The organism is Kosakonia oryzae, assembly GCF_001658025.2.
In the GTDB taxonomy this organism is placed as follows: Bacteria; Pseudomonadota; Gammaproteobacteria; order Enterobacterales; family Enterobacteriaceae; genus Kosakonia; species Kosakonia oryzae.
The window spans coordinates 5109998-5340683 of the sequence record NZ_CP014007.2 but is presented as its reverse complement, the minus strand read 5'-3'; the positions used below and the strand labels follow the sequence as shown (position 1 = coordinate 5340683).

The following is a 230686-nucleotide window of genomic DNA, read 5'->3' as shown; positions in this document are numbered from 1 at the left end:
CGCGACTGCGGCAAATGAATGCACCATCAGCGCTAATCGGATTAGCGGAATAGGGAACGCTGGCGCGAAGTAAGGGCGCCAGATAACCACGCCGCTTACCAGTAGCAACACCAGGAAAATAATCGCCGCCCAGAAGACGCATTTCTGACCGAAGTTATATCGCCCGGTGTCGCCTACTTCCTCATTGACGACAATCTTACGAATATTCTTCGCCCAAAAGATATCATCCCTGGTGATGAGGTTATGGTGCCAGTAGCGGAAAAACATGATGATAAACGACGCAAACATCACCACGCCGACGAACGGATGGAGAATGCGCGCCAGCTGCGGCGTACCGAGAATCCCCATTAACCAGTTGAAGGAGGGGAAGAAAAACCCCAGCCCGCTCACCGCCGCCAGCACGAAGCAGAAGGCGGTGACCCAGTGGTTAATGCGCTCCGGTGCCGTGTAGCGCACGATGGTGTCACGTTTTTTCATTTGCGCACCTCGTCTTTCTCTTCATGCAGGTTATCGTCTTCCTCTTCTGCACGGTTCGGACCGACACCGACATAGTGGAAGATGCTGGCTGCGAAGGTCGCTGCAAAGCCGACCGCCGCAAGCGGTTTCCAGATGCCTTTCCAGAACTTCACGGTTTCGCTGATCTGCGGATTCTCCGGCAGGCCGTGATACAGATTCGGCTTGTCGGCGTGATGCAGCACGTACATCACATGTGTTCCGCCAACGCCCGCCGGATCGTACAGCCCGGCGTTATCATAACCGCGGGTTTTCAGCTCCGCGACGCGTTCGCCAGCGAGGGTTTTCATATCCTCTTTGGAGCCAAAGTGGATAGCGCCGGTCGGGCAGGTTTTCACGCATGCCGGTTCCTGGCCCACGGTGACACGGTCGACGCACAGCGTACATTTGTAGACGCGGTTGTCTTCCGGGTTCAGACGCGGTACATCGAACGGGCAACCGGCGATGCAGTAACCGCAACCGATGCACTGCTCAGACTGGAAGTCGACAATGCCGTTGGCATACTGAATGATAGCCCCTTCTGACGGACATGCTTTCAGGCAGCCAGGATCGGCGCAGTGCATGCAGCCATCTTTACGGATCAGCCACTCCAGTTTGTCGTTCTGTTCCACTTCCGAGAAGCGCATAACTGTCCAGGATTTCGCGGTCAGATCCGCCGGGTTGTCATACACCCCGACGTTATGTCCCACTTCATCACGGATGTCGTTCCACTCGGAACAGGCCACCTGACAGGCTTTACAGCCAATACAGGTGGTGACGTCGATAAGTTTCGCCACTTCCTGCTGGTGATCCCGCGCCTGTGGCGCGGGCGTGAAGCCGTTAGTTGCGGAACGACGGATGATGTCTTGCGATTGATAAGCCATAAGTCGTCTCCGTTACACCTTTTCCACATTCACCAGGAACGCCTTGAACTCCGGCGTTTGGGTGTTCGCATCGCCGACGAACGGCGTTAACGTATTGGCGATAAAGCCTTTCTTCGCCACACCTTCATAACCCCAGTGAATAGGAATACCGATGGTATCGACATCTTTGCCGTTCACTTTCAGCGTGCGGATACGCTTGGTCACCACCGCTTTGGCTTTGATATAGCCACGGTTGGAGGAGACACGAACCGTATCACCCTGAACGATGCCCAGTTTGCCCGCCAGCTTCTCACCGATCTCCACAAACTGTTCCGGCTGCGCGATAGCGTTAAGCAGCGCGTGCTTGGTCCAGTAGTGGAAGTGCTCGGTCAGACGGTAAGTGGTGCCGACATACGGGAATTTATCCGCTTTACCCATGGCTTCCATATCGTCTTTAAAGACGCGGGCTGCCGGGTTGGATACGACGTTCGGGTGCAGCGGGTTAGTGCCCAGCGGCGTTTCAAACGGCTCGTAGTGTTCCGGGAACGGCCCTTCTGCCATCTTATCGATAGCAAACAGGCGACCCATCCCTTCCGGCTGCATGATAAACGGCCCAACATTGCTGCCTGGCGCGGCAGTGCTGTAGTCCGGAATATCCACGCCGCCCCACTTCGCACCGTCCCACTTCAGCAACTGACGCTTCGGATCCCACGGTTTACCCTGCGGATCGGCCGAAGCACGGTTGTAAAGAATGCGGCGGTTAAGCGGCCATGCCCACGCCCAGCCCAGCGTATTGCCAAGGCCTGACGGATCGGCGTTATCGCGACGTGCCATCTGGTTGCCATCCGGCGTCCAGCTACCGGCGAAGATCCAGCAACCACTGGAGGTGGTGCCGTCATCGCGCAGTTGAGCAAACGAGCTAAGCTGCTGGCCTTTTTTGACGATCACTGCGCCCGTTGCCGGGTCGATAATGTCTGCCAGTGCTTTACCGTTGCTCTCCATCGCCACTTCTTCCGATGCCGGTTCGTTCGGGGTGGAGTAGTTCCAGGTCATATTCAGCACCGGTTCCGGGCACACACCGCCCTCTTCGGCATACAACTTACGCAGACGTGTAAAGATACCGGCGAGGATCTCGCCATCGGTCACTGCTTCGCCCGGGCCGTCAGCGCCTTTCCAGTGCCATTGCAACCAGCGGCCGGAGTTCACGATCGAACCGTTCTCTTCGGCGAAGCAGGTTGAAGGCAGGCGGAACACTTCGGTCTGGATTTTCGCTGGATCGACATCGTTCGACTCGCCGTGGTTTTGCCAGAAGGTCGAGGTTTCGGTGTTCAGCGGATCGATGGTCACCAGGAACTTCAGTTTCGACAGCGATGCCACGACCTTGTTCTTGTTCGGGAACGAGGCCACCGGGTTAAAGCCCTGGCACAGATAGCCGTTCACCTGGCCTTTGTACATCATGTCGAAGTACTGCAGAACGTCGTAACTTTTGTCCCACTTCGGCAGCCAGTCAAAGCCCCAGCTATTTTCCGCTGTGGCTTTGTCGCCAAAGAAGGCTTTCATCATCGAAACGAAGAATTTCGGGTAATTACCCCAGTAGTTCACCTGGCCTTCCAGCAACGGTTTCGGCGTGTTGGCGGCAAGGTAGGTCTGGAGATCGGCCTGTTTCTCACTCGGCAGCGTCATATAGCCCGGCAGGCTTTGTGACAGCAAGCCAAGGTCCGTCAGCCCCTGAATGTTGGAGTGACCGCGCAGGGCGTTTACGCCGCCGCCAGCCATTCCCATGTTCCCCAGCAGCAACTGGATCATCGCCATGGTGCGAATGTTCTGCGCGCCGACAGAGTGCTGTGTCCAGCCCAGCGCATAGAGGAACGAGGCAGTTTTATCATGGACGCTGGTTTCGGCGATGTATTCGCACACCTTCAGGAAATCCGCTTTTGGCGTCCCGCAGATGTTTTCAACCACGTCCGGCGTATAGCGGGAGACGTGCTGTTTCAGCAGGTTCCACACGCAGCGCGGATGGGTGAGCGTGGTATCGCGTTTGGCGAAACCTTTCTCATCCAGTTCGTAGTTCCAGCTGGTTTTGTCGTATTTACGTTTATCCGCGTCATAGCCGGTGAACAGGCCATCTTCGAAACCATAATCTTCCCGCACGATCAGGCTGGCGTTGGTATAGGCCTCGGTATATTCGCGGTTATATTTTTCGTTGGTCATCAGGTACAGCAACACGCCTGACAGGAAGGCAATGTCAGTACCGGAACGAATCGGCGTATAGAAATCCGCAACAGAGGCGGTACGCGTAAAGCGCGGATCGATAACAATCAGCTTCGCGCCATTATGGATCTTGGCTTCCATCGCCCAGCGGAATCCCACCGGATGTGCTTCAGCCGCATTCCCACCCATCACAATGATAAGGTTGGCGTTCTTGATGTCGACCCAGTGGTTGGTCATCGCACCGCGACCAAATGTTGGAGCAAGACTTGCTACCGTTGGTCCGTGTCAGACACGCGCCTGGTTGTCGACGGCTAACATGCCGAGTGCGCGGGTAAATTTTTGCGTTAAATAGCCAGTTTCATTGCTGGACGCGGATGCGCACAGCATACCGGTGCTCAGCCAGCGGTTGACGGTGGTGCCTGCGGCATTTTGCGCGATAAAGTTGGCGTCGCGGTCGGCTTTAATCAGCTTCGCGATGCGGTCAAACGCATCATCCCACGTGATGCGCTGCCATTTATCGGAGCCTGGCGCACGGTATTCCGGGTATTTCAGGCGGCTTTCCGAGTGGATGAAATCCACCAGACCTGCGCCTTTCGGGCACAGCGCGCCACGGTTTACCGGATGATCCGGGTCACCCTCGATATGAAAGATTGACGCTTTGGCGTTCTTGGCACCGTCGCCGAGGCTGTACATCAACAGCCCACAGCCGACGGAACAATATGTGCAGGTATTACGGGTTTCACGGGTACGCAGCAGCTTATACTGCCGTGTTTCCGCAAGCGCGATATTGGGGGCAAAGCCCAATGCCGCAGCCGTTGTTCCTGCCATACCGCCAGCGCAGATCTTAAAGAACTGCCTTCTGCTGACCTGCATGGTTTGCTCCTGGTTCGACATTACTCTTATCGTTTTTTCTTTGCGGTGATTTTCGCAAAGGTTCAGAATTGCTGGTAATCCCTCATCCTGGGGGGATTAGCAACGAAGATTACTACAATGTGGGTAGGCCAATTCTGCGGTAAGTTCCTCAGAATGGCTGCTATTCCCTCTTTCCCCCAAGGGATATACGCAAAGAATACCATATAGTTGGTACGCTTGTTTGATAACGGTTAAGACAAAGTGAACGATTTGCACCCTAAAAAGCACGAAAATGCAACATCAATCACAGGAGCCCGTGAGGTTTCCCTGTGGAAACGCACCGATTTACAGCAGACACAGCCGGATATGCTGGCGGAAGAAGTTCCTGTCGCGCTGGTCTACAACGGGATTTCCCATGTGGTGATGATGGCCTCGCCAAAAGATCTCGAATGGTTTGCGATTGGCTTTTCGTTATCCGAAGGGATTATCGAAAACCCGGCGGAAATTTACGGCATGGATGTGGTGCCTTCCTGTAACGGCCTCGAAGTGCAAATCGAACTCTCCAGCCGCCGTTTTATGGGGCTAAAAGAGCGGCGGCGCGCGCTGGCCGGGCGAACCGGCTGCGGCGTGTGCGGCGTGGAGCAGCTCAACGATATCGGCAAGCCGATAGCACCGCTGCCGTTCACACAGCGCTTTGATTTGGCGTTACTGGATAACGGGCTGGCGCATTTAACCGATTTTCAGCCTGTCGGGCAGTTAACCGGTTGTACGCATGCGGCGGCGTGGATGTTGCCATCCGGCGAACTGGCGGGCGGCCATGAAGATGTAGGGCGTCATGTCGCGCTGGATAAGCTGCTTGGTCATCGCGCGCGCGAAGGTGAAACGTGGAAACACGGTGCGGTGCTGGTGTCCAGCCGCGCCAGCTATGAAATGGTGCAAAAATCGGCGATGTGCGGCGTTGAAATTCTGTTTGCGGTATCGGCGGCGACAACGCTGGCTGTGGAAGTGGCGGAACGCTGCAACCTGACGCTGGTTGGTTTTTGTAAGCCGGGCAGAGCGACGATCTATACTCATCCGCAGCGTTTAATTGTTAATCAATAATTTTGACAAATGAGAACAAATCCTTCCGCTTTTTGTTGTGAGTGAACAGGTCTAGTATTTATTTCATCGAGGCACGGTGCCTCACTCCAACAAATTAATGAAAGGGTTTATATCATGAAAAGCATCAAAACTTTTGTCGCTGTTATCGCTCTGTCTGCTTCTTTCGGTTCTTTCGCTGCTCAGTCTGTAAGCGTAACTGACACCACTCTCAGCGGTGCAGAAGCACAAATCGCCGCTCAGGCTCAGCAGGCAGGCGCTTCTTCTTACCACATTACCGAAGCTTACAACGGCAACCAGGTTCATATGACTGCCGAGCTGACCAAATAAATTGCACTACTGTCGAAAGAGCGCCTGCGGGCGCTTTTTTTTTAATGCATACCCGCCAGGCGCAACAGCGCCGTCACCACAGCCGCCGAGATGATCACCACAATGAGCGGCATCTTTCGCCAGGCCAGGAAAAGGGCAAACAGCACGCCCAGCACACGTGCCATTCCGGCAAAATGATCCCCTTCGTAGAGCATGGCCGCCAGCGCGACCGCGAACAACAGCGTCGTTGCCGCATCGGAAAGTAGTGCCTGTGAGTGCTCTGAGAGCGCCAGCCTGCTGCCGAGTTTTGCGCCGCCGAAGCGCATCAAATACGTGCCAACGGAAAGAACCGCGATGCCGCCGATAATTAAGGAAACGCTGACCATTATTTCTTCCTCGTCAGTAAACCCAGTAAAGAGAGCAGCACCGGTAAGCCAACCGGAGCGAAGGGAACGGTTGCCAGCGATAACAGAGCGCCGCTGGAAGCGCGGATAAGCGTGGTGCGTTTTTTCAGCGCCGGTAACACCAGCGCCAGCAGGATCGCCGGGAATACTGCGTCGAGCCCGATGGTTTCCGGCGCGGGTAACAGTGTGCCAACTGCCGCGCCGACCAGTACACCCGCAGGCCACAGCAGCGCGACGCCCAATCCGCACAACCAGTAAGCAGCTTTACGCTGTTCCGGCGTGGGTTGCGACAAACCGAACACCACGCTTTCGTCATTCATAATGTGGCAGCCGAGAAATCCCGCCGCGCGCTGACCGACCAGTTCACGCACCGTGACGCCAAAAGGTATATGGCGGGCATTAACCAGCAATCCGGCAATGGCGGCGGCCAACGGATTACCGCCGCTGGCGACAATCCCGATAAACATAAACTCGCTGGCGCCCGCCAGTACCAGCGTGGAGAGCGCAAGCGGCACCCACAGTGGAAAGCCGTAAGCCATCGCCAGCGATCCGTAGGAGACGCCGACGACGCCGACCGCCAGGCAAACAAGGAATATTGCTTTGATGGTATCGCCTTTTAGCGATGCGAAGTGTTGTGTAAACATCTCATTTTAGCCATATCGAACGTTTATCCATTATAATGAACACATCAGGATCGTTTTTCAATAAGAACGATTCGTTCGTTTAAATGAACGTTTGGGGTCGGGTATGACACAACCAATTAGCATCATAGCCAAAAGTCTGGTGCGCGAGCGTCAGCGAACCGGGCTTTCGCTGGCTGAAATTGCCCGCCGTGCCGGGATCGCCAAATCCACGCTGTCACAACTGGAAGCCGGGAATGGCAATCCCAGCCTGGAAACATTGTGGGCGCTGTGCGTGGCGCTGGATATTCCCTTTGCCCGCCTGCTGGAACCACAAAGCCCGAAAACACAGGTAATTCGCCGCGGCGAAGGCACCAAAGTGATTGCTGAACAGGCGAACTATCAGGCGATTTTACTGGCTGCCTGCCCGCCAGGTGCACGACGCGATATCTACCTGCTGCTGACGCAACCGGGCGCCGATCGTATTTCACATCCTCATCCGCAGGGTTCTGTCGAGCATATTATTGTGACGCAGGGGCGTGCGCTGGTGGGGTTAACGGAAGCGCCGGAAGAGTTAGGGGAAGGGGATTACATCTGCTATCCGGCGGATCAGGAACATATTTTTAAAGCGTTGGAACCGGATACGCAGGCGATTTTAGTGGCGGAACAGAATTAATCTTGCCATCCCCTTCGTTTATGAAGGGGATGGATCACGTCAGGCCAGGTAAAACACTTCTTTCAGCTCCGCGCTGACCGGGCTGTTATCCGGGTTGGCGGGCATCACGTCGCGCATATATTTCCACCAGCGCTGGCAAACTTCGGTGCGGGCGACCGCGTTCCAGCGCTCTTCAGACTCAATTTCCACCGTGGCAAACAGCAGGTTACGCGCTTTATCGAGATAAATGGCGTAATGGTGCGCGCCACCCTCTTTCAGCGCCGCTTCCAGCTCCGGCCAGATGGGATTATGGCGACGTTCATACTCTTCATGGGCCTCAGGATTGACCTGCATCACAAAGGCTTTACGGATCATAACGCCTCCAGATACAGCTCGCGGACTTCATCGCGGCTGGCGGTTCGCGGGTTGCACGGCGCGCACGGATCGGCCAGCGCTTTGTCCAGCCAGCCTTCGATATCCGCTTTGGTCACGCCCAGTTTGCTGAAACCGGAAGGAATGCCCACGCGCGTACTGAGCGCGCGAATGGCGTTGATCGCCTCCATACTGGCGGCTTCATCGCTCATCCCTTTGGTATCGACGCCCATTGCCTGCGCAACGCGGGCGAAACGGGTAACAGCATTCGGGCGATTAAAGTTTTCGATGATCGGCAGCAGGATGGCATTGCATACGCCGTGCGGCAGGTTGTGCGTTGCGCCCGGTTGATGCGCCAGCGCATGCACCAGGCCAAGACCGGCGCTGTTAAACGCCATCCCGGCAAGATACTGGCCATAAGCCATCTGCTCACGCGCTTCGAGGTTATGCCCGTCATCCACCGCTTTCGGCAGCCACAGATTGATCAGGCGAATCGCTTCCAGCGCGTTGGCGTCGGTTAACGGATGCGCGCCGACAGAAACATAGGCTTCTACCGCGTGCGTCAGCGCATCCATGCCGGTGGCGGCTGTTACCGATGCGGGGATTTCCAGCATCACGCTGGCATCATCAACGGCGATATCCGGGATAATGTTGGGGTCGATAATCACCTCTTTGACCTGTCGCGCTGAGTCGATGATCACGGCATTACTGGTCATTTCCGCTGCGGTTCCGGCTGTGGTATTGATCGCCACCAGCGGCACGCCGGGGTTTTTCACTTTGCCGACGCCAGAATACGCAGTGGACGGCCCCGGGTTGGCGGTAAGGATTTTCACCGCTTTGGCGGTGTCGATCGGGCTGCCGCCGCCGAAGGCAATGATGTAATCACAGGCGGCATTCTGGTATGCGGCATACCCTTTTTGCACCAGTTCTTCCGTCGGGTTCGGGAACACGTCATCAAACAGGTGATACGCCATGTTATGCGCTTTCAGCGCAGCAAACAGACTGTCCAGCAGGCCCAGTTTTACCAGTTGCCCATCGGTGACAATCAGCGCTTTACCCCACTGTTTGTTCGCCACCAGATTGACCATATCGCCGATTGCGCCTGCGCCATGCAGGCTGATTTTAGGTAGGGCTAACATAAAGCTCATCGTGACTCTCCTTAATTTGCTGTGATTTTTCCGGCGGCAATACTCCATGTCGCCGGGGGAATTCTTTTGTCCGCTGGCGCTGCATTTATCTGCGGCGCGGTTTTGTCAGCCGCCATCCGGCAATCAACGCCGGTTTACATACGCCTGCGCTGCATCACGCGGCGGGTAATGATCGGCAGCGAAATCACCACAATCAGCATCGCGCCGACAATAATCGACATCACAATGCCCGGTACGTTGAGCAGGCTCAGGCCGAAGGTCACCAGCCCCATCAGGAAGGCAGCAATGATGACGCCGACCATGCTGCCGGAGCCGCCGAGAATATTGACGCCGCCTAATACCGCCATCGTCACCACGGAAAGCTCCCAGCCGAGCGCCAGCGTCGGACGCGTACTGCCAAGGCGTGATGTCAGCAGTACCGACGCCAGCCCCGCCATCAATCCGACCAGGGCAAAGAGGATCAGGTTGTGACGCTTCACATTGATGCCGGAATACCACGCACCGGTCGGGTTGTTGCCTATCGCGTAGGTGCGGCGGCCAAAGTTGGTTTTGTGGAGCAGGAACGCAAACACAGCGGCCAGCACGATAAACAGGGCAAACTCAAACGACAGTGCGCCCCAGACATAGCCCTGGCCAAACCACGCGAAGCTCTCCGGCCAGCGGTTCAGTGCCTGATCGCCAAGCAGGATGTAAGTGATGCCGCGATAGAGACTCATGGTGCCGATGGTGATCACAATCGATGACAGGTTGAATCGGGTGACGAGAATGCCGTTGAACAATCCGCACAGCAGCCCGACGCCAAGGCCCACTGCGACCAGCAGCGGCGTATCCATTCCTGCCTGCGCGCAAAACCCCATTACCGTGGAGCTAAGCGCCATGTTGGCGGCGACAGATAAATCGATCTCGCGGGCGATGATCAGCATCGCCATCGGCAGGACGATGATCGCTTTTTCGGTAAAGTTGAATGTCGCGTCAGAGAGGTTCCAGATATTGAGGAAGTAGGGTGACGCGATGGCATTCGCCACAAATACCGCCAGGGTCACGGCCAGCAAAAAACCTTCCCAACACAGCAGACGCTGGAGGAAATTTGTGGTGGCTGGCGCGTTTTTCACGGCATCGGAAGTCAATATTTTGCTCATGATTTCACCGCCTGTTTTTGTCGAGCCAGCGCCGCATCGCGCAGGATTAAGCGGCCTTTACGCTTGTTGGCGCGTTCATTCAGCAGAACCGCAATGACAATCACCGTGCCGGAGATCGCCATCTGCCAGAAGGGAGAAATACCGATGACCGGCAGCGCGTTATTAATCACACCGAGAAACAGCGCACCGAACAGACAGCCGAGCACGCGCCCGGTGCCACCCATGGTGCTGATGCCACCAATCACACAGGCTGCCACCACCTGCAGCTCAAAACCGTTAGCCACATCGACATACGCCACGGCAAAGCGCGAGATCCACAAATAGCCGCAAAAGCCCGCCAGCGCGCCGGAGAGGCAGAAGCTGACAAACTGCATCTTCCCGGCGTTAATTCCGGTGTAATATGCCGCCGTCGCGTTGCCGCCTGCGGTATAGAGCGCCCGCCCGGTACGGCTGTAACGCAGGAAATACCCCACCAGCAGTAGTCCCGCGATAGCGCACCAGCTCAGCACCGGTAAACCCAGCACCGACGCGCGCGGCAGGCCGAGAAAATCGGCGCCCATCTGGTTGGAGTTCACCCAGCCGCCGCCGGAAAGTAAGAAGATAATGCCGCGGTAGATGCTCATGGTGCCGAGCGTCACCACAATCGCCGGAATACCCAGTTTCCATACCAGCAGGCCATTGATCATGCCCATCAGCAGACCGAGCAGCGTGGCCAGCAGCAGCAACGACCAGACCGGAACATCCGGGTGATGGAAGTTGATCAGCGCGACAATCATCCCGGTCAGCGCGAGGTTTGCCGCCATCGACAGATCGATGCCTTTGGTCAGCAGCACCATCATCTGCCCGAGCGCAAGAATGATCAGAATGGCGGTATCGTTGAACATCTCCACCAGATTGCCGGGGCTGATAAACGACGGCACGCGGCTGCCGATACTCAGCACCAGCAGCACAATCACACCGCCGAGCAGCGCTTCGCGGTGTTTAAGCAGTTGTTGCCACATTATGCTGCCTCCTTCCCGGCGCCGCTGGCCGCGCTGACAATGGTTTCCGCCGTGGCTTCACCGGCCTTGTATTCGGCTACCATCAGCCCTTCGTGCATCACAATCAGCCGATCGGCCATGCCCATCACTTCCGGTAGTTCGGAGGAGACCATAATCACCGCCAGCCCGTGCGCCACCAGTTCCGACATAAACTGGTGCACCGCCGCTTTTGAACCGATATCGATCCCTTTGGTCGGTTCGTCGAGGATGATCACCTCCGGCTGGGTGGCGAGCCATTTACCGATCACCACTTTTTGTTGATTGCCGCCAGAGAGCGTCTCTACTGCCTGTCTCCAGCTAAAGGCTTTCACCTGCAAACGGCGCGCGTACTCATCGGCCAGCGCCCACTCTTTCGCCTCATTCAGCACGCCGTTGCGGTTCAGCTTGCTGAGCTGCGGCAGGCTGATGTTCTGGGCAATCGACAGCTCGATAATCGCCCCCTGCTTTTGCCGCTCTTCCGGCACGCAGACAATACCGGCCTGAATGGCATCCGCTGGCTGGCGGAACTGCACGGATTTGCCGTTGAGGATGATCTCGCCGGATGAGGGGCGTGAAACGCCGGAAAGCGCCTGCATCAGTTCGGTGCGCCCGGCGCCAACCAGGCCGTAAAAGCCGAGGATCTCGCCTTTTCGCAGGGAAAAGTTGATATGGGCAAACTCGGTGGGATGACACAGATCGCGCACTTCCAGCACCGTTTCACCCGGTTCGCAGGCCACTTTCGGCCAGCTCTGATTGAGGGTGCGGCCAACCATCATCGCCACCATGCGCTCTTCGGTGATCGCCTTTATCGCGCCGGAATCAACATAAACGCCGTCGCGCAAAATGGTGTAGTGATCGGCCAGTTCAAAGATTTCATCGAACTTGTGCGAGATAAACAGGATCGCTTTGCCTTCCTGTTTCAGGCGTTCGACGATTTGGTAAAACTCCAGGATCTCATGCTGCGAAAGCGCGGCCGTGGGTTCGTCCAGAATCACCACCTGCGCGTCAAAAGAGAGCGCGCGGGCAATCGCCACCATATGGCGCTGGGCGATGCTCAGGGTTTTCAGCGTGGCGCGCGGATCGATTTGCACTTCCAGCCGGGCAAGAATATCCCGCGCCTGCTGGTGCATGGCAGGCCAGTCGAGTTTTTTCAGCAGCCCTTTATACAGATACTGGCCGACAAAAATGTTCTCGGTCACTGACAGTTCATCAAACAGAACCGTCTCCTGATGAATAGCGGTGATCCCCACTTTATGGGCGGATTCCGGCGTCGGCAGCGCAATAGGGATCGCTTTATAGAGAATTTCACCTTCGTCCGGTTGATAAATGCCGGTCATCACTTTGACCAGCGTCGATTTTCCTGCGCCGTTTTCACCGATCAAGGCGGTGACTTTGCCGGGCCAGAGATCAAGCTGCACATTCTCAAGAGCACGCACACCGGGGAAAACCTTGGTGATGCCCTTAAGCGACAGCAGAGGGGTGGATGCCGTCATGATCGTTCTCCAGTTTTTGCCCTTTCCCGCCGGGAAAGGGCAGGTAAGTGTTCAGAAAATCTTCGAGAACTTATCAATGTTGCTGGCATCGTAGACAAACGGCTCCGCCATCGCGCCGCTGCCGTCAGCATCGAGCTTCACTTTGCCCAGTTTGCCCATGCTGGCTTCCTCTTTGGTCGCCGTGCCTTTCACTAAATCATCCGCCAGATATGTGGCGGCATAACCGAGATCGATCGGGTTCCAGATGGCGAAACTTTTGCTGGCGCCGGATTTAATCGCACCTGCCATTTCAGACGGCAGGCCGAGACCGGTGACATACACTTTGCCGATCTTGCCCTGGTCTTTTACCGCCTGCGCCGCGGCGACAATGCCGACTGACGACGGCGATACGATCACTTTCAGATCGGGGTACGACTTCAGCAAACCGACCGCTTCGCGGTAACTTTTATCCGATAAGTCATCGCCATAGGCGACGGTCACCAGATTGACGGACGGGTATTTCGGCAGCACTTTTTTCATCTCCGCAATCCAGATGTTCTGGTTAGTGGAGGTCGGTGTGGCGCTGAGGATGGCAACGTCGCCTTTATCCACATTCAGCGCTTTCAGCGCATCGGCGGCGAGTTTGACGTTGGTTTCGCCGATCAGCGCATTATTGGAAGGATTCAGGTGGATCTGGCGGCCCGCTTTCGCCACGCCGGAATCCCATGAAACCACTTTGATGCCGCGCTGCATCGCTTTTTTCAGCACCGGCACCACGGCGTCCGGATCGTTGGCTGAAATGGCGATCGCATCCACCCCCTGGGCGATCAAGCCATTCAGCACTTCGATCTGCGCTTCGGCCGTGGTGGTGGTCGGGCCGGTATAGATCACTTTGACATCGCCTAACTCTTTGGCCGCCTCCTGCGCGCCGGTATTTGCTGCTTCAAAAAAGCCATTGCCTAAAGATTTCGCCACGAGGGCGATTTTTACTTCAGCGACAGCGGAACCGGACAACGCCATGAGGGCCACGGTGAGGATCAAGCTAGCTTTTGTTTTCATTGCTTTTACTCCACGAGTTAGATTCCCGTCGTCTTTCGCGTTGCAGCGCACCGCGAAATCCTCAGGGAAGAGTTGTTTTGCAGGTGACAGAGTTCGCCCCGTCTTTGTGCGGGGCGCGATGTTGTTATTTGTACAAATCCAGCGCCGATTGCAGCGGGGTGACGCCAAAGCGTTTGCCCAGCGCAATCAGTTGTTGCTGACTAATGGTTTGCTTCATTCCGCCCATGGAATAGATTTTCACCAGCACCTCCGCCGACTTCTCGGCGGTGTCAATCAGGCCAAAGGTTTCGTCGAGCGTCGGGCCGCTGCCGAAAACGCCGTGGAATGGCCACAGCACCAGCGAATGTTTCTGCATTTCTTCAGCGGTCGCCTGGCCGATTTCATCGGTGCCGGGCACCATCCACGGCAGAATGCCAACGCCATCCGGGAACACCACCAGACATTCGGTGCTGCCTTCCCACAGTTTGCGGGTCATCAGATCGGACGTGTTTTCCAGCACATAAGTGAGTGCTATCAGGTTGGTGGCGTGGCAGTGCATGATCACGCGATCTTTTCCGCCGGTGACCTGTATGCGCTGGCAGTGCGACAGGAAGTGAGCGGGCAGTTCCGAGGTCGGTACCGCTTCAGACGTCAATCCCCACAGAATGTGGTAGCCCGCGCCATCGCTGTCCACTTTCACCACGCCTAAGTTCGCCGCCGGATCGAGCTGCACGTTGCGGAAGAATTTGCCGGAGCCGGTGACAATAAACGGCGTGTTCGCCAGCAGCGGCATCGGCTGGCTGAGCGCGATATAGCGCGGTTTCTGGTGGAAGTCGGCTTCATACGGCGCGATATCCGTATCATCCAGGCGCAGCGTCAGGTTGCCGCCGTTACGTTCGTCCCAGCCCTTCAGCCAGGCATCGGAGGTGGCTTTGATCATCCCCTGGACGAACCAGGAATTAATAATGGTCTGCATAGTCTTTCTGTCCTGTTTAGTGCCCGACATCTCTCGGGTCTCACGTAGGCCGGATAAGCTGCGATGGCCTCGCCATCCGGCATTTTTTCTTAATAACGTTGCTTGCCGGATGGCGCTGCGCTTATCCGGCCCGCACCCTGGCTTCCGGTTAACGACGTGTACTCAAAATCTCTTTTTCATATGCCCGCACGCTGTCCAGCCACTGGCTGCTGGCTGGCGTGTCATGGCGCTGGCAATACATCTCCCATACGGCCTGCCACGGCAGGGATTTCTGCTCTTCCAGCAGCGCCAGGCGGGCGGTGTAGTCGCCGTCGGCTTCCAGTTTGCGCAGCGTTTCAACCGGCTCCAGCAACGCGCGCAGCAGGGCTTTTTTCATATTGCGGGTACCGATGACCCACGCGGCAATGCGGTTGATCGAGGCGTCGAAGAAGTCGAGACCGATGTGCACACGGTCAAACAGCTGGTGGCGCACGATCTCGCTGGCGATGGCCTGGGTTTCGTCATCCAGCAGCACCACGTGATCGCTGTCCCAGCGCACCGGGCGGCTGACGTGCAGCAGCAGGCGCGGCACATAAAGCATGGCGGCGGAGATTTTGTCGGAGATCACCTCTGTCGGGTGGAAGTGACCGGCATCGAGGCACAGCGCGGTCTGGCGGCTGGTGGCATAGCCCATGTAAAACTCGTTGGAGCCAACGGTGTAGCTCTCTGCGCCAATCCCGAACAGCTTGCTTTCGACGGCGTCGATATGGTGCGCCGGGTTGAGTTTTTCGCTGAGCGCTTCGTCCAGCGCATTGAGCAGGCGCTGGCGCGGTGCCAGGCGGTCAACGGTGACATCTTTCATGCCGTCCGGGATCCAGATATTCATTACCGACGGTGTGCCGAGTTGTTCGCCGAACCAGGCCGATACGCGACGGCTGGCTTTGACGTGATCAATCCAGAACTGGCGGATCTCATCGTTAGCGTGGGAGAGGGTAAAACCGTCTGCGCTCAGCGGGTGCGAGAAGCAGGAAGGGTTAAAATCCAGCCCCAGTTTGTTCGTTTTCGCCCACTGCACCCAATTCGTGAAGTGTTCCGGTTTGATCTCATCGCGGCCAACCGGGCCGTCGGCTTCGAGGTAAATGGCGTGCAGGTTAAGGCGTTTCGGGCCGGGGATCAGGCTCAGCGCCTGCTCCAGATCGGCGCGCAGTTCGCTGGCGTTGCGCGCTTTGCCTGGGTAGTTGCCGGTGGCCTGGATACCGCCCGTCAGGCTGCCTTGCGGGTTTTCAAAACCGGCTACGTCATCGCCCTGCCAGCAGTGCATGGAAACCGGCAGGCGATCGAGCTGGCGCAGCGCCTCCTCGACATCAATCCCCACAGCGGCGAAGCGCTGTTTGGCAATTTCCCAGGCGTGTTCAAGTTGAGTGGTCATGCGCAAAGCTCCTTTGTCTGTCGTTTTTGCTGAAAGCGCGCGACGTAACGGGCGATTTCATGGTCAGGATTAGGGGTAAAAGTGATCAGGTTGTGGTTGCTCGCCACCACCTGACGGAAATCATCGACGTTGCTCAGTTCATCCAGCGTCATAAGCTGAATGCCGATGTTGCCGAGCGTGGAGGCTTCCACCGGACCGGCCACCACCGGCAGCCCGCAGGCGTCGGCGCAGAGCTGATTCAGTAACTGGTTCTGGCAACCGCCACCGACGATATGCAGGCGGTTGAAGGGTTTACCGCGCAGAAAGGCCAGTTCGGCAAGGATGTCGGCATACAGCAGGGCAAGGCTGTCGAAGATGCAGCGCGCCAGTTCGGCAGCGTTTTGCGGCACAGGCTGACCCGCTTCCCGGCAGGTGGCCTGAAGTTCGGCGCTCATGTTCTGCGGGTTGATAAAACGATCGTCATTCGGGTTGATAACAAAGCGGCAGGGCGCAAGCTGTTCGGTGGCGGCAATCAGCGCGGGCAGATCGCTGACCTGCTGTTCTTTAAGCACCCGTTGCAGCAGCCACAACCCCATAATGTTTTTCAGCACGCGGTAGCGCCCTTCCGCGCCGCCTTCGTTGGTGATATTCGCCGCCAGCGCGTCATCGCTGGTGTAAGGGGTTTTGCTCTCAAAGCCCATTAATGACCAGGTGCCGGAGGACAAATAAGCTGCGTCTTTATCCGCCAGCGGCGAGGCGATTACCGCGCTGGCGGTATCGTGGCTGGCGACGGCGACCACCGGAATCGCGTTGCCCTGCGGGCAGATCCAGTGACCAATCACATTGCCGGGATGTGTGGCCGTGCCAAACCAACTGGCCGGAACGCCCGCCCACGCCAGCAACGAATCGTCCCAGTTATCGGTGTTGATATTGACCAGTTGCGTGGTAGTGGCATTGGTGTATTCCCAGTTCAATTGGCCGGTCAGACGGTAGCTAAAGTAATCGGGGATCAGCAGCGCATGCGCGACCTGGTCAAGCAGCTCCGGCTGTTGTTCCGTCAGCGCACGTAACTGATACAGCGTGTTGAAGGGTAAAAACTGGATGCCGCTGCGGCGATAGATATCGGCTTTGCCGGGATTCTGCAGCGCACGCTGCATTACGCCATCGGTGCGATCGTCGCGGTAAGCAATCGGCAGACCGACGCGCTGGCCTTCGCGGTTAATCAGAATGTAATCGACGCCCCAGGTATCGATGCCGATGCTGTCGGGCTGAATGCCTTCTTCGCAAACCTTCAGCAGGCCGCAGCGAATTTCGTTTTCCAGGCTGTCGATATCCCAGCAATCAAAGCCGTCCACTTTTTGCAGACAGTTACTAAAACGGTGGATTTCGCGAAGCGAAAGGATGCGCTGCTGGCTGTCATAACGCGCCAGCATGACACGTCCGCTTGAGGCGCCTAAATCAACTGCGACACAGTGGCGAAAAGTCATGATTGGGTCCTTCTTAGAGTCATTGCAGACAGTCTAAAAAAGAGGGGTAAGGCGTACCTTCTTGCTACTGACAGCCGCCAATTGCCGCTGGCAAGGAAGCAAAGGTGAACGTGAGAAAGTTCACAGTTTCCAGTAATGGCGGGGATTTAAGCCATTGTGACCGTTGCCACATTTCCTGATCTTTCCGGTCGTTTCTTGAAAAAACGGCAGGCTATGCGCGAAAAGCTGTCGAAAATTTAAGGTGAGGTTGATAACCCTTAATTACTATTTTGAGAAAGTTTCTCATTAGTGGGGCAATCATGACCGTACTTCATAGCGTGGATTTTTTCCCGGCAGGTCAATCACCTGTTGCCATTGAACCCCGGCTTCCCCAGGCGGCTTTCCCTGAACATCATCATGATTTTCATGAAATTGTGATCGTTGAACACGGCACCGGGATCCACGTTTTTAATGGTCAGCCTTTCACTATCAGCGGCGGCACCGTCTGTTTTGTCCGCGACCATGATCGGCACTTATATGAGCATACCGATAACCTGTGCCTGACCAATGTGTTGTACCGTTCACCGGAGGCTTTCCAGTTCCTTGCCGGTTTGCACCAGCTACTGCCGCAGGAGCAGGATGGTCACTACCCATCGCACTGGCGGGTGAGCCAGCAGACGCTGGCGCAGGTACGGGAGATTATCGGGCAGATGGAAAAACTGGATCCCGAAATGGATACCCACGGTATTGCGAACCGCGAGATCCTGTTTATGCAACTGCTGGTGATGCTGCGTAAAGGGAGCCAGCAGGAGGGTGCCGTCAGCAGCGATGCCCGCCTCAATCAACTGATGTTATGGCTGGAAGATCATTTCGCCGAGGATGTCTGTTGGGAAACGCTGGCCGACCAGTTCACGCTCTCTTTGCGCACACTGCATCGCCAGTTGAAGCATTCTACGGGCCTGACGCCGCAGCGTTATCTCAACCGGTTAAGGCTGACCAAAGCGCGGCATATGTTGCGTCACAGCGACGAGAGCGTTACCGATATCGCTTTCCGTTGCGGGTTTGGCGACAGCAATCACTTCTCCACCCTGTTTCGCCGGGAATTCAACTGGTCGCCCCGCGATATCCGCCAGGGGCGCGATACGCAGCTTCAGTAACGCGAAGGCTGTCACCGATTTGTCGCCGAAGATCCGCTAATAATTTCAGGTTGTTCAAGGCAGAGGTGAGTGTGTGGCAGGCCAACTGATTCTTCGCAAAGCGGATTTCTTTCCCCGTGCCGGACAAGCGGTCGCGGTGGCCGATCGCTATCCGCAAAATGTCTTTGCTGAACACACCCATGAATTTTGCGAACTGGTGCTGGTGTGGCGCGGCAACGGCCTGCATGTGCTGAATGACCGTCCTTACCGCATCACGCGCGGCGACCTGTTTTATATTCGCGCCGAAGATTGCCACTCTTACGCTTCGGTTAACGATCTGGTGCTGCAAAATATTATCTACTGCCCGGATCGATTGACGCTCAATCTTGATTGGGCAGCGCATATTCCCGGCCTTAACGGCCCGGCCGGCGCGCCGCACTGGCGGATTGGCAGCACCGGCATGGCGCAGGCGCGGCAGGTGATTGCGCAGCTGGAGCATGAGAGCGCCAAAGCCGATCCGCTGGCGAATATGATGGCAGAAACGCTGTTTGCCCAACTGGTGATGACGCTCAAACGCCACCGTTTTGCTGCCGATAACCTTGCCGCGACGCACAGTGAGACGCTGCTTGATAAGCTGATTACCGCGCTCTCCGGCAGCCTGAATCGCAGCTTTGCGCTGGAGCAGTTTTGCGAGCAGGAACAGTGCAGCGAGCGTGCGCTGCGCCAGCAATTCCGCAGCCAGACCGGGATGACCATCAACCACTATCTGCGCCAGTTGCGCATCTGCCATGCGCAGTATTTGCTTCAACATTCCGAGCAGATGATCGGCGAAATTGCCATGCAGTGCGGGTTTGAGGACAGTAACTACTTTTCGGTGGTGTTTAGCCGGGAAGTGGGGATGACGCCAGGTCAGTGGCGTCATCGTAGCCGGGTTGCTGCCTGATTAGTTCGCCATGCCGAGGCCGACGATATTGGCGGCAACAATGATCACCACGCAACCAAGGCTCAGCACGCTCACCGGCTGGCGACCCGCATTCTTCCACTCTTTCAGGATCAGCCCGACAATGCCGCCGCACAGCACGTAGAAGCTCATGTGCAGCATCCAACTGATGTAGTCGTACTGCGCCGGAATGCGGGCATGGCCCCAGGCGTAGAAGAAGAATTGCAGATACCACATCAAACCGCCCAGCGCTGAAAGCAGGATATTGCTGATGATCAGCGGTTTTGCCAGCGAGAAGTCGGCTTTTACCGACAGGTTTTTCAGTTTTGCCAGCCGAATGAAGCAGAAGCCGAGGTTAATCAGCGCGCCGCCGCCCATGATCACCACATAACTTGGCAAGGCGGTGTAGAGCGGATCGATGCCCAGCGCCGCAGCGGCTTCGTGCATCGGTTTGGCGGCGTTCATGGCAAAGGACATACCGGCGGAAAATACGCCGCACATCACCGCCAGCGTCAGCCCTTTTTTCAGGTTGAACTCTTCGGCTTTAATGCCCATTTTGCGCTCTTTCAACTGGCCTGCGCGGGTCACAATTCCGACGCCTATCAGCGCAACCAGCACGCCGAGCAGCGTCATTCGACCGCCATCGGTGTTGATCAGAACGTCAAAATTACCGTTGATAATTGGCGTCATAAGCGTACCGACAATCAGCGTAATGCCGATAGCGATGCCAATGCCCATCGACATGCCGAGGTAGCGCATGGTGAGGCCGTAGTTGATGTTCCCGATGCCCCACATTGCGCCGAAGAGAAAGACTGGTAGCAGGGTGGAAGCGCTGAATGAGCTGTAATAGGCCCAAAAATCAGGCAGTAACAGCGCACTGATGGTCCAGGGAAGAATCAACCAGGAGACGATGCCGCCGATTGACCACATGGTCTCCCAGGACCAATTTTTAACCTTCTTGAACGGGGCATAGAAACAGGCTGCACTGGCCGCACCTATCAAATGCCAAAGAATACCCATCGTAATCGCGTTACTCATTTTCTCATCCTCTTTGTTTTTATCGTCGGGATACGAGCAGCCGACCTGATGAGTGTAAAAATCAGTCAGGAGATTAACCTTGAGGCGTTTGCCGCGATAGGTGACGAGCTGGCAATGAGCACGTGATGGAGGTGAGCAGCTTCACAATTTCAATAACATAACCAAAAGTTATAACCTTATTAAAACTACGGCATTGATAAACATTTTCAATATCATTTAATTAACTATAATGATCCGACTGCTTACGCGGCATTAACATATATGCCGCCAGACAATAATGGAGATGAAAATGAGCTATACACTGCCCGCTCTGCCGTACGCGTATGATGCCCTTGAGCCTCATTTCGACAAGCAGACGATGGAAATCCATCACACTAAACATCACCAGACTTACGTAAATAACGCGAATGCCGCGCTGGAAAGCCTGCCGGAGTTCGCCAGCCTGTCAGCTGAAGAACTGATCACCAAACTGGATCAACTGCCGGCAGACAAAAAAACCGTTCTGCGTAATAACGCAGGTGGTCACGCTAACCACAGCCTGTTCTGGAAAGGCCTGAAAAAAGGCACCACCCTGCAGGGCGATCTGAAAGCGGCTATCGAGCGTGATTTCGGTTCCGTAGACAACTTCAAAGCTGAATTCGAAAAAGCAGCCGCCACGCGTTTTGGTTCCGGTTGGGCCTGGCTGGTGCTGAAAGGCGACAAACTGGCGGTGGTTTCTACCGCTAACCAGGATTCCCCGCTGATGGGTGAAGCGATCTCTGGCGCGTCCGGTTTCCCGATCCTGGGCCTGGATGTGTGGGAACACGCTTACTACCTGAAATTCCAGAACCGCCGCCCGGACTACATCAAAGAGTTCTGGAACGTGGTGAACTGGGACGAAGCAGCGGCTCGTTTCGCGGCGAAAAAATAAGTTTACTTTCCCTCTCGCGCTAGCGTGAGTCAAAACCCCGTCAGGCCTGGCCGTCGGGGTTTTTTTATGCCATTTCTAACGCGGAAAGTTAAAAGGAACGTTGATCTGAAAATAATGAAATATTGTTTTGTTATGATTGTTTGATCACTTTTCTCCTGCCAAACCCGGTCTACCCTCTCTTCATCCGCGCTGCTGTTGTCCCGCAAACATAGCGGTTCAGCGCTCAAAAAATCGGACGTTTTTTGACAGGTGAAGATATGCAAATCAAGCGTGCAATCGAAAAAATCCCTGGCGGGATGATGCTGGTTCCTTTGTTCATCGGCGCTCTCTGCCATACTTTTGCGCCCGGTGCGGGAAAGTACTTTGGCTCATTCACTAACGGTATGATTACCGGTACGGTGCCGATTCTGGCGGTATGGTTTTTCTGTATGGGCGCTTCCATCAAACTGAGCGCCACCGGCACGGTGTTGCGTAAATCCGGCACGCTGGTAGTGACTAAAATTGCGATTGCCTGGGTGGTGGCGGCCGTGGCCTCACGGTTGATTCCTGAACACGGTGTGGAGGTGGGTTTTTTTGCCGGGTTATCGACGCTGGCGCTGGTGGCATCGATGGATATGACGAACGGCGGGCTGTATGCGTCAATCATGCAGCAGTACGGCACCAAAGAGGAAGCCGGTGCGTTCGTGTTGATGTCGCTGGAATCCGGCCCGCTGATGACGATGATTATCCTCGGCACCGCGGGAATCGCCTCGTTCGAGCCGCATGTATTTGTCGGCGCGGTGCTGCCTTTTCTGGTCGGATTCGCGCTGGGTAATCTGGATGCGGAATTGCGGGAATTTTTCAGTAAAGCGGTGCAGACGCTGATCCCGTTCTTTGCTTTCGCCTTGGGTAACACGATTGATTTAAGCGTGATTGCGCAGACCGGTTTGTTGGGGATTTTGCTGGGGCTGGCGGTGATTGTGATTACCGGCATTCCGCTGATTATCGCCGATAAACTGATTGGCGGCGGCGATGGTACAGCAGGGCTGGCGGCCTCCAGTTCTGCGGGCGCGGCAGTGGCAACGCCGGTGCTGATCGCCGAAATGGTGCCGGACTTTAAACCGATGGCGCCGGCCGCAACCGCGCTGGTGGCGACCTCGGTGATTGTCACCTCGATTCTGGTGCCGATTTTAACGTCCGTCTGGTCGCGCAAGGTGAAAGCGGCAGAGGCGGAAGTGGTGATGCGTAACGCAGTGAAATAATGCGTTGCCCGGTGGCGCTACGTTTGCCGGGGTTACAAAACTCTCAAGCCGGATGGCGCTGCGCCATCCGGCAATCCAGCCACTTCCCGTTATGGTCAAATGCTAAACACCCGATCAATAATTTGGCACTGCTCGTCATTCAGCGTGCCGCCAAAATTGCGTGAAACCGGCGTACAGTAGCCAAATTTGCGTGAAACCACGGTTTTGATGGTGGTAACGAAGTCGTCGCCAATGGCGTAGATCGCCATAAATTTGCCGCTCTCCTGCTGGATTGCATGTAACGTCGGCAAATCGCCCTGACGCCACGCCTCTCGCGCCCGGACAAACAGTTCCGGCATCACATTATTCAGCCCGGAAATGACGCCCGCGCCGCCTGCCAGCAGATTGGGGATAAAGTACTCGTCGTAGCCGCACAGCACGGCAAAATCCTCACGCACCTGCGCGGTGGCCTGAATCATATTACGGGTATGCGACTGGCAATCGACGGTATCTTTGATGCCAGCAAAATCCGGGAATTCCGCCGCCAGCGTGGCGACCAACTCCGGCGTCAGATCGCAGCCGGTACGCGCCGGAAAGTTATAGGCGAACCATTTGCCGCTTATCGCTTTGCCCAGAGCGCGGAAGTAGCTCAACAGTTGGTTTTGCGTTTGCCCGTAATAGTACGGCGGCAGCACCATGACCGCGTCATAGCCTGTGCGCCAGGCTTCATCAGCCATCCACAGAATATCGTTAAAGCAGGTGGAAGAGATGTTGGCCACCATGGTTATCGGCGACATGCCGCGGGCTTCACGAATCAACAGCAGCCGCTCTTCCAGCGAGAAGGAGGCAAACTCGCCGATGCTGCCCATCAGCAAGACCACATCGATTTTCGCCGCGGCCAGCCGGGCGATATGCTGGCTCAGTGCGCTAAGGTCAGGCTTCCCTTCGCTGTCCATTGGCGTGATGGAAGGGCACCAGACACCGGAGAAAGATGTTTCGCGGATCACGTTGTAACCTCCTTAATTAATGAAATTGCGTTTCAAATACTGTGTTAAGTGATAGCACGCCCGGCCGGTGGGGATCGGCATGAATGTCGCATTTTTGCAGGTTAGGTCAGCAAACAAATGTGATGTAATAGCGTGATGACGACGAGCGGGAGGAGGGAACATGCAATATCAGGTAGACGTTTTTACTGGAAAAATAAGGGATTATGACGGCAGTCGGCCAAGTGCGATTGCTAAATTGCAGGTGGAAGGCGAGCTTCTCCTCACGGAATTGGGCATTGCGGGTGACGAGCAGGCGGAAAAAAGTTACCACGGTGGAACCGATCGTGCGTTGTGCCACTATCCGCGTGAACACTATGCCCACTGGGCGCAGATGTTCCCGGAGCAAGCCGCGCTGTTTTGCGCGCCAGCGTTTGGCGAGAACCTCTCAACGGAAGGGCTGACCGAGCAGAACGTGTTTATCGGCGATATTTTTCGCTGGGGCGATACGCTGATTCAGGTAACGCAGCCGCGCTCGCCCTGCTTCAAACTTAACTTCCATTTCGGTATTAGCGACATTTCCGCGCAGATGCAGGACAGTGGCCGCGTCGGCTGGCTTTATCGTGTGGTTGCTGCGGGGAAAGTCTCGGCAGAAGCGCCGCTTGAACTGCTCTCCCGGGTCAGCGATGTCAGCGTGTATGACGCGGCGGCGATTGCGTGGTTTCAGCCGTTTGATGATGAACAATATCACCGTCTGCTTTCGGCTGCGGGGTTGTCGGCGAGCTGGACGCGTACCATGCAGAATCGACGCACTCACGGCAAGATTGAGGATCAGTCGCGCCGACTGTGGGGAAAATAAAAAAACGCCCTCTGTGCTGAGAGGGCGTTTTTATCAGGCGCGTTTGTACAGCGGTAGCCAGAGCGTTAAGCGTAACCCGCCAAGCGGGCTGTCGTCAGCTTTCACCCAGCCGCGATGTTGCTGAATAGCCGTTTCGACAATCGCCAGCCCGAGACCCGTGCCACCGGATTCGCGATCGCGCGCTTCGTCGGTGCGGTAGAACGGGCGGAAAATCTGTTCCCGATCTTCCGGACTGACGCCGGGGCCGTCATCGTCCACGTTAATGGTGATGCCGTCTTTATCCACCGCAAAACTCACTTCGATTTTACTGTGCGAATAGCGCAGCGCGTTACGCACGATGTTCTCCACCGCGCTTTCCAGCGCGCTGGGGTTACCGTACAGCGGCCACGGTCCTGGCGGGAAATTCACCGTGAACGATTTGCCCATCTGCTCCGCTTCGAAGGCCGCGTTATCCAGCACTTCGTTCCACATCTGATTAGCTTTTACGGTTTCACTGACCAGCGCGTTTTTCTGCTGATTGCGCGACATCACCAGCAGATCGTTGATCATGCTGTCCAGCCGCTGAGCTTCCGTTTCGATACGTTCCAGTTCTTTACTTTCACCGCTGCGACGACGCAGCAACGCAGTACCAAGCTGTAAACGCGTCAGCGGCGTGCGCAACTCATGGGAGATGTCGGACAACAGGCGCTGCTGGGCGGTCATCATGCGTTCCAGCGCGGTCACCATCTGGTTAAAACTGGCCCCGGCGGCAAGGAATTCCTGCGGCCCGGCTTCCAGCTCCGGGTGCTGTCGCAGGTTGCCCTGGGCCACTTCATCCGCCGCGTTTTTCAGTTTACGTGCGGGTTTCGCCAGGCTCCACGCCAGCCACAGCAGCAGCGGCGAACTGATAAGCATGGTGACGATCAGCAGCAGTAACGGGCGGTCAAACAGCAAATTGATAAAGTCAGATTGTGAGTTGCTGGCAGGGCGGATGAGATAGAGTTGATAGTTGTCTTCTCCGTCGCGAACGGAGAACGGCCCTACCATCTCAACCCGGCCATACTTTTTCTTCTGCGGATGGTCTGAGTTATCCGCCTGGCCTATAAAGTTGCGGATAATCTGCATTTCGTTGCGTTCGGCGCCAATGACTCGCCCTTCGCTGGTGACCAGCAGCAGGCGTTGACCCGGCGGCGCCCATTTGTCGATAGCGCGAAACAGCCTGCGCCACCACATCAGGTCGTTCGGCGGGTCATTGGCCAGTTCTGCTTCAACATGCTGTTCAATCATCACGCCCTGACGCTGTTCGCTGTCCAGAAGCTCCGTCATTTGACGGGAATCCAGCTTCGGCACCATCAGCACCAGCATCAGCACCAGCGCCAGCGTTAACCAGAAAATGGCAAAGATGCGGGCGGTCAAACTTCCTATCATGAAGCGGATACCATCAGATAACCGCGACCACGCAGGGTTTTAAACCACGGATGCCCATCTTTGCGGTCCGGCAACTTGCGGCGCAGGTTGGAGATGTGCATGTCGATGGCACGATCGAACGGCGTCAGGCGTTTACCCAGCACTTCCTGGCTCAAATGTTCACGTGAAACGACCTGGCCTAAATGCTGAGCCAGCAGATAGAGCAGGGTGAATTCAGTGCCTGTAAGTTCCAGTGATTGCCCATCAAAACTGGCTTCCTGGCGACCCGGATTGAGGCTCAGTGCATCCACTTCCAGCGTGGGTGAACCATTGTCGCTGCTTTGTTGTTGCTCGCTCCAGTGGGAACGGCGCAGGATCGCACGAATACGCGCGACCAGTTCACGATCGTTAAAGGGTTTCGGCAGATAGTCATCCGCGCCCAGCTCAAGGCCAAGGACGCGATCGAGCTCGCTGCCGCGCGCAGTTAACATAATTACCGGTGTCTGGTGTGTCTGGCGTAGCTCTTTAAGTGTGTCGATACCATTTTTCTTCGGCATCATGACATCGAGTAAAAGCAAGTCGATGCTGTCGTCGAGGAGGTCGAGCGCCTGCTCTCCGTCATGGGCAACGAGCACATTAAAACCTTCCATGTCGAGTAGCTCCTTTAACAAGGAAGTAAGCTCTCGGTCATCATCTACTAAAAGGATTTTATTCATTGTTTAACTACCTCCGAGGCAGAAATTACGTCATCAAGAGTCGCTAATCCATGACTTTACGTTGTTTTACACCCCCTGACGCATGTTTGCAGCCTGAATCGTAGACTCATTATCGTTGAATCGAGAGATGAAAAGGTTACTGGAGCAAATGATGCGCATCGTTACCGCTGCCGTCATGGCCTCAACGCTGGCGTTAAGCACGGTTAGTCGTGCTGCTGACGTTGAAACAGGCGATAACTGGCACCCGACTGAGGGATTCGCGCAGCGCAGTGTTCAGAGCCATATGTTCGACGGTATTAATTTAACGGAACACCAGCGTCAACAGATGCGGGATCTCATGAGACAGGCGCGGCACGATCAGCCTCCTGTTAATGTTAGCGAAATGGAGACAATGCATCGCCTTGTCATCGCAGAAAAATTTGATGAAAACGCTGTGCGCGCTCAGGCAGAAAAAATGGCGCAGGAACAGGTAGCTCGTCAGGTTGAAATGGCCAGAGTGCGCAACCAGATGTACAACCTGCTCACGCCGGAGCAGCAAGCGGTTTTGAACCAGAAGCATCAACAACGGATGAACCAGTTACGCAGCGTAGCGCAAATGCAGCAAAGTTCACCGATGACCGAGTTAAGTAGCAGTAGTACCAGGTAACAAACCCTGTTTTTCCTTGCCATAGACACCATCCCTGTCTTCCCCCACATGATGTGGGGGTTTTTTTTATCAATTACTTACACATCATTCTAAATAAAACAGCAACTTAGAAAAAGCTGTAACGGTATGGAACGGTTTCAAAATCCTCTGAATGTGGACACAATGTGGACACTCAGAGAGATGATTTATACCGTCACTCCTCCGTTAAGGGGGTTCAATGCGACAGCATTTTGCAGGTAGTCAGGAGCAAGGTGCGCATAGGCCATTGCCTGCTGAATGCTTGCATGCCCGAGAATCTGTTGCAGGGCAATAATATTTCCCCCGTTCATCATGAAATGGCTTGCGAAAGTGTGGCGCAGAATATGTGTTGCCTGATTGGGTGGAATGTCAGGTTTCACGTTGCGTAAGACCCCGCAAAATTTTTCATAATCAACTTACGCAGGTTGAGCGTCTCAGTCAGCAATGTTTAACGGCTTTTGGCTCAAATGGGCGTTGAAGTTCGGGGCGTTACGCCCTACACCGCCCCCGCCGGAGCCGGTCACACGTCCGGTGGAGCTGTACATTAATGGCGAACTGGTGAGTAAATGGGGTGACTGAATTTAAACCGTTTGAAAGTGAGCTTGCCGGGCTGCTGGCGGCGCTGTCACCTGCTGGCCGTCGGCGTCTCACTGTGGAGATAGCGAAGAAGCTGCGACAGCAGCAACAGCAGCGTATAAAAGCCCAGAAAAACCCGGATGGCTCGCCGTACGCAAAGCGAAAACCGCAGCCACTTCGCGCAAAGAAAGGCCGGATTAAGCGGGAAATGTTCGCGAAGCTGCGTACTAATCGCTATATGAAAGCCAGCGGCGATGACAGTGCAGCAGTGGTTGAATTTACCGGGAAGGTACAGCGCATAGCGCGGGTTCATCAGTATAGGTTAAAGGACAAACCGGCCCGAAACCGTCCTGATATTGTGTATCCGCGACGGCTTCTGCTGGGCTTAAACAAAGAGGGTATTGTGATGATAGAGGACGTCATCTTTAAACATCTATGATCATCGTTTTGGGGCTAAATCCTCCAGGTTGAAACCTGCAGACCATATACGTTTAGTCCCCACTTCACTTGCTGAAAAGGCAGTGATTGCTGTGACGCTGTACTCTTTACCTTTCTCAAAGTGGTAATCAACGGGCAGACATTTATCAGGTATCACAGTCAGCGTTGGGTTACTCATATCATCACGTTCCCAGACCTGTTTCATATTATTGTCCGGGGCTCGCTCAGATACTCTGAGAACCAGCAATTTTGATTTTCCGTCACTGGTCAGTGAATCCTTCGATACCGTAACGCAAGGTTGTCCATTTGCAGATAATGAAATATTAGCGGCCCGGTAGGGTGAGTTATCTACCATGCAACCACTCAGTAAAAGCGACCACGCAATTAGCATTAATTTTTTCATTTCCACAGGCACCTTTTATTAGTGGGTGATGCAAGGAAGTATTTAAGAATATTCTTGTATTTATCTCGTAAATCAGGCCCGATGATGCCTTTAAAAGTGGATTGCTGAATAAAAACATTCACCCCAAAGTTAGTTAGCACATAATAATCAGCAATAATGGAAGCTTGTTGTTCGAGGCTGTAATCTGCTAAATCCTTTTCATTTGGCAAAGAGTATTCATAGCTTGAAGCCCAGCTAACTAAACCACGAGTCCGGACATTGACGCCCATCTGGTGCTGCCATACATGCCCCATTTCATGCATAAACAACGCCTTATCCGCGATGTCACCAAAGGAAAAATCTTCTCTGAAGAGTGCTTCAGGATAGTACATATTACCGTCTGGTGTCATAGCGACGCGGCTATTTTGCAAACCAAACGGCAAATAATCACCGTTATAAACTTTTACGGCGCTATAATTAATGGCGTTCTGAAAAAGAGCCCGCGCCATTCTTATTTCGCCTGCTGTCATCGGCCTGTAGTTGTTTTTTAGCGTCGACATCCTTTCCTCTTTTTTATTGTTTAATCCACAGAGTTTGTTTTCTACCCGCAGTTGTTTCATCTGTCAATAAAACGGCATGTTTTGCTGTTTGAACTGTATGACCGCATCCTTTCATCCATGAACAAACTTGCAAATTTAAACGAACTTGCGCGCACGCTGCGCAATATGATTCGCACCGGCATCATTGTCGAAACCGATCTCGACGCGGGGCGCTGTCGCGTGCAGACCGGCGGCAATATCACTGACTGGCTCCAGTGGCTGACGCAGCGCGCCGGTCACTCCCGTACATGGTGGGCTCCCTCCGTCGGCGAACAGGTGTTAATTCTGGCCGTGGGTGGCGAGCTCGATACCGCGTTTGTGCTGCCCGGTATTTTCTCCGATGACCATCCTGCGCCGTCGGCCTCGGCTGACGCCCTGCATATTGCTTTCCCGGATGGCGCGGTCATCGAATACGAACCGGCGAACAGCGCGCTGACCGTCAGCGGCATCAGAACCGCCGACGTTACCGCATCTGAATCCCTCACCGCCACCGTGCCGGAGGTGCTGGTCAAAGCGTCTTCGCGCATCACACTCGACACCCCGGAAGTGGTCTGCACCAGCAAGCTCATCACCGGCTCGCTGGAAGTGCAGAAAGGCGGCACCATGCGCGGCGATATCGAGCACAGCGGCGGCGCGTTGTCGTCCAACGGCAAAGTACTTCACACCCATCAGCACCCCGGCGACAGCGGCGGCACAACAGGAGCCCCCCTGTGACAGTGAACTATATTGGCATGAGCCGTGTAAATGGCCGCGCGCTTACTGATTCACAGCACGTCAGTCAGAGCATGGGCGACATTCTGCGCACGCCGGTCGGCTCCCGCGTCATGCGCCGGGAATATGGCTCGCTGCTCTCCACACTGATTGACCAGCCGCAGACACCGGCGCTCACGCTGCAAATCCGTGTGGCCTGCTATATGGCGCTCCTGAAGTGGGAGCCGCGCATCACGCTGAGTGAAATCACCACGGAGCAAAGCGAAGGCCGGATGATTGTCAATGTGACCGGCCAGCTCGTCAGCACCGGTGAAACCCTTTCATTAACCATTCCTGTGAGTTGAACCCATGCCGATTGTTGATCTGAGCGAGTTACCCGCCCCGGATGTGGTTGAGGAGCTCGATTACGAGAGCATCCTCGCTGAGCGCAAGGCGACACTGGTTTCGCTGTTCCCTGCCGATGAGCAGGACGCCGTTGCCCGCACGCTGGCACTGGAATCCGAACCGCTGACCAAGTTTCTGGAAGAGAACGCCTACAGGGAAGTTATCTGGCGTCAGCGCGTGAACGAAGCCGCCCGCGCGACGATGCTGGCCTATGCCACCGGCAATGACCTCGAGGTTATTGGCGCAAATTATGACGTTGCGAGGCTGGTGATCACCCCGGCTGATGAAACCGCACTCCCGCCCGTCGCGGCAGTGATGGAAGCCGACAGCGATTACCGGCTACGCATTCAGCAGGCAATGGAAGGGCTTAGCGTGGCGGGCTCAACCGGGGCTTATGAATTTCATGGCCGCAGCGCCGACGGACGTGTCGCGGATATTTCCGTTATCAGCCCGGACCCCGCTTGCGTGACCGTGTCCGTGTTGTCGCGTGAGGATAACGGCGCGGCGTCGGCTGATTTGCTGACAGTCGTGCGAAACGCCCTTAACGATGAGGATGTGAGGCCGGTTGCCGACCGCGTGACAGTGCAGTCAGCGGCGATTGTTGATTACCGGATTGATGCCACGCTTTATCTCTACCCTGGTCCGGAAAGTGAGCCGGTTCGCAGTGCGGCGGAAAACAAACTTAAAGCGTATATCAGCGCACAACATCGCCTCGGTCGTGATATCCGCAAATCTGCCATTTATGCCGCACTCCATGTTGAAGGTGTGCAGCGTGTTGAACTGGCCGCCCCGGCGGCTGACATCGTACTCGATAAAACACAGGCCTCCTTTTGCACTGATTACCGGATAGTTGTCGGGGGCTCCGATGAGTGATTCGCGGTTGTTGCCGGTGGGCTCCTCGGCGCTGGAGGTGGCTGCCGCGCGCGCCTGTGCCGACATTGAAAACACCCCGATTCCATTACGTCGCCTGTGGAACCCTGACCAGTGTCCGGTCAGCCTGTTGCCGTGGCTGGCCTGGGCGTTTTCCGTTGACCGGTGGGACGAGAACTGGCCGGAAGAGACGAAACGTGACGTTATCCGCAGCGCCTATTTTATCCACTGTCATAAAGGCACCATCGGTGCAGTGCGGCGCGTGGTCGAGCCGCTGGGTTATCTCATTAATGTTACTGAGTGGTGGGAAACCGGCGACCCGCCAGGCACATTCCGGCTTGATATTGGCGTACTGGAAACCGGCATCACCGAAGAGATGTATACCGAGATGGAGCGGCTTATTGATGATGCGAAGCCCGCCAGCCGACATCTTATCGGCCTCAATATTATTCAGGACGTTGCCGGGTATCTCTTTGCCGGTGGCGTGAATTACAGCGGCGACGTGACCACTGTTTACCCGGAGTGAGTGAAAGAAAAATGGCAACGAAATACAAAACCGTCGTCACCACGGCAGGGGTGGCAAAATTTGCGGCAGCCCTCACGCCGGGCGGGAAAAAGGTGAATATTACCGCGATGGCCGTCGGCGATGGCGGCGGTTCGCTGCCGCAACCGGATGCCGGGCAGACAAAACTTATCAATGAAGTCTGGCGCCATACGCTGAATAAAATCAGCCAGGACAACAAACATAAAAATTACGTGGTGGCCGAGCTGGTTATCCCGCCGGAAACGGGCGGTTTCTGGCTGCGTGAAATGGGGCTGTATGACGACACCGGCACACTGGTCGCCGTCGGCAATATGGCCGAAAGCTACAAGCCAGAACTCGAAGAGGGTTCCGGGCGGGCTCAGACCCTGCGTATGGTGATTATGCTGTCCGATGTTGCGTCTGTTGAGCTGGCTATTGACGGTTCCGTCGTGATGGCCACACAGGATTATGTCGATGACAGACTCGCGGAGCATGAGCAATCGCGACACCATCCCGACGCCACCCTGACGGAAAAAGGCTTCACACAGCTCAGCAGTGCCACAAACAGCGCGGCGGAGAATCTTGCCGCCACGCCCAAAGCGGTGAAAGCGGCGTATGACCTTGCAGGCAGCAAATACTCCGCGCAGGACGCGACCACGACGCAGAAGGGGATTGTCCAGCTCAGCAGCGCGACGGACAGTAACAGCGAAGCGCAGGCCGCGACACCGAAAGCCGTCAGGACAGCAAATGACAATGCAAACAGCCGGGTTCCACTAACCCGTAAGGTTAATGGCCGGGAATTATCCGCTGATATTAACGTGACGGCGCAGGATATTTTTAACGGTCAGGCAGTGGCTATCGGCAATGCGGCTGATCTCAACACGTTTATGACACCAGGGCTGTATTACCAGAATACAAATGATTTTGCAGCGGCTGGCGCTAACTACCCGGAAGCTAGTGCAGGTTCACTTGAGGTATATAAACACGCCGGTATTACGCAGATTTACCGTATTTATAACAATTCCCGCGCTTTCATCCGGACGTACTTTAACAACGTCTGGAGCGCATGGGTTTCCAGTATCGATGCCGCCGGAGGAACCATTAACGGCGAGCTGAATCTTCACAGTGGATTCTGGATATCGGATAAGCAGACAGGTATTACCTTTGGCAAGGATGACGCCAGCTTTAACAGCGCCAACATGTTGATTAAATCCTGGTATGGGATCGGTTTTTATTCCACGCTCACCGGGAATGAAGGGATGGCGGGTTATATCAATGTCCGAACCGGTCTATTACAAATGGCCGGACAAATCATTCCGGGCAACTATGCAAATTTCGATGCTCGTTACTTCACTAAATCTGAAATGGATGGCCGATATTTAAATGATGCTCAGCGTGGTAGCCAGGCGTTACAAAACGGAGCTCATAACAGTATGACATCATGGGAAGCACCCTCAGGATGCTTTGTTACCGGGGTAAATATCAGAACGGATTTAGGCGACAGTCGTTTTATGGGGTACTACTATCGCGCCCTTATGGTCAAGACTGCCAGCGGAAGCTGGCGACAGGTAGGTAACTAGTTATGATTGAATTCAAGAATATAAAAATATCAAAAAACATCAAAGAGGATAGCTCCGGGTATTCTTATATATATTTTGAAGACGAACATAATCGCGACTGGTATGAAACTCGTGATAAAGAGTGGAAAGGCGTTAATAAATTCATTGCCACTGATGAAAGTGAATTTGTGGTAACGTTTTCTGATAATCCAAATTTTCTCACCCTTGCTGAGGGAATGAACGTTTATGAGGTCGTTGATTATCCTGATGACATATCAACTGCGATCTATAAATATCAGAGTGGTAAATTTCTGTCGCAGGAGCCATCAACTCGGGAGATAGCGGAGCAAGAGAAAAACCGACTCATCAGTGAAGCCTCAACGATGATTTCAGTTTTGCAGGATGCTGTTGAATTGGGTATGGCTACGGAAGATGATGAAAGTAGCCTGATTGCCTGGAAAACATACCGGGTTATGCTGAGCCGCGTTGATACCCATAATCCTGAATGGCCTGATAAGCCAGCCAGTTAAATGTTTTTTTAACTGGCTGATGGGTTACAGGATGAAGTGTTTAAATTTATCAGCATTATCCACAAGGTAGGACGGGAATTTAGCTTTTGTTAATTCCTGTCGCGCCATTTTACGATCTCGCCCCCATATATCCTTTGCGTTGGTAAGGGCATCAATAATATGTTCTTTATTATTGAGGTGGGGGAGATCATACTCAGTATGCGAGATCGTAGACATTTTCTCCGAAATGCGTTCCGGGCTCATAATCCATGAGAAGTGCCAGCCAGCATCAGACATAACCGTATGACGGAATTTAAAGAGAGTCTTCAAAATAAAACCTTTGTTCAGGCCGGACTTCTTAATGTTTCTGAAGTCTTCCGGCTTGCCTCTGAAATACCCTTTTAAATTGCGTAGGGTCGTTGCTCGCGGCAACTTACACAGCCTTTCACTGCCATCAAGGTTAAATACCTGTAAGTTAAACTGGTAGTTATAAAAACCCATGTGCAGCGTCGTACAGAGTTTTTTAGGGTTAATTGCTCTGATGGCTTCCGGTGAAAATATTTCGTCAACGTCAGAGACCAGAATCAGATCATCATCCTGTGCATACTTAAGGCCTTGCATAATCGCGTTTCTCTGTGCCGCTTCGTTAGCCCATGCATCGACTTCGTCCGCAACCCCATTAGTTTCTTTCTTAAGAGGTTCCTCATCATGGACGACATAGATAATTTTGTCTTTAAAACGGGCAAATTTTTCAATATTGAAGTGCAGGTTTCTTGGTTTGCCGGTAAACGTATGAGTTGATTCCACAATCACAAAGCGATCAACAACGTCCATGAGAGTATTCAAACGAATGTCAAGCAACATGTCTTCATCGTAATACAAAAAACAATCATAAATCATGTTTGTATTCTCTAATTATTTGGTCGAGCTGTGAGTTATCCGTAATTCAACAATTCAGAATTCTCGTATATTGCAAATGGTTAGTAAAGGATACCAGCTGTAAAAAATGAATTCCGGGCTGAATGAATCCCGTAAGCTAAATCGCGCGAGGAATAATTGAGCGATATATTTTCCGGGAGTTGTATTACAACTTAACCAACCCTGATAAATAGCGTCCGGTAGTGGCGCACCAGACAATAACACTCACCCCAACCCCTCGGAGTTAAACGGATGAGTGATTATCATCATGGTGTGCAGGTCGTCGAAATTAACGACGGCACGCGCGTCATTTCCACGGTCTCAACGGCGATTGTCGGTATGGTCTGTACCGCCAGCGATGCCGATGCGGCCACTTTCCCCCTCAATGAGCCGGTGCTGATCACCAGTGTGCAAAGCGCCATCGCCAAAGCCGGTAAAAAAGGCACGCTGGCCGCGTCACTCCAGGCCATCGCCGACCAGTCAAAACCGGTGACCGTCGTCGTGCGCGTGGCGGAGGGAACCGGCGACGATGAAGAAGAGGCGCTCGCGCAGACCATTTCCAACATCATCGGCACCACGGACGAGAACGGCAAATACACCGGCCTGAAAGCGCTGCTGACCGCCGAAGCCGTTACCGGCGTCAAACCCCCCATCCTCGGAGTGCCGGGATTCGACACCCTCGAAGTGGCGACCGCGCTTGCGCCCGTTTGCCAGAAGCTGCGCGCCTTTGGTTATGTCAGCGCGTGGGGCTGTAAAACCCTCTCTGTTGCCATCCGATACCGCGACAATTTCAGCCAGCGTGAATTAATGGTGATCTGGCCTGATTTCCTCGCCTGGGACACCGCGAAAAATGCGACCACAACTGCCTACGCCACCGCCCGCGCTCTCGGTCTGCGCGCGTACATCGACCAGTCTGTCGGCTGGCATAAGACCCTGTCTAACGTTGGCGTCAACGGCGTGACCGGCATCAGCGCCTCGGTGTTCTGGGATTTGCAGGAGCCGGGCACCGATGCCGACCTGCTCAACGAGGCGGGCGTGACGACGCTGATTCGCAAGGACGGTTTTCGCTTCTGGGGCAACCGCACCTGTTCTGATGACCCGCTTTTCCTGTTTGAGAACTACACCCGCACGGCGCAGGTTATCGCTGACACGATGGCTGAAGCGCACATGTGGGCGGTTGACAAGCCGATCACCGCGACGCTGATTCGCGACATCCTGGACGGCATTAACGCGAAATTCCGTGAGCTGAAAAGTAACGGCTACATCGTGGATGCGACCTGTTGGTTTGACGAGGACGCCAACGACGCCGAAACCCTGAAAGCCGGGAAACTGTATATCGATTATGACTATACGCCGGTTCCCCCACTCGAAAACCTGACCCTGCGCCAGCGCATCACCGATAAATATCTGGCGACGCTGGTTTCCTCTGTTAACAGCAATTAAGGAGCCTGACTGAATGGCAATGCCACGCAAGCTGAAATACATGAATGTGTTTCTCAATGGCTACAGCTATCAGGGTATCGCGAAGTCGATCACCCTGCCGAAGCTGACGCGCAAGCTCGAAAACTATCGCGGGACGGGTATGAACGGCGTCGCGCCGGTTGACCTCGGCCTCGATGATGATGCCCTGTCGATGGAATGGTCGCTCGGCGGCTTCCCGGATTCGGTTATCTGGGAGCTGTACGGCGCAACCGGTGTTGATGCCGTGCCGGTGCGTTTTGCCGGTTCCTACCAGCGCGACGACACCGGCGAAACGGTCGCCGTTGAGGTGGTGATGCGTGGTCGTCAGAAGGAAATCGACACCGGCGAGAACAAGCCGGGCGAAGACACCGAAGCGAAAATTTCGGTCGTCTGTACCTATTTCAAATTAACGATGGACGGCAAAGAGCTGGTAGAAATCGACACCCTCAACATGGTGGAGAAGGTCAACGGCACCGACCGGCTGGAGCAGCACCGCCGCAACATCGGCCTGTAATGTTCATCCCGGCCGGTGCGCTGGCCGGTTCATCCTGAAACCCGGTTAAGAAGAGAAAACCATGAATAACGACAACGTGATCACCCTGGAAAATCCTGTTAAACGCGGCGAGCAGATTATTGACGCCATCACCCTGATTAAACCGAACGCCGGAACGCTGCGCGGCGTCAGCCTTGCGGCGGTGGCAAACTCCGAAGTTGACGCCCTGATTAAAGTGCTGCCGCGCATGAGCGCCCCCTCGCTCACCGAGCAGGAAGTCGCCGCGCTGGAGCTGCCTGACCTCGTTGCCCTGGCGGGTAAGGTGATCGGTTTTTTGTCGCCGAATTCGGTGCAGTAAATTTCCCCGACACACTCTCTGTTGATGACCTGATGGCGGATATCGCGGTGATCTTTCACTGGCCGCCCTCAGAGCTCTTTTCCCTGAGCCTGACGGAGCTCATTACATGGCGAGAAAAAGCCATCCAGCGAAGCGGAAACACGAATGAGTAGCGTGAAATTACAGGTATTACTCAAAGCTGTTGACCAGGCGACCCGCCCGTTAAAATCCATCGACAAGGCCAGCAAGGAGCTGGCCGGAGGGATGCGCACAACACAAACCGCATTGCGTGAGCTCAACGGGCAGGCGTCAAAGATTGACGGCTTTCGCAAAACCCGCGCACAACTGGCGGTCACTGAGCAGGCGCTGAAAAAAGCCAGAGACGAAGCCGCCGCGCTGGCGATTCAGTTTAAAAACACTGAACAGCCGACCCGCGCGCAGGCGCAGGCAATGGAGACGGCACGCAAAAGCGCCGCCGCGCTCCAGCTTAAACACAACAGCCTGCGTGAATCCGTGCAGCGTCAGCGGCAGGAGCTCAGTCTTGCCGGGATAAACACCCGCACGCTGGCCGCTGACGAGCGAAAACTTAAAACCACCCTCAGTGAAACCACCTCGCAGCTCAACCGGCAGCGTGAGGCACTGGCACGCGTCAGTGCGCAACAGGAGAAACTCAGCCGGGTAAAACAGCGCTATCAGGCCGGAAAGGCGCTCGCCGGGAACGCGGCAGCGGTGGGCGCGGCAGGGGCGGGAATGGCAACCACGGCAACGCTTGCCGGAGCGGCGCTGCTGAAACCGGGCTATGACTTCGCGCAAAAAAACTCGGAGCTTCAGGCGGTACTCGGCGTGGGTAAAGACTCGGCGGAAATGACCGCGCTGCGCAGACAGGCACGCCAGCTCGGCGACAACACAGCCGCCTCGGCTGACGACGCTGCCGGGGCGCAAATCATCATCGCCAAAGCAGGCGGGAACGCCGCAGATATTCAGGCCGCGACACCGGTTACCCTCAATATGGCGCTCGCTAACCAGCGCACAATGGAAGAAAACGCGAAATTACTGCTGGGTACTAAAAACGCCTTTCAGCTTTCAAACGATAAGGTTGCGCATATCGGGGATGTGTTGTCTGCCACGATGAATAAATCAGCGGCTGACTTTGAGGGGCTGAGTGATTCACTGACCTACCTTGCACCGGTTGCGAGAACGGCAGGCGTGAGCCTTGAAGAAGCCGCAGCAATGACCGGTGTCCTGCATGACAACAACATCACCGGGTCGATGGCCGGTACAGGGAGCGCAGCGATAGTGACCCGCCTCCAGGCTCCAACCGGTGAGGCGTTTCGCGCAATTAAAGAGCTCGGCGTTAAAACTGCGGACAGTAAAGGCAACATGCGGCCACTGTTTACGATCCTGAAAGAAATGCAGGCCAGTTTTGTTAAAAACAAGCTGGGAACTTCGCAACAGGGTGAATACCTGAAAACCATCTTTGGGGAGGAGGCACTTAAATCAGCTAACGTTCTGATGCAGGCGGCTTCATCCGGGAAGCTGGACAAGCTCACTGCTGCCTTTAAAGCCTCGGACGGGAAAACCGAGGAGCTGGTCAACGTCATGCAGGACAACCTCGGCGGCGACTTTAAAGAGTTCCAGTCGGCTTATGAGGCGGTCGGTACTGACCTGTTTGATCAGCAGGAATCCTCACTGAGGAAACTGGTGCAGACCGCTACCGGGTATGTGCTGAAGCTGGATAACTGGATCGCAAAAAATAAAGGGCTGGCGCAGACGCTGGGCGTGATTGCGTCGGTGGCTGTCGGGGTGGTGGGGCTTGTCGGCTCTATCGGTCTGGTTGCCTGGCCGGTTGTGATGGGCGTTAACGCGATCATCGCCGCTGCCGGTGTGCTCGGGACGGTCTTCAGTGTGGTGGGCGGGGCAATTATGACGGTACTCGGCGCGCTGACATGGCCGATTGTGGCGATCGGGGTGGCGATTGTCGCCGGTGCGCTGCTCATCCGTAAATACTGGGAGCCCATCAGCGCCTTTTTCAGCGGGGTTGTTGAGGGGCTGACCGCCGCATTTGCGCCGGTTGCTGAGATATTCGCACCGCTGAAACCCGTTTTTGACTGGCTCGGTGAGAAATTAAAGGCGGTGTGGGACTGGTTCACAAACCTGATTGCGCCGGTTAAATCCACGCAGGACACGCTTAACGCCTGCAGGGATACCGGCGTCCTGTTTGGACAGGCGCTGGCGGATGCACTGCTGATGCCGCTTACCGCGTTTAACAAACTGAAACAGGGCATAGACTGGGTGCTCGATAAACTCGGCCTCATCAATAAAGAATCCAGCGATCTTGACCAGAAAGCCGTAAAAGCTGGCGCGGCGGCGCAGAGCGGCAGCTATATCCCGGCAACCAGTACCTATGGCGGTTATCAGGGATATCAGCCCGCCGTTGCCCCCGGTGGTAAATCCTATGTCGATAACCGGCAAAGCCATTACAACATCACGATGCAGAACGGCGGCGCACCGGGCGGCGAGCTTGGGCGGCAGTTGCAGGATGCGGTTGAAAAGGCCGACCGTGACAAGCGTGCCCGCGAACGTTCCAGCATGCGCCACGACGGATAAGGGAGACATTCAGAGATGATGCTCGCATTAGGTTTCTTTGTCTTTATGCGCCAGACACTGCCGTTTCAGGGCATGCAACGCGACGCGGAATATCGCTGGCCGTCAAACAGCCGCGTTGGCAGGCGCGATGCTTTTCAGTTCCTCGGCGTCGGGGAGGAAAAAATCACGCTCAACGGCACGCTTTACCCGGAAATCACCGGCGGGACTCTGACGCTGACCGCGCTCAGGCAGATGGCCGAACAGGGTAAGGCGTGGCCGCTGATTGCCGGAACCGGCCAGATTTACGGCATGTATGTCATCAACAGCATTAACGAAACCGGCGCGGAGTTTTTTTCTGACGGCTCACCCCGGAAGATTGATTTTACGCTGGCGTTAACGCGAGTGGATGAGTCACTCGCGGCGGTTTATGGCGACCTGAGTCAGCAGGCTGACATGCTTGCCGGGAAAGCAAAAGCGGCCGCCACCAGGTTAATCACCATGCCGGGGTTATGATGTCAGAAATACTCTACAGCCAGGCGGGGAGCTCACTCACCCCCGCGTTTATGCTGAAACTGGACAGTAAGGATATCACCGGCAACATCAGCAACCGGCTGATAAACCTCACGATGACGGATAACCGGGGCTTTGAGGCTGACCAGCTCGATATTGAGCTCGATGACAGCGACGGCCTTGTGCAGTTGCCGGTGCGCGGCGCGTTGCTGACCCTGTATCTCGGCTGGAAAGATTCCGCGCTGGTCGGCAAGGGCAGTTTTACCGTTGATGAGGTTGAGCACCGGGGCGCGCCTGATACCGTGACCATCCGCGCCCGCAGCGCTGATTTTCGCGGGACGCTGAATTCCCGGCGTGAAGAGTCCTGGCACGACAAAACCCTCGGCGATATCGTGGCGGCGATCGCCGCACGTAACAAGCTGACCGCGAGCGTTACCCCGGCACTGGCCGGGATTCATATCCCGCATATCGACCAGACGCAGGAATCTGACGCTAAATTCCTGACACGGCTGGCTGACCGGAACGGCGGCGAGGTGTCGGTCAAGGCGGGGAAATTGCTGTTTCTCAAAGCCGGGAATGCGGTGACCGCGAGCGGTAAGCCCATTCCGCAGGTGACGATCACCCGCAGCGACGGCGACCGGCACCAGTTTGCGATTGCCGACCGGGGCGCTTACACCGGCGTTACGGCTCAGTGGCTTCACACCAAAGACCCGAAACCGAAGAAAGTGAAGGTGAAGCGCAAACCCAGAGAGCAGCATTTACGCGCGCTACAGCACCCGAAAGCTAAAGCTAAAAAAAAGGAAACCAGAGTACCGGAAGCCCGCGAGGGCGAATATCTGGCCGGTGAGGCGGATAACGTGTTTGCGCTTACAACGGTGTACGCCACAAAAGCCCAGGCCATGCGGGCGGCGCAGGCGAAATGGGGCAAGCTACAGCGCGGTGTTGCGGAGTTCTCGATAAATCTGGCTGTCGGGCGTGCCGATCTCTACCCGGAAACACCGGTGAAAGTCTCGGGGTTTAAGAGCGTCATAGATGAGCAGGCGTGGTTGATTAGTAGGGTGACTCATAACCTCAATAATAATGGCTTCACGACGGGCGTAGAGCTTGAAATAAAGCTTTCTGAGGTTGAGTACGAATCCGAAAACGATGAGTGATGTTATTGATTTAACCTTTTGTTATTCAAAGGTTTTTGGCGTAAAATTTCGACATTGCTCAAACCGTCGAGGTGCTCATTATGTTCCATTGCCCGTTATGCCAACATGCCGCTCATGCGCGTACCAGTCGTTACATGACAGATACCACCAAGGAACGTTATCACCAATGCCAAAACGTTAACTGTAGTGCGACGTTTGTAACGATGGAATCAGTGCAGCGGTATATCGTGAAGCCCGGCGAAGTGCAGCCAGTCAGACCACACCCGACGATTTCAGGGCAACAAAATTTGTGGATGTGAAAAACGCCCTGCGATTACAGGGCGTGTTTTGTATCAATGTGGTCGCAGTGTGGACACTGCATGAAATAAATCCTTTTATTTCATGTTGATAGGAATAGCTTTAAATCACCATCCCTGTCTTCCCCCACATGATGTGGGGGTTTTTTTTGCCTCTTATTTACCTGTCAATTGCAGAAGGAGCAACCTTGAAAGCTTGTACGGTGCGGAAAAAGGTAAATCCTCATCTACGATGAGCGCAGCAAAATCTGATATTGCTTGGGATGATCCAAAAGGCGGTCATACGCACAATCCTGCGTTTTCGCCTGGTTTAGGATCTTATAGAAGCAATATTGCTTTTTCTGTCTGAGGACTTTCAATGGATAATTATCACGTTACAAAAGATGGTGATAAGTGGAAGTTGCAAAAGGAAGGGAATGATCGCCCCAGCAAAACCGCTGACACTAAGGCTGAACTGATTGATAAAATGCGCGAATTCATGAGCGACAAGCAAGGTTCAGTGAAAATTCATAAGCAAAATGGTCAGTTTCAGGAAGAGCGGACGTATCCGCGAAAAAATGATCCTAAAAAATCTAAAGGATAGACAATTGAAGCCGCCATTTTAGGCGGCTTCTGTCTTTGGCCGTTATCAGTGAACGCCACGTAATCCAGTATACCTCGCTTATCAGGCCCCCGCTCCGACATTGGTTTGCTGAACATAAGCGCCGCCATGCTTTGTGCCATCCGCATCGACCGAAGAAAAAAATCAGCCCCAGCGCTGGGTTATCCATTTCATCGCATATTCAGCCTTGTTACATATGCTGGTTGGGGGCCTGATGCGAGCCCCTGGTAATCAGAAACTTTGAGTTTCCACCACGGGCCTGTAAATCTTTTTATCCTGAACGATGAGTTAATCTTTTTGGTCAAATTCCCCCGCTTAATTTCGTCATCGCCATGGTGGCCATCCGTTATAATTCCCGCAGGACAAAGCAGGAGCGTTTATGAATCAATCCTATGGGCGGCTGGTTACCCGGGCGGCAGTCGCGGCGACCGTCATGGCATCGTCACTACTGTTAATTAAAATTTTTGCATGGTGGTTCACCGGGTCGGTCAGTATTCTGGCGGCGCTGGTGGATTCTCTGGTGGATATCGCGGCATCGTTGACCAATCTGTTAGTGGTGCGTTACTCGTTGCAGCCCGCTGATGAAGAACATACTTTCGGGCATGGTAAAGCGGAGTCGTTGGCCGCGCTGGCGCAAAGTATGTTTATTTCCGGTTCGGCGCTGTTTCTGTTTTTGACCGGTATTCAGCACCTGGCTAACCCCGAGCCGCTTCGCGCTGCCGGGATTGGTATTACCGTCACGCTCATTGCGCTATTCAGTACTGTGATATTAGTCACTTTTCAGCGCTGGGTTGTACGTAAAACCCACAGCCAGGCGGTGCGGGCGGATATGCTTCATTATCAGTCTGATGTTATGATGAACGGTGCAATTCTCATCGCGCTTGGTCTGTCCTGGTACGGCTGGCACCGGGCAGATGCGCTGTTTGCTCTGGGGATTGGCAGCTATATTTTGTATAGCGCGTTACGCATGGGGTATGAAGCGGTTCAGGCGCTGCTGGACAGAGCGTTACCCGACGAAGAGCGCCGGGAGATTGTTGATATCGTCACTGCCTGGCCAGGCGTTAGCGGCGCGCACGATCTTCGCACGCGGCAGTCAGGGCCGACCCGCTTTATTCAAATACATTTAGAAATGGACGATAACCTGCCGTTGGTTCAGGCGCATCTTGTGGCTGAGCAGGTAGAGCAGGCCATTCTGCAACGTTTTCCGGGATCGGATGTGATTATTCACCAGGATCCCTGCTCAGTCGTACCCCAGGGGCGTTAAGCACAGCAGTGCATTCGTATTTCATTGTAAAAAAGTGAGCCAGACCCGTTTTTTGTGTATAAATTACCGCCATTTGGGCTGACCTGAATCAATTCAGCAAGCAGTGATTGATATACTATTTGCAGCATAGTTGTTCGCTCCCGTGGGGAGTCGCTTCGGGCCACAGAATTTATTTTGCATTCCTAGTTCAGAGGTAGTCATGATTAAAAAAATCGGTGTGTTGACAAGTGGCGGTGATGCGCCAGGCATGAATGCCGCGATCCGCGGGGTCGTCCGTGCCGCATTAACAGAAGGTCTGGAAGTTGCAGGTATCTATGATGGTTACCTCGGCCTGTACGAAGACCGCATGATCCAACTCGACCGTTACAGCGTGTCGGATATGATCAACCGCGGCGGTACATTCCTCGGCTCTGCCCGCTTCCCGGAATTCCGCGAAGAGCATATCCGTGCCGTGGCTATTGAGAACATGAAAAAACGCGGTATCGACGCCCTGGTGGTTATTGGCGGCGACGGTTCTTATATGGGTGCCAAACGCCTGACTGAAATGGGCTTCCCGTGCATTGGTCTGCCGGGCACCATCGATAACGACGTTGCGGGCACGGACTACACCATCGGTTATTTCACCGCGCTGCAAACCGTCGTTGAAGCGATTGACCGCCTGCGTGATACCTCTTCTTCGCACCAGCGTATCTCCATCGTTGAAGTGATGGGCCGTTACTGCGGCGATCTGACTCTGGCTGCGGCAATTGCCGGCGGCTGTGAGTTTATCGTTCTGCCGGAAGTAGAATTCAACCGTGAAGATCTGGTTGCAGAAATCAAAGCTGGTATCGCCAAAGGTAAAAAACACGCGATTGTGGCGATCACTGAGCACATCTGCGACATTGACGAGCTGGCGAAATATATCGAAAGCGAAACACAGCGTGAAACGCGTGCGACCGTTCTCGGCCATATTCAGCGCGGCGGTTCTCCGGTGCCTTACGACCGTATCCTGGCATCCCGCATGGGTTCTTACGCTATTGAACTGCTGCTGCAGGGCTTTGGCGGTCGTTGCGTCGGTATCCAGAACGAAAAAATGGTTCACCACGACATTATCGACGCTATCGAGAACATGAAGCGCCCGTTCAAAGGCGACTGGCTGGACTGCGCGAAGAAACTCTTTTAATCGTGCGAAACGCCCTCACCGCGAGGGCGTTTTTTTAGCTCTTTTTATTCCTCATTGTTATAGCCAATCTTTTTTTATTCTTTAATCATTGATTATCTTTCTGGCACGCTGGTCGCATCAAAATACACAACCAAAGAGAGTGGGCGATGAATAAATGGGGCGTGGGAATAACTTTACTGCTGGCCTCCACCAGCGTTCTGGCTAAGGACATCCAGTTATTAAACGTGTCTTACGATCCAACGCGTGAGCTGTACGAACAGTACAACAAAGCGTTTAGCGCGCACTGGAAACAAGAGACCGGCGACAATGTCGTGATCCGTCAATCTCATGGCGGCTCTGGTAAACAGGCGACCTCGGTAATTAACGGCATTGATGCCGATGTCGTGACGCTGGCGCTGGCTTATGACGTTGACGCTATCGCTGAACGTGGCCGCATTGATAAAAACTGGATCAAACGCCTGCCGGACAACTCCGCGCCTTACACCTCAACCATCGTCTTCCTGGTACGCAAAGGCAACCCAAAACAGATTCATGACTGGAACGATCTGGTGAAACCGGGCGTTTCCGTTATTACGCCGAACCCGAAAAGCTCCGGCGGTGCACGCTGGAACTATCTGGCCGCCTGGGGCTACGCTCTGCACCAGAACAATGGCGATCAGGCAAAAGCGCAGGAGTTTGTGAAAGCGCTGTATAAAAACGTGGAAGTGCTGGATTCCGGCGCGCGCGGCGCGACCAGTACCTTTGTTGAACGCGGCATTGGCGATGTGCTGATCGCATGGGAAAACGAAGCGCTGCTGGCAACTAACGAACTGGGTAAAGACAAGTTTGAAATCGTAACGCCGAGCGAATCGATCCTCGCTGAGCCAACGGTTTCTGTCGTTGATAAAGTTGCCGAGAAAAAAGGCACCGAGAAAGTGGCTGAAGCCTACCTGAAATATCTCTACTCGCCGGAAGGCCAGGAGATCGTCGCGAAGAACTTCTACCGTCCGCGCGATCCGCAAATTGCCGCGAAATACGCGAGTGAGTTCCCGAAACTGAAACTCTTCACCATTGATGATGAGTTTGGTGGCTGGACCAAAGCGCAAAAAGAGCACTTCTCTAACGGCGGTACGTTCGACCAAATCAGCAAACGCTAATCCCCGCACATCGCCCTCTCCTGAGGGCGATGTCGTTTTTGCACCTGCGTAAAATCCAGGATTTCCGACTTCACAGCTGTTTTGCGCTATCATTCCGGTTCTTTCAGCAAAGGAAGCGGAAATATGAAAACAGTACGTCGTCTTATTATTGCCCTGTTAGTGCTGGTTGTTCTGGCGGGCGCGGGAACTGCATACTGGTTTAAAGGTCGCGGCAATCCGGACGCGTTGCGGCAGATCGTTATCGGGCAATGTCTGCCAAATGCTCGCGAACATCATTCACCCGCTCCCTGTGCGCAGGTAAACCTGAAAAGTGGTTACGTGCTGATGAAAGATCGCAATGGGCCGCTGCAATTTCTGTTGATGCCGACTTATCGCATTAACGGCACGGAAAGCCCGCTGCTGCTGCAAGCGACAACGCCAAACTTTTTCTGGCAAGCGTGGCAATCCCGCGATGTGATGAGCAAACTACGCGGCAGCGAAGTGCCGGATAATGCCATCTCTCTGACCATCAACTCCCGCATGGGGCGTACACAAAACCACTTTCACATTCACATCTCTTGTCTGCGCCCCGATGTACGTCGGCAGTTAAATGATAATGCCGCGCGTATTAGCAGCCAGTGGCTGGAATTCCCGGGCGGTTTGCTCGGTCATCAATATTTGGCCCGACGCGTAACGGAAGCGGAGCTGGTACAACGTAGCCCGTTCCTGATGCTGGCGGAAGAAATCCCGGAAGCAAAAGCGCATATGGGGCGTTTTGCGCTGGCGATGGCGCAACAGGCGGACGGCTCGTTTGTGCTGCTGGCAACCGAGCGTAATCTGCTGGCGCTTAATCGTGCTTCTGCGGAGGAAATTCAGGATCATCAATGCGATATCCTCAAATAACCCCACTATAATTCGCGTTTACTCAACCTGCCTGTCGCCGTAGACTTGCTGAAAAAATCTACAGGAGACAGGCATGTCGCTCTGGCTTACTCACCCTCTGTTCCTTCCTTCGTTAATTGTCGGCATCACCATTGTGCTGTGGGCAACCTCGCTGTTACCGGAGTTTATTACTGCGCTGCTGTTCTTCACGGCAGCGATGATGGCGAAAATCGCGTCGCCGGAAGTGGTCTTCGGTGGGTTTGCTTCTTCGGCATTCTGGCTGGTGTTCAGCGGTTTTGTGCTGGGCGTGGCGATCCGTAAAACCGGTCTGGCGGACAGGGCTGCCCGCGCGTTGTCATCGCGGCTGACAACCTCATGGCTGCAAATGGTCTCCAGCGTCGTGCTGTTGAGTTATGCGCTGGCCTTTGTGATGCCGTCGAATATGGGACGCATTGCGTTGCTGATGCCGATCGTTGCAGCGATGGCGGCGCGATCGGGTATTCAGGAAGGTACACGTTCATGGTACGGGCTGGCGCTGGCCGTCGGTTTCGGCACGTTCCAGCTTTCGGCCACTATTCTACCCGCCAACGTTCCCAATCTGGTGATGAGTGGCGCGGCGGAAGGCTCTTATGGCATTCATCTCAACTATCTTCCCTATTTGCTGTTGCACACGCCGGTACTCGGCATTCTGAAAGGCGTTATTCTGATTGGCCTGATCTGCTGGCTGTTTCCGGGACAGCCGCAGGCACCGCGTGAAGAGGCAATTTCTGCGCCGATGAGCCGGGAGGAGAAACGGCTGGCCTGGCTGCTGGCGGTGGTGCTGACGATGTGGGTGACGGAGAGCTGGCACGGCATTGGTCCGGCGTGGACCGGGCTGGCGGCGGCCTGTGTCACCTTGCTGCCGCGCATTGGCTTTATCAATGGCGACGAGTTTTCCAGCGGGGTGAATATCCGCACCTGTATTTACGTTGCCGGGATTTTGGGCTTGGCGATCACGGTGACGCAAACGGGTATCGGCAGTGCGGTCGGGGACGCGTTGCTGAGGGTGATGCCGCTCGATCCGGCTAATCCGTTCACCAGTTTTCTCGCGCTGACGGGCATCACCACCGCCCTCAATTTCATTATGACCGCCAACGGTGTTCCGGCGCTGTTTACCACGCTGGCGCAGAGTTTTTCTGACGCAACCGGATTCCCGCTGCTGTCGGTCATCATGATTCAGGTGCTGGGTTACTCCACACCGCTGTTGCCGTATCAGGCATCGCCGATTGTGGTGGCTATGGCGCTGGGGAAAGTGCCGGCACGCGCAGGAATGCTGCTCTGTCTGGCGCTGGCAGTGGTGACGTATCTGGTATTGTTACCGCTGGATTATGCGTGGTTTAGTGTGCTGGGGAAACTGTAACAGTCTGGCATTGCCGGATAGCGCTGCGCTTATTCGGTCAGCAGGCGAGGATAGTTGTAAAAAAGCCCGGTGGCGTTAGCGCATACCGGGCCTGGCTTTGCGTAGGGCGGGTTAGCGTAATCGCTACCCGCCACTTACTATGCAATTACGCCTGTTTTGCTGCTTCTGCTGCTTTGACGATCACGGCGAAAGCGTCAGCTTTCAGAGATGCGCCGCCAACCAGCGCGCCGTCGATGTCCGGCTGGGTGAACAGCTCTGCGGCGTTGCCGGCATTCACGGAACCGCCGTACTGAATGATCACTTGCTCAGCCACTTTCGCATCTGCTTTAGCAATGTGGTCACGGATAAATTTGTGCACTGCCTGCGCCTGCGCCGGAGTTGCAGATTTGCCGGTACCGATCGCCCACACTGGTTCGTAGGCAATCACTGCGCCTTCGAACGCGCTAGCGCCCTGAGTTTTCAGTACTGCGTCGATCTGGCGTGCGCAGACTTCTTCGGTTTTACCCGCTTCGTTTTCTGCTTCGGTTTCACCGATGCACAATACCGGGATCAGGCCCTGCGCTTTCAGTACGGCGAATTTTTTGGCAATGAATTCATCGGATTCTGCGTGGTAAGTACGACGCTCAGAGTGGCCGATGATGATGTATTTTGCGCCGATGTCTTTCAGCATTTCGGCAGAGGTTTCACCGGTGAAAGCGCCGGACAGGTTAACGTCGACGTTCTGCGCGCCCAGGATGATGTGGCTACCGTCAGCAGCACGTTTAGCCAGATCCAGGTACATTTCCGGCGGTGCAATCGCGACTGCACAGCCCGTTACGCCAGCCAGCTCGGTACGCAGGTTTGCAACCAGTTCGTTTACCATGTGGCGGCTGCCGTTCAGTTTCCAGTTACCCATCACTAAAGGATGTCGCATTTTTACTCTCCACGCGCTTGGCGAATTAAGGAATATGGCCGCCCTTCAGGGCAGCATGGTCTGTGAAACAGTATAGAGATTCATCCCCTGAAAGGCTTTGCTTTTTGTCATTTATTGTTATCTTCAAGCGATTCAGATAGCGTCAGCTTAATCGGTTCAACAGCGAAGGTCAGCCCCTTTTCGCCGTTATCTGCCACTACATAACGTACTGCGCCTTCTGTTTCCGCGTAGTACGGTTTGTTTTTGCCGTTGTTCAACAACTTTTGCAGCTTTTGCCCGCTCTGCGCGGTGGTCATTGCCGGGGAAAAGGCACGAATTATCGCCGCCATATACTCCTGGGCTTTCGCTTTCGCCGCCTTTTGCTCTGGACCCTGTACTGGCAGCCAGGTGATTTGCATCGATTTTATTTTCAGCGTACCGCGCTCCAGCGCTGTCGATGCATAAAGGTTGTCGTTAATTTTTGTCGCTGCGCGTGTCAGGTTTGCCTGATCGTTGCGGCCATCGACTGCGCGAAATTCGTTCAGCGCCAGCGTCGGGTTGTCGGTATTAAATTTTTCCCGGAACTGACTGATCGACTGGTCGAATGTCGGCGCGCCTGGCAGCAGGTAGGGCGCGGTTGCTGTGGCAGGCGTCTCTTCCGCCCACACCGGGGAGCCGAAGACCAGCGCTGAGAAGAGCAGCCAAATCGGGTAACGCCATGCTTTCATTACATCGCCCTCTCTAAAGTGTGCTCACGATTAAAACGATATCGGGCTGGCTTGTCAAAAACTCCCGCTGCCAGGGTAAACTACGCAGCATTACGATAATAAGGAACCTTACATGGGCATACAGCAGTGGTTGTTTTCGTTTAAAGGGCGCATTGGTCGACGCGACTTTTGGGTCTGGATCATTCTCTGGGTAGTGAGCATGACAGTGCTGTTTGCGCTGGCAAACAGCGGAATGCTCGATTTCCAGATGGCCGCGTTTATTCTGGTGTGTCTCATCTGGCCGACTGCCTGCGTAATGGTGAAACGTTTGCACGATCGCGGCCGTCATGGCGCGTGGGGATTGCTGATGGTACTGGCGTGGATGCTGCTTTCCGGCCATTGGGAAGTATTGAACGGCACGCTGGAATGGGCGGTGGGACGTCTGATTCCGGTAGTGATTATCGTCATGATGCTGATCGACCTGGGCGCGTTTGTCGGCACCCAGGGAGAAAACAAATATGGCAAAGAGACGCTGGAAGTGAAGTACCGCTGATTACCAGTAGTGTTCCGCGGTGATATGCCCCGGTCGGCGGCGCAGGTGCTTGGCCATTTGCCGGGAATCTTTAAGGAGTTGTGTGGTATCGCGAACCATCTGCGGGTTGCCACACAGCATCACATGGCTGGTTTCGGTGTTCATCGGCAGCCCGACAGCTTCTTCCAGCGCACCGCTTTCAATCAACGCCGGTACGCGTCCAGTCAGCGAACCGGAAATCGTCTCCCGGCTGACTACCGTCTGAATACGTAGTTTCCCTTCATAACGCTGTTGCAGTTCCAGCATCAGCGGCAAGTAGCTGAGATCCGCGGCATAGCGCACGGCGTGCACCAGCACCAGATTTTTAAAACGCTGCAGATCTTTGCCTTCCTGCAAAATCGACAGATACGGCCCTATAGCGGTGCCGGTGGCCAGCATCCATAGCGTTTCGCAGTCCGGCACCTCCTCAAGCACAAAGAAACCGGCGGCTTCGCTGACAATTTGCACTTCGTCTCCCGGTTGCAGAGCCGCCAGGCGCGGGCTGAGTTTGCCTTCCGGTACGGTGACAAGATAGAACTCGAGATCGGGGTTACCCGGCGCATTGACGTAAGAGTAAGCGCGCTGAACGCGCTCGCCGTCAATTTCCAGACCAAGCTTGGCGAACTGCCCGGCAGTGAAGGGGTGAACGGGGGCATGAACGGTGAGGCTAAATAGCGCATCGGTCCAGAACTGCACCTTAGTGATTTTTCCTGTTACCCATTCCGCCATGGTTATCTCCTGTTCAGTTGCGTTGCCTTATCTTCGTGCCTGTGGAGGGAGATTTCCAGCCCGTGCGGGCCGGAAAGCTCAATTGAACAAATAGCCTTACAGGATGTGGCGTTGCACATCCGGATCTTTACGATCGAGGTAGTGGATGGACTGAATGCGGCGAATCGTGCGCGATTTTCCACGGATCAGCAGCGTTTCCGTGGTGGCGATATTACCTTTGCGGGTAATGCCATCCAGCAGATCGCCTTTGGTGATGCCGGTTGCCGCAAAAATCACATTATCGCTACGCGCCATATCGTCCAGACGTAGCACGTTGCCCGCCTGAATGCCCATACCACGGCAGCGTTTCAGCTCCTGCTCGCCGATGCGGCGGTTCTCTTCGCTGTCGCCTTTAACCTGATGGCGCGCCAGCAGACGTCCCTGCATGTCGCCATCAAGCGCGCGGATCACCGCTGCGGAAACCACACCTTCCGGCGCGCCGCCGATACCGTACAGCACATCGACTTCGCTATCCGGCATACAAGTCAGAATGGATGCCGCCACATCGCCGTCGGGAATGGCGAAAACGCGCACGCCGAGCTTTTGCATCTCTGCAATCGTTGTGTCATGGCGCGGTTTGGCAAGGATGGTGACCGTCAATTCAGTCAGGGGTTTGTTCAGCGCGGCGGCGACATTGCGCAGGTTATCCGCCAGCGGCAGATTGAGGTCGATAGCGCCTTTTGCGCCAGGGCCGACAATCAGCTTTTCCATGTACATATCCGGCGCATTCAGGAAGCAGCCCTTATCACCGACAGCCAGTACCGCCAGCGCATTTGCCTGGCCCATCGCTGTCATGCGGGTGCCTTCGATAGGATCGACCGCGATATCCACGGCGTCGCCTTTCCCTGTGCCGACTTTCTCACCGATAAACAGCATCGGCGCTTCATCGATCTCCCCTTCGCCAATGACGATGGTACCGTCAATGTCGACATTGTTGAGCATGATGCGCATAGCGTTCACCGCTGCGCCGTCCGCCGTGTTTTTATCGCCACGTCCCAGCCACTTGTAGCCAGCCAGCGCCGCAGCCTCGGTAACGCGGGAGAATTCGATGGCAAGTTCTCGTCTCATAACACACTCTGTAGTGAAAGAAATTGCACAAAGTTTACCACAGGGAGAGGGGGAGAGGATTGATCCCCTCCCCCAAACGAGGGAGGGAAGAGGGCGGGATTACTCGTCGTGTTCTTCCCACGCCAGCGCGCGTTTAACGGCTTTTTTCCAGCCGCTGTAACGGTAGTTGCGCTCGGTGGTTTCGATGCCCGGGCGGAATTCGCGTTCGATGACCGCTTTTTCCTGCAATTCATCGAGATTCTGCCAGAAGCCGACTGCCAGACCAGCAAGGTAGGCCGCGCCCAGCGCCGTCACTTCGCGCACTTCCGGGCGTTCTACGCGGGTACCCAGAATGTCGGACTGGAACTGCATCAGGAAGTTGTTGGCCACCGCGCCGCCATCCACACGCAGCGCGTGTAAACGAATACCGGAATCTGCCTGCATCGCTTCCAGAACATCGCGCGTCTGGTAGGCGATCGATTCCAGCGTGGCGCGAATGATGTGGTTAGCGTTCACACCGCGCGTCAGGCCGAAGATTGCACCGCGTGCGTACGGGTCCCAGTATGGCGCGCCGAGGCCGGTGAAGGCCGGAACCACGTATACGCCGTTGGTGTCTTTTACTTTGGTAGCGAAATATTCAGAGTCGAATGCATCGCTGAGCAGCTTCATCTCGTCACGCAGCCACTGGATGGAGGCCCCCGCCATGAACACAGCCCCTTCCAGCGCGTAGTTCACTTCGCCTTTCGGACCGCAACCGATGGTGGTCAGCAGACCGTGCTCGGATTTCACCGCTTTCTCACCGGTGTTCATCAGCATAAAACAGCCGGTGCCGTAGGTATTTTTCGCCATCCCTTCTTTCACGCACAGCTGACCAAACAGCGCGGCCTGCTGGTCACCGGCGATCCCGGCGATAGGAATACGCGTACCGCCTTTACCACCAATGTTGGTCTGACCGTAGACTTCGGAGGACTTGCGCACTTCCGGCAGCATGGCACGCGGGATATCCAGCGCATCCAGCATTTTGTCATCCCAGTCCAGCGCGTGGATGTTGAACAGCATGGTGCGCGAGGCGTTGGTGTAATCGGTCACGTGAACGCGGCCTTGGGTCATTTTCCAGATAAGCCAGGTATCCACGGTGCCGAACAGCAGTTCACCGCGCTTCGCACGTTCACGGGAGCCTTCAACGTGATCGAGGATCCACTTCACTTTGGTGCCGGAGAAGTACGGGTCAATCACAAGGCCGGTGGTGTTGCGCACGTACTCTTCCATGCCGTCGCGTTTGAGCTGCTCGCAAATATCTGCGGTACGACGGCACTGCCAGACAATCGCGTTGTAGATCGGTTTGCCGGTTTCGCGTTCCCAGACGATGGCCGTTTCACGCTGATTGGTAATACCGATGGCGGCAATTTCGTCGGAGTTGATGTCTGCCTTCGCTAACGCTTCGACCAGCGTGGAGCTTTGCGATGCCCAGATTTCCATGGGATCGTGCTCAACCCAGCCTGGCTTCGGGTAAATTTGTTCAAATTCACGCTGTGAAACGCTGATGATGTTGGCGTCGTGATCCATCACAACCGCGCGGGAACTGGTAGTACCCTGGTCGAGTGCAACGATATATTTTTTGTCAGTCATGGTTAGAGTCCCGTAGTCACATTACAGCGAAGCTTTTTGTTGAGTCGTGGAGGCAGTGCCTTTTTCTTCCGCTGCCTCACTGGTTCCTGACGGCAGATGGCGGGCAATCAGTTTACGATAACCGAACGCGCCAAGCGCCGCGCCTACGATCGGCCCGAACAGCGGGACGAGGAAGTAGGGAATATCTTTGCCGCCGGTAAAGGCGACATCGCCCCAGCCTGCCAGCCAGGCGAAGGTTTTCGGGCCGATATCACGCGCCGGGTTCATGGCGAAGCCGGTCAGTGGCCCCATCGACGCGCCGATAACCGCAATCAGCAGGCCAATCAGCAGGGGTGCCAGCGGCCCGCGTGGAATGCCGTTGCCATCATCGCCCAGCGCCATGATGACGCCCATCAGAATAGCGGTAATGACCATTTCAACTGCGAAGGCCTGCACAAAGTTGATGTGCGGGTTAGGATAGGTTGAAAAGATACCCGCTAAATCAAGACTTTCGACGCTACCTCGCACCATATTGTGCGTGTGTTCGAAGTCGAGGAAAAGATTGTAGTAAAGCCCGTAAACAAGCGCCGCTGCGCAAAACGCGCCGGCAAACTGAGAAATGATGAAGGGAGCTACTTTGCGCCCGTCAAAACTGGCGAAGAGCCATAGTGCGATCGTTACCGCGGGGTTAAGATGCGCGCCGGAAACCCCTGCAGTCAGGTAGATGGCCATAGCCACGCCAAGACCCCAGATGATGCTGATTTCCCACTGACCGAAGGTGGCGCCTGCCACTTTCAGCGCTGCGACACACCCGACACCGAAAAAAATCAACAACCCGGTTCCGAGAAACTCGGCGATGCACTGGCCTTTTAAGGTTGATGTCTGACTCATAATCGGATCCTGCTAAAGAGTAATGGTTATTGTTAGCATGGGGCCAACGTCTCCCATGATGTCGTGTAGACATAGTGTTAATTTATCGTTAACGAGCAAAAACGAGAAATATCGAAATTAAAATGTGTGTACTGCGTCAATAAAATGAGCGTTTTCGCGCGAATTGGGGTGTTTTTGTGCCATATCGAAATGTGAGCTGAATCATTTTTGTAACTTCACTATTAACAATTTAGAGACGGGCACCGTTGTTGCACCAGGATGAGGACGAAAAGTGTTGCAAAGCGCAAACAGCGCGGCTCCGCGCTGGACAGGGGCTGGCGTGATTCATACAATCGGAGGCAAGCGAATGCGCTCATTTTTATTAAGGCGTCGCCGGTATTAGGGACGAAGATTTACCTATCAACGCCTTGCAACTCAGGAGAGGTATGACAATGTCATTAGAAGTGTTCGAGAAACTGGAAGCGAAAGTGCAGCAGGCGATTGATACCATCACGCTGTTGCAGATGGAAATCGAAGAGCTGAAAGAAAAGAACAATAGTCTGGCGCAGGACGTTCAGGCTGCACAGCATAGCCGCGAAGAGCTGGAGCGCGAAAATAACCAGCTGAAAGAGCAGCAGCACGGCTGGCAGGAGCGTTTGCAAGCGCTGCTGGGCCGCATGGAAGAAGTCTGATTACGCTTTATCTTTCGCGGTATTGGCTGCGCGTATTCATCCCGGTCAGGCTATCCACGCTCCCAGGATTTATTCGCTTGCTGCCTTGCTACAACGCGAAATCGTTCGAATCGGATAAGCGAAGCGTTGTCTGATGTAAAAGAAGAAGGGCGCCTGATGGCGCCCTTTTGTTTATTCGATATCGAGGGGATCTTCGGAAAGGATAATGCCGGTATTGTCGGCATACAGATGGTCGCCAGAGAAGAAGGTGACACCGCCGAAATTGACGCGCACGTCGCTTTCACCAATGCCTTCACCTGCCGCGCCAACCGGAATAGCGGCAATCGCCTGGATACCGATATCCAGCTCTTCCAGATCGTCAACCTGGCGCACAGCGCCATAAACCACAATGCCTTCCCACTCGTTTTGCACCGCAGTGCGTGCGAGATCGGCGTCGATTAACGCACGACGCATAGAACCGCCGCCGTCGACCAGCAGGACGCGACCACGGCCATTTTGTTCGAGCAGATCGTACAGCAACCCGTTATCCTCGAAACATTTCACCGTGATGATTTGTCCGCCAAAAGACGACCGACCGCCAAAATTAGAGAATAGCGGCTCTACAACGTTGATCTCTTCCTGGTAGATGTCACAAAGCTCAGAAGTATCGTATTTCATAGGATTAACGTTCAGTTGATGCGAGAAACGTTAGTATATCGCGCATCCCGCACTGTTGGCAAAATCATCAATTGTTAATTGACATTAATCAGTTAAAGGTGTGCCTGACTGAGAATTATTCCAATAACAAACAATAAGTTAGTAAGCAGTGCACCTTTCACCGTACGTTCAAGCATCGGTGGCATAGCGCGCGGATCGCGTTCGCGCAGCACAAAGCGCGCTTGTTTGATAAGTAGCGGTGCTGCAAGGAGAAATAACCATCCCCACAGGCTATGCAATGACAGCAGGTTGAACAGCGCCAGGCACAGCAGCGCGCCGACCAGCAAGCCGACGTGATAGCGGCGGGCGTTGATTGGCCCTAAACGCACCACCAGCGTGTTTTTGCCGTTCTCGCGGTCGCTGTCGATATCACGCAAGTTATTGATATTCAATACAGCTGTCGCCAGCAGGCCGCAGGCCGTGGCGGGCAGAATAACCGCCGGGATCAGCATATGCGTTTGTAGATACCAGCTTCCCATCACGCTCAGCCAGCCAAAGAAAATCAGCACTGAGATATCGCCAAGGCCGAGATAGCCATACGGACGCTTACCAATGGTGTAAGTAATCGCCGCAACGATCGACAGGCCGCCAAGCACGAGAAAGCCGATAAAATCCGCCAGCGTCTGGGTTGCCGCTGTCACCAGCAACAGCCCGGAAATACAGCTCAGCACAATCACGATAATCAGCGCTCGTTTCATTTGCGCAAGCGAGATAGCACCTTTCTGCATACCGCGCAGTGGCCCAATGCGATCCGGTTTATCGCTGCCCTTCACGGCATCACCGTAATCATTGGCAAGGTTGGAGAGAATTTGCAGCAGGCCGGCGGTGATCAACGCGAGCACGGCGACCAGCGGATCAAAATAACCCTGCCACCACGCCAGCACGGTGCCGACGACAATGGCCGCGAATGCCAGCGGTAATGTTTTAGGTCGCAGGCTTTCCAGCCAGGCCTGGGTAAGGCTCAGAGATTGCGTTTCGTTCATAAATTACGCCAACAAAAAATGGGGGCATAAGCCCCCATCGAATGTGATGAAAACGTTGTGAACGGGATTATAAGATAAAACGGCTCAGATCTTCATCTGCCACTAAAGCATCAAGATGCTTACTCACATAGTCGGCATCAATGGTAATGGTCTTACCGCCCAGATCGCTGGCGTCGTAGGAGATATCTTCCATCAGGCGCTCCAGCACGGTATGCAAACGGCGGGCACCGATGTTTTCCGTGGTTTCGTTCACCTGCCACGCAGCCTGCGCAATGCGTTTGATGCCGTCGTCGGTAAATTCGATATTCACGCCTTCGGTCGCCATCAGCGCTTTGTACTGTACGGTCACAGACGCGTTTGGCTCGGTCAGGATGCGCTCGAAATCTTCCGTTGTTAACGCCTTCAGTTCAACGCGAATCGGCAGACGGCCCTGCAATTCCGGGATCAGATCCGACGGGCTGGCAACCTGGAATGCGCCGGAAGCGATAAACAGAATGTGGTCGGTTTTCACCATGCCGTGCTTGGTCGAAACGGTGCAGCCTTCCACCAGAGGCAGCAGGTCGCGCTGTACGCCTTCGCGGGAAACGTCCGGCCCGGAAACATTGCCGCGCTTACAGATTTTGTCGATTTCGTCGATAAACACAATCCCGTGCTGCTCAACGGCTTCGATAGCATCCTGCTTCAGCTCTTCCGGGTTGACCAGCTTCGCCGCTTCTTCTTCAATCAGCAGTTTCATCGCGTCTTTGATTTTCAACTTACGCGGTTTCTGCTTCTGCCCGCCCAGGTTCTGGAACATGGACTGCAGCTGGTTGGTCATCTCTTCCATGCCCGGAGGCGCCATGATTTCTACGCCCATCGGTGCCGCGGCGAGATCGATTTCAATCTCTTTATCGTCGAGCTGGCCTTCGCGCAGTTTTTTGCGGAAGGACTGGCGCGCAGCTGAAGGTTCAGCGGATTGCTCCGGCTGGCCCCAGTTGTTTTTTGCCGGTGGGATCAGTACGTCGAGAATACGCTCTTCGGCCAACTCTTCGGCGCGGTAGCGGTTTTTCTCGATCGACTGGATTCGTACCATTTTCACTGCGGAATCGGTCAGATCGCGGATGATAGAGTCCACTTCTTTCCCGACATAGCCCACTTCGGTGAACTTGGTCGCTTCAACTTTGATAAACGGCGCGTTAGCCAGTTTCGCCAGACGACGAGCAATTTCGGTTTTACCGACGCCGGTCGGGCCGATCATCAGAATATTTTTTGGTGTCACTTCGTGACGCAGCTCTTCATCAAGCTGCATACGGCGCCAGCGGTTACGCAAGGCGATTGCCACAGAACGCTTAGCCGCGTCCTGGCCGATAATGTGTTTGTCCAGTTCGCTGACAATTTCGCGTGGGGTCATTTCAGACATGGGAGATCCTTACGCTTTAGAGGGTAATTCTTCGATAGTATGGAAATGGTTGGTGTAAATGCAGATATCGCCTGCAATATCCAACGCCTTTTCAGCGATTTCGCGCGCGCCAAGCTCGGTATTTTCCAGTAACGCACGAGCTGCGGCCTGGGCGTATGGCCCACCGGAACCGATAGCGATCAGGTCATTTTCCGGCTGAACCACATCACCATTACCGGTGATGATCAGCGACGCGTTCTCATCTGCCACCGCCAGCAGCGCTTCCAGCTTGCGCAGCATGCGATCGGTGCGCCAGTCCTTTGCCAGCTCGACAGCCGCTTTCACCAGATGTCCCTGGTGCATTTCCAGTTTGCGTTCGAAGAGTTCGAACAGAGTGAAGGCATCGGCCGTACCACCAGCAAAACCTGCGATAACTTTGTCGTTATACAGGCGGCGGACTTTTTTCACGTTGCCCTTCATTACGGTATTACCCAGTGTGGCCTGGCCATCACCGGCAATAACGACATGGCCGTTACGGCGTACGCTTACGATTGTTGTCACGAGCAGACCCCTTGGTTACAAATGCAGAATACAGCGCCCCGCACAGTGTACGGGGCAGAATGCAATTATAGATGGGGGAGATTTCGGGGGTTTCAACCCCCGGAGGCGAGACGGATACAGTTTGTATGACCCGCCATTTTCAGACGGCTAATTGTGGAATCGGCATTCTCTTTGCCTTTCACCGGGCCAAGTACCACGCGGTTCCAGCCGTTGTTGCTGGTGATACGTGAATCAAACCCTTCAAACGCCAGCTGGGCGCGAACGGTTTCTGCCTGATCCTGGTCTTTAAACGAACCGCACTGGATCATCCAGCGGCGGTCATCTTTTTTCTCCGCCGTTTGCGTTTTCGGCGCTTCTGCTTCATGTGTTATCGGCGCAGCCTGCTGCGCTTTCGGCTGTGCTGCCGTGGTATGCGGCGGCGTTTGCAACAGATCCTGATACGGCTGCGATGTGGCGGCGGCTTTCGGTTGCTGCTGCGTTTGCGTTTGACGCGGCGCAGTGGCCGTTGTCCGCGCCGGTTGCTGCTGTACCGGCTGTTCCACAATGCGCGTCTGCGTACGCGGCTGCTGAACTGGCTGCGTTTGCGTCCACTGCGGTTGTTGCTGCTGCTGAGCCTGGCGCTGACGCTGCAACGTTTGCTGACGCTGTTCCGGCGTCTGTTCGTTCCACGGCACTTCGTTAAGCTGAGTCGGCTGCTGGCGCATATCCGCCTGCATCTGCGCTAACAGCTGGCGCTGTTCATCTGTCAGTTGATCCGGGTTTTTCACTTCGCCGCCTGCCGAAGGTTCCGTCGGCGCAAGCACGCCTGGTTGACGGCTTTCCAGCTCTTTAATATAACGCCAGCGCTCTTCCGGCTTCGGTGGCAGGCCGTTACCGCTGACCTTTTGATTTTGCAGCGCTTCGGATTCTTCTTTTTTGTGGTGCGTAATAAAGTACAGACCACCGATAAAGGCGACCAGCACGGCGGCCGCGATGGCGACCATGGCTGGAGAGACCGCAGACCTGCTGCGTTGCTTTTTCCTTGAGTTGCTCGCTTTTCGCCGCGCAGGAGCCGGCTGGCTGCGGCGTACATAATCTCGTTGTGCCACTATCGTTTCGCTGTATTTATATCGTTTATCAGCCCGCCATGTTACTTAAGCGACGGGCTTTTGACCAGAAGGGGGTGTCTTAAAGCCCGGTTTTTACGTCATCGCCCGGGTACTGCCGCGCAGGATCAATTCGCAATCCAGCAGGCGCGATCCGCTGTTAACGTTATGACCCTGCAGTTGTTCCAGCAGGAGCAGCATCGATTCCCGGCCAATTTCGTAGCGCGGCTGCGCAACGGTGGTTAGCGGCGGGTCAGAGTACTCTGCCAGTGAAATGTTATCAAAACCGATAATCGATAAGTCGTCCGGTACCTTCAGCCCCCGGCGTTTGGCGAGCGACAGCGCACCCAGCGCCATAACGTCGCTATGGCAGAACACCGCCGTTGGCGGTTTGGGCAACGCCAGTAGCTGTTCCAGCGCGTGCGCTCCGGCTTCAAAGGTAAAATCACCACGCGCAATATAGTGCGGATCGACAGTTGTTCCGGAGCGGCGTAGCGCCTGCACATAACCCTGCAAGCGGTAGTGGCACAATGGCATCTCTTCCGGCCCGGCAATACAGCCAATCAGATGGTGCCCTTGCTCCTGTAGATAATTGACGGCGTTAAAAGCGGCGGTCAGGTTATCAATATGTACGGTTGGCAGCTCCAGCTCGGGAGCAAATTCATTCGCCATGACCATCGGCGGCAAATTGCGCTGCTCTTCAATACTGGCGTCGAACGGCAGGCGTGAACCTAACAACAGCATGCCGTCGATTTGCTTGGTAATGATCAGATCGATAAAGGTTTTTTCTTGCTGATTCTGGTGGGCGCAGTCGCCAATCAGTACCAGATAGCCATGTTCGGCTGCGGTAACTTCGATACCGCGAATGATTTCGCTGAAAAAGGGATCGCAGATATCCGGCACAATCACCAGCAAAGTGCGGGATTCGTTTCGTTTGACGTTACGCCCCATCGACTGGGGTAAATAACCCACTTCCATTGCGGCTTGTTCCACCCGATTACGGGTCGTCTGCGACACTTTTTCCGGATTCATTAATGCACGGGATACGGTTGCCGTAGAAACCTTTGCTTTCATGGCAACATCTTTCATGGTCGCTGCTGCAACCTGATTTTTGGGTTTCAACTTGTTCTCCTCGCATGCACGGCGCAAGCGTAGTCACATTTTTATCAGATAGTTAGGCGCAGCGGTTACAGAAATTTCATGAAAAGTGTGATGAAAGTTGAATTTTATGCCGCCGATCGCAACCTCAACTCTCAATAGGATCAACATCCAGCACCCATTTAACCCGCCGCGCATCGGGCAGCGTGTTAATCAACGCCAGCGCGCCGCTGACAATGTGCTGTAAGCGAATGCGGGAAGGGTGTTGCAGCAGGATCTGCCAGCGATAGCGTCCGGCGCGCTTCGCTGCCAGCGCCGGAACCGGGCCGAGGATCCACAATTGATTATCTGCCAGCGGGCTGGCTTGCAGCAGGTTTTTCAACTGTTGCAGGAACAGCGGAGCGTACTGATTGTTCTGATCTTCTGCGCGGATCAACACGTGGCTGGTCCACGGCGGCAGTTGCAGCGTTTGCCGCTCGGCCAGCGCCTGTTCTGCAAAGGTGTCATACCCTTTATGCAGCAAGGTTTGCAGCAAAGGATGCTCAGGATGGTGGGTTTGCAGCACCACTTCGCCTTGCTTACCGGCGCGTCCGGCGCGGCCCGACACTTGGGTATAGAGCTGAGCAAACCGCTCCGCTGCGCGGAAATCGGCAGAAAAGAGCGCGCCATCGACATCCAGCAATGCAACCAGCGTCACATCCGGGAAGTGGTGGCCTTTCGCCAGCATCTGCGTGCCAATCAGGATCCGCGCACCGCCGCGATGAACTTCCGCCAGGTGCTGTTCCAGCGCGCCTTTGCGACTGGTGGTATCGCGGTCAATACGCGACACCGGCACGCCAGGGAACAGCGGCGCAAGCGCCTGTTCCAGTTGCTCCGTCCCTAAACCGACGGGCAGCAGGTGCGTGGAACCGCAGGAGGGGCACTGGCGCGGCACCGGGCGCTGGCTATCGCAATGGTGGCAGCGCAAATGCTGTTGCGCCTGGTGAAAGGTGTAGTAGTGATCGCAACGCGGGCACTCTGCTATCCAGCCGCAGTCATGGCACAGCAGCGCCGGAGCGAACCCCCGGCGGTTAAGAAACAGGATCACCTGGTTGCCTGCCTGCAAATGCTGGCGCATGCGATTAATGAGCGCGGGCGCTAATCCGGCCTGCAATTGCTGGCCTTTCATATCCAGCACATGTTGCGTTGCCGGGCGCGCGCTACCGGCGCGGCGCGTCAGGCGCAGCAGCCGGTATTTTCGCGCTCGCACATTATATAAGGTCTCCAGCGCGGGAGTCGCCGAACCGAGAATGATGGGGATCTGTTCGCTGTGGGCGCGATAAACCGCCAGATCCCGCGCGTGGTAGCGCCAGCCTTCCTGCTGTTTATAGGAGCTGTCGTGCTCTTCATCGATAACGATCACGCCGAGGTTTTTAAACGGTGTGAACAGCGACGAACGCGTGCCGATAACAATTGCCGCCTCGCCATTTTTCGCTTTTTGCCATGTGATAAGACGTTCACTGTCGTTCAGACCGGAATGCAGCACTTCAACCGGCGCGTTAAAGCGCTCGCGAAAGCGGGCGATGGTTTGCGGCGTCAGGCCAATCTCCGGCACCATCACCAGCGCCTGTTTACCCTGCGCCAGCACATTTTCCAGCACGCTTAAATAGACTTCGGTCTTACCGGAACCCGTGACGCCTGCCAGCAGCCAGGCAGAGAATTGATCGGCCGCGCTGTGAATCGCACCGACGGCCGTGGCCTGCTCCGTGTTCAACCGCAGCCTGTCGCCGCTGACGGAAAAATGACCGCGCCAGTCGCTGAACGTCGGCGTTTCGCTGCTCATCTCTGCCAGCCCTTTGGCGCGCAGCGCCTGCAGAGTGACGCTTTTCAGATCCAGTGCGGCCAACTGGTGCTGCCAGATTTTACCTTTACGCAGAGCCGAAAGCGCCTGCTGCTGCTTTGCCGACTTTACGCGGTTAATGTCCGTCGCCTGGCCCTGCTCAGTGGCGAACCAGTAGCCCTGAAACTCTGCGCTGGCAGTTTTTGTCTGGCGTAACAGAACGGGAAGCGCGTTGAACAGCACATCGCCAATCGGGTGATGATAATAGTCAGCCGCCCATAGCAACAGACGCCAGACGGCGGGCGAAAAAGCGGGCTCGCTGTCGAGCACTTCTTCTACCTGTTTCAGTTCGGCAAGCGGCAGCTCGCTTTTATCGCCGATCGCCACCACGATACCGACGCGTTGCTGAGTACCGAACGGCACGCGCACGCGACAACCTGCGCGGGCGATCATGTCGTCCGGCAACAGATAATCAAAGGTGCGGGGCAAGGGTACAGACAGCGCAACGTGGGCGATGGGCATCTCATCTTCCTGACTTGAAAACTGGCGGGTTAGTATACACATTGTTGCTACGAGCGAGCGGATCAGTTTGCATGTGCTGGTTAATTTCTGTATGATTCGCCGCCTTTAGTGCGGATTTAGCGCGCCAAAGATACACTTATATATTAACTCGCGTGGTGTCTGGCGTTAGGGCTGGAAGAGCGACGCGGCCTTAAACTGAGGTTTCCCATGAAAAAAGGTATTCACCCGAATTACGTTGCGATTACTGCAACCTGTTCTTGCGGTAATGTGATCAAAACCCACTCCACCGTGGGCCACGACCTGAACCTGGACGTGTGCGGCAAATGCCACCCGTTCTTTACTGGTAAACAACGTGTTGTTGATACCGGTGGTCGTGTTGAGCGTTTCAACAAACGCTTCAACATCCCGGGCAGCAAATAAGTTGCCAAAGAAAAAAGCGCCGAGAGGCGCTTTTTTTGTCTCTGTGGTTTGCCGGTGGGGGATATTTTTGTGATTCGAGTCACAAAAATATTGCTCTGCTTAAAAAACGCCCATATCCTTTTCACCATTCCAGTCCTGTGAACCATGAGCGAAAAGAGGCGTGATATGCTGACGGCAATGAAAAATGTATTTATGTCTTATTTGCTTTCTCTGGCAGAAGTGCACCCGGAAGTGACGCGCTTCTGATTGGGCGGCTGACATAAGCAAAAAGGGCGGAAGATATCTTCCGCCCTTTTGTTTTGAATCAGTATTCCCATGTATCCGGGTCGATGCCCAGTTCACGCATAATCACTTTCGCCTCTTCCGGGATTTCATCACTGCGCTCTTTACGCAGATCTTCATCGTTCGGCAGGGGCTGACCGGTGAACGCATGCAGGAATGCCTCGCACAGCAGCTCGCTGTTGGTGGCGTGACGCAGGTTGTTCACCTGACGACGGGTACGTTCATCGGTGAGGATTTTTAACACCTTAAGAGGAATGGAAACCGTAATTTTCTTTACTTGCTCACTCTTCTTGCCGTGCTCAGCGTATGGGCTGATATATTCGCCGCTCCATTCAGCCATGAGATACCTTTAATCCTCTCAGTCATTAGTCTAAACCCGGGTGAGCCCAGGCCGTAATCCCGCGTAGTTTACCGTAGAGTCATCACAGTGACACGGTGTATCGCTCTGCGCGCCCACACTAAAGCATATAATTTTAACGGCTATTGCGCGTTTGCTCAATCTATACGCAAAGAAGTTTAGATGTCCAGATGTATTGACGTCTATCCATTCAATGTTTACTCTGTGGTCAGATTTTTCATCCATTAAGCCAGGAAGCCTTCACCATGACGCGTAAACAGGCCACCATTGCAGTGCGTAGCGGATTGAACGATGACGAGCAGTATGGCTGCGTTGTCCCGCCGATTCACCTCTCCAGTACCTATAATTTCACCGGTTTTAACGAGCCCCGCGCGCACGACTACTCGCGTCGCGGTAACCCCACGCGCGATGTGGTACAGCGCGCACTGGCGGAGCTGGAAGGGGGCGCTGGCGCGGTGTTGACCAATACTGGCATGTCGGCGATTCATCTGGTGACCACGGTTTTCCTCAAGCCCGGCGATCTACTGGTTGCACCGCATGATTGCTACGGCGGCAGCTACCGCCTGTTCGACAGTCTGGCGAAACGGGGTTGCTACCGGGTGAAATTCGTCGATCAGGGCGATGAACAGGCGCTGAAAGCGGCGCTGGCGGAAAAACCGAAACTGGTGCTGGTAGAAAGTCCAAGCAACCCATTGTTGCGCGTCGTGGATATTGCGAAAATCTGCCAACTGGCGCGTGAAGCGGGCGCAGTTAGCGTCGTTGATAACACCTTCTTAAGCCCGGCGTTGCAAAATCCGCTGGCGCTGGGTGCCGATCTGGTGCTGCACTCCTGCACGAAATACCTCAACGGTCATTCCGATGTGGTGGCGGGCGTGGTGATTGCAAAAGATGCGGAGACTGTCACCGAACTGGCATGGTGGGCGAATAATATTGGCGTCACCGGCAGCGCCTTCGACAGTTATTTGCTGTTGCGCGGTCTGCGCACGTTGTCGCCGCGTATGGAAGTGGCGCAGCGTAACGCACAGGCGATTGTCGATTTCCTGCAAACTCAGCCGCTGGTGAAAAAGCTTTACCACCCGTCTCTGCCGGATAACCAGGGGCATGAGATTGCTGCGCGTCAACAAAAAGGCTTTGGCGCGATGTTAAGTTTTGAACTGGATGGCGACGAGCAAACGCTGCGTCGCTTCCTGAGCGGTTTGTCACTGTTTACTCTGGCGGAATCATTAGGTGGGGTAGAAAGTTTAATCTCCCACGCCGCCACCATGACGCACGCAGGGATGGCGCCGGAAGCGCGCGCCGCTGCCGGGATTTCAGAAACGCTGTTGCGTATCTCGACCGGTATTGAAGATAGCGAAGATTTAATTGCCGATCTGGAAAATGCCTTCCGGGTCGCAGCTGAGGGGTAAACATGAGTGTGATTGCGCAGGCAGGGACGAAGGCTCGTCAGCTGCACAAATTTGGTGGCAGTAGTCTGGCGGATGTGAAGTGTTACCTCCGCGTTGCAGGGATCATGGCGGAGTATTCGCAACCGGGCGACATGATGGTTGTCTCCGCCGCAGGCAGCACCACCAACCAGCTGATCAACTGGCTGAAATTAAGCCAGACTGACAGGCTCTCTGCGCATCAGGTTCAGCAATCCCTGCGTCGTTATCAAAGTGACTTAATTGGCGGCCTATTGCCCGCCGATGTGGCCGATGGCCTGACCAGCGAATTTATCCACGATCTGGAACACCTGGCGGCGCTGCTCGACGGCGGCATCACCGACGCAGTCTACGCGGAAGTGGTCGGCCACGGTGAAATCTGGTCGGCGCGCTTGATGGCCGCCGTACTTAATCAACAAGGCCTTGATGCGGCCTGGCTGGATGCCCGCGATTTTCTGCGCGCCGAGCGCTCGGCGCAGCCGCAGGTGAACGAAGGGGCATCTTACCCCCTTTTGCAGCAAAAGCTGGCGCAACATCCTGGCAAACGTATTGTCGTCACCGGTTTTATCAGCCGTAACGAGGCGGGTGAAACGGTACTGTTGGGGCGTAATGGCTCTGACTATTCAGCCACACAGATTGGCGCGCTGGGCGATGTTTCCCGCGTCACCATCTGGAGCGATGTGGCCGGTGTCTATAGCGCCGACCCGCGCAAAGTGAAAGATGCCTGTCTGCTGCCGCTGCTGCGCCTCGACGAAGCCAGTGAACTGGCGCGTCTTGCCGCTCCGGTACTGCATGCCCGTACGCTGCAACCGGTCTCCGGCAGCAATATCGATCTGCAATTGCGCTGTAGCTATAACCCGGATCAAGGCTCTACGCGGATTGAACGCGTACTGGCGTCCGGCTCCGGTGCGCGCATCGTGACCAGTCACGATGATGTCTGCCTGATTGAGTTCCTCGTTCCGGCCGGGCAGGATTTTAAGCTGGCGCAAAAAGAGATCGATCTGCTCCTCAAGCGCGCGCAGGCGCGTCCGCTGGCGGTGGGTGCCCATGCCGACCGTAATCTGCTGCAACTCTGCTACACCTCGGAAGTGGTCGATAGCGTTTTTAAACTGCTGGATGAAGCCGGTCTGCCGGGTGAATTACGCCTGCGTCAGGGGTTGGCGCTGGTGGCGCTGGTCGGTGCTGGCGTATGCCGTAACCCATTGCATAGCCACCGTTTCTGGCAGCAACTGAAAGGCCAGCCGGTTGAATTTATCTGGCAGTCCGATGAAGGTATTAGCCTGGTCGCTGTATTGCGCGTTGGCCCGACCGAGAGCCTGATTCAGGGGCTGCACCAGTCGCTGTTCCGCGCGGAAAAACGTATCGGTCTGATGCTGTTCGGCAAGGGAAATATCGGTTCCCGCTGGCTGGAGTTGTTCTCCCGCGAGCAGAGCGCACTTTCGGCGCGTACCGGGTTTGAATTTGTGCTGGCCGGCGTGGTGGATAGCCGCCGTAGCTTGCTGAATTACGATGGGCTGGATGCCAGCCGTGCGCTGGCTTTCTTTAATGATGAAGCCGTCGAGCAGGATGAAGAGTCGCTGTTCCTGTGGATGCGCGCTCATCCATATGACGACCTGGTTGTACTGGATGTGACCGCCAGTGAGCAACTGGCCGGGCAGTATCTGGATTTTGCCAGCCACGGTTTTCATGTGATCAGCGCTAACAAACTGGCTGGGGCGAGCACGACCAATAATTATCGCCAGATCCATGATGCGTTTGAAAAAACGGGTCGCCACTGGTTGTACAACGCCACCGTCGGCGCCGGATTGCCGGTTAACCATACGGTGCGCGATCTGCGCGATAGCGGTGATGTGATTCTGGCGATCAGCGGTATTTTCTCCGGCACCCTCTCCTGGTTGTTCCTGCAATTCGACGGTACTGTGCCGTTTACCGATCTGGTCGATCAGGCGTGGCAGCAGGGGCTGACTGAACCGGATCCGCGTGTCGATCTCGCCGGTAAAGATGTGATGCGCAAGCTGGTGATCCTCGCCCGTGAAGCGGGTTATGACATCGAACCAGAGCAGGTTCGCGTGGAATCGCTGGTGCCGCCGCATTGTGAAGAAGGTTCGGTGGATCACTTCTTCGAAAACGGCGACGAGCTGAATGAGCAGATGGTGCAGCGGCTGGAAGCCGCCCGTGAAATGGGCCTTGTGCTGCGTTATGTCGCGCGTTTCGATGCGAACGGTAAAGCACGCGTGGGCGTTGAAGCGGTCCGTCCGGAGCATCCGCTGGCGGCGGTACTGCCTGGGGATAATGTCTTCGCCATTGAAAGTCGCTGGTATCGCGATAATCCGCTGGTCATCCGCGGTCCGGGTGCAGGACGTGATGTCACCGCAGGCGCTATCCAGTCAGATATCAACCGTCTGGCGCAATTGCTGTAATTTTCTCCTCACCCTCTCCCCGGCGGGGAGAGGGTATTTCATTCCGCATCATGAACTTTTTTCATCTTCGCTGAACATTCCTCACTCAGAATAATGATTTTCCGGTTGACGGCCTGTGCAAATTCCGTCATTTTTACATCTGGACGTCTAAACGTATAGAAGTTCACAAACAACAGACAATGACATGCGATTGATGAGGTAAGGTATGAGCTTTTTTCACGCCAACCAGCGGGAAGCCCTGAACCAGAGCCTGGCGGAAGTACATGGCCAGATTAATGTTTCCTTTGAATTTTTCCCGCCGCGCACCAGTGAAATGGAACAGACCTTATGGAACTCCATCGATCGCCTGAGCAGCCTGAAGCCGAAATTCGTGTCGGTGACTTATGGCGCAAACTCCGGCGAGCGCGATCGTACTCACAGCATTATCAAAGGCATCAAAGAGCGCACCGGCCTGGAAGCCGTGCCGCACTTGACCTGTATCGACGCCACCCGCGACGAACTGCGTGCGATTGCGCAGGATTACTGGAATAACGGCATCCGCCATATCGTGGCGCTGCGCGGTGATTTACCGCCGGGCGGCGGTAAGCCGGAGATGTATGCCGCCGATCTGGTGACGCTGTTAAAAGAGGTTGCCGATTTTGATATCTCTGTTGCCGCTTACCCGGAAGTACACCCGGAAGCGAAAAGTGCGCAGGCGGATCTGCTCAACCTGAAGCGCAAAGTGGACGCAGGCGCCAGCCGTGCGATCACCCAGTTCTTCTTTGATGTGGAAAGCTACCTGCGTTTTCGCGATCGCTGCGCGGCAACCGGCATCGACGTGGAGATCGTTCCGGGCATTCTGCCGGTATCCAACTTCAAGCAGGCGAAAAAATTCGCGGATATGACCAACGTGCGTATTCCGGCGTGGATGTCGCAAATGTTCGACGGTCTGGATGACGACGCCGAAACCCGCAAGCTGGTGGGGGCAAATATCGCGATGGATATGGTGAAGATTTTGAGCCGCGAAGGGGTGAAGGATTTCCACTTCTACACGCTGAACCGCGCGGAAATGAGCTACGCGATTTGCCACACGCTGGGCGTTCGCCCCGGCGTCTAAGCTGAAATAAAAAGCCCGGAACAACCGTTCCGGGCTTTTGCTTTACAGGCCCGGTAAATCCTGGCGCCACCGGGCATGTTAACGCTTATTCCCACTCTTCCAGGAAACGCTGCCCGTACTGGTCGGCGACCAGCAGCGCAGCATAGACCTGATCCGGCGTTGCGCCGCCTGGCATGTTGTGGATGGTTTCACCTTCCGCACAGGCCGCTTCGGCAACGATGCGCATCTTCGCCGGAATATCCGTTTTGATATCCAGTTGCGCCAGCGTGATCGGCAGACCAACGGTGTGGCACAGCGCTGCAACCGTTTCGATCTCATCCAGCGGCGCGTTTTCCAGTACCAGTTGCGTCAGTGTACCGAATGCCACTTTTTCACCATGATAGTAGTGGTGCGCGTCCGCCAGGGCGGTTAAACCGTTGTGGATGGCATGCGCAGCCGCCAGGCCGCCGCTCTCGAAGCCGACGCCGCTGAGATAGGTATTCGCCTCCACCACGCGCTCCAGCGCAGGCGTGACGACATGCTGTTCAGCCGCAAGCATGGCTTTTTCACCCTCTTCCAGCAGCGTGTTGTAGCACAGCTCGGCCAGCGCCAGTGCAGATTGCGTGCTTTGCCCACCGGCCATGGTTTTTGCGCCGCTGCGTGAACAGGCGCGGGCTTCAAACCAGGTGGAGAGCGCATCGCCGATCCCCGCCGCCAGCAGCCGCGCTGGTGCGCCGGCAACGATTTTGGTGTCGACAATCACGCGGTTCGGGTTGTTGGGAAGTAACAGATAGCGGTCGAATTCACCGTTGTCAGTGTAGATAACCGAAAGTGCGCTGCACGGCGCATCGGTGGAAGCGATTGTTGGCGCAATTGCCACCGGAACGTGCATGAAGTGCGCCAGCGCTTTGGCGGTATCCAGCGTTTTCCCGCCGCCAATACCGAGCACTGCGCCGCAGTGAGCGTTTTCCGCAACGCCACGCAGCCGGTCAATTTCATTTTGTGAACACTCACCGCCGAATGGCACAACTTCACAGGCCAGACCGGCATCCGCCAGACTTTTTTGCAGTATTTCCTGGGCAAAACCAAGCACAAATTTATCGCCCACGACCAGCCAGCGATCGGCCAGCGGTTTGAGATAGTCGCCGAGACGGGTGATGACGTCTGCACCCTGGATGTACTTACCTGGCGACTGGATGATGCGATCCATATATTGCCTCCTTACAGGTTTAGGTTGCCAAAAGCCGTTTTCCAGTCTTGCTCAAACTTCGCTATTGCTGACTCTACTGCGGGCGTATTGAGCATTTGTTGCGCTACGTCTAATGGCAGTGTGATTGCTTCACATCCGGCGAGCAGGCAGTCGAGCGCCTGACGCGGCGTTTTGAAGCTGGCGGCCAGCACTTTGCTTTGCGGTGCGTGGAGTTTCAGCAGCGTTTGCAATTCCTGCACCATACGGATGCCGTCGCCGCCCTGGGCATCGACACGGTTGACATAAGGCGCCACATATTTTGCTCCGGCAAGGGCAGCGAGTAAGCCCTGCGCGGCGCTGTAGACAGCGGTGCCAAGGGTGGCAATATGCTCTTTTTTCAACTGCTTAATGGCAGCCAATCCTTCTGCTGTGACCGGGATTTTCACCACGATGCCAGGAAAGGCGCTGTTGAGGCGTCTGGCTTCAGACACCATGCCTTCCGCGTCACGGCCCATCACCTGCGCAAACAGCGTTCCGTTCGGGCCGATGGCGTTTTGCAGACGCGGCAACACATCCCATACCGGCGTTTTCCCGGCGGCAATAATGCTGGGGTTGGTGGTGACGCCCGCCAGCGGGTAAATGCGCGCCAGGCGCTCAACTTCCGCCACGTTGGCGGTGTCCAGATAGAGTTCCATCGTGCTTCCTCGTATAACGTTTCTGTCCTCAGCATACGAGCGCTTGCCGCGCAGTCGCCATATAACAAATCTGCCAAACACTGGACAAATGTAAGCTCCATAACGAATTGAGATTTGGCTCACAAGTTGCGCTGTATCACGATGAAACAGGGGGTTGCAGACCTTTGTCGCGCGGCGGAATGCGAGTTTTAACGTATAAAAATCCAGTGCCGCAGGCTTAATCTTGTTTTTCGCTGAGATGGCTGTGGTACTGCTGGCGGTACTCGGAGGGGGAACGTTCGGTATTTTTACGGAACAGGCGGCAGAAGTAGTTACTGTCGACAAAACCGCAGGTGTGCGCGACTTCTTTGATTTTTAAGTCATAGCCCTTGAGCAGTGCTTTGGCATGCTCCAGCCGGGTGTGATTGAGGTATTCGTTAAAACCAAGACTGCCGGTTTTCTGGAACAGGTGCGAAAGATAATTGGGCGAGATGTAAAACGCCTGTGCCACCGATTCGCGCGTGAGCGGCTTGGCGTAATGTTCGTCGATATAGCTGCGAATGGCTTCGAACAGCGCTTCGCTGCGGGAAGCAGTCTGGATCTGGCTACCGAGCAGATCGTGGCAGTGGCTGAGCAGGCTGGTGACAATCAGCCGTGCGGTTTGCTGCTCGTGCGGCTGCATTTGCATTTCATGCAGCGTGTGCAGCAGAAACGAGCCCACGCGCGGACCGCGGCGTGCGACATGCTGTTTCGCCAGGTTTTGCAGGGTTTCGCCATTCCACTGATTCACGCTAAAGCTCAGTTGCTGCTTGCCGAACAGTACGCTTAAGGTGCTGGCCGGTGCCTGCCATTGCTGCCAGTTCCAGCCGCCAGCCGGGATATACAGAACATCATGTTGCGTCATCAGCGGCGCTTCCCCGGCGATCCCGACATCCATCAGCGACCCTTCCAGCACAATTTCCAGACGCGGAAAATCGACCTGACAGGCCAGTGCAGGCGTACTACCGGTAACTCCGGCAAAACAGACCTGACGCAGCGGCAGCGGGCCGTTGATCAGGCGGGAGATGAGATGGCTGACGTCGTGGCTCATGCTTTCCTTCCGTGACGGGCGAAGGAACAACCTTAGCTGGCGACATAAAAAAAGGCCACAGCAAGTGTGGCCTTTTGCGATGCGCGGAGAAAATTAGCCCGTGTTACGCATGCCTGCTGCAACACCCGCAATGGTCACCATCAACGCTTGTTCTACACGCTCGTCCGGCGCTTCACCGGCCTCTTCGGCCAGACGCGAACGGTGCAGCAGCTCGGCCTGCAATACGTTCAGCGGGTCGGTGTAGATGTTACGTAACTGGATGGATTCGGCGATCCACGGCAGATCGGCCATCAGGTGGGAGTCGTTGGCAATGGCCAGTACCACATTAATATCCGCCTGCAGCAGTTTACGCAGCTCGCTGCCCAGACCCCATAGTTCTGGTTTTACCAGACGCTGATCGTAGTATTCCGCCAGCCACAAGTCGGCTTTGGAGAAGACCATCTCCAGCATGCCAAGGCGGGTTGAGAAGAACGGCCAGTCGCGGCACATTGCTTCCAGTTCGCTCTGCTTGCCATCTTCCACCACTTTCTGTAACGCAGCGCCTGCGCCCAGCCAGGCCGGAAGCATCAGGCGGTTCTGCGTCCAGGCGAAGATCCACGGAATGGCACGCAGCGACTCGACGCCGCCGGTCGGACGGCGTTTCGCCGGACGTGAGCCGAGCGGCAGTTTGCCCAGTTCCTGTTCCGGCGTTGCCGAACGGAAATAGGGAACGAAGTCTTTGTTTTCGCGCACGTAGCCACGGTACATCTCACAGGAGCTCTCCGACAGTGCGTCCATAATGTGGCGCCACTGTGGTTTCGGTTCCGGCGGCGGCAGCAGGTTCGCTTCCATAATGGCGCTGGTATAAAGCGACAGGCTGCTGATGGTGACTTCCGGCAGACCGTATTTAAAACGGATCATCTCACCCTGTTCGGTCACGCGCAGACCGCCTTTCAGGCTACCTGGCGGTTGAGAGAGCAGCGCTGCATGTGCTGGTGCGCCACCGCGACCAATAGAACCGCCGCGGCCGTGGAACAGCGTCAGTTCGATGCCGGCTTTCTCGCAGGTTTTGATCAGCGCATCCTGAGCCTGATATTGCGCCCAGCTTGCGGCCATTACGCCCGCGTCTTTCGCCGAGTCGGAATAGCCAATCATCACCATCTGCTTGCCCTGGATAAAGCCGCGATACCAGTCGATATTCAACAACTGGGTCATTACGTCGTCGGCATTGTTGAGGTCATCCAGCGTTTCAAACAGCGGCGCGACCGGCAGCGCAAAGCCGATACCGGCTTCTTTCAGCAGCAGGTGAACGGCCAGCACGTCGGACGGCGTTTTGGCCATGGAGATCACATAGGCGGCGATGGATCCGCGCGGCGCTTCGGCGATCACCCGGCAGGTGTCCAGCACCTCGCGGGTCTCGTCGCTTGGCTCCCACTGGCGCGGCAGCAGAGGGCGTTTGGAGTTCAGTTCGCGGATCAGAAACGCTTGTTTGTCAGCTTCTGACCAGCTTTCGTAATCGCCGATGCCGAGATAGCGGGTCAGTTCGCCCAGTGCTTCGGTATGTCGGGTACTCTCCTGACGAATATCGATGCGCACCAGCGGCACGCCAAAACTCTTCACACGGCGTAATGTATCGAGCAGTTCACCGTTGGCGATAATGCTCATACCGCAGGCCTGCAGTGATTTATAACAGGCGTACAGCGGCTCCCACAGTTGCTCGTTTTGCGTCAGCAAACCGGCAGGCTTCGGCAGTTTTTGCCCCTTCAGGCGCGCTTCCAGCCAGGCTTGGGTCGCCATCAGGTCGGAACGCAATTTTTTCATCAGATAACGATACGGCTCGCGCGCGCCTTCTGCGCCTGCCAGCTCGCGCAGTTCATCGGTACATTCGACCATCGACAGCTCGGAGATCAGTAGCTGAATATCTTTCAGGAACAGATCGGTCGCTTTCCAGCGGCTGAGCAGCAGCACATGGCGAGTGATGTCGGCGGTGACGTTCGGGTTGCCGTCGCGGTCGCCGCCCATCCATGAGGTAAAGCGCACCGGCACAAAATCAACCGGCAGCTTGTAATTGAGGTGCTCTTCTAACTGTTCGTTAAGCTCGCGCAGGTAATTCGGCACGCCTTCCCACAGGCTGTTTTCCACGACCGCAAAACCCCATTTGGCTTCATCAACCGGGCTTGGGCGATTGCGACGGATTTCGTCGGTATGCCAGGACTGGGCAATCAACTGGCGCAGACGACGCATTAACTGGTGGCGTTCGTAGTCGGCGATATCGCTGTTATCCAGTTGTTTCAGGCAGTTGTTCACTTCCACCATTTTGTGGATCAGCGTACGGCGGGTGATCTCGGTTGGGTGGGCGGTCAGTACCAGCTCCAGCGACAGCGATTCAACAGCTTTAATGATGGTGGCTTCGTTGAGATTGGGTTGGTCTTTCAGCTTTTTGATAGTGCGGGCAATTACTTCCGGGTTGCTGGCCGCTTCACCTTTGGCAGAAATGCTGTGGTACTGCTCAGCGGTGTTCGCAAGATTCAGGAACTGGCTGAATGCGCGCGCCACGGGCAGCAGTTCGTCATTAGACAGATTCTGCAAGGTGGTGAGCAGTTCCTGACGGCTGGCTTCATTACCGGCGCGAGAAGATTTGGACAGCTTACGGATTGTTTCTACCCGGTCGAGAATGTTCTCGCCGAGAGCATCCTTGATGGTATCTCCCAGCAGTTTGCCGAGCATACTGACATTACTACGCAAAGCGGAATATTGTTCGTTCATGTTACCCCAGACACCCCATCTCATTTTATTTTGTTATATCTGCCGTCGCGCAGATATAAGACACCGCCTTTTATAAAGCCACGTAAAACCCACTACGTCAATTGCTGCGAAATCGCTTCAGCAAACGAATAAATGGCGTCAATTTACGAAATTTAATTCGCTTTCGGCCAGATAAGTAATGCTTATGAGATTGTGACATTTATCACCCTTTCGTGCGCCTAAAAACCCCTTCCGTAGAAGGGGTATTGGCGGGAGAAAAGGGCGATCAGTGCCAGCAGAAATGATGGACAACCTGGGTAATAAGTTCGCGCGTTGGATTAATAAAGCGCGTTTCCAGATATTCATCCGGCTGATGAGCCTGATTAATTGAGCCCGGACCGAGCACCAGCGTTGGACACAGCGTCTGAATAAAGGGCGCTTCGGTACAGTAGTTCACCACTTCGGTTTCAACGCCGAGCAGTTTTTCCACCACGCTTACCAGTTGGTGATCCGGCGGGCATTCGTAGCCCGGAATGGGCGGATGCAGTTCAGAAATGGTCAGACGGCCCGGCCAGCGGGAACTGACCGGCTCCAGCGCCTCATTCAGTAACCCATTCAGATCGTTCAGCGTCATGCCCGGAAGCGGGCGAATATCCATATGCAGTTCGCAACAGGCGCAAATACGGTTCGCCGCATCACCGCCATGAATATGTCCCAGGTTCAGCGTCGGGTACGGTACGGTGAACGCCGCATAGTGATAGCGCTCTTTCAGGTTGTCACGCAGTTGCAGAATATGGCCGATAGCATCGTGCATCAGTTCGATAGCGTTGACGCCGCGCGCCGGATCGCTGGAATGGCCGGACTGTCCGAGGATACGAATCGCGTTGGAGATATGGCCTTTATGCGCGCGCACCGGTTGCAGGGAGGTTGGCTCGCCGATAATGGCGCAATCCGGACGCAGCTGCGTATTTTCGGAAAAATAACGTGCTCCCGCCATGCTGGTCTCTTCATCGGCAGTGGCGAGAATGTAGAGCGGCTTGCTCAGCTTTGTCACATCGACGTCACGCAGTGCATCAAGAATGAAGGCAAAGAAGCCTTTCATGTCGGCGGTGCCGAGGCCGTAGAGTTTATTGTCATGCTCGGTCAGCGTGAAGGGATCGCGCGTCCAGCGCCCGTCATCAAACGGCACGGTATCGGTGTGGCCGGTTAGCAGCAGACCGCCCGCGCCCGTTCCGGCACTGGCGAGCATATTGAATTTATTGCGCGTACCGGGCACCGGCTGCACTTCAACAGTGAAACCGAGATCGCCAAACCATCCTGCCAGCAGATTGATTAAAGACGCATTGCTCTGATCCAGCGCTTCTTCCGTTGCGCTGATTGACGGCGTGGCAATCAGGGCGCGGTAAATCTCAATAAATGGCGGCAAATTCATTTTCATTGTTGACATACCTGAGTTCGTGATAGTATCAATATTCATGCACTAAATGTGAATAAAAATACATTAATGCTGAGCGTAAGGAAACCTAAAAGGCGACTTGCTCAGCAACGTGGGAGGGATGCTGAGTCTTTCCCTGGCACACATGACGTAAGAAGGTAAACCGCCCCAATGTTGAACACATTAATTGTGGGCGCCAGCGGTTACGCCGGCGCAGAGCTAGTGACCTATGTAAATCGCCATCCTCATATGAACATAACCGCTTTGACGGTTTCTGCGCAAAGTAATGATGCAGGAAAGTGTATCTCCGATTTACATCCGCAGTTGAAAGGCATTGTCGATCTCCCATTGCAGCCGATGTCCGACATCACTGAGTTCCTTGATGGCGTGGACGTGGTTTTCCTGGCGACGGCGCATGAAGTAAGCCACGACCTGGCGCCGGTTTGCCTGGCAGCGGGCTGTGTGGTGTTCGATCTCTCTGGCGCGTTCCGCGTTAACGATCCCGCGTTCTACGAAAAATTCTATGGCTTCACCCATCAGCACGCCGATTTACTCGCGCAGGCGGTTTACGGGCTGGCGGAGTGGAACCATGACAAACTGAAAGAAGCGCAATTAATTGCCGTACCGGGCTGTTACCCGACGGCGGCGCAGCTCTCGCTGAAACCGCTGATCGATGCAGATATGCTGGATCTGAACCAGTGGCCGGTGATCAACGCGACCAGCGGCGTGAGCGGTGCCGGGCGTAAAGCGGCGCTCTCCAATAGCTTCTGCGAAGTGAGCCTGCAACCTTACGGCGTTTTCAACCACCGCCATCAGCCGGAAATTGCCACGCATCTCGGCGCGGACGTGATTTTTACGCCGCACCTGGCGAGTTTCCCGCGCGGCATTCTGGAAACTATCACCTGCCGCCTGAAGCCTGGCGTGACGCAGGCACAGATCGCCGATCTGTTCAAACAAACTTACGGTAACAAGCCGCTGGTGCGTCTGTATGACAAAGGCGTTCCGGCGCTGAAAAACGTGGTCGGTCTGCCGTTCTGCGATATTGGTTTCGCTGTTCAGGGCGAGCATCTGATTGTGGTCGCCACGGAAGATAACCTGCTGAAAGGCGCGGCGGCACAGGCGATGCAGTGTGCAAATATTCGTTTCGGCTATGCTGAAACCCAGTCACTTATTTAAGACAGGCGTGATGATGAATCCATTAATTATTAAGCTCGGTGGTGTACTGCTGGACAGTGAAGAAGCACTGGAGCGTCTGTTTACGGCGCTGGTGCAATATCGTGAATCTCATCAGCGCCCGTTAGTCATTGTCCACGGTGGCGGTTGCGTGGTGGATGAGTTAATGAAACAACTTAATCTGCCGGTGAAGAAGAAGAACGGCCTGCGCGTGACGCCTGCCGATCAAATCGACATTATCACTGGCGCGCTGGCGGGCACCGCCAACAAAACGCTGCTGGCGTGGGCGAAGAAACATCATATCGCCTCCGTTGGCCTGTTCCTCGGCGATGGCGACAGCGTCAAGGTCACCCAGTTGGATGAGGAACTGGGCCATGTTGGTCTGGCGCAGCCCGGCTCGCCGAAACTGATTAATGCACTGCTGGAAGGTGGTTTTCTGCCAGTGATTAGCTCTATTGGCGTGACCGACGAAGGTGCGCTGATGAATGTCAATGCTGACCAGGCGGCAACTGCGCTGGCGGCAACGCTCGGCGCGGATCTGATCCTGCTTTCTGACGTGAGCGGTATTCTCGACGGTAAAGGCCAGCGTATTGCGGAAATGACGGCGGCCAAAGCCGAGCAGCTGATCGCGCAGGGCATTATTACCGATGGCATGATCGTCAAAGTGAATGCCGCGCTGGATGCGGCGCGCACGCTGGGTCGCCCGGTTGATATCGCCTCCTGGCGTCATGCCGAGCAGTTACCGGCGCTGTTTAACGGTACGCCGATCGGCACGCGTATTCTGGCGTAATCAATTTATGTGCCCGATGGCGGCTACGCCTTATCGGGCCTGTGTGAACTGAACCTCCAGGCCGGATGAGCGCAGCGCTATCCGGCAATGAAATTCAAGAAATTAAGGAAGCATATTATGGCACTTTGGGGCGGGCGTTTTACTCAGGCAGCGGATCAACGGTTCAAACAGTTCAACGACTCTTTGTGCTTTGACTATCGCCTGGCAGAGCAGGATATCGTTGGCTCTGTGGCCTGGTCTAAAGCGCTGGTGACGGTTGGCGTACTGACGCAGGCAGAGCAACAGCAGCTGGAAGAGGCGCTGAACAACTTGTTGCAGGAAGTGCAGGCCGATCCGCAGCAGATCCTGCAAAGCGATGCAGAAGATATTCACAGTTGGGTAGAAGGCAAACTGATCGATAAAGTCGGCCAACTGGGTAAAAAACTGCATACCGGGCGCAGCCGTAATGACCAGGTCGCCACCGATCTGAAATTGTGGTGTAAAGACACCATCAGCGAATTGCTACTGGCGAACCGTCAGTTGCAGAGCGCGTTAGTGGTGACCGCAGAGAATAATCAGGATGCCGTAATGCCTGGCTATACGCACTTGCAACGTGCGCAGCCGGTGACATTTGCCCATTGGGCGCTGGCCTACGTTGAGATGCTGGCGCGTGATGAGAGCCGCTTGCAGGATGCGCTGAAACGCCTCGACGTCAGCCCGCTCGGTTGCGGCGCATTGGCAGGTACAGCTTATGAAATCGATCGCGAGCAACTGGCTGGCTGGCTGGGTTTTGCCTCGGCAACCCGCAACAGCCTGGATAGCGTCTCCGATCGCGATCACGTGCTGGAATTGCTCTCTGATGCTTCGATCGGCATGGTGCATTTATCGCGCTTTGCTGAAGACCTGATCTTCTTCAACTCTGGCGAAGCGGGTTTTGTTGAGCTGTCTGATCGGGTGACATCCGGTTCTTCACTGATGCCGCAAAAGAAAAACCCGGATGCGCTGGAGCTGATCCGTGGTAAATGCGGCCGCGTGCAGGGTGCGTTGACCGGTATGATGATGACGATGAAAGGTCTGCCGCTGGCCTACAACAAAGACATACAGGAAGATAAAGAGGGGCTATTCGACGCGCTCGATACCTGGCTCGACTGTCTGCATATGGCGGCGCTGGTGCTGGACGGCATTCAGGTGAAACGCCCGCGCTGCCAGGAAGCGGCGCAACAAGGTTATGCAAACGCGACCGAACTGGCCGATTACCTTGTCGCCAAAGGTGTGCCGTTCCGCGAAGCGCATCATATTGTCGGTGAAGCGGTGGTCGAAGCAATTCGCCAGGCAAAACCGCTGGAAGCGCTTGCGCTTGCCGATCTGCAAAAATTCAGTACGGTGATTAGCGACGATGTTTATCCGGTGCTGTCGCTGCAATCTTGCCTGGATAAACGCGCGGCAAAAGGTGGCGTATCGCCGGTTCAGGTGGCGCAGGCTATCGCCGATGCGAAAGCGCGTCTGGTGTAACCCGCCAGAAAACGTAAGACCGGGCCTGGCTCTTCGCCGGGCTTTTTTACGCAAAAAAAAGCGGACACTCAGGTCCGCTAAACGTTCACGTTGGCTTTAGTTGTTCAGAGAGAAACAAAGGGTTAATTGTCTTATCACGGGGTAAGTGAGACTCCGCTTCGCTTCTGTTGCGTATTATTCAACAGAATGCTTGATAGGGATAATCGTTCGTTGCTATGCTATCTATCGCCATGAACTATCGTGGCGACGGAGGATGAATAATGAATATTCGTGATCTTGAATACCTGGTGGCGTTAGCCGAACACCGCCATTTTCGCCGGGCAGCCGACTCCTGCCACGTCAGCCAGCCAACGCTGAGCGGGCAGATTCGTAAGCTGGAAGATGAGCTGGGCGTGATGCTGCTGGAACGTACCAGCCGCAAAGTGCTGTTCACCCAGGCGGGTTTGTTGCTGGTGGATCAGGCGCGCACGGTGTTGCGCGAGGTCAAAGTGCTGAAGGAAATGGCAAGCCAGCAGGGGGAAACCATGTCCGGCCCGCTGCATATCGGCTTGATCCCAACCGTTGGACCTTATCTGTTGCCGCATATTATTCCGTTGCTGCATCAAACGTTCCCGAAACTGGAAATGTATCTGCATGAAGCGCAGACGCATCAGTTACTGGCGCAACTGGACAGCGGCAAGCTTGACTGCGCGATTCTGGCGCTGGTGAAAGAGAGCGAAGCCTTTATTGAAGTACCGCTGTTTGATGAACCGATGCTGCTGGCGATTTATGAAGATCATCCATGGGCGAATCGCGAGTGCGTGCCGATGGGCGATTTGGCGGGTGAAAAGTTGCTGATGCTGGAAGATGGCCACTGCCTGCGCGATCAGGCGATGGGTTTCTGCTTTGAAGCCGGGGCAGACGAAGATACGCACTTCCGCGCGACCAGCCTGGAAACGCTGCGCAATATGGTGGCGGCAGGGAGTGGCATCACATTGCTGCCCGCGCTGGCTGTGCCGCGTGAGCGTAAACGTGATGGCGTGGTTTACCTGCCGTGCATTAAGCCGGAACCGAAACGTACTGTCGGCTTGGTTTATCGCCCTGGTTCACCGCTGCGCAGCCGCTATGAGCAGCTGGCAGAGGCCATCCGCGGTGCAATGGATGGCCATTTCGATAACGCGTTAAAACAGGCGGTTTAAACCGTTCAGTGCGGCAACCCGATAGGCTTCCGCCATTGTCGGGTAGTTAAAGGTGGTGTTAACGAAGTACTCGATCGTGTTACCGCCACCTTTCTGCTCCATAATCGCCTGGCCGATATGAATAATTTCGGCCGCGCGCTCGCCAAAGCAGTGGATCCCCAAAATTTCTTTTGTTTCGCGATGGAACAAGATCTTCAGAGTACCGACATTCATGCCGACAATTTGCGCCCGCGCCAGGTGCTTAAACTGCGCGCGGCCCACTTCGTACGGCACTTTCATCGCGGTCAGTTGTTGCTCGGTTTTACCGACAGAGCTGATTTCCGGAATGGTATAAATGCCGGTCGGGATATCTTCAATCAGGTGCGCTGTCGCTTCGCCTTTAATCATCGCCTGTGCGGCGATACGCCCTTGATCGTAAGCCGCTGACGCCAGGCTTGGGTAGCCAATCACATCGCCCACCGCATAAACGTGCGGCAGCGCGGTCTGGTACATGCTGTTGACCTTTAACTGCCCGCGACCATCGGCTTCCAGACCAATGTTACTCAGTTTCAGGCTGTCGGTATTACCGGTACGGCCGTTAGCATAGAGCAGACAATCAGCTTTCAGTTTCTTACCCGATTTGAGGTGCATGATGACGCCGTCTTCCAACGGCTCGATACGCTCGTACTCTTCGTTGTGGCGGATAACAACACCGCTGTTCCAGAAGTGGTACGAGAGCGAATCCGACATCTCCTGATCGAGAAACGCCAGCAGACGATCGCGGGTGTTGATCAGATCGACTTTGACGTTCATTCCGCGGAAGATCGACGCATATTCGCAACCGATCACCCCCGCGCCATAGATAATGACATGGCGGGGTTCATGGTGCATATCGAGGATTGAATCGCTATCGTAGACGCGTGGATGGGTAAAATCCACATCGGCCGGATGGTAAGGGCGCGAGCCGCAGGCGATAACAAATTTCTCTGCGGTGAGCGTTTCTACCGTGCCGTCGTGGCACTCCAGCGCCAGCGTGTGGTCATCAATAAAATGGGCGTTGCCTTCAAGAATTTCGCAACGGTTACGCTCATAAAAGCCCTGACGCATGCGGGTTTGCTGATTAATCACGCTCTCTGCGTGGTTCAGGATATCAGCAAAAGAGGAGCGGAGAAGGCGGGTATGGTCGCTGTAGAGAGGGTTTTGGTTGAATTCGATAATACGGCTAACGGCATGGCGCAACGCTTTCGACGGGATGGTTCCCCAGTGTGTACAGCCGCCGCCGACGTTATGGTAACGCTCAATAACCGCGACTCGTGCTCCTTGTTTTACCAAACCCATGGCTGCGCCTTCGCCGCCTGGGCCGGAGCCTATTACAATTGCATCATAATCGTAGGAATGTGGCATGGTTAGGCTTACCTGTTCTTATACATAAAAGCAACATAAGACTAACATCAAAGCGGCAATCCCCCAATTATCGTTGTGCTTTTTTCATGTGAAAAAGAAGAAACGATGTGTAAATAATCGGTCACAATCCAGTACGATCAGATCGGATTTTTCTCTGGTATATTGCCAGAAAGCCCCAGGAAGGATTCAAACATAGTGATGGGTGTAAGAGCGCAACAAAAAGAGAGAACCCGGCGTTCGCTGGTGGAAGCGGCATTTAGCCAACTGAGCGCCGAGCGAAGTTTTGCCAGCCTGAGCCTGCGGGAAGTCGCCCGCGAGGCGGGTATCGCGCCGACGTCCTTTTACCGGCATTTTCGTGATGTTGATGAGCTCGGCCTGACCATGGTGGACGAAAGCGGGTTGATGCTGCGCCAGTTGATGCGCCAGGCGCGCCAGCGTATTGCCAAAGGCGGCAGCGTGATCCGCACCTCGGTTTCCACCTTTATGGAATTTATTGGCAACAATCCCAACGCATTTCAGCTACTGCTGCGTGAGCGTTCCGGGACGTCAGCCGCTTTCCGCGCGGCGGTCGCGCGCGAAATTCAGCACTTTATCGCGGAACTTGCCGACTATCTCGAACTCGAAAACCATATGCCGCGCGCCTTTACCGAGGCGCAAGCCGAGGCGATGGTAACGATCGTGTTTAACGCTGGCGCAGAGGCGCTGGATGTGAGCGCCGAACAACGTCGGCAGTTAGAAGAGCGGCTGGTACTACAATTGCGGATGATTTCAAAAGGCGCCTATTACTGGTATCGCCGCGAGCAGGAAAAACTGGCGCATCAACCGACGAGTGAAGCAAAGGATGAGTAATGAAACAGTCAGGTCAAGATAAAGGTACGTTGCTGCTGGCGCTGGTTGCTGGCTTATCGATTAACGGCGCATTTTCCGCTGTATTCAGTTCCGTGGTTCCCTTTTCTCTATTTCCGGTTATTTCGCTGGTGCTGACGGTCTATTGCCTGCATCAGCGTTACCAGAATCGCACCATGCCAGTTGGCCTGCCGGGCCTTGCCGCCGCCTGCTTTATTCTCGGCGTGCTGCTGTACAGTACGGTCGTTCGCGCTGAATACCCGGTGATCGGCTCCAACTTCCTGCCGGCCGTGCTGTCGGTGGTGCTGGTCTTCTGGATTGGTTTTCGCCTGCGCAGCCGTAACCGTAAACACGAGGCATCGGAGTGATTTTTCCCTCTCCTTTACGGGAGAGGGATGAGAGATTTTACTTTCTGGTCAACAGAACGCCGCACTCCATATGGTGCGTGTAAGGGAACTGATCAAATAGCGCCAGACGCGAAACGTTATGCGTCTGGTTTAATGTTTCGAGGTTCTTGCACAGCGTTTCCGGGTTGCAGGAGATGTACAGAATGCGCGGATAGGCCTGCACCATTTTTTCAGTTTCCGCATCCAGCCCGCTGCGCGGCGGATCGACGAAGATCGTTTCGCACTGGTAGCTTTTCAGATCGATCCCCTGCAAACGGTTAAAGGCGCGTACGCCATTCATCGCCTGAGTGAATTCCTCCGCAGACATACGAATGATTTGTACATTATCAATATGGTTGGCGGCGATGTTGTACTGCGCGGCGGCGACAGAAGGTTTGGCGATCTCCGTGGCCAGCACGCGGTTGAAATTGCGCGCCAGCGCCAGCGAGAAGTTGCCGTTACCGCAATACAGTTCCAGCAAATCGCCGCTGGCGTCGCGGGTGACATCCTGTGCCCATTCCAGCATCTGAATATTCATTGCCGCGTTAGGCTGGGTAAAACTGTTTTCCACCTGGCGGTAGATCATCTCTCTGCCACCGACTGGCAGGCGTTCATCGACATAATCCTGATCGAGCTCGATTTTGGTTTTTGTAGCGCGGCCAATCAGTTGCACATTCAGGTTTTGCGCCCGCAGCGCATCGCGCAATAGGGTGGCAGCTTCATGCCACTCGTTATCCAGTTTTTTGTGATATAGCAGCGTCACAATCGCCTGATTACTCATGGTGCTCAGATAGTCAATCTGGAACAGCTTGTGGCGCAGCGTGTGGTTGCCGCGCACGGCATCGATCATCACCTTCATTAATACGTTAATCAGCTCGCTGGCCGCCGGGAAGCTGTCGACGCGGATACGCGATTTTGTCTGCTGATCGAAGATGATGTGGTAGAGATCGTCCCCGTCATGCCAAATCCGGAACTCGGCGCGCATGCGGTAATGGCTGACCGGCGAGCGGAACACCTCCGGAAGCGGCGCAGAAAAGGGTGTCATCAACGATTGCAGACGCACGACTTTTTCGGCCAGTTGAGCTTCGTATTGTTCTGTCGGCAGGTGTTCGGGGGTCATGATGCTTCCTGAGTGATTAAGAATAACGCGGCGATTGTAGGGATTGCTCACCGGATGTCCAGCGCTGGATGTTTTTGAAATACTCACTTAGCAGTCTGGACATCCATATGTAACCGAATGTAGCATCCGTGTTCCGGTCCTGTGAGTTAAAAGGGAATCCAGTGTGAATCTGGGGCTGACGCGCAGCGGTAAGGATTAAGGTGAGACAGCAGACACTGCCAGTGGTGGGAAGTCCTGTCTTGTTGTACCTCCAAGCCCGAAGACCTGCCGGAATACGTCGCATCTGGTAACATCATCGCGTGCTATTGATGGAACCTGCGGCATCCTTTTTATTTTGTGGATGCTCTCACAATGATTAAAAAAGCTTCGCTGCTGACGGCGCTCTCCGTCACGGCATTTTCCGGCTGGGCGCAGGATAGCAGCTCAGACAATTTGGTGGTGACAGCAAATCGTTTTCAACAATCGGCTAAAACCGTGCTGGCGCCGACCGAGGTGGTGACGCGCGAGGATATCGATCGCTGGCAATCCCGTTCGCTCATTGATGTGCTGCGCCGTTTACCGGGCGTGGATATCGCGCAAAACGGTGGGCTGGGACAAACAGCGTCCGTTTATGTTCGCGGTACGGAAGCAAAACATCTGCTGCTGCTGATTGATGGCGTACCGGTGGCGCGTTCAGGGATTTCGAACGATCCCGAACTCAATCAAATCCCGCTCTCGCTGGTGCAGCGCGTTGAGTATATTCGTGGGCCGCGCTCTGCGGTTTATGGCTCCGGCGCGATTGGCGGCGTGGTCAACGTTATTACGATGACGGATAGCGAGAAATCCCAGGTCAACGCCAGTATGGGCTCGAAAGGTTATCAAACCTATGACGGCACGTTGCGCCAGCGTTTTGGCGATACGATGGTGACCGCCGCAGGTTCTTATACCAGTACGCGCGGTTTCAACGTGCAGCCGGATTCGACATGGGATCATGATGAAGATCGCGATGGCTACCGCAATAAAACGTTCTGGGGCAGCTTACAGCATAAGTTTGATGACCATTTTGACGGTTTCTTCCGTGGCTACAACTTCAGCAATAATGTGGATTACGATCTGGGCAGTGCGCCGTTTTCGCCAGATTACAGCGCTGATGAGCGCCAGTTGTATGTTCAGGGCTGGGATACCGGGCTGAATTTCAACCAGGGGATCTACTCTTCGCAACTGCTGGCCAGCTATCAAAAAAGCAAAGACTACAACTACAGCAGCATCTATGGCCGTTATAACGATGGCACTACGCTGGATGATATGGAGCAGCGTTACATTCAGTGGGGTAACAATATTGCGGTGGGCAAAGGCTCGCTGGGCGCAGGTGTCGACTGGAAGCAGGAGCGTCTGGTTTCATCTGACCAAAGCACAAGCGACAGCTACGATCGCGATAATACCGGCCTCTACCTGAACGGCATGCAGCAGTTTGGCGATGTTACGCTGGAGGCTTCCGGGCGCGAAGATAAAGATGATGCGTTCGGCTGGCACGGCACCTGGCAAACGGCTGCTGGCTGGGAGTTTGTGGAGAATTACCGCCTGACGCTCTCCTACGGCACGAGTTTCCTGGCGCCTTCGCTTGGCCAGCAGTACGGCGCGAAGCGCTTTGGCATTGCTTCCAACCCGGATCTGAAACCGGAAGAGTCAAAACAGTGGGAAGCGGGTGTGGAAGGATTAACCGGTCCGGTTGACTGGCGTTTGTCCGCGTACCGTTATGAGATCGATAATCTGATCACCTATAGCGATACGGCTTACTACAACATTAACGCTGCGACCATTAAAGGCGTTGAGTGGACAGGAAGTGTCGATACCGGCATCTTCTCGCATCGTGTGACCTTGCAGTACATTGATCCGCGTGATGACGAAACGAACGAAGTGCTGCCGCGCCGCGCAAAACGCCAGGCTAAGTACCAGCTCGACTGGTCCATTTTCAATGTAGATATGGATCTGGCGTGGGAATACTTCGGTAAACGCTATGACAATCGCACGTCAACTTATAACCCTGAGCAACGTGTTTTGCCGAGTTATAGTACGGTTGATCTATCTGCCTCATATCCAGTGACATCTCACCTTACAGTTCGTGGTAAAATAGCTAACTTGTTCGATAAAGAGTACGAGACAGCTTATGGCTACCAAACTGCAGGACGGGAATACACCTTGTCTGGCAGCTACACCTTCTGACGCGCGTCCCACCGTCCTGGTGTTTGACTCCGGCGTCGGTGGGTTATCCGTCTATGATGAGATTCGGCATCTCCTGCCGGATCTCCATTACATCTACGCTTTCGACAATGTCGCTTTCCCCTACGGTGAGAAAAGCGAAGAGTTTATCGTTGAACGTGTTGTCGAGATTGTTACCGCTGTTCAAGCGCAATACCCCCTCGCACTGGCTGTTATTGCCTGTAATACCGCAAGTACCGTCTCTCTTCCCGCATTACGTGACAAATTCAGCTTTCCTGTTGTTGGCGTTGTGCCCGCCATCAAACCGGCTGCGCGCTTAACGGCAAACGGCATTGTAGGTTTACTGGCAACGCGCGGCACCGTGAAACGTCCTTATACGCATGAACTGATTTCGCGTTTCGCAAATGAGTGTCGTATTGAGATGCTGGGGTCGGCAGAGCTGGTGGTCCTGGCTGAAGCGAAACTGCATGGTAAGGAAGTGCCGCTTGAAGAGCTGCGCCATATCTTGCGCCCCTGGTTACGCATGAAAGAGCCTCCCGATACCGTAGTTCTGGGTTGTACGCACTTCCCGCTGCTGCAGGATGAACTGTTGCAAGTGCTGCCAGAGGGCACCCGGCTGGTGGATTCCGGTGCAGCCATTGCGCGTCGTACCGCCTGGTTGCTGGAGCATGAAGCGCCGGATGCAAAATCCGCTGGCGATAATATTGCGTACTGCATGGCGCTAACGCCTGAAACTGCACAGTTATTGCCCGTTTTACAGCGCTATGGCTTTAAAACGCTCGAAAAACTGGCTCTTTAGGGCAGCTTTGAACAAAAAAGAGACGGTTGAAAACTTTTTTCAAATTAGGGGTTGTCAGCCGGAATTAACTCCCTATAATGCGCCTCCACTGACACGGCACAACGGCAAACACACCGGCCTGTCAGGTGAAGAAATCTGAAAATAATCAGTTGACTTCACGGCGGGAAAGCGTAATATGCACACCCCGCGCCGCAGCGAAAACACAGCGGCACTGCTCTTTAACAATTTATCAGACAATCTGTGTGGGCACTCAGGTGACGCGGATTCTTGAATGTCTTCGGACAAAAATGAATACCAAGTCTCAACGAGTGAACACGTAATTCATTACGAAGTTTAATTCATTGAGCATCAAACTTTTAAATTGAAGAGTTTGATCATGGCTCAGATTGAACGCTGGCGGCAGGCCTAACACATGCAAGTCGAACGGTAGCACAGAGAGCTTGCTCTCGGGTGACGAGTGGCGGACGGGTGAGTAATGTCTGGGAAACTGCCTGATGGAGGGGGATAACTACTGGAAACGGTAGCTAATACCGCATAACGTCGCAAGACCAAAGAGGGGGACCTTCGGGCCTCTTGCCATCAGATGTGCCCAGATGGGATTAGCTGGTAGGCGGGGTAATGGCCCACCTAGGCGACGATCCCTAGCTGGTCTGAGAGGATGACCAGCCACACTGGAACTGAGACACGGTCCAGACTCCTACGGGAGGCAGCAGTGGGGAATATTGCACAATGGGCGCAAGCCTGATGCAGCCATGCCGCGTGTGTGAAGAAGGCCTTCGGGTTGTAAAGCACTTTCAGCGGGGAGGAAGGCGGTACGGTTAATAACCGTGCCGATTGACGTTACCCGCAGAAGAAGCACCGGCTAACTCCGTGCCAGCAGCCGCGGTAATACGGAGGGTGCAAGCGTTAATCGGAATTACTGGGCGTAAAGCGCACGCAGGCGGTCTGTCAAGTCGGATGTGAAATCCCCGGGCTCAACCTGGGAACTGCATTCGAAACTGGCAGGCTGGAGTCTCGTAGAGGGAGGTAGAATTCCAGGTGTAGCGGTGAAATGCGTAGAGATCTGGAGGAATACCGGTGGCGAAGGCGGCCTCCTGGACGAAGACTGACGCTCAGGTGCGAAAGCGTGGGGAGCAAACAGGATTAGATACCCTGGTAGTCCACGCCGTAAACGATGTCGATTTGGAGGTTGTGCCCTTGAGGCGTGGCTTCCGGAGCTAACGCGTTAAATCGACCGCCTGGGGAGTACGGCCGCAAGGTTAAAACTCAAATGAATTGACGGGGGCCCGCACAAGCGGTGGAGCATGTGGTTTAATTCGATGCAACGCGAAGAACCTTACCTGGTCTTGACATCCACAGAACCTGGCAGAGATGCCGGGGTGCCTTCGGGAACTGTGAGACAGGTGCTGCATGGCTGTCGTCAGCTCGTGTTGTGAAATGTTGGGTTAAGTCCCGCAACGAGCGCAACCCTTATCCTTTGTTGCCAGCGGTCCGGCCGGGAACTCAAAGGAGACTGCCAGTGATAAACTGGAGGAAGGTGGGGATGACGTCAAGTCATCATGGCCCTTACGACCAGGGCTACACACGTGCTACAATGGCGCATACAAAGAGAAGCGACCTCGCGAGAGCAAGCGGACCTCATAAAGTGCGTCGTAGTCCGGATTGGAGTCTGCAACTCGACTCCATGAAGTCGGAATCGCTAGTAATCGTGAATCAGAATGTCACGGTGAATACGTTCCCGGGCCTTGTACACACCGCCCGTCACACCATGGGAGTGGGTTGCAAAAGAAGTAGGTAGCTTAACCTTCGGGAGGGCGCTTACCACTTTGTGATTCATGACTGGGGTGAAGTCGTAACAAGGTAACCGTAGGGGAACCTGCGGTTGGATCACCTCCTTACCTTAAAAGAACCCTTCCCTGAAGTGCTCACACAGATTGTCTGATGAAAAAACAGCAGTAAGAAAATCTCTGCAGGCTTGTAGCTCAGGTGGTTAGAGCGCACCCCTGATAAGGGTGAGGTCGGTGGTTCAAGTCCACTCAGGCCTACCAAATTGCTCCGGATACTGTGTTGCAAAATGACTCACATACTCAGATATGCTTCGTCATTTCGCGCCTTGTCTCTGAAGTAATTAAGGTTACAGAGACCACGATGGGGCTATAGCTCAGCTGGGAGAGCGCCTGCTTTGCACGCAGGAGGTCTGCGGTTCGATCCCGCATAGCTCCACCATCATTACTGCACAACCAAGAAAACTTCAGAGTACACATTCTGTGTGTGCTGCGAAGTTTTGCTCTTTAAAAATCTGGATCAAGCTGAAAATTGAAACACTGAACAACGCAAGTTGTTCGTGAGTCTCTCAAATTTTCGCAATGCGATGATGAATCGGAAGAAACATCTTCGGTTGTGAGGTTAAGCGACTAAGCGTACACGGTGGATGCCCTGGCAGTCAGAGGCGATGAAGGACGTGCTAATCTGCGAAAAGCGCCGGCGAGGTGATATGAACCCTTGACCCGGCGATGTCCGAATGGGGAAACCCGGTGCACTACGGTGCATCATCACAGCATGAATCCATAGTGCTGTGAGGCGAACCGGGGAACTGAAACATCTAAGTACCCCGAGGAAAAGAAATCAACCGAGATTCCCCCAGTAGCGGCGAGCGAACGGGGAGGAGCCCAGAGCCTGAATCAGCTTGTGTGTTAGTGGAAGCGTCCGGAAAGTCGCGCGATACAGGGTGACAGCCCCGTACACGAAAACGCACAGGCTGTGAGCTCGATGAGTAGGGCGGGACACGTGGTATCCTGTCTGAATATGGGGGGACCATCCTCCAAGGCTAAATACTCCTGACTGACCGATAGTGAACCAGTACCGTGAGGGAAAGGCGAAAAGAACCCCGGCGAGGGGAGTGAAAAAGAACCTGAAACCGTGTACGTACAAGCAGTGGGAGCACCTTCGGGTGTGACTGCGTACCTTTTGTATAATGGTCAGCGACTTATATTCTGTAGCAAGGTTAACCGTATAGGGGAGCCGCAGGGAAACCGAGTCTTAACTGGGCGTTAAGTTGCAGGGTATAGACCCGAAACCCGGTGATCTAGCCATGGGCAGGTTGAAGGTTGGGTAACACTAACTGGAGGACCGAACCGACTAATGTTGAAAAATTAGCGGATGACCTGTGGCTGGGGGTGAAAGGCCAATCAAACCGGGAGATAGCTGGTTCTCCCCGAAAGCTATTTAGGTAGCGCCTCGTGAATTCATCTCCGGGGGTAGAGCACTGTTTCGGCTAGGGGGCCATCCCGGCTTACCAACCCGATGCAAACTACGAATACCGGAGAATGTTATCACGGGAGACACACGGCGGGTGCTAACGTCCGTCGTGAAGAGGGAAACAACCCAGACCGCCAGCTAAGGTCCCAAAGTCATGGTTAAGTGGGAAACGATGTGGGAAGGCCCAGACAGCCAGGATGTTGGCTTAGAAGCAGCCATCATTTAAAGAAAGCGTAATAGCTCACTGGTCGAGTCGGCCTGCGCGGAAGATGTAACGGGGCTAAACCATGCACCGAAGCTGCGGCAGCGACACTGATGTGTTGTTGGGTAGGGGAGCGTTCTGTAAGCCTGCGAAGGTGGCCTGTGAGGGTTGCTGGAGGTATCAGAAGTGCGAATGCTGACATAAGTAACGATAAAGCGGGTGAAAAGCCCGCTCGCCGGAAGACCAAGGGTTCCTGTCCAACGTTAATCGGGGCAGGGTGAGTCGACCCCTAAGGCGAGGCCGAAAGGCGTAGTCGATGGGAAACAGGTTAATATTCCTGTACTTGGTGTTACTGCGAAGGGGGACGGAGAAGGCTATGTTGGCCGGGCGACGGTTGTCCCGGTTTAAGCGTGAAGGTGTGTGCTCCAGGCAAATCCGGAGTGCTTTAACACTGAGGCGTGATGACGAGGCACCACGGTGCTGAAGCAACAAATGCCCTGCTTCCAGGAAAAGCCTCTAAGCTCCAGGTAACACGAAATCGTACCCCAAACCGACACAGGTGGTCAGGTAGAGAATACCAAGGCGCTTGAGAGAACTCGGGTGAAGGAACTAGGCAAAATGGTGCCGTAACTTCGGGAGAAGGCACGCTGATAGGTAGGTGAAGCGACTTGCTCGTGGAGCTGAAATCAGTCGAAGATACCAGCTGGCTGCAACTGTTTATTAAAAACACAGCACTGTGCAAACACGAAAGTGGACGTATACGGTGTGACGCCTGCCCGGTGCCGGAAGGTTAATTGATGGGGTTATCCGTAAGGAGAAGCTCCTGATCGAAGCCCCGGTAAACGGCGGCCGTAACTATAACGGTCCTAAGGTAGCGAAATTCCTTGTCGGGTAAGTTCCGACCTGCACGAATGGCGTAATGATGGCCAGGCTGTCTCCACCCGAGACTCAGTGAAATTGAACTCGCTGTGAAGATGCAGTGTACCCGCGGCAAGACGGAAAGACCCCGTGAACCTTTACTATAGCTTGACACTGAACATTGAGCCTTGATGTGTAGGATAGGTGGGAGGCTTTGAAGCGTGGACGCCAGTCTGCGTGGAGCCAGCCTTGAAATACCACCCTTTAATGTTTGATGTTCTAACGTTGACCCGTGAACCGGGTTGCGGACAGTGTCTGGTGGGTAGTTTGACTGGGGCGGTCTCCTCCTAAAGCGTAACGGAGGAGCACGAAGGTCAGCTAATCCTGGTCGGACATCAGGAGGTTAGTGCAATGGCATAAGCTGGCTTGACTGCGAGCGTGACGGCGCGAGCAGGTGCGAAAGCAGGTCATAGTGATCCGGTGGTTCTGAATGGAAGGGCCATCGCTCAACGGATAAAAGGTACTCCGGGGATAACAGGCTGATACCGCCCAAGAGTTCATATCGACGGCGGTGTTTGGCACCTCGATGTCGGCTCATCACATCCTGGGGCTGAAGTAGGTCCCAAGGGTATGGCTGTTCGCCATTTAAAGTGGTACGCGAGCTGGGTTTAGAACGTCGTGAGACAGTTCGGTCCCTATCTGCCGTGGGCGCTGGAGAACTGAGGGGGGCTGCTCCTAGTACGAGAGGACCGGAGTGGACGCATCACTGGTGTTCGGGTTGTCATGCCAATGGCACTGCCCGGTAGCTAAATGCGGAAGAGATAAGTGCTGAAAGCATCTAAGCACGAAACTTGCCCCGAGATGAGTTCTCCCTGAGACTTCGAGTCTCCTGAAGGAACGTTGAAGACGACGACGTTGATAGGCCGGGTGTGTAAGCGCAGCGATGCGTTGAGCTAACCGGTACTAATGAACCGTGAGGCTTAACCTTACAACGCCGAAGATGTTTTGGCGTGAGAGAAGATTTTCAGCGTGATACAGATTAAACCGGTGTGCCGTGAGGGCATGGCGGTGAACAGAATTTGCCTGGCGGCACTAGCGCGGTGGTCCCACCTGACCCCATGCCGAACTCAGAAGTGAAACGCCGTAGCGCCGATGGTAGTGTGGGGTCTCCCCATGCGAGAGTAGGGAACTGCCAGGCACCAAATTAAGCAAGTCAGACCGGGCAACAAACCGGTGGTTGTAAAGAAATTCGGTGGAGCGGTAGTTCAGTCGGTTAGAATACCTGCCTGTCACGCAGGGGGTCGCGGGTTCGAGTCCCGTCCGTTCCGCCACCCTAATTAGGGGCGTAGTTCAATTGGTAGAGCACCGGTCTCCAAAACCGGGTGTTGGGGGTTCGAGTCCCTCCGCCCCTGCCAGAAATAATCCTTAGCGTTTGCTAAGGATTTTTTTTGGTTTTTTTTCAAGGCCTTTCATACAAAAGATGCCGGCTGGCATCCTTGCCTCATATTTCAGTCAATCACTTTGATCTTTAAAAGATCTTTGATCTGGTTCTGTTTGTCACTATTCTGCAGCCAAATAGCGTAAAGCGGACGAGAAAGGGTTGCGGTATCTGCTACCAAATGTAAGCCGTTTTTTTGTTCTGCCCACAACACCGGTAGCCAGGTACAACCATTTAGCTGTGGCAACTGTCGATGCGCGACTTCCGCAGAGCTGGTCGTTAATGTGGGTACATCGTCACTGGCGATCAACTCTGCTTCATGCTGCTGAAAATCTGCCCCCCACTCCAATCGCAAGTAGTTCAGTTCCGCTTTATTTTTACCCGGTTCAGCAGAATAGAGCGCGAGCGTAAAATGCCCTAATAGTTGGCTGCTGAATTCATCCATTTTCGGTGTTTCGGTGGTAATCAGCAGATCCAGCTGCCGCTCATGTAACTGTTTCACTAATGACTGACGTTGTGCAATGCGTGCTTCGAATTGCAGATTTCCCTGCAGATCATAGAGTCTGCTTAGCCAGTCACTGAGCATACATTCCCACAATGACGCACTGGCACCGATAGAAAATTGGTGATGCCGCGAAGTATGTGCAACCTCTTTCCGCGCAGCCTGCCACGTACTCATAAGTGTCTCGGCATAAGGCAGAAGTTTCTCTCCAGCCGCCGTCAGACGGATATTATTACGGTGACGAGTAAAGAGATTAACCCCAAGCTGGTTCTCCAACTGGCGAATACGAAAACTCACCGCAGACTGTGTCAGATAGAGTGATTCAGCCGCCCGGCCGAAGTGACGAGTCCTGCTTACTTCCAGGAAAGTTTTTAGTAATTCCGTATCCACGGTTTTCTCCACAAAAATATTTGTCGTAATGATTTAAATGTTTTGTTTTACACTCTGTCAAGCGTAACTAATACTCCGCGCCATAAATAGCTCGGCCAAAGAATTAGGAGCGTGCAGGATGGCGGAAAGCTTTACGACGACGAATCGTTTTTTCGACAATAAAAATTATCCACGCGGGTTCTCGCGCCACGGTGATTTCACCATCAAAGAGGCTCAACTGCTTGAGCGTCACGGCTATGCGTTTAACGAGCTGGAGCTTGGGAAACGTGAACCAGTGACCGAAGAAGAAACGCAGTTTGTCGCAGTCTGCCGTGGAGAACGTGAACCCAACACGGAAGCAGAACGTGTCTGGCTTAAGTATATGGCCCGCATTAAGCGACCGAAGCGTTTTCACACCTTGTCGGGTGGTAAACCGCAGATGGAAGGTACGGAAGATTACACCGAGTCTGACGATTAAGAGAAAGGGGCTACGGCCCCTTTTTTTACGTCAGCATATTTTGCAGATGAATGAGTAACCTGTCGATTGCGCGATAACTTAGTGCTTCCTGCAGGTGCGTTCGCTGGATTTCCTCCTGCTGTTCCAGATCAGCAATAGTTCTTGCTACCTTCAGCAGACGTTGCCAGGCCCGTATGGAGAAACCCAGACGTGTTAACGTCTCTTCCAGCCACTCCCCATCCTCTTTTGCAAGCAAGCAGAACTGTTTTGTTTCGCTGCTTTCCAGCCGGGCGTTGAGCTTCTTCTGCCGTTGATGCTGACGAGCATGAGCCTGAATAACGCGTGATCGCACGGCCTCACTGCATTCACCTTTCTGCTGGGGTTGACTCATTAACCCGGCAGCGGGTAGCGGTATTTCCAGCGAGAGATCAAACCGGTCGAGAAAAGGGCCCGATAACTTTCCCAGATACCGCAGTGTCTGTTCAGGCGTGCTGCGATTATGGTTACCCTGATAGTGCCCGGTTGGGCTGGGATTCATGGCCGCAATCAACTGAAAGCGCGCAGGATAAGTGATTTTTGCTCTTGTCCGTGAAATATGAATTTGGCCTGACTCCAGCGGTTCGCGCAGAGCATCCAGTACGCGTCGCTCAAACTCAGGTAGTTCATCCAGAAACAGCACGCCGTTGTGCGCCAGCGAAATCTCGCCGGGACCTGGTAATGAACCTCCCCCAACCATTGCCGCCAGGGAAGCGCTGTGATGAGGCGTTCTGAATGGCCTTCGTCGCCAATGGCGAATGAGGCTATTGCTGTTGAATACACTCATCACTGCTGCGCTTTCCAGGGCTTCCTGATTATTAAGCGGCGGTAATAATCCTCCCAGTCTACTGGCCAGCATGGTTTTTCCGGTGCCTGGCGGCCCTATCAACAATAAATTATGTCCGCCTGCCGCAGTGATTTCTAAAGCGCGCTTCCCTTGCTGCTGTCCAATTACATCGCTCAGATCCTCGTTGTGCCTCTCCTGGACGCCCTCAAAGGGGGATGGAGGTGAGAGGGCGTGTTTTCCTTCCAGAAAAGCACATACCTCCTGCAAATGGGCAGCTATGCGGCAATCTTCTGTTTCAGCGAGGCTGGCCTCCGCTTCATTTTCCTGAGCAATGATGATGCGACGCCTGGCTTTCACTGCTTCCATGACACAAGAGATAGCGCCGGAGACTCCACGCAATGCGCCTGTAAGGGCTAGTTCACCAACAAACTCGTAGTCACTCAGCATGGGTGCTGTTAGTTGCTCTGAGGCCGCCAGAAGCGCAATAGCAATGGGTAAATCGTATCGTCCTCCTTCCTTTGGGAGATCGGCCGGTGCGAGATTGATCGTAATCCGCTTGGCCGGGAATTCATAACCACTATTGATGATCGCGCTGCGTACCCGATCGCGTGCCTCTTTGACGGTCGTCTCTGGTAATCCGACAATGGTCAGCCCTGGAAGTCCGTTGCTGATGTGCACTTCGACCGTCACCAATGGCGCAGTAACGCCAAGAGCCGCCCGGGTATAAATGACTGACAATGCCATAGTTCCTCCTTGCCATGGCCATTATCTGTTCTTCGATTTTACCGATCATTATCGATATTGCGCATTTACGTGAAAGTTTCCGGTAATTTGCTGCAAGTTCACACTATTTTCATTGCGCTGGAAGAACGCCCGCAATATTGATTTTGTTGGGAAACTAGTGAAATATTTTCACGAGCCTTTTTTGTTATATAAAACAATGAGTTTTTTCTTTCTTGTGAGCGAGGGCACTAAAGTGGTCATAAATTTTTCTTGTGTCTTGTCGGAAATCTGTGTTACCTCTTTAGGTATTCCTTCGAACATGAAGCAAGAACGAACAAACATGAAAGCCCTTCTACGAGTGATTAGCCTGGTCGTGATTAGCGTGGTGGTGATTATTATCCCACCGTGCGGGGCTGCACTTGGACGAGGAAAGGCTTAAAAAACAAGCCTTAACGAACTAAGACCCCCGCACCGAAAGGTCCGGGGGTTTTTTTATGACTTAAAAATATAAACGAGGAGCAGAGAATGAGTTGTAGCACAAAATTCTGTTTCTCCCGATATACGGCGGGGAACTGACTATGAATGGGGCACAGTGGGTAGTACATGCGTTGCGGGCACAGAAAGTGGATACGGTTTTTGGCTATCCGGGTGGCGCAATCATGCCGGTTTACGATGCATTGTATGACGGCGGCGTGGAACACCTACTGTGCCGGCACGAGCAGGGCGCTGCGATGGCTGCTATTGGCTATGCCCGTGCAACGGGTAAAACAGGCGTATGCATTGCGACATCCGGTCCGGGCGCTACCAATCTGATTACTGGCCTTGCCGATGCGTTGTTAGATTCGGTTCCGGTGGTGGCGATTACGGGCCAGGTTGCGGCTCCGCTGATGGGTACCGACGCTTTTCAGGAAGTGGATGTGTTGGGCTTGTCGCTGGCCTGCACCAAACACAGCTTTCTGGTTGAATCCCTGGAAGAGCTGCCGCGCGTAATGGCTGAAGCTTTCCATGTCGCCAGTTCTGGTCGCCCTGGCCCGGTTCTGGTTGATATTCCTAAAGACATCCAACTGGCGAGTGGCGATCTTGAGCCCTATTTCGCCACCGTTGATGACGTAATCTCCTTCCCGCAGGCGCAGGTTGATCAGGCCCGCCAGATGCTGGCGCAGGCTAAAAAACCGATGTTATATGTTGGCGGCGGCGTTGGCATGGCACTGGCGGTTCCTGCTCTGCGTGAGTTTCTGGCTGCAACACAGATGCCGGTAGTTTGTACGCTGAAAGGCCTGGGCACAGTGGCGCCAGAATATGCTTATTACCTCGGTATGTTGGGGATGCATGGTACTAAAGCGGCGAACTTTGCGGTTCAGGAGTGCGATTTGCTGGTTGCTGTTGGCGCGCGGTTCGACGATCGCGTGACCGGCAAGCTGAATACCTTTGCGCCGCATGCAAAAGTGATTCATATGGATATCGATCCGGCGGAAATGAGTAAGCTGCGTCAGGCGCATGTCGCGTTGCAGGGGGATTTGAATGCATTGCTCCCGGCGTTGCAACAGGCGCTGTCCATTGATGCGTGGCGACAATATGCCGCAGACTTACGCCGCGAGCACGCCTGGCGTTATGACCATCCCGGCGAGGCGATTTATGCGCCGCTGCTGTTAAAGCAACTCTCAGAACGCAAACCAGCGAACAGCGTGGTGACGACCGATGTCGGGCAGCACCAGATGTGGGCTGCGCAACACCTTGAATTTGATCGTCCGGAAAATTTCATTACCTCAAGCGGCTTAGGCACGATGGGGTTTGGTCTGCCCGCTGCCGTTGGCGCGCAGGTCGCCCGCCCGGAGGATACGGTGATCTGTATCTCCGGTGACGGTTCCTTCATGATGAATGTGCAGGAACTGGGCACCGTAAAACGCAAACAGTTACCGCTGAAGATGGTATTGCTGGACAACCAGCGTTTAGGAATGGTTCGACAATGGCAGCAGTTGTTCTTTAACGAGCGTTATAGCGAAACTACCCTGACTGATAACCCCGATTTCCTCACGCTGGCCAGCGCCTTTGGCATTCCGGGCCAGCACATCACCCGTAAAGACCAGGTTGAAGCGGCACTTGACACCATGCTTTCGAGCTCAGGGCCATACCTGCTTCATGTCTCAATCGACGAACTTGAGAATGTCTGGCCATTGGTGCCGCCCGGCGCCAGTAACTCACAAATGCTGGAGAAATTATCATGATGCAACATCAGGTCGCCGTTGAGGCTCGCTTCAATCCGGAAACGTTAGAACGCGTGTTGCGCGTAGTGCGCCATCGGGGTTTTCAGGTATGCGCGATGAATATGGAAACCGCCAGCGATGCGCAGAACATAAATATTGAATTGACCGTTGCCAGCCCGCGGCCTGTCGAATTACTGTTTAGCCAATTGAGCAAACTTGTCGACGTTGCCCGGGTTGATATCCGACAACGCGCCACATCATCACAATCACAACAAATCCGCGCGTAAGCGCAAAAGGAAGAACAATGACGACGAAAAAAGCAGACTACATTTGGTTCAATGGCGAGATGGTTCGTTGGGAAGACGCGAAAGTTCACGTGATGTCCCACGCTCTGCACTACGGCACCTCTGTCTTTGAAGGCATCCGTTGCTACGACTCACACAAAGGCCCGGTAGTCTTCCGCCATCGTGAACATATGCAGCGCCTGCATGATTCCGCCAAAATCTACCGTTTCCCGGTTTCTCAAAGCATTGATGAACTGATGGAAGCCTGCCGCGAAGTGATCCGCAAAAACAACCTGACCAGCGCGTATATCCGTCCGCTGATCTTTGTTGGCGACGTTGGCATGGGCGTGAACCCGCCTGCGGGCTACAGCACTGACGTAATTATCGCTGCGTTCCCGTGGGGCGCTTACTTGGGTGCAGAAGCGCTGGATCAGGGTATCGATGCGATGGTTTCTTCGTGGAACCGTGTTGCGCCGAACACTATCCCGACAGCCGCAAAAGCCGGCGGTAACTACCTCTCCTCGCTGCTGGTTGGCAGCGAAGCGCGTCGTCACGGTTACCAGGAAGGTATCGCGCTGGATGTGAACGGTTATATCTCTGAAGGTGCGGGCGAAAACCTGTTTGAAGTGAAAGATGGCATTCTGTTCACTCCTCCGTTCACCTCTTCTGCACTGCCGGGGATCACCCGTGATGCCATCATCAAGCTGGCGAAAGAGCTGAATATTGAAGTTCGCGAGCAGGTGCTGTCCCGCGAATCGCTGTATCTGGCGGATGAAGTGTTCATGTCCGGTACTGCTGCTGAGATTACCCCGGTTCGTAGCGTTGATGGTATTCAGGTTGGCGAAGGTCGTTGCGGCCCGGTCACCAAACGTATTCAACAAGCATTCTTTGGCCTCTTCACCGGTGAAACGGAAGATAAGTGGGGCTGGTTGGATCAAGTTAATCCATAAATACCCGTCATACTTCAGGTTGTAGGTGTGTTGGCTGCACTCGTTCACCCCAGTCACTTACTTATGTAAGCTCCTGGGGATTCGCTCGCTTGCCGCCTTCCTACAACCAGAATTATTTAGGGTATAGCAAATAAATATGGGATGGCACGTACCACCCCATCGACAAGACAGACGGGAGTAAAAGAGCATGCCTAAGTACCGTTCCGCCACCACCACACACGGGCGCAATATGGCGGGTGCCCGCGCGCTGTGGCGCGCAACCGGGATGACCGACGCCGATTTCGGCAAGCCGATTATTGCTGTCGTAAACTCGTTTACCCAGTTCGTGCCCGGGCACGTTCATCTGCGCGATCTTGGTAAGCTGGTTGCAGAGCAAATCGAAGCTGCAGGCGGCGTGGCGAAAGAGTTCAACACCATTGCCGTCGATGACGGCATTGCCATGGGCCACGGCGGCATGCTGTATTCACTGCCCTCCCGCGAGCTGATTGCTGATTCTGTTGAATATATGGTAAATGCCCACTGCGCAGATGCGATGGTGTGTATTTCCAACTGCGACAAAATCACCCCGGGGATGTTGATGGCTTCCCTGCGCCTCAATATTCCGGTGATTTTCGTCTCCGGCGGCCCGATGGAAGCCGGGAAGACCAAACTCTCCAACCAGATCATCAAACTGGATCTGGTTGATGCAATGATTCAGGGCGCAGACCCGAAAGTCTCTGATGACCAGAGCGAACAGGTGGAACGTTCCGCATGCCCGACCTGCGGCTCCTGTTCCGGCATGTTCACCGCCAACTCGATGAACTGCCTGACCGAAGCGCTGGGCCTGTCGCAGCCGGGCAACGGTTCGTTGCTGGCTACCCACGCCGATCGCAAAGAGTTATTTATCAATGCTGGCAAACGCATTGTTGAGCTGACTAAACGTTACTACGAGCAGGATGATGCCTCGGCGTTGCCGCGCGCTATCGCCAGCAAGGCGGCATTCGAAAACGCCATGACGCTGGACATCGCAATGGGCGGTTCGACCAATACCGTTCTGCACCTGCTGGCGGCGGCGCAGGAAGCCGAAATTGATTTCACCATGAGTGACATCGATCAGCTTTCCCGTAAAGTTCCGCAACTGTGTAAAGTCGCGCCGAGTACGCAGAAATACCATATGGAAGATGTTCACCGTGCGGGTGGCGTGCTGGGTATTCTGGGCGAACTGGATCGCGCAGGCCTGCTAAACCGTGACGTGAAAAACGTGCTCGGTCTGACGCTGCCGCAAACGCTTGAGCAGTACGATGTCATGCTGACCAAAGACGAGGCGGTGAAAACCATGTTCCGCGCTGGTCCGGCAGGTATTCGCACCACCCAGGCTTTTTCACAGGATTGCCGTTGGGACACGCTGGATGACGATCGTGCCGCAGGTTGCATTCGCTCGCTGGAGCATGCGTACAGCAAAGATGGCGGTCTGGCCGTACTGTATGGCAACTTTGCCGAAAACGGCTGCATCGTGAAAACCGCAGGCGTGGATGACAGCAACCTGAAATTCACCGGTCCGGCAAAAGTGTATGAAAGCCAGGATGCGGCAGTTGAGGCTATTCTCGGCGGTAAAGTGGTGGCCGGCGATGTTGTGGTAATCCGCTATGAAGGGCCGAAAGGCGGGCCGGGCATGCAGGAGATGCTGTATCCGACCAGCTTCCTGAAGTCGATGGGGCTCGGTAAAGCCTGTGCGCTGATCACCGACGGGCGTTTCTCTGGCGGGACATCCGGCCTTTCCATCGGCCATGTTTCCCCGGAAGCGGCCAGCGGCGGCAACATCGGGCTGATTGAAGATGGCGACATCATCGCTATCGATATCCCGAACCGTGGTATTCAGCTGCAGGTCAGCGACCAGCAGCTGGCGGCGCGTCGTGAAGCACAGGAAGCCCGCGGCGACAAAGCCTGGACGCCGGTGGATCGCGAACGTCAGGTCTCCTTCGCGCTGCGCGCTTACGCCAGTCTCGCAACCAGTGCAGACAAGGGTGCGGTGCGCGATAAATCCAAACTTGGGGGTTAATGATGGCCGAATCCCAACCCCTCTCCGCCGCCCCCGAAGGGGCGGAATATTTGAGGGCAGTGCTGCGCGCGCCGGTTTATGAAGTGGCGCAGGTGACGCCGCTGCAAAAAATGGACAAACTATCTTCGCGCCTGGATAACGTCATTCTGGTAAAACGCGAAGATCGCCAGCCGGTGCACAGCTTCAAGTTGCGCGGTGCTTACGCAATGATCGCCGGGTTAACCGCCGAGCAGAAATCGCATGGCGTAATCACGGCATCCGCAGGCAATCACGCGCAGGGCGTGGCGATGTCCTCGACTCGCCTCGGCATCAAATCGCTGATCGTGATGCCAGTGGCGACAGCCGATATCAAAGTCGATGCGGTACGCGGTTTTGGTGGAGAAGTGCTGCTGCACGGTGCCAATTTTGATGAAGCGAAAGCCAAAGCCATTGAGCTGTCGCAGCAGCAAGGGTTCACGTTTGTCCCGCCGTTCGATCATCCGATGGTGATTGCCGGGCAGGGAACGCTGGCGCTGGAGTTGTTGCAGCAGGATGCGCATATCGACCGGATCTTTGTACCGGTCGGCGGTGGCGGCCTGGCAGCGGGTGTTGCGGTACTGATTAAGCAACTAATGCCGCAAATCAAAGTGATTGCTGTCGAAGCGGAAGATTCCGCCTGCCTGAAAGCTGCGCTGGACGCCGGGCATCCGGTCGATTTGTCCCGCGTTGGATTGTTTGCCGAAGGCGTTGCGGTTAAACGTATCGGTGACGAAACCTTCCGTCTGTGCCAGGAGTACCTCGACGATATCATTACCGTCGACAGCGATGCGATTTGCGCGGCGATGAAAGATCTGTTCGAAGATGTGCGGGCGGTCGCGGAACCGTCCGGCGCGCTGGCGCTGGCGGGGATGAAGAAATATATCGCCAAACACAACATTCATGGCGAGCGGCTGGCGCATGTGCTTTCCGGCGCAAACGTCAATTTTCACGGCTTACGCTATGTTTCTGAACGCTGTGAGCTGGGCGAGCAACGCGAAGCGCTGCTGGCGGTGACCATTCCGGAAGAGAAGGGCAGCTTCCTGAAGTTCTGCCAGTTGCTGGGCGGACGTTCCGTCACCGAGTTTAATTACCGTTTCGCCGATGCGAAAAATGCCTGTATTTTTGTCGGCGTGCGTTTGAGTCGCGGTCTGGAAGAGCGCCAGGAGATCCTTTCATTGCTGAACGACGGTGGTTACAGCGTGGTGGATCTCTCCGACGATGAGATGGCGAAACTGCACGTGCGCTATATGGTTGGCGGACGACCATCGAAACCGTTGCAGGAGCGTTTATACAGCTTCGAGTTCCCGGAATCACCGGGCGCGCTGCTGAAATTCCTGCATACGCTCGGCACGCACTGGAATATTTCGCTGTTCCACTATCGCAGCCATGGCACGGATTATGGCCGCGTGCTGGCGGCGTTTGAACTGGGCGATCACGAACCGGATTTCGAAACCCGGCTCAATGAACTGGGTTATGACTGCCACGATGAAACGCATAACCCGGCATTCCGGTTTTTCCTGGCGGGTTAGTTGTTCGGCAGAATTTTCCAGAAGGCATCGATAAGCGGCTCGTAGAGCCGCTTTTTTTGTGCGCACACGCCAAGCTCGAACGGCGTTTTTTCATCGCTACGTTCGAGGATCATCACGCGATTGCGCACCGGCTCCGGGCTGTTCTCCAGCACCACTTCCGGGATCAGCGCCACGCCGCATCCCAGCGCGACCATGGAGACCATGGCTTCGTGTCCGCCAACGGTCGCGTAAATGGCGGGATTGCTGATTTTGTGGCGGCGGAACCACAGCTCAATGCGCCGACGCACCGGCCCCTGATCGGCCATGATAAATGGTACCGTCGACCAGTCAGGCTCGTTTTGCGATACCTGGTTACGCACCGGACATGGCAGCGCCGGAGCAATCAGAACCACCGCCAGGTTCTCCAGCATTGAAAACGCCACCGCGCCGGGGAGCGTTTCCGGTTTGCCGGCAATCGCCAGATCCGCTTCACCGGTAACCACTTTTTCCATGGCATCGGCAGCATCGCCGGTGGTGAGTTTGATCTCCACCGACGGATGTTCAGCGCGGAAGCGGTCGAGGATGGGCGGTAAATGGCTGTAGGCTGCGGTAACCGAACAGAACAGGTGCAGCTCGCCGGAGAGCGATGGGCCTTGCTGGTCTATCGAGTGGCGGAGTTGCTGATACTGTAATAACGTTTGTTGAGCAAAGATGCGTAACTCTTCTCCCGCATCGGTCAGCGTGACGGTACGGTTATCGCGTACAAACAGCGGTTGCCCAAGGTCTTCTTCCAACCGCTGGATCTGGCGTGAAAGCGTGGAGGGACTGACATGCATGGCGCGCGCGCTGCGGCCAAAATGGCGGCTTTCCGCCAGATGCAGGAAGGTTTTCAGATCGCGTAAATCCATGAGACAGGCTCCACAAATTTACATTGCAAAAATTGCAATGTGACATTGTTAATATATCAATTTAAGCAACGCATTTCCTGTCATATAGTGGGTTCAATCTCGCGAATCAGCGAACTGAACAATAAGCACGACAACACAACATCATGAGGTCTTACCATGGCTAACTACTTTAATACACTGAACCTGCGCCAGCAGCTGGCGCAGCTGGGCAAATGTCGCTTTATGGCGCGTGAAGAATTTGCCGATGGCGCAAGCTACCTTCAGGGTAAAAAAGTGGTCATTGTCGGTTGCGGCGCTCAGGGGCTGAACCAGGGTCTGAACATGCGCGACTCCGGTCTGGATATCTCTTACGCTCTGCGTAAAGAAGCTATCGCGGAAAAACGCGCCTCCTGGCGTAAAGCGACCGAAAACGGTTTTAAAGTAGGTACCTACGAAGAGCTGATCCCGCAGGCGGATCTGGTTGTTAACCTGACGCCGGACAAACAGCACTCTGACGTTGTGCGTTCCGTACAGCCGCTGATGAAAGATGGCGCTGCGCTGGGTTACTCCCACGGTTTTAACATCGTCGAAGTGGGCGAGCAGATCCGTAAAGACATCACCGTCGTGATGGTGGCGCCGAAGTGCCCGGGTACCGAAGTGCGTGAAGAGTACAAACGCGGCTTTGGCGTACCGACGCTTATCGCTGTTCACCCGGAAAACGATCCGAAAGGTGAAGGCATGGCGATTGCCAAAGCGTGGGCTGCGGCGACCGGCGGTCATCGCGCAGGTGTTCTGGAATCCTCTTTCGTAGCGGAAGTGAAATCTGACCTGATGGGCGAGCAGACCATTCTCTGCGGTATGTTACAGGCCGGTTCTCTGCTGTGCTTCGACAAGCTGGTGGCCGACGGTACTGACCCGGCTTATGCCGAAAAACTGATCCAGTTTGGCTGGGAAACCGTGACCGAAGCCCTGAAGCAGGGCGGTATCACACTGATGATGGATCGTCTGTCTAACCCGGCGAAACTGCGTGCTTACGCGCTGTCCGAACAACTGAAAGGCATCATGGCGCCGCTGTTCCAGAAACATATGGATGACATCATCTCCGGCGAATTTTCTTCCGGCATGATGGCTGACTGGGCCAACGACGATAAAAAACTGCTGACCTGGCGTGAAGAGACCGGTAAAACCGCGTTCGAAACCGCACCGCAGTTTGAAGGCAAAATCAGCGAGCAGGAGTACTTCGACAAAGGCGTGCTGATGATTGCGATGGTGAAAGCGGGCGTTGAGCTGGCGTTCGAAACCATGGTGGCTTCCGGCATTATCGAAGAGTCGGCGTACTATGAGTCTCTGCACGAACTGCCGCTGATCGCTAATACCATCGCGCGTAAGCGCCTGTATGAGATGAACGTCGTGATTTCCGATACCGCTGAGTACGGCAACTACCTGTTCTCTTATGCCTGCGTGCCGCTGCTGAAAGAGTTTATGACCACGCTGCAAACCGGCGATCTGGGCAAAGCGATTGCGGAAGGCGCAGTTGATAACGCGCAGCTGCGTGATGTGAACGAAGCGATTCGCAGCCATGCGATTGAGAAAGTGGGCCAGAAACTGCGTGGCTACATGACGGATATGAAACGTATCGCGGTAGCGGGTTAATTCCGACCTATGGATGCGTTGGCGGCGTTCGTACACCCCGGTCATATAGTTTCTATACTTCCGGGGATGTACTTTCCCTAAGCCGAAATCCATAGGTAATGGAAAGCAGTAACGAGCATAAGCCCGGTAAGCGTTAGCGCCACCGGGCTTTTTATTAGTTGCGGTACAGCACTTTAATGATGTGATAACCGAACTGAGTGTGCAGCGGGCCGGTTGGCTCCAGCACCGGGCAGGAGAACACGACTTTGTCGAACGCCGGTACCATCTGGCCCTGACGGAATTCGCCTAAGTGACCGCCTTTTTTACCTGACGGGCAGATAGAGTGTTTCTTCGCCAGTTTCTCGAAATCGCCGCCGTTTTTGATCTGTTCCAGAAGATCCTGTGCCAGTTTCTCTTCTTTAACAAGTATATGGAGTGCTGCTGCGGTTTTTGCCATGATCGTGCCTTGAGTGTGAGAGTTTACGCTCGCTATACTACCACGCTGTTATACACTTCGATCTCTTTGTTGGCTGCGTCTGTTCACCCCGGTGACTTACTTCTGTAAGCTCCTGAGGATTCAGCTTTGCCGCCTTGATGCAGTCTGAATAGCGTTGTGTACATTTTCTCCCTCCCGTTTTTCATTGAGTGATCTTTTTATGCGTTTGAACCCCGGACAACAACAAGCCGTCGAATTCGTCACCGGACCCTGCCTGGTGCTTGCGGGTGCGGGATCCGGTAAAACACGCGTGATCACCAACAAAATCGCGCATTTGATCCGCGGCTGTGGCTATCAGGCGAAACATATCGCGGCGGTGACGTTTACCAACAAAGCGGCGCGCGAAATGAAAGAGCGTGTGGCGCAAACGCTGGGGCGCAAAGAGGCGCGCGGTTTGATGATCTCCACCTTTCACACGCTGGGGCTAACGATCATTAAGCGCGAGTTCGCCGCACTGGGGATGAAATCCAACTTTTCGCTGTTTGATGACACCGATCAGGTCGCGTTGCTGAAAGAGCTGACTGAAGGGCTGATCGACGATGACAAAGTGGTGTTACAGCAGTTGATCTCCACGATCTCGAACTGGAAAAACGATCTGCTGACGCCGCCGCAGGCTGCCGCACAGGCAAAGGGCGAGCGCGATCGTATTTTTGCTCACTGCTATGGTTTGTACGATAGCCATATGAAATCGTGCAACGTGCTCGATTTTGACGATTTGATTTTGCTGCCGACACTGTTATTGCAGCGCAATGAAGAGGTGCGCGAACGCTGGCAGAACAAGATCCGCTATCTGCTGGTGGATGAATATCAGGACACCAATACCAGCCAGTACGAGCTGGTGAAATTGCTGGTGGGGCAGCGCGCGCGTTTTACGGTGGTGGGCGATGACGATCAGTCGATCTACTCCTGGCGCGGTGCGCGTCCGCAAAACCTGGTGCTGCTGAGTCAGGATTTCCCTGCGTTGCAGGTGATTAAGCTGGAGCAAAATTACCGCTCATCCGGGCGTATTCTGAAGGCGGCAAACATCCTGATCGCCAACAACCCGCACGTATTTGAAAAGCGTCTTTTTTCAGAGCTGGGCTATGGGCCAGAGCTGAAGATCCTTAGCGCGAATCACGAAGAACATGAAGCCGAACGTGTTACCGGGGAGCTGATAGCTCATCACTTCGTCAACAAAACCCAGTACAAAGATTATGCGATTCTTTATCGCGGTAACCATCAGTCGCGGGTGTTTGAAAAATTCCTGATGCAGAACCGCATCCCGTACAAAATTTCCGGCGGCACGTCGTTTTTCTCGCGTCCGGAAATCAAAGACCTGCTGGCTTATTTGCGTGTGCTGACCAATACGGAAGACGACAGCGCTTTTTTGCGGATTGTGAATACGCCTAAGCGCGAGATTGGCTCCGCTACCCTGCAAAAGCTGGGTGAGTGGGCGATGCTGCGCAACAAAAGCCTGTTTGCCGCCAGCTTTGATGTTGGCCTGAATCAGACGCTCACCGGACGCGGCTATGAATCATTGACGCGCTTTACGCAGTGGCTGAGCGATGTACAGCAGTTGTCCGAGCGTGAGCCGATTGCCGCGGTACGCGATTTGATCCACGGCATCGACTATGAATCATGGCTGTTTGAAACCTCGCCCAGCCCAAAAGCCGCCGAAATGCGGATGAAAAACGTCAATACGCTGTTCGGCTGGATGACGGAAATGCTGGAAGGTAGCGAACTGGATGAGCCGATGACGCTGGCGGAGGTGGTCACGCGTTTTACCCTGCGCGATATGATGGAGCGCGGTGAGAGCGATGACGAATCTGACCAGGTGCAGCTAATGACGTTGCACGCCTCCAAAGGGCTGGAATTTCCGTATGTCTTCCTGGTCGGTATGGAAGAGGGATTACTGCCGCATCAGAGCAGCATCGATGAGGATAACGTCGATGAAGAGCGGCGCCTTGCCTATGTGGGCATCACCCGGGCACAGAAGGAGCTGATTTTCACCCTCTGTAAAGAGCGCCGTCAGTATGGCGAACTGGTGCGCCCGGAGCCCAGCCGTTTCCTGCTGGAATTGCCGCAGGATGACCTGATCTGGGAGCAGGAGCGCAAAGTGGTGAGCGCTGAAGAGCGGATGCACAAAGGCCAGGCCAACGTGGCAAATATTCGCGCCATGCTGGCGAAAGCAAAAGAGAAGTAAAAAGCCCGGCGATACCGGGCTTCACGCTTACTGAATTTCCAGCGGCCAGTGGACGTAGCTTTGCCACTGGCTTTCCTGCTCGATTAACTCCGCGCCCAGCGGGTGACTTTTCAGCCACCCCTGCGGCAACGACAGCGTCAGTTTTTCTCCTTGCGCGCTGACGGTAATTTCCGGCAACAAATCGTCGCGACGGCGGCTGGCAAAAATAATCGCCAGGCGCAGCAGGCGGCAGAGATGTTCTGCAACGCGCGGCGGGACGGCGTTTTGCTGATGCAGGGAAGAGAGATCGACAGCATTGGTCTGATTCAGCAGCAGCGTGGCGAGCAGTTTTTTCTGCGCTGGCGTAAAGCCCGGCAGATCGAGATTGCGTACCAGCCATGCTGCATGCAGCGGCGCCTGTTTAAACTCAATGCTCAAACCAATTTCATGCAGTTCGCAGGCAACTTGCAATATTTCGATGCTGTAAGCATCAAGTTCCCACTCTTTATCCACATCCAGCGCAAAGCGTTTTGCCAGCGCTGTCACGCGACGGGCTTGATCGGTATCGATCATAAAACGGCGCTGAATGTTGCGCAGCGTACGGCTGCGAATATCCTGATCGACCGCCAGATGCAGCATGCCATAGACCAGCCCTTCTCGCAGCGCACCGCCAGCCAGCGTCATGCTGGCAATATTCATCTCGGTGAAGATTGCGATCAGAATCGCCAGCCCGCTTGGAAATACCAGCGCACGCTCCAGCGTCAGACCTTCGATCTCCAGTTCTTCAAGCCGCCCACACTGAATGGCGCGCTGCTTAAGTTGCTGAAGTTTGGCGAGAGTAATGCGTTCATCCATACCCTGCGCCATCATGATTTCTTGCAGGGCCTGCACGGTGCCGGATGCGCCAACGCACACTTTCCAACCGTGCCGGCGAAGCTCATCGGCGACCGGGCGCAGCACTTCACGCGCAGCATGCTCTGCGGCGTCGAAATTTTCCTGTCCGAGATTGCGGTCGGTAAAAAAACGTTCAAGCCAGGTGACACAGCCCATCGACAGACTAAACAGCGAAGTGGTTTGCGCGCCGGTGCCAGTCACCAGTTCGGTGCTGGCGCCGCCGATATCCACCACCAGACGCTGATCCGCACCGCCAGTGGTATGCGCAACACCCTGATAAATCAGGCGTGCTTCCTCTTCACCGCTGATGACCTGCACCGGGCAACCGAGGATGACTTGCGCTTTATTGAGGAATTCCTGGGCGTTGACCGCCAGGCGGAGCGTGGCTGTCGCCACAACGCGGATTTGCTGTGCGGGAATATCCTGAAGACGCTCTGAAAACAGACGCAGGCATTGCCAGCCGCGTTCCATCGCTTCCTGGGAAAGCTGATTTTCATTGCTCAGGCCCGCCGCCAGGCGAACCTTGCGTTTGATGCGGGAAAGCGTCTGAATGCTTCCCGCCACCTCGCGCACAACCAGCATATGAAAACTGTTGGAGCCAAGATCAATAGCGGCATAGAGCGAGGCGGAACCAAGCATATTTTTTTAACCTGAACGACGACGATTACGTGGCGCACCACCACTGCGGCGCGGACCGTTACCTGAGCGCGAACGCGTCAGGCGTTTCGGCGGCGGTAATTCGCTGAGCAGCGCATCCGGATTGTATTTACTCACCGGAATTGAGTGCCCGATATACGTTTCAATTGCGGGCAGGTTCAGCGCGTACTCTTCACATGCAAGGCTGATAGAGTTGCCGCTGGCGCCCGCACGGCCCGTACGACCGATGCGGTGCACGTAGTCTTCGCAATCGTCCGGCAGATCGTAGTTAAAGACGTGGGTAACAGCAGGAATATGCAGACCACGCGCCGCAACGTCTGTTGCGACCAGAATATCGAGATCGCCGCGGGTAAATTCATCAAGAATACGCAGGCGTTTTTTCTGCGCTACATCGCCAGTCAGCAGGCCAACGCGATGACCATCGGCAGCCAGATGGCCCCAGATATCTTCACAGCGGTGCTTGGTGTTGGCGAAAATAATGGCGCGATCCGGCCACTCTTCTTCGATCAGCGTTTGCAGCAGACGCATTTTCTCTTCATTAGAAGGATAGAAAAGCTCTTCTTTAATGCGGTGGCCGGTTTTCTGTTCCGGTTCTACTTCGACGTACTCTGCGTTGTTCATCTGCTCGAATGCGAGTTCACGTACCCGATAAGAGAGGGTGGCGGAGAACAGCATGTTCAGACGCTGTGTGGCTGCCGGCATGCGGCGGAACAGCCAACGGATATCTTTAATAAAGCCCAGATCGTACATACGATCGGCTTCGTCCAGCACCACGACCTGAACTGCGGCCAGGTTAATATGGTTCTGTTTGGTGTAATCGATCATACGACCGGTGGTGCCGATTAGAATATCGACGCCGCTTTCCAGCACTTTGAGCTGTTTGTCGTAGCCATCACCGCCGTAAGCCAGACCCAGTTTCAGACCTGTTGACTGCGCAAGCGGTTCTGCATCGGCATGAATTTGTACCGCGAGTTCACGCGTCGGCGCCATAATAATTGCACGCGGCTGGTTCACTTTACGGTCTTCGATCGCCGGGTGAGAGAGGAGATAATGAAACGTTGACGTTAAGAACGCCATCGTTTTACCGGTACCGGTTTGCGCCTGACCTGCAACGTCACGGCCCGCCAGCGTTAGCGGAAGAGCCAGAGCCTGTATAGGCGTGCAATTATGAAACCCTTTATTTTCAAGGGCTTCGATCACCTTTGGGTGCAGGGCGAAGTCGGAAAACTTCTGTTCAGTTAAATGTGTTTTGCTCATAGTGTGGTAGAATATCAGCTTACTATTGCTTTACGAAAGCGTATCCGGTGAAATAAAGTCAACCTTTAGTTGGTTATTGTGGCATCAATACGTTGTTGTTTTATGCTACACCAACACATCAGGCTTATTCCTGTGGAGTTATATATGAGCGATAAAATTATTCACCTGACTGACGATAGTTTTGACACGGATGTACTCAAAGCGGACGGGCTTGTTCTCGTTGATTTCTGGGCAGAGTGGTGTGGACCGTGCAAAATGATCGCCCCGATTCTGGATGAAGTCGCTAATGAGTACGAAGGCAAACTAACCATTGCGAAACTGGATATCGACCGCTACCCAAGCATCGCGCCGAAGTACGGTATTCGTGGTATTCCAACCCTGCTGGCGTTTAGAAACGGCGAAGTGGTTGCAACCAAGGTGGGTGCCTTGTCTAAAGGCCAACTGAAAGAGTTCCTGGACACCAATCTGGCGTAATATCAGGTTCCGCCGGCGCGCCAGTCGTCCTAATTTTTTAGGATCGCTGGACGCCCGGCTTCTGCCGTGCTAATTTAGTTTTGACTTCGTTTTGAACATACCTTTAGTTGTTTGAACCTTGCATTACCCGATACTTCCCGCAGAGCAATATCGCCGCGACGGAAGTAAACAGATTCCGGGCTTATCACTCATTCCGTCTTGTCGTTTCAGTTCTGCGTACTTTCTTGTGACCAGGCACCGATCAGATATGAGTTGATGGCCGTTAACAGGCATGGATGACCCTGCCATACCATTCACAACATTAAGTTCGAGATTTACCCCGAGTTTAAGAACCCACACCATTATGAATCTTACCGAATTAAAGAATACGCCGGTTTCTGAGCTGATCACTCTCGGCGAAAATATGGGGCTGGAAAACCTGGCCCGTATGCGCAAACAGGACATCATTTTCGCCATCCTGAAGCAGCACGCGAAGAGTGGCGAAGATATCTTTGGCGACGGTGTGCTGGAGATTTTGCAGGATGGATTTGGTTTCCTCCGTTCCGCAGACAGCTCCTACCTCGCCGGCCCTGACGACATCTACGTATCCCCCAGCCAAATCCGCCGTTTCAACCTCCGTACTGGTGACACCATTTCAGGTAAGATTCGCCCTCCTAAAGAAGGTGAACGTTACTTTGCACTGCTGAAAGTTAACGAGGTGAATTTCGATAAGCCGGAAAACGCGCGTAATAAAATTCTGTTCGAAAACTTAACGCCGCTGCACGCAAACTCTCGTCTGCGTATGGAGCGTGGTAATGGTTCGACCGAAGACTTAACCGCTCGCGTACTGGATCTGGCATCGCCGATCGGCCGCGGTCAGCGCGGTCTGATTGTTGCGCCGCCGAAAGCGGGTAAAACCATGCTCCTGCAGAACATCGCGCAGAGCATTGCGTATAACCATCCGGATTGCGTACTGATGGTGCTGCTGATTGACGAACGTCCGGAAGAAGTGACGGAAATGCAGCGTCTGGTAAAAGGTGAAGTAGTTGCTTCTACCTTCGATGAACCGGCTTCCCGCCATGTGCAGGTCGCTGAAATGGTTATCGAAAAAGCCAAACGTCTGGTTGAGCACAAGAAAGACGTTATCATTCTACTGGATTCCATCACCCGCCTGGCGCGTGCTTACAACACCGTCGTTCCGGCTTCCGGTAAAGTATTGACGGGTGGTGTGGATGCTAACGCCCTGCATCGTCCGAAGCGTTTCTTCGGTGCTGCGCGTAACGTGGAAGAGGGCGGCAGCCTGACCATTATCGCGACTGCGTTGATCGATACCGGTTCGAAGATGGATGAAGTGATTTACGAAGAGTTTAAAGGCACCGGTAACATGGAGCTGCATCTCTCTCGTAAAATCGCAGAAAAACGCGTCTTCCCGGCGATTGATTACAACCGTTCCGGCACGCGTAAAGAAGAGCTGCTCACCACTCAGGAAGAGCTGCAGAAGATGTGGATCCTGCGCAAAATCATCCATCCAATGGGTGAAATTGATGCCATGGAGTTCCTCATTAACAAGCTGGCGATGACGAAGACAAATGATGAATTCTTCGACATGATGAAGCGCTCTTAATCCAAATAAACCTCAGAAACGCCACGTTTTTACGTGGCGTTTTTCATTTCTGGGCTATACGCTATATGCACCCGGACAGGTATTGTCCAACACTGGCGACGGCTGGATGGCGTTTCGAAGGTCAAAACCTTCCATTTGGCTGAAAAGCAAACAATAACGCCTGTGATTGACCTGCATTCTCCTTTTATGGAGTGTAGCAACGTCGTTATACTGCCAGGATCAACATTTGCTGAGAGCATGCATTGTGAGTTTATCCACTGCGATTACTGAATTATTCGGTATTTTCTTGTTTACAACGGTTTTCCTGTTCTTCGCCCGAAAAATGGCGAAGCACGTAGGCCTGGTAGACAAACCTAATTCCCGAAAAAGACACCAGGGGCTAATCCCATTGGTTGGGGGGATTTCAGTTTACGCGGGGATTTGCTTCACTTTCAGCGTTACAGACTACTACATTCCCCACGTTGGTCTTTATCTTGCCTGCGCAGGCGTGCTGGCGTTTGTCGGGGCGCTGGACGATCGTTTCGATATCAGCGTCAAAACCCGCGCAGCTATTCAGACGGTCATTGCCGTTGTGATGATGTGGGCCGGTAATCTCTACCTTAGCAGCCTCGGTTATATCTTTGGATCGTGGGAGATGGTGCTGGGTCCGTTTGGCTATCTGCTTACGCTGTTTGCCGTCTGGGCGGCAATTAACGCGTTTAATATGGTAGACGGCATTGATGGTCTGCTCGGCGGTCTTTCCTGTGTCTCGTTTGCGGCGATTGGTATTATTTTATGGTTTGATGGGCAGACCAGCCTGGCGCTGTGGTGTTTTGCCATGATCGCGGCAATTCTGCCTTATATTCTGCTCAACCTTGGTCTACTGGGGCGGCGTTATAAAGTGTTTATGGGCGATGCCGGTAGCACGCTGATTGGTTTCACCATCATCTGGATTTTACTGGAAACGACCCAGGGTAAGACCCATCCGATAAGCCCGGTGACGGCGCTATGGATTATTGCTATTCCTTTGATGGACATGGTGGCGATTACCTACCGACGTTTGCGTAAAGGCATGAGCCCATTCTCACCCGATCGTCAGCATATTCACCACCTCATCATGCGGGCGGGTTTCAGTTCCCGTCAGGCATTTGTACTCATCACGCTTGCTGCGGCAATACTGGCCAGCATTGGTGTCGTGACAGAGTACCTTCATTTTATTCCTGAATGGGTAATGTTGGCATTGTTTTTGCTGGCATTCTTCTTATACGGTTACTGCATCAAACGCGCCTGGAAAGTCGCGCGCTTAATGAAACGAGTTAAACGCAGAATGCGCCGTCACAGCGCGTCTAAATCAACACTAACCAAGTAAATCCGGGAAAGCGATGACTCAACCATTGTCGGGAACACCTTCAGCGGGTACGGAAAATGAGCTGGATATTCGAGGACTGTTTCGTACTTTGTGGGCAGGAAAACTGTGGATTGGGGGGATGGCGCTGCTGTTTGCACTGCTTGCGCTGGCCTGGACTTTCTTTGCGCGGCAGGAATGGAGTGCGACGGCCATTACGGATAGCCCTACGGTTAACATGCTTGGCGGATTTTACTCCCAGCAACAATTTTTACGTAATCTGGATGTGAAGGCGAATCTGGCGCCCGTTGAACAACCTTCGGTAATGGATGAATCCTATAAAGAGTTTGTTGTGCAACTGGCTTCATGGGACACGCGCCGTGATTTTTGGTTGCAGACGGACTACTACAAGCAGCGTCTGGTGGGTAACAGTAAAGCTGATGCAGCGACGCTGGATGAGTTAATCAACAATATCCAGTACACGCCGGGCGATGCGGCCCGCAATCTCAATGACAACGTCAAGCTGATTGCTGAGACCGCGCCGGATGCGAACAATTTGTTGCGCCAGTACGTGGCTTTCGCCAGCCAGCGCGCCGCCAGCCATTTAAACGATGAGCTGAAAGGGGCGTGGGCCGCGCGTACTATGCAAATGAAAGCCCAGGTTAAGCGCCAGGAAGAGGTGGCGAAAGCGATCTACAACCGTCGCCTGCATAATGTTGAGCAGGCGCTGAAAGTGGCCGAGCAGCATAATATTTCACGCAATGAAACCGAGGTTCCACCCGACGAGTTACCCGATTCGGAACTGTTTATGTTAGGCCGCCCGATGTTGCAGGCGCGGCTTGAGAACTTGCAGGCTGTGGGGCCTCAATTCGATCTGGACTATGATCAAAACCGGGCGATGCTGAATACTCTTAACGTCGGGCCTACGCTGGACCCGCGTTTCCAGACTTATCGTTACTTGCGTACACCGGAGGAGCCGGTGAAGCGAGACAGCCCGCGCCGTGTTTTCCTGATGATCATCTGGGGTATCGTTGGGGTGTTAGTCGGCGCCGGGGTGGCATTAACACGTCGCCGTACACATTAAGCGACGCCTGAGATGAAGGCACGGGGCCTTCATCCCTCTAAAACAAAGAGAATCGTTGTGAAAGTACTCACCGTATTCGGCACACGACCAGAAGCTATCAAAATGGCTCCGCTGGTACATGCGTTGGCAAAAGATCCTGACTTTGAGGCGAAAGTTTGCGTCACTGCACAGCATAGGGAAATGTTGGATCAGGTGTTGAGCCTTTTCTCGATTGTTCCGGATTATGACCTGAATATCATGCGCCCCGGACAGGGGCTGACGGAGATCACCTGCGGCATTCTTGAAGGGCTAAAGCCGATTCTTGAATCGTTCCGCCCTGATGTTGTGCTGGTGCATGGCGATACAACAACCACCATTGCAGCGAGCCTTGCTGCTTTTTACCAGCGAATTCCTGTTGGCCATGTGGAGGCCGGACTGCGCACTGGCGATCTCTCTTCGCCCTGGCCCGAAGAGGCCAACCGTACTCTGACGGGCCATCTGGCAATGTATCACTTTGCGCCGACAGAAAATTCTCGCCGTAATTTGCTGCGTGAAAACGTGGCCGATAACCATATTTTTGTGACGGGCAATACGGTGATTGATGCCCTGTTCTGGGTGCGCGACAGCATAATGAATACTTCTGGTCGCTATGAAGAACTGGCGGTGCGCTATCCGTTCCTCGATGACAACAAGAAACTGATCCTTGTCACCGGGCATCGCCGCGAGAGTTTTGGTCGTGGGTTTGAACAGATTTGCCATGCGCTGGCGGATATTGCCGCGCAACATGATGATGTGCAGATTGTTTACCCGGTGCACCTGAACCCCAACGTCAGTGAGCCGGTAAACCGAATTCTGGGCCATGTTGAAAACGTGAGCCTGATTGAGCCGCAGGATTACCTGCCATTTTTGTGGTTGATGAATCGCGCCTGGCTAATCCTCACCGATTCAGGCGGTATTCAGGAAGAAGCGCCTTCATTAGGTAAACCAGTGCTGGTGATGCGGGATACGACCGAGCGTCCGGAAGCCATCGAAGCGGGAACGGTAAAGCTGGTCGGTACGAATCGCCTGCGCATTGTAGAAGAGGTTACGCGCCTGCTTCGCGATAACGATGCCTGGCAAGCGATGAGCCATGCACACAACCCCTATGGCGATGGACAGGCCTGCGGGCGCATTTTGCACGCACTTAAAAACAATCGGATAACACTATGAGCTTTACAACCATTTCCGTGATCGGCCTTGGCTACATTGGCCTGCCTACTGCTGCCGCTTTTGCCTCCCGGCACAAACAGGTCGTGGGAATCGATATCAACTCGCACGCTGTGGACACCATTAACCGTGGTGAAATCCATATTGTCGAGCCCGAGTTGAGTAGCGTGGTCAAAGCGGCGGTGGATGGCGGTTATCTGCGGGCCAGCACCACGCCAGTGGCGGCCGATGCTTACCTGATTGCCGTGCCGACGCCCTTTAAAGGCGAGCACGAACCCGATATGACATATGTCGAAGCGGCAGCCAAATCCATTGCGCCGGTGCTGACGAAAGGCGCGCTGGTGATCCTCGAATCCACTTCGCCCGTCGGCGCAACCGAGCAGATGGCTGACTGGCTCGCCGCAGCGCGACCGGATCTTACTTTCCCGCAACAGGCGGGCGAAGCGGCCGATGTGAACATCGCTTACTGCCCGGAGCGCGTGCTGCCGGGGCAGGTGATGGTAGAGCTGATCAAGAATGACCGCGTGATCGGTGGTATGACGCCGGTCTGCTCGGCGCGCGCCAGCGAGCTATACAAGATTTTCCTTGAGGGCGAGTGTGTGGTGACCAACTCCCGCACCGCTGAAATGTGCAAACTCACCGAAAACAGTTTCCGCGATGTGAACATCGCCTTCGCTAACGAACTGTCGTTAATCTGCGCCGAACAGGGGATCAATGTCTGGGAGCTGATTCGTCTGGCGAATCGCCATCCACGCGTAAACATTTTGCAACCGGGGCCGGGCGTTGGCGGGCACTGCATTGCTGTCGATCCCTGGTTTATCGTGGCGCAGAACCCGCAGCAGGCGCGGCTTATCCGTACGGCGCGCGAGGTGAACGATTATAAACCTCACTGGGTGCTGAACCAGGTTAAAGCCACCGTTGCCGACTGCCTGACAGCCAGCGGTAAACGCGCCAGCGAGATTAAAATCGCCTGCTTCGGGCTGGCGTTTAAACCGAATATTGACGATCTGCGCGAAAGTCCGGCGATGGAAATTGCCAGCGATATTGCTCAGTGGCACAGCGGGGAAACGCTGGTTGTCGAGCCGAATATCCATCAACTTCCGGCAGCGCTGAGTAACCACGCGTCGCTGGTGAATACCGCAGATGCGCTGGCCCAGGCAGATGTGCTGGTGCTGCTGGTCGATCACAACGAATTTAAAGGGGTGGAGAGTAGCCGAATCACGCAACGCTACATCGTGGATACCAAAGGCGTCTGGCGCTAAGGCGTAAAGGGGGCGAAATGGCAATTCACGGAACGTTAGAAGAGCTGGCCTGGGAAAGCGCGTTTTTTGGCGTACGCAGTGCGATTATTCGCCTGCAACCTGCGGCTCCCGCGCTGAGCGTGACGGATTTTAGCGCCTGGGAACGCGTACAGGTAAAGCTGGCGGCGTCGCAAACCGCGCAACTGGATGCTTTGCAAACGTTCGGTTTTCAACTGGTAGAGGGCGAGATCGACTTTTCGCTGACGGTATCGCCGCAGGGCGTTGATCCCGCTGCCGAACTGGCCACCGCCGACGATATCCCTGAATTACGCCGTCTGGCGGCCGGGATCTTCGTGCAGAGCCGTTTTCGTGCGCCCTGGTATGCGCCTGATGCAAGCGGGCGATTTTATGCGCAGTGGATAGAAAACGCAGTAAGAGGCGTATTTGACCATCAATGTCTGCTGTTTCGCGGTGAAAATGGCGAAATTGCGGGCTTTGTTTCTCTGCGTCAGCTTAACGGGCAGGAGGCGCGTATCGGCCTGCTGGCCGGGCGCGGCGTCGGAGAAAAATTAATGCAGGCTGCGTGTCACTGGGCGCGACAGCGGCAACTAACTCTTGTGCGTGTCGCTACCCAACTTGGGAATACGGCAGCACTTAAACGATATATTCAGAGCGGCGCGAACGTGGAAAGCACCGCTTTGTGGTTATACAGGTGACTCTATGATCCCCTTCAATGCACCACCGATAGTAGGCACGGAAATCGACTACATGCAGTCGGCGATGGGTAGCGGTAAATTATGCGGCGATGGCGGTTTTACCCGTCGCTGTCAGCAGTGGATGGAACAGCATTTTCATAGCGCGAAAGCGCTGCTGACGCCGTCCTGTACCGCATCGCTGGAAATGGCCGCGCTGCTGCTGGATATTCAGCCCGGTGATGAAGTGATCATGCCGAGCTATACCTTCGTTTCCACCGCCAATGCGTTTGTGCTGCGCGGCGCAAAAATCGTCTTTGTCGATATCCGCCCGGATACGATGAATATCGATGAAACCTGCATTGAAGCAGCCATTACCGATAAAACCCGGGCGATTGTACCGGTGCATTACGCGGGCGTAGCCTGCGAGATGGACACTATTATGGATATCGCCAGGCGGCATAATCTGTTTGTGGTGGAAGATGCTGCGCAAGGCGTGATGTCCACCTACAAAGGACGTGCGCTTGGCACTATCGGTCATATTGGCTGCTTCAGCTTTCATGAAACCAAAAACTACACCGCTGGCGGCGAAGGCGGCGCAACGCTGATTAACGATCGCGCGCTGGTGGAGCGGGCGGAAATTATCCGCGAGAAAGGCACCAACCGCAGCCAGTTTTTCCGTGGGCAGGTGGATAAGTACACCTGGCGCGATATCGGTTCCAGCTACCTGATGGCGGATTTGCAGGCGGCCTATCTCTGGGCGCAACTGGAAGCGGCAGATCGCATCAATCAGCAGCGCCTCGCGCTGTGGCAAACCTACTATGACGCGCTGCTACCGCTGGCGCGCGCCGGGCGCATTACGCTGCCAACCATTCCGGCAGATTGCGGCCACAATGCGCACATGTTCTACATCAAGCTGCGTGATGAAGCCGATCGCCGTGCATTGATCGCTTTCCTGAAAGAGGCGGAGATCCTGGCGGTGTTCCATTACATTCCGCTGCATGCGTCGCCTGCCGGAGAAAAATTTGGCGAATTCCACGGCGAAGATCGCTACACCACGGTGGAAAGTGAGCGTTTGCTTCGTCTGCCGCTGTTTTACAATCTGGCGCCGGTTAACCAGCGCACGGTTATCAGCACCCTTCTGAGCTATTTCTACTGACATGTCGCTGGCAAAAGCATCGATATGGACTGCGACAAGCACGCTGGTCAAAATTGGCGCGGGCTTGCTGGTGGTCAAACTTTTGGCGGTGGCTTTTGGGCCGTCAGGCGTCGGGCAGGCCGGTAACTTCCGCCAGTTAATTACCGTGCTGGGCGTGCTGGCTGGCGCCGGGATTTTCAATGGCGTGACTAAATTCGTCGCCCAGTATCATGATGATCCGGCGCGGCTGCGGGCGGTTGTTGGTACGTCGTCAGCCATGGTACTGGGCTTCTCAACGCTGCTGGCGCTGGTTTTTTTGCTTGCCGCTGCGCCTGTCAGCCGGGGCTTATTTGGTCATGCTGATTTTCAGGGGCTGGTGCGGCTGGTGGCGCTGGTGCAGTTCGGTATTGCATGGGCGAACTTGCTGCTGGCGGTGATGAAAGGTTTCCGCGATGCCGCCAGCAATGCGCTGTCACTGATTATCGGCAGCGTGGTTGGCGTGCTGGCCTGGTATCTCTGCTTCCGGCTTGGCGGTTACCAGGGCGCGCTGCTGGGAATGGCGCTGGTTCCGGCGCTGGTGCTAATTCCGGCCGTGCTACTACTGATTCGGCGCGGCTCGGTGCCGCTGGCATACTTCGCGCCGCGCTGGGACAACGGTTTAGCCGGTCAGCTCAGTAAATTTACGCTGATGGCGCTGATTACATCGGTAACGTTGCCACTGGCCTATGTGATGATGCGAAACCTGCTGGCGGCGCATTATAGTTGGGAAGAGGTGGGGATCTGGCAAGGGGTGAGCAGCATTTCCGATGCTTATCTTCAGTTTATTACCGCTTCGTTTAGTGTCTATCTGCTACCTACTTTATCGAGGCTGGCGACAAAACAGGAGATTTCGCGCGAAATCGTGAAGTCACTGCGCTTTGTGTTGCCAGCGGTGGCAGCGGTGAGCCTGACGGTCTGGCTGCTGCGCGATGTGGCGATCTGGCTGCTGTTTTCCGACAAGTTCACCGCCATGCGCGATCTCTTTGCCTGGCAACTAGTCGGGGATGTACTAAAAGTGGGCGCTTACGTCTTTGGTTATCTGGTGATTGCCAAAGCGTCGCTGCGCTTTTACATTCTGGCGGAAATCAGCCAGTTCACTCTGCTGACGCTGTTCTCGCGTTGGCTGATTCCCGCGCACGGCGCTGCCGGTGCGGCACAGGCCTATATGGCAACTTACATTATTTATTTCGCCCTCTGTTGTGGCGCGTTTTTGATTTGGCGAAAGAAAGCATGACTGCACTGATTCACGTACTGGGATCGGATATCCCACACCATAACCAGACCGTATTGCGCTTCTTTAACGATCATCTTGCTGCGTCGGGCGCACATGCTCGCGAGTTTATGATCGCCAGCAGCGACACGGAAATAGGTGCGGAATATCCCGCGCTGACGCTGCACTTTTATGCGGACAAGAAGGCGCTGGCGAAAGCCGTCGTTGCGCGTGCAAAAGCGGATCGGCAACAGCGTTTTTTCTTCCACGGCCAGTTCAATTTCAGCCTGTGGCTGGCGCTGTTGCGCGGTGCTATCAAACGCGAGCAATTTTACTGGCATGTCTGGGGCGCCGATCTGTACGAAGTCTCGCACAGCCTCAAATTCCGTCTTTTTTATCCGCTGCGCAGGCTGGCGCAGCACCGCGTAGGCTGCGTTTTTGCCACCCGTGGCGATCTGTCGTGGTACGGGAAACGTAATCCCACGGTGCGTGGGGAGTTGCTCTATTTCCCGACGCGTATGGATCCGGCGCTGAATACTATGGCGCATGAGTTGCAGCGGGAAGGTAAGCTGACGATTCTGGTGGGTAATTCCGGCGATCCGAGTAATGAACATATTGCCGCGCTGGAGGCCATCCACCGCCAATTCGGCGATACGGTGAATATCATTGTGCCGATGGGCTACCCGGCCAATAATGACAGCTATATCGATGCGGTAAATCGTGCCGGTCTGGCATTATTCAGCGCCGAAAACCTGCGCATTCTGCGTGAAAAAATGGCCTTTGACGACTATCTGTCGCTACTCGGGCAGTGTGATTTGGGTTATTTTATTTTTGCCCGCCAGCAGGGGATCGGTACGCTCTGTTTGCTGATTCAGGCCGGGGTGCCGTGCGTGCTTAACCGGGAAAACCCGTTCTGGCGCGATATGGTGGCCGAAGATATTCCGGTGCTCTTTACCGGTGATGCGTTGAATGAGACGGTGATTCGCGAAGCCCGGCGGCAATTGATTGCGGTGGATAAAAACGCCATTACCTTCTTCAGTCCAAACTATATTGCGCTCTGGCATAAGGCGCTGCGCAATGCTGCGGGGATCGCCGGATGAGTCCACTTGAGTTTTGCGGTCTGTTGATCCTCTGGCTGGTGGCAACGCTGTTTATCGCCACGCTGACCTGGTTTGAGTTTCGCCGGGTACGGTTCAATTTTAACGTCTTCTTTTCACTGCTCTTTTTGTTGACGTTTTTCTTCGGTTTCCCGCTCACCAGCATTCTGGTGTTCCGTTTTAACGTCGGCGTTGCGCCGCCGGGCGTGATGATGCAGTCGCTGCTGGCCGCGGCCTGTTTCTATGCAATTTATTATGTGACGTACAAAACCCGGCTGCGGGCGAAAAGCGAGCAGGTATCGCGCCGCCCGCTGTTTACCATTAATCGGGTCGAAGCGCATCTGACGTGGATCATGCTGATGGTTATCGCGCTGGTCAGCGTAGGTATCTTCTTCATGCACAACGGATTTTTGCTATTCCGTCTGCAATCCTATAGCCAGATCTTCTCCAGTGAAGTTTCCGGTGTCGCACTGAAACGCTTCTTTTACTTCTTCATTCCAGCCATGCTGGTGGTCTATTTCCTGCGGCAGAGCGCGCAGGCGTGGCTGTTTTTCCTCGTCAGTACGGTCGCATTTGGTTTGTTGACGTACATGATCGTCGGCGGTACGCGCGCCAATATTATTATCGCTTTTGCTATCTTCTTGTTTATCGGCATTATTCGCGGCTGGATTTCGCTGTGGATGCTGGCTGCGGCGGGCGTGCTGGGTATTGTCGGGATGTTCTGGCTGGCGCTGAAGCGCTACGGGCTTAACGTCAGCGGGGACGAAGCGTTTTACACTTTCTTGTATCTGACGCGCGATACCTTTTCTCCCTGGGAAAATTTGTCTCTGCTGCTGCAAAACTACGACAAGATCGATTTTCAGGGACTGGCGCCGATTGTGCGCGATTTCTACGTTTTCATCCCTTCCTGGCTGTGGCATGGCCGTCCGAGTATCGTGCTGAACTCGGCGAATTATTTTACCTGGGAAGTGCTGAATAACCACTCCGGGCTGGCGATCTCTCCGACGCTGATTGGATCGCTGGTAGTGATGGGCGGCGTCTGGTTTATCCCGTTCGGTGCGGTGGTGGTGGGGCTTATCATTAAGTGGTTTGACTGGTTATATAAACTTGGCAATCGGGAAACAAACCGCTATAAAGCGGCGATTCTGCACAGTTTCTGCTTTGGCGCTATTTTCAATATGATCGTGCTGGCGCGTGAGGGACTGGATGCTTTCGCTTCCCGCGTGGTGTTCTTCCTCGTCGTTTTTGGTTTCTGCTTGCTGGTGGCGAAACTGCTGTACTGGTTGTTCGACAGCGCTGGCCTGATACGTAATCGCCGTGCGCGCGCAGTGAACCCCCTTTCCCAGGTGTAAAAAGGAATAACATGACGGACAAGACGGCAGCGCCGCTGTATGACCTGCGCGGTCTGAAACTCATCGGCTGGCGCGATATGCAGCACGCGCTGGATTACCTCTATGCCGATGGCGAAATCAAACGCGGTACGCTGGTGGCGATGAACGCCGAAAAACTGCTGACCGTGGAAGACGATCCCGTAGTGCGCGCGCTGATCGAGGCGGCAGAGTTTAAATATGCTGATGGCATCAGCGTGGTTCGCTCTCTGCGCAAGAAATTTCCGCAGGCGCAGGTCTCACGCGTTGCCGGTGCCGATCTCTGGGAACATTTGATGATGCGTGCCGGGCAGTCAGGTACGCCTGTATTCCTGGTGGGGGGGAAGCCGGAGGTGCTGGCGCAAACCGAGCAGAAACTGCGTACGCGGTGGCAGGTCAATATCGTGGGTAGCCAGGATGGTTATTTCACGGCGGATCAGCGTGAGGCGCTGTTTGTGCGTATCCGGGACAGCGGTGCGAAAATTGTCACCGTGGCGATGGGATCGCCACGGCAGGAGATTTTTATGCGTGACTGCCGCGCTGTTTACGCCGATGCCTTGTTTATGGGCGTTGGCGGGACGTATGACGTCTTTACCGGACATGTAAAGCGTGCGCCGAAGATCTGGCAGCGACTGGGGCTGGAGTGGCTCTATCGGCTGCTTTCACAGCCTACGCGGCTCAAACGCCAGCTCCGCTTACTGCGTTATTTACGCTGGCACTACAGCGGAAAACTCTGACCTTATTCAGGCAGCGTTTCACGCTGCCGCTTTCCTTCCTGTTGATGTTTTATTGTGCATCGAGTCGATTTTTCTTATACATCGTTTGCCATTTCCCGCAATTTAAGAAACCATTCGCTCACTCATTTGCAGTGCCACGGCGTTTTTGCGCCAGCCATTTCCGGGCCGGTGCAGCATGGCCTGTTATGAGCTGAGGAAAAACTCATAACAATAACCCGCGGAGCGGGTAAGAAAAGAAGCAAACACAACAGAGGATTTATGGCTGAAAATAAACCGGAGCTTCAGCGCGGTCTGGAGTCTCGTCACATCGAATTAATCGCCCTGGGCGGCACCATTGGCGTGGGGCTGTTTATGGGGGCCGCCAGTACGCTGAAGTGGGCGGGCCCATCGGTATTGCTGGCGTATATCATCGCCGGTCTTTTCGTCTTTTTTATTATGCGCTCAATGGGCGAGATGCTGTTTCTTGAACCGGTAGCGGGTTCCTTTGCCGTCTACGCGCATCGTTATATGAGCCCCTTCTTTGGCTATCTGACGGCCTGGTCCTACTGGTTTATGTGGATGGCGGTGGGGATCTCGGAAATCACCGCCATTGGTGTTTATGTCCAGTTCTGGTTCCCCGACCTTGCCCAATGGATCCCCGCGCTGATTGCGGTCGCGCTGGTGGCGCTGGCCAACCTTGCGGCCGTGCGTCTGTATGGTGAAATTGAATTCTGGTTTGCCATGATTAAAGTCACCACCATCATCGTGATGATTGTTGTTGGCCTGGGCGTGATTTTCTTCGGCTTTGGCAACGGCGGTCATTCGATTGGCTTTGGCAATCTGACCGAACATGGCGGCTTCTTTGCCGGTGGCTGGAAAGGCTTCTTAACCGCGCTCTGTATTGTGGTCGCCTCTTACCAGGGCGTTGAGCTTATCGGTATTACTGCCGGTGAAGCCAAAAACCCGCAGGTAACGTTGCGTAGTGCGGTCAGCAAAGTGCTGTGGCGTATCCTGATTTTCTATGTGGGCGCCATCTTCGTTATCGTCACCATCTTCCCGTGGAATGAAATCGGCACCAACGGTAGCCCGTTTGTACTGACGTTTGCCAAAATCGGGATTACCGCAGCGGCAGGTATCATTAACTTTGTGGTGCTGACGGCTGCGCTCTCGGGTTGTAACAGCGGCATGTACAGTTGCGGTCGTATGCTTTACGCGCTGGCGAAGAACCGCCAGTTACCGTCTGCGGTGGCGAAAGTGTCGAAAAGCGGCGTTCCGGCAGCGGGCGTGACCATCTCTATTATTATTCTGCTGATCGGTTCGTGCCTGAACTACATTATTCCTAACCCGCAGCGCGTGTTTGTTTATGTCTATAGCGCCAGCGTATTGCCGGGAATGGTGCCGTGGTTCGTGATTCTGATTAGCCAGATGCGTTTCCGTAAAGCGCACAAAGCGGCGATTGCCACGCATCCGTTCCGCTCGATGCTGTTCCCGTGGGCGAACTGGCTGACGATGGCGTTCCTGGTGTGCGTGTTGATCGGTATGGGATTCAATGACGATACCCGTATGTCGCTGTTTGTCGGCATTATCTTCCTTGCCGCAGTAACCCTGGCGTATAAGGTATTTGGCCTCAATAGACATGCGGTTACGCATCAGGTGGGTGAATAAGAGGCAAAATGCGCAAAGCATAACCAAACGCGCATTTTCTTAAAAAAAGCACTAGACAGCCGCGCCCGAAGTCCGTACTATCCACCCCCGCAACGGCGCTACGCGCCCGTAGCTCAGCTGGATAGAGCGCTGCCCTCCGGAGGCAGAGGTCTCAGGTTCGAATCCTGTCGGGCGCGCCATTTAAACCCGGCGCTTGAGCTGCGGTGGTTCGTGATTTGTCACGATACCGCGTGAAAAGATTTACAGTGGTGGCTATAGCTCAGTTGGTAGAGCCCTGGATTGTGATTCCAGTTGTCGTGGGTTCGAGTCCCATTAGCCACCCCATTATTTAGCAGTACAAGTTTCGTGGAATGCGAAGGTGGCGGAATTGGTAGACGCGCTAGCTTCAGGTGTTAGTGTCCTTACGGACGTGGGGGTTCAAGTCCCCCCCCTCGCACCACAACTTAAATTGAACAAAAAATTCAAAAAGCAGTAAAAACGGCGAGTAGCGCAGCTTGGTAGCGCAACTGGTTTGGGACCAGTGGGTCGGAGGTTCGAATCCTCTCTCGCCGACCAATTTTGAACCCCGCGAAAGCGGGGTTTTTTGTTTTCTGCGCTCCCTCAATCCCCGCTTTTTCTGCCTGTTGTTTATCAACGACAACCCCTTTTAGTACTGTCGCCTGCGGGAGACATCTAATCTATTGAATTCAAATAAATAATATTATTCACCCGGTAAATGTCGTTCTGTGGCGACAAATGGTAACGACGATCGCGGTGAAGAGGCGGCAGGATGCCCGGAGAGGGTTGAATTTATTGGGCTATTAAAAGTTTGCGCTGCGTTCCATTTGGGAGTGCAAACCTGGCATGATACGTGCAATAATATTCATGTAGATGCTCATTCCATCTCTTATGCTCGCCTTCTGGCTTCATAAACTCAGGAATGATGCAGAGCCGTTTACGGTGCTTATCGTCCACTGACAGATGTCGCTTCGGCCTCATCAAACACCATGGACATAACGTTGAGTGAAGCACCCATTAGTTGTCAAAGACCTGTTTTAACGCCTGCCTGAGCTTTCCGGCAGGCGTTTTTTTTGGCTGGACGTCAGGCGGGAGGGTTATTTTGCAGCGTCAGCAGCAGACCATCACGGCGCATGAGTGCGGCCTCTTCCGGCTGATGCATACGATCGAGACAATCTGCCAGCCAGGCGTAGTCGAACGCATCCGGGCGCTGTTTCAGCGCTGCACGGAAGGCCAGGCTTGCTTCCTGCCATTCGCCATGTTTCAGCAGCGATTGGCCCAGCGTACTCCACAGCAGCGGGCGATCGCCCTGCGTTTTAATTTGCTGGCGCAGTACTTTTTCGATCTGCTCCGGATTGTTGGTTTTCAGCCGCGGGATCACCATCACCAGACGATCGTCATACTGGCGCTTCAGGCCATCAAGAATAATGTCCTGTGCAGTATCGTGATCGTCGCACTCAATCAAGTGCTCGGCGATAGCCACCTGTAGCGTTACCTGCTGACGGGTTTTACGGCTCTGGTTTTTCCACCAGCTTTTCAGACCTTCGCTGCCCTGATCCGCGCGCGCCTGATCCATCATGCCAATCCATGCCTGCTGTTGCAGCGCATCGCGATGATCGTCGTCACCGACATCGGCTTTCGCCATCGAAGGGATGATATCCAGCAGGGAAGTCCATGCGCCGGTGCGAATATAGGCCTGTTCAGCCAGGCGCAGCACTTCCGGATGACGCGGAGTGATCTCCAGCAATTTATCCACGCCATGACGGGCTGCATGATTTTCATTGCGCGCCAGTTGCAGACGTACCCGGGTGATTTCCACCGGGATGGGGTCGTTTTCCGCCAGCTCTGCCGCGCGCTCCAGATGCTGGTTGGCGCGGGCTTCATCACCGCGTTGCTGCGCCGCTTCGGCCGCCAGCAAGTAATTCACCACGGGCTGCTCGGCGTGATCGGCATTTTTTGACATCAACTTTTCAACTTGCTGATAGTCGCCTTCTGCCAGCTTGAGCAGCGCTTGCTCCGTCTGTTTGCGTGCGCGACGACGCTTGCGGCCCACAAACCAGCCACGGGTATGCGCGCCAGTGCGGAAAATGCGACGCAGCACCCATTCGAGGGCAAAGATCACCACTAACGCCAGCACCAGAATGATCACTAACCCGGTAACGCTGGTTTCAATGTTGTAATTATCGGTCTGGATCAATACATAACCCTGATGCCCGGCGAGCATGGGACCGAGTACGATCCCGGCGATCAACAGCGCAAAGAGCAATAATACTTTCAGCATGCTTATTCTCCCTGCGCTGCGGCCGCATTGGCCGGCGCCTGTTCAGACGTCACGGCAGGCTGCGCCAGAAGATTGCGTACGCGGGTTTGCATTAATTTTTCCAGGATCGGCTGGCTTTGCAGCGATTCCGGTAAATTCATGGCGATCGTTTGCTGGCTCAGCTTATCCACTTCCTCAAGGAAGGATTTGGTGGCCGCATCGTCGGTGTCGTAGTACGCGCGTACCCAGGTAGAAACATTATCCAGCGCCTGTTTGTAGGTCTCTTCCTGATGGCGCGGAACGGCTTGTGCGGCGACGAGCAGACGCGAACGGATGTTTTCACGCAGGTAAATATCCTGATTCGGCGCGAGCAGCGGTACTGCCGTTTCATCACGACGGCGGATAGTGATAAAGCTGTCCATAAAGTTCTGCCAGCTTTTCTGCAGATTGACGCGCCATTCGCTGATCGAGCCGGAGAGCTCGCTGCTGTCGTCGTCCATCGGTGAATCGTCATCGTTATTATCCGCAAGACGCAGATTATCGATTTGATTCGAAAGCTGGTTCAGATTGAGGATAATGCCGTCGTAATCCACCTGCGTGATTGCCGACAAGCTGCCGATATCATCGGTGATGGCGCGACGCGCGGTAATCAGGCTTGGATCATTCATATCCGCCAGGCTGGCGTCGGCGCTCTTCAACAGCGCGGCAGCGGTAGTGACATCCTGATCGCTCCACAGCTTGCGGCCCGCCAGTTTCACCAGGAAATCGGCCTGCGCCAGTTGCCAGGTTTTAGCGTCAGAACCCGAGATGGTCGCCACTTTCTGCTGCACTTCATCAAGCTGCTTCGCCAGTACGTCGTTCTGTCGTTTGGCGGCATTAAGCTGGTCTGCCTGTTGCTTAATCACGCCTTCTAGCTCTGCGCGCTGCTTATCCTGCGATTGCTGTAAGGCGATAACCTGGTTGGCGATCTCGCCATTATTGCTATGCAGCGTCGCCACTTGCTGTTTTACCCAGCCATAAAGCCCGGCACCCGACGCCAGCGCAATGGCGATGGCGATCGCGCTGAGCGCAAGGCTGGTCCTGTTAGCGCGTCTATTCTTCTCTGCTTTCTCCGGCGGCGGCGTTGCGCCGTCAGCCGCTTTGGTCTCTTCGACCACGGCGGAGGAGTTTTCTTGTTCCGTCATTATGGCTTCCCATCATGAGAGTTATTGTAATGCGCGAAGCAGCGCATCGTTGTCGGCATTGTCAGCGACCCGAATGTCCTGCCAGCCCAGTTCCCGGGCGAGGTGCGCCAGACGCTCGCTCGCCACAACCAGGCGACAGCGAAGTAGCCAGTTTTCCCGATACCAGGGGGGAATAAGTGAAAACAGTTGCTGCATCATTTCGCCGCTGGTGATCACCAGTGTCGTTACGCCACGCGTATGCCAGCGCATCGCTTCTTCAGCACCGTCATAAAATATTGCACAGCGTTGATAACATTCGCAAAATTCAAGTTCAGCACCGCGCGCCGCCAGCGTTTCCGCCAGCACTTCACGCCCGCCGTTACCCCGTAAGATTAGCGCATGCTTACCCTGAACACTTTGTAATTCAGGTAATTGTAGCAACACTTCACTGATTTCCCGATCGTGCGGGTAGCGCACCTCAATGCCGCTGACGGTATGCAACGCCAGCGCCGTGGTACGGCCGATAGCGAAATAGTGAGGCTGAGGGGGAAAGCGCAAACCAAGCTTTTGTAAGTGGGCGTGAGCGAATGTCACCGCATGCTGCGACAGGGCAAAAACCATATCGTCTGCGGTGAGATCTGCGAGCCGCGCGGGTAATGAAGCGAGCTCGCGGCCTGGCGTAAATTCGATTAACGGAAAGCTCCAGGCCACCAGCCCCAGTGTGCGCAACCGGTTGACTAATTCTTCTCCGGCTGGAGATGGGCGAGTGACCAGAATGCTCATGCAGGTGCGTCTCCGTTATAAACCTCATCCAGAATGGCGCGGGCGCCATTCGCCAGTAGCTCTTCCGCCAGCGAGATCCCCAGTTGTTCCGCATCTTCCGGTTTGCCGCGGCGTTCGCCGCGTACCTGGATGGAACCGTCTGGCGAACCCACCAGCCCGCGCAGCCAGATCTCGCCGTTGATAAGTTCAGCATAGCTGCCAATTGGCACCTGGCATCCACCTTCAAGACGGGTATTCATCGCTCGCTCGGCTTTAACGCGCACGGCGGTGTCCTGGTGATTCAGCGGTTCGAGCAGCGCGCGCGTACGCGCATCATCGAGGCGGCATTCCACACCGACCGCGCCCTGGCCGACTGCCGGTAGCGAGGTTTCCGGCGGCAACGCCATGCGTACGCGTGAAGCCAGTCCGAGGCGATTAAGGCCTGCGACAGCGAGGATAATGGCATCATATTCACCGTTATCCAGCTTGCTCAGGCGGGTGCCGACGTTTCCGCGCAGTGAACGGATCACCAGATCCGGACGCCGTTCCGCCAGTTGGCACTGACGGCGTAAACTGGAAGTGCCAACAATGCTGCCGGGCGGTAGTTCGTCCAGCGAGGCATAACGGTTCGACACAAACGCATCGCGCGGATCGTCGCGCTCGCAAATGGTCACCAGGCCAAGCCCTTCTGGGAAATCCACCGGCACATCTTTCATTGAATGCACAGCGATATCGGCGCGGTTTTCAAGCAGTGCCAGCTCAAGTTCTTTCACAAACAACCCTTTGCCGCCCACTTTCGCCAGTGGCGTATCAAGGATCACATCGCCGCGGGTTACCATCGGCACCAGTTCTACAGTCAGCCCCGGGTGGCTCGCTTCAAGGCGTTCCTTAACGTATTGTGCTTGCCAGAGCGCAAGGGGGCTTTGCCGTGTGGCAATTCTTAAAACATTGTCTAACATGCTTGTTACCGTCATTATCGTCCGTTGACCATCCTAACATTGTTGCATTAGGGTGTCAGTGTTCGCGGTGGATTGCCGGGGGGAAGAGAAGGCTTCATCCCGCAATACAGGCGCAGGGCGGGCCGTAATAAAGAATTTACAGAGTGTATTTAATGCTACACTGGTTTGTAGCGCATCTTTCTTTACGGTCAATGAGCAAGGTGTTAAATTGATCACGTTTTAGACCATTTTTTCGTCGGTACCCCTATAAAGATAAGGGCGAAAAATGGTAACGGCGACTTTGAATTTTCTGTAAACATCAGGCGATATGTCTTGTACCTCTATATTGAGACTCTGAAACAGAGACTGGATGCCATCAATCAACTGCGTGTGGAACGCGCGCTTGCTGCCATGGGGCCTGCTTTTCAGCAGGTCTACAGTCTGCTGCCGACATTACTGCATTACCATCATCCGCTGATGCCGGGTTACCTTGAGGGTAACGTTCCGCAGGGCATTTGCCTTTACACGCCTGATGAAAATCAACTTCACTATCTGAACGAACTCGAACTGCACCGTGGTTTGCCGCCGCAGGAGTCGCCAAAAGGCGAATTACCGATCACCGGCGTTTACTCTATGGGTAGCACGTCATCCGTTGGGCAAAGCTGCTCTTCGGATCTGGACATCTGGGTATGTCATCAATCCTGGCTCGATACCGAAGAGCGACAACTGTTGCAGCGTAAATGCAGCCTGCTGGAAAGCTGGGCCGCGTCGCTGGGCGTGGAAGTGAGTTTCTTCTTGATTGATGAAAACCGTTTCCGTCATAACGAAAGCGGCAGTCTCGGTGGCGAGGATTGCGGCTCGACGCAGCATATACTGTTGCTTGACGAATTTTACCGCACCGCCGTGCGTCTCGCCGGGAAACGTATTCTTTGGAATATGGTCCCGGGCGATGAAGAAGAGCATTACGATGACTACGTAATGACGCTGTACGCGCAGGGCGTGTTGACGCCAAATGAGTGGCTGGATCTCGGCGGCTTAAGTTCCCTTTCGGCGGAAGAGTACTTTGGCGCCAGCCTTTGGCAGCTCTATAAAAGTATCGATTCCCCGTACAAAGCCGTGTTGAAAACCCTGCTGCTTGAAGCCTATTCCTGGGAATATCCCAACACGCGCCTGCTGGCGAAAGACATTAAACAGCGTCTGCATGATGGCGAGATCGTCTCCTTCGGTCTTGATCACTACTGCATGATGCTGGAACGCGTGACGCAATATCTGGTGGCCATTGAAGACACCGCTCGTCTCGATCTGGCGCGCCGATGTTTCTACTTAAAAGTGTGCGAGAAGCTCAGCCGTGAACGCGCCTGCGTCGGCTGGCGTCGTGAAGTGATCGCGCAGTTGGTAAAAGAGTGGGGCTGGGACGATGCGCGCGTAGCTATGCTGGACAATCGCGCCAACTGGAAAATCGATCAGGTGCGTGAAGCACACAATGAGCTGCTCGACGCGATGATGCAGAGCTACCGCAATCTGATCCGTTTCGCCCGCCGCAATAATCTGAGCGTTTCCGCCAGCCCGCAGGATATCGGGGTATTGACCCGTAAACTGTATGCCGCCTTTGAGGCGTTGCCGGGCAAAGTAACGCTGGTGAACCCGCAGATTTCACCGGATCTCTCCGAACCCAATTTAACCTTTATTCATGTTCCGCCTGGCCGCGCCAACCGCACTGGCTGGTATCTGTACAATCGCGCGCCGAACATGGACTCCATCGTCAGCCATCAGCCGCTGGAATATAACCGCTATCTGAATAAGCTGGTGGCCTGGGCCTGGTTTAACGGGCTGCTGACCTCGCGCACGCATCTGTTTATTAAAGGCAACGATGTGGTCGATCTGGCGAAGTTGCAGGAGATGGTGGCGGATGTATCGCATCACTTCCCGCTGCGTCTGCCTGCACCGACCCCGAAAGCGCTCTATAGCCCGTGCGAAATCCGTCACCTGGCGATTATCGTCAACCTGGAATACGACCCGACTGCGGCATTCCGTAACCAGGTAGTGCATTTCGACTTCCGTAAGCTTGATGTTTTCAGCTTCGGCGAGCAGCAAAACTGCCTCGTCGGAAGCGTGGATCTGCTCTACCGCAATTCGTGGAATGAGGTGCGTACGCTGCATTTCAACGGCGAACAGGCGATGATCGAAGCGCTGAAAACGATTCTTGGCAAAATGCATCAGGATGCGGCACCGCCGGATAGCGTTGAAGTGTTCTGCTACAGCCAGCATCTGCGCGGCCTGATTCGAACCCGCGTCCAGCAGCTGGTTTCTGAGTGTATTGAGCTGCGTCTTTCCAGTACGCGCCAGGAAACCGGGCGCTTTAAAGCGCTGCGCGTGGCGGGCCAGACGTGGGGGCTGTTCTTTGAACGCCTGAATGTGTCGGTACAGAAGCTGGAAAACGCGATCGAGTTTTACGGTGCAATTTCGCATAACAAACTGCATGGCCTTTCCGTGCAGGTTGAAACCAATCACGTCGAATTACCGGCGGTGGTGGATGGCTTTGCCAGCGAAGGGATTATTCAGTTCTTCTTTGAAGAGACCGGTGAAGAGGGCTTTAACATCTATATCCTGGATGAGAGCAACCGCGCGGAAGTCTATCACCACTGTGAAGGCAGCAAAGAGGAGCTGGTGCGGGATGTCAGCCGTTTTTACTCGTCATCGCATGACCGCTTCACCTACGGTTCCAGCTTTATTAACTTCAACTTGCCGCAGTTCTATCAGATTGTGAATACGGAAGGGCGTGCGCAGGTGATCCCGTTCCGCAATCAGACCATCAGCACCGCAACACCGGCGAATCAGGATAACGACGCACCGCTGTTGCAGCAATATTTCTCGTAATGCGTGCCGGATAAATCAGTAACCCCTTATCCGGCGCGTAATATTAACGAAAAGTCACCGTTTCGCCCGCTTGCTGCGTGGCTGCCTGTTCCAGCAGATCCCAGAACGTTTCGCCGCTGCGATCGCAAACCCAGTCGTCACCCTTCAGATCGAAATGGTAGCCGCCCTGTTTGGTCGCCAGCCACACCTGGTGCAGCGGCTCCTGACGGTTAATGATAATTTTGCTGCCGTTTTCAAAGCTAATGGTTAAGACGCCGCCGTTGATTTCGCAGTCGATGTCGCTGTCGCCATCCCAGTCATCAAGGCGTTCTTCGATGGTGAGCCACAGGCTGTCGGCGAGGCGATGAAATTCACTGTCGTTCATTCTGCTTTCCTGTTTTTTATGATGGCTGCAGTATAACGCGAAACATTTCCCGATGCCCTAAACCAGCAAACTCTTGCTTTTGTGTCTTCTCCTGCGATGATAGAAAGCAGAAAGAATGAACTTACAGGCAACTCATAATGAAAGATGTGTTTCGCGCGATGGCCGTACTGCTGACTCTGTTCAGCCTGACGGGTTGTGGTCTGAAGGGCCCGCTCTATTTTCCTCCTGCGGATAAAAACGCGCCGCCGCCAACCAAAACGCAAACCAGCACGATCCAGCCAAGCACGCCGGATAGCAACGATCGTGGTGACGACGGCTCTCCGAGCCAGGTGAATTACTGACGCTACCGTTCTGTATCCGCGCAACTGGAGTAGATGATGCAGTTCTCAAAAATGCATGGCCTTGGCAACGATTTTATGGTCGTCGACGCGGTAACGCAGAATGTCTTTTTCTCACCGGAGCTGATCCGTCGTCTGGCGGATCGTCACCTTGGCGTTGGGTTTGATCAACTGCTGGTGGTTGAGCCTCCCTACGATCCCGAACTCGATTTTCACTACCGTATTTTCAATGCCGACGGCAGTGAAGTGTCGCAGTGCGGTAACGGCGCGCGCTGTTTCGCCCGCTTTGTTCGCCTGAAAGGGTTAACCAATAAACGTGATATCCGCGTCAGTACGGCGAACGGTCGTATGGTATTGAGCGTAACGGAAGACGAACTGGTACGCGTCAATATGGGCGAGCCAAACTTCGAACCGTCGCAGGTGCCGTTCCGCGCCAACAAAGCGGAAAAGACCTATATTATGCGGGCGGCGGAGCAAACCATACTGTGCGGCGTTGTTTCGATGGGTAATCCGCACTGCGTGATTCAGGTTGATGACGTCAACACCGCGCCGGTAGAAACGCTGGGGCCAGTGATGGAGAGCCACGAGCGCTTTCCTGAGCGCGCCAATATCGGTTTTATGCAGGTCGTCTCACGGGATCACATTCGTCTGCGCGTCTTTGAACGTGGCGCCGGTGAAACCCAGGCCTGCGGCAGCGGCGCTTGTGCGGCTGTCGCGGTCGGCATTCAGCAGGATTTACTGGCCGAAAATGTTCGTGTTGAATTACCGGGCGGTCGGCTGGATATCGCGTGGAAAGGACCGGGTCAACCGTTGTTTATGACTGGCCCGGCGGCACATGTCTATGACGGGTTTATTCATCTATGAAGCATATAGGAGAAGAGCAGCAGGAGCCGTTGGCCGAACTGGATGACCAGGCGGTGGCGGAATATCTGCTGCACCATCCTGAATTCTTTATCCGCAATGCGCGGCTGGTAGAGCAAATGCGCGTGCCGCATCCGGTGCGCGGTACGGTTTCTCTGGTTGAATGGCACATGGCGCGCTCGCGTAATCACATCAATGTGCTGGAAGAGAACATGACCTTGCTGATGGAGCAGGCGAGTGCAAACGAAGGGTTATTCTATCGTCTGCTGCGCCTGCAAAGTCGGCTGGCATCCGCCAGCAGCCTCGAAGAGATGCTTAACCGTTTTCATCGCTGGGCGCGCGATCTGGGGCTGGCAGGCGCGACTATCCGCCTGTTTCCCGATCGCTGGCGTCTGGGCGCGCCTTCCCGCTATACCCATCTTGCGCTCTCCCGACAGGCGTTTGAATCGTTGCGCATTCAACGCTTAGGCCAGCAGCACCACTATCTCGGCTCATTAAACGGGCCGGAGTTGCTGCTGCTGTTGCCGGAAGCGAAAGCAATCGGCTCTGTGGCTATGTCATTAATGGGGCCGGATGGCTCCCTTGGCGTGGTGCTGTTCAGCAGTCGTGATGTTCACCATTACCAGCAAGGTCAGGGCACCCAGCTTTTAGATGAGATAGCGCAGATGCTGCCGGATCTTCTGGAACGCTGGATCGAGCGCGTATGAGCGATTCGCCGCTGTTACCAGCCGTTAGCAAATTCCTGCGTTACCTTGGCGTTGAACGTCAGCTCAGCCCCATTACGCTGCTTAATTATCAGCGTCAGCTTGATTCCATCATTGCGTTGACCGGTGAAACCGGCCTGGAAAGTTGGCAACAATGTGATGCTGCAATGGTGCGCGCAATTGCCGTACGCAGCCGGCGGAAAGGGCTCGGCCCGGCAAGCCTGGCGCTGCGGCTTTCGGCGCTGCGCAGTTTCTTTGACTGGATGGTCAGTCAGGGCGAGCTACCGGCAAACCCGGCGAAGGGCATTTCGGCACCGAAAGCACCGCGCCATTTGCCGAAGAATATTGATGTTGATGATGTGAACCGGCTGCTGGATATCGATCTTAACGATCCGCTGGCCGTGCGCGATCGGGCCATGCTGGAAGTGATGTACGGCGCCGGTCTGCGTCTTTCGGAGCTGGTTAATCTGGATATCAAACATCTGGATCTGGAAAGCGGCGAAGTGTGGGTAATGGGCAAGGGCAGCAAAGAGCGCCGCTTGCCTGTTGGTCGCAGTGCGGTGACCTGGATCGAGCACTGGCTCGATCTGCGTGGGCTGTTTGGCGCGGAAGAGGATGCGCTGTTTTTATCGAAGCTGGGGAAACGAATTTCGGCGCGTAACGTGCAAAAACGTTTTGCCGAGTGGGGCATCCGGCAGGGGCTTAACAGTCACGTGAATCCGCATAAACTGCGGCACTCATTCGCCACACATATGCTTGAATCGAGCGGCGATCTGCGCGGGGTGCAGGAATTGCTCGGTCACGCTAATCTTTCAACGACACAAATCTATACCCATCTCGATTTTCAACATCTTGCATCGGTGTACGACGCCGCGCACCCGCGCGCCAAACGGGGGAAATAATGCGTTTTTACCGCCCATTGGGTCAGATCTCCGCGATCACTTTTGACCTGGACGATACTCTTTACGACAACCGGCTGGTGATCCAGCGTACCGAACAGGAAGCGCTGGCGTTTGTGCAGCGCTATCATCCGGCGCTGAACGCCCTGGAAAATGATGAATTCAAGCGTTTGCGCCAGTCGCTGCGGGAAACCGAGCCGGAGATTTATCACGACGTTACCGAATGGCGGCGACGTGCCGTTGAACAGGCGATGCTGAATGCCGGCCTGACACCCGAGGAAGCCGCCGTAGGCGCACAGGCCTCGATGGTTAACTTTGCCAAATGGCGCAGCCGCATTGATGTGCCACAGGAAACCCACGACACGCTGAAGAGGCTGGCAACGAAGTGGCCGCTGGTGGCGATCACCAATGGTAACGCGCAGCCGGAACTGTTCGGGCTGAGCGATTACTTTGAATTCGTGCTGCGCGCCGGGCCGGACGGACGTTCAAAACCGTTTAGCGATATGTACCATCTGGCCGCAGATCGCCTTGGTGTGGCAGTTGAGGATATTCTGCATGTTGGCGACGATTTAACCACGGATGTTGCGGGCGCGATCCGTTGTGGCATGCAGGCATGCTGGATCAAGCCCGAAGGCGCCGATCTGCTACAGGCGACCGACAGCCGTTTGTTACCGCATATGGAAATTTCGCGGTTGGCATCCCTCACGACGCTGATATAATCACCAATAGTTCTGTATAAAATACCAGGGTTTTTTGGCGGATGGCGCTACGCTTATCCGTCCTACGGTAACGTAGACCCGGTAAGCGAAGCGCCATCGGGCGCTTCGTTCAATTCCTGACGACTACACGACGGTACCTATGGACGTTTCTTATCTGCTCGACAGCCTCAATGACAAACAGCGCGACGCCGTAGCCGCAGAGCGCAGCAATATGCTGGTGCTGGCCGGGGCGGGGAGCGGTAAGACGCGCGTGCTGGTACACCGTATCGCCTGGCTGATGACCGTAGAGAATTGCTCGCCGTACTCGATTATGGCGGTCACTTTTACCAATAAAGCGGCGGCGGAAATGCGCCACCGTATCGGTCAGTTGATGGGCACTTCGCAGGGCGGAATGTGGGTGGGCACGTTCCACGGCCTGGCGCACCGCTTGCTGCGCGCGCACCACATGGATGCCAATCTGCCGCAGGATTTCCAGATCCTCGACAGTGAAGATCAGCTCCGGCTGCTGAAACGCCTGATCAAAGCGATGAATCTGGATGAGAAGCAGTGGCCGCCGCGTCAGGCAATGTGGTACATCAACGGCCAGAAAGATGAGGGCATTCGTCCGCATCATATCCAGAGTTTCGGTAACCCGGTCGAGCAAACCTGGCAGAAAGTTTATCAGGCCTATCAGGAAGCCTGCGATCGCGCCGGGTTGGTGGATTTTGCCGAGCTGCTGCTGCGCGCCCATGAGCTGTGGCTGAACAAGCCGCATATTTTGCAGCACTATCGTGAACGCTTTACCAATATCCTGGTGGACGAATTCCAGGATACCAACAACATTCAGTACGCATGGATCCGCCTGCTGGCGGGCGACACTGGTAAGGTAATGATCGTTGGCGACGATGATCAGTCTATTTACGGCTGGCGCGGCGCGCAGGTGGAAAACATCCAGCGCTTCCTGAAAGATTTCCCCGGTGCGCAGACCATTCGCCTGGAGCAGAACTACCGCTCCACCAGTAATATCCTTAGTGCCGCTAACGCCCTGATTGAAAACAACAACGGGCGGCTGGGGAAAAATCTGTGGACCGACGGCGTCGATGGCGAGCCGATTTCACTCTATTGCGCGTTCAACGAGCTGGACGAAGCACGCTTTGTCGTTAACCGAATCAAAGCCTGGCAGGACAACGGCGGGCAACTGACGCAGTGCGCCATCCTCTATCGCAGCAACGCCCAGTCGCGCGTGCTGGAAGAGGCGCTGTTGCAGGCCAGTATGCCGTACCGCATTTATGGCGGTATGCGATTCTTCGAACGCCAGGAGATCAAAGATGCGCTCTCCTATCTGCGTTTGATCGCCAACCGCAATGATGATGCCGCGTTTGAGCGCGTAGTGAATACGCCGACGCGCGGCATTGGCGATCGCACGCTGGATGTCGTGCGCCAGACCTCCCGCGATCGTCAGTTGACGCTGTGGCAGGCGACGCGCGAATTGCTGCAGGAAAAAGCGCTGGCGGGCCGTGCAGCAAGTGCCCTGCAACGCTTCCTGGAACTGATTGACGCGCTGGCGCAGGAAACGGCCGATATGCCGCTGCATGTACAAACTGACCGGGTAGTGAACGACTCCGGTCTGCGCATGATGTACGAGCAGGAGAAGGGCGAGAAAGGCCAGACGCGTATTGAGAACTTAGAGGAGCTGGTCACCGCCACGCGCCAGTTCAGCTACAACGAAGAAGATGAAGATTTGATGCCGTTGCAGGCGTTTCTCTCCCACGCCGCGCTGGAAGCGGGCGAAGGGCAGGCGGACACCTGGCAGGACGCGGTGCAGCTTATGACGTTGCACTCGGCAAAAGGTCTGGAATTCCCGCAGGTCTTTATCGTTGGCATGGAAGAGGGCATGTTCCCGAGCCAGATGTCGCTGGATGAGGGTGGCCGTCTGGAAGAGGAGCGCCGCCTGGCGTATGTCGGCGTGACGCGCGCGATGCAGAAGCTGACCTTAACCTACGCCGAAACGCGCCGTCTGTACGGAAAAGAGGTGTATCACCGTCCTTCACGCTTTATCGGCGAGCTGCCGGAAGCGTGTGTGGAAGAGGTGCGTTTGCGCGCCAGCATCAGTCGCCCGGTCAGCCATCAGCGCATGGGAACGCCAGCCGCGCAGAGCGACACCGGCTATAAACTTGGCCAGCGTGTGCGCCATGCGAAGTTTGGTGAAGGTACAGTCGTGAACATGGAAGGCAGCGGTGAACACAGCCGTTTGCAGGTGGCTTTCCAGGGGCAGGGTATTAAATGGCTGGTGGCCGCCTATGCGAAGCTGGAAACCGTCTAACTTTCAGAAAAATATCATTATTTTGTAATAATCTGCTAGCCTTATACGCTAAAGGGCAAATATTGCTCTTTGGCGTTTCGTTGCGTGTTGACGCCTTCTGAGTGCTGGCGTAACATGCGCGCACGATCACGCTAAGAGGACATTCGCCTTGGACACACCCAGTAGATACTGGCTCAATCTCCTGTTCCACAGGAACAACTCCTAAGGCTATTCTCTTATGCTGATAGCCTCAGAGGTTGTCAGCGACCTGCATGTTTCCCGTCGCGCTGAGTCAGGCTGTTTAATGGTCTGAAACCCAATTCGTTTCTTGTGTGCCCACCGAACTGTCCGATATTTTTTGCATTGGGAGTCCCGGCTATGCTGAGCGCATTTCAACTGGAAAACAATCGTTTAACCCGTCTTGAGGCTGACGAAATCAAACACCTCGCCAGCTCGGTTTGGGTTGATTTAGTCGAGCCGGACGAAGACGAACGAACCCGTGTGCAAACGGAATTGGGCCAGAACCTGGCCACCCGACCTGAACTGGAAGACATCGAAGCCTCCGCGCGTTTTTTCGAGGACGAAGACGGCTTACATATTCACTCCTTCTTCTTTTTTGAAGACGCTGAAGATCACGCCGGTAACTCAACGGTGGCATTCACCATTCGCGAAGGTCGTCTGTTCACGCTGCGTGAGCGCGAATTACCCGCGTTTCGCCTCTATCGTATGCGCGCCCGCAGCCAGGAGATGGTTGATGGCAACGCCTATGAACTGCTATTGGATCTGTTCGAAACCAAAATCGAACAGCTGGCGGATGAAATCGAAAACATCTACAGCGACCTGGAAAAGCTGAGCCGCGTCATTATGGAAGGCCAGCAGGGCGACGAATATGACGACGCGCTTTCAACGCTGGCGGAACAGGAAGATATCGGCTGGAAGGTACGCCTGTGTCTGATGGATACCCAGCGCGCGCTGAACTTCCTGGTGCGCAAGGCACGTTTACCGGCCGGTCAGCTGGAGCAGGCGCGCGAGATCCTGCGCGATATCGAATCTCTGCTGCCGCACAATGAGTCCCTGTTCCAGAAGGTGAACTTTCTGATGCAGGCGGCGATGGGTTTCATCAATATCGAGCAGAACCGCATCATCAAGATCTTCTCGGTCGTTTCCGTGGTATTCCTGCCGCCGACGCTGGTGGCATCCAGCTACGGAATGAACTTTGAATTTATGCCCGAGCTGCACTGGAGCTTCGGCTACCCTGGTGCGATTGTCTTTATGATCCTCGCCGGGCTGGCGCCGTATCTCTACTTCAAGCGCCGCAACTGGCTATAAGAAGACGGGCGGCGCTGCCGCCCTTTTTATTGCGTGAGGAGAATGGGGGAACTCATCGGCCTGACGCACTGTTGCCACGTAGCGGATGCTAACTCACTTTCCTCCCCTGATGCCTGCTGATGTCGGCGATCTTCTGTCGTTAACATTGCCTGTCCGGATGAGTCACGATATTTACTGGCGGCAAACCGATAGCCGCAGCAGAATAATCAGGAATTATCACGTTTGCGGTTTTCTCTTCAGAAATTAAAATTATTATGAATTTTAATTCACATCTTATCCGGGAGAGATAGTTATGAAAGTTTTTACCGCTGTTTTATTTTTGTTCGGTTTTTTTGTATCAACGGCACATGCCGATCGAAATATATTATGGGATAAAGTTCATAATCAATGCGAAGTCAATTATACAACGAACAGTTTATATTCCCCCTGTGCTCTGGTAGATGAAAATAACGGTTATGTCTATTATAAAGTCGATAATGATAATTATCAGTATCTGCTACTGCCGCTGGCGAAAATTACCGGCGTTGAGGATCCGCAATTGCTGGCAGATAATCTGCCGCCCTATTTATATATGGCATGGTGGGGACGTGATCTGGTGTCGGAAAAAACCGGCAGAAAAGTCAAAGAGAAGAATATTGCAATCGCTATTAATGCCTTAAACTCACGCTCGCAAGACCAACTGCACTTACATATCTCCTGCCTTGCCCCGGCAGTTCGCACTGCGCTGGATAGTGTCACAAATTACAGCACCACCTGGACTCAATTCCCGTTGCAGTTGCAGGGTAACACTTATAATTACAGGAAAGTGACGCTCGATGAATTAAAACAAAAGAATCTGTTTAAAGAAATTAATGACAAAGTTGTTGCTGATGGCAAACAGATGAAATACACCACCATTGCGCTTATTAATCTTGATAGTTCCGATTTCCTGTTGCTGGAAACTTCAGGTAATGATACGACCGCTATTGCCGCAGAAACCTTACAGGATCATACCTGTGCAATTGCCGGCAGCTAATATCCGTGCAGATGTTTTCGCTACTGAAAGTAGAATCAGTTAAGTAATGAATACGCGATCATGAATATATTTTATGGGCGGCGGGGACATTATTTCCTGAAACCTGATGGCTCTACATTGACTGACCAGAAGAAAGAATAGGGAGCGAGTTTTTATTTCGTTGAGTGTCGGGAGACTGCTTTAACAATCGCGCGTTATGCTCAATAAGCCTAAAACCGCTCTCCTGTTCATTATTTTGTGCGCGCCGCTTCAGCATGTGGAAAGAAGCGGCGGCACAAACTCTTCATCACGCGTTTTTGCGTAAACCACGCTGTGTGTATACCGCATCCATGACAAAAATCGCCAGCGCCAGCCAGATAAAACCAAAGGTCACCATCTTATCCGGCCCAGGATGCTCGCCATAGAAAACAACGGCCAGCAGGAACATCAGCGTCGGACCGATATACTGGAAAAAACCCAGCGTTGATAAACGCAAACGCATTGCCGCGCCGGTAAAGCACAGCAGTGGAATCGTCGTAACCACACCGGCGGCCATCAACAACAAGTTCAATGACAGGCTATTTTGCCCCATATGGCTGGTCGGGCTATCCGTGATGCCAAATAGCCACACTGCTGCAACCGGCAGTAACCACAGCGTTTCTACCAGCATGCCGGTTTGCGCATCGACAGCAATTTTTTTGCGCAGCAGGCCGTAAAAAGCAAAACTAAATGCCAGACCGAGCGCAATGATCGGCAGCGAGCCAAAGGTCCACAGTTGTACCAGCACGCCAACGGCAGCCAGCAGTACCGCCAGCCACTGCATACGACGGAAACGCTCACCCAAAAACAGCATCCCCAGCAGAATATTCACCAGTGGGTTAATAAAGTAGCCCAGGCTGGCTTCCAGCATATGGTTGTGGTTCACCGCCCAGATAAATAGCAGCCAGTTGCCGCCAACCAGTACGGCGGAGAGGGCCAGCAGCAGGATCTTTTTCGGTGTTTGCAGCAGCGCTTTTACATTGCCCCACTGACGGCTGATGCTGATCAACGCCAGCATAAAGAAGAAGGACCAGATGACGCGGTGAGTGAGAATTTCGTCAGCCGGTACGTACCAAATCACTTTGAAATAGGCCGGGGCAACCCCCCAAATGAAATAAGCGGCCAGGGCGAGTAACACGCCCAGCCGCGTCTGTTTTGCATCCATCGGGAAAACTCTTTGCTGAAAAGTAACCTTATGTTACCCGATTTTCACAACCGCCTCACCCCACCATATAGGTGGCCGTCGCGCTGGCAATATGCAGTTGATCCTCGTTATGCAGCTCTACGCGGGCGACAGCGACTTTATTGCCCGCGCGCAACAAACTGCTGCTGGCGGTAAAGCGCGTACCGCGCCCTGGCCGCAGATAATCGACGCGTAAATCAATGGTGCCCATGCGCGACAAACGCTGGCGCAGCTCCTCTTCGCTGATAGTGTCATGGCGGGTTAACGTGCTGCCCACGCAGACCAGGCCTGCGGCGACATCCAGCGCCGAGGCGATTACGCCGCCATGTAAAATGCTTTGCGCCCAGTTGCCCACCATCATTGGCTGATTAGTAAATTTCAACTCCGCATACTCTTTTTCATAACGTTCCAGCTCAAGACCTAATGCACGGTTAAACGGCATGTGATAGACAAAAATCTCGCCCACCAGCTTAAGGGTTTGATCGGCTGTGAGAACGGCTGACATAGCAATCTGATCCGATGTGTTAATGGAATGTTGATTTTATGCCTGTTATTTGTTGATTTCCAGTTTAGGAGCCGATACCTGAGCAGTGACTCAATAAATATGTAGAATACTTGCGGGGAACTTCTTCAATTCAACAATATGATTCGGGAGCATAAAACCGATGCGGACCTCTCTGGGTTGGTTTTTCGCAGTGCTTGCACTGCCTTTTATGGCATACGCACAAGAAGCTACGGTAAAGGAAGTTCATGATGCCCCCGCCGTGCGCGGCAGCATCATCGCTAATTTATTGCAGGAACACGATAATCCTTTCACGCTTTATCCTTATGAAACCAACTACGTGCTCTATACCGACACCAGCGATCTGAACAAGGAAGCGATTCGCTCCTATAACTGGTCTGATAATGCGCGTAAGGACGAAGTGAAGTTTCAGCTCAGCCTGGCGTTTCCGCTGTGGCGCGGGATTCTGGGGCCCAATTCTGTTTTTGGCGCTTCCTATACGCAGAAGTCCTGGTGGCAGCTCTCCAATAGCGCCGAGTCATCGCCGTTCCGCGAAACCAACTACGAACCGCAACTTTTCCTCGGTTTCGCCACCGATTATGAGTTTGCTGGCTGGACGTTGCGCGATGTGGAGATGGGTTATAACCACGATTCAAACGGCCGTTCAGACCCGACATCGCGTAGCTGGAACCGCATTTATACCCGGCTGATGGCGCAAAACGGCAACTGGCTGGTTGAAGTGAAGCCCTGGTATGTGGTGGGTTCCACCGACGATAACCCGGACATCACTAAATACATGGGCTATTACCAGTTGAAGATTGGTTATCAACTGGGTGAGGCAATCCTCAGCGCCAAAGGGCAGTACAACTGGAATACCGGCTACGGCGGTGCGGAAATCGGCATCAGCTATCCGATAACCCGACACGTCCGGTTCTACACCCAGGTTTACAGCGGCTACGGCGAATCATTGATTGACTATAATTTCAATCAAACCCGTATTGGTGTAGGTGTGATGCTTAACGATCTGTTTTAAGCATTGCAGTTTCTGGCGCGGGCGCTGAAAATAGCGCCTGTTTTTATTTCAGGCGAATGGGGTCATTGTGGCGCAGGCGGAAGTATTGAATCAGGAATCGCTGGCTAAACAGGTCTTGCAGGAGACCTTCGGCTACCAGCAATTCCGCCCGGGCCAGCAGGATATTATCGACACCGTGCTGAGCGGCCGCGACTGTCTGGTAGTGATGCCGACTGGTGGCGGGAAATCCCTGTGCTATCAAATTCCGGCGCTGGTGCTGGAGGGGTTGACGGTGGTGGTTTCGCCGTTGATCTCACTGATGAAAGATCAGGTCGATCAGCTACTTGCCAACGGCGTTGCGGCGGCGTGCCTGAACTCTACCCAAAGCCGTGAGCAGCAGTTTGACGTGATTAACGGCTGTCGCAACGGGCAGATCCGTCTGCTTTATATCGCGCCCGAGCGCCTGATGCTCGACAACTTCCTTGACCAGTTGCGCCAGTGGAACCCGGTGCTGCTGGCCGTTGACGAAGCGCACTGTATTTCCCAGTGGGGTCACGATTTCCGCCCGGAATACGCCGCACTTGGCCACCTGCGCCAGATGCTGCCGTCCGTGCCTTTTATGGCGCTGACCGCGACGGCCGATGACACCACGCGCCGCGATATCGAACGCCTGCTGGGCTTAAACGATCCGCTGATCCAGGTCAGCAGCTTCGACCGTCCGAACATCCGCTATATGCTGATGGAAAAATTTAAACCGCTCGATCAGTTGCTGCGTTACGTACAGGAGCAGCGCGGTAAATCCGGCATTATTTATTGCAACAGCCGCGCCAAAGTGGAAGACACCGCCGCGCGTCTGCAAAGCCGTGGGTTCAGCGCGGCGGCTTATCATGCCGGGCTGGATAACGAGCTGCGCGCGCGAGTGCAGGAGCAGTTCCAGCGCGACGACTTACAAATCGTGGTGGCAACCGTGGCGTTCGGCATGGGCATTAACAAGCCCAACGTACGTTTCGTGGTGCATTTCGACATCCCGCGTAATATCGAATCCTATTATCAGGAGACGGGCCGCGCCGGGCGTGACGGTCTGCCTGCGGAAGCGATGCTGTTTTACGATCCGGCGGATATGGCGTGGCTGCGCCGTTGTCTGGAAGAGAAACCAGCCGGGCCATTGCAGGATATTGAGCGGCACAAGCTCAATGCGATGGGCGCATTTGCTGAAGCGCAAACCTGCCGTCGTCTGGTGCTGCTCAACTATTTCGGCGAAGGGCGGCAGGAGCCCTGCGGCAACTGCGACATTTGCCTCGATCCGCCGCGCCAGTACGATGGTTTGCAGGACGCGCAAAAAGCGTTGTCGGCCATCTATCGCGTCAATCAGCGTTTCGGTATGGGGTATGTAGTGGAAGTGCTGCGCGGTGCGAACAATCAGCGCATCCGCGAATTCGGTCACGACAAATTACCGGTGTACGGCATTGGCCGCGAGCAGAGCCATGAACACTGGGTGAGCGTGATCCGCCAGCTTATCCATATGGGATTCGCCACTCAGAATATTGCTCAGCATTCTGCGCTTCAGCTAACGGAAGCGGCGCGTCCGTTGCTGCGCGGTGAAGTGCCGCTGATGCTGGCAGTGCCGCGAATGGTGGCGCTGAAGCCAAAAGTGATGCAGAAAGCCGCCGTTGGCAATTACGATCGCAAGCTGTTCGCCAAGCTGCGTAAATTGCGAAAAGCGATTGCCGACGAAGAGAATATCCCGCCTTATGTGGTGTTTAACGATGCAACGCTGATCGAAATGGCCGAGCAGATGCCGCTTTCGCCAGGGGAAATGCTCAGCGTAAACGGCGTGGGAACGCGCAAACTTGAGCGTTTCGGCCAGGAATTTATGGCGCTTATCCGCGCACATGTCGACGGCGACGAAGAGTAGTTTTAGCGGCCGAAAAGTGCCAGGATAGTCACTCACTGAATTATCTTCCCGCAGGTTCTCTATGTTGATGTTATTTCTTACCGTGGCGCTGGTGCATATCGTTGCCCTGATGAGCCCCGGCCCGGATTTCTTCTTCGTTTCGCAAACTGCCGTTAGCCGCTCGCGCAAAGAGGCGATGATGGGTGTGTTCGGCATCACTTGTGGCGTAATGGTGTGGGCTGGCGTGGCGCTGCTCGGCCTGAACCTGATCCTCGAAAAAATGGCGTGGTTGCACAGCATTATTATGGTCGGCGGTGGTCTTTATCTGTGCTGGATGGGCTACCAGATGCTGCGCGGTGCGTTGAAGAAAGATCAGAAACCGGCTGATGCGCCGAAAGTGGAGCTGGCGACCAGCAGCGGCCGCAGTTTTCTGAAAGGGTTACTGACCAATCTGGCGAACCCGAAAGCCATTATCTACTTCGGCTCGGTGTTTTCACTGTTTGTCGGCGATAGCGTCGGCGCCAGCGCGCGCTGGGGTATTTTCGTGCTGATTGCGCTGGAAACGCTGGCCTGGTTTACCGTCGTCGCCAGCCTGTTCGCGCTACCGGCAATGCGTCGCGGTTATCAGCGTCTGGCGAAATGGATTGACGGTTTTGCCGGCGCGCTGTTTGCCGGCTTCGGCATCCACCTGATTATTTCCCGTTAATTCATCTGCCGGTTGGCGCTTCGTTATCCGGCCTGCGGATTTTCCAGGCCCGGTAAGCGTAGCGCCACCGGGCACCTGCCTCAGGCGTGGCGGGCAGAAGCCAGCAACGCGCCGACCAGCACGAACAGCGAACCAAATACCTTATTCAGCGCCTTCATCTGGTGCGGGCCTTTGATCCAGCCAGCAATGCGCTGCGCCAGCGTCGCGTAGCCAATCATGACAATGATGTCGACAACGATCGTTGTTACTCCCAGCACCACATACTGCATCACCTGCGGCTGATGCGGCACGATAAATTGCGGGAACAGGGCAGCAAGAAAAACGATGCTTTTCGGGTTGGTCAGATTAACGAATACCGCCCGCTTAAACAGCCGACCGCGCGACTGGGTTTTCGCCAGCGTATTGAGATCGATAGCGCCTGCGGCGCGCCACTGCTGAATACCCAGCCAAATCAGGTAGGCTGCGCCCGCCCATTTCAGCACTTCAAACGCCAGCACGGAACGAGAAAACAGCGTACCCAGCCCGACACCGACCAGCACGATATGAATGCCAAGCCCGGTCTGCAATCCGGCAATGGAAGCCGCTGCGCCGCGATAGCCGTAGCCAATGGACGTGGTCATGGTGTTAATCGCGCCGGAACCGGGCGAGAGGCTTAAAATGATTGAGGTCAGCAGGTAGGCGAACCACCATTCGAAGGTCATGAGAAATTCCTGGTTGTCTGTTTTTATGCCACAATACGCTATTGTCAGTGGATTTTGCTATTGGTCACAAAAAAACGATTTTACATGGCTAACAGGGGCGAAATTCCGATGTTTCGGCAAAAAACGGCCTGGGAAACCAGAGAAAAAGCGTTCGCGGCATTTACCACCGGGCCGCTGATGGATTTCTGGCGCTCGCGTGAAGAAGCCGTGTTTACCGGTGTCGATAATGTACCCGTCAGTTTTGTCCGCTTTCGCGATCGTCGCCACGATCGGGTGATTGTGATTTGTCCGGGCCGCATTGAAAGTTATGTCAAATACGCCGAACTGGCGTATGACCTGTTCTACCTCGGTTACGATGTGTTGATTATCGATCACCGCGGGCAGGGGCGCTCCGGGCGGATGTTGGCGGATACGCACCGCGGTCATGTAGTCAACTTTAGCGATTATGTTGATGATTTGGCGGCATTCTGGCAGCAGGAAGTCGCCGACGGTCCCTGGCGCAAACGCTATATCCTGGCGCATTCGATGGGCGGCGCGATCGCCACGCTCTTCTTACAGCGTTATCCGCATGCCTGTGATGCTATTGCCCTGTGCGCGCCGATGTTCGGCATTATCATTCGCCTGCCGGAATGGATGGTGCGCCCGCTGCTTGATTGGGCGGAAAGCTATCCGCGTCTTCGCGACAATTACGCCATCGGCACCGGAAGCTGGCGCGCACTGCCGTTCGCGATTAACGTGCTGACCCACAGCCGCGAGCGTTACCGGCGCAATCTGCGTTTTTATGCCGACGAACCGACGCTGCGCGTGGGCGGGCCGACATGGCACTGGGTGCGCGAAGGCATTCTGGCCGGAGAACACGCGCTGGCAGGGGCGGCAAACGATGACACTCCAACATTGATTATTCAGGCGGAAGAGGAGCATGTGGTGGATAACCGTATGCAACAACGCTTCTGCGAAATTCGCGCTGCGGCGGGTCACCCTTGTGAAGGGGGAAAACCGTTTGTTATACCCGGCGCGTACCATGAGATCCTTTTTGAAAAGGACGCTATGCGCTCAGTCGCGCTTAACGCCATCGTCGAATTTTTCGACCGGCATAACTAATTATTTATTGAGGTAAAATTTTCCTATGTACCAGGTTGTTGCGTCTGATTTAGATGGCACGTTGCTCTCACCTGACCACACACTGTCTCCGTTCGCGAAAGAAACGTTAAAACTGCTGACCGGCCACGGCGTCAATTTTGTCTTTGCTACCGGCCGCCACCATGTCGATGTCGGGCAAATCCGCGATAATCTCGGCATCAAGGCCTATATGATCACCTCCAACGGCGCGCGCGTGCACGACACCGACGGAAATCTGGTCTTTAGCCACAATCTGGATCGCGATATTGCCAGCGATCTGTTCGGTGTGATGCACAACGAGAAAGATATCATTACCAATGTCTACCGTAACGACGAATGGTTTATGAACCGCCATCGCCCTGACGAGATGCGTTTTTTCAAAGAAGCGGTGTTCCAGTATTCGCTGTATGAGCCGGGTTTACTGGAGCCGGAAGGCATCAGCAAAGTCTTCTTCACCTGCGACAGTCATGAAAAATTGCTGCCGCTGGAGCAGGCGATCAATGCGCGCTGGGGCGACCGTGTCAATGTCAGCTTCTCGACGCTAACCTGCCTGGAAGTGATGGCGGGCGGCGTATCGAAGGGGCATGCGCTGGAAGCCGTTGCCGGAGCGCTGGGCTATGGTCTGAAGGATTGCATCGCCTTTGGCGATGGTATGAACGATGCTGAAATGCTGTCGATGGCCGGGAAAGGCTGCATTATGGGTAATGCCCATCAGCGCCTGAAAGATCTGCATCCGGAGCTGGAAGTGATTGGCACCAATGCGGATAACGCCGTGCCACATTACCTGCGTAAATTGTTCCTGCAATAAGATTGACATCTGATTATTAAATAATCAGATGTCAACCAAATACTCAAACTTTGCGCAACTGAGTCCGCTACAATGAAGCCTCACTATTTTGAGAGAGCTTCATTGTGGCGTTACTGATCATCACCACGATCCTGTGGGCCTTTTCCTTTAGCCTGATTGGCGAATACCTTGCTGGCCATGTCGACAGCTATTTCTCCGTGCTGATGCGCGTGGGGCTGGCGGCGCTGGTGTTTTTACCGTTTCTGCGTACGCGCGGGCACAACCTAAAGACCATTGGCCTGTATATGCTGGTGGGCGCGATGCAGCTTGGCATTATGTACCTGTTCAGCTTCCAGGCGTATCTCTACCTGACAGTCTCTGAATTCCTGCTGTTTACCGTCTTCACGCCGCTGTACGTTACGCTGATTTACGATCTGCTGAGTAAGCGCGGGCTACGCTGGAGCTACGCTCTGAGCGCCGGGCTGGCGGTGATTGGTGCGGCGATTATTCGTTATGACAAAGTCAGCGATCACTTCTGGATCGGTTTGATTCTGGTGCAACTGGCGAATATTAGCTTCGCCATTGGCATGGTCGGTTATAAACGCCTGATGGAAACGCGGCCGATGCCGCAGCACAACGCCTTCGCATGGTTCTATCTGGGGGCATTTGTCGTTGCTGTCACCGCATGGTTTGTGATGGGCAACCCGCAGAAGCTGCCGACGACCACCCTGCAGTGGGGCGTGCTGGTATGGCTGGGCGTGGTCGCTTCCGGTCTGGGTTATTTTATGTGGAACTACGGCGCAACGCAGGTTGACGCCGGGACGCTCGGCATTATGAACAATGTGCATGTTCCCGCCGGGCTGCTGGTCAACCTCGCTATCTGGCAGGAACAGCCGCACTGGCCGAGCTTTATTATTGGTGGTTCGGTGATAATGGCTTCGCTGTGGGTACATCGCCGTTGGGTCGCTCCGCGCTCCGCACAAACGGCAGGTGATCGCACGCGTGGTTCCGCGCTGAGCGAATAAACGCTTCGGTAACCGGCTGACGCTGCTCGCCGTCGCGCACTGCCGCGTACAGCCGGCTCCACAATCCTTCGCCCAGGGTTTTGGTCACGACCAGACCCTGGCGTTCAAAACTCTCCACCACCCAGTGCGGCAGCGCCGCGATCCCCATCCGGGCGGCAACCATCTGAATCAACAATAGCGTGTTATCAACGCTTTTCAGCGCCGGGCTAATGCCTGCCGGTTGCAGGAAATGACGCCAGATATCAAGGCGGCTGCGCTGCACCGGGTAGATCAGCAGCGTTTCGCTGGCAAGATCGTCCGGCGTGATGCGCGCTTTTGCCGCCAGCGGGTGATCCGGCGCCAGCACCAGCCGCACTTCAAAATCAAACATCGGTGAATAGTGCAGGCCGCTGCGCGGCAGAATGTCGGATGTCATCACCAGATCCAGCTCACCCTGTTGCAGCGCAGGCTGCGGGTCAAAGGTCACGCCGGATTTGAAATCCATCTCCACCTGCGGCCAGTTCTGGCGGAAGTTCTCAAGCGCAGGCGTCAGCCACTGAATACAGCTATGGCATTCAATCGCGATGCGCAATGTGGCTTGCTGCGGCTCGTTACAAGCCTGCAGCGCGCGGCTGATTTGCGGCAGTACCTGGTTGGCCAGTTGCAGCAGGATTTCGCCCTGCGGCGTAAAACGCAGCGGCTGACTTTTACGCACAAACAGACGAAAGCCGAGGCGTTGTTCCAGATCGCTGAACTGGTGGGAAAGCGCTGACTGCGTCTGATGCAGCGTCGCCGCTGCTGCAGCCAGCGACCCGCTGTTTCGTAACGCCTGTAGCGTTTTCAGGTGTTTAATTTCGATCATGAATGTCCTTCACCCCGGCATGAACAATTTGCGCTTGAGGTTTATACAGTACCTTCACAATATGGATGTGTAAACATCTGGACGTCTAAACTCGTCATATTTCGACTTGCAGGTGCGTTGGCTGCCTTGCGCGCCCCAGTCACTTACTTCAGTAAGCTCCTGGGGACACGCTACGTTGCCGCCTTCCTGCCAGCCGAACTATTTAGAGTTTTACATTCAGAATCAAAAAATCAAAGGAAGAAGACATGACAATATATAACCACACCCTCGGTTTTCCTCGCGTCGGCCTGCGTCGCGAGTTGAAAAAAGCGCAAGAAAGTTACTGGGCGGGAAATTCTTCTCGCGAAGAGCTGCTGGCGGTAGGGCGCGAGCTGCGCGCCCGTCACTGGGATCAGCAAAAACAGGCCGGGATCGACCTGCTGCCGGTCGGTGATTTCGCCTGGTACGACCATGTTCTGACCACCAGCCTGCTGCTGGGCAATGTGCCGGCTCGTCATCAGAACAACGACGGCTCTGTCGATATCGACACTCTGTTCCGCATCGGCCGCGGTCGCGCACCGACCGGCGAACCAGCGGCAGCGGCAGAGATGACCAAATGGTTTAACACCAACTACCACTACATGGTGCCGGAATTCAGCAAAGGCCAGCAGTTCAAACTGACCTGGACGCAACTGCTGGATGAGGTGGACGAAGCGCTGGCGCTGGGCCACAAGGTGAAGCCCGTGCTGCTTGGGCCGGTCACCTATCTGTGGCTGGGCAAAGTGAAAGGCGAACAATTTGATCGCTTAAGCCTGCTGAACGACATTCTGCCGGTTTACCAGCAAGTGCTGGCCGAACTGGCGAAACGCGGTATTGAGTGGGTGCAGATCGACGAACCGGCGCTGGTGCTGGAGCTGCCGCAAGCGTGGCTGGATGCCTTCAAACCGGCGTATGAGGCCCTGAACGGCAAAGTAAAACTGCTGCTGACCACCTATTTCGAAGGCGTCACGCCGAACCTGGACACCATTACCGCGTTGCCGGTACAGGGTCTGCATGTCGATCTGGTACACGGTAAAGACAACGTTGCGCAGTTGCATCAACGTCTGCCTGCCGACTGGCTGCTCTCTGCTGGTCTGGTGAATGGCCGTAACGTCTGGCGCGCCGACCTGACCGAGAAATATGCGCAGATTAAAGATGTGGTCGGCAAACGTCCGCTGTGGGTTGCCTCTTCCTGTTCGCTGCTGCACAGCCCGATCGATCTGAGTGTTGAGACGCGCCTTGATGCTGAAGTGAAGAGCTGGTTCGCTTTCGCCCTGCAAAAATGCGAAGAACTGGCGTTGTTACGTGATGCTCTGAACAGCGGCAATACCGAAAAACTGAATGAATGGAGCGCCCCGATCCAGGCGCGCCGCCACTCTACCCGCGTGCACAACCCGGCGGTGGCAAAACGTCTGGCGGCGATCACCGCGCAGGACAGCCAGCGGGCGCGTCCGTACGCTGAACGTGCGCAAGCGCAGCGCGTGCGTTTCAACCTGCCGGCGTGGCCGACCACGACTATCGGCTCGTTTCCGCAGACCACCGAGATCCGCGGCTTGCGTCTGGATTTTAAACAGGGACGTTTAGATGCGGGCAATTACCGCACCGGCATTGCTGAACACATTAAGCAGGCGATTATCGAACAAGAGCGTTTGGGGCTGGATGTGCTGGTACATGGCGAAGCTGAACGTAACGACATGGTGGAATACTTCGGTGAACACCTTGATGGTTTCGTCTTTACGCAAAATGGTTGGGTGCAGAGCTACGGCTCTCGCTGCGTGAAGCCGCCGGTGGTGATCGGCGACGTGAGCCGCCCGGAAGCGATTACCGTCGAGTGGGCGAAGTACGCGCAATCGCTGACCGAAAAACCGGTCAAAGGCATGCTGACCGGTCCGGTCACCATCCTCTGCTGGTCTTTCCCGCGCGAAGATGTCACCCGCGAAACCATCGCCAAACAGATCGCGCTGGCGCTGCGTGACGAAGTGGCCGATCTGGAAGCTGCCGGTATTGGTATCATTCAGATTGACGAACCGGCACTGCGCGAAGGTTTACCGCTGCGCCGCAGCGACTGGGATGCTTACCTGGCGTGGGGCGTGGAGGCGTTCCGTATTAATGCTGCAGTGGCGAAGGATGACACGCAGATCCACACCCACATGTGCTATTGCGAGTTCAACGACATCATGGATTCCATCGCCGCGCTGGATGCGGATGTGATCACCATTGAAACCTCGCGTTCGGATATGGAACTGCTGGAGTCGTTCGAAGAGTTCGAATACCCGAACGAAATCGGACCGGGCGTGTACGATATTCACTCGCCGAATGTGCCGAGCGTGGCGTGGATCGAAGCCCTGCTGCAAAAAGCGGCGCAGCGCATTCCGGCACAGCGTCTGTGGGTGAACCCGGATTGCGGTCTGAAAACCCGCGGCTGGCCGGAAACCCGCGCCGCGCTGGCTAATATGGTGAAAGCCGCGCAGAACCTGCGTCAGCAGTAAACCGCTATGCGCCGCCGGATCGTCCCCTGGCGGCGTTTTTTTGAGGTATTACGGCGTCTCGGTTAACAGCTCCAGAGAGAGGGTGTAGACGCCGGGTTCAAACACATCACCATCCTGGCCATAAAAGCTGAATGTTTGCTCTGCGCCAGCCGCCAGCGGGCTATTGGATTTATAGGCATCGTCCGCCGCGCTCCAGGTACTGTTGAGTTTGACCGCCAGATTCGGCACAAGGTGCTTCTCCGCGCTGTTGCTGGTGTTGACCCATACGATATCGCCATTACTCGCGCGAGAATCCCCCTGCCCGCGGATGTAGTAAGTGCCTGCGGTGGTTGATCCGTTTCTAATAATGATGGTCGCAGCATGATCCATAATCGAATCGCCCGTATAGATATTGCCTGCCCCGAGGGTTCCTTCAGCGTCCATGCCTTTGGTAATGCTCCATGATGTTGGCGCATTCAGCGTCATAGAGGTGGTCGCGCTTCCATGGGATGTCAGCGTCGCAAAACTCTGGTTACTCATCAGGACCAGTAAAGTGGTCAGCATTACTTTTTTCATTAACATCATTCCGTTATTTCTTTGTAATCACAAAACGTTGAATGCGAAAAGACACAAAAGCTGTGTTACGGCCTCTCATTCAGAAAAACTGTAAAATGAGTAGAGGGCAGTGACGCTGGCAGTGCTCATACGCTCTCTGCCAGCGTGATAGCGTGACCTCACGCAGAAGTGTTACGGCGTTTCAGTTAACAATTCGATCGAGAGGTTATAAGTGCCGGGTTCAAATGTATCGCCAGACTGCCCATAAAAACTGAACGTTTTCTCATCACCCGCCGCCAGCGGAGTGTTCGATTTAAAGGCGGTATCCGCAGTGCTCCAGGTACTGTCGAGCGTGGTGGTCAGATTTGATACAACGTGTTTTTGCGTATTGTCGCTGGCATTGACCCACACAATGGTGCCATCGGTCTCAAGGGAGTCCCCTTGCCCGCGAATGTAGTAAGTGCCCGCCGCCGTCGACTCGTTCTTAATAATGATGGTCGCAGCATTGTTCAGAATGCTGTCGTCGGTATAAATGTTGCCAGCCCCAAGTGTTCCTTCAGCGTCTATGCCTTTGGTAATGGTCCATGATGTTGGCGCATTCAGCGTCATGGAGGTGGTCGCGCTTCCATGGGATGTCAGCGCCGCAAAACTCTGGCTGCTCATTAGCGCAAGTAAGGTGGTCAGTATTATCTTTTTCATAAATCATTCCTTTAGTTTCATCATCGTTGATTGTTCCCGCGCCGCATACCTGGGCGTGGGTGGTGTCGCCTTTGCAGGTGACAACCTGGTGCGCGGGCCTCCGATCCTGAAGCCCGCGTAATGCGTTGTGCTCGTTGTTCACGGGACGATGGCAAGCGCGTTGGCCGTAATGACGTATTCATCGGCAGCGGCTTGCTGGTTTCCGTCGATGACAATCTGAAAGCTGGCTCGCGTCGCGGAGGTGGTGCTGACAATGCCGCCTCGATCCTTGCTCTCACCTGACCAGTCTTCACCTGCCAGCCGAACCCGCAATTGATGCGCAGAATCACGCTTGCCCGTCAGTACATATCGCCCCGGCGTCGGGGCGCTTTTCTGTGCATTCAGCCAGGCCAGATACCCGGAATGCGCCGCCTGAAAAACTATCCGGCCGTAGCCGATAACCGTGCCATCACGCAATTTTGTCTCCTGGGGTGGATGTATGTTCAGCGTAACTTCAGGTACGGCTTCCGCTGCCTGCGCCTGTGTTGTGGGCAAACAGAGCGCGGCGACAATGAGTAACGGAAGTGTGATTTTGCTTTTCATTTCAGACACCTTCATGCTTAACGGCATACGGCTCTAAAGGCATAGATACCCGCAGAGTTTTTTTCTTCTGGTAGACGGTAGTCCGCTATACATGGGCGTTTATTGCCCAGCGAGACCAGGAGTCTTCCCGTTAGCGGTAGCCCGCTCATGTACACCTCTCCGCCATCACCCGTAATACCTGCGCCGGTGTTGGTCTCATTGCCCGCAAGCGTGACCAGCGCGCCAAAGGGCACGAGATGGTTATTCGCCTGAGTCAGCGTGATGATGGCGCGGGCACCTGTTCGGGTTGAGAATTTCGCCACGATGACGGCCCCTGCCGTAGGGACTATTCGGGTATCCGTTTGTGGGACTTCAACATCAGCGGGTAGGGTATTGGGATCGAGCGTGACTAAATTCGCCTGATAGGGCATCACGTAGTCCAGCGTGGTGTATCCACGAAAATCGGTTTTCACGCCGGGAATATCGCCTGCCGATACGCCTGCTGCGCCCGGCGCTGCTACCAGCGCCACGGTTTCTCCCAATGGCTGGCCCAGCGTGATCCCATGGCGATGAATCACTACGCCGCCAGCCACGCCCGCATTCATCTGGCGGGAGGATTGGCTGTAGCGATAACCGCCTTTCAATTCACCATAAGCGCCGCGCCAGGTCAGATTAATCAGGCTGCTGTTTCGGTCGGTAGCCGGGTTGCCAGGCGTCATCCGTTCACGTACATCCCAACTCAGACGGCGATCAAAGCTGTCGCCATTCAATCCCATTTCATGCTGCATACCGCGTATGTCCCCGTTTACCATCTGATAACTGGCACGCGAGTGGTTTCCCATCCAGCGATCCAGAGGCAGGCTAATCCAGAAACTCACTTCCCGATCCGTTTTACGCCCGACTGGCTGTGCGCCGCCGTGGTAAACCGGCTCCTGGCGTTGCGTCCAGTTCAGTGACCATGTGGCGTCATGAAAACTTGCGGCCCAGGAAACCATCAGCTCATCCCGCGTCTCGTGATGTTGCCAGTAGCTCTCCCTGGCCCCCGTCAGGCTCACCGACCCCCACTGTCCCAGGGACTGGCTGAGTGTCAGACTGGAGCGCATTTTGCGGCGCAAATTGTTCTGATTCAGATATCCGCCAGCTTCATGCGCCTGATCGCTGTCCAGCACCGCCGACAATCCGTGGAATCCCGACGACGCGTAGCGGTTGCAGGAAAGTGTGAATCCGGTATGCGTGGCTTCAATGCTTTTGCTGTAGCGCACGCGCCAGGCGCTGCCTTGTGAATGCTCTTCTCTGCGTGGCTTTCTCTGTTCCTGAATGCCATCCAGCGAAATAGCGCCCAACTTATTGAGTGATACCCCCAGCCCCAGCGATGCTGCGCTGTAATGGGCTGCGTTCTGTAAACCTCCGTAAGCCGTTATGCCCCATGGCAACCCATACATCAGGGACGCCTGAACGACATAACTATCGCTGACCGCGCCATTTGACGGGCGGTAGCGACCGCTCATCAGGTTGTACTTGAAATAACCTTCACGAAGCGCGATAGCTGGCGTGGTAGAGGGCACAATAAAACTTTGCTGGCGGCCGTCGTTTTCAAAAATTGTCACCTGTAAGTCGCCGCCGTCACCGGCGGAGGGAAGATCTGTCAACGCAAAAGGCCCTGGCGCAACGGTGGTGCTGTAAATCACATAACCGCTGCGTTTGACTTCAATCCTGGCCTGCGTGCGCGCGATCCCCCGAATAACAGGGGCGAATTCTCTTTGGTTATAGGGAACCATTGCTTCATCGGAGCCAACCATTACCCCCGAAATGGAACGCTGTCAAAGATGTCGGCCGGGGTGTAACGATCCCCCAATGCCAGACGGCTTTTCAGGTCATATAATCCGCGTTCAGCATAGGTCCAGGCAGTCTGCCATTTTCCTGGCGATTGACTCTCTTTCTGCCAGGTTGTCAGATTTCGCAAACGCCAGGCGCCAAGATTCACTCCCGGCTCAAGCTGGGCGAACGTGGTGCTATTCGTTGAGGATCCGCTGCCTGATGATGCCGAACGGGCTGTATTTATACGGTAATTCATCAGCAGGGCAGGAATACCGTCATTCCAGAGTTCCCGTGGTGCGAGACCTGATACCTTTGGGCGCAGTGCCGCCTGCGGGACACTGAGCAACAATTGCTGCTGATAAAACTGGAATGTTTCTGACGCCTGCGGAATGGCTGTCAGCGTGGCACATTGCAGTGTCTCGCCATCGGTTGTTTTCTCCGAAGCGCGAGCGACAAAGAGACCAGGGTACTCTTCTGTTTTCACGCCATATTGCGTCAGCAGGGCTTCAGTCAGGCAGGTTTTCAGAAAACGCTTGCCGTTTTTATCTCGCGCCTGATGGAATACCATCTCCCTGGAATCCACCACGACGCCGTTTAGCAAAATGTCTACCGGGTAAATTCCAGGTAGCTGGCTTCCTTCGTTAAAAACCGAGATATCAACGTTTCTTCCCTCTTCGCCACCTAATAGCGCGGGATCAAATGACCAGCTTTCTGCCGCCGCATTTGCGGGTGAACATGTGCAAACAGCTATCCCAACAAAGAGTAATGGCAGAACATAATATTGTTTTACTGTCATATAAATGTGAGCCAAACAACATCGAATATTATTGTTTTATAAACAGTAATGTGGCCATAAATATGCCTGCTACCCTTCGATAAACGCACAATAAAAAAGGGTAAAAACGCGCGTCGTTGTTATTGAACGAGAGTGATGCCAATAAATCAGCACCTGCAAGTTAATTGCATATATACATATGAATAATAAATACGCTTGCTTCTATGCTGTGGCGAATTAAATAGCATTGTTATTCTACGCTGGCTTGCCAGGTCTGACTTTCACCGCCGTAATCGTTCACGATCTTCCATTCAATTCTTTTACTTTTTGTTGCGGAAGTCAGTGTGAAATCGCGCGAAGAGAAAGGCGCAACGTATTTGATGTCCTGTACGGTAACGCCATTAATTTTTAGCGCGCTGATATTAATGTAAAACGGCGAGTTATTCGTTGCGGTCAATTTATTGCCGTGCTGCTGCCATTGCAGGCGATTTTCTGCATCGTCAGGATGGCTTTTTAACGTGCCTGGACGAATGAGCAGTTTGATACAGTTATTGATAGTGAGTTGAACGTTCAGCGAGACTTTATCTGCCTCCTCTTTTGCCCACTCGTCTCCCGCTTTGGGGGGAATTCCCTTGACGCATAACCACTGTAACGTTTCACGGTCGGCCCGGAAATTACCGCCGGTGCGCACAATACGTAATCGGCTGGACTGCTGCCCGTCCAGGCGCATCAGCGGGGGCGTTACAACAAACGGTGCTTTATTTTTCCTGTTTTCATCCAGCGCTTGAGACTGGATCAGAATGGGGTAATCCTGCGGATTGGTTACCGTCAGGGTTGTACCGTTGGACGCAGGATCATAAATCAAACGAGAGGCACCAAGCCGGACTGAAAACGTTTGGGTCGACGTTACAGAATGGGAGGATGCGGCTGAGGCGATGTCAGGCAAAAAACAAACAGATACGGCTAAAAGCGACAATGCTGAAATATTTTTTCTCACGTGACAACCCTGTATAAAAATATAAGTAAAAACGCTAAATAGTTGCGCAGAAGGAATCTTTTTTTACGGAGCTTTGCCCGGGTTTTGTTATGTCCAGTACCATTTTATGGTGCTGGTCTGTGCAATTATTTAGTGCCGTCAAAAAATGTGAATAATTCCTTCTATGATATGCGCTAAGCATAATCTTATTAAAGGCGTTTACCTGTAATAAGGTGTATCCAAAGTATTGCATGGAAGCGAAGAATAGGTAAACCAGCAAAGTTCAATATCTGGTCACTACGAAAAAGCAAAATCATCTTTTGAATTGGTGTTTTTTTATGCTGAGATTTGAAAAGACATTAAAATACATACTATTAACTGACGCTGGCGTTGAGTATTTTCTGAGGTGCAATTGCTTATTTCTGCCAGGATAATAGAATTTTCTTGATCCCATCAAACTTTTTCTTAATGCAAAACGAAGCTTTCATATAAATCCGTTTCCCTTCATTCGCTGTTAATACGGTCAGAAATTAAGGGTGTTTTCATATTAGCGTTTTATCTTAAGTCTCTATTATTTGCCGGGGCGTTTCCCCCGGCACGGATACTATTTTTTATTGTACTGGGCAAACCATGCCAGCATGCGTTGCCAGCCATCTTTTGCTGACTCTTCGTGATAGCTCGGGCGGTAATCGGCATTAAAGGCATGGCCCGCTTCCGGGTAAACCACAATCTCGGCAGTAGCATTAGCTGCCCGCAGCGCCTGGCGCATGGTTTCCACGCTTTCGAGAGGAATACCGGTATCCTGCGCGCCGTATAAACCCAGCACTGGCGCGGTCAGATCGGTCGCGACATCTACCGGGTGGCGCGGCGAGTTGAGCGATTTCTCTCCCACCAGCTTACCGTACCAGGCCACCGCGGCTTTCAACTGCGGGTTATGCGCCGCATACAGCCAGGCGATACGTCCTCCCCAGCAAAAACCGGTGATCAACAATTGATGTGCGTTGCCGCCATTGCGCGCCGCCCAACTGGCGACGTGGTCGAGGTCGGCCAGCACCTGGGCATCCGGCACCTTACTGACCAGCCCGCTCAGGAGCGTCTGGATATCGGCGAAATCATTCGGATCGCCCTGGCGAAAGTAGAGCTCAGGCGCAATGGCGAGGTAACCTTCCAGCGCCAGACGGCGGCAGATATCGCGGATATGTTCATGTACGCCGAAAATTTCCTGCACCACAATGACGATCGGCAACGGGCCAGCGGCATTTTTGGGGCGGGCGTGAAACGCAGGCATACTGTCGCCCTGCGTGGGAATGGAGGTTTCGCCTGCGATTAGGGCGTCCTCCGGTGTGTGCACGATGGTGGAAGCGTGAGGCGAAGCTGCAGGTGCAAAGCCCGGCTGTTTGTTGGTTGTCATGGCATTCTCCATACCCTTTTATTAGCGCTTCAATAACTATAGACGGGAAGGCCTGGCGCGCGCGCAAATCCCCGTTTCATCGACTATCTTTGCTGCTGCGTTGTAAGATACAGCATGGTAATGTGACTTGGGTCACTAATTTATGGAAATGATATGCAAACACTTTCTATCATGGTGACGTTAATCACGAAAATAGGCGGGCGCCTTCTGTAAAGTGGCTTTTTGCCTCTCCTGATAAAACCAACCACAAAGGAGCCTGTTATGTCCAGGTCTGATGTTTTTCATCTCGGTCTCACCAAAAACGATTTACAAGGGGCTACGCTGGCCATTGTCCCTGGCGATCCGGAGCGTGTGGAAAAGATCGCCGCGCTGATGGATGAGCCGGTCAAACTGGCATCTCACCGCGAATTTACCAGCTGGCGTGCCGAACTGGATGGCAAGCCGGTTATTGTGTGCTCCACCGGCATCGGCGGTCCGTCAACGTCTATCGCCGTTGAAGAACTGGCGCAGCTTGGCATCCGCACTTTTCTGCGTGTCGGCACAACCGGGGCGATTCAGCCGCATATCAATGTTGGCGATGTACTGATTACCACCGCCTCCGTGCGCCTTGATGGCGCCAGCCTGCATTTTGCACCGATGGAATACCCGGCGGTGGCCGACTTTGCCTGCACTACGGCGCTGGTTGCAGCGGCGGATGCGATTGGCGCAACTAAACACATTGGCGTAACAGCATCGTCTGACACCTTTTACCCGGGCCAGGAGCGTTATGACACATTCTCCGGGCGCGTGGTGAAAAGCTTTAAAGGCTCAATGGAAGAGTGGCAATCAATGGGTGTGATGAATTATGAAATGGAATCCGCGACGCTGCTGACCATGTGTTCAAGCCAGGGACTGCGCGCCGGGATGGTGGCTGGGGTGATTGTGAATCGTACCCAGCAGGAGATCCCGAACGCAGAAACGATGAAACAGACCGAAAGCCACGCCGTGAAAATCGTGGTGGAAGCCGCACGTCGCCTGCTGTAATTCCTCTCTCCCGGTGCCCGGTAACGCTACGTTTACCGGGCCTGACAAATCCCTTTCCGTTTCTGCGTAGCGCCTCGCAGGAAAAGCCCTTCCCAACTGGACGTTTATACAGCACAATTCCCGCTTGTAAGAATAAGGTCTGGAGGAGGCGTGGTGGACACTTCAATCATCGTCATGGCAGCGCTGGCGCTGGCGGGATTACTGGTCGGCTGGCTGGCTGCAAGCTGGCGCGGGGCGCAGCAGCAGGCGGAATTACTTGCCGAGCAACGCGATGTGTTTAGTGAACTGAGCGCCACCCGCCAGCAGTTGGTTCAGAGCGAGCACTGGCGTGAAGAGTGCGAGCTACTCAATAACGAACTGCGCAGCCTGCAGCATATCAACAGCTCGCTGGAAGCCGATCTTCGTGAAGTCACCACCCGCCTGGAATCCACCCAGTTGCATGCGGAAGAGAAGCTACGCCAGATGCACAGCAGCGAGCAGCGTCTCAGCGAACAATTTGAAAACCTTGCGAACCGCATTTTTGAGCAGAGCAACCGGCGGGTGGATGAACAGAACCGCCAGAGCCTGAACGGCCTGCTAACGCCGCTGCGCGAGCAGCTCGACGGTTTTCGCCGTCAGGTGCAGGAGAGCTTTGGCCAGGAGGCGCGCGAACGCCATACGTTGGCGCATGAAATCCGCAATCTGCAACAGCTAAACGCCCAGATGGCTCAGGAGGCCATCAACCTGACGCGCGCATTGAAAGGCGATAATAAAACGCAGGGCAATTGGGGCGAAGTGGTGCTGACCCGCGTGCTGGAAGCGTCCGGTCTGCGCGAAGGGTACGAATATGAAACCCAGGTCAGCCTGGAAAACGACAGCCGTGCGCGTATGCAGCCGGATGTGATCGTGCGCTTACCGCAGGGCAAGGATGTCGTGATTGATGCCAAAATGACGCTGGTGGCCTACGAGCGCTACTTCAACGCCGACGATGAATTTACCCGCGAAGGCGCGCTGCAGGAGCATATCGCCTCGGTACGCAATCATATTCGCCTGTTGGGGCGCAAAGATTATCAGCAGCTTCCCGGCCTGCGCAGCCTCGACTACGTCCTGATGTTTATTCCGGTGGAACCGGCGTTCCTGATCGCCCTCGACAGGCAGCCCGAACTGATAACGGAAGCGCTGAAGAATAACATTATGCTGGTCAGCCCTACCACGCTACTGGTAGCGCTGCGCACCATCGCTAACCTTTGGCGCTATGAGCATCAAAGTCGCAACGCTCAACAGATTGCAGAAAGGGCGAGTCGGCTGTATGACAAAATGCGCCTGTTCGTTGATGACATGTCGTCCATCGGACAGAGCCTGGATAAAGCGCAGGATAACTACCGCCAGGCGATGAAAAAACTCACTGCCGGGCGCGGCAATGTGCTGGCGCAGGCGGAGGCATTTCGCGGCCTTGGCGTTGAGATTAAGCGTGAGATTAATCCAGAATTAACGGCGGAAGCTCAGGCGCAGGATGAAGAGTTTCGCCTGCGATCGGGGCAGGAAGCGGTAAACGAATATAATGAAGACAACCAGTTAGACGATGAAACGCAGCATGAGGAACCTGGCGCGAAGGCATCATCGGGCGGTTGAATCGTAGGGCAATTGCGTCCAATCTGATACACTTCACAAACAAATTCTTAAATAGCAGGCACTAAGATGGCGGAAGATTCAAAAGAGACAACACACTTTGGTTTTCAGACCGTCGCCAAAGAAAACAAAGCCGACATGGTGGCGCATGTTTTCCATTCGGTCGCGTCAAAATATGACGTTATGAACGATTTGATGTCGATGGGCATTCACCGTTTATGGAAGCGTTTTACCATTGATTGCAGCGGCGTACGCCGTGGGCAAAAAGTTCTCGATCTGGCCGGCGGAACTGGCGATTTGACCGCTAAGTTCTCACGTCTGGTGGGTGAAACCGGGCAGGTTGTGCTGGCTGATATCAACGACTCAATGCTGAAAATGGGGCGCGAAAAGCTGCGCAACATCGGCATTATCGGTAACGTTGAGTATGTACAGGCAAACGCAGAAGCGCTGCCGTTCCCGGATAATACCTTCGACTGCATTACCATCTCTTTCGGTTTGCGCAACGTAACGGAAAAAGAGCAAGCGCTGCGCTCCATGTTCCGTGTGTTGAAACCGGGCGGGCGTCTTCTGGTGCTGGAGTTTTCCAAACCGATTATTGAGCCGCTGAGTAAAGTGTACGACGCGTACTCTTTCCATGTTCTGCCGCGCATAGGCCAACTGGTGGCAAGCGATGCCGACAGCTACCGCTATCTGGCGGAATCCATCCGTATGCACCCCGATCAAGAAACCCTGAAAGCGATGATGCAGGACGCGGGTTTTGAAAACGTTGACTACTACAATCTGACCGCCGGTATTGTTGCTCTGCACCGTGGCTACAAATTCTGACAGGAGTGCGTATGCCCTTTAAGCCGATGGTGGCCGCCGGAATCGAACGCGCGCTGAATACCTTTCTCTACCGCGAGAGCGCGCTGGTTTCTGCGCGTCAGCGTCTGTACGGCAAAGTTTTACGCGTTGTTTTGCAGGAGTTCTCCTCGCCGTTTGTGCTGGTGTTTAGCGAGCAGCAGATCGACGTCCTGAGCGAATGGGAAGGAGAGGCCGACTGTTCGGTTATCACCCAGTTGCGGGTATTGCCGAAACTGCGCGATCGCCAACAACTCACTGCGCTTATCCGTAGCGGCGAGCTGGAAGTTCAGGGGGATATCCAGGTCGTGCAAAACCTGGTGGCGCTTGCCGATCTCGCTGAGTTTGATCCCGCTGAGGTGCTTGCTCCCTGGACGGGCGATATTGCTGCCGAGGGTATTAGTAAATTCCTGCGCGGTGGCGCGCGCTTGCTGCGCCATGGCGTTCAGCGTCAACAACGCTACGTCGCTGAAGTGTTAACCGAAGAGTGGCGCGTCGCGCCGGGCGCTCTGGAAGTGGCCTGGTTTGCAGAAGAGACGGCGGCCGTGGAACGTGCGACGGAAGCATTAGCTCAGCGCCTGGATAAACTGGAGGGCAAATGACGCCAGGTGAACTGCGGCGGCTCTATTTCATCATCCAGACTTTCTTGAGTTACGGGCTTGATGAGCTCATTCCCAGAATGCGTATCACCCTGCCGCTGCGGATCTGGCGCAGGATGCTGTTCTGGATGCCTAACCGGCACAAGGATAAAGCACTTGGAGAACGGCTGCGTCTTGCGTTGCAGGAACTGGGACCGGTGTGGATCAAATTCGGCCAAATGCTCTCTACTCGTCGCGATCTTTTCCCGCCGCTGATTGCCGATCAACTGGCAATGCTACAGGATCGTGTCGCGCCGTTTGACGGGCACCTCGCCAAACAGCAAATCGAAAAAGCGATGGGCGATCTGCCGGTTGAAACCTGGTTTGATGACTTCGAGATTGAACCGCTGGCGTCTGCATCGATTGCTCAGGTTCATACCGCGCGGCTGAAAGAGAGTGGCAAAGAGGTGGTGATCAAGGTGATCCGCCCGGATATTCTGCCGGTGATCAAAGCCGATCTTAAGCTTATTTACCGCCTGGCGGCGTGGGTTCCGCGCCTGCTGCCGGATGGTCGTCGTTTGCGTCCGCGTGAAGTCGTACGGGAATATGAAAAAACGCTGATCGATGAGCTGGATTTGTTGCGTGAAGCCGCCAACGCGATTCAGTTACGGCGTAATTTCGAAAACAGCCCGATGCTGTACGTGCCGGAAATCTACTCCGACTACTGTAGCCAGAATATGCTGGTGATGGAGCGCATTTACGGTATTCCGGTCTCCGATGTTGCGGCGCTGGAAAAGAACGGCACCAACCTGAAATTGCTGGCCGAGCGCGGCGTGCAGGTCTTCTTCACCCAGGTTTTCCGCGACAGTTTTTTCCATGCCGACATGCATCCCGGCAATATTTTTGTCAGCTATGACCATCCGGAGGACCCCCAGTATATCGGCATCGATTGCGGTATCGTAGGTTCGCTCAACAAAGAGGATAAGCGCTACCTGGCGGAGAACTTTATCGCCTTCTTCAACCGCGATTACCGCAAAGTGGCGGAATTGCATGTCGATTCCGGCTGGGTGCCGCCGGACACCAATGTCGAAGAGTTTGAATTCGCCATTCGTACGGTGTGCGAGCCGATATTTGAGAAGCCGCTCGCGGAAATCTCCTTTGGCCACGTGTTGCTTAATCTCTTCAATACCGCTCGTCGCTTCAATATGGAAGTGCAGCCGCAACTGGTGTTGCTGCAAAAAACCTTGCTCTATATTGAAGGCGTCGGCCGTCAGCTCTATCCGCAGCTCGATTTGTGGAAAACGGCGAAACCTTTTCTCGAAACGTGGATCAAAGATCAGGTGGGTATTCCTGCGCTGGTCCGGGCGTTAAAAGAGAAAGGACCGTTCTGGATAGAGAAAATGCCGGAGCTTCCTGAACTGATCTACAACGGTTTGCAGCAAGGTAAGCATTTGCAGTTGAGCGTTGATAAGATTGCCAGCGAATTACAGGCTAACCATGTCCGTCAGGGGCAATCCCGTTATCTGTTTGGTATTGGCGCAACATTGTTGCTTAGCGGGACGTTATTATTGATAAACCGGCCCGACTGGGGGCTGGCTCCCTTATGGGGTATCGCCGGTGGTGTTGTTGTCTGGCTGGTCGGTTGGTATAAGACACGCTAAGCTATTGGCGCGTATCGGGGGCCTGAAGCACAGACGCTGCCAACAAAGAGGCAGCGTAATGGATAATGTGTATACTGGGGCCTGTTTATAACATCATCTGTTACAGAGGACTATGTATGGGTGGTATCAGTATTTGGCAGTTGTTGATTATTGCAGTTATCGTCGTGCTGCTGTTCGGGACGAAAAAACTCGGTTCGATTGGCTCCGATCTTGGCGCTTCCATCAAAGGCTTTAAAAAAGCCATCAGCGATGACGATAAAGAGGAAAAGCAGGATAAATCGGCACAAGATGCAGATTTCACAGCGAAATCCCTCTCTGATGATGCAAAATCCAACGACGCTAAAAAAGACGAAAAACGTCACGACAAAGAGCAGGTGTAATTCGTGTTCGATATAGGTTTTGGCGAACTGTTACTTGTTTTTATCATCGGTCTCGTTGTGCTGGGGCCGCAGCGTCTGCCTGTGGCCGTGCGTACTATTGCGGGCTGGGTCCGCGCATTACGCTCGCTGGCAACAACGGTGCAGAATGAATTGACGCAGGAGCTGAAGCTGCAGGAGTTCCAGGACAGTCTGAAAAAGGTTGAGAAAGCGAGTCTGGAAAACCTGACGCCGGAGTTGAAAGAGTCAATGGACGAACTGCGCCAGGCGGCGGAATCGATGAAACGCTCATACAGCCTTCACGATGCCGAAAAAGCGAGCGATGAAGCAAATACCATCCATAACCCGGTGGTGAAAGAGAGCGAAGCGCAGCGCGAAGGTGTTACGCCGTCTACTGCTGAGCATCAGGTCAGCGCGCCGCAGCAAGCTCCCGAAGCCGGTGAAGTGAAAAAATCGCTGGCGGTGAACCCCGCGGTAAAAGACACGGCTCCGCTTTCCGACTCCTCACCTTCTTCAAGTGAAAAATCCTGAACATGGCTGTAGACGATACCCAACCGCTTATTGCGCATCTTATTGAGCTGCGTAAGCGTCTGCTGAACTGCATTATCGCCGTCATGGTGATTTTCCTCGCGCTGGTTTACTTCGCGAATGATATCTATCAGCTCGTTTCCGCTCCGCTCATCAAACAGATGCCGGTCGGGGCGACAATGATCGCCACGGATGTTGCCTCACCGTTTTTTACGCCGATCAAGCTGACCTTTATGGTGTCGCTGATCCTCTCGGCGCCGGTCGTTCTGTATCAGGTATGGGCATTTGTTGCTCCCGCGTTGTATAAGCATGAGCGCCGCCTGGTCGTGCCGTTGCTGATCTCCAGTTCGTTGCTGTTCTATATCGGCATGGCATTCGCCTACTTTGTGGTGTTTCCGCTGGCGTTTGGCTTCCTGACGCATACCGCGCCGGAAGGGGTGCAGGTTTCTACTGACATCGCCAGCTATCTGAGCTTCGTCATGGCGCTGTTTATGGCTTTCGGTGTCTCGTTTGAAGTGCCGGTAGCCATTGTGCTGCTGTGCTGGATGGGGGTCACCACGCCTGCCGATCTGCGGCAAAAGCGTCCTTATGTGCTGGTCGGTGCATTTGTCGTTGGCATGTTGCTGACGCCGCCGGATGTCTTCTCGCAAACGCTGCTGGCAATACCGATGTATTGCCTGTTTGAAATTGGCGTTTTCTGCGCCCGCTTTTATGTCGGCAAGCGTCGTATTAGCGACGATGAAAACGACACAGAAACCAGTGAAGAGTAACAAACCGCCCGTCAGGGCGGTTTTTGTATGGGAAAGAGCATGTTTGATATCGGCGTCAATTTGACCAGTTCGCAGTTTTCCAGAGATCAGCGCGAGGTAGTCGCACGTGCGCAAGCGGCGGGCGTCACCGGCATGTTGATAACCGGTACCAATCTGCATGAGAGTCAGCAGGCGCAACAGCAGGCACAGCGCTACCGCCACTGCTGGTCAACAGCGGGCGTGCATCCTCATGACAGCAGTGGCTGGACGACGGAAACTGCGCAGGCTATCCGTGCGCTGGCATCATTGCCGGAAGTGGTGGCCGTGGGAGAGTGCGGGCTGGATTTCAATCGCAATTTTTCCACGCCGCGTGAACAGGAATATGCCTTTAGCGCCCAGTTGGCGCTGGCTGCTGAACTGAATATGCCAGTTTTTCTGCACTGTCGCGATGCGCATGAGCGCTTTCTGGCGCTGTTGGATCCATGGCTGAATAAGCTACCAGGTGCCGTGTTGCACTGCTTTACCGGCTCGGCGCAGGAGGCCAGAGATTGCCTCGATCGTGGTATGTACCTTGGGATTACCGGCTGGGTGTGTGATGAACGTCGTGGGCAGGAATTACGCGAAGTAGTGCCACTGATTCCGGCCGAGCGGTTGCTTATCGAAACGGATGCACCTTACCTGTTGCCACGCGATCTGGTGCCGAAGCCCACATCGCGGCGTAATGAACCGGCGTTATTGGGACATATTCTCGCCACGGTCGCATCGCTGCGTGGCGAAGAGGTTCAGTGGCTGGATTCGGTAACGGATAAAAACGTTCAGCGTCTGTTTGGCATCGCGTTTTAACGCTGCTTCAGGCCTTACGGAAATCGGTATTTTTGACGCTTTGCAGCACCTGCTTATTCAGCATATGCAGCAGCAACATCGAGCGGGTTTCGCCGTCAGGCTCTTTAAAGATCGCCTGCAACCCTTCAAGCGCGCCTTCGGTAATCACCACATCATCGCCTGGAAAGGGCGTTTCGGGATCGGTCACGCCTTCCGGCTGATAGAGCGAAAGCTGATGGATAACCGAGGGGGGAACGCGGGCCGGGTGCATACCAAAACGCACAAAGTGGCTGACGCCGCGCGTGGCGTTAATAGTGGTGGTATGAATCACCTCGGGATCAAACTCTACAAACAAATAGTTGGGAAAAAGCGGTTCATTCACAATTGTGCGTTTGCCGCGTACGATTTTTTCCAGGGCGATCATCGGCGTCAGGCAACTGACCGCCTGGCGTTCGAGATGCTCCTGGGCGCGCTGGAGCTGGCCTCGTTTGCAGTAAAGTAGATACCAGGATTGCATAATGACTCTTTTCCGTAAGTTCGGGCGAAAGAATATCAAAACCGCAGCACGATGGCTAAGTTCATTATAACGCTCACGCCAGGCGCTGCTGAATTTCACGTCGATTTAACAAAAATACAGCAACCTCAGATTGAACACCGTATAATAAAGCGCTTATCTGGAGGCGATAATACACCGCATGAAATACAACGACCTACGCGACTTTTTGACATTGCTCGAGCAGCAAGGGGAACTGAAGCGCATCACGCTGCCGGTTGACCCTTATCTGGAAATGACCGAAATAGCCGATCGCACCCTGCGTGCTGGCGGCCCGGCGTTGCTGTTTGAGAATCCGAAAGGTTACACGATGCCGGTGCTATGTAATCTGTTCGGTACGCCGCGTCGCGTCGCGCTGGGTATGGGGCGGGAGGATGTCAGCGCGCTGCGTGAAGTGGGTAAGTTGCTGGCGTTCCTGAAAGAGCCTGAACCGCCAAAAGGTTTCCGCGATCTCTTCGATAAGCTGCCGCAGTTTAAGCAAGTGCTGAATATGCCAACGAAACGTCTGCGCGGCGCGCCCTGTCAGCAAAAAGTGTTGCAGGGCGACGAGGTCGATTTGACCACCATTCCCATCATGCAGTGCTGGCCGGACGATGCCGCGCCGCTGATTACCTGGGGGCTGACGGTGACCCGTGGTCCGCACAAAGAGCGGCAGAACCTGGGGATCTATCGTCAGCAGCGGATCGGTAAAAATAAGCTGATCATGCGCTGGCTCTCCCACCGTGGCGGTGCGCTGGACTTCCAGGAGTGGCAGGCTGCGCATCCCGGCGAGCGTTTCCCGGTGTCGGTTGCGCTGGGTGCCGATCCGGCGACCATTCTTGGCGCAGTAACGCCGGTGCCGGACACGCTCTCTGAATACGCTTTTGCCGGGCTGCTGCGCGGTACAAAAACTGAAGTGGTGAAGTGCGTTTCCAACGATCTTGAAGTACCTGCCAGCGCGGAAATTGTACTGGAAGGCTACATCGAGCCGGGTGAAATGGCTCCTGAAGGGCCGTATGGCGACCATACAGGTTACTATAATGAAGTTGATAACTTCCCGGTGTTTACGGTAACGCACATTACCCGGCGTGAAGACGCGATTTACCACTCTACCTATACCGGTCGTCCGCCCGATGAGCCGGCGGTGCTGGGGGTGGCGTTAAACGAAGTATTCGTGCCGATCCTGCAAAAGCAGTTTCCGGAAATTGTCGATTTCTATCTGCCGCCGGAGGGTTGCTCCTATCGCCTGGCCGTCGTGACAATGAAGAAACAGTACGCGGGCCATGCAAAACGCGTCATGATGGGCGTCTGGTCTTTCCTGCGCCAGTTTATGTACACCAAGTTTGTGATCGTGTGCGATGACGATGTGAACGCGCGCGACTGGAATGATGTGATTTGGGCGATCACCACCCGTATGGATCCCGCGCGGGATACCGTTCTGGTGGAAAACACGCCGATTGATTACCTGGACTTTGCCTCGCCGGTTTCCGGTCTTGGCTCAAAAATGGGGCTGGATGCCACCAATAAATGGCCGGGGGAAACCCAGCGTGAATGGGGACGCCCAATCAAAAAAGATCCTCAGGTGACGGCGAGAATTGACGCCATCTGGGATGAACTGGCCATATTGAATGACGAAAATAGACCCGACAGAGAGAGCGCATGACAACCTTAAGCTGTAAAGTGACCTCGGTAGATGCCATCACTGATACCGTATATCGTGTCCGTTTAGTGCCGGAGGCGGCTTTTTCGTTTCGCGCTGGTCAGTATCTGATGGTGGTAATGGATGAGCGAGACAAGCGTCCTTTCTCAATGGCCTCTACGCCGGATCAGCATGATTATATTGAACTGCATATTGGTGCGTCAGAGCTGAATCTCTATGCCATGGCGGTGATGGACCGCATTCTGAAAGATCGCGAAATTGTTATCGACATTCCGCATGGCGATGCCTGGCTGCGTGATGACGAGGAGCGCCCGATAGTGCTGATCGCAGGCGGTACCGGTTTCTCTTATGCGCGCTCGATTCTGCTGACTACCCTCGCGCAAAACCCGAACCGTGAAGTGAGTATTTACTGGGGCGGACGCGAGGAGAAGCATCTGTACGATTTGGCCGAGCTGGAAGCCCTGTCGGTGGATCACCCGAATCTGCGTGTGGTGCCGGTGGTTGAGCAGCCGGAAGAGGGTTGGCGCGGTCGTTCTGGTACGGTGCTGGCAGCGGTGATGCAGGATTTTGGTTCGCTCTCTGAACACGATATTTATATCGCAGGTCGTTTCGAGATGGCGAAGATTGCCCGTGACCTGTTTTGCAATGAGCGCGGCGCGCGTGAAGATCGCCTGTTTGGCGATGCATTTGCTTTCATTTGATCAAAAAACCCGCCCCTGACAGGCGGGAAAAACGGCAACCAGATTCTCTCTTCGCATTTTTAGTAGGCCGGATAAGTCGCTTGTGCCGCCATCCGGCCATGTAAGCCGGGGGCGCTTCGCTTGCCCGGCCTGCACTCTACGTTGAGACAGATTCGTTCAAAGCGTTATACGCGTTCAAACACCGTAGCGATCCCCTGACCTAAACCAATACACATCGTCGCCAGACCAAGCTGGGCATCTTTGCGTTCCATCAGGTTCAGCAGCGTGGTGCTGATGCGCGTACCTGAACACCCCAGCGGATGGCCAAGAGCGATTGCACCTCCGTTCAGGTTGATCTTCTCGTCGATCTGCTCCATCAGCCCAAGATCTTTTATGCACGGCAGGATCTGTGCGGCAAAGGCTTCATTCATCTCAAACAGATCGATATCGCTGGCAGTCAGTCCGGCTTTTTTCAGCGCCAGCTGCGAGGCCGGAACCGGGCCGTAACCCATGATTGACGGATCGCAGCCGACCACCGCCATTGAACGGATGCGGGCGCGCGGCGTCAGGCCCAATTCACGGGCGCGGCTGGCGCTCATGACCAGCATCGCGGAGGCACCATCTGACAGAGCGGATGATGTTCCGGCGGTAACCGTGCCGCTAACCGGATCAAAAGCTGGTCGCAGCGTGGACAGCGCTTCGACGGTGGTTTCCGGGCGGATCACTTCGTCATAATTAAACTGCTTCAATACGCCATCGGCATCGTGACCGCCGGTGGGAATGATCTCGTTTTTGAACGCGCCGGATTGCGTGGCCTGCCAGGCGCGGGCGTGGGAACGTGCGCCAAACGCATCCTGCATTTCACGGCTGATGCCGTGCATGCGCGACAGCATTTCGGCGGTCAGCCCCATCATGCCCGCCGCTTTTGCGACGTTGCGGCTCATGCCTGGATGGAAATCGACGCCGTGGCTCATCGGCACGTGGCCCATATGCTCAACGCCGCCCACCAGACAGACTTGCGCATCGCCGGTCATGATCATCCGCGCCGCATCATGCAGCGCCTGCATTGACGAACCACACAGACGGTTGACGGTGACGGCGGGGACGGAATGAGGGATTTCCGCCAGCAGCGCGGCGTTGCGGGCAATGTTGAAACCCTGCTCCAGCGTCTGCTGTACGCAGCCCCAGTAAATATCGTCGATGGCGCTGGCTTCCAGCGCCGGGTTACGTGCCAGCAGGCTACGCATCAGATGGGCGGAGAGGTCCTCCGCGCGCACGTTGCGGAAAGCGCCGCCTTTTGAACGGCCCATCGGTGTGCGAATTGCATCGACAATGACAACCTGTTCCATTGTGACTCCTTAAGCCGTTTTTAACTCGCCCACCGGGCGCGCAGGTTCTACCGCAGGGTAATAAGGCTCGTTGCGGCGCGCTTTTTCGCGCAGCCCGGCCGGTACTTCATACAGCGGCCCGAAGTGCTGATAGTGCTGTGCCATATCGAGATATTTTGCGCTGCCGATCGTATCCAGCCAGCGGAATGCGCCGCCGTGGAACGGCGGGAAGCCAAGACCATATACCAGCGCCATATCCGCTTCGGCAGGGCTGGCGATAATCCCTTCTTCCAGACAACGCACCACTTCATTGACCATTGGGATCATCATGCGGGCGATAATCTCTTCATCGCTGAAATCCTGTTTGCCTTTGCTGATTTCGGCCAGCATGCTGTCAACGGCGCTGTCTTCTTCTTTCTTCGGTTTGCCTTTACTGTCTTCTTTATAGCGCCAGAAACCGAGCCCGTTTTTCTGCCCAAAACGGTGTGCGTCAAACAGCGCATCGATGGCATCGCGATAATCTTTCTGCATGCGCTGCGGGAAACCGGCCGCCATCACCGCCTGGGCGTGATGTGCGGTATCAATGCCCACAACGTCCAGCAGATACGCCGGGCCCATCGGCCAGCCGAACTGTTTCTCCATCACTTTGTCGACTTTGCGGAAATCCGCGCCGTCGCGCAGCAACTGGCTAAACCCGGCAAAGTAAGGGAACAGTACGCGGTTGACGAAGAAACCTGGGCAGTCATTGACCACGATCGGCGTTTTGCCCATTTTGCTCGCCCAGGCCACTACTTTGGCGATGGTTTCATCGGACGTTTTCTCTCCGCGAATCACTTCAACCAGTGGCATACGGTGTACCGGGTTGAAGAAGTGCATGCCGCAGAAATTTTCCGGGCGTTTCAGCACGCTGGCGAGTTCACTGATGGGAATGGTGGAGGTATTTGATGCCAGTACGGTATCCGGACGGACTTTGTCCTCCGTTTCCGCCAACACCGCTTTTTTCACTTTCGGATTTTCCACGACCGCTTCGACTACCACGTCGGCGCGTTCAAAACCGGCATACTCAAGTGTTGGCTGAATGGTTGCAATCACGCTGGCCAGTTTCAGCCCGTCGATTTTACCGCGCTCGAGCTGTTTGTTCAGCAGCTTGCCTGCTTCATTAATGCCAAGTGCAAGGGATTTCTCGTTGATATCCTTCATTAATACCGGCACGCCTTTCCAGGCTGACTGGTAAGCAATGCCGCCGCCCATAATGCCTGCGCCAAGTACCGCAGCCTGTTTGGGCGTTTCGACATTTTTGGTCAGTTTCTTCGCCTGACCTTTTACATATTGGTCGTTCAGGAAAATCCCGACCAGCGCACGGGCCTCGTTGGTATGGGCGAGCGGAACGAAGCTCTGGTTTTCCAGCTTCAGCGCTTCGTCACGGCCAAATCTTGCCGCAGCTTCAATGGTTTTGACCGCCGTGATCGGTGCCGGATAGTGTTTCCCGGCGGTTTGCATCACCATGCCTTTGGCAATGGTAAAGCTCATGGCAGCTTCAATTTTGCTGAGCTTCAGTGGCTCCAGCTTCGGCTGACGTTTTGCTTTCCAGTCCAGATCGCCGTTAATGGCCTGCCGCAGAATGGCGATGGCGCCTTCACGCAGTTTTTCCGGCTTCACAATGCCATCCACCAGGCCGATTTTCAGCGCTTGCTCGGCATCAACATCTTTCCCGGCCGCGATGATCTCCAGCGCGCTGTCTGCACCCAGCAGGCGTGGCATACGTACTGAGCCGCCAAAGCCTGGCATGATGCCAAGTTTGGTTTCCGGCAGGCCAATACGCAGGTCCGGCGTCGCCAGGCGATAGTCTGTCGCCAGCACGCATTCGCAACCGCCGCCGAGCGCATAGCCATTCACCGCAGAAATCGTTGGGACGGGTAAATCTTCCAGGCGGTTAAACACGCTATTGGCAAAATGCAGCCACTGGCTCAACTGCTCTTCCGGCACGAGGAACAGGGAGAGGAATTCGGTGATATCAGCGCCGACAATAAAGGCCGCCTTCTCTGAACGCAGCAGCAGCCCTTTTAAATCTGATTGCTTTTCCAGTACAGCCAGCGCTTCGCCAAGGCTGGCGACGGTGGCGGTATCAAGCTTGTTAACTGAGCCGGGCGCATCGAACACCAGTTCCGCGATGCCATCTTCCAGCCAGTTTAGGTACAGGTTATTGCCTTTGTAGAGCATGTCAGTCTCCTGAATCCAGCGATGATCTGGTCGTACCAGATGAAGCGGAGTGTGGTTTTTATGTTAATAAATTGCAAATAAATGATTAAAAAATTGCTGAGTGGATCACGCTCGGTGGAAATCACCCAGTAGCAGGCAGGTGTGCTAAGATGCGGAGACTTGAGGTCGCAATAAACAGAAGGAAAAACGATGGACTCACTGGCAGAGCTTTATAAAAATCATATTGTTACGTTACAGAAGCGCACCCGTGATGTGCTGGCGCGCTTTAAGCTCGACGCGTTACTTATTCACTCTGGCGAGCTATTTAACGTCTTTCTTGATGACCATCCCTATCCGTTTAAAGTGAACCCGCAGTTTAAAGCCTGGGTGCCGGTGACGCAGGTGCCGAACTGCTGGCTGCTGGTAGATGGTGTGAACAAACCGAAGCTGTGGTTCTACCTGCCGGTGGATTACTGGCACAACGTTGAACCGCTGCCGACTTCCTTCTGGACTGACGAGGTAGAGGTGATTGCTCTGCCGAAAGCGGACGGCATTGGCAGCCAGTTGCCTGCGGCGCGCAGCAATATCGCCTATATTGGTCCGGTTGCCGAACGCGCGTTGAGCCTCGACATTGCCGCCAACAACATCAACCCGAAAGGGGTGATCGATTACCTGCATTACTACCGTGCCTATAAAACCGATTATGAACTGGCCTGCATGCGTGAAGCGCAGAAAACGGCGGTAATGGGCCATCGCGCGGCGCATGAAGCCTTCCAGTCCGGCATGAGCGAGTTCGACATCAATCTGGCTTACCTGACCGCGACCGGCCATCGTGATACCGATGTCCCTTACAGCAATATCGTGGCGCTGAACGAACATGCGGCGGTGCTGCATTACACCAAACTGGATCACCGCGCGCCGGCTGAGATGCGCAGCTTCCTGCTGGATGCTGGCGCGGAATACAACGGTTATGCCGCCGACCTGACGCGTACCTGGGCGGCGAACAGCGACACCGATTATGCCCAGTTGGTGAAAGACGTAAATGAAGAACAACTGGCGCTGATCGCCACCATGAAAGCGGGCGTCAATTACGTTGAGTACCATATTCAGTTCCATCAGCGTATTGCGAAGCTGCTGCGCCGCCATCAAATTATCACCGATATCAGTGAAGAAGCGATGGTTGAACAGGACATCACCGGGCCGTTTATGCCGCATGGTATTGGCCATCCGCTGGGGCTGCAGGTGCATGATGTTGCGGGGTTTATGCAGGATGACAGCGGTACACATCTGGCGGCGCCGTCAAAATATCCCTATCTGCGCTGCACGCGTGTAATGGAGCCGCGTATGGTGTTGACTATCGAGCCGGGCATCTACTTTATTGAATCGCTGCTTTCATCGTGGCGCGAGGGGCCGCTCAGCAAACACTTCAACTGGCATAAAATTGACGCGTTAAAACCGTTTGGCGGTATCCGCATCGAAGATAACGTGGTTATTCACGAGAACAGCATTGAAAATATGACGCGGGATCAGAAGCTGGCGTAATGGAGAGCTGGCTGATACCGGCTGCGCCGGTCACCTTTAGCGAGGAGATCAAAAAGAGCCGTTTTATTACGCTGTTGGCGCATACCGACGGCGTGGAGGCAGCGAAGGCGTTTGTCGAAACTGTTCGGGCGGAGCACCCGGACGCCCGCCACCATTGTGTGGCGTGGGTTGCCGGGCCGCCGGATGATTCGCAGCAGTTGGGGTTTTCTGACGATGGCGAACCGGCGGGTACCGCAGGGAAGCCGATGCTGGCTCAGTTGATGGGCAGCGGTGTTGGCGAAATTACGGCGGTGGTGGTGCGCTATTATGGAGGCGTTTTATTGGGAACCGGCGGGCTGGTGAAAGCCTACGGCGGCGGTGTCCAGCAGGCGCTTCATCAACTCGCGACAACCCGCAAAATGCCGTTAACCGAATATACTTTGTGGTGTGATTACGCACAGTTGAGCGGAGTCGAAACGTTGCTTGAGCAATTTGAGGGGAAAATTGTTGCGAGCGAGTATCAGGCTTCCGTGTATCTGCGGGTGGCGCTTCCTCACAGCAGACTGGACGCATTTTCGGCAAGGCTCGCTGATTTTAGTCGTGGCACATTGCAATTGTTAAAAACTGAAGAATAATCCCCACCTGATTTTCTGAACACCTAAGGAAGCGGCAGAGATGCATTTTCGCGCCATAACCCGAATCGTTGGACTGCTGGTCATCCTCTTTTCCGGGACGATGATCTTACCTGGACTGGTAGCCCTTATTTACCGTGATGGTGCGGGCCGTGCATTCACGCAAACCTTCTTCGTCGCGCTGGTGATTGGTTCTATTCTTTGGTGGCCGAACCGCCGTGAGAAAGGGGAGTTGAAATCCCGCGAAGGGTTTTTGATTGTCGTGCTGTTCTGGACGGTGCTGGGGAGCGTGGGGGCGTTGCCGTTCGTCTTTTCCGAAAGCCCGAATCTGACGGTGACAGATGCTTTTTTTGAATCCTTCTCGGGCCTGACAACGACCGGGGCGACCACGCTGATTGGGCTGGATTCGTTGCCGCATGCGATTCTTTTCTATCGCCAGATGCTGCAATGGTTCGGTGGGATGGGGATCATCGTGCTGGCGGTGGCCATCCTGCCAATTCTTGGCGTCGGCGGGATGCAGCTCTATCGCGCCGAAATGCCGGGGCCGCTGAAAGATAACAAAATGCGCCCGCGTATTGCTGAGACGGCGAAAACCCTATGGCTTATTTATGTGTTGCTTACGGTCGCTTGCGCGCTGGCGCTATGGTTTGCCGGAATGCCAGCTTTTGACGCCATTGGACATAGTTTTGCCACCATCGCGATTGGTGGTTTCTCTACGCATGATGCCAGCATTGGCTATTTCAACAGCCCCACTATCAACACCATCATTGCTATCTTCCTGCTGATTTCCGGGTGTAACTACGGTTTGCACTTCTCATTGCTGAGCGGGCGTAGTCTGAAAGTTTACTGGCGCGATCCGGAATTCAGAATGTTTATTGGCGTACAACTGACGCTGGTGGTCATCTGCACCGTGGTGCTGTGGTTCCATAATATCTACAGCTCGGCGTTGATGACGATTAACCAGGCTTTCTTCCAGGTGGTCTCAATGGCGACCACGGCCGGGTTTACGACCGACAGTATCTCCCGCTGGCCGCTTTTCTTGCCGGTGTTGTTGCTCTGTTCCGCTTTTATCGGCGGCTGCGCCGGTTCGACGGGCGGCGGTCTGAAGGTGATCCGCATTCTGCTGCTGTTTAAGCAGGGCAACCGCGAGCTGAAAAGACTGGTGCATCCGAATGCGGTGTACAGCATTAAGTTGGGTAATCGTGCATTGCCGGAACGTATTCTTGAAGCGGTGTGGGGCTTCTTCTCCGCTTATGCGCTGGTCTTTATCGTCAGCATGCTGGCGATCATCGCCACGGGAGTAGATGACTTTTCAGCATTTGCCTCTGTGGTTGCGACGCTCAATAACCTTGGGCCGGGGCTGGGTGTGGTAGCGGATAATTTTGCCAGCATGAATCCGGTCGCCAAATGGGTGCTCATCGCGAATATGCTGTTTGGTCGTCTGGAGGTCTTCACGTTGCTGGTACTGTTTACCCCGACCTTCTGGCGCGAATAATGGAGTGTGACGTGAAAACATTAATTCTTTTCTCAACCCGGGATGGGCAAACGCGGGAGATTGCTTCTTATCTGGCTTCAGAGCTTAACGATCTGGGCGTCTGTGCGGATGTGGTTAACCTGAACCGCACGCAAGAGATTGACTGGAGTAAATATGAGCGGGTAGTCATTGGTGCGTCCATTCGCTATGGGCACTTTCATCCGGCGTTGGCCAATTTTGTGAAAAAGCATCTGTCACAGCTGAATAAACTGCCGGGAGCATTCTTTTCCGTCAACCTGGTGGCGCGCAAACCCGAGAAAAGCTCGCCGCAAACGAACAGCTATACGCGTAAGTTTTTGCTGTCGTCGCCCTGGCAGCCGGATCGCTGCGCCGTATTTGCCGGTGCGCTGCGTTACCCGCACTATCGATGGTACGACCGATTGATGATCCAGCTGATTATGAAGATGACGGGCGGTGAAACGGATAGACGTAAAGAAGTGGTCTATACCGACTGGCAGCAGGTGGCGAATTTTGCCCGTGAAATAGCTCAGTTAAACAGCAAATCGGGCGTTTAACGGGCGCTGTGCCTGAAAAATGAGCGAACGATAACTTTTTTGAATTTTATGCTTGTCAGCCAGAATTAACTCCCTATAATGCGCCTCCACTGACACGGCACAACGGCAAACACACCGGCCTGTCAGGTGAAGAAATCTGAAAATAATCAGTTGACTTCACGGCGGGAAAGCGTAATATGCACACCCCGCGCCGCAGCGAAAACACAGCGGCACTGCTCTTTAACAATTTATCAGACAATCTGTGTGGGCACTCAGGTGACGCGGATTCTTGATGTCTTCGGACAAAAATGAATACCAAGTCTCAACGAGTGAACACGTAATTCATTACGAAGTTTAATTCATTGAGCATCAAACTTTTAAATTGAAGAGTTTGATCATGGCTCAGATTGAACGCTGGCGGCAGGCCTAACACATGCAAGTCGAACGGTAGCACAGAGAGCTTGCTCTCGGGTGACGAGTGGCGGACGGGTGAGTAATGTCTGGGAAACTGCCTGATGGAGGGGGATAACTACTGGAAACGGTAGCTAATACCGCATAACGTCGCAAGACCAAAGAGGGGGACCTTCGGGCCTCTTGCCATCAGATGTGCCCAGATGGGATTAGCTAGTAGGCGGGGTAATGGCCCACCTAGGCGACGATCCCTAGCTGGTCTGAGAGGATGACCAGCCACACTGGAACTGAGACACGGTCCAGACTCCTACGGGAGGCAGCAGTGGGGAATATTGCACAATGGGCGCAAGCCTGATGCAGCCATGCCGCGTGTGTGAAGAAGGCCTTCGGGTTGTAAAGCACTTTCAGCGGGGAGGAAGGCGGTACGGTTAATAACCGTGCCGATTGACGTTACCCGCAGAAGAAGCACCGGCTAACTCCGTGCCAGCAGCCGCGGTAATACGGAGGGTGCAAGCGTTAATCGGAATTACTGGGCGTAAAGCGCACGCAGGCGGTCTGTCAAGTCGGATGTGAAATCCCCGGGCTCAACCTGGGAACTGCATTCGAAACTGGCAGGCTGGAGTCTCGTAGAGGGAGGTAGAATTCCAGGTGTAGCGGTGAAATGCGTAGAGATCTGGAGGAATACCGGTGGCGAAGGCGGCCTCCTGGACGAAGACTGACGCTCAGGTGCGAAAGCGTGGGGAGCAAACAGGATTAGATACCCTGGTAGTCCACGCCGTAAACGATGTCGATTTGGAGGTTGTGCCCTTGAGGCGTGGCTTCCGGAGCTAACGCGTTAAATCGACCGCCTGGGGAGTACGGCCGCAAGGTTAAAACTCAAATGAATTGACGGGGGCCCGCACAAGCGGTGGAGCATGTGGTTTAATTCGATGCAACGCGAAGAACCTTACCTGGTCTTGACATCCACAGAACCTGGCAGAGATGCCGGGGTGCCTTCGGGAACTGTGAGACAGGTGCTGCATGGCTGTCGTCAGCTCGTGTTGTGAAATGTTGGGTTAAGTCCCGCAACGAGCGCAACCCTTATCCTTTGTTGCCAGCGGTCCGGCCGGGAACTCAAAGGAGACTGCCAGTGATAAACTGGAGGAAGGTGGGGATGACGTCAAGTCATCATGGCCCTTACGACCAGGGCTACACACGTGCTACAATGGCGCATACAAAGAGAAGCGACCTCGCGAGAGCAAGCGGACCTCATAAAGTGCGTCGTAGTCCGGATTGGAGTCTGCAACTCGACTCCATGAAGTCGGAATCGCTAGTAATCGTGAATCAGAATGTCACGGTGAATACGTTCCCGGGCCTTGTACACACCGCCCGTCACACCATGGGAGTGGGTTGCAAAAGAAGTAGGTAGCTTAACCTTCGGGAGGGCGCTTACCACTTTGTGATTCATGACTGGGGTGAAGTCGTAACAAGGTAACCGTAGGGGAACCTGCGGTTGGATCACCTCCTTACCTTAAAAGAACCCTTCCCTGAAGTGCTCACACAGATTGTCTGATGAAAAAACAGCAGTAAGAAAATCTCTGCAGGCTTGTAGCTCAGGTGGTTAGAGCGCACCCCTGATAAGGGTGAGGTCGGTGGTTCAAGTCCACTCAGGCCTACCAAATTGCTCCGGATACTGTGTTGCAAAATGACTCACATACTCAGATATGCTTCGTCATTTCGCGCCTTGTCTCTGAAGTAATTAAGGTTACAGAGACCACGATGGGGCTATAGCTCAGCTGGGAGAGCGCCTGCTTTGCACGCAGGAGGTCTGCGGTTCGATCCCGCATAGCTCCACCATCATTACTGCACAACCAAGAAAACTTCAGAGTACACATTCTGTGTGTGCTGCGAAGTTTTGCTCTTTAAAAATCTGGATCAAGCTGAAAATTGAAACACTGAACAACGCAAGTTGTTCGTGAGTCTCTCAAATTTTCGCAATGCGATGATGAATCGGAAGAAACATCTTCGGGTTGTGAGGTTAAGCGACTAAGCGTACACGGTGGATGCCCTGGCAGTCAGAGGCGATGAAGGACGTGCTAATCTGCGAAAAGCGCCGGCGAGGTGATATGAACCCTTGACCCGGCGATGTCCGAATGGGGAAACCCGGTGCACTTCGGTGCATCATCACAGCATGAATCCATAGTGCTGTGAAGCGAACCGGGGGAACTGAAACATCTAAGTACCCCGAGGAAAAGAAATCAACCGAGATTCCCCCAGTAGCGGCGAGCGAACGGGGAGGAGCCCAGAGCCTGAATCAGCTTGTGTGTTAGTGGAAGCGTCCGGAAAGTCGCGCGATACAGGGTGACAGCCCCGTACACGAAAACGCACAGGCTGTGAGCTCGATGAGTAGGGCGGGACACGTGGTATCCTGTCTGAATATGGGGGGACCATCCTCCAAGGCTAAATACTCCTGACTGACCGATAGTGAACCAGTACCGTGAGGGAAAGGCGAAAAGAACCCCGGCGAGGGGAGTGAAAAAGAACCTGAAACCGTGTACGTACAAGCAGTGGGAGCACCTTCGGGTGTGACTGCGTACCTTTTGTATAATGGGTCAGCGACTTATATTCTGTAGCAAGGTTAACCGTATAGGGGAGCCGCAGGGAAACCGAGTCTTAACTGGGCGTTAAGTTGCAGGGTATAGACCCGAAACCCGGTGATCTAGCCATGGGCAGGTTGAAGGTTGGGTAACACTAACTGGAGGACCGAACCGACTAATGTTGAAAAATTAGCGGATGACCTGTGGCTGGGGGTGAAAGGCCAATCAAACCGGGAGATAGCTGGTTCTCCCCGAAAGCTATTTAGGTAGCGCCTCGTGAATTCATCTCCGGGGGTAGAGCACTGTTTCGGCTAGGGGGCCATCCCGGCTTACCAACCCGATGCAAACTACGAATACCGGAGAATGTTATCACGGGAGACACACGGCGGGTGCTAACGTCCGTCGTGAAGAGGGAAACAACCCAGACCGCCAGCTAAGGTCCCAAAGTCATGGTTAAGTGGGAAACGATGTGGGAAGGCCCAGACAGCCAGGATGTTGGCTTAGAAGCAGCCATCATTTAAAGAAAGCGTAATAGCTCACTGGTCGAGTCGGCCTGCGCGGAAGATGTAACGGGGCTAAACCATGCACCGAAGCTGCGGCAGCGACACTGATGTGTTGTTGGGTAGGGGAGCGTTCTGTAAGCCTGCGAAGGTGGCCTGTGAGGGTTGCTGGAGGTATCAGAAGTGCGAATGCTGACATAAGTAACGATAAAGCGGGTGAAAAGCCCGCTCGCCGGAAGACCAAGGGTTCCTGTCCAACGTTAATCGGGGCAGGGTGAGTCGACCCCTAAGGCGAGGCCGAAAGGCGTAGTCGATGGGAAACAGGTTAATATTCCTGTACTTGGTGTTACTGCGAAGGGGGGACGGAGAAGGCTATGTTGGCCGGGCGACGGTTGTCCCGGTTTAAGCGTGAAGGTGTGTGCTCCAGGCAAATCCGGAGTGCTTTAACACTGAGGCGTGATGACGAGGCACCACGGTGCTGAAGCAACAAATGCCCTGCTTCCAGGAAAAGCCTCTAAGCTCCAGGTAACACGAAATCGTACCCCAAACCGACACAGGTGGTCAGGTAGAGAATACCAAGGCGCTTGAGAGAACTCGGGTGAAGGAACTAGGCAAAATGGTGCCGTAACTTCGGGAGAAGGCACGCTGATAGGTAGGTGAAGCGACTTGCTCGTGGAGCTGAAATCAGTCGAAGATACCAGCTGGCTGCAACTGTTTATTAAAAACACAGCACTGTGCAAACACGAAAGTGGACGTATACGGTGTGACGCCTGCCCGGTGCCGGAAGGTTAATTGATGGGGTTATCCGTAAGGAGAAGCTCCTGATCGAAGCCCCGGTAAACGGCGGCCGTAACTATAACGGTCCTAAGGTAGCGAAATTCCTTGTCGGGTAAGTTCCGACCTGCACGAATGGCGTAATGATGGCCAGGCTGTCTCCACCCGAGACTCAGTGAAATTGAACTCGCTGTGAAGATGCAGTGTACCCGCGGCAAGACGGAAAGACCCCGTGAACCTTTACTATAGCTTGACACTGAACATTGAGCCTTGATGTGTAGGATAGGTGGGAGGCTTTGAAGCGTGGACGCCAGTCTGCGTGGAGCCAGCCTTGAAATACCACCCTTTAATGTTTGATGTTCTAACGTTGACCCGTGAACCGGGTTGCGGACAGTGTCTGGTGGGTAGTTTGACTGGGGCGGTCTCCTCCTAAAGCGTAACGGAGGAGCACGAAGGTCAGCTAATCCTGGTCGGACATCAGGAGGTTAGTGCAATGGCATAAGCTGGCTTGACTGCGAGCGTGACGGCGCGAGCAGGTGCGAAAGCAGGTCATAGTGATCCGGTGGTTCTGAATGGAAGGGCCATCGCTCAACGGATAAAAGGTACTCCGGGGATAACAGGCTGATACCGCCCAAGAGTTCATATCGACGGCGGTGTTTGGCACCTCGATGTCGGCTCATCACATCCTGGGGCTGAAGTAGGTCCCAAGGGTATGGCTGTTCGCCATTTAAAGTGGTACGCGAGCTGGGTTTAGAACGTCGTGAGACAGTTCGGTCCCTATCTGCCGTGGGCGCTGGAGAACTGAGGGGGGCTGCTCCTAGTACGAGAGGACCGGAGTGGACGCATCACTGGTGTTCGGGTTGTCATGCCAATGGCACTGCCCGGTAGCTAAATGCGGAAGAGATAAGTGCTGAAAGCATCTAAGCACGAAACTTGCCCCGAGATGAGTTCTCCCTGAGACTTCGAGTCTCCTGAAGGAACGTTGAAGACGACGACGTTGATAGGCCGGGTGTGTAAGCGCAGCGATGCGTTGAGCTAACCGGTACTAATGAACCGTGAGGCTTAACCTTACAACGCCGAAGATGTTTTGGCGTGAGAGAGAATTTTCAGCGTGATACAGATTAGACCGGTGTGCCCTGGTGGCATGGCGGTGAACAGAATTTGCCTGGCGGCACTAGCGCGGTGGTCCCACCTGACCCCATGCCGAACTCAGAAGTGAAACGCCGTAGCGCCGATGGTAGTGTGGGGTCTCCCCATGCGAGAGTAGGGAACTGCCAGGCATCAAACCAGTGAAGAGGCCATCCGTAAGGATGGCCTTTTTGCGTCTGCGGTCAGATAAACGCTGACGCGGAACAGGCGGGGAAGCCCCGGGCGCAGGCCCGGGGCTTTTTTGCTTTATGCCTGCTTTAAACACCACAAGCGCTCGTCACCTGGATACGGTAAACTTAGCCGTGTTTTTGCATCAGGATATCGCTAATGAATCACTCCCTTAAACCATGGAATACCTTTGGTATTGATCGGAATGCCCACCATATTGTCTGTGCCGAAACGCCGCTGCAACTGCTCAATGCATGGCAGGCTGCGGTACAGAGCCAGCAGGCCGTGCTGATTCTGGGTGAAGGCAGCAACGTGCTGTTTCTGGAAGATTTTTCCGGAACGGTCATTATCAACCGTATTATGGGTATTGAGGTGCGTGAAGAAGCCGATGCATGGTATCTACACGTCGGCGCGGGTGAAAATTGGCATCATTTGGTGCAGTTGACTCTGGAACGCGGAATGCCGGGTCTTGAGAATCTGGCGCTTATCCCGGGTTGTACGGGAAGTTCCCCGATTCAGAATATCGGTGCATATGGAATCGAGTTGCAGCGCGTCTGCAACTACGTCGACTGTGTCGAACTCAGCAGTGGTGAATCGAAGCGCTTGTCCGCAGAGGCTTGTCGTTTTGGCTATCGTGACAGCATCTTTAAACATGAGTACCAGAATCGTTATGCCATCACGGCGGTCGGTTTACGTCTGGCAAAAAACTGGCAACCGGTACTTACCTACGGTGATTTGACTCGGCTTGACCCCGCAACGGTCACACCGAAAGAGGTTTTTGACGCTGTATGTCATATGCGTACCAGCAAATTACCGGACCCAAAAGTTAACGGGAATGCTGGTAGTTTCTTTAAAAATCCGGTGATCTCAGCAGAACAGGCTGGCATCTTGCTCTCCGCCTTTCCTGGCGCTCCGCATTATCCGCAAGCTGACGGGTCTGTAAAGCTGGCGGCTGGCTGGCTGATCGATCAATGTCAGCTAAAAGGCGTCGCTATTGGCGGTGCAGCGATCCATCATTTACAAGCACTGGTGCTGATAAATACCGGGCAGGCCACAAGTGATGATGTGGTACAGCTCGCCCACCTCGTACGCCAGCGCGTAGGCGAGAAGTTTAATGTCTGGCTCGAGCCGGAAGTGCGTTTTATCGGCTGCGCCGGTGAGGTGAATGCCGTGGAGACGATTGCATGAAGGATAATACCGTTCCATTAACGCTGATTTCTATTCTGGCAAATGGCGAATTCCATTCGGGCGAGCAACTGGGTGAACGCCTGGGAATGAGTCGCGCGGCAATCAATAAACATATCCAGACCCTTCGTGACTGGGGAATCGAAGTCTTTACCGTTCCGGGTAAGGGTTACAGTTTACCGGAACCTATCCAGCTTCTGGATGAAGCATTGATTCGTTCACGTATCACGCAGGGGAATATTACCGTTTTACCGGTGATTGATTCGACAAATCAGTATTTACTGGATCGCCTTAATGAGTTGCATTCGGGTGATGCCTGCGTGGCGGAATATCAACAGGCAGGCCGTGGCCGCCGTGGCCGCAAATGGATTTCTCCGTTCGGTTCGAATCTCTATATCTCCATGTACTGGCGTCTGGATCAAGGGCCAGCAGCGGCAATCGGGTTAAGTCTGGTGATAGGTATTGTAATGGCGGAAGTTTTACGCGATTTAGGTGCCGATCAGGTGCGGGTTAAATGGCCGAATGATCTCTATCTTCAGGATCGTAAACTAGCGGGCATCCTCGTCGAACTAACCGGTAAAACTGGCGATGCGGCGCAGATCGTGGTTGGTGCTGGAGTTAATCTGATGATGCGCAAAGCCCAGGCTGAAGATATTAGCCAGAGCTGGATTAACCTGCAGGAAGCCGGTGTTCGCATCGATCGCAACATGCTCGCCATACGTCTGGTTACTGAATTACGCACTGCCCTGAAATGCTTTGAACAAGAAGGGCTTGCTCCGTTCCTTTCCCGCTGGGAAAAATTGGATAACTTTATTAATCGTCCGGTAAAACTGATTATCGGTGAGAAAGAAATTGTAGGTATTTCCCGGGGTATTGATGCGCAAGGAGCACTACTGCTTGAACAGGATGGGGTTATAAAACCCTGGGTCGGCGGAGAAATTTCACTGCGCAGTGCAGAATAAACAAGGGGAGCGAGACGCTCCCTTTATTTATTTACGCAAACGAACTTGCTCAACCGCATGGTTTGCGCTTTTAGTCATAATCAGGCTGGCCCGCTCGCGGGTTGGTAAAATATTTTCTTTAAGATTTAAACCGTTAATTTCTTTCCACAGCGACAAGGCGATCTCAATCGCTTCCTGTTCGGATAATTTCGCATAATTGTGGAAATAGGAGTCAGGGTTGGTAAATGCGCCTTCGCGGAACTTCAGGAAGCGGTTGATATACCAGGTTTGTAATAGGTCTTCCGGCGCATCAACATAAATAGAAAAGTCGACAAAATCGGAGACAAATACATGATGCGGGTCATGAGGATAATCCATACCGCTCTGTAATACATTCAACCCTTCGAGAATTAAAATATCAGGCTGAGCGACCGTTTTATCTCCATCCGGGATTACGTCATATATCAGATGCGAATAAACCGGCGCTGTGACATTCGGCACCCCGGATTTAATATCCGAAACAAACTGCACCAGGCGATGCATATCATAAGATTGCGGGAAGCCTTTTTTCTTCATTAGCCCACGATCTTTCAGTACCTGATTGGGATGCAGAAAACCATCAGTCGTAATGAGTTCAACACGACGATGTTCTGGCCAGCGGCTCAATAATGCCTGTAGCACACGGGCGGTAGTACTTTTTCCTACCGCTACGCTGCCTGCAATGCTGATGATGTACGGAATGCGTTGCCCATTCGTCCCAAGGAACTGCTCAAGTACGGCCTGGCGGCGCAGGTTCGAACTGATATAGAAATTGAGTAAACGGGAAAGGGGGAGATAAATCTCTGCAACTTCTTCCAAAGAAAGGTCTTCATTAATGCCTTTTAATCGTGCGATTTCGCCCTCAGTAAGCGTCATCGGAACTGAATCACGAAGAGCAGCCCACTGGCTGCGATTAAACTGTAAGTAAGGCGTCATTAACGTTTGCTCTTTTTTACTCATAAGCTTTATCTGCCCGCTATTACCCCTCGTCACGTAAGCTTTCGGTACGTTGTGAGAGAGAGTCTCTTAAGGTAATGCTATGGCTCGACGTTATTGAAATAAGTGGGATCAATGGGCAGGAGGTTAACACCAGATGACAGGGAATAATATGAAAAATCGCGTCTGCGTGATGCTTTCCCTCGAAAGCATCACGCTCTGTACATCAACTGGCAATAGAACGAACAAACTGATTAACCGCAAATAAACGTTTGAAGTAAATGGCTGCTGGTTGGTAATAACCATCCGCTGAACAGAGATAATCGGGAATTTCCCCAAGGCAGCGATATCCTTGCGAACGATAAAATACTTCTGCAGCAGAACCTGACGGTGTTTCCAGCCAAAGCAGACCGCGCTGGCGCATACAGGCTGTTTTCTCCAGCTCCGTCAGGAGCTTCTTCCCAATACCGGTGCGCCGTACACGGCGGTGTACCAGCAACAATTTTATGTTGGCCCGGTTCAGTGCTTCAGGTTGCATGGGGAATTGCAGACTAACGCTGCCGGCAACGCCCTGCTCATCGCGTGCAATCCAGATCAGGCGTTCACCTGTCTCCAGCTCGTTGCGTAACCGCGAGAAAGCGTTTTCTGCTTCCTGCTGGCTAATCGCGCGTTGATACCCAATGGAGGCGCCACTATGAAGTGCATCAAGCAGTAGTTCAGCGAGTTCCGGACAGTAGACCGGCAAAGTAGCTGCGTTTAACAAGACAATTTTCATCGTGAAGCCTCCATTGGGTTGGTGGCTAAAGCAATGCAATTAGTGATCCAACACACAATCTGTGTCTGGCTTCAGAGATATTCACTATGGGGACGGTTTTTTGCACCATGTTAACGCAGCCGCACCGAAGAGATGCCCGATGTTGTCGCGATTAAAAGAGACTTACTGGCGCAAAGTCGTGGAACGCGGTGCTGTTTTTTTATACTTCATTGCATGAAATTACAGCGTTTACATGGGGTGTCGTGCAAAATGTGAGCGATAGAACGTTTTGTGCAATTTTTTTGTTGCATCAACTCCTCTGTCTCCCTAGAATGCGCGCTACTTGATGCCGACTTAGCTCAGTAGGTAGAGCAACTGACTTGTAATCAGTAGGTCACCAGTTCGATTCCGGTAGTCGGCACCATCAAGTCCGGTGGGGTTCCCGAGCGGCCAAAGGGAGCAGACTGTAAATCTGCCGTCACAGACTTCGAAGGTTCGAATCCTTCCCCCACCACCATTTTCGGTTACGCTAAAACGTAACCAGAGTTGGTGTCAGTAGTGAATCAGCTCTTAGGGAGAGAATCTTCTCCCGACAATACAGAAGCACTGGGTAGCCGAGTTTCAGGATGCGGGCATCGTATAATGGCTATTACCTCAGCCTTCCAAGCTGATGATGCGGGTTCGATTCCCGCTGCCCGCTCCACGATGTGCTGATATGGCTCAGTTGGTAGAGCGCACCCTTGGTAAGGGTGAGGTCCCCAGTTCGACTCTGGGTATCAGCACCACTTCATTTCTCCTCCCTGGTTTTTCTTCTGTTATTTAGCATTCAACAAGTCGGGCGTGTTGCCTGGTTGATGTGGTGATATCACCGATTTATCCGTGTCTTAGAGGGACAATCGATGTCTAAAGAAAAGTTTGAACGTACAAAACCGCACGTTAACGTCGGTACTATCGGCCACGTTGACCATGGTAAAACAACGCTGACTGCTGCAATCACTACCGTTCTGGCAAAAGCCTACGGTGGTTCTGCTCGCGCATTCGATCAGATCGATAACGCGCCGGAAGAAAAAGCTCGTGGTATCACCATCAACACTTCTCACGTTGAATATGACACCCCGACTCGCCACTATGCGCACGTAGACTGCCCGGGGCACGCCGACTATGTTAAAAACATGATCACCGGTGCTGCGCAGATGGACGGCGCGATCCTGGTTGTAGCTGCGACTGACGGCCCGATGCCGCAGACCCGTGAGCACATCCTGCTGGCTCGTCAGGTAGGCGTTCCGTACATCATCGTGTTCCTGAACAAATGCGACATGGTTGATGACGAAGAGCTGCTGGAACTGGTTGAGATGGAAGTTCGCGAACTGCTGTCTCAGTACGATTTCCCGGGCGACGACACGCCGATCGTTCACGGTTCTGCTCTGAAAGCGCTGGAAGGCGACGCAGAGTGGGAAGCGAAAATCATCGAACTGGCTGGCTTCCTGGATTCCTACATCCCGGAACCGGAGCGTGCGATTGACAAGCCGTTCCTGCTGCCGATCGAAGACGTATTCTCCATCTCCGGCCGTGGTACCGTTGTTACCGGTCGTGTAGAGCGCGGCATCATCAAAGTAGGTGAAGAAGTTGAAATCGTGGGTATCAAACCTACCGCGAAATCCACCTGTACTGGTGTTGAAATGTTCCGCAAACTGCTGGACGAAGGTCGTGCGGGCGAGAACGTGGGTATTCTGCTGCGTGGTATCAAACGTGAAGATATCGAACGTGGTCAGGTACTGTCGAAGCCGGGTTCCATCAATCCGCACACCAAATTTGAATCTGAAGTTTATATCCTGTCCAAAGACGAAGGCGGCCGTCACACTCCGTTCTTCAAAGGTTACCGTCCGCAGTTCTACTTCCGTACAACTGACGTGACAGGCACCATCGAACTGCCGGAAGGCGTGGAGATGGTAATGCCGGGCGACAACATCAAAATGGTTGTTACCCTGATTCACGCAATTGCGATGGACGAAGGTCTGCGTTTCGCAATCCGTGAAGGCGGCCGTACCGTTGGCGCGGGTGTTGTAGCAAAAGTTGTCAGCTAATCGCTGATAATATTTGACGCAATGCGCAAGAAAAGGGCATCATTTGATGCCCTTTTTGTACGCTTTCGAACCAGAACCTGGCTCATCAGTGATTTTTTTTGTCATAATCATTGCTGAGACAGGCTCTGTTGAGGGCGTTAGTCCGAATCTCGCCAGAGCATTTCGGTTTGGTTGCCTCGCTTATGCGGGGCAAAAATGTTTGTCTGAATTCTTGTGACAGGTTGGTTTATGAGTGCGAATACCGAAGCTCAAGGGAGCGGGCGCGGCCTGGAAGCGATGAAGTGGGTTGTTGTTGCAGTACTGCTGCTCGTGGCTATCGTTGGCAACTATCTTTATCGTGACATGATGCTGCCACTCCGCGCGCTGGCAGTTGTTATTTTGATTGCTGCAGCAGGTGGTGTCGCGCTGTTGACGACGAAGGGTAAAGCGACAGTTGCATTTGCCCGCGAAGCGAGAACCGAAGTACGTAAAGTGATTTGGCCTACTCGTCAGGAAACGTTGCACACCACATTGATCGTGGCTGCGGTAACCGCAGTCATGTCACTGATCCTGTGGGGACTGGATGGTATTCTGGTTCGCCTGGTTTCCTTTATCACTGGCCTGAGGTTCTGAGATGTCTGAAGCTCCTAAAAAGCGCTGGTACGTCGTTCAGGCGTTTTCCGGTTTTGAAGGCCGCGTAGCAACATCGCTGCGCGAGCATATCAAATTACACAACATGGAAGAGTTGTTTGGCGAAGTTATGGTTCCAACCGAAGAAGTGGTTGAAATCCGTGGCGGCCAGCGTCGCAAAAGCGAACGTAAATTCTTCCCGGGCTACGTGCTTGTCCAGATGGTAATGAATGATGCCAGTTGGCACCTGGTACGCAGCGTTCCGCGCGTTATGGGCTTCATCGGTGGTACGTCCGATCGTCCCGCGCCGATTAGCGATAAAGAAGTCGATGCGATTATGAACCGCCTTCAGCAGGTGGGTGATAAGCCGCGTCCGAAAACGCTGTTTGAGCCGGGCGAAATGGTCCGCGTTAGCGACGGTCCGTTCGCTGACTTTAACGGCGTTGTTGAAGAAGTGGACTACGAGAAGTCCCGTCTGAAAGTTTCCGTTTCTATCTTTGGTCGTGCGACTCCGGTAGAACTGGATTTCAGCCAGGTAGAAAAAGCTTAATTCTTCGGCGATCAAACGTTGCACAAGGCGTGAAATTGACATACAATTTCGCGCCTTTTGTTTTTACGGGCATATGCACGTAAAACGTCTTTAACACGGGGAGCCTTTCGGGGCGCTATACCCAAACGAGGAAATTTCAATGGCTAAGAAAGTCCAGGCCTACGTCAAGCTGCAGGTAGCAGCTGGCATGGCAAACCCGAGCCCGCCGGTCGGTCCGGCTCTGGGTCAGCAGGGTGTTAACATCATGGAATTCTGTAAAGCGTTCAACGCCAAAACAGAATCCCTGGAAAAAGGTCTGCCAATTCCGGTAGTTATTACCGTTTACGCTGACCGCTCCTTCACTTTCGTTACCAAAACGCCTCCGGCAGCAGTTCTGCTGAAGAAAGCGGCTGGTATCAAGTCTGGTTCCGGCAAGCCGAACAAAGACAAAGTGGGCAAAATCTCCCGCGCTCAGCTGCAGGAAATCGCTCAGACTAAAGCCGCGGACATGACCGGTGCTGACATTGAAGCGATGACTCGCTCAATCGAAGGTACTGCGCGTTCCATGGGCCTGGTAGTGGAGGATTAAGAAATGGCTAAACTGACCAAGCGCATGCGCGTGATCCGTGACAAAGTTGATGCGACCAAACAGTACGACATCAACGAAGCCATTGCTCTGCTGAAAGAGCTGGCCACTGCTAAATTCGTAGAAAGCGTAGACGTTGCCGTTAACCTCGGCATCGACGCGCGTAAATCTGACCAGAACGTACGTGGTGCAACTGTACTGCCGCACGGTACTGGCCGTTCAGTTCGCGTTGCCGTATTTACCCAGGGCCCGAACGCTGAAGCTGCTAAAGCAGCTGGCGCAGAGCTGGTAGGTATGGAAGATCTGGCTGATCAGATCAAAAAAGGCGAAATGAACTTTGACGTTGTTATTGCTTCCCCGGATGCAATGCGCGTTGTTGGCCAGCTGGGCCAGGTTCTGGGTCCGCGTGGCCTGATGCCGAACCCGAAAGTTGGTACTGTAACTCCGAACGTTGCTGAAGCAGTTAAAAACGCTAAAGCCGGTCAGATTCGTTACCGTAACGACAAAAACGGCATCATCCACACCACCATCGGTAAAGTGAACTTTGACGCTGACAAACTGAAAGAAAACCTGGAAGCTCTGCTGGTTGCGCTGAAAAAAGCAAAACCGTCTCAGGCGAAAGGTGTGTACATCAAGAAAATTAGCATCTCCACTACCATGGGTGCTGGTGTTGCGGTAGACCAGGCTGGTCTGAGCGCAGTAGCGAATTAAGATTCGCCTTTACGTGGGTGGTGAATTTGTCTACAATCTTACCCCCACGATTTGCTAGCGTAAGTTAGCAAGAAAAGATTTGTTCGTTGGAGCCTGGCCTATCCAGGCCTCCGTCGAAGACCGCAGGTGTTTCGTAAGAAGCTTAATTCCCTGCGTAGACGGTGACAGAACCTAAAGATTATTTTTAAAGTACTCTTTGGCTTGTTTCTGCTCACCGTATTAAGACGCTCTTTTCTTTGAGAAGAGTGAAGTGAGTTCCAGGGCATGAGCCCTGGCAAACATCCAGGAGCAAAGCTAATGGCTTTAAATCTTCAAGACAAACAAGCGATTGTTGCTGAAGTCAGCGAAGTAGCCAAAGGCGCGCTGTCTGCGGTTGTTGCGGATTCCCGTGGCGTGACCGTAGATAAAATGACCGAACTGCGTAAAGCAGGTCGCGAAGCTGGCGTTTACATGCGTGTTGTTCGTAACACCCTGCTGCGCCGTGCTGTTGAAGGTACCTCTTTTGAGTGCCTGAAAGACGCGTTTGTTGGTCCGACCCTGATTGCATACTCTTTGGAACACCCGGGCGCTGCTGCTCGTTTGTTCAAAGAGTTCGCGAAAGCGAATGCAAAATTTGAGGTCAAAGCCGCTGCCTTTGAAGGTGAGTTGATCCCGGCGTCCCAGATCGATCGCCTGGCAACCCTGCCGACCTACGAAGAAGCAATTGCACGCCTGATGGCAACCATGAAAGAAGCCTCTGCTGGCAAACTGGTTCGTACTCTGGCTGCTGTACGCGATGCGAAAGAAGCTGCTTAATCGCAGTTTTCTTTATAAAGCATTTGCTTACGTATAAACTTATTCTGATATTCAGGAACAATTTAAATGTCTATCACTAAAGATCAAATCATTGAAGCAGTTTCCGCTATGTCCGTAATGGACGTTGTAGAACTGATTTCTGCAATGGAAGAAAAATTCGGTGTTTCTGCTGCTGCTGCTGTAGCTGTTGCTGCTGGCCCGGCTGCTGAAGCTGCTGAAGAGAAAACTGAATTCGACGTTATTCTGAAAGCCGCTGGCGCTAACAAAGTTGCTGTTATCAAAGCAGTACGTGGCGCAACTGGCCTGGGTCTGAAAGAAGCTAAAGACCTGGTAGAATCTGCTCCGGCCGCTCTGAAAGAAGGCGTGAGCAAAGATGACGCTGAAGCTCTGAAAAAATCTCTGGAAGAAGCTGGCGCTGAAGTTGAAGTTAAATAAGCCAACCCTTCCGGTTGCAGTCTGAGTTATCAGGCTGATGGCTGGTGACTTTTTGGTCACCAGCCTTTTTGCGCTGTAGAAGGTGCCGGTAGCGTTTCACACTGTTTGACTACCAGTAGCCTTTACAATGCTTGTTTCTATCGACGACTTAATATACTGCGACAGGAGCTCGCTTCTGTGTAAATCGCAATGAAATGATTTAAGCGTGATAGCAACAAGCATTGCGGAAAGTGCTCCACTTTCCGGTCAAAAAAATAGTGTTGCATAAACTGTCCTTTCGACGGGCAGAGTGGGTCGACTTGTCAGCGAGCTGAGGAACCCTATGGTTTACTCCTATACCGAGAAAAAACGTATTCGTAAGGATTTTGGTAAACGTCCACAAGTTCTGGATGTTCCATATCTCCTTTCTATCCAGCTTGACTCGTTCCAGAAGTTTATCGAGCAAGATCCTGAAGGGCAGTACGGTCTGGAAGCGGCATTCCGCTCCGTGTTCCCGATTAAGAGCTACAGCGGCAATTCGGAACTGCAATACGTCAGCTACCGTCTTGGCGAACCTGTTTTTGACGTTAAAGAGTGTCAGATCCGTGGCGTAACTTACTCCGCTCCGCTGCGCGTAAAACTGCGTCTGGTGATCTACGAGCGCGAAGCGCCGGAAGGCACTGTTAAAGATATTAAAGAACAAGAAGTCTACATGGGCGAAATTCCGCTCATGACCGACAACGGTACCTTTGTTATCAACGGTACTGAGCGTGTTATCGTTTCTCAGCTCCACCGTAGCCCTGGCGTCTTCTTTGACAGCGATAAGGGTAAAACCCACTCATCTGGTAAGGTGCTTTATAACGCACGTATTATTCCTTACCGTGGGTCCTGGCTGGACTTTGAATTCGATCCGAAAGATAACCTGTTCGTTCGTATCGACCGTCGTCGTAAGCTGCCGGCTACCATTATCCTGCGCGCGCTGAACTACACCACGGAGCAGATCCTCGACCTGTTCTTTGAAAAAGTGGTCTTTGAGATTCGCGACAACAAACTGCAAATGGAACTGGTGCCGGAACGTCTGCGCGGCGAAACCGCGTCCTTCGACATCGAAGCGAACGGCAAAATGTATGTTGAGAAAGGCCGCCGTATTACCGCGCGCCATATCCGTCAGTTGGAAAAAGACGAGATTCAACATATCGAAGTTCCGGTTGAGTACATCGCGGGTAAAGTGGCGTCTAAAGACTACATCGACGAATCCACTGGCGAGCTGATCTGCCCGGCGAACATGGAACTGTCGCTCGATCTGCTGGCGAAGCTGAGCCAGGCGGGCCACAAACGTATCGAAACGCTGTTCACCAACGATCTGGATCACGGTCCGTACATCTCTGAGACTGTACGTGTCGACCCGACCAACGATCGACTGAGCGCTCTGGTAGAGATCTACCGTATGATGCGTCCTGGCGAACCGCCGACTCGTGAAGCGGCTGAAAGCCTGTTCGAGAACCTGTTCTTCTCTGAAGACCGCTACGATCTGTCTGCGGTTGGTCGTATGAAGTTCAACCGTTCTCTGCTGCGCGACACCATCGAAGGTTCCGGTATCCTGAGCAAAGAAGACATCATCGAAGTGATGAAAAAGCTCATCGGTATCCGTAACGGTATTGGTGAAGTGGATGATATCGACCACCTCGGCAACCGTCGTATCCGTTCCGTTGGCGAAATGGCGGAAAACCAGTTCCGCGTTGGCCTGGTGCGTGTAGAACGTGCGGTGAAAGAGCGTCTGTCTCTGGGCGATCTGGATACCCTGATGCCGCAGGATATGATCAACGCCAAGCCGATCTCCGCAGCCGTGAAAGAGTTCTTCGGTTCCAGCCAGCTGTCTCAGTTTATGGACCAGAACAACCCGCTGTCGGAGATTACGCATAAACGTCGTATCTCTGCACTCGGCCCAGGCGGTCTGACCCGTGAGCGTGCGGGCTTCGAAGTTCGAGACGTTCACCCGACCCACTACGGTCGCGTATGTCCTATCGAAACGCCTGAAGGTCCGAACATCGGTCTGATCAACTCCTTGTCCGTGTATGCGCAGACTAACGAATACGGCTTCCTCGAAACGCCGTACCGTAAAGTGACTGACGGCGTGGTAACTGACGAGATCCATTACCTTTCTGCAATTGAAGAAGGTAACTACGTTATCGCTCAGGCGAACACCAACCTGACGGAAGAAGGTCGTTTTGTAGATGATCTGGTGACCTGCCGCAGCAAAGGCGAATCCAGCCTCTTCAGCGCAGACCAGGTTGACTACATGGACGTTTCCACCCAGCAGGTGGTTTCCGTCGGTGCGTCCCTGATCCCGTTCCTGGAACACGATGACGCCAACCGTGCATTGATGGGTGCGAACATGCAACGTCAGGCGGTTCCGACTCTGCGCGCTGATAAGCCGCTGGTTGGTACCGGTATGGAACGTGCTGTTGCCGTTGACTCCGGTGTAACCGCAGTGGCGAAACGTGGCGGTACCGTTCAGTACGTGGATGCTTCCCGTATCGTTATCAAAGTTAACGAAGACGAGATGTACCCGGGCGAAGCAGGGATCGACATCTATAACCTGACCAAATACACCCGTTCTAACCAGAACACCTGCATCAACCAGATGCCGTGTGTTTACCTGGGTGAGCCAATTGAGCGCGGCGACGTGCTGGCAGACGGCCCGTCCACCGACCTCGGTGAACTGGCACTCGGCCAGAACATGCGCGTAGCGTTCATGCCGTGGAACGGTTACAACTTCGAAGACTCCATCCTCGTCTCCGAACGCGTTGTTCAGGAAGATCGTTTTACAACGATCCACATTCAGGAACTGGCGTGCGTGTCCCGTGACACCAAGCTGGGACCGGAAGAGATCACCGCTGACATCCCGAACGTGGGTGAAGCTGCGCTCTCCAAACTGGATGAATCCGGTATCGTTTACATCGGTGCGGAAGTGACCGGCGGCGACATTCTGGTTGGTAAAGTAACGCCGAAAGGCGAAACTCAGCTGACGCCAGAAGAGAAACTGCTGCGCGCGATCTTCGGTGAGAAAGCGTCTGACGTTAAAGACTCTTCTCTGCGCGTGCCGAACGGTGTTTCCGGTACTGTTATCGACGTTCAGGTCTTTACCCGCGATGGCGTGGAAAAAGACAAACGTGCGCTGGAAATCGAAGAGATGCAGCTGAAGCAGGCGAAGAAAGATCTGTCTGAAGAACTGCAAATCCTCGAAGCTGGCCTGTTTAGCCGTATCCATACCGTGCTGGTTTCCGGCGGCGTTGAAGCTGAGAAGCTCGACAAACTGCCGCGCGACCGCTGGCTGGAACTCGGCCTGACCGACGAAGCGAAACAAAATCAGCTGGAGCAACTGGCTGAGCAGTACGACGAACTGAAACACGAGTTCGAGAAAAAACTCGAAGCGAAACGCCGCAAAATCACTCAGGGCGACGATCTGGCACCGGGCGTGCTGAAGATTGTTAAGGTTTATCTGGCAGTTAAACGTCAGATCCAGCCTGGGGATAAGATGGCAGGTCGTCACGGTAACAAAGGTGTTATTTCTAAGATCAACCCGATCGAAGATATGCCTTACGATGAAAACGGCACGCCGGTAGACATCGTACTGAACCCGCTGGGCGTACCGTCTCGTATGAACATCGGTCAGATCCTTGAAACCCACCTGGGGATGGCTGCGAAAGGTATCGGCGACAAGATCAACGCCATGCTGAAACAGCAGCAGGAAGTCGCGAAACTGCGCGAATTCATCCAGCGTGCATACGATCTGGGCGCTGACGTTCGTCAGAAAGTTGACCTGAATACCTTCAGTGATGAAGAAGTTCTGCGTCTGGCTGAAAACCTGCGCAAAGGCATGCCGATCGCAACGCCGGTATTCGACGGTGCGAAAGAGTCCGAAATCAAGGAACTGTTACAGCTGGGTGGCCTGCCGACTTCCGGTCAGATCACTCTGTTCGACGGTCGTACCGGTGAGCAATTCGAACGCCAGGTTACCGTCGGCTACATGTACATGCTGAAACTGAACCACCTGGTTGATGACAAGATGCATGCGCGTTCCACCGGTTCTTACAGCCTGGTTACTCAGCAGCCGCTGGGTGGTAAGGCACAGTTCGGTGGTCAGCGCTTCGGTGAGATGGAAGTGTGGGCACTGGAAGCTTATGGTGCCGCTTATACCCTGCAAGAAATGCTTACCGTTAAGTCTGATGACGTGAACGGTCGTACCAAGATGTATAAAAACATCGTGGACGGCAACCATCAGATGGAACCAGGTATGCCGGAATCCTTCAACGTACTGTTGAAAGAGATCCGTTCTCTGGGTATCAACATCGAACTGGAAGACGAGTAATTCTCGCTCAAACAGGTCACCGCTGTCGGGGTAATACCCGGCAGCGGAATGTGCTAACTCCGACGGGAGCCAATCCGTGAAAGACTTATTAAAGTTTCTGAAAGCGCAAACTAAAACCGAAGAGTTTGATGCGATCAAAATTGCTCTGGCTTCGCCAGACATGATCCGTTCCTGGTCTTTCGGTGAAGTGAAAAAGCCGGAAACCATTAACTACCGTACGTTCAAGCCTGAGCGTGACGGTCTTTTCTGCGCCCGTATTTTTGGGCCGGTAAAAGACTATGAGTGCCTGTGCGGTAAGTACAAGCGCCTGAAACACCGTGGTGTGATCTGTGAGAAGTGCGGCGTTGAAGTGACCCAGACTAAAGTACGCCGTGAGCGTATGGGCCACATCGAGCTGGCATCTCCGACCGCGCACATCTGGTTCCTGAAATCCCTGCCGTCCCGTATCGGCCTGCTGCTGGATATGCCGCTGCGCGATATCGAACGTGTTCTGTACTTCGAATCCTATGTGGTTATCGAAGGCGGTATGACCAATCTGGAACGTAACCAGATCCTGACCGAAGAACAGTACCTGGACGCGCTGGAAGAGTTCGGTGACGAATTCGACGCAAAAATGGGCGCCGAAGCTATTCAGGCCCTGCTGAAAAGCATGGATCTGGAACAAGAGTGCGAACAGCTGCGCGAAGAGCTGAACGAAACTAACTCCGAAACCAAACGTAAGAAGCTGACCAAGCGTATCAAACTGCTGGAAGCCTTCGTACAGTCTGGTAACAAACCGGAATGGATGATTCTGACTGTTCTGCCAGTGCTGCCGCCGGACTTGCGTCCGCTGGTTCCGCTGGATGGTGGTCGTTTCGCTACGTCGGATCTGAACGATCTGTACCGTCGCGTGATCAACCGTAACAACCGTCTGAAACGTCTGCTGGATTTGGCGGCGCCGGACATCATCGTACGCAACGAAAAACGTATGCTGCAGGAAGCGGTTGACGCCCTGCTGGATAACGGCCGTCGCGGTCGTGCGATCACCGGTTCCAACAAACGTCCGCTGAAATCTTTGGCCGATATGATCAAAGGTAAACAGGGTCGTTTCCGTCAGAACCTGCTCGGTAAACGTGTTGACTACTCCGGTCGTTCTGTAATCACCGTAGGTCCATACCTGCGTCTGCATCAGTGCGGCCTGCCGAAGAAAATGGCGCTGGAACTGTTCAAACCGTTCATCTACGGCAAGCTGGAACTGCGTGGCCTCGCCACCACCATCAAAGCCGCGAAGAAAATGGTTGAGCGTGAAGAAGCTGTCGTTTGGGATATCCTGGACGAAGTTATCCGCGAACACCCGGTGCTGCTGAACCGTGCGCCGACTCTGCACCGTTTGGGTATCCAGGCATTTGAACCGGTACTGATCGAAGGTAAAGCTATCCAGCTGCACCCGCTGGTTTGTGCGGCATACAACGCCGACTTCGATGGTGACCAGATGGCTGTTCACGTACCGCTGACGCTGGAAGCCCAGCTGGAAGCGCGTGCGCTGATGATGTCTACCAACAACATTCTGTCTCCGGCGAACGGCGAACCTATCATCGTTCCGTCTCAGGACGTTGTTCTGGGTCTGTACTACATGACCCGTGACTGTGTTAACGCCAAAGGCGAAGGCATGGTGCTGACTGGCCCGAAAGAAGCTGAGCGTATTTACCGTGCTGGCCTGGCCTCTCTGCATGCGCGCGTTAAAGTGCGTATCACCGAATATGAAAAAGATGCTAACGGCGAATTCGTTGCGAAAACCAGCCTGAAAGACACGACCGTTGGTCGCGCCATTCTGTGGATGATCGTACCGAAAGGTCTGCCTTTCTCCATCGTCAACCAGGCGCTGGGCAAGAAAGCGATCTCCAAAATGCTGAACACCTGTTACCGCATTCTGGGCCTGAAACCGACCGTTATTTTTGCTGACCAGACGATGTACACCGGCTTTGCTTATGCAGCGCGTTCAGGTGCATCTGTTGGTATCGATGACATGGTCATCCCGGCGAAAAAACATGAGATCATCAGCGAAGCGGAAGCCGAAGTTGCTGAGATTCAGGAGCAGTTCCAGTCTGGTCTGGTAACCGCTGGCGAACGCTACAACAAAGTTATCGATATTTGGGCTGCGGCGAACGATCGCGTATCCAAAGCGATGATGGACAACCTGCAAACCGAAACCGTGATTAACCGTGACGGTCAGGAAGAGCAGCAGGTTTCCTTTAACAGCATCTACATGATGGCCGACTCCGGTGCGCGTGGTTCTGCAGCCCAGATTCGTCAGCTTGCTGGTATGCGTGGTCTGATGGCGAAGCCGGATGGCTCCATCATCGAAACGCCGATCACCGCGAACTTCCGTGAAGGTCTGAACGTACTCCAGTACTTCATCTCCACGCACGGTGCGCGTAAAGGTCTGGCGGATACCGCACTGAAAACAGCGAACTCCGGTTACCTGACTCGTCGTCTGGTCGACGTGGCGCAGGACCTGGTGGTCACCGAAGACGATTGTGGCACCCTCGAAGGGATCGTCATGACGCCGGTTATCGAAGGTGGCGACGTTAAAGAGCCGCTGCGCGATCGCGTTCTGGGTCGTGTGACTGCGGAAGACGTTCTGAAGCCGGGTACCGCTGATATTCTGGTTCCGCGCAACACGCTGCTGAACGAACAGTGGTGTGACCTGCTGGAAGTCAACTCCGTTGACAGCGTCAAAGTACGCTCCGTTGTATCCTGTGACACCGACTTTGGTGTATGTGCGCACTGCTACGGTCGTGACCTGGCGCGTGGCCACATCATCAACAAAGGTGAAGCTATCGGCGTTATCGCGGCACAGTCCATCGGTGAGCCGGGTACACAGCTGACGATGCGTACGTTCCACATCGGTGGTGCGGCATCTCGTGCGGCTGCTGAATCCAGCATCCAGGTGAAAAACAAAGGTAGCATCCGCCTGAGCAACGCGAAGACGGTTGTTAACTCCAGCGGCAAACTGGTTATCACCTCCCGTAACACTGAGCTGAAACTGATCGACGAATTCGGTCGTACTAAAGAAAGCTATAAAGTGCCTTACGGTGCGGTAATGGCGAAGGGTGATGGCGAGCAGGTTGCCGGCGGTGAAACCGTTGCAAACTGGGATCCGCACACCATGCCAGTTATCACCGAAGTGAGCGGTTTCATTCGCTTCACCGACATGATCGATGGTCAGACGATTACCCGTCAGACCGACGAACTGACCGGTCTCTCCTCGCTGGTGGTTCTGGATTCTGCAGAACGTACCACTGGTGGTAAAGACCTGCGTCCGGCGCTGAAAATTGTTGATGCGCAGGGCAACGACGTTCTGATCCCGGGCACCGACATGCCTGCGCAGTACTTCCTGCCGGGTAAAGCGATTGTTCAGCTCGAAGATGGCGTACAGATCAGCTCTGGTGACACCCTGGCGCGTATTCCGCAGGAATCTGGCGGTACCAAGGATATTACCGGTGGTCTGCCGCGCGTTGCGGACCTGTTCGAAGCACGTCGTCCGAAAGAGCCGGCAATTCTGGCTGAAATCAGCGGTATCATTTCCTTCGGTAAAGAAACCAAAGGTAAACGCCGTCTGGTGATCACGCCGGTTGACGGTAGCGATCCGTACGAAGAGATGATTCCGAAATGGCGTCAGCTCAACGTGTTTGAAGGTGAACGCGTAGAACGTGGTGACGTGGTTTCCGACGGTCCGGAAGCGCCGCACGACATTCTTCGTCTGCGTGGTGTTCACGCGGTAACCCGTTACATCGTGAACGAAGTGCAGGACGTTTACCGTCTGCAGGGCGTTAAGATCAACGATAAGCACATCGAAGTTATCGTTCGTCAGATGCTGCGTAAAGCCACCATCGTTAACGCAGGAAGCTCCGACTTCCTGGAAGGTGAGCAGGTTGAATACTCTCGCGTTAAGATCGCCAACCGCGATCTGGAAGCGAACGGCAAAATCGGTGCAACCTATGCACGCGATCTGCTGGGTATCACCAAAGCGTCTCTGGCAACCGAGTCCTTCATCTCCGCGGCATCGTTCCAGGAGACGACTCGTGTGCTTACCGAAGCAGCCGTTGCGGGCAAACGCGACGAACTGCGCGGTCTGAAAGAGAACGTTATCGTGGGTCGTCTGATCCCGGCCGGTACCGGTTATGCGTACCACCAGGATCGTATGCGCCGTCGCGCCGCTGGCGAACTGCCGGTAGCACCGCAGGTTACTGCGGAAGATGCGACTGCGAGCCTGGCAGAACTGCTGAACGCAGGTCTGGGTGGTTCCGACAACGAGTAATCGTTGCACCTAATAAAAAACCCGCTTCGGCGGGTTTTTTTATGCCTGCGATACAGGCAAGTATTTGCGGTTTCAGATGCGTTAATTACGTAGCGGCAGACGGCGATACAGTTCAATCATGTCACCCGCCAGATCCTGAATCACCATGGCGTTCATCAGATGATCCTGCGAATGAACGGTAATCAGATTGACCGGCAGTTTGCCTGTCCCTTCATCCAGACCGATCAACTGAGTCTGAATTTTATGCGCGGCCTTAACGAATTCCCGCGACTCTTCCATTGCCTGTTCCGCCGCATCAAAATCGCCTTTACGTGCCTGTTGCAGCGCAGTTAATGCCTGGCTGCGCGCGGCACCCGCGTTAACCAGCAGTTCCATAATGATGCTTTCTAAATCTTCCATGCGCTCACTCCAGAAGCTTAAGGGCTTTTTCAAGTACGACATCGCCTTTCATCATGCCGTAATCCATCATGTCGATAACCGCGACCTTTTTCCCCAACGGCTCCGCCTGCGCCTGCAATTTTGCCTGCTCGTATTTTACTTGTGGCCCCAGCAACACAATATCCGCCGTTGCAATCTCGTCCTTAAATTCCGCAACGGGAACCGCTTTGATAGAAACTTCGACCCCTTTCTTCTGCGCTGCATCTTTCATCCGCTGCACCAGCATGCTGGTGGACATACCCGCAGCACAACATAAAACGATGTTTTTCATAGTCAGCCTCGTGTTGATGGGATAGTTGATAATTATCCAGCGCAGTTGAGATCAACAACCGCTTTACCGTGATTGTGTGTATGGCATCACAAAGAAACCCTGGTTCACCTGAAACCGGTTACAACTGGTGCAACGATGCGCGCACTAATTGGCATTCGTCAGTAGAATCCGGTTCTTACCCTGCTGCTTGGCTTGATACAACGCTTCATCGACGCCGGTGACGAGCTGCTCCAGCGGTTCCATATGCCACTCGCCCAGCCCGGCGCTGAAGGTAACAACCAGGCCGTCTTCACGCCAGCCTCGATTTGCCACGTTGCTGCGCCACTCTTCGAGGTAATCCTGTGAATTTTCAATATGCGTCTCAGGGAAAATCACTGCAAACTCTTCTCCGCCGTAGCGATAAAGCGAAATGCCATGCGGCTGCATCACCTTCAGCCCTTCACGCGCAACATTGCGCAGGACAATATCACCGCTTAAATGACCCCATGTATCGTTGATGGACTTGAAGTTGTCGATATCCACCAGTGCCAGCGCGAAAGGCTGGTGATCGTTCATCAGGGCGGCAATATCGGCATCGAAAGCGCGCCGGTTTTTGCAGTTGGTCAACGCATCAATAGTGGCCTGACGCACCCATGATAGTTCGCGCTCTTTGTTGCTTTTGATCGCTTTGCTCAACATGGCTTCCAGCTTCGGCGCCCGTTTTACATCGCCCGTGTTGATGGCATTGATGATATTGATCAGTACGGTCCTTGAGGCATGACGAAGGTAAAGCCCGAACAGAATAATCACGACGGCTGCCGTACCAAAGCCCCAGCCGACGATCATGGTCGCGTGGCGGGTAAGGTTATTCAGCGTACTGTCGTGAACCTTGTAGATGGCAAGCCAGTCCGGGTTGGTAAACGCATAGTAGTAATACCATGTCGCGTTTTTTTCATCGTAAACAGAGCCTTCACCGCCGGTCATTGCCGCCAGCAGTGACGGGCTGATAAATGTTTTAAACAGCGAACTGGTATCGGGATGCAGCATCGCTTTGCCTTCACGATCGACCACGAAAAATTCCCCCTGCATCGGTGCCTGCATCGTACGCAGTGTGAAACTCATCGAAACCAGATCGAGATGGAATGCCAGCGTTCCCTTCAGCTTGCCATCGAGGGAGATCACCGGTTTATAGAGGCTCACCGTCGGGTTATGAGTGAAGTAATCCGTATATGTGTCGGTGTAGTGGTTAAACATGCTGGACTCAGCCTGATGCATAAACCACGGGCGTGTGCTGGCGTCGAAACTATCGCTTACGCTACCTGCTATCACCTGCGGAGCGCGCAGATACCTTCCCTGCGAGTCCGCAAGCGAAATAGAAGAAACTGTCGGCATCAGCGCCAACAGCTTCATCATTAATTGCAGACCCTGCTCGCGATCGCCGTTGACGGTTTCATCTAAATTATTGCCTTGCGCTAAAAATAGCGCAGCGCGACTAAGAATGTAGTCATTTTCCCGCAGGATCGACTGGGTATGGTTCACAGCCAGGTTATGGGTGAAGTTACGGTTAATGTCCTGATATTGTTCCAGCATCTCTTTGTGCTGACTGATGATAACCAGGATAGCGATCATCACAAATCCCGTGAAGATCCCGATAAAGCTCACCAGAATGGGGGCGGTGAAAGAGAGTTGTCGATTATGAATTTTCATATCCTTGAGCATTCATCATATGAGTGGCAGATAAAGTATAGGGGGCTGGAAGAAAGATGCAGGCAGCCGAACGGTGTGTTGTCAGTCCGTTGTAGGGAAAATTATATCGTCAGCAGATGTTGCTATGGTTAAGTATCGCTTTCTATAGCTGTGATGGGTGATGTATATCAATATGCATGGTTTTTTATTCCTTAAGAGGGAAAACGGAGCGATATGAGGGGAGAGTAAAGCGATCGCTCCGGTCAGACAGTGAAGCTGACACAGACACCATGCAGGATCGGCTGCCAGTACGCGACAATCCGATCCTGTTTTTACGCGGCACGCCGCAAGGTTTTAACCCGTTATCAGCGTATTGCTGTTTTTTTGCGGCGAACGTCCCAGCCAGCTATCCCAGTCTTTCCATACGGGCTGCAACCCGCTTGCAACTAATGCGTCGGCAACTTCTTGTGGGCGGCGTCCGTCGTGCGGGGAAAACTGCTCCAGCTCCGGATGGTCATCGGCATAACCTCCAGGCTGCGTTTTAGAAAACGCGCTGACATTATTGATGGCCAGTGGGATCACGTGATCGCGGAAGTGCGGCGATTCGCGCGTCGAGAGCGACAGTTCCACATCCGGCGCCAGCAGACGGAAAGCGCAAATGGTTTGCACCAATTGGCGCTCATCCATCAGTGACGCGGGTTCAATGCCGCCCGCACAGGGGCGCAGGCGCGGGAAAGAGACGGAAAAGCGGCTTTGCCAGTAGTGCTGTTGCAGCCATAGCAGGTGTTCCGCCACCATATAACAATCCACGCGCCAGTTGTCGGAAAGCCCCATCAGCGCGCCGAGGCCGATTTTGTCGATCCCGGCGCGACCCAGCCTGTCCGGCGTTTCCAGACGCCAGAAAAAATCCTGCTTCTTGCCCCGCAGATGGTGGCGGGCATACTGGGCTTCGTGATAAGTCTCCTGATAGACCATTACGCCATCCAGCCCAAGGGTTTTCAGCTCGGCATACTCTTCTTCTGAGAGCGGCTGAACTTCCATCTGTAGTGAGGCGAACTGGCGGCGAATGTCGGGTAAGTGGCGACGAAAATAGTCCATTCCCACTTTGCCCTGATGCTCGCCGGTTACCAGCAACAGATGCTCAAAGCCCAGATCGCGCAAGGCTGCACATTCACGCGCAATCTCCTGTGCATCCAGCGTTTTGCGCTTCAGATGGTTACTCATCGAAAAGCCGCAGTAAGTACAGTCATTGGCGCAGAGGTTCGACAAATAGAGCGGAACATAAAAGCTGACGGTATTACCAAACCGCTGGCGGGTCAGCCGCTGCGCACGCTGCGCCATGGCTTCAAGAAAACCGCTGGCTGCAGGGGAGAGCAGCGCCATCATATCGTCGCGTGTCGGTTGCCTGGCGTTCAGTGCTCGTTCAACATCGGCTGCGGTTTTACTGTGAATGCGCAGACTAATATCGTCCCAGTCGAGTTGCCGCCAGTAATCGCTAAAGGTGCTCATAAGGTGGCCTCCAGAAAACCGGTCAGCGGGCTGGTGGCTACCGCAAAACGCTGGCGTGCACCCGGGACGGCCTGACGTGCCAGCGTGCCGGCTTCTACTGCCAGACGAAAAGCGCGTGCCATGGTGACCGGATCGTCGGCGACGGCAATAGCGGTATTCACCAGCACGGCATCTGCGCCCATCTCCAGTGCCTGTGTCGCATGGCTGGGCGTACCAATACCGGCGTCAACCACCACCGGGACATTCGCCTGCTCAATGATAATCTCCAGCATGGCGCGGGTTTCCAGCCCCTGGTTTGAACCAATCGGCGCACCCAGCGGCATGACTGCCGCGCAGCCGACTTCTTCCAGCCGTTTGCACAGCACCGGATCGGCGCCGCAGTAGGGCAGTACCACAAAACCCTGCTGCACCAGCTTTTCTGCTGCGCGCAGGGTTTCGATCGGATCGGGTAACAGCCAGCGAGCATCCGGGTGAATTTCCAGCTTTAACCAGTAAGTTCCCAACGCTTCACGCGCTAGCTGCGCGGCAAAAATGGCATCCTCAGCGTTCTTCGCCCCGGATGTGTTCGGCAGCAGCGTGACACCTGCATCGCGCAGCGGTTGCAGGATGCCATCGCTTTGTTTGCGTAGATCCACGCGCTTCATGGCCAGCGTGACCAGTTCGCTGCCGGAGGCGCGGATCGCGTCGATCATCAGTTGTGGCGCGGAAAATTTACCGGTGCCGGTAAACAGCCGCGAGGTAAACGTTTTATCTGCAATACGTAACATCTCAACCCCCTGCGATAACCTGAAAAAGCAGGATCTCGTCGCCGTCCTGCACAAGATGATCGTCCCAACGCTCGCGCGGCAGGATCTGTTGATTCACCGCCAGCGCGGCACCGGGTTTTAGCTGATTGATGTGCTGCAATAGCGCAGCAACGGAAAGCCCGGACGCGCACTGCATCGGCTCATCATTGAAGCGTATTTGCATGCCGCCCTCCGCATACCGGGCATCCCTGGGCGCGATGCAGCGCCAGCGTGCGCCAGAGATTGGTTCGGGCATCAAATAGCCGTAACTCGCCGCTGGTGGTGCTGATACCGCTTAACAATTTGATGGCTTCCAGCGCCTGCATGGCACCCATGACGCCGACCACCGGGCCAACAATGCCCGCTGTACGGCAGTTGCGCTCCGGTTCGCTTTCGTCGGGCCACAGGCAGCGATAACAGCCCTGTTGCCAGGGCGGTGTCAGCACCATCAACTGTCCGCCAAAGCCAACCGCACTGGCGCTGATCAATGGTGTTTCCTGCGCCACGCAGGCGGCATTAATCGCCTGCCGAGTGACCATATTGTCGCTGCAATCAAGTACCACATCGGCCTGCGCGACCTGCAGTTGTAGCGCTTCACCGCTGAGCCGCTGCTCAAGGGTGATCAGTTCGATATCCGGGTTAAGCTGGTGTAAGCGTTGCGCGGTGACGCCCGCTTTCGGTTGGTTGATATCGTCCGTGGTGAACAGGATCTGCCGTTGCAGGTTACTCAGGTGTACCGCGTCGTCATCGGCCAGCGCCAGCGTGCCGATACCCGCGCCAGCAAGGTAAACTGCCGCGGGCGCGCCAAGACCACCGAGACCAACAATCAGCACCCGGCTGGCGAGCAACTTTTGCTGGCCGACAACAGCGATGTCTTCCAGCAGGATCTGGCGGCTGTAGCGCATAAAATCGCGATCATTCATCACCCACCCCCGCAAGCGCCAGTAATTGATCGGTAGCCAGCCGCCAGTCAGCGGCCTGGGTGATTGCACTTACCACCGCGATGCTACCGACGCCCGTTGCTAGCACCTCTGGTGCGCGCGCCAGACTGATACCGCCGATGGCTACGGTCGGGTAATCGGCCAGCCGCGCAATATGTCGCGCCAGTTGTTCCAGCCCCTGCGGCGCGGAAGGCATCTGTTTGGTTTGCGTGGGGAAAACATGGCCCAGCGCGATATAAGACGGACGTACCGCCAGCGCCACGTCGATCTCCATATCGTCATGGGTCGAAACGCCAAGACGCAAACCTGCCGCGCGAATCGCGCCAAGTTCCGTGGTTTCCAGATCTTCCTGACCGAGGTGAACGCCGTAAGCCTGGTGTTTGATCGCCAGCCGCCAATAATCATTGATAAAAAGCCGCGCGTGGTAGCGGCGGCCAAGCGCAATGGCGGCAATGACATCCTCTTCGACCTCGTCATCACGTTTATCTTTGATGCGTAATTGCAGAGTGCGCACTCCGGCATCCAGCAGGCGGGCTACCCACTCGACGCTGTCAACCACCGGATAAAGCCCCAGACGGAAAGGCACCGGCGGGAAATCAGGCTGGTACATCAGGCTTCCTCCCGTTTCAGGTAGATCTCGCCGCCGCGGGCGCGGAAGTCATTCGACTTGTCTGCCATGCCGACTTCAATAGCCTGGGAAGCGGCATAATCGCGTACTTCCTGGGAGATTTTCATCGAGCAGAATTTCGGCCCGCACATCGAGCAGAAGTGAGCGACTTTGCCGGATTCCTGCGGCAGGGTTTCATCGTGATACGCGCGGGCGGTGAAGGGGTCGAGCGCCAGATTAAACTGGTCTTCCCAGCGGAACTCAAAGCGCGCTTTCGACATGGCGTTATCACGGATCTGCGCGCCGGGATGGCCTTTGGCGAGGTCAGCCGCATGGGCGGCGATCTTGTAAGTGATAAGCCCCTGTTTCACATCCTCTTTGTTCGGCAGACCAAGATGCTCTTTTGGCGTGACATAACACAGCATCGCACAGCCAAACCAGCCAATCATCGCTGCGCCAATGCCGGAGGTGAAGTGATCGTAACCCGGTGCGATATCCGTGGTGAGCGGTCCAAGAGTGTAGAACGGCGCTTCGTGGCAGTGCTCCAGTTCTTCGGTCATATTGCGGCGGATCATCTGCATCGGCACATGCCCCGGGCCTTCAATCATCACCTGTACGTCATACTCCCAGGCGATTTTGGTCAGCTCGCCCAGCGTGTGCAGTTCCGCAAATTGCGCTTCGTCGTTGGCGTCCTGAATGGAACCCGGACGCAGACCGTCGCCCAGCGACAATGCAACGTCGTAGGCGGCACAGATCTCGCAGATTTCGCGGAAGTGGGTGTAGAGGAAGTTCTCCTGATGATGGGAAAGGCACCATTTCGCCATAATCGAGCCGCCGCGCGAAACGATGCCGGTCAGACGATGGGCGGTCATCGGCACATAACGCAGCAACACGCCCGCGTGAATGGTGAAGTAATCCACCCCTTGTTCCGCCTGCTCCAGCAGTGTGTCGCGAAACGCCTGCCAGTTCAGATCTTCGGCGATCCCGTTGACCTTCTCCAGCGCCTGATAGATCGGTACAGTTCCGATCGGCACTGGGCTGTTACGCAGGATCCATTCGCGGGTTTCATGGATATAACGCCCGGTGGAGAGATCCATTACCGTGTCCGCGCCCCAGCGGGTTGACCAGACCAGTTTTTCCACCTCTTCTTCGATGGAAGAGGTCACCGCCGAGTTGCCGATGTTGGCGTTCACTTTAACCAGGAAGTTGCGGCCGATAATCATCGGTTCCGACTCCGGGTGGTTAATATTGGCGGGAATAATGGCGCGACCGGCCGCCACTTCATCGCGCACAAATTCCGGCGTGATATTTTCCGGCAGGCGCGCGCCAAAACCTTCGCCTGGATGCTGCCTGCGCAGCACTTCGCTGCGGATGCGCTCGCGGCCCATGTTTTCACGGATTGCGATAAATTCCATTTCCGGCGTCACGATCCCCTGGCGGGCATAGTGTAACTGGGTCACGCAGCGGCCTGCTTTGGCGCGTTGCGGCGTCAGCAAACCGCTAAAACGCAGTTCATCGAGGCCGTCATCGGCCAGCCGCTCTTTGGTGTACGCGGAGCTGCGTTCATTAAGCGTTTCAGTGTCGTTGCGGGCGGCTATCCACGGTGCACGCAGCTTTGCCAGCCCCTGTTGTACATCAATGGCGACAGCCGGATCTCCATACGGGCCGGAGGTGTCATACACCGGTACGGCTTCGTTTTCTTCATACTGCGGTTGTGCTTTGGTGCCGCCGATAAGCGTCGGGCTAAGCTGGATTTCACGCATGGGCACGCGGATATCCGGCTGCGAACCGGTGATGTAAATACGTTGTGAATTGGGGAAAGCGGTGCCTTCCAGCGTATCAATGAAGTGTTGCGCCTGGGCGCGTTGTTCACGGCGTGTAACAGTTTTTGCAGACATAGCTCATTCCATAATTATGAGATGGCTTGTCAGACGACGGATGGAGTAATGGCAGCAAACCGCCCGTGAGGGTGGTCGTTGTGAATGGATTACTCTTGTTCCCTTCGCAGGTCTTAACCCGATCAGGTTCCGCGGATCCCGAATTAACGGTCTCAGCCTTTTCCCCTTCATCCTTCACGCTGCCTCTTTGTTGGCTGCGTTCGCTCACCCCAGTCACTTACTTAATGTAAGCTCCTGGGGATTCACGAACTTGCCGCCTCGACGCATCGCGAATGATTTTGTGGAAATATAGGCACTCCGACAAGAAAAACCCCGTCCGAAAACGGGGGACTGCTTTTTAAACTACGCGTTAATGCTTAAGAACTCAAGCGGGGCGCGCCATTCCACTTTCGTCGTTGGCGCTCACATTGAGGTCGTTATCATAGGCCAGCACAATCAACTTATCTTCCAGCATAAAGCGGGCGGCAAGCGCTTCGCCGATATCCGATAGCGCCTGTTGGAACTCCAGACAGTTGTCGTCATCGATGGCGTTTTCCAGGCTGGAGTCATAGTAATTCATGAGCTCCACGGTGTTGGCTTCAAGTTGTGGATAAAGTTGCGTGGCGGCTAAAAGTGGGCTGGTGCCTTCCATTTCGCTGATGATACGTTCATAAATATTGAAATGGCCGGCGGAGAGGTATTCCACCAGGTTGTGACAAAAATCGTCCAGCGCTTTTTCATTGAGCTGCATGTACGATCCTTTGCCGGGTTTAATGCCAACCAGATTGTAGTAAGAAACAAGAAGCTGCTTACGAACAAGTAGCCAATGGTCGACAAGTTTGTTACTTCCTCCAACGCGCTCTGTCAGGCTTTCTAACTGGTTTAGCATAAATGGCTCCGCAAATATGTAAGTTCAGAAAAAATGTAATAATAATGTTAATAACATGCCAGTGAAGCTAAGGTAGTGCAATGGTACGTATTATTGAAGCATCCGATCGTGGCTGGTGGATCGTGAGCCATGAACAAAAATTATGGTTGCCCGGTGGAGAATTACCACATGGTAAGCCAGGAAATTTCGAACTTGTGGGCCAAAGCGCGCTTCACATTGGGGAATGGCAGGGCGAACCGGTGTGGATGGTTCGTCAGAATCGTCGGCATGATATGGGCTCCGTGCGACTGCTGATCGATCAGGATGTCGGTCTTTTTCAGTTAGCCGGGCGCGGCGTGCAACTGGCCGAGTTTTACCGCTCGCATCAGTTTTGCGGTTATTGCGGGCACACCATGCACCCAAGCAAAACCGAGTGGGCGATGCTCTGCGACCACTGTCGGGAACGTTATTATCCGCAAATTGCCCCCTGCATTATTGTCGCGATTCGCCGTGACGACAGCATCCTGCTCGCGCAACATACCCGTCATCGCAATGGCATCTACACTGTGCTTGCTGGGTTTGTTGAAGTTGGCGAAACGTTGGAGCAGGCGGTAGCGCGTGAAGTGATGGAAGAGAGCGGCATCAAGGTCAAGAACCTGCGCTATGTCACCTCACAGCCATGGCCCTTCCCGCAATCGCTGATGACGGCTTTTATGGCAGAGTATGACAGCGGTGAAATTCATATCGATCCGAAAGAGCTGTTAGATGCGGGCTGGTATCGCTATGACGCCTTGCCGCTACTGCCGCCGCCGGGCACAGTGGCGCGTCGTCTGATCGAAGACACCGTGGCGATGTGTCGGGCAGACGATCAATGACGTGATACAATAACGGTCTGACGCTTAAGGAAATGACAATGACCGAACTGAAAAACGATCGTTACCTGCGCGCGCTCCAGCGCCAGCCTGTAGACATGACGCCAGTATGGATGATGCGCCAGGCTGGCCGCTATTTGCCGGAGTACAAAGCGACGCGTGCGCAAGCAGGCGACTTTATGTCGTTGTGCAAAAACGCTGAGCTGGCCTGTGAAGTGACGCTTCAACCGCTGCGCCGCTACAAGCTTGATGCGGCGATCCTTTTCTCGGATATTCTCACCGTGCCGGATGCGATGGGGCTGGGCCTCTATTTTGAAGCCGGCGAAGGGCCGCGCTTCACGTCGCCCATCGCCAGCAAAGCTGATGTGGATAAGCTGCCGATCCCGGACCCGGAAAACGAACTGGGCTACGTGATGAACGCGGTGCGCACGATTCGCCGCGAGCTGAAAGGCGAAGTGCCGCTGATCGGCTTCTCCGGCAGTCCGTGGACGCTGGCGACCTATATGGTGGAAGGCGGCAGCAGCAAAGCGTTTACCGTGATCAAAAAAATGATGTACGCCGAGCCGCATACGCTGCACGCGCTGCTCGATAAGCTGGCGCAGAGCGTCACGCTGTACCTGAACGCGCAGATCCGTGCTGGTGCGCAATCAGTGATGATTTTTGATACCTGGGGCGGCGTGCTGACCGGGCGCGATTATCAGCAGTTCTCGCTCTATTACATGCATAAAATCGTTGATGGCCTGCTGCGTGAAAACGAAGGTCGCCGCGTGCCGGTAACGCTGTTTACCAAAGGCGGTGGGCAGTGGCTGGAAGCGATGGCGGAAACCGGCTGTGATGCGCTGGGACTGGACTGGACCACCGATATCGCCGATGCGCGTCGTCGCGTGGGGCATAAAGTCGCTCTACAAGGCAATATGGACCCTTCCATGCTGTATGCGCCGCCTGCGCGTATCGAAGAGGAAGTGGCCACCATTCTGGCGGGCTTTGGCAAAGGCGAAGGCCACGTATTTAACCTCGGTCATGGCATTCATCAGGATGTCGAACCGGAACATGCAGGAGTTTTTGTCGAGGCGGTACACCGTCTGTCGGCCGCCTGGCATCAGTAAGGAGGACGTATGGATCTCGCGTCATTACGCGCGCAACAACTTGAACTGGCCTCTTCGGTGATCCATGAGGATCGCCTGGATACGGATCCTCCCCGATTGATCGGTGGTGCCGATGTTGGGTTTGAGCAAGGCGGCGAAGTGACGCGGGCGGCGATGGTGCTCCTTGCCTGGCCATCGCTGGAGCTTGTCGAATATCAGGTGGCGCGCATCGCCACCACCATGCCCTATATTCCGGGCTTTCTCTCCTTTCGCGAATACCCTGCGCTGCTGGCGGCATGGCAACAACTGTCGCAAAAGCCGGATCTGCTGTTTGTTGATGGGCACGGCATTTCGCATCCTCGCCGTCTGGGGGTCGCCAGCCACTTTGGGTTGCTGGTGGATGTGCCTACCATTGGCGTGGCGAAAAAACGGCTGTGCGGTAAGTTTGAGCCGCTTGCCGATGAGCCTGGCGCGCTGGCGCCGCTGCTGGATAAAGGCGAGAAGCTGGCATGGGTATGGCGCAGTAAAGCGCGCTGCAATCCGCTGTTTATCACGACCGGGCATCGTGTCAGCCAGGATAGCGCATTGGCCTGGGTGCAGCGCTGCATGAAGGGTTACCGGCTACCGGAGCCGACGCGCTGGGCGGATGCGGTGGCGTCCGGGCGACCCGCATTTTCGCGTTGGCAGGAAATCCAGCGCAATATCAGGTAAACTGCCGCCATTACTGATATTGAGAAACAACCATGTTACAAAACCCCATTCACCTGCGTCTGGAGCGGCTGGAAAGCTGGCAGCACGTTGTCTTTATGGCGTGTCTGTGCGAGCGCATGTATCCCAATTACGCTATGTTTTGCCAGCAGACGGAGTTTGGCGACGCGCAACTTTATCGCCGTATCCTCGACCTGATTTGGGAAACGCAGATCGTTAAAGATGCGAAAGTGAATTTCGACAGCCAGCTTGAGAAGCTGGAAGAGGCGATTCCGGTTGCCGATGATTACGATCTGTACGGCGTTTACCCGGCGATTGATGCCTGCGTAGCATTGAGCGAACTGGTTCATTCTCGCCTGAGTGGTGAAACGCTGGAGCATGCGGTTGAAGTCAGCAAGATGTCGATCACCACCGTTGCGATGCTGGAAATGACCCAGGCGGGTCGTGAAATGACTGACGAAGAGCTGCGACTGAACCCCGCCGTTGAGCAGGAATGGGACATTCAGTGGGAAATTTTCCGTCTTTTGGCGGCCTGTGAAGAACGTGATATTGAACTGATTAAAGGGCTACGCGCAGACCTGCGTGAGGCTGGCGATAGCAATATTGGTATAAATTTGCAGCAATGAGGCAATAAAACGTGATTTAGGGCCAGTTTTGTCGCGCCGGAAGGCTTCCCTTCCTACCCCCGTCTGGTCTACATTTGGGGGGCGAAAAAAAGTGGCTATCGGTGCGTGTATGCAGGAGAGTGCTTTTGAGGCATTTCCGTCGCACTCGATGCTTAGCAAGCGATAAACACATTGAAAGGATAACTTATGAATAAGACTCAACTGATTGATGTAATTGCAGACAAGGCTGATCTGTCTAAAGCGCAGGCAAAAGCTGCACTGGAATCCACTCTGGCTGCTATTACTGAGTCTCTGAAAGAAGGCGATGCGGTACAACTGGTTGGTTTCGGTACCTTCAAAGTGAACCACCGCGCTGAGCGTACTGGCCGCAACCCGCAGACCGGTAAAGAAATCAAAATCGCTGCCGCTAACGTGCCGGCATTTGTTTCTGGTAAAGCACTGAAAGACTCTGTTAAGTAAGACAGCGTGCCAGTGAACGGTTTTATCGAAGGGGCGGTTTCGCCCCTTTTGTCATTCTGGCGTCGCTCAATGACGTTAGCTGGCGTCCTGTTGCTGACGGCTTGTAGCCACGATACGTCCTTGCCTCCGTTCACCGCCAGCGGGTTTGCTGACGATCAGGGCGCAGTGCGGATCTGGCGTAAAGATTCCGACGGCGAGACACATCTGCTTTCCGCTTTTAGTCCGTGGCATCACGGCAACACTTCCCTCAGCGAATACCGCTGGCAAGGTGATACCTTAACCCTTGTCGAACTCAATATTTATAGCCAGCCGCCTGAGCATGTACGCGTGCGTTTTGACGATCGTGGTGAGCTGAGCTTTATGCAGCGTGAGGTCAATGGGCAGAAGCAGCAGCTCTCCAGCGACCAGGTTGCGCTGTATCGTTACCGTGCTGAACAGATCCGCCAGACCAGCGATGCGCTGCGCCAGGGGCGTGTGGTGCTGCGTCAGGGACGCTGGCAGGCCAATCGCACGGTTCAGACCTGTGAAGGCAAGACGGTGAAGCCGGATCTCGACAGCTTTGCGCTGAACCGCATTGAGCAGCGTCAGACGCGCTCAGCGGCGGCGGTAAGCGTGGCATGGCTGGAAGCGCCGGAAGGGGCGCAGTTGCTGTTGGTCGCGAATGGTGATTTTTGTCGCTGGCAGCCGATGGAGAAGAGTTTCTGAAGATTTAAGTTGGCCGGGTAAGCATAGCGCCTCCCGGCGAACGGCCCGATGGCGACTACGCCTGATCGGGCCTGGGGCAAAATAACGTTATTTGCCCTGTTCGCGAGCGATCGCGCGGTAGCCGATATCACGGCGGCTGAAGCTGCCGTTCCAGTGAATATTGGTCATCAACTGATAGGCGCGTTGCTGTGCTTCGGCAACGGTGTTACCCAGCGCAGTCACGCAGAGTACGCGGCCGCCGTTGGTCAGCACCAGGTCGTCGCCGGAGAGTTTAGTCCCCGCGTGGAACACTTTACCGTCCGCCACTTCTTCCAGTGGCAGGCCGTGGATCACATCATCCTTGCTGTAGTCGCCCGGATAACCACCGGCAGCCATCACCACGCCCAGAGACGCGCGTTCATCCCACTCAGAGGTTTTCTCGTCCAGTTTGCCTTCGCAGGCGGCCAGGCACAGTTCAACCAGGTCTGACTGCATCCGCAGCATGATCGGTTGCGTTTCCGGATCGCCAAAGCGGCAGTTGAACTCAATCACTTTCGGATTGCCCTGTTTGTCGATCATCAGACCGGCATACAGGAAACCGGTGTAGGTATTGCCTTCCGCTGCCATACCGCGCACGGTCGGCCATATAATGCGTTCCATCGTACGTTGATGTACTTCATCAGTGACGACTGGCGCTGGCGAGTAAGCGCCCATACCGCCGGTGTTCGGCCCGGTATCACCATCACCCACGCGTTTGTGATCCTGGCTGGTGGCCATCGGCAGAACATGTTCGCCATCGACCATGACGATAAAGCTGGCTTCTTCACCGTCGAGGAACTCTTCAATAACGATACGGTGGCCGGCGTCGCCAAAAGCATTGCCTGCCAGCATATCGTTCACTGCCGCTTCGGCTTCTTCCAGCGTCATGGCGACAATCACACCTTTGCCCGCTGCCAGACCGTCCGCTTTAATGACGATTGGCGCGCCTTTCTCACGCAGGTACGCCAGCGCCGGTTCAATCTCGGTGAAGTTCTGGTATTCCGCCGTCGGGATCTTGTGGCGCGCCAGGAAGTCTTTGGTGAAGGCTTTTGAGCCTTCCAGTTGTGCGGCACCTTGCGTTGGGCCAAAAATTTTCAGGCCAGCGGCGCGGAAGGCATCGACTACGCCAATGACCAGCGGCGCTTCCGGGCCAACGATAGTCAGATCGATTTTCTCGTTCTGCGCAAAGCTGAGCAGCGCCGGAATATCGGTGACGCCAATTGCCACGTTTTGCAGCGCCGGTTCCAGTGCGGTACCGGCATTACCCGGTGCAACAAAAACAGTATCGACCAGCGGCGACTGCGCCGCTTTCCAGGCCAGCGCGTGTTCGCGCCCGCCGTTACCAATCACTAATACTTTCATTGTCTGCTCCGTGGATTAATGGCGGAAGTGACGCATATCGGTAAAGATCATAGCAATGCCGTGTTCATCGGCAGCGGCAATCACTTCGTCATCGCGGATGGAGCCACCTGGTTGGATCACGCAGGTCACGCCAACAGCGGCAGCGGCATCGATACCATCGCGGAACGGGAAGAATGCGTCAGACGCCATCGCAGAACCTTTCACTTCCAGCCCTTCGTCACCGGCTTTGATCCCGGCGATCTTCGCCGAGTAAACGCGGCTCATCTGGCCGGCGCCAATGCCGATGGTCATATTCTCTTTCGCATAAACGATCGCGTTGGATTTCACGAATTTTGCTACCTTCCAGCAGAACAGCGCATCGCGCAGCTCTTGCTCCGTCGGTTGGCGCTTGCTGACAACACGCAGTTCGTTGCTGCTGACCATGCCCAGATCGCGATCCTGAACCAGCAGCCCGCCGTTGACGCGTTTAAAGTCGAGCCCCGGCACGCGTTGCGACCACTCGCCGCAAACCAGTACGCGGACATTCTGTTTGGCGGCCGTGATTTTCAGCGCTTCTTCTGTCGCAGACGGCGCAATGATCACCTCCACAAACTGGCGGGAGATGATCGCCTGCGCGGTGGCGGCATCCAGCTCGCGGTTAAAGGCGATAATGCCGCCGAATGCGGAGGTGGGATCGGTTTTGTATGCGCGATCGTAAGCCGCAAGAATGGAGCCACTCACTGCCACGCCGCAAGGGTTTGCATGTTTAACGATAACGCAGGCAGGCTCGCTGAACTCTTTCACACACTCCAGCGCCGCATCGGTATCCGCGATGTTGTTATAAGAAAGCGCTTTACCCTGCAACTGCTGCGCGGTAGCCACAGAAGCCTCTTTCACTTCTTCTTCTATATAGAAGGCTGCCTGCTGGTGGCTGTTCTCACCGTAGCGCATATCCTGCTTCTTGATGAAGTTCAGGTTCAGGGTGCGTGGGAAGCGGCCTGATGGTTCTTTGCTTTCGCCGTGATAGGCCGGAACCAGGCTACCGAAGTAGTTGGCGATCATGCTGTCGTAAGCGGCGGTGTGCTCAAAAGCTTTAATGGCCAGATCGAAACGGGTTTCGAGCGTCAGGGAGCCTTCGTTCGCATCCATCTCATTAATGATGGCGCTGTAGTCGCTGCTTTTTACTACGATAGCAACATCTTTATGGTTCTTCGCCGCAGAGCGCACCATCGTAGGACCGCCGATATCGATGTTTTCTACTGCATCTTCCAGCGAGCAACCTTCGCGGGCAACGGTCTGGGCGAACGGATAAAGGTTAACAACCACCATATCGATCGGCGCGATCGCGTGTTCTGCCATGATCGCGTCATCCTGGCCGCGACGTCCGAGGATCCCACCGTGCACTTTCGGGTGCAGGGTTTTTACGCGTCCATCCATCATTTCCGGGAAACCGGTGTAGTCGGAGACTTCAGTCACCGGCAGACCTTTATCTGCCAGCAGACGAGCGGTTCCGCCAGTAGAGAGCAGTTCTACGCCACGCTGAGAGAGCGCCTGTGCGAATTCGACAATACCGGCCTTGTCAGAAACACTGAGCAGTGCGCGGCGGACTGGACGACGTTGTTGCATGGTAAATCCCCTGGATTTGACTTGAACAGAGAGCATTAGATGAATTTTTGGATCCTTAATGATCCCAAAACTTAGCTAACGCTCCATGTGAGGCTCACGATTTTTGCGCGGGCATTGTAACGAAAACGTTTGCGTAGCGCTCGCGAATTTTTAGCCTTTTGCCGGATTGTGGATAAGTCTGTGTGTAAATGGGTATAAAGCGGTGTTTTGCTGTGGAATGCAGCAGTCAGTCATTTTTATGTCATTTTTCTATTGCGGGGGGCGGAGAACTCCCTATAATGCGCCTCCATCGACACGGCAGATGTGAATCACTTCACACAAATAGCCGGGTCGGTTGAAGAGAAAAATCCTGAAATTCAGGGTTGACTCTGAAAGAGGAAGGCGTAATATACGCCACCTCGCGACGAAGCGCTGAAAGCCGCGTCGCAACTGCTCTTTAACAATTTATCAGACAATCTGTGTGGGCACTCAGGTGACGCGGATTCTTGATGTCTTCGGACAAAAAATGAATACCAAGTCTCAACGAGTGAACACGTAATTCATTACGAAGTTTAATTCATTGAGCATCAAACTTTTAAATTGAAGAGTTTGATCATGGCTCAGATTGAACGCTGGCGGCAGGCCTAACACATGCAAGTCGAACGGTAGCACAGAGAGCTTGCTCTCGGGTGACGAGTGGCGGACGGGTGAGTAATGTCTGGGAAACTGCCTGATGGAGGGGGATAACTACTGGAAACGGTAGCTAATACCGCATAACGTCGCAAGACCAAAGAGGGGGACCTTCGGGCCTCTTGCCATCAGATGTGCCCAGATGGGATTAGCTGGTAGGCGGGGTAATGGCCCACCTAGGCGACGATCCCTAGCTGGTCTGAGAGGATGACCAGCCACACTGGAACTGAGACACGGTCCAGACTCCTACGGGAGGCAGCAGTGGGGAATATTGCACAATGGGCGCAAGCCTGATGCAGCCATGCCGCGTGTGTGAAGAAGGCCTTCGGGTTGTAAAGCACTTTCAGCGGGGAGGAAGGCGGTACGGTTAATAACCGTGCCGATTGACGTTACCCGCAGAAGAAGCACCGGCTAACTCCGTGCCAGCAGCCGCGGTAATACGGAGGGTGCAAGCGTTAATCGGAATTACTGGGCGTAAAGCGCACGCAGGCGGTCTGTCAAGTCGGATGTGAAATCCCCGGGCTCAACCTGGGAACTGCATTCGAAACTGGCAGGCTGGAGTCTCGTAGAGGGAGGTAGAATTCCAGGTGTAGCGGTGAAATGCGTAGAGATCTGGAGGAATACCGGTGGCGAAGGCGGCCTCCTGGACGAAGACTGACGCTCAGGTGCGAAAGCGTGGGGAGCAAACAGGATTAGATACCCTGGTAGTCCACGCCGTAAACGATGTCGATTTGGAGGTTGTGCCCTTGAGGCGTGGCTTCCGGAGCTAACGCGTTAAATCGACCGCCTGGGGAGTACGGCCGCAAGGTTAAAACTCAAATGAATTGACGGGGGCCCGCACAAGCGGTGGAGCATGTGGTTTAATTCGATGCAACGCGAAGAACCTTACCTGGTCTTGACATCCACAGAACCTGGCAGAGATGCCGGGGTGCCTTCGGGAACTGTGAGACAGGTGCTGCATGGCTGTCGTCAGCTCGTGTTGTGAAATGTTGGGTTAAGTCCCGCAACGAGCGCAACCCTTATCCTTTGTTGCCAGCGGTCCGGCCGGGAACTCAAAGGAGACTGCCAGTGATAAACTGGAGGAAGGTGGGGATGACGTCAAGTCATCATGGCCCTTACGACCAGGGCTACACACGTGCTACAATGGCGCATACAAAGAGAAGCGACCTCGCGAGAGCAAGCGGACCTCATAAAGTGCGTCGTAGTCCGGATTGGAGTCTGCAACTCGACTCCATGAAGTCGGAATCGCTAGTAATCGTGAATCAGAATGTCACGGTGAATACGTTCCCGGGCCTTGTACACACCGCCCGTCACACCATGGGAGTGGGTTGCAAAAGAAGTAGGTAGCTTAACCTTCGGGAGGGCGCTTACCACTTTGTGATTCATGACTGGGGTGAAGTCGTAACAAGGTAACCGTAGGGGAACCTGCGGTTGGATCACCTCCTTACCTTAAAAGAACCCATCCCTGAAGTGCTCACACAGATTGTCTGATGAAAAGTAAAAAGCAAGGCGTCTTGCGAAGCAGACTATGTGTCCCCTTCGTCTAGAGGCCCAGGACACCGCCCTTTCACGGCGGTAACAGGGGTTCGAATCCCCTAGGGGACGCCACTTGCGCGGGAATGTGTGAAAGGCGTTGCCCATCCGTATCTCAAAACTGACTTACGAGTCATGTTTGAGATATATGCTCTTTAAAAATCTGGATCAAGCTGAAAATTGAAACACTGAACAACGCAAGTTGTTCGTGAGTCTCTCAAATTTTCGCAATGCGATGATGAATCGGAAGAAACATCTTCGGGTTGTGAGGTTAAGCGACTAAGCGTACACGGTGGATGCCCTGGCAGTCAGAGGCGATGAAGGACGTGCTAATCTGCGAAAAGCGCCGGCGAGGTGATATGAACCCTTGACCCGGCGATGTCCGAATGGGGAAACCCGGTGCACTTCGGTGCATCATCACAGCATGAATCCATAGTGCTGTGAAGCGAACCGGGGGAACTGAAACATCTAAGTACCCCGAGGAAAAGAAATCAACCGAGATTCCCCCAGTAGCGGCGAGCGAACGGGGAGGAGCCCAGAGCCTGAATCAGCTTGTGTGTTAGTGGAAGCGTCCGGAAAGTCGCGCGATACAGGGTGACAGCCCCGTACACGAAAACGCACAGGCTGTGAGCTCGATGAGTAGGGCGGGACACGTGGTATCCTGTCTGAATATGGGGGGACCATCCTCCAAGGCTAAATACTCCTGACTGACCGATAGTGAACCAGTACCGTGAGGGAAAGGCGAAAAGAACCCCGGCGAGGGGAGTGAAAAAGAACCTGAAACCGTGTACGTACAAGCAGTGGGAGCACCTTCGGGTGTGACTGCGTACCTTTTGTATAATGGGTCAGCGACTTATATTCTGTAGCAAGGTTAACCGTATAGGGGAGCCGCAGGGAAACCGAGTCTTAACTGGGCGTTAAGTTGCAGGGTATAGACCCGAAACCCGGTGATCTAGCCATGGGCAGGTTGAAGGTTGGGTAACACTAACTGGAGGACCGAACCGACTAATGTTGAAAAATTAGCGGATGACCTGTGGCTGGGGGTGAAAGGCCAATCAAACCGGGAGATAGCTGGTTCTCCCCGAAAGCTATTTAGGTAGCGCCTCGTGAATTCATCTCCGGGGGTAGAGCACTGTTTCGGCTAGGGGGCCATCCCGGCTTACCAACCCGATGCAAACTACGAATACCGGAGAATGTTATCACGGGAGACACACGGCGGGTGCTAACGTCCGTCGTGAAGAGGGAAACAACCCAGACCGCCAGCTAAGGTCCCAAAGTCATGGTTAAGTGGGAAACGATGTGGGAAGGCCCAGACAGCCAGGATGTTGGCTTAGAAGCAGCCATCATTTAAAGAAAGCGTAATAGCTCACTGGTCGAGTCGGCCTGCGCGGAAGATGTAACGGGGCTAAACCATGCACCGAAGCTGCGGCAGCGACACTGATGTGTTGTTGGGTAGGGGAGCGTTCTGTAAGCCTGCGAAGGTGGCCTGTGAGGGTTGCTGGAGGTATCAGAAGTGCGAATGCTGACATAAGTAACGATAAAGCGGGTGAAAAGCCCGCTCGCCGGAAGACCAAGGGTTCCTGTCCAACGTTAATCGGGGCAGGGTGAGTCGACCCCTAAGGCGAGGCCGAAAGGCGTAGTCGATGGGAAACAGGTTAATATTCCTGTACTTGGTGTTACTGCGAAGGGGGGACGGAGAAGGCTATGTTGGCCGGGCGACGGTTGTCCCGGTTTAAGCGTGAAGGTGTGTGCTCCAGGCAAATCCGGAGTGCTTTAACACTGAGGCGTGATGACGAGGCACCACGGTGCTGAAGCAACAAATGCCCTGCTTCCAGGAAAAGCCTCTAAGCTCCAGGTAACACGAAATCGTACCCCAAACCGACACAGGTGGTCAGGTAGAGAATACCAAGGCGCTTGAGAGAACTCGGGTGAAGGAACTAGGCAAAATGGTGCCGTAACTTCGGGAGAAGGCACGCTGATAGGTAGGTGAAGCGACTTGCTCGTGGAGCTGAAATCAGTCGAAGATACCAGCTGGCTGCAACTGTTTATTAAAAACACAGCACTGTGCAAACACGAAAGTGGACGTATACGGTGTGACGCCTGCCCGGTGCCGGAAGGTTAATTGATGGGGTTATCCGTAAGGAGAAGCTCCTGATCGAAGCCCCGGTAAACGGCGGCCGTAACTATAACGGTCCTAAGGTAGCGAAATTCCTTGTCGGGTAAGTTCCGACCTGCACGAATGGCGTAATGATGGCCAGGCTGTCTCCACCCGAGACTCAGTGAAATTGAACTCGCTGTGAAGATGCAGTGTACCCGCGGCAAGACGGAAAGACCCCGTGAACCTTTACTATAGCTTGACACTGAACATTGAGCCTTGATGTGTAGGATAGGTGGGAGGCTTTGAAGCGTGGACGCCAGTCTGCGTGGAGCCAGCCTTGAAATACCACCCTTTAATGTTTGATGTTCTAACGTTGACCCGTGAACCGGGTTGCGGACAGTGTCTGGTGGGTAGTTTGACTGGGGCGGTCTCCTCCTAAAGCGTAACGGAGGAGCACGAAGGTCAGCTAATCCTGGTCGGACATCAGGAGGTTAGTGCAATGGCATAAGCTGGCTTGACTGCGAGCGTGACGGCGCGAGCAGGTGCGAAAGCAGGTCATAGTGATCCGGTGGTTCTGAATGGAAGGGCCATCGCTCAACGGATAAAAGGTACTCCGGGGATAACAGGCTGATACCGCCCAAGAGTTCATATCGACGGCGGTGTTTGGCACCTCGATGTCGGCTCATCACATCCTGGGGCTGAAGTAGGTCCCAAGGGTATGGCTGTTCGCCATTTAAAGTGGTACGCGAGCTGGGTTTAGAACGTCGTGAGACAGTTCGGTCCCTATCTGCCGTGGGCGCTGGAGAACTGAGGGGGGCTGCTCCTAGTACGAGAGGACCGGAGTGGACGCATCACTGGTGTTCGGGTTGTCATGCCAATGGCACTGCCCGGTAGCTAAATGCGGAAGAGATAAGTGCTGAAAGCATCTAAGCACGAAACTTGCCCCGAGATGAGTTCTCCCTGAGACTTCGAGTCTCCTGAAGGAACGTTGAAGACGACGACGTTGATAGGCCGGGTGTGTAAGCGCAGCGATGCGTTGAGCTAACCGGTACTAATGAACCGTGAGGCTTAACCTTACAACGCCGAAGATGTTTTGGCGTGAGAGAAGATTTTCAGCGTGATACAGATTAGACCGGTGTGCCCTGGTGGCATGGCGGTGAACAGAATTTGCCTGGCGGCACTAGCGCGGTGGTCCCACCTGACCCCATGCCGAACTCAGAAGTGAAACGCCGTAGCGCCGATGGTAGTGTGGGGTCTCCCCATGCGAGAGTAGGGAACTGCCAGGCATCAAACCAGTGAAGAGGCCATCCGTAAGGATGGCCTTTTTGCGTCTGCGGTCAGATAAACGCTGACGCGGAACAGGCGGGGAAGCCCCGGGCGCAGGCCCGGGGCTTTTTTGCTATTGTTTCAGCAGAATTTAGGTTCCTCTGAGCGATCAGCAGGTGCTGGCTGTACTGAGCCAGCCCAAAAATTCCCCCTTCACAGCGCGACAAAAAATCTAAAATCATTTCATAGGCGGACCGTGACGTGAAACTTTCTCACCTTTCACTTGCGGACTCGACATTTTGCTGATTCCTGGGTATCTTCGGCTATCTGGATGTCTAAACGTTTAAACGTATGCAGTGAGGATATAAGTTATGCCGATTCGGGTGCAGGACGAGCTGCCAGCCGTCAATTTCTTGCGTGACGAGAACGTCTTTGTGATGACGACTTCGCGCGCGACAGTTCAGGAAATCCGCCCTCTGAAGGTGTTGATCCTGAACCTGATGCCAAAGAAGATTGAGACGGAAAATCAGTTCCTGCGTCTGCTATCGAACTCCCCGCTACAGGTTGATGTACGCCTGCTGCGCATCGATTCCCGCGAGTCGCGTAACACGCCAGCTGAGCACCTGAATACTTTTTACTGTAATTTTGATGAAATCTGCCACGAAAACTACGATGGCCTGATTGTTACCGGCGCGCCACTGGGCCTGGTTGAGTTTAACGATGTTGCCTACTGGCCGCAGATTGAGCAGGTACTGGAGTGGGCGAAAGATCACGTAACCTCAACGCTGTTTGTCTGTTGGGCGGTCCAGGCCGCGCTCAATATTCTTTATGGCATTCCCAAGCAGACCCGCAGTGAAAAGCTCTCCGGCGTGTATGAACACCACATCCTTCATCCCCATGCGCTGCTGACGCGCGGTTTTGACGATGTGTTCCTTGCTCCGCACTCCCGTTATGCGGATTTCCCGTCTGCATTGATCCGCGACTACACCGATCTGGAGATTCTGGCCGAAACAGAAGAGGGCGATGCCTACCTGTTTGCCAGCAAAGATAAACGCATTGCTTTCGTGACCGGCCACCCGGAGTACGACGCCAACACGCTGGCGAATGAATATTTCCGCGATGTGGACGCGGGCCTCAGTCCTGAACTGCCGCATAACTACTTCCCGAAAGACGATCCGCAGAATAAACCGCGCGCCTCCTGGCGCAGCCACGGCAATCTGCTGTTCATCAACTGGCTCAACTACTACGTCTACCAGATCACGCCATACGATCTGCGCCACATGAATCCAACGCTGGATTAAGCGTTTCAGCCCTATATACCAGGCGCCTTCGGGCGCCTTTTTTATTTCCGAAAACCACTTCTCAACATAATAAAACTATAACTTCATTGTTATCAGTTAGTTATTTTCTTTTTTATTTAAAAATGGAAATTGTTTTTGATTTTGGAAAATTTATTAGCCAGGATTGATCCTGCTGAACGAAAACTGCACAAACGATCTTCGTCAGCATTGGGAAATGTCTTTGCTGCAAAAAAGAGGAATCGCACCATGACACAACAGGCAACAACAACCGATGAACTGGCCTTTACACAGCCGTACGGCGAGCAGGAGAAGCAGATCCTTACTCCGGCAGCGGTGGAGTTTCTGAGCGAGCTGGTAACGCGCTTTACGCCAAAACGTAATCAGCTACTGGCAGCGCGTCAGCGCCAGCAGCAACAAATTGATGCCGGTACGTTGCCTGAGTTTATTTCGGAAACAGCTTCCATTCGTGAATCCAACTGGACGATTCGTGGAATACCGGAAGATCTGCTCGACCGCCGCGTGGAGATCACCGGGCCGGTGGAGCGCAAAATGGTCATCAATGCGCTGAATGCCAACGTCAAAGTTTTCATGGCTGATTTTGAAGATTCGCTGGCGCCGAACTGGGACAAAGTGATCGATGGGCAGATCAACCTGCGCGATGCGGTCAACGGCACCATCAGCTACACCAATGAAGCTGGCAAGATTTATCAGTTAAAGCCCAACCCAGCGGTTCTGGTTTGTCGCGTGCGCGGCTTACATCTGCCAGAAAAACATGTGACCTGGCGTGGTGAAGCGATCCCCGGCAGTCTGTTCGACTTTGCGCTCTACTTCTTCCATAACCATAAAAACCTGCTCGCCAAAGGCAGCGGCCCCTATTTTTATCTGCCGAAAACCCAGTCCTGGCACGAAGCGGCCTGGTGGAGTGAGGTGTTCAGTTACACCGAAGACCGGTTCAATTTGCCGCGCGGCACTATCAAAGCAACGCTGCTGATTGAAACGCTGCCTGCGGTGTTTCAGATGGACGAAATCCTGCACGCGCTGCGCGACCATATTGTCGGGCTGAACTGCGGACGCTGGGATTACATCTTTAGCTATATCAAAACCCTGAAAAACTATCCGGATCGGGTTTTGCCGGATCGCCAGGTGGTCACCATGGATAAGCCTTTCCTCAGCGCCTATTCCCGCCTGTTAATCAAAACTTGTCATCGCCGCGGCGCATTCGCGATGGGCGGCATGGCGGCGTTTATTCCCAGTAAAGATGCCGAACGCAACAACTGGGTGCTGAATAAAGTGAAAGCCGACAAAGAACTCGAAGCGCGTAACGGTCACGACGGCACCTGGATTGCTCACCCGGGCCTTGGCGATACGGTGATGGACGTGTTCAACGCCGCCCTCGGCGAGAATAAAAACCAGTTGTTTGTCAGCCGTGAAGACGATGCCCCAATCACCGCCGAGGAACTGCTGGCACCGTGTGAAGGCGAACGCACCGAAGAGGGAATGCGCGCCAATATTCGCGTGGCGGTGCAATACATTGAAGCGTGGATCTCCGGCAATGGCTGTGTACCGATTTACGGGCTGATGGAAGATGCCGCCACCGCCGAAATCTCCCGCACCTCTATCTGGCAGTGGATCCACCACGAAAAGACGCTCAGCAACGGCAAACCGGTAACCAAAACGCTGTTCCGCCAGATGCTGGCCGAAGAGATGCGGGTTATTCAGGACGAGCTGGGCGAGCACCGATTCAGCAGCGGTCGTTTTGATGATGCCGCGCGCCTGATGGAGCAGATCACCACCTCTGACGAGCTGATCGACTTCCTGACGTTGCCCGGCTATCGCTTACTGGCTTAATTCAACCACCCGACACCCTATGGAGCATCTGCATATGAAAACCCGTACCCAACAAATCGAAGAATTACAAAAAGAGTGGACGCAACCGCGCTGGGAAGGCATTCGCCGCCCATACAGCGCGGAAGAGGTGGTGAAATTACGCGGCTCGGTCAACCCGGAATGTACGCTGGCGCAACTGGGCGCGGCCAAAATGTGGCGGCTGCTGCATGGCGAATCGAAAAAGGGTTATATCAATAGCCTTGGCGCGCTGACCGGTGGCCAGGCCTTACAACAGGCGAAAGCGGGGATCGAGGCTATTTATCTCTCCGGCTGGCAAGTTGCCGCAGATGCTAACCTGGCATCCAGCATGTATCCGGATCAGTCGCTTTATCCGGCGAACTCGGTGCCATCGGTGGTCGAACGGATTAACAATACCTTCCGCCGCGCCGATCAGATCCAGTGGGCTTCCGGTATTGAACCGGGCGATCCGCGTTTTGTGGACTATTTCCTGCCAATCGTGGCGGATGCCGAAGCCGGTTTTGGCGGCGTGCTGAATGCTTTTGAACTGATGAAATCGATGATTGAAGCCGGTGCTGCTGCCGTTCACTTTGAAGATCAGCTCGCGTCGGTGAAAAAATGCGGGCATATGGGCGGCAAAGTGCTGGTGCCGACGCAGGAAGCGGTGCAGAAACTGGTGGCTGCGCGTCTGGCGGCAGATGTGCTGGGCGTCCCGACGCTGTTGGTGGCGCGTACCGATGCGGATGCAGCCGATCTGATCACTTCCGACTGCGATCCCTATGACAGCGCCTTTATTACCGGTGAGCGCACCAGCGAAGGTTTCTACCGCACAAATGCCGGGGTTGAGCAAGCTATCAGCCGCGGGCTGGCTTACGCACCGTATGCCGATTTGGTGTGGTGCGAAACTTCGACGCCAGACCTCAAGCTGGCACGCCGTTTTGCCGATGCGATCCATGCAAAATACCCTGGCAAACTGCTGGCCTACAACTGCTCGCCGTCGTTCAACTGGAAAAAGAATCTCGACGACAACACCATCGCCAGCTTCCAGCAGGAGCTGTCGGACATGGGATACAAATTCCAGTTCATTACCCTCGC

200 protein-coding genes, 15 tRNA genes, 9 rRNA genes, 3 pseudogenes and 1 riboswitch (2 of these 228 cut by a window edge) are annotated in these 230686 nt (G+C 54.4%); of the genes and pseudogenes, 145 read left to right on the top strand and 82 right to left on the bottom strand.

Annotation, left to right across the window (positions count from 1 at the left end):
* The 3 genes in view from fdoI to fdnG are tightly spaced (at most 12 nt apart) and all read right to left on the bottom strand, a layout consistent with a single transcriptional unit that may run on beyond the window.
* Positions 1-477 carry the 5' portion of a formate dehydrogenase cytochrome b556 subunit gene (fdoI, locus tag AWR26_RS25315; RefSeq protein WP_074922609.1) on the bottom strand. It extends 159 nt beyond the left edge of the window, so 477 of the gene's 636 nt are visible here — the first part of the coding sequence; it begins with the start codon at positions 475-477; the stop codon falls past the left edge of the window.
* A complete protein-coding gene (gene fdxH, locus AWR26_RS25310; protein WP_043955956.1) occupies positions 474-1376 on the bottom strand; it encodes a formate dehydrogenase subunit beta in 903 nt (300 codons plus the stop codon). The genes fdoI and fdxH overlap by 4 nt, the downstream gene beginning before the upstream one ends.
* Before the next feature lie 12 nt (positions 1377-1388).
* Positions 1389-4439 (bottom strand): formate dehydrogenase-N subunit alpha, encoded by a 3051-nt coding sequence (gene fdnG / locus AWR26_RS25305; protein WP_139227971.1) that lies wholly within the window; start codon positions 4437-4439, stop codon positions 1389-1391.
* A gap of 240 nt (positions 4440-4679) precedes the next feature.
* Between fdnG and fdhD the strand changes: the two genes are divergently transcribed.
* Positions 4680-5519, top strand: a complete 840-nt coding sequence (fdhD, locus tag AWR26_RS25300) for a formate dehydrogenase accessory sulfurtransferase FdhD (protein WP_074922613.1) — start codon at positions 4680-4682, stop codon at positions 5517-5519.
* Between the two features lie 114 nt (positions 5520-5633).
* Positions 5634-5846 carry a YdgH/BhsA/McbA-like domain containing protein gene (locus AWR26_RS25295; protein WP_007369320.1) on the top strand — a complete coding sequence of 71 codons (213 nt, stop codon included), beginning with the start codon at positions 5634-5636 and terminating at the stop codon, positions 5844-5846.
* A 41-nt stretch (positions 5847-5887) separates the two neighbouring features.
* On the opposite strand, the gene AWR26_RS25290 is transcribed toward AWR26_RS25295, so the two are convergent.
* Complete coding sequence (locus AWR26_RS25290; protein ID WP_074922615.1) at positions 5888-6211, bottom strand: AzlD domain-containing protein; 324 nt, start codon at positions 6209-6211, stop codon at positions 5888-5890.
* Positions 6211-6873 (bottom strand): AzlC family ABC transporter permease, encoded by a 663-nt coding sequence (locus AWR26_RS25285; protein WP_007369318.1) that lies wholly within the window; start codon positions 6871-6873, stop codon positions 6211-6213. Before AWR26_RS25285 ends, AWR26_RS25290 begins: the two co-directional genes overlap by 1 nt.
* Positions 6874-6976: 103 nt before the next feature.
* On the opposite strand from AWR26_RS25285, the gene AWR26_RS25280 reads away from it, so the two are divergent.
* The gene (locus tag AWR26_RS25280; RefSeq protein ID WP_074922617.1) at positions 6977-7525 is read left to right on the top strand and encodes a helix-turn-helix domain-containing protein; all 549 of its coding nucleotides are present in this window, start codon (positions 6977-6979) and stop codon (positions 7523-7525) included.
* Between the two features lie 39 nt (positions 7526-7564).
* On the opposite strand, the gene rhaM is transcribed toward AWR26_RS25280, so the two are convergent.
* From rhaM to rhaB, 9 genes are all read right to left on the bottom strand, one after another.
* The gene (gene rhaM, locus AWR26_RS25275) at positions 7565-7879 is read right to left on the bottom strand and encodes an L-rhamnose mutarotase (RefSeq protein ID WP_074922619.1); all 315 of its coding nucleotides are present in this window, start codon (positions 7877-7879) and stop codon (positions 7565-7567) included.
* Positions 7876-9024 carry a lactaldehyde reductase gene (gene fucO, locus AWR26_RS25270; protein ID WP_043955952.1) on the bottom strand — a complete coding sequence of 383 codons (1149 nt, stop codon included), beginning with the start codon at positions 9022-9024 and terminating at the stop codon, positions 7876-7878. Before fucO ends, rhaM begins: the two co-directional genes overlap by 4 nt.
* Before the next feature lie 134 nt (positions 9025-9158).
* Positions 9159-10163: an ABC transporter permease gene (locus tag AWR26_RS25265; RefSeq protein WP_074922626.1), complete on the bottom strand. Its 1005-nt coding sequence runs from the start codon at positions 10161-10163 to the stop codon at positions 9159-9161.
* Positions 10160-11164, bottom strand: coding sequence for an ABC transporter permease (locus AWR26_RS25260; RefSeq protein ID WP_074922627.1), 1005 nt, complete (start codon positions 11162-11164; stop codon positions 10160-10162). Before AWR26_RS25260 ends, AWR26_RS25265 begins: the two co-directional genes overlap by 4 nt.
* Entirely contained in the window at positions 11164-12675 is a 1512-nt protein-coding gene (locus AWR26_RS25255) for a sugar ABC transporter ATP-binding protein (RefSeq protein WP_074922629.1), read from the bottom strand. Before AWR26_RS25255 ends, AWR26_RS25260 begins: the two co-directional genes overlap by 1 nt.
* A 51-nt stretch (positions 12676-12726) precedes the next feature.
* The gene (gene rhaS / locus AWR26_RS25250; protein ID WP_043955948.1) at positions 12727-13713 is read right to left on the bottom strand and encodes a rhamnose ABC transporter substrate-binding protein; all 987 of its coding nucleotides are present in this window, start codon (positions 13711-13713) and stop codon (positions 12727-12729) included.
* A 124-nt stretch (positions 13714-13837) separates the two neighbouring features.
* Complete coding sequence (gene rhaD, locus AWR26_RS25245; protein WP_074922630.1) at positions 13838-14668, bottom strand: rhamnulose-1-phosphate aldolase; 831 nt, start codon at positions 14666-14668, stop codon at positions 13838-13840.
* Between the two features lie 148 nt (positions 14669-14816).
* On the bottom strand, positions 14817-16076 hold the full coding sequence (gene rhaA / locus AWR26_RS25240) for an L-rhamnose isomerase (RefSeq protein WP_074922632.1): 1260 nt from the start codon (positions 16074-16076) through the stop codon (positions 14817-14819).
* On the bottom strand, positions 16073-17542 hold the full coding sequence (rhaB, locus tag AWR26_RS25235) for a rhamnulokinase (protein WP_074922634.1): 1470 nt from the start codon (positions 17540-17542) through the stop codon (positions 16073-16075). The genes rhaA and rhaB overlap by 4 nt, the downstream gene beginning before the upstream one ends.
* 299 nt (positions 17543-17841) lie before the next feature.
* Between rhaB and rhaS (AWR26_RS25230) the strand changes: the two genes are divergently transcribed.
* On the top strand, positions 17842-18678 hold the full coding sequence (gene rhaS, locus AWR26_RS25230; RefSeq protein WP_043955944.1) for an HTH-type transcriptional activator RhaS: 837 nt from the start codon (positions 17842-17844) through the stop codon (positions 18676-18678).
* A gap of 73 nt (positions 18679-18751) precedes the next feature.
* Complete coding sequence (gene rhaR, locus AWR26_RS25225; protein WP_074922635.1) at positions 18752-19600, top strand: HTH-type transcriptional activator RhaR; 849 nt, start codon at positions 18752-18754, stop codon at positions 19598-19600.
* Here rhaR and rhaT read toward each other — a convergent pair whose 3' ends face one another.
* Entirely contained in the window at positions 19601-20635 is a 1035-nt protein-coding gene (rhaT, locus tag AWR26_RS25220; protein ID WP_074780187.1) for an L-rhamnose/proton symporter RhaT, read from the bottom strand.
* Between the two features lie 289 nt (positions 20636-20924).
* On the opposite strand from rhaT, the gene sodA reads away from it, so the two are divergent.
* Together sodA and kdgT are read left to right on the top strand one after the other, a co-directional pair.
* Complete coding sequence (gene sodA / locus AWR26_RS25215; RefSeq protein WP_007369297.1) at positions 20925-21545, top strand: superoxide dismutase [Mn]; 621 nt, start codon at positions 20925-20927, stop codon at positions 21543-21545.
* Between the two features lie 257 nt (positions 21546-21802).
* Positions 21803-22786: a 2-keto-3-deoxygluconate transporter gene (gene kdgT / locus AWR26_RS25210; RefSeq protein WP_074922638.1), complete on the top strand. Its 984-nt coding sequence runs from the start codon at positions 21803-21805 to the stop codon at positions 22784-22786.
* 95 nt (positions 22787-22881) lie between these two features.
* On the opposite strand, the gene AWR26_RS25205 is transcribed toward kdgT, so the two are convergent.
* Positions 22882-23721: a dihydrodipicolinate synthase family protein gene (locus tag AWR26_RS25205; RefSeq protein WP_407658798.1), complete on the bottom strand. Its 840-nt coding sequence runs from the start codon at positions 23719-23721 to the stop codon at positions 22882-22884.
* A 211-nt stretch (positions 23722-23932) separates the two neighbouring features.
* Between AWR26_RS25205 and yiiM the strand changes: the two genes are divergently transcribed.
* Complete coding sequence (gene yiiM / locus AWR26_RS25200) at positions 23933-24607, top strand: 6-hydroxyaminopurine reductase (RefSeq protein ID WP_074922641.1); 675 nt, start codon at positions 23933-23935, stop codon at positions 24605-24607.
* A gap of 33 nt (positions 24608-24640) precedes the next feature.
* On the opposite strand, the gene cpxA is transcribed toward yiiM, so the two are convergent.
* Both cpxA and cpxR read right to left on the bottom strand, forming a co-directional pair.
* Positions 24641-26014: an envelope stress sensor histidine kinase CpxA gene (gene cpxA, locus AWR26_RS25195; protein WP_007369293.1), complete on the bottom strand. Its 1374-nt coding sequence runs from the start codon at positions 26012-26014 to the stop codon at positions 24641-24643.
* Positions 26011-26709 (bottom strand): envelope stress response regulator transcription factor CpxR, encoded by a 699-nt coding sequence (gene cpxR, locus AWR26_RS25190; RefSeq protein ID WP_035889119.1) that lies wholly within the window; start codon positions 26707-26709, stop codon positions 26011-26013. The genes cpxA and cpxR overlap by 4 nt, the downstream gene beginning before the upstream one ends.
* Positions 26710-26860: 151 nt before the next feature.
* On the opposite strand from cpxR, the gene cpxP reads away from it, so the two are divergent.
* Positions 26861-27355 carry a cell-envelope stress modulator CpxP gene (gene cpxP / locus AWR26_RS25185; RefSeq protein ID WP_074780171.1) on the top strand — a complete coding sequence of 165 codons (495 nt, stop codon included), beginning with the start codon at positions 26861-26863 and terminating at the stop codon, positions 27353-27355.
* A gap of 185 nt (positions 27356-27540) precedes the next feature.
* Here the strand turns inward: cpxP and AWR26_RS25180 are convergent.
* Positions 27541-27789, bottom strand: a pseudogene (locus AWR26_RS25180) (tyrosine-type recombinase/integrase); the annotation flags it as partial.
* 79 nt (positions 27790-27868) lie between these two features.
* On the opposite strand from AWR26_RS25180, the pseudogene AWR26_RS25175 reads away from it, so the two are divergent.
* Positions 27869-27952: pseudogene (locus AWR26_RS25175) on the top strand (phage tail protein); the annotation flags it as partial.
* The gene (locus tag AWR26_RS25170) at positions 27945-28388 is read left to right on the top strand and encodes a phage virion morphogenesis protein (RefSeq protein ID WP_074922643.1); all 444 of its coding nucleotides are present in this window, start codon (positions 27945-27947) and stop codon (positions 28386-28388) included. The pseudogene AWR26_RS25175 and the gene AWR26_RS25170, both read left to right, overlap by 8 nt.
* Here the strand turns inward: AWR26_RS25170 and AWR26_RS25165 are convergent, their stop codons facing one another.
* Both AWR26_RS25165 and AWR26_RS25160 read right to left on the bottom strand, forming a co-directional pair.
* A complete protein-coding gene (locus tag AWR26_RS25165; RefSeq protein WP_074922644.1) occupies positions 28389-28790 on the bottom strand; it encodes a putative T6SS immunity periplasmic lipoprotein in 402 nt (133 codons plus the stop codon). It abuts the gene before it with no gap.
* The gene (locus AWR26_RS25160; RefSeq protein WP_074922711.1) at positions 28787-29329 is read right to left on the bottom strand and encodes a hypothetical protein; all 543 of its coding nucleotides are present in this window, start codon (positions 29327-29329) and stop codon (positions 28787-28789) included. Before AWR26_RS25160 ends, AWR26_RS25165 begins: the two co-directional genes overlap by 4 nt.
* A 117-nt stretch (positions 29330-29446) precedes the next feature.
* Here AWR26_RS25160 and AWR26_RS25155 point away from each other — a divergent pair, with 117 nt between their 5' ends.
* The 6 genes from AWR26_RS25155 to AWR26_RS25130 are packed head-to-tail and all read left to right on the top strand — an operon-like array spanning position 29447 to position 33945.
* On the top strand, positions 29447-30082 hold the full coding sequence (locus AWR26_RS25155) for a phage baseplate assembly protein V (RefSeq protein ID WP_074922713.1): 636 nt from the start codon (positions 29447-29449) through the stop codon (positions 30080-30082).
* The gene (locus AWR26_RS25150; protein ID WP_074922646.1) at positions 30079-30423 is read left to right on the top strand and encodes a GPW/gp25 family protein; all 345 of its coding nucleotides are present in this window, start codon (positions 30079-30081) and stop codon (positions 30421-30423) included. The genes AWR26_RS25155 and AWR26_RS25150 overlap by 4 nt, the downstream gene beginning before the upstream one ends.
* Before the next feature lie 4 nt (positions 30424-30427).
* Entirely contained in the window at positions 30428-31336 is a 909-nt protein-coding gene (locus AWR26_RS25145) for a baseplate assembly protein (RefSeq protein ID WP_074922647.1), read from the top strand.
* Positions 31329-31859: a phage tail protein I gene (locus tag AWR26_RS25140; RefSeq protein WP_072441513.1), complete on the top strand. Its 531-nt coding sequence runs from the start codon at positions 31329-31331 to the stop codon at positions 31857-31859. Before AWR26_RS25145 ends, AWR26_RS25140 begins: the two co-directional genes overlap by 8 nt.
* Positions 31860-31870: 11 nt before the next feature.
* Entirely contained in the window at positions 31871-33436 is a 1566-nt protein-coding gene (locus AWR26_RS25135) for a phage tail-collar fiber domain-containing protein (protein ID WP_074922649.1), read from the top strand.
* 2 nt (positions 33437-33438) lie between these two features.
* Positions 33439-33945 carry a tail fiber assembly protein gene (locus tag AWR26_RS25130; RefSeq protein WP_074922650.1) on the top strand — a complete coding sequence of 169 codons (507 nt, stop codon included), beginning with the start codon at positions 33439-33441 and terminating at the stop codon, positions 33943-33945.
* A gap of 24 nt (positions 33946-33969) precedes the next feature.
* Here AWR26_RS25130 and AWR26_RS25125 read toward each other — a convergent pair whose 3' ends face one another.
* Positions 33970-34824, bottom strand: coding sequence for a glycosyltransferase family 17 protein (locus tag AWR26_RS25125; RefSeq protein WP_074922652.1), 855 nt, complete (start codon positions 34822-34824; stop codon positions 33970-33972).
* A gap of 270 nt (positions 34825-35094) precedes the next feature.
* Between AWR26_RS25125 and AWR26_RS25120 the strand changes: the two genes are divergently transcribed.
* The 14 genes from AWR26_RS25120 to AWR26_RS25055 all read left to right on the top strand — a co-directional run bounded on the left by AWR26_RS25120 (position 35095) and on the right by AWR26_RS25055 (position 48102).
* Positions 35095-36285, top strand: a complete 1191-nt coding sequence (locus tag AWR26_RS25120) for a phage tail sheath protein (RefSeq protein WP_074922653.1) — start codon at positions 35095-35097, stop codon at positions 36283-36285.
* A 13-nt stretch (positions 36286-36298) separates the two neighbouring features.
* Positions 36299-36817 carry a phage major tail tube protein gene (locus AWR26_RS25115; protein WP_074922655.1) on the top strand — a complete coding sequence of 173 codons (519 nt, stop codon included), beginning with the start codon at positions 36299-36301 and terminating at the stop codon, positions 36815-36817.
* 61 nt (positions 36818-36878) lie between these two features.
* Positions 36879-37154 (top strand): phage tail assembly protein, encoded by a 276-nt coding sequence (locus AWR26_RS25110; RefSeq protein WP_007369251.1) that lies wholly within the window; start codon positions 36879-36881, stop codon positions 37152-37154.
* A gap of 32 nt (positions 37155-37186) precedes the next feature.
* Complete coding sequence (locus tag AWR26_RS25105) at positions 37187-37306, top strand: GpE family phage tail protein (protein ID WP_072000405.1); 120 nt, start codon at positions 37187-37189, stop codon at positions 37304-37306.
* A complete protein-coding gene (locus tag AWR26_RS25100) occupies positions 37299-39740 on the top strand; it encodes a phage tail tape measure protein (protein ID WP_074922656.1) in 2442 nt (813 codons plus the stop codon). The genes AWR26_RS25105 and AWR26_RS25100 overlap by 8 nt, the downstream gene beginning before the upstream one ends.
* A gap of 15 nt (positions 39741-39755) precedes the next feature.
* Positions 39756-40232 carry a phage tail protein gene (locus AWR26_RS25095; protein ID WP_074922658.1) on the top strand — a complete coding sequence of 159 codons (477 nt, stop codon included), beginning with the start codon at positions 39756-39758 and terminating at the stop codon, positions 40230-40232.
* The gene (locus AWR26_RS25090) at positions 40232-41383 is read left to right on the top strand and encodes a phage late control D family protein (protein WP_074922659.1); all 1152 of its coding nucleotides are present in this window, start codon (positions 40232-40234) and stop codon (positions 41381-41383) included. The genes AWR26_RS25095 and AWR26_RS25090 overlap by 1 nt, the downstream gene beginning before the upstream one ends.
* A gap of 80 nt (positions 41384-41463) precedes the next feature.
* Positions 41464-41682, top strand: coding sequence for a DNA-binding transcriptional regulator (locus AWR26_RS25085; RefSeq protein WP_072000406.1), 219 nt, complete (start codon positions 41464-41466; stop codon positions 41680-41682).
* 355 nt (positions 41683-42037) lie between these two features.
* On the top strand, positions 42038-42262 hold the full coding sequence (locus tag AWR26_RS25080) for a DUF2188 domain-containing protein (RefSeq protein ID WP_074922666.1): 225 nt from the start codon (positions 42038-42040) through the stop codon (positions 42260-42262).
* A 397-nt stretch (positions 42263-42659) separates the two neighbouring features.
* Positions 42660-43544, top strand: a complete 885-nt coding sequence (gene fieF, locus AWR26_RS25075; RefSeq protein ID WP_074922667.1) for a CDF family cation-efflux transporter FieF — start codon at positions 42660-42662, stop codon at positions 43542-43544.
* Between the two features lie 199 nt (positions 43545-43743).
* Positions 43744-44706: a 6-phosphofructokinase gene (gene pfkA, locus AWR26_RS25070; protein ID WP_007369242.1), complete on the top strand. Its 963-nt coding sequence runs from the start codon at positions 43744-43746 to the stop codon at positions 44704-44706.
* A 146-nt stretch (positions 44707-44852) separates the two neighbouring features.
* Entirely contained in the window at positions 44853-45842 is a 990-nt protein-coding gene (locus tag AWR26_RS25065) for a sulfate ABC transporter substrate-binding protein (RefSeq protein WP_074922669.1), read from the top strand.
* Positions 45843-45965: 123 nt separating this feature from the next.
* Positions 45966-46724, top strand: a complete 759-nt coding sequence (locus AWR26_RS25060; protein WP_074922670.1) for a CDP-diacylglycerol diphosphatase — start codon at positions 45966-45968, stop codon at positions 46722-46724.
* A 73-nt stretch (positions 46725-46797) separates the two neighbouring features.
* Entirely contained in the window at positions 46798-48102 is a 1305-nt protein-coding gene (locus tag AWR26_RS25055; protein ID WP_074922672.1) for an SLC13 family permease, read from the top strand.
* Between the two features lie 145 nt (positions 48103-48247).
* Here AWR26_RS25055 and tpiA read toward each other — a convergent pair whose 3' ends face one another.
* Together tpiA and AWR26_RS25045 are read right to left on the bottom strand one after the other, a co-directional pair.
* Positions 48248-49015: a triose-phosphate isomerase gene (tpiA, locus tag AWR26_RS25050; protein ID WP_074922673.1), complete on the bottom strand. Its 768-nt coding sequence runs from the start codon at positions 49013-49015 to the stop codon at positions 48248-48250.
* Between the two features lie 107 nt (positions 49016-49122).
* On the bottom strand, positions 49123-49722 hold the full coding sequence (locus AWR26_RS25045) for a YiiQ family protein (RefSeq protein WP_074922675.1): 600 nt from the start codon (positions 49720-49722) through the stop codon (positions 49123-49125).
* A gap of 112 nt (positions 49723-49834) precedes the next feature.
* On the opposite strand from AWR26_RS25045, the gene AWR26_RS25040 reads away from it, so the two are divergent.
* Positions 49835-50254 carry a DUF805 domain-containing protein gene (locus AWR26_RS25040; RefSeq protein ID WP_007369236.1) on the top strand — a complete coding sequence of 140 codons (420 nt, stop codon included), beginning with the start codon at positions 49835-49837 and terminating at the stop codon, positions 50252-50254.
* Here the strand turns inward: AWR26_RS25040 and fpr are convergent, their stop codons facing one another.
* The 4 genes from fpr to AWR26_RS25020 form a co-directional block, all read right to left on the bottom strand.
* Positions 50255-51001 (bottom strand): ferredoxin--NADP(+) reductase, encoded by a 747-nt coding sequence (fpr, locus tag AWR26_RS25035; protein WP_074922676.1) that lies wholly within the window; start codon positions 50999-51001, stop codon positions 50255-50257. It abuts the gene before it with no gap.
* A 96-nt stretch (positions 51002-51097) separates the two neighbouring features.
* Positions 51098-52108, bottom strand: a complete 1011-nt coding sequence (glpX, locus tag AWR26_RS25030; RefSeq protein ID WP_074922678.1) for a class II fructose-bisphosphatase — start codon at positions 52106-52108, stop codon at positions 51098-51100.
* A gap of 99 nt (positions 52109-52207) precedes the next feature.
* Positions 52208-53716 carry a glycerol kinase GlpK gene (gene glpK / locus AWR26_RS25025; RefSeq protein ID WP_043955928.1) on the bottom strand — a complete coding sequence of 503 codons (1509 nt, stop codon included), beginning with the start codon at positions 53714-53716 and terminating at the stop codon, positions 52208-52210.
* 21 nt (positions 53717-53737) lie between these two features.
* Complete coding sequence (locus AWR26_RS25020) at positions 53738-54586, bottom strand: MIP/aquaporin family protein (protein ID WP_074922680.1); 849 nt, start codon at positions 54584-54586, stop codon at positions 53738-53740.
* Positions 54587-55011: 425 nt separating this feature from the next.
* On the opposite strand from AWR26_RS25020, the gene zapB reads away from it, so the two are divergent.
* A complete protein-coding gene (zapB, locus tag AWR26_RS25015; RefSeq protein ID WP_007369231.1) occupies positions 55012-55257 on the top strand; it encodes a septal ring assembly protein ZapB in 246 nt (81 codons plus the stop codon).
* A gap of 171 nt (positions 55258-55428) precedes the next feature.
* Here the strand turns inward: zapB and rraA are convergent, their stop codons facing one another.
* The 7 genes from rraA to priA form a co-directional block, all read right to left on the bottom strand.
* A complete protein-coding gene (gene rraA / locus AWR26_RS25010) occupies positions 55429-55914 on the bottom strand; it encodes a ribonuclease E activity regulator RraA (RefSeq protein ID WP_007369230.1) in 486 nt (161 codons plus the stop codon).
* A 92-nt stretch (positions 55915-56006) separates the two neighbouring features.
* The gene (menA, locus tag AWR26_RS25005; protein WP_074922681.1) at positions 56007-56936 is read right to left on the bottom strand and encodes a 1,4-dihydroxy-2-naphthoate polyprenyltransferase; all 930 of its coding nucleotides are present in this window, start codon (positions 56934-56936) and stop codon (positions 56007-56009) included.
* A 67-nt stretch (positions 56937-57003) separates the two neighbouring features.
* Positions 57004-58335, bottom strand: coding sequence for an HslU--HslV peptidase ATPase subunit (gene hslU, locus AWR26_RS25000; RefSeq protein WP_074922682.1), 1332 nt, complete (start codon positions 58333-58335; stop codon positions 57004-57006).
* A gap of 9 nt (positions 58336-58344) precedes the next feature.
* Entirely contained in the window at positions 58345-58875 is a 531-nt protein-coding gene (hslV, locus tag AWR26_RS24995) for an ATP-dependent protease subunit HslV (RefSeq protein ID WP_007369227.1), read from the bottom strand.
* A gap of 92 nt (positions 58876-58967) precedes the next feature.
* Positions 58968-59963, bottom strand: coding sequence for a cell division protein FtsN (gene ftsN, locus AWR26_RS24990; protein WP_074922684.1), 996 nt, complete (start codon positions 59961-59963; stop codon positions 58968-58970).
* A gap of 93 nt (positions 59964-60056) precedes the next feature.
* The gene (gene cytR, locus AWR26_RS24985; protein ID WP_043955923.1) at positions 60057-61082 is read right to left on the bottom strand and encodes a DNA-binding transcriptional regulator CytR; all 1026 of its coding nucleotides are present in this window, start codon (positions 61080-61082) and stop codon (positions 60057-60059) included.
* A 124-nt stretch (positions 61083-61206) separates the two neighbouring features.
* The gene (priA, locus tag AWR26_RS24980; protein WP_074922686.1) at positions 61207-63399 is read right to left on the bottom strand and encodes a primosomal protein N'; all 2193 of its coding nucleotides are present in this window, start codon (positions 63397-63399) and stop codon (positions 61207-61209) included.
* 207 nt (positions 63400-63606) lie between these two features.
* On the opposite strand from priA, the gene rpmE reads away from it, so the two are divergent.
* Positions 63607-63819: a 50S ribosomal protein L31 gene (gene rpmE / locus AWR26_RS24975; protein WP_074922687.1), complete on the top strand. Its 213-nt coding sequence runs from the start codon at positions 63607-63609 to the stop codon at positions 63817-63819.
* 304 nt (positions 63820-64123) lie between these two features.
* Here rpmE and metJ read toward each other — a convergent pair whose 3' ends face one another.
* Positions 64124-64441, bottom strand: a complete 318-nt coding sequence (metJ, locus tag AWR26_RS24970) for a met regulon transcriptional regulator MetJ (RefSeq protein WP_007369220.1) — start codon at positions 64439-64441, stop codon at positions 64124-64126.
* A 263-nt stretch (positions 64442-64704) separates the two neighbouring features.
* Here metJ and metB point away from each other — a divergent pair, with 263 nt between their 5' ends.
* The 3 genes from metB (at position 64705) to metF (ending at position 69396) form a co-directional block, all read left to right on the top strand.
* A complete protein-coding gene (metB, locus tag AWR26_RS24965) occupies positions 64705-65865 on the top strand; it encodes a cystathionine gamma-synthase (RefSeq protein WP_043955921.1) in 1161 nt (386 codons plus the stop codon).
* 2 nt (positions 65866-65867) lie between these two features.
* Positions 65868-68300, top strand: coding sequence for a bifunctional aspartate kinase/homoserine dehydrogenase II (locus tag AWR26_RS24960; RefSeq protein WP_074922689.1), 2433 nt, complete (start codon positions 65868-65870; stop codon positions 68298-68300).
* Between the two features lie 205 nt (positions 68301-68505).
* Positions 68506-69396: a methylenetetrahydrofolate reductase gene (gene metF / locus AWR26_RS24955; RefSeq protein WP_043955919.1), complete on the top strand. Its 891-nt coding sequence runs from the start codon at positions 68506-68508 to the stop codon at positions 69394-69396.
* An 85-nt stretch (positions 69397-69481) separates the two neighbouring features.
* Here the strand turns inward: metF and gldA are convergent, their stop codons facing one another.
* From gldA to argE, 5 genes are all read right to left on the bottom strand, one after another.
* Positions 69482-70585, bottom strand: a complete 1104-nt coding sequence (gene gldA, locus AWR26_RS24950; RefSeq protein ID WP_074922695.1) for a bifunctional L-1,2-propanediol dehydrogenase/glycerol dehydrogenase — start codon at positions 70583-70585, stop codon at positions 69482-69484.
* A gap of 11 nt (positions 70586-70596) precedes the next feature.
* Positions 70597-71259, bottom strand: coding sequence for a fructose-6-phosphate aldolase (gene fsa / locus AWR26_RS24945; protein WP_074922697.1), 663 nt, complete (start codon positions 71257-71259; stop codon positions 70597-70599).
* Between the two features lie 217 nt (positions 71260-71476).
* A complete protein-coding gene (locus AWR26_RS24940; RefSeq protein ID WP_074922698.1) occupies positions 71477-72328 on the bottom strand; it encodes an AraC family transcriptional regulator in 852 nt (283 codons plus the stop codon).
* Between the two features lie 93 nt (positions 72329-72421).
* Positions 72422-75073: a phosphoenolpyruvate carboxylase gene (gene ppc / locus AWR26_RS24935; RefSeq protein WP_074922700.1), complete on the bottom strand. Its 2652-nt coding sequence runs from the start codon at positions 75071-75073 to the stop codon at positions 72422-72424.
* 265 nt (positions 75074-75338) lie between these two features.
* The gene (argE, locus tag AWR26_RS24930) at positions 75339-76490 is read right to left on the bottom strand and encodes an acetylornithine deacetylase (protein WP_074922702.1); all 1152 of its coding nucleotides are present in this window, start codon (positions 76488-76490) and stop codon (positions 75339-75341) included.
* Positions 76491-76658: 168 nt separating this feature from the next.
* On the opposite strand from argE, the gene argC reads away from it, so the two are divergent.
* The 4 genes from argC to oxyR all read left to right on the top strand — a co-directional run bounded on the left by argC (position 76659) and on the right by oxyR (position 81119).
* A complete protein-coding gene (gene argC, locus AWR26_RS24925; RefSeq protein WP_074922703.1) occupies positions 76659-77663 on the top strand; it encodes an N-acetyl-gamma-glutamyl-phosphate reductase in 1005 nt (334 codons plus the stop codon).
* A 10-nt stretch (positions 77664-77673) separates the two neighbouring features.
* The gene (gene argB, locus AWR26_RS24920; RefSeq protein WP_090398622.1) at positions 77674-78450 is read left to right on the top strand and encodes an acetylglutamate kinase; all 777 of its coding nucleotides are present in this window, start codon (positions 77674-77676) and stop codon (positions 78448-78450) included.
* Positions 78451-78567: 117 nt separating this feature from the next.
* A complete protein-coding gene (argH, locus tag AWR26_RS24915; protein WP_074922705.1) occupies positions 78568-79941 on the top strand; it encodes an argininosuccinate lyase in 1374 nt (457 codons plus the stop codon).
* A 260-nt stretch (positions 79942-80201) separates the two neighbouring features.
* Positions 80202-81119 (top strand): DNA-binding transcriptional regulator OxyR, encoded by a 918-nt coding sequence (gene oxyR, locus AWR26_RS24910; protein WP_043955911.1) that lies wholly within the window; start codon positions 80202-80204, stop codon positions 81117-81119.
* Here the strand turns inward: oxyR and sthA are convergent.
* Positions 81102-82502: a Si-specific NAD(P)(+) transhydrogenase gene (gene sthA, locus AWR26_RS24905; protein ID WP_074922706.1), complete on the bottom strand. Its 1401-nt coding sequence runs from the start codon at positions 82500-82502 to the stop codon at positions 81102-81104. The genes oxyR and sthA overlap by 18 nt on opposite strands.
* 195 nt (positions 82503-82697) lie before the next feature.
* Here sthA and fabR point away from each other — a divergent pair, with 195 nt between their 5' ends.
* Both fabR and AWR26_RS24895 read left to right on the top strand, forming a co-directional pair.
* Positions 82698-83351 (top strand): HTH-type transcriptional repressor FabR, encoded by a 654-nt coding sequence (fabR, locus tag AWR26_RS24900; RefSeq protein ID WP_035889190.1) that lies wholly within the window; start codon positions 82698-82700, stop codon positions 83349-83351.
* A complete protein-coding gene (locus AWR26_RS24895; protein WP_043955909.1) occupies positions 83351-83716 on the top strand; it encodes a YijD family membrane protein in 366 nt (121 codons plus the stop codon). The genes fabR and AWR26_RS24895 overlap by 1 nt, the downstream gene beginning before the upstream one ends.
* Positions 83717-83753: 37 nt before the next feature.
* On the opposite strand, the gene trmA is transcribed toward AWR26_RS24895, so the two are convergent.
* Complete coding sequence (trmA, locus tag AWR26_RS24890) at positions 83754-84854, bottom strand: tRNA (uridine(54)-C5)-methyltransferase TrmA (RefSeq protein ID WP_074922708.1); 1101 nt, start codon at positions 84852-84854, stop codon at positions 83754-83756.
* A 117-nt stretch (positions 84855-84971) separates the two neighbouring features.
* Positions 84972-85140: riboswitch (cobalamin riboswitch) on the top strand.
* Positions 85141-85205: 65 nt separating this feature from the next.
* On the opposite strand from trmA, the gene btuB reads away from it, so the two are divergent.
* The 9 genes from btuB (at position 85206) to AWR26_RS24845 (ending at position 93585) form a co-directional block, all read left to right on the top strand.
* Positions 85206-87056 (top strand): TonB-dependent vitamin B12 receptor BtuB, encoded by a 1851-nt coding sequence (gene btuB, locus AWR26_RS24885; RefSeq protein WP_074922709.1) that lies wholly within the window; start codon positions 85206-85208, stop codon positions 87054-87056.
* The gene (gene murI, locus AWR26_RS24880; RefSeq protein WP_072043093.1) at positions 87001-87852 is read left to right on the top strand and encodes a glutamate racemase; all 852 of its coding nucleotides are present in this window, start codon (positions 87001-87003) and stop codon (positions 87850-87852) included. The genes btuB and murI overlap by 56 nt, the downstream gene beginning before the upstream one ends.
* A gap of 358 nt (positions 87853-88210) precedes the next feature.
* A 16S ribosomal RNA gene (locus tag AWR26_RS24875) occupies positions 88211-89750 on the top strand.
* A gap of 73 nt (positions 89751-89823) precedes the next feature.
* Positions 89824-89900: transfer RNA gene (locus AWR26_RS24870), tRNA-Ile, on the top strand.
* Between the two features lie 102 nt (positions 89901-90002).
* A tRNA-Ala gene (locus tag AWR26_RS24865) sits at positions 90003-90078 on the top strand.
* Between the two features lie 178 nt (positions 90079-90256).
* Positions 90257-93158, top strand: a 23S ribosomal RNA gene (locus tag AWR26_RS24860).
* Between the two features lie 94 nt (positions 93159-93252).
* Positions 93253-93368 (top strand): 5S ribosomal RNA (rrf, locus tag AWR26_RS24855).
* Together the 16S, 23S and 5S rRNA genes with 4 tRNA genes alongside form the textbook arrangement of a ribosomal RNA operon.
* A gap of 56 nt (positions 93369-93424) precedes the next feature.
* A tRNA-Asp gene (locus tag AWR26_RS24850) sits at positions 93425-93501 on the top strand.
* 8 nt (positions 93502-93509) lie between these two features.
* Positions 93510-93585 (top strand) — tRNA-Trp (locus tag AWR26_RS24845).
* Between the two features lie 93 nt (positions 93586-93678).
* Here the strand turns inward: AWR26_RS24845 and hdfR are convergent.
* Complete coding sequence (gene hdfR / locus AWR26_RS24840) at positions 93679-94512, bottom strand: HTH-type transcriptional regulator HdfR (protein ID WP_139227974.1); 834 nt, start codon at positions 94510-94512, stop codon at positions 93679-93681.
* Positions 94513-94618: 106 nt separating this feature from the next.
* Here hdfR and AWR26_RS24835 point away from each other — a divergent pair, with 106 nt between their 5' ends.
* Positions 94619-94957 (top strand): DUF413 domain-containing protein, encoded by a 339-nt coding sequence (locus tag AWR26_RS24835; protein ID WP_007369199.1) that lies wholly within the window; start codon positions 94619-94621, stop codon positions 94955-94957.
* Positions 94958-94982: 25 nt separating this feature from the next.
* Here the strand turns inward: AWR26_RS24835 and AWR26_RS24830 are convergent, their stop codons facing one another.
* Complete coding sequence (locus AWR26_RS24830) at positions 94983-96503, bottom strand: YifB family Mg chelatase-like AAA ATPase (protein ID WP_064568894.1); 1521 nt, start codon at positions 96501-96503, stop codon at positions 94983-94985.
* A gap of 319 nt (positions 96504-96822) precedes the next feature.
* Between AWR26_RS24830 and ilvL the strand changes: the two genes are divergently transcribed.
* From ilvL to ilvA, 7 genes are all read left to right on the top strand, one after another.
* Entirely contained in the window at positions 96823-96921 is a 99-nt protein-coding gene (ilvL, locus tag AWR26_RS24825; RefSeq protein WP_015966468.1) for an ilv operon leader peptide, read from the top strand.
* 86 nt (positions 96922-97007) lie between these two features.
* A complete protein-coding gene (gene ilvX / locus AWR26_RS25940; RefSeq protein ID WP_202626166.1) occupies positions 97008-97058 on the top strand; it encodes a peptide IlvX in 51 nt (16 codons plus the stop codon).
* 2 nt (positions 97059-97060) lie between these two features.
* Positions 97061-98707 carry an acetolactate synthase 2 catalytic subunit gene (gene ilvG / locus AWR26_RS24815; protein ID WP_064568893.1) on the top strand — a complete coding sequence of 549 codons (1647 nt, stop codon included), beginning with the start codon at positions 97061-97063 and terminating at the stop codon, positions 98705-98707.
* The gene (gene ilvM / locus AWR26_RS24810) at positions 98704-98973 is read left to right on the top strand and encodes an acetolactate synthase 2 small subunit (protein ID WP_007369196.1); all 270 of its coding nucleotides are present in this window, start codon (positions 98704-98706) and stop codon (positions 98971-98973) included. Before ilvG ends, ilvM begins: the two co-directional genes overlap by 4 nt.
* 17 nt (positions 98974-98990) lie before the next feature.
* A complete protein-coding gene (gene ilvE, locus AWR26_RS24805; RefSeq protein WP_043955902.1) occupies positions 98991-99920 on the top strand; it encodes a branched-chain-amino-acid transaminase in 930 nt (309 codons plus the stop codon).
* A 187-nt stretch (positions 99921-100107) separates the two neighbouring features.
* Positions 100108-101958: a dihydroxy-acid dehydratase gene (gene ilvD, locus AWR26_RS24800; RefSeq protein WP_007369194.1), complete on the top strand. Its 1851-nt coding sequence runs from the start codon at positions 100108-100110 to the stop codon at positions 101956-101958.
* Positions 101959-101960: 2 nt separating this feature from the next.
* Positions 101961-103505 (top strand): threonine ammonia-lyase, biosynthetic, encoded by a 1545-nt coding sequence (gene ilvA / locus AWR26_RS24795; RefSeq protein WP_139227976.1) that lies wholly within the window; start codon positions 101961-101963, stop codon positions 103503-103505.
* Here the strand turns inward: ilvA and ilvY are convergent.
* Positions 103502-104392 carry an HTH-type transcriptional activator IlvY gene (ilvY, locus tag AWR26_RS24790; RefSeq protein WP_064568891.1) on the bottom strand — a complete coding sequence of 297 codons (891 nt, stop codon included), beginning with the start codon at positions 104390-104392 and terminating at the stop codon, positions 103502-103504. The genes ilvA and ilvY overlap by 4 nt on opposite strands.
* A gap of 156 nt (positions 104393-104548) precedes the next feature.
* Between ilvY and ilvC the strand changes: the two genes are divergently transcribed.
* Complete coding sequence (ilvC, locus tag AWR26_RS24785; RefSeq protein WP_064568890.1) at positions 104549-106024, top strand: ketol-acid reductoisomerase; 1476 nt, start codon at positions 104549-104551, stop codon at positions 106022-106024.
* Between the two features lie 154 nt (positions 106025-106178).
* Here ilvC and ppiC read toward each other — a convergent pair whose 3' ends face one another.
* Entirely contained in the window at positions 106179-106460 is a 282-nt protein-coding gene (ppiC, locus tag AWR26_RS24780; protein ID WP_007369190.1) for a peptidylprolyl isomerase PpiC, read from the bottom strand.
* Between the two features lie 199 nt (positions 106461-106659).
* Here ppiC and rep point away from each other — a divergent pair, with 199 nt between their 5' ends.
* A complete protein-coding gene (gene rep / locus AWR26_RS24775; protein ID WP_043955896.1) occupies positions 106660-108681 on the top strand; it encodes a DNA helicase Rep in 2022 nt (673 codons plus the stop codon).
* Positions 108682-108708: 27 nt separating this feature from the next.
* On the opposite strand, the gene gppA is transcribed toward rep, so the two are convergent.
* Positions 108709-110193, bottom strand: coding sequence for a guanosine-5'-triphosphate,3'-diphosphate diphosphatase (gene gppA / locus AWR26_RS24770; protein ID WP_064568889.1), 1485 nt, complete (start codon positions 110191-110193; stop codon positions 108709-108711).
* A gap of 6 nt (positions 110194-110199) precedes the next feature.
* A complete protein-coding gene (gene rhlB, locus AWR26_RS24765) occupies positions 110200-111468 on the bottom strand; it encodes an ATP-dependent RNA helicase RhlB (protein WP_007369187.1) in 1269 nt (422 codons plus the stop codon).
* A 144-nt stretch (positions 111469-111612) separates the two neighbouring features.
* Here rhlB and trxA point away from each other — a divergent pair, with 144 nt between their 5' ends.
* The 18 genes from trxA to AWR26_RS24680 all read left to right on the top strand — a co-directional run bounded on the left by trxA (position 111613) and on the right by AWR26_RS24680 (position 126858).
* Positions 111613-111942, top strand: a complete 330-nt coding sequence (gene trxA, locus AWR26_RS24760; protein ID WP_064568888.1) for a thioredoxin TrxA — start codon at positions 111613-111615, stop codon at positions 111940-111942.
* Positions 111943-112114: 172 nt separating this feature from the next.
* Complete coding sequence (locus tag AWR26_RS25875) at positions 112115-112198, top strand: rho operon leader peptide (RefSeq protein WP_318257782.1); 84 nt, start codon at positions 112115-112117, stop codon at positions 112196-112198.
* Positions 112199-112285: 87 nt separating this feature from the next.
* Entirely contained in the window at positions 112286-113545 is a 1260-nt protein-coding gene (rho, locus tag AWR26_RS24755; RefSeq protein ID WP_004386383.1) for a transcription termination factor Rho, read from the top strand.
* Between the two features lie 244 nt (positions 113546-113789).
* Positions 113790-114893 (top strand): UDP-N-acetylglucosamine--undecaprenyl-phosphate N-acetylglucosaminephosphotransferase, encoded by a 1104-nt coding sequence (gene wecA / locus AWR26_RS24750; RefSeq protein WP_043955884.1) that lies wholly within the window; start codon positions 113790-113792, stop codon positions 114891-114893.
* Positions 114894-114906: 13 nt separating this feature from the next.
* Positions 114907-115953, top strand: coding sequence for an ECA polysaccharide chain length modulation protein (gene wzzE, locus AWR26_RS24745; RefSeq protein ID WP_064568887.1), 1047 nt, complete (start codon positions 114907-114909; stop codon positions 115951-115953).
* A 57-nt stretch (positions 115954-116010) separates the two neighbouring features.
* Positions 116011-117141 (top strand): non-hydrolyzing UDP-N-acetylglucosamine 2-epimerase, encoded by a 1131-nt coding sequence (gene wecB / locus AWR26_RS24740; RefSeq protein WP_071892951.1) that lies wholly within the window; start codon positions 116011-116013, stop codon positions 117139-117141.
* Complete coding sequence (wecC, locus tag AWR26_RS24735; RefSeq protein WP_064568886.1) at positions 117138-118400, top strand: UDP-N-acetyl-D-mannosamine dehydrogenase; 1263 nt, start codon at positions 117138-117140, stop codon at positions 118398-118400. The genes wecB and wecC overlap by 4 nt, the downstream gene beginning before the upstream one ends.
* A gap of 17 nt (positions 118401-118417) precedes the next feature.
* Positions 118418-119095, top strand: coding sequence for a dTDP-4-amino-4,6-dideoxy-D-galactose acyltransferase (gene rffC, locus AWR26_RS24730; RefSeq protein WP_064568885.1), 678 nt, complete (start codon positions 118418-118420; stop codon positions 119093-119095).
* Positions 119096-119099: 4 nt separating this feature from the next.
* Positions 119100-120230: a dTDP-4-amino-4,6-dideoxygalactose transaminase gene (rffA, locus tag AWR26_RS24725; RefSeq protein WP_064568884.1), complete on the top strand. Its 1131-nt coding sequence runs from the start codon at positions 119100-119102 to the stop codon at positions 120228-120230.
* Between the two features lies 1 nt (position 120231).
* Complete coding sequence (gene wzxE, locus AWR26_RS24720; RefSeq protein ID WP_064568883.1) at positions 120232-121482, top strand: lipid III flippase WzxE; 1251 nt, start codon at positions 120232-120234, stop codon at positions 121480-121482.
* On the top strand, positions 121479-122558 hold the full coding sequence (locus tag AWR26_RS24715) for a TDP-N-acetylfucosamine:lipid II N-acetylfucosaminyltransferase (RefSeq protein WP_064568882.1): 1080 nt from the start codon (positions 121479-121481) through the stop codon (positions 122556-122558). The genes wzxE and AWR26_RS24715 overlap by 4 nt, the downstream gene beginning before the upstream one ends.
* The gene (gene wzyE / locus AWR26_RS24710) at positions 122555-123907 is read left to right on the top strand and encodes an ECA oligosaccharide polymerase (protein ID WP_064568881.1); all 1353 of its coding nucleotides are present in this window, start codon (positions 122555-122557) and stop codon (positions 123905-123907) included. The genes AWR26_RS24715 and wzyE overlap by 4 nt, the downstream gene beginning before the upstream one ends.
* An 11-nt stretch (positions 123908-123918) precedes the next feature.
* Complete coding sequence (gene wecG / locus AWR26_RS24705; protein WP_064568880.1) at positions 123919-124659, top strand: lipopolysaccharide N-acetylmannosaminouronosyltransferase; 741 nt, start codon at positions 123919-123921, stop codon at positions 124657-124659.
* 258 nt (positions 124660-124917) lie between these two features.
* Positions 124918-126303, top strand: coding sequence for a bifunctional threonine/serine APC transporter ThrP (gene thrP / locus AWR26_RS24700; protein WP_064568879.1), 1386 nt, complete (start codon positions 124918-124920; stop codon positions 126301-126303).
* A 102-nt stretch (positions 126304-126405) separates the two neighbouring features.
* A tRNA-Arg gene (locus AWR26_RS24695) sits at positions 126406-126482 on the top strand.
* Positions 126483-126551: 69 nt separating this feature from the next.
* Positions 126552-126627 (top strand) — tRNA-His (locus tag AWR26_RS24690).
* Between the two features lie 28 nt (positions 126628-126655).
* Positions 126656-126742 (top strand) — tRNA-Leu (locus AWR26_RS24685).
* Positions 126743-126781: 39 nt separating this feature from the next.
* Positions 126782-126858, top strand: a tRNA-Pro gene (locus tag AWR26_RS24680).
* A 526-nt stretch (positions 126859-127384) separates the two neighbouring features.
* Here AWR26_RS24680 and hemY read toward each other — a convergent pair.
* From hemY to hemC, 4 genes are read right to left on the bottom strand one after another with little or no spacing between them, the layout of a single operon-like run.
* Complete coding sequence (hemY, locus tag AWR26_RS24675; RefSeq protein ID WP_043955864.1) at positions 127385-128581, bottom strand: protoheme IX biogenesis protein HemY; 1197 nt, start codon at positions 128579-128581, stop codon at positions 127385-127387.
* A 2-nt stretch (positions 128582-128583) separates the two neighbouring features.
* Positions 128584-129744: a uroporphyrinogen-III C-methyltransferase gene (gene hemX, locus AWR26_RS24670; protein WP_043955862.1), complete on the bottom strand. Its 1161-nt coding sequence runs from the start codon at positions 129742-129744 to the stop codon at positions 128584-128586.
* A 21-nt stretch (positions 129745-129765) separates the two neighbouring features.
* Complete coding sequence (gene hemD / locus AWR26_RS24665) at positions 129766-130506, bottom strand: uroporphyrinogen-III synthase (protein WP_064568878.1); 741 nt, start codon at positions 130504-130506, stop codon at positions 129766-129768.
* Positions 130503-131444 (bottom strand): hydroxymethylbilane synthase, encoded by a 942-nt coding sequence (hemC, locus tag AWR26_RS24660; protein WP_064568877.1) that lies wholly within the window; start codon positions 131442-131444, stop codon positions 130503-130505. The genes hemD and hemC overlap by 4 nt, the downstream gene beginning before the upstream one ends.
* Before the next feature lie 312 nt (positions 131445-131756).
* On the opposite strand from hemC, the gene cyaA reads away from it, so the two are divergent.
* Positions 131757-134300 (top strand): class I adenylate cyclase, encoded by a 2544-nt coding sequence (cyaA, locus tag AWR26_RS24655; protein WP_064568876.1) that lies wholly within the window; start codon positions 131757-131759, stop codon positions 134298-134300.
* Positions 134301-134343: 43 nt separating this feature from the next.
* On the opposite strand, the gene cyaY is transcribed toward cyaA, so the two are convergent.
* Entirely contained in the window at positions 134344-134664 is a 321-nt protein-coding gene (gene cyaY, locus AWR26_RS24650; protein WP_007369168.1) for an iron donor protein CyaY, read from the bottom strand.
* A gap of 137 nt (positions 134665-134801) precedes the next feature.
* Here cyaY and lptM point away from each other — a divergent pair, with 137 nt between their 5' ends.
* The 9 genes from lptM to AWR26_RS24610 all read left to right on the top strand — a co-directional run bounded on the left by lptM (position 134802) and on the right by AWR26_RS24610 (position 142810).
* On the top strand, positions 134802-135005 hold the full coding sequence (gene lptM / locus AWR26_RS24645; RefSeq protein ID WP_007369167.1) for an LPS translocon maturation chaperone LptM: 204 nt from the start codon (positions 134802-134804) through the stop codon (positions 135003-135005).
* Between the two features lie 36 nt (positions 135006-135041).
* Complete coding sequence (gene dapF, locus AWR26_RS24640) at positions 135042-135866, top strand: diaminopimelate epimerase (RefSeq protein ID WP_043955855.1); 825 nt, start codon at positions 135042-135044, stop codon at positions 135864-135866.
* Positions 135863-136570: a DUF484 domain-containing protein gene (locus AWR26_RS24635; protein WP_064568875.1), complete on the top strand. Its 708-nt coding sequence runs from the start codon at positions 135863-135865 to the stop codon at positions 136568-136570. Before dapF ends, AWR26_RS24635 begins: the two co-directional genes overlap by 4 nt.
* A complete protein-coding gene (xerC, locus tag AWR26_RS24630) occupies positions 136567-137469 on the top strand; it encodes a tyrosine recombinase XerC (protein ID WP_064568874.1) in 903 nt (300 codons plus the stop codon). Before AWR26_RS24635 ends, xerC begins: the two co-directional genes overlap by 4 nt.
* Positions 137469-138185, top strand: a complete 717-nt coding sequence (gene yigB / locus AWR26_RS24625) for a 5-amino-6-(5-phospho-D-ribitylamino)uracil phosphatase YigB (protein WP_064568873.1) — start codon at positions 137469-137471, stop codon at positions 138183-138185. Before xerC ends, yigB begins: the two co-directional genes overlap by 1 nt.
* Before the next feature lie 139 nt (positions 138186-138324).
* Positions 138325-140487 carry a DNA helicase II gene (uvrD, locus tag AWR26_RS24620; RefSeq protein WP_064568872.1) on the top strand — a complete coding sequence of 721 codons (2163 nt, stop codon included), beginning with the start codon at positions 138325-138327 and terminating at the stop codon, positions 140485-140487.
* Positions 140488-140635: 148 nt separating this feature from the next.
* Positions 140636-140692, top strand: coding sequence for a YsgD/CorL family protein (gene ysgD, locus AWR26_RS25935; protein WP_367888890.1), 57 nt, complete (start codon positions 140636-140638; stop codon positions 140690-140692).
* A 152-nt stretch (positions 140693-140844) separates the two neighbouring features.
* Positions 140845-141795: a magnesium/cobalt transporter CorA gene (gene corA, locus AWR26_RS24615; RefSeq protein WP_007369161.1), complete on the top strand. Its 951-nt coding sequence runs from the start codon at positions 140845-140847 to the stop codon at positions 141793-141795.
* Between the two features lie 292 nt (positions 141796-142087).
* Complete coding sequence (locus tag AWR26_RS24610; protein ID WP_064568871.1) at positions 142088-142810, top strand: CDP-diacylglycerol diphosphatase; 723 nt, start codon at positions 142088-142090, stop codon at positions 142808-142810.
* Between the two features lie 286 nt (positions 142811-143096).
* Here AWR26_RS24610 and rarD read toward each other — a convergent pair whose 3' ends face one another.
* Both rarD and yigI read right to left on the bottom strand, forming a co-directional pair.
* Positions 143097-143993, bottom strand: a complete 897-nt coding sequence (gene rarD / locus AWR26_RS24605; protein ID WP_064568870.1) for an EamA family transporter RarD — start codon at positions 143991-143993, stop codon at positions 143097-143099.
* A 55-nt stretch (positions 143994-144048) separates the two neighbouring features.
* Entirely contained in the window at positions 144049-144516 is a 468-nt protein-coding gene (gene yigI, locus AWR26_RS24600) for an acyl-CoA thioesterase YigI (protein WP_007369159.1), read from the bottom strand.
* Positions 144517-144676: 160 nt separating this feature from the next.
* Here yigI and pldA point away from each other — a divergent pair, with 160 nt between their 5' ends.
* From pldA to rhtC, 3 genes are all read left to right on the top strand, one after another.
* Positions 144677-145546 carry a phospholipase A gene (gene pldA / locus AWR26_RS24595; protein ID WP_064568869.1) on the top strand — a complete coding sequence of 290 codons (870 nt, stop codon included), beginning with the start codon at positions 144677-144679 and terminating at the stop codon, positions 145544-145546.
* Between the two features lie 67 nt (positions 145547-145613).
* Entirely contained in the window at positions 145614-147440 is a 1827-nt protein-coding gene (recQ, locus tag AWR26_RS24590) for an ATP-dependent DNA helicase RecQ (RefSeq protein ID WP_064568868.1), read from the top strand.
* Between the two features lie 61 nt (positions 147441-147501).
* Positions 147502-148125, top strand: a complete 624-nt coding sequence (gene rhtC, locus AWR26_RS24585; protein ID WP_043955840.1) for a threonine export protein RhtC — start codon at positions 147502-147504, stop codon at positions 148123-148125.
* Between the two features lie 80 nt (positions 148126-148205).
* On the opposite strand, the gene rhtB is transcribed toward rhtC, so the two are convergent.
* Positions 148206-148826, bottom strand: a complete 621-nt coding sequence (gene rhtB, locus AWR26_RS24580; RefSeq protein ID WP_007369155.1) for a homoserine/homoserine lactone efflux protein — start codon at positions 148824-148826, stop codon at positions 148206-148208.
* Between the two features lie 108 nt (positions 148827-148934).
* Between rhtB and pldB the strand changes: the two genes are divergently transcribed.
* The 3 genes from pldB to AWR26_RS24565 all read left to right on the top strand — a co-directional run bounded on the left by pldB (position 148935) and on the right by AWR26_RS24565 (position 151757).
* A complete protein-coding gene (gene pldB, locus AWR26_RS24575; RefSeq protein ID WP_064568867.1) occupies positions 148935-149927 on the top strand; it encodes a lysophospholipase L2 in 993 nt (330 codons plus the stop codon).
* Positions 149928-149952: 25 nt separating this feature from the next.
* Positions 149953-150753, top strand: a complete 801-nt coding sequence (gene yigL / locus AWR26_RS24570) for a sugar/pyridoxal phosphate phosphatase YigL (protein ID WP_007369153.1) — start codon at positions 149953-149955, stop codon at positions 150751-150753.
* A 104-nt stretch (positions 150754-150857) separates the two neighbouring features.
* The gene (locus AWR26_RS24565; RefSeq protein WP_064568866.1) at positions 150858-151757 is read left to right on the top strand and encodes a carboxylate/amino acid/amine transporter; all 900 of its coding nucleotides are present in this window, start codon (positions 150858-150860) and stop codon (positions 151755-151757) included.
* Here AWR26_RS24565 and metR read toward each other — a convergent pair.
* Positions 151645-152598, bottom strand: coding sequence for an HTH-type transcriptional regulator MetR (metR, locus tag AWR26_RS24560; protein ID WP_071892795.1), 954 nt, complete (start codon positions 152596-152598; stop codon positions 151645-151647). The genes AWR26_RS24565 and metR overlap by 113 nt on opposite strands.
* A 245-nt stretch (positions 152599-152843) precedes the next feature.
* Here metR and metE point away from each other — a divergent pair, with 245 nt between their 5' ends.
* Entirely contained in the window at positions 152844-155105 is a 2262-nt protein-coding gene (gene metE, locus AWR26_RS24555; protein WP_064568864.1) for a 5-methyltetrahydropteroyltriglutamate--homocysteine S-methyltransferase, read from the top strand.
* Positions 155106-155153: 48 nt separating this feature from the next.
* On the opposite strand, the gene AWR26_RS24550 is transcribed toward metE, so the two are convergent.
* The 7 genes and pseudogenes from AWR26_RS24550 to AWR26_RS24525 form a co-directional block, all read right to left on the bottom strand.
* On the bottom strand, positions 155154-155660 hold the full coding sequence (locus AWR26_RS24550; RefSeq protein ID WP_064568863.1) for a hypothetical protein: 507 nt from the start codon (positions 155658-155660) through the stop codon (positions 155154-155156).
* A gap of 171 nt (positions 155661-155831) precedes the next feature.
* Positions 155832-156338: a hypothetical protein gene (locus AWR26_RS24545; protein ID WP_064568861.1), complete on the bottom strand. Its 507-nt coding sequence runs from the start codon at positions 156336-156338 to the stop codon at positions 155832-155834.
* Between the two features lie 138 nt (positions 156339-156476).
* Positions 156477-156920, bottom strand: coding sequence for an AfaD family invasin (gene afaD, locus AWR26_RS24540; RefSeq protein WP_167351162.1), 444 nt, complete (start codon positions 156918-156920; stop codon positions 156477-156479).
* Positions 156921-156937: 17 nt separating this feature from the next.
* On the bottom strand, positions 156938-157153 hold the full coding sequence (locus AWR26_RS25835; protein ID WP_244256259.1) for a FimD/PapC C-terminal domain-containing protein: 216 nt from the start codon (positions 157151-157153) through the stop codon (positions 156938-156940).
* A gap of 117 nt (positions 157154-157270) precedes the next feature.
* Positions 157271-159513: pseudogene (locus tag AWR26_RS24535) on the bottom strand (fimbria/pilus outer membrane usher protein); the annotation flags it as partial.
* Positions 159514-159742: 229 nt separating this feature from the next.
* Positions 159743-160489, bottom strand: a complete 747-nt coding sequence (locus AWR26_RS24530) for a fimbria/pilus periplasmic chaperone (RefSeq protein ID WP_167351161.1) — start codon at positions 160487-160489, stop codon at positions 159743-159745.
* Positions 160490-161072: 583 nt separating this feature from the next.
* Positions 161073-161879, bottom strand: coding sequence for a dienelactone hydrolase family protein (locus tag AWR26_RS24525; RefSeq protein ID WP_064568860.1), 807 nt, complete (start codon positions 161877-161879; stop codon positions 161073-161075).
* A gap of 261 nt (positions 161880-162140) precedes the next feature.
* Here AWR26_RS24525 and udp point away from each other — a divergent pair, with 261 nt between their 5' ends.
* The 9 genes from udp (at position 162141) to tatD (ending at position 170086) form a co-directional block, all read left to right on the top strand.
* A complete protein-coding gene (gene udp, locus AWR26_RS24520; protein ID WP_043955828.1) occupies positions 162141-162902 on the top strand; it encodes a uridine phosphorylase in 762 nt (253 codons plus the stop codon).
* A 153-nt stretch (positions 162903-163055) separates the two neighbouring features.
* On the top strand, positions 163056-164513 hold the full coding sequence (gene rmuC / locus AWR26_RS24515; RefSeq protein WP_064569107.1) for a DNA recombination protein RmuC: 1458 nt from the start codon (positions 163056-163058) through the stop codon (positions 164511-164513).
* Between the two features lie 66 nt (positions 164514-164579).
* A complete protein-coding gene (ubiE, locus tag AWR26_RS24510; RefSeq protein WP_007369139.1) occupies positions 164580-165335 on the top strand; it encodes a bifunctional demethylmenaquinone methyltransferase/2-methoxy-6-polyprenyl-1,4-benzoquinol methylase UbiE in 756 nt (251 codons plus the stop codon).
* Positions 165336-165346: 11 nt separating this feature from the next.
* On the top strand, positions 165347-165952 hold the full coding sequence (gene ubiJ / locus AWR26_RS24505; RefSeq protein ID WP_064568859.1) for a ubiquinone biosynthesis protein UbiJ: 606 nt from the start codon (positions 165347-165349) through the stop codon (positions 165950-165952).
* The gene (gene ubiB / locus AWR26_RS24500; protein WP_064568857.1) at positions 165949-167589 is read left to right on the top strand and encodes a ubiquinone biosynthesis regulatory protein kinase UbiB; all 1641 of its coding nucleotides are present in this window, start codon (positions 165949-165951) and stop codon (positions 167587-167589) included. The genes ubiJ and ubiB overlap by 4 nt, the downstream gene beginning before the upstream one ends.
* A gap of 116 nt (positions 167590-167705) precedes the next feature.
* Positions 167706-167969: a Sec-independent protein translocase subunit TatA gene (gene tatA / locus AWR26_RS24495; RefSeq protein WP_064568856.1), complete on the top strand. Its 264-nt coding sequence runs from the start codon at positions 167706-167708 to the stop codon at positions 167967-167969.
* 3 nt (positions 167970-167972) lie between these two features.
* A complete protein-coding gene (gene tatB / locus AWR26_RS24490) occupies positions 167973-168497 on the top strand; it encodes a Sec-independent protein translocase protein TatB (RefSeq protein WP_064568854.1) in 525 nt (174 codons plus the stop codon).
* Positions 168498-168499: 2 nt separating this feature from the next.
* On the top strand, positions 168500-169264 hold the full coding sequence (tatC, locus tag AWR26_RS24485) for a Sec-independent protein translocase subunit TatC (RefSeq protein ID WP_064568853.1): 765 nt from the start codon (positions 168500-168502) through the stop codon (positions 169262-169264).
* A 39-nt stretch (positions 169265-169303) separates the two neighbouring features.
* Positions 169304-170086 carry a 3'-5' ssDNA/RNA exonuclease TatD gene (gene tatD / locus AWR26_RS24480; protein WP_139227973.1) on the top strand — a complete coding sequence of 261 codons (783 nt, stop codon included), beginning with the start codon at positions 169304-169306 and terminating at the stop codon, positions 170084-170086.
* A 7-nt stretch (positions 170087-170093) separates the two neighbouring features.
* Here tatD and rfaH read toward each other — a convergent pair whose 3' ends face one another.
* Complete coding sequence (gene rfaH, locus AWR26_RS24475) at positions 170094-170582, bottom strand: transcription/translation regulatory transformer protein RfaH (protein WP_043955816.1); 489 nt, start codon at positions 170580-170582, stop codon at positions 170094-170096.
* Positions 170583-170760: 178 nt separating this feature from the next.
* Between rfaH and ubiD the strand changes: the two genes are divergently transcribed.
* Together ubiD and fre are read left to right on the top strand one after the other, a co-directional pair.
* Positions 170761-172260 carry a 4-hydroxy-3-polyprenylbenzoate decarboxylase gene (gene ubiD / locus AWR26_RS24470; RefSeq protein ID WP_064568851.1) on the top strand — a complete coding sequence of 500 codons (1500 nt, stop codon included), beginning with the start codon at positions 170761-170763 and terminating at the stop codon, positions 172258-172260.
* The gene (fre, locus tag AWR26_RS24465; protein WP_064568850.1) at positions 172257-172958 is read left to right on the top strand and encodes an NAD(P)H-flavin reductase; all 702 of its coding nucleotides are present in this window, start codon (positions 172257-172259) and stop codon (positions 172956-172958) included. The genes ubiD and fre overlap by 4 nt, the downstream gene beginning before the upstream one ends.
* 164 nt (positions 172959-173122) lie before the next feature.
* On the opposite strand, the gene fadA is transcribed toward fre, so the two are convergent.
* Both fadA and fadB read right to left on the bottom strand, forming a co-directional pair.
* Complete coding sequence (gene fadA, locus AWR26_RS24460; protein WP_043955810.1) at positions 173123-174286, bottom strand: acetyl-CoA C-acyltransferase FadA; 1164 nt, start codon at positions 174284-174286, stop codon at positions 173123-173125.
* 9 nt (positions 174287-174295) lie between these two features.
* A complete protein-coding gene (gene fadB, locus AWR26_RS24455) occupies positions 174296-176485 on the bottom strand; it encodes a fatty acid oxidation complex subunit alpha FadB (RefSeq protein WP_064568849.1) in 2190 nt (729 codons plus the stop codon).
* Positions 176486-176674: 189 nt separating this feature from the next.
* Here fadB and pepQ point away from each other — a divergent pair, with 189 nt between their 5' ends.
* The 11 genes from pepQ (at position 176675) to birA (ending at position 188370) form a co-directional block, all read left to right on the top strand.
* A complete protein-coding gene (gene pepQ / locus AWR26_RS24450) occupies positions 176675-178006 on the top strand; it encodes a Xaa-Pro dipeptidase (protein WP_064568848.1) in 1332 nt (443 codons plus the stop codon).
* Positions 178006-178620 (top strand): IMPACT family protein, encoded by a 615-nt coding sequence (locus AWR26_RS24445; protein ID WP_064568847.1) that lies wholly within the window; start codon positions 178006-178008, stop codon positions 178618-178620. Before pepQ ends, AWR26_RS24445 begins: the two co-directional genes overlap by 1 nt.
* A gap of 40 nt (positions 178621-178660) precedes the next feature.
* Complete coding sequence (trkH, locus tag AWR26_RS24440; RefSeq protein ID WP_064568846.1) at positions 178661-180112, top strand: Trk system potassium transporter TrkH; 1452 nt, start codon at positions 178661-178663, stop codon at positions 180110-180112.
* A gap of 11 nt (positions 180113-180123) precedes the next feature.
* The gene (hemG, locus tag AWR26_RS24435; RefSeq protein WP_064569106.1) at positions 180124-180666 is read left to right on the top strand and encodes a menaquinone-dependent protoporphyrinogen IX dehydrogenase; all 543 of its coding nucleotides are present in this window, start codon (positions 180124-180126) and stop codon (positions 180664-180666) included.
* Between the two features lie 358 nt (positions 180667-181024).
* Positions 181025-182564, top strand: a 16S ribosomal RNA gene (locus tag AWR26_RS24430).
* A gap of 73 nt (positions 182565-182637) precedes the next feature.
* A tRNA-Ile gene (locus AWR26_RS24425) sits at positions 182638-182714 on the top strand.
* A gap of 102 nt (positions 182715-182816) precedes the next feature.
* Positions 182817-182892: transfer RNA gene (locus AWR26_RS24420), tRNA-Ala, on the top strand.
* Positions 182893-183071: 179 nt separating this feature from the next.
* Positions 183072-185976: ribosomal RNA gene (locus tag AWR26_RS24415) — 23S ribosomal RNA — on the top strand.
* A 94-nt stretch (positions 185977-186070) separates the two neighbouring features.
* Positions 186071-186186: ribosomal RNA gene (gene rrf, locus AWR26_RS24410) — 5S ribosomal RNA — on the top strand.
* 196 nt (positions 186187-186382) lie between these two features.
* Positions 186383-187411 carry a UDP-N-acetylmuramate dehydrogenase gene (murB, locus tag AWR26_RS24405; protein WP_074922751.1) on the top strand — a complete coding sequence of 343 codons (1029 nt, stop codon included), beginning with the start codon at positions 186383-186385 and terminating at the stop codon, positions 187409-187411.
* The gene (gene birA / locus AWR26_RS24400; protein ID WP_074922750.1) at positions 187408-188370 is read left to right on the top strand and encodes a bifunctional biotin--[acetyl-CoA-carboxylase] ligase/biotin operon repressor BirA; all 963 of its coding nucleotides are present in this window, start codon (positions 187408-187410) and stop codon (positions 188368-188370) included. Before murB ends, birA begins: the two co-directional genes overlap by 4 nt.
* Positions 188371-188397: 27 nt before the next feature.
* On the opposite strand, the gene coaA is transcribed toward birA, so the two are convergent.
* The gene (coaA, locus tag AWR26_RS24395; protein WP_035890515.1) at positions 188398-189348 is read right to left on the bottom strand and encodes a type I pantothenate kinase; all 951 of its coding nucleotides are present in this window, start codon (positions 189346-189348) and stop codon (positions 188398-188400) included.
* A gap of 202 nt (positions 189349-189550) precedes the next feature.
* Positions 189551-190099 (bottom strand): GNAT family N-acetyltransferase, encoded by a 549-nt coding sequence (locus tag AWR26_RS24390; protein ID WP_074922748.1) that lies wholly within the window; start codon positions 190097-190099, stop codon positions 189551-189553.
* Between the two features lie 327 nt (positions 190100-190426).
* On the opposite strand from AWR26_RS24390, the gene AWR26_RS24385 reads away from it, so the two are divergent.
* The 13 genes from AWR26_RS24385 to rpoC all read left to right on the top strand — a co-directional run bounded on the left by AWR26_RS24385 (position 190427) and on the right by rpoC (position 204478).
* Positions 190427-190502, top strand: a tRNA-Thr gene (locus tag AWR26_RS24385).
* An 8-nt stretch (positions 190503-190510) separates the two neighbouring features.
* A tRNA-Tyr gene (locus AWR26_RS24380) sits at positions 190511-190595 on the top strand.
* Between the two features lie 111 nt (positions 190596-190706).
* Positions 190707-190781: transfer RNA gene (locus AWR26_RS24375), tRNA-Gly, on the top strand.
* A 6-nt stretch (positions 190782-190787) separates the two neighbouring features.
* A tRNA-Thr gene (locus tag AWR26_RS24370) sits at positions 190788-190863 on the top strand.
* Between the two features lie 114 nt (positions 190864-190977).
* Positions 190978-192162 (top strand): elongation factor Tu, encoded by a 1185-nt coding sequence (gene tuf, locus AWR26_RS24365; RefSeq protein ID WP_064563291.1) that lies wholly within the window; start codon positions 190978-190980, stop codon positions 192160-192162.
* Positions 192163-192390: 228 nt separating this feature from the next.
* On the top strand, positions 192391-192774 hold the full coding sequence (gene secE, locus AWR26_RS24360) for a preprotein translocase subunit SecE (RefSeq protein WP_003033128.1): 384 nt from the start codon (positions 192391-192393) through the stop codon (positions 192772-192774).
* Position 192775: 1 nt separating this feature from the next.
* Complete coding sequence (gene nusG / locus AWR26_RS24355) at positions 192776-193321, top strand: transcription termination/antitermination protein NusG (RefSeq protein ID WP_006816549.1); 546 nt, start codon at positions 192776-192778, stop codon at positions 193319-193321.
* Positions 193322-193460: 139 nt separating this feature from the next.
* Positions 193461-193889: a 50S ribosomal protein L11 gene (rplK, locus tag AWR26_RS24350; RefSeq protein ID WP_008503452.1), complete on the top strand. Its 429-nt coding sequence runs from the start codon at positions 193461-193463 to the stop codon at positions 193887-193889.
* A gap of 3 nt (positions 193890-193892) precedes the next feature.
* Positions 193893-194597 carry a 50S ribosomal protein L1 gene (gene rplA / locus AWR26_RS24345; RefSeq protein WP_074922721.1) on the top strand — a complete coding sequence of 235 codons (705 nt, stop codon included), beginning with the start codon at positions 193893-193895 and terminating at the stop codon, positions 194595-194597.
* Between the two features lie 297 nt (positions 194598-194894).
* The gene (rplJ, locus tag AWR26_RS24340; protein ID WP_074922723.1) at positions 194895-195392 is read left to right on the top strand and encodes a 50S ribosomal protein L10; all 498 of its coding nucleotides are present in this window, start codon (positions 194895-194897) and stop codon (positions 195390-195392) included.
* A gap of 66 nt (positions 195393-195458) precedes the next feature.
* On the top strand, positions 195459-195827 hold the full coding sequence (rplL, locus tag AWR26_RS24335) for a 50S ribosomal protein L7/L12 (RefSeq protein WP_007727297.1): 369 nt from the start codon (positions 195459-195461) through the stop codon (positions 195825-195827).
* 322 nt (positions 195828-196149) lie between these two features.
* Complete coding sequence (gene rpoB / locus AWR26_RS24330) at positions 196150-200178, top strand: DNA-directed RNA polymerase subunit beta (protein WP_035890293.1); 4029 nt, start codon at positions 196150-196152, stop codon at positions 200176-200178.
* Positions 200179-200254: 76 nt separating this feature from the next.
* Positions 200255-204478: a DNA-directed RNA polymerase subunit beta' gene (gene rpoC, locus AWR26_RS24325; protein WP_074922724.1), complete on the top strand. Its 4224-nt coding sequence runs from the start codon at positions 200255-200257 to the stop codon at positions 204476-204478.
* 81 nt (positions 204479-204559) lie between these two features.
* Here rpoC and AWR26_RS24320 read toward each other — a convergent pair whose 3' ends face one another.
* From AWR26_RS24320 to AWR26_RS24275, 10 genes are all read right to left on the bottom strand, one after another.
* Entirely contained in the window at positions 204560-204877 is a 318-nt protein-coding gene (locus tag AWR26_RS24320) for a PTS lactose/cellobiose transporter subunit IIA (protein WP_043955785.1), read from the bottom strand.
* Positions 204878-204881: 4 nt separating this feature from the next.
* Positions 204882-205187: a PTS sugar transporter subunit IIB gene (locus AWR26_RS24315; protein ID WP_035890299.1), complete on the bottom strand. Its 306-nt coding sequence runs from the start codon at positions 205185-205187 to the stop codon at positions 204882-204884.
* A gap of 144 nt (positions 205188-205331) precedes the next feature.
* Positions 205332-206873, bottom strand: coding sequence for a sensor domain-containing diguanylate cyclase (locus AWR26_RS24310; RefSeq protein WP_074922726.1), 1542 nt, complete (start codon positions 206871-206873; stop codon positions 205332-205334).
* A gap of 333 nt (positions 206874-207206) precedes the next feature.
* Entirely contained in the window at positions 207207-208361 is a 1155-nt protein-coding gene (thiH, locus tag AWR26_RS24305; RefSeq protein WP_074922727.1) for a 2-iminoacetate synthase ThiH, read from the bottom strand.
* Complete coding sequence (thiG, locus tag AWR26_RS24300; RefSeq protein WP_074922729.1) at positions 208358-209128, bottom strand: thiazole synthase; 771 nt, start codon at positions 209126-209128, stop codon at positions 208358-208360. The genes thiH and thiG overlap by 4 nt, the downstream gene beginning before the upstream one ends.
* 1 nt (position 209129) lies before the next feature.
* Complete coding sequence (gene thiS / locus AWR26_RS24295; RefSeq protein ID WP_043955777.1) at positions 209130-209330, bottom strand: sulfur carrier protein ThiS; 201 nt, start codon at positions 209328-209330, stop codon at positions 209130-209132.
* Positions 209311-210069, bottom strand: coding sequence for a HesA/MoeB/ThiF family protein (locus tag AWR26_RS24290; protein WP_074922730.1), 759 nt, complete (start codon positions 210067-210069; stop codon positions 209311-209313). Before AWR26_RS24290 ends, thiS begins: the two co-directional genes overlap by 20 nt.
* Positions 210062-210697 carry a thiamine phosphate synthase gene (gene thiE / locus AWR26_RS24285; protein ID WP_074922732.1) on the bottom strand — a complete coding sequence of 212 codons (636 nt, stop codon included), beginning with the start codon at positions 210695-210697 and terminating at the stop codon, positions 210062-210064. The genes AWR26_RS24290 and thiE overlap by 8 nt, the downstream gene beginning before the upstream one ends.
* On the bottom strand, positions 210697-212592 hold the full coding sequence (gene thiC / locus AWR26_RS24280; protein WP_074922733.1) for a phosphomethylpyrimidine synthase ThiC: 1896 nt from the start codon (positions 212590-212592) through the stop codon (positions 210697-210699). The genes thiE and thiC overlap by 1 nt, the downstream gene beginning before the upstream one ends.
* A 364-nt stretch (positions 212593-212956) precedes the next feature.
* Entirely contained in the window at positions 212957-213460 is a 504-nt protein-coding gene (locus tag AWR26_RS24275; protein WP_074922734.1) for an Rsd/AlgQ family anti-sigma factor, read from the bottom strand.
* A gap of 80 nt (positions 213461-213540) precedes the next feature.
* Here AWR26_RS24275 and nudC point away from each other — a divergent pair, with 80 nt between their 5' ends.
* The 6 genes from nudC to AWR26_RS24245 all read left to right on the top strand — a co-directional run bounded on the left by nudC (position 213541) and on the right by AWR26_RS24245 (position 217894).
* Positions 213541-214314: an NAD(+) diphosphatase gene (nudC, locus tag AWR26_RS24270; RefSeq protein WP_071921795.1), complete on the top strand. Its 774-nt coding sequence runs from the start codon at positions 213541-213543 to the stop codon at positions 214312-214314.
* Between the two features lie 38 nt (positions 214315-214352).
* On the top strand, positions 214353-215417 hold the full coding sequence (hemE, locus tag AWR26_RS24265) for a uroporphyrinogen decarboxylase (RefSeq protein WP_074922735.1): 1065 nt from the start codon (positions 214353-214355) through the stop codon (positions 215415-215417).
* 9 nt (positions 215418-215426) lie between these two features.
* Positions 215427-216107, top strand: a complete 681-nt coding sequence (nfi, locus tag AWR26_RS24260) for a deoxyribonuclease V (protein ID WP_035890321.1) — start codon at positions 215427-215429, stop codon at positions 216105-216107.
* 32 nt (positions 216108-216139) lie between these two features.
* The gene (locus AWR26_RS24255; protein WP_074922736.1) at positions 216140-216730 is read left to right on the top strand and encodes a YjaG family protein; all 591 of its coding nucleotides are present in this window, start codon (positions 216140-216142) and stop codon (positions 216728-216730) included.
* Between the two features lie 186 nt (positions 216731-216916).
* Positions 216917-217189 carry a nucleoid-associated protein HU-alpha gene (gene hupA, locus AWR26_RS24250; RefSeq protein ID WP_035890328.1) on the top strand — a complete coding sequence of 91 codons (273 nt, stop codon included), beginning with the start codon at positions 216917-216919 and terminating at the stop codon, positions 217187-217189.
* A gap of 12 nt (positions 217190-217201) precedes the next feature.
* Positions 217202-217894, top strand: a complete 693-nt coding sequence (locus AWR26_RS24245; RefSeq protein ID WP_074922737.1) for a DUF1481 domain-containing protein — start codon at positions 217202-217204, stop codon at positions 217892-217894.
* An 87-nt stretch (positions 217895-217981) separates the two neighbouring features.
* Here AWR26_RS24245 and purD read toward each other — a convergent pair whose 3' ends face one another.
* On the bottom strand, positions 217982-219274 hold the full coding sequence (gene purD / locus AWR26_RS24240) for a phosphoribosylamine--glycine ligase (protein ID WP_074922738.1): 1293 nt from the start codon (positions 219272-219274) through the stop codon (positions 217982-217984).
* A 15-nt stretch (positions 219275-219289) separates the two neighbouring features.
* A complete protein-coding gene (purH, locus tag AWR26_RS24235) occupies positions 219290-220879 on the bottom strand; it encodes a bifunctional phosphoribosylaminoimidazolecarboxamide formyltransferase/IMP cyclohydrolase (RefSeq protein WP_074922739.1) in 1590 nt (529 codons plus the stop codon).
* Positions 220880-221455: 576 nt separating this feature from the next.
* On the opposite strand from purH, the gene AWR26_RS24230 reads away from it, so the two are divergent.
* The 7 genes from AWR26_RS24230 to aceA all read left to right on the top strand — a co-directional run.
* Positions 221456-222995, top strand: a 16S ribosomal RNA gene (locus tag AWR26_RS24230).
* Between the two features lie 85 nt (positions 222996-223080).
* Positions 223081-223156: transfer RNA gene (locus AWR26_RS24225), tRNA-Glu, on the top strand.
* 194 nt (positions 223157-223350) lie between these two features.
* Positions 223351-226255, top strand: a 23S ribosomal RNA gene (locus tag AWR26_RS24220).
* Positions 226256-226349: 94 nt separating this feature from the next.
* Positions 226350-226465: ribosomal RNA gene (rrf, locus tag AWR26_RS24215) — 5S ribosomal RNA — on the top strand.
* 351 nt (positions 226466-226816) lie between these two features.
* Entirely contained in the window at positions 226817-227746 is a 930-nt protein-coding gene (metA, locus tag AWR26_RS24210) for a homoserine O-acetyltransferase MetA (RefSeq protein WP_064568837.1), read from the top strand.
* A gap of 246 nt (positions 227747-227992) precedes the next feature.
* A complete protein-coding gene (gene aceB, locus AWR26_RS24205; RefSeq protein WP_064568836.1) occupies positions 227993-229594 on the top strand; it encodes a malate synthase A in 1602 nt (533 codons plus the stop codon).
* A gap of 34 nt (positions 229595-229628) precedes the next feature.
* Positions 229629-230686, top strand: the 5' portion of a protein-coding gene (aceA, locus tag AWR26_RS24200; protein ID WP_043955757.1) for an isocitrate lyase. 247 nt of this gene lie beyond the right edge of the window; 1058 of the gene's 1305 nt are visible here — the first part of the coding sequence; its start codon is at positions 229629-229631; its stop codon lies off the right edge, out of view.

What these genes read in the sequence shown, in the direction of transcription:
- rhaD (WP_074922630.1), bottom strand. Translation starts at nt 14,668, where the DNA reads ATGCAGACCATTATTAATTCCTGGTTCGTCCAGGGGATGATCAAAGCC.
- AWR26_RS25040 (WP_007369236.1), top strand. Translation starts at nt 49,835, where the DNA reads ATGGGCATACAGCAGTGGTTGTTTTCGTTTAAAGGGCGCATTGGTCGA.
- nusG (WP_006816549.1), top strand. Translation starts at nt 192,776, where the DNA reads ATGTCTGAAGCTCCTAAAAAGCGCTGGTACGTCGTTCAGGCGTTTTCC.
- AWR26_RS25110 (WP_007369251.1), top strand. Translation starts at nt 36,879, where the DNA reads ATGAATAACGACAACGTGATCACCCTGGAAAATCCTGTTAAACGCGGC.
- hemE (WP_074922735.1), top strand. Translation starts at nt 214,353, where the DNA reads ATGACCGAACTGAAAAACGATCGTTACCTGCGCGCGCTCCAGCGCCAG.
- rhaB (WP_074922634.1), bottom strand. Translation starts at nt 17,542, where the DNA reads ATGACTTTTCGCCACTGTGTCGCAGTTGATTTAGGCGCCTCAAGCGGA.
- yiiM (WP_074922641.1), top strand. Translation starts at nt 23,933, where the DNA reads ATGCAATATCAGGTAGACGTTTTTACTGGAAAAATAAGGGATTATGAC.
- rhaT (WP_074780187.1), bottom strand. Translation starts at nt 20,635, where the DNA reads ATGAGTAACGCGATTACGATGGGTATTCTTTGGCATTTGATAGGTGCG.
- pldB (WP_064568867.1), top strand. Translation starts at nt 148,935, where the DNA reads ATGTTTCGGCAAAAAACGGCCTGGGAAACCAGAGAAAAAGCGTTCGCG.
- AWR26_RS24960 (WP_074922689.1), top strand. Translation starts at nt 65,868, where the DNA reads ATGAGTGTGATTGCGCAGGCAGGGACGAAGGCTCGTCAGCTGCACAAA.
- hemX (WP_043955862.1), bottom strand. Translation starts at nt 129,744, where the DNA reads ATGACGGAACAAGAAAACTCCTCCGCCGTGGTCGAAGAGACCAAAGCG.
- rhaM (WP_074922619.1), bottom strand. Translation starts at nt 7,879, where the DNA reads ATGATCCGTAAAGCCTTTGTGATGCAGGTCAATCCTGAGGCCCATGAA.
- tatC (WP_064568853.1), top strand. Translation starts at nt 168,500, where the DNA reads ATGGCTGTAGACGATACCCAACCGCTTATTGCGCATCTTATTGAGCTG.
- rhtB (WP_007369155.1), bottom strand. Translation starts at nt 148,826, where the DNA reads ATGACCTTCGAATGGTGGTTCGCCTACCTGCTGACCTCAATCATTTTA.
- thiH (WP_074922727.1), bottom strand. Translation starts at nt 208,361, where the DNA reads ATGAGCACCTTTAGCGATTACTGGCGGCAACTCGACTGGGACGATATT.
- rhaA (WP_074922632.1), bottom strand. Translation starts at nt 16,076, where the DNA reads ATGACCACTCAACTTGAACACGCCTGGGAAATTGCCAAACAGCGCTTC.
- ppiC (WP_007369190.1), bottom strand. Translation starts at nt 106,460, where the DNA reads ATGGCAAAAACCGCAGCAGCACTCCATATACTTGTTAAAGAAGAGAAA.
- ubiJ (WP_064568859.1), top strand. Translation starts at nt 165,347, where the DNA reads ATGCCCTTTAAGCCGATGGTGGCCGCCGGAATCGAACGCGCGCTGAAT.
- thiE (WP_074922732.1), bottom strand. Translation starts at nt 210,697, where the DNA reads ATGTACCAGCCTGATTTCCCGCCGGTGCCTTTCCGTCTGGGGCTTTAT.
- rep (WP_043955896.1), top strand. Translation starts at nt 106,660, where the DNA reads ATGCGTTTGAACCCCGGACAACAACAAGCCGTCGAATTCGTCACCGGA.
- uvrD (WP_064568872.1), top strand. Translation starts at nt 138,325, where the DNA reads ATGGACGTTTCTTATCTGCTCGACAGCCTCAATGACAAACAGCGCGAC.
- fsa (WP_074922697.1), bottom strand. Translation starts at nt 71,259, where the DNA reads ATGGAACTCTATCTGGACACCGCCAACGTGGCGGAAGTTGAGCGCCTG.
- rhlB (WP_007369187.1), bottom strand. Translation starts at nt 111,468, where the DNA reads ATGAGCAAAACACATTTAACTGAACAGAAGTTTTCCGACTTCGCCCTG.
- ubiE (WP_007369139.1), top strand. Translation starts at nt 164,580, where the DNA reads ATGGCGGAAGATTCAAAAGAGACAACACACTTTGGTTTTCAGACCGTC.
- murB (WP_074922751.1), top strand. Translation starts at nt 186,383, where the DNA reads ATGAATCACTCCCTTAAACCATGGAATACCTTTGGTATTGATCGGAAT.
- ilvA (WP_139227976.1), top strand. Translation starts at nt 101,961, where the DNA reads ATGGCCGAATCCCAACCCCTCTCCGCCGCCCCCGAAGGGGCGGAATAT.
- AWR26_RS25285 (WP_007369318.1), bottom strand. Translation starts at nt 6,873, where the DNA reads ATGTTTACACAACACTTCGCATCGCTAAAAGGCGATACCATCAAAGCA.
- nfi (WP_035890321.1), top strand. Translation starts at nt 215,427, where the DNA reads ATGGATCTCGCGTCATTACGCGCGCAACAACTTGAACTGGCCTCTTCG.
- AWR26_RS24275 (WP_074922734.1), bottom strand. Translation starts at nt 213,460, where the DNA reads ATGCTAAACCAGTTAGAAAGCCTGACAGAGCGCGTTGGAGGAAGTAAC.
- zapB (WP_007369231.1), top strand. Translation starts at nt 55,012, where the DNA reads ATGACAATGTCATTAGAAGTGTTCGAGAAACTGGAAGCGAAAGTGCAG.
- ilvL (WP_015966468.1), top strand. Translation starts at nt 96,823, where the DNA reads ATGAAAGCCCTTCTACGAGTGATTAGCCTGGTCGTGATTAGCGTGGTG.
- AWR26_RS24610 (WP_064568871.1), top strand. Translation starts at nt 142,088, where the DNA reads ATGAAAGTTTTTACCGCTGTTTTATTTTTGTTCGGTTTTTTTGTATCA.
- AWR26_RS25140 (WP_072441513.1), top strand. Translation starts at nt 31,329, where the DNA reads ATGAGTGATTCGCGGTTGTTGCCGGTGGGCTCCTCGGCGCTGGAGGTG.
- AWR26_RS25080 (WP_074922666.1), top strand. Translation starts at nt 42,038, where the DNA reads ATGGATAATTATCACGTTACAAAAGATGGTGATAAGTGGAAGTTGCAA.
- tatA (WP_064568856.1), top strand. Translation starts at nt 167,706, where the DNA reads ATGGGTGGTATCAGTATTTGGCAGTTGTTGATTATTGCAGTTATCGTC.
- fre (WP_064568850.1), top strand. Translation starts at nt 172,257, where the DNA reads ATGACAACCTTAAGCTGTAAAGTGACCTCGGTAGATGCCATCACTGAT.
- rplA (WP_074922721.1), top strand. Translation starts at nt 193,893, where the DNA reads ATGGCTAAACTGACCAAGCGCATGCGCGTGATCCGTGACAAAGTTGAT.
- AWR26_RS25105 (WP_072000405.1), top strand. Translation starts at nt 37,187, where the DNA reads ATGGCGGATATCGCGGTGATCTTTCACTGGCCGCCCTCAGAGCTCTTT.
- rhaS (WP_043955948.1), bottom strand. Translation starts at nt 13,713, where the DNA reads ATGAAAACAAAAGCTAGCTTGATCCTCACCGTGGCCCTCATGGCGTTG.
- metE (WP_064568864.1), top strand. Translation starts at nt 152,844, where the DNA reads ATGACAATATATAACCACACCCTCGGTTTTCCTCGCGTCGGCCTGCGT.
- rffA (WP_064568884.1), top strand. Translation starts at nt 119,100, where the DNA reads ATGATCCCCTTCAATGCACCACCGATAGTAGGCACGGAAATCGACTAC.
- rpmE (WP_074922687.1), top strand. Translation starts at nt 63,607, where the DNA reads ATGAAAAAAGGTATTCACCCGAATTACGTTGCGATTACTGCAACCTGT.
- AWR26_RS25125 (WP_074922652.1), bottom strand. Translation starts at nt 34,824, where the DNA reads ATGATTTATGATTGTTTTTTGTATTACGATGAAGACATGTTGCTTGAC.
- ilvC (WP_064568890.1), top strand. Translation starts at nt 104,549, where the DNA reads ATGGCTAACTACTTTAATACACTGAACCTGCGCCAGCAGCTGGCGCAG.
- btuB (WP_074922709.1), top strand. Translation starts at nt 85,206, where the DNA reads ATGATTAAAAAAGCTTCGCTGCTGACGGCGCTCTCCGTCACGGCATTT.
- tatD (WP_139227973.1), top strand. Translation starts at nt 169,304, where the DNA reads ATGTTTGATATCGGCGTCAATTTGACCAGTTCGCAGTTTTCCAGAGAT.
- ilvD (WP_007369194.1), top strand. Translation starts at nt 100,108, where the DNA reads ATGCCTAAGTACCGTTCCGCCACCACCACACACGGGCGCAATATGGCG.
- coaA (WP_035890515.1), bottom strand. Translation starts at nt 189,348, where the DNA reads ATGAGTAAAAAAGAGCAAACGTTAATGACGCCTTACTTACAGTTTAAT.
- AWR26_RS24635 (WP_064568875.1), top strand. Translation starts at nt 135,863, where the DNA reads ATGAAGCATATAGGAGAAGAGCAGCAGGAGCCGTTGGCCGAACTGGAT.
- ilvY (WP_064568891.1), bottom strand. Translation starts at nt 104,392, where the DNA reads ATGGATTTACGCGATCTGAAAACCTTCCTGCATCTGGCGGAAAGCCGC.
- menA (WP_074922681.1), bottom strand. Translation starts at nt 56,936, where the DNA reads ATGAACGAAACGCAATCTCTGAGCCTTACCCAGGCCTGGCTGGAAAGC.
- glpK (WP_043955928.1), bottom strand. Translation starts at nt 53,716, where the DNA reads ATGACTGACAAAAAATATATCGTTGCACTCGACCAGGGTACTACCAGT.
- secE (WP_003033128.1), top strand. Translation starts at nt 192,391, where the DNA reads ATGAGTGCGAATACCGAAGCTCAAGGGAGCGGGCGCGGCCTGGAAGCG.
- metF (WP_043955919.1), top strand. Translation starts at nt 68,506, where the DNA reads ATGAGCTTTTTTCACGCCAACCAGCGGGAAGCCCTGAACCAGAGCCTG.
- AWR26_RS24830 (WP_064568894.1), bottom strand. Translation starts at nt 96,503, where the DNA reads ATGGCATTGTCAGTCATTTATACCCGGGCGGCTCTTGGCGTTACTGCG.
- kdgT (WP_074922638.1), top strand. Translation starts at nt 21,803, where the DNA reads ATGCAAATCAAGCGTGCAATCGAAAAAATCCCTGGCGGGATGATGCTG.
- wzyE (WP_064568881.1), top strand. Translation starts at nt 122,555, where the DNA reads ATGAGTCCACTTGAGTTTTGCGGTCTGTTGATCCTCTGGCTGGTGGCA.
- rhtC (WP_043955840.1), top strand. Translation starts at nt 147,502, where the DNA reads ATGTTGATGTTATTTCTTACCGTGGCGCTGGTGCATATCGTTGCCCTG.
- AWR26_RS25095 (WP_074922658.1), top strand. Translation starts at nt 39,756, where the DNA reads ATGATGCTCGCATTAGGTTTCTTTGTCTTTATGCGCCAGACACTGCCG.
- trkH (WP_064568846.1), top strand. Translation starts at nt 178,661, where the DNA reads ATGCATTTTCGCGCCATAACCCGAATCGTTGGACTGCTGGTCATCCTC.
- ubiD (WP_064568851.1), top strand. Translation starts at nt 170,761, where the DNA reads ATGAAATACAACGACCTACGCGACTTTTTGACATTGCTCGAGCAGCAA.
- AWR26_RS24545 (WP_064568861.1), bottom strand. Translation starts at nt 156,338, where the DNA reads ATGAAAAAGATAATACTGACCACCTTACTTGCGCTAATGAGCAGCCAG.
- wzzE (WP_064568887.1), top strand. Translation starts at nt 114,907, where the DNA reads ATGACTCAACCATTGTCGGGAACACCTTCAGCGGGTACGGAAAATGAG.
- AWR26_RS25115 (WP_074922655.1), top strand. Translation starts at nt 36,299, where the DNA reads ATGGCAATGCCACGCAAGCTGAAATACATGAATGTGTTTCTCAATGGC.
- yigB (WP_064568873.1), top strand. Translation starts at nt 137,469, where the DNA reads ATGCGTTTTTACCGCCCATTGGGTCAGATCTCCGCGATCACTTTTGAC.
- AWR26_RS25130 (WP_074922650.1), top strand. Translation starts at nt 33,439, where the DNA reads ATGATTGAATTCAAGAATATAAAAATATCAAAAAACATCAAAGAGGAT.
- rraA (WP_007369230.1), bottom strand. Translation starts at nt 55,914, where the DNA reads ATGAAATACGATACTTCTGAGCTTTGTGACATCTACCAGGAAGAGATC.
- yigL (WP_007369153.1), top strand. Translation starts at nt 149,953, where the DNA reads ATGTACCAGGTTGTTGCGTCTGATTTAGATGGCACGTTGCTCTCACCT.
- purD (WP_074922738.1), bottom strand. Translation starts at nt 219,274, where the DNA reads ATGAAAGTATTAGTGATTGGTAACGGCGGGCGCGAACACGCGCTGGCC.
- ilvE (WP_043955902.1), top strand. Translation starts at nt 98,991, where the DNA reads ATGACGACGAAAAAAGCAGACTACATTTGGTTCAATGGCGAGATGGTT.
- AWR26_RS25260 (WP_074922627.1), bottom strand. Translation starts at nt 11,164, where the DNA reads ATGTGGCAACAACTGCTTAAACACCGCGAAGCGCTGCTCGGCGGTGTG.
- argC (WP_074922703.1), top strand. Translation starts at nt 76,659, where the DNA reads ATGTTGAACACATTAATTGTGGGCGCCAGCGGTTACGCCGGCGCAGAG.
- ppc (WP_074922700.1), bottom strand. Translation starts at nt 75,073, where the DNA reads ATGAACGAACAATATTCCGCTTTGCGTAGTAATGTCAGTATGCTCGGC.
- AWR26_RS24255 (WP_074922736.1), top strand. Translation starts at nt 216,140, where the DNA reads ATGTTACAAAACCCCATTCACCTGCGTCTGGAGCGGCTGGAAAGCTGG.
- AWR26_RS24310 (WP_074922726.1), bottom strand. Translation starts at nt 206,873, where the DNA reads ATGAAAATTCATAATCGACAACTCTCTTTCACCGCCCCCATTCTGGTG.
- wzxE (WP_064568883.1), top strand. Translation starts at nt 120,232, where the DNA reads ATGTCGCTGGCAAAAGCATCGATATGGACTGCGACAAGCACGCTGGTC.
- thrP (WP_064568879.1), top strand. Translation starts at nt 124,918, where the DNA reads ATGGCTGAAAATAAACCGGAGCTTCAGCGCGGTCTGGAGTCTCGTCAC.
- pldA (WP_064568869.1), top strand. Translation starts at nt 144,677, where the DNA reads ATGCGGACCTCTCTGGGTTGGTTTTTCGCAGTGCTTGCACTGCCTTTT.
- udp (WP_043955828.1), top strand. Translation starts at nt 162,141, where the DNA reads ATGTCCAGGTCTGATGTTTTTCATCTCGGTCTCACCAAAAACGATTTA.
- hemY (WP_043955864.1), bottom strand. Translation starts at nt 128,581, where the DNA reads ATGCTGAAAGTATTATTGCTCTTTGCGCTGTTGATCGCCGGGATCGTA.
- tpiA (WP_074922673.1), bottom strand. Translation starts at nt 49,015, where the DNA reads ATGCGACATCCTTTAGTGATGGGTAACTGGAAACTGAACGGCAGCCGC.
- rfaH (WP_043955816.1), bottom strand. Translation starts at nt 170,582, where the DNA reads ATGCAATCCTGGTATCTACTTTACTGCAAACGAGGCCAGCTCCAGCGC.
- argH (WP_074922705.1), top strand. Translation starts at nt 78,568, where the DNA reads ATGGCACTTTGGGGCGGGCGTTTTACTCAGGCAGCGGATCAACGGTTC.
- afaD (WP_167351162.1), bottom strand. Translation starts at nt 156,920, where the DNA reads ATGAAAAGCAAAATCACACTTCCGTTACTCATTGTCGCCGCGCTCTGT.
- AWR26_RS25045 (WP_074922675.1), bottom strand. Translation starts at nt 49,722, where the DNA reads ATGAAAGCATGGCGTTACCCGATTTGGCTGCTCTTCTCAGCGCTGGTC.
- ubiB (WP_064568857.1), top strand. Translation starts at nt 165,949, where the DNA reads ATGACGCCAGGTGAACTGCGGCGGCTCTATTTCATCATCCAGACTTTC.
- xerC (WP_064568874.1), top strand. Translation starts at nt 136,567, where the DNA reads ATGAGCGATTCGCCGCTGTTACCAGCCGTTAGCAAATTCCTGCGTTAC.
- AWR26_RS24390 (WP_074922748.1), bottom strand. Translation starts at nt 190,099, where the DNA reads ATGAAAATTGTCTTGTTAAACGCAGCTACTTTGCCGGTCTACTGTCCG.
- AWR26_RS25265 (WP_074922626.1), bottom strand. Translation starts at nt 10,163, where the DNA reads ATGAGCAAAATATTGACTTCCGATGCCGTGAAAAACGCGCCAGCCACC.
- AWR26_RS25060 (WP_074922670.1), top strand. Translation starts at nt 45,966, where the DNA reads ATGAAAACAGTACGTCGTCTTATTATTGCCCTGTTAGTGCTGGTTGTT.
- AWR26_RS25165 (WP_074922644.1), bottom strand. Translation starts at nt 28,790, where the DNA reads ATGAAAAAATTAATGCTAATTGCGTGGTCGCTTTTACTGAGTGGTTGC.
- corA (WP_007369161.1), top strand. Translation starts at nt 140,845, where the DNA reads ATGCTGAGCGCATTTCAACTGGAAAACAATCGTTTAACCCGTCTTGAG.
- purH (WP_074922739.1), bottom strand. Translation starts at nt 220,879, where the DNA reads ATGCAACAACGTCGTCCAGTCCGCCGCGCACTGCTCAGTGTTTCTGAC.
- rplK (WP_008503452.1), top strand. Translation starts at nt 193,461, where the DNA reads ATGGCTAAGAAAGTCCAGGCCTACGTCAAGCTGCAGGTAGCAGCTGGC.
- pfkA (WP_007369242.1), top strand. Translation starts at nt 43,744, where the DNA reads ATGATTAAAAAAATCGGTGTGTTGACAAGTGGCGGTGATGCGCCAGGC.
- fpr (WP_074922676.1), bottom strand. Translation starts at nt 51,001, where the DNA reads ATGGCGGAATGGGTAACAGGAAAAATCACTAAGGTGCAGTTCTGGACC.
- thiG (WP_074922729.1), bottom strand. Translation starts at nt 209,128, where the DNA reads ATGTTACGTATTGCAGATAAAACGTTTACCTCGCGGCTGTTTACCGGC.
- hupA (WP_035890328.1), top strand. Translation starts at nt 216,917, where the DNA reads ATGAATAAGACTCAACTGATTGATGTAATTGCAGACAAGGCTGATCTG.
- AWR26_RS24835 (WP_007369199.1), top strand. Translation starts at nt 94,619, where the DNA reads ATGGCGGAAAGCTTTACGACGACGAATCGTTTTTTCGACAATAAAAAT.
- rpoB (WP_035890293.1), top strand. Translation starts at nt 196,150, where the DNA reads ATGGTTTACTCCTATACCGAGAAAAAACGTATTCGTAAGGATTTTGGT.
- fadB (WP_064568849.1), bottom strand. Translation starts at nt 176,485, where the DNA reads ATGCTCTACAAAGGCAATAACCTGTACCTAAACTGGCTGGAAGATGGC.
- rho (WP_004386383.1), top strand. Translation starts at nt 112,286, where the DNA reads ATGAATCTTACCGAATTAAAGAATACGCCGGTTTCTGAGCTGATCACT.
- rarD (WP_064568870.1), bottom strand. Translation starts at nt 143,993, where the DNA reads ATGGATGCAAAACAGACGCGGCTGGGCGTGTTACTCGCCCTGGCCGCT.
- fadA (WP_043955810.1), bottom strand. Translation starts at nt 174,286, where the DNA reads ATGGAACAGGTTGTCATTGTCGATGCAATTCGCACACCGATGGGCCGT.
- AWR26_RS25135 (WP_074922649.1), top strand. Translation starts at nt 31,871, where the DNA reads ATGGCAACGAAATACAAAACCGTCGTCACCACGGCAGGGGTGGCAAAA.
- thiC (WP_074922733.1), bottom strand. Translation starts at nt 212,592, where the DNA reads ATGTCTGCAAAAACTGTTACACGCCGTGAACAACGCGCCCAGGCGCAA.
- AWR26_RS25065 (WP_074922669.1), top strand. Translation starts at nt 44,853, where the DNA reads ATGAATAAATGGGGCGTGGGAATAACTTTACTGCTGGCCTCCACCAGC.
- cyaY (WP_007369168.1), bottom strand. Translation starts at nt 134,664, where the DNA reads ATGAACGACAGTGAATTTCATCGCCTCGCCGACAGCCTGTGGCTCACC.
- fieF (WP_074922667.1), top strand. Translation starts at nt 42,660, where the DNA reads ATGAATCAATCCTATGGGCGGCTGGTTACCCGGGCGGCAGTCGCGGCG.
- AWR26_RS25255 (WP_074922629.1), bottom strand. Translation starts at nt 12,675, where the DNA reads ATGACGGCATCCACCCCTCTGCTGTCGCTTAAGGGCATCACCAAGGTT.
- tuf (WP_064563291.1), top strand. Translation starts at nt 190,978, where the DNA reads ATGTCTAAAGAAAAGTTTGAACGTACAAAACCGCACGTTAACGTCGGT.
- AWR26_RS25145 (WP_074922647.1), top strand. Translation starts at nt 30,428, where the DNA reads ATGCCGATTGTTGATCTGAGCGAGTTACCCGCCCCGGATGTGGTTGAG.
- AWR26_RS24320 (WP_043955785.1), bottom strand. Translation starts at nt 204,877, where the DNA reads ATGGAAGATTTAGAAAGCATCATTATGGAACTGCTGGTTAACGCGGGT.
- metA (WP_064568837.1), top strand. Translation starts at nt 226,817, where the DNA reads ATGCCGATTCGGGTGCAGGACGAGCTGCCAGCCGTCAATTTCTTGCGT.
- ilvG (WP_064568893.1), top strand. Translation starts at nt 97,061, where the DNA reads ATGAATGGGGCACAGTGGGTAGTACATGCGTTGCGGGCACAGAAAGTG.
- wecG (WP_064568880.1), top strand. Translation starts at nt 123,919, where the DNA reads ATGACGGACAAGACGGCAGCGCCGCTGTATGACCTGCGCGGTCTGAAA.
- aceB (WP_064568836.1), top strand. Translation starts at nt 227,993, where the DNA reads ATGACACAACAGGCAACAACAACCGATGAACTGGCCTTTACACAGCCG.
- AWR26_RS24940 (WP_074922698.1), bottom strand. Translation starts at nt 72,328, where the DNA reads ATGAGCCACGACGTCAGCCATCTCATCTCCCGCCTGATCAACGGCCCG.
- lptM (WP_007369167.1), top strand. Translation starts at nt 134,802, where the DNA reads ATGAAAGATGTGTTTCGCGCGATGGCCGTACTGCTGACTCTGTTCAGC.
- gldA (WP_074922695.1), bottom strand. Translation starts at nt 70,585, where the DNA reads ATGGATCGCATCATCCAGTCGCCAGGTAAGTACATCCAGGGTGCAGAC.
- argB (WP_090398622.1), top strand. Translation starts at nt 77,674, where the DNA reads ATGATGAATCCATTAATTATTAAGCTCGGTGGTGTACTGCTGGACAGT.
- cpxR (WP_035889119.1), bottom strand. Translation starts at nt 26,709, where the DNA reads ATGAATAAAATCCTTTTAGTAGATGATGACCGAGAGCTTACTTCCTTG.
- gppA (WP_064568889.1), bottom strand. Translation starts at nt 110,193, where the DNA reads ATGCTTGGTTCCGCCTCGCTCTATGCCGCTATTGATCTTGGCTCCAAC.
- yigI (WP_007369159.1), bottom strand. Translation starts at nt 144,516, where the DNA reads ATGTCAGCCGTTCTCACAGCCGATCAAACCCTTAAGCTGGTGGGCGAG.
- AWR26_RS24290 (WP_074922730.1), bottom strand. Translation starts at nt 210,069, where the DNA reads ATGAATGATCGCGATTTTATGCGCTACAGCCGCCAGATCCTGCTGGAA.
- AWR26_RS25120 (WP_074922653.1), top strand. Translation starts at nt 35,095, where the DNA reads ATGAGTGATTATCATCATGGTGTGCAGGTCGTCGAAATTAACGACGGC.
- hslU (WP_074922682.1), bottom strand. Translation starts at nt 58,335, where the DNA reads ATGTCTGAAATGACCCCACGCGAAATTGTCAGCGAACTGGACAAACAC.
- AWR26_RS24895 (WP_043955909.1), top strand. Translation starts at nt 83,351, where the DNA reads ATGAAACAGTCAGGTCAAGATAAAGGTACGTTGCTGCTGGCGCTGGTT.
- metJ (WP_007369220.1), bottom strand. Translation starts at nt 64,441, where the DNA reads ATGGCTGAATGGAGCGGCGAATATATCAGCCCATACGCTGAGCACGGC.
- AWR26_RS25090 (WP_074922659.1), top strand. Translation starts at nt 40,232, where the DNA reads ATGTCAGAAATACTCTACAGCCAGGCGGGGAGCTCACTCACCCCCGCG.
- AWR26_RS25055 (WP_074922672.1), top strand. Translation starts at nt 46,798, where the DNA reads ATGTCGCTCTGGCTTACTCACCCTCTGTTCCTTCCTTCGTTAATTGTC.
- birA (WP_074922750.1), top strand. Translation starts at nt 187,408, where the DNA reads ATGAAGGATAATACCGTTCCATTAACGCTGATTTCTATTCTGGCAAAT.
- AWR26_RS24715 (WP_064568882.1), top strand. Translation starts at nt 121,479, where the DNA reads ATGACTGCACTGATTCACGTACTGGGATCGGATATCCCACACCATAAC.
- AWR26_RS25280 (WP_074922617.1), top strand. Translation starts at nt 6,977, where the DNA reads ATGACACAACCAATTAGCATCATAGCCAAAAGTCTGGTGCGCGAGCGT.
- trmA (WP_074922708.1), bottom strand. Translation starts at nt 84,854, where the DNA reads ATGACCCCCGAACACCTGCCGACAGAACAATACGAAGCTCAACTGGCC.
- AWR26_RS24550 (WP_064568863.1), bottom strand. Translation starts at nt 155,660, where the DNA reads ATGAAAAAAGTAATGCTGACCACTTTACTGGTCCTGATGAGTAACCAG.
- AWR26_RS24315 (WP_035890299.1), bottom strand. Translation starts at nt 205,187, where the DNA reads ATGAAAAACATCGTTTTATGTTGTGCTGCGGGTATGTCCACCAGCATG.
- cpxP (WP_074780171.1), top strand. Translation starts at nt 26,861, where the DNA reads ATGCGCATCGTTACCGCTGCCGTCATGGCCTCAACGCTGGCGTTAAGC.
- rplL (WP_007727297.1), top strand. Translation starts at nt 195,459, where the DNA reads ATGTCTATCACTAAAGATCAAATCATTGAAGCAGTTTCCGCTATGTCC.
- AWR26_RS24445 (WP_064568847.1), top strand. Translation starts at nt 178,006, where the DNA reads ATGGAGAGCTGGCTGATACCGGCTGCGCCGGTCACCTTTAGCGAGGAG.
- sthA (WP_074922706.1), bottom strand. Translation starts at nt 82,502, where the DNA reads ATGCCACATTCCTACGATTATGATGCAATTGTAATAGGCTCCGGCCCA.
- AWR26_RS25085 (WP_072000406.1), top strand. Translation starts at nt 41,464, where the DNA reads ATGTTCCATTGCCCGTTATGCCAACATGCCGCTCATGCGCGTACCAGT.
- AWR26_RS25160 (WP_074922711.1), bottom strand. Translation starts at nt 29,329, where the DNA reads ATGTCGACGCTAAAAAACAACTACAGGCCGATGACAGCAGGCGAAATA.
- fucO (WP_043955952.1), bottom strand. Translation starts at nt 9,024, where the DNA reads ATGAGCTTTATGTTAGCCCTACCTAAAATCAGCCTGCATGGCGCAGGC.
- ilvM (WP_007369196.1), top strand. Translation starts at nt 98,704, where the DNA reads ATGATGCAACATCAGGTCGCCGTTGAGGCTCGCTTCAATCCGGAAACG.
- metR (WP_071892795.1), bottom strand. Translation starts at nt 152,598, where the DNA reads ATGATCGAAATTAAACACCTGAAAACGCTACAGGCGTTACGAAACAGC.
- fdxH (WP_043955956.1), bottom strand. Translation starts at nt 1,376, where the DNA reads ATGGCTTATCAATCGCAAGACATCATCCGTCGTTCCGCAACTAACGGC.
- nudC (WP_071921795.1), top strand. Translation starts at nt 213,541, where the DNA reads ATGGTACGTATTATTGAAGCATCCGATCGTGGCTGGTGGATCGTGAGC.
- rffC (WP_064568885.1), top strand. Translation starts at nt 118,418, where the DNA reads ATGGCAATTCACGGAACGTTAGAAGAGCTGGCCTGGGAAAGCGCGTTT.
- priA (WP_074922686.1), bottom strand. Translation starts at nt 63,399, where the DNA reads ATGCCCATCGCCCACGTTGCGCTGTCTGTACCCTTGCCCCGCACCTTT.
- dapF (WP_043955855.1), top strand. Translation starts at nt 135,042, where the DNA reads ATGCAGTTCTCAAAAATGCATGGCCTTGGCAACGATTTTATGGTCGTC.
- metB (WP_043955921.1), top strand. Translation starts at nt 64,705, where the DNA reads ATGACGCGTAAACAGGCCACCATTGCAGTGCGTAGCGGATTGAACGAT.
- cpxA (WP_007369293.1), bottom strand. Translation starts at nt 26,014, where the DNA reads ATGATAGGAAGTTTGACCGCCCGCATCTTTGCCATTTTCTGGTTAACG.
- pepQ (WP_064568848.1), top strand. Translation starts at nt 176,675, where the DNA reads ATGGACTCACTGGCAGAGCTTTATAAAAATCATATTGTTACGTTACAG.
- hemC (WP_064568877.1), bottom strand. Translation starts at nt 131,444, where the DNA reads ATGTTAGACAATGTTTTAAGAATTGCCACACGGCAAAGCCCCCTTGCG.
- AWR26_RS25290 (WP_074922615.1), bottom strand. Translation starts at nt 6,211, where the DNA reads ATGGTCAGCGTTTCCTTAATTATCGGCGGCATCGCGGTTCTTTCCGTT.
- wecC (WP_064568886.1), top strand. Translation starts at nt 117,138, where the DNA reads ATGAGCTTTACAACCATTTCCGTGATCGGCCTTGGCTACATTGGCCTG.
- AWR26_RS25020 (WP_074922680.1), bottom strand. Translation starts at nt 54,586, where the DNA reads ATGAGTCAGACATCAACCTTAAAAGGCCAGTGCATCGCCGAGTTTCTC.
- thiS (WP_043955777.1), bottom strand. Translation starts at nt 209,330, where the DNA reads ATGCAAATACGCTTCAATGATGAGCCGATGCAGTGCGCGTCCGGGCTT.
- argE (WP_074922702.1), bottom strand. Translation starts at nt 76,490, where the DNA reads ATGAAAATGAATTTGCCGCCATTTATTGAGATTTACCGCGCCCTGATT.
- rhaS (WP_043955944.1), top strand. Translation starts at nt 17,842, where the DNA reads ATGACCGTACTTCATAGCGTGGATTTTTTCCCGGCAGGTCAATCACCT.
- rplJ (WP_074922723.1), top strand. Translation starts at nt 194,895, where the DNA reads ATGGCTTTAAATCTTCAAGACAAACAAGCGATTGTTGCTGAAGTCAGC.
- AWR26_RS24525 (WP_064568860.1), bottom strand. Translation starts at nt 161,879, where the DNA reads ATGACAACCAACAAACAGCCGGGCTTTGCACCTGCAGCTTCGCCTCAC.
- AWR26_RS25155 (WP_074922713.1), top strand. Translation starts at nt 29,447, where the DNA reads ATGAACAAACTTGCAAATTTAAACGAACTTGCGCGCACGCTGCGCAAT.
- sodA (WP_007369297.1), top strand. Translation starts at nt 20,925, where the DNA reads ATGAGCTATACACTGCCCGCTCTGCCGTACGCGTATGATGCCCTTGAG.
- murI (WP_072043093.1), top strand. Translation starts at nt 87,001, where the DNA reads ATGGCTACCAAACTGCAGGACGGGAATACACCTTGTCTGGCAGCTACA.
- AWR26_RS25205 (WP_407658798.1), bottom strand. Translation starts at nt 23,721, where the DNA reads ATGGACAGCGAAGGGAAGCCTGACCTTAGCGCACTGAGCCAGCATATC.
- oxyR (WP_043955911.1), top strand. Translation starts at nt 80,202, where the DNA reads ATGAATATTCGTGATCTTGAATACCTGGTGGCGTTAGCCGAACACCGC.
- hemD (WP_064568878.1), bottom strand. Translation starts at nt 130,506, where the DNA reads ATGAGCATTCTGGTCACTCGCCCATCTCCAGCCGGAGAAGAATTAGTC.
- trxA (WP_064568888.1), top strand. Translation starts at nt 111,613, where the DNA reads ATGAGCGATAAAATTATTCACCTGACTGACGATAGTTTTGACACGGAT.
- AWR26_RS25100 (WP_074922656.1), top strand. Translation starts at nt 37,299, where the DNA reads ATGAGTAGCGTGAAATTACAGGTATTACTCAAAGCTGTTGACCAGGCG.
- glpX (WP_074922678.1), bottom strand. Translation starts at nt 52,108, where the DNA reads ATGAGACGAGAACTTGCCATCGAATTCTCCCGCGTTACCGAGGCTGCG.
- AWR26_RS25295 (WP_007369320.1), top strand. Translation starts at nt 5,634, where the DNA reads ATGAAAAGCATCAAAACTTTTGTCGCTGTTATCGCTCTGTCTGCTTCT.